At 68.5% G+C, this 215,983-nt stretch carries 240 protein-coding genes, 1 tRNA gene and 1 pseudogene (2 of these 242 only partly in view); 105 read left to right on the forward strand and 137 right to left on the reverse strand.

What is annotated here, in order from left to right; genetic code table 11:
* The 3 genes in view from Hhyl6_RS04575 to Hhyl6_RS04585 are tightly spaced (at most 36 nt apart) and all read right to left on the reverse strand, a layout consistent with a single transcriptional unit that may run on beyond the window.
* Positions 1-1,091, reverse strand: partial view of a hydantoinase/oxoprolinase family protein gene (locus Hhyl6_RS04575; RefSeq protein WP_483738042.1) — the 5' portion only. The gene continues 898 nt to the left of window position 1, outside the view; only the first 1,091 of its 1,989 coding nucleotides appear in the window; it begins with the start codon at positions 1,089-1,091; the stop codon falls past the left edge of the window.
* Positions 1,092-1,127: 36 nt separating this feature from the next.
* The gene (locus Hhyl6_RS04580; RefSeq protein ID WP_483738043.1) at positions 1,128-1,538 is read right to left on the reverse strand and encodes a GtrA family protein; all 411 of its coding nucleotides are present in this window, start codon (positions 1,536-1,538) and stop codon (positions 1,128-1,130) included.
* Between the two features lie 6 nt (positions 1,539-1,544).
* Complete coding sequence (locus tag Hhyl6_RS04585; protein ID WP_483738044.1) at positions 1,545-2,969, reverse strand: sulfatase family protein; 1,425 nt, start codon at positions 2,967-2,969, stop codon at positions 1,545-1,547.
* 371 nt (positions 2,970-3,340) lie between these two features.
* Here Hhyl6_RS04585 and Hhyl6_RS04590 point away from each other — a divergent pair, with 371 nt between their 5' ends.
* Positions 3,341-4,699 (forward strand): DUF7827 domain-containing protein, encoded by a 1,359-nt coding sequence (locus Hhyl6_RS04590; protein WP_483738045.1) that lies wholly within the window; start codon positions 3,341-3,343, stop codon positions 4,697-4,699.
* A 78-nt stretch (positions 4,700-4,777) separates the two neighbouring features.
* On the opposite strand, the gene Hhyl6_RS04595 is transcribed toward Hhyl6_RS04590, so the two are convergent.
* The 3 genes from Hhyl6_RS04595 to Hhyl6_RS04605 all read right to left on the reverse strand — a co-directional run bounded on the left by Hhyl6_RS04595 (position 4,778) and on the right by Hhyl6_RS04605 (position 7,572).
* The gene (locus Hhyl6_RS04595) at positions 4,778-5,407 is read right to left on the reverse strand and encodes an ArsR/SmtB family transcription factor (protein ID WP_483738046.1); all 630 of its coding nucleotides are present in this window, start codon (positions 5,405-5,407) and stop codon (positions 4,778-4,780) included.
* Between the two features lie 61 nt (positions 5,408-5,468).
* On the reverse strand, positions 5,469-6,803 hold the full coding sequence (locus Hhyl6_RS04600; protein ID WP_483738047.1) for a S8 family serine peptidase: 1,335 nt from the start codon (positions 6,801-6,803) through the stop codon (positions 5,469-5,471).
* The gene (locus Hhyl6_RS04605) at positions 6,796-7,572 is read right to left on the reverse strand and encodes a hypothetical protein (protein WP_483738048.1); all 777 of its coding nucleotides are present in this window, start codon (positions 7,570-7,572) and stop codon (positions 6,796-6,798) included. Before Hhyl6_RS04605 ends, Hhyl6_RS04600 begins: the two co-directional genes overlap by 8 nt.
* Positions 7,573-7,683: 111 nt before the next feature.
* On the opposite strand from Hhyl6_RS04605, the gene Hhyl6_RS04610 reads away from it, so the two are divergent.
* On the forward strand, positions 7,684-8,652 hold the full coding sequence (locus Hhyl6_RS04610; protein WP_483738049.1) for a hypothetical protein: 969 nt from the start codon (positions 7,684-7,686) through the stop codon (positions 8,650-8,652).
* Positions 8,653-8,738: 86 nt separating this feature from the next.
* A complete protein-coding gene (locus tag Hhyl6_RS04615) occupies positions 8,739-8,960 on the forward strand; it encodes a hypothetical protein (protein WP_483738050.1) in 222 nt (73 codons plus the stop codon).
* Here the strand turns inward: Hhyl6_RS04615 and Hhyl6_RS04620 are convergent.
* Both Hhyl6_RS04620 and Hhyl6_RS04625 read right to left on the reverse strand, forming a co-directional pair.
* Entirely contained in the window at positions 8,908-9,654 is a 747-nt protein-coding gene (locus Hhyl6_RS04620) for a M48 family metallopeptidase (protein ID WP_483738051.1), read from the reverse strand. The genes Hhyl6_RS04615 and Hhyl6_RS04620 overlap by 53 nt on opposite strands.
* Positions 9,655-9,729: 75 nt before the next feature.
* A complete protein-coding gene (locus tag Hhyl6_RS04625) occupies positions 9,730-10,632 on the reverse strand; it encodes a diacylglycerol/lipid kinase family protein (RefSeq protein ID WP_483738052.1) in 903 nt (300 codons plus the stop codon).
* Positions 10,633-10,734: 102 nt separating this feature from the next.
* On the opposite strand from Hhyl6_RS04625, the gene Hhyl6_RS04630 reads away from it, so the two are divergent.
* Positions 10,735-11,271, forward strand: a complete 537-nt coding sequence (locus Hhyl6_RS04630) for a GNAT family N-acetyltransferase (RefSeq protein ID WP_483738053.1) — start codon at positions 10,735-10,737, stop codon at positions 11,269-11,271.
* A 7-nt stretch (positions 11,272-11,278) separates the two neighbouring features.
* Here the strand turns inward: Hhyl6_RS04630 and Hhyl6_RS04635 are convergent, their stop codons facing one another.
* Positions 11,279-12,037, reverse strand: coding sequence for an Lrp/AsnC family transcriptional regulator (locus tag Hhyl6_RS04635; RefSeq protein ID WP_483738054.1), 759 nt, complete (start codon positions 12,035-12,037; stop codon positions 11,279-11,281).
* A gap of 175 nt (positions 12,038-12,212) precedes the next feature.
* Here Hhyl6_RS04635 and Hhyl6_RS04640 point away from each other — a divergent pair, with 175 nt between their 5' ends.
* Positions 12,213-12,416, forward strand: a complete 204-nt coding sequence (locus Hhyl6_RS04640) for an HVO_0649 family zinc finger protein (RefSeq protein ID WP_483738055.1) — start codon at positions 12,213-12,215, stop codon at positions 12,414-12,416.
* A 42-nt stretch (positions 12,417-12,458) separates the two neighbouring features.
* Here Hhyl6_RS04640 and trpB read toward each other — a convergent pair whose 3' ends face one another.
* Positions 12,459-13,625 (reverse strand): tryptophan synthase subunit beta, encoded by a 1,167-nt coding sequence (trpB, locus tag Hhyl6_RS04645; RefSeq protein ID WP_483738056.1) that lies wholly within the window; start codon positions 13,623-13,625, stop codon positions 12,459-12,461.
* A 107-nt stretch (positions 13,626-13,732) separates the two neighbouring features.
* Between trpB and Hhyl6_RS04650 the strand changes: the two genes are divergently transcribed.
* Positions 13,733-15,259 (forward strand): S8 family serine peptidase, encoded by a 1,527-nt coding sequence (locus Hhyl6_RS04650; protein ID WP_483738057.1) that lies wholly within the window; start codon positions 13,733-13,735, stop codon positions 15,257-15,259.
* Between the two features lie 24 nt (positions 15,260-15,283).
* Here Hhyl6_RS04650 and Hhyl6_RS04655 read toward each other — a convergent pair whose 3' ends face one another.
* Positions 15,284-15,736, reverse strand: a complete 453-nt coding sequence (locus tag Hhyl6_RS04655) for a reverse transcriptase-like protein (RefSeq protein ID WP_483738058.1) — start codon at positions 15,734-15,736, stop codon at positions 15,284-15,286.
* Between the two features lie 165 nt (positions 15,737-15,901).
* Positions 15,902-16,231: a hypothetical protein gene (locus Hhyl6_RS04660; RefSeq protein WP_483738059.1), complete on the reverse strand. Its 330-nt coding sequence runs from the start codon at positions 16,229-16,231 to the stop codon at positions 15,902-15,904.
* 165 nt (positions 16,232-16,396) lie between these two features.
* On the opposite strand from Hhyl6_RS04660, the gene Hhyl6_RS04665 reads away from it, so the two are divergent.
* Entirely contained in the window at positions 16,397-17,362 is a 966-nt protein-coding gene (locus tag Hhyl6_RS04665; RefSeq protein ID WP_483738060.1) for a D-2-hydroxyacid dehydrogenase, read from the forward strand.
* Between the two features lie 62 nt (positions 17,363-17,424).
* Here Hhyl6_RS04665 and Hhyl6_RS04670 read toward each other — a convergent pair whose 3' ends face one another.
* The 4 genes from Hhyl6_RS04670 to Hhyl6_RS04685 all read right to left on the reverse strand — a co-directional run bounded on the left by Hhyl6_RS04670 (position 17,425) and on the right by Hhyl6_RS04685 (position 24,665).
* Complete coding sequence (locus tag Hhyl6_RS04670) at positions 17,425-18,735, reverse strand: hypothetical protein (protein ID WP_483738061.1); 1,311 nt, start codon at positions 18,733-18,735, stop codon at positions 17,425-17,427.
* Positions 18,732-19,373, reverse strand: coding sequence for a hypothetical protein (locus tag Hhyl6_RS04675; protein WP_483738062.1), 642 nt, complete (start codon positions 19,371-19,373; stop codon positions 18,732-18,734). The genes Hhyl6_RS04670 and Hhyl6_RS04675 overlap by 4 nt, the downstream gene beginning before the upstream one ends.
* Positions 19,374-19,455: 82 nt before the next feature.
* Positions 19,456-21,012 carry a patatin-like phospholipase family protein gene (locus Hhyl6_RS04680; protein WP_483738063.1) on the reverse strand — a complete coding sequence of 519 codons (1,557 nt, stop codon included), beginning with the start codon at positions 21,010-21,012 and terminating at the stop codon, positions 19,456-19,458.
* On the reverse strand, positions 21,009-24,665 hold the full coding sequence (locus tag Hhyl6_RS04685) for a coiled-coil domain-containing protein (protein WP_483738064.1): 3,657 nt from the start codon (positions 24,663-24,665) through the stop codon (positions 21,009-21,011). The genes Hhyl6_RS04680 and Hhyl6_RS04685 overlap by 4 nt, the downstream gene beginning before the upstream one ends.
* A gap of 258 nt (positions 24,666-24,923) precedes the next feature.
* Here Hhyl6_RS04685 and Hhyl6_RS04690 point away from each other — a divergent pair, with 258 nt between their 5' ends.
* The gene (locus Hhyl6_RS04690) at positions 24,924-25,235 is read left to right on the forward strand and encodes a DUF7130 family rubredoxin-like protein (protein WP_483738065.1); all 312 of its coding nucleotides are present in this window, start codon (positions 24,924-24,926) and stop codon (positions 25,233-25,235) included.
* A gap of 44 nt (positions 25,236-25,279) precedes the next feature.
* On the opposite strand, the gene Hhyl6_RS04695 is transcribed toward Hhyl6_RS04690, so the two are convergent.
* The gene (locus tag Hhyl6_RS04695; RefSeq protein ID WP_483738066.1) at positions 25,280-25,852 is read right to left on the reverse strand and encodes a metal-dependent hydrolase; all 573 of its coding nucleotides are present in this window, start codon (positions 25,850-25,852) and stop codon (positions 25,280-25,282) included.
* Between the two features lie 90 nt (positions 25,853-25,942).
* Here Hhyl6_RS04695 and Hhyl6_RS04700 point away from each other — a divergent pair, with 90 nt between their 5' ends.
* Positions 25,943-26,686, forward strand: coding sequence for a GNAT family N-acetyltransferase (locus Hhyl6_RS04700; RefSeq protein ID WP_483738067.1), 744 nt, complete (start codon positions 25,943-25,945; stop codon positions 26,684-26,686).
* A gap of 24 nt (positions 26,687-26,710) precedes the next feature.
* Here the strand turns inward: Hhyl6_RS04700 and Hhyl6_RS04705 are convergent, their stop codons facing one another.
* Positions 26,711-27,949, reverse strand: coding sequence for an AI-2E family transporter (locus Hhyl6_RS04705; protein WP_483738068.1), 1,239 nt, complete (start codon positions 27,947-27,949; stop codon positions 26,711-26,713).
* Between the two features lie 308 nt (positions 27,950-28,257).
* Between Hhyl6_RS04705 and Hhyl6_RS04710 the strand changes: the two genes are divergently transcribed.
* Positions 28,258-28,788, forward strand: a complete 531-nt coding sequence (locus Hhyl6_RS04710; RefSeq protein ID WP_483738069.1) for an N-acetyltransferase family protein — start codon at positions 28,258-28,260, stop codon at positions 28,786-28,788.
* A 47-nt stretch (positions 28,789-28,835) separates the two neighbouring features.
* On the opposite strand, the gene Hhyl6_RS04715 is transcribed toward Hhyl6_RS04710, so the two are convergent.
* The gene (locus Hhyl6_RS04715; protein ID WP_483738070.1) at positions 28,836-28,961 is read right to left on the reverse strand and encodes a hypothetical protein; all 126 of its coding nucleotides are present in this window, start codon (positions 28,959-28,961) and stop codon (positions 28,836-28,838) included.
* Positions 28,962-29,177: 216 nt separating this feature from the next.
* On the opposite strand from Hhyl6_RS04715, the gene Hhyl6_RS04720 reads away from it, so the two are divergent.
* The 6 genes from Hhyl6_RS04720 to Hhyl6_RS04745 all read left to right on the forward strand — a co-directional run bounded on the left by Hhyl6_RS04720 (position 29,178) and on the right by Hhyl6_RS04745 (position 35,451).
* On the forward strand, positions 29,178-29,783 hold the full coding sequence (locus Hhyl6_RS04720) for a class I SAM-dependent methyltransferase (RefSeq protein WP_483738071.1): 606 nt from the start codon (positions 29,178-29,180) through the stop codon (positions 29,781-29,783).
* A gap of 30 nt (positions 29,784-29,813) precedes the next feature.
* Complete coding sequence (locus tag Hhyl6_RS04725; protein ID WP_483738072.1) at positions 29,814-30,071, forward strand: fructose 1,6-bisphosphatase; 258 nt, start codon at positions 29,814-29,816, stop codon at positions 30,069-30,071.
* Positions 30,072-30,176: 105 nt separating this feature from the next.
* Positions 30,177-32,393 carry a type II/IV secretion system ATPase subunit gene (locus Hhyl6_RS04730; protein WP_483738073.1) on the forward strand — a complete coding sequence of 739 codons (2,217 nt, stop codon included), beginning with the start codon at positions 30,177-30,179 and terminating at the stop codon, positions 32,391-32,393.
* A complete protein-coding gene (locus Hhyl6_RS04735; protein WP_483738074.1) occupies positions 32,383-34,272 on the forward strand; it encodes a type II secretion system F family protein in 1,890 nt (629 codons plus the stop codon). Before Hhyl6_RS04730 ends, Hhyl6_RS04735 begins: the two co-directional genes overlap by 11 nt.
* Positions 34,269-35,012 (forward strand): DUF7289 family protein, encoded by a 744-nt coding sequence (locus tag Hhyl6_RS04740; RefSeq protein WP_483738075.1) that lies wholly within the window; start codon positions 34,269-34,271, stop codon positions 35,010-35,012. The genes Hhyl6_RS04735 and Hhyl6_RS04740 overlap by 4 nt, the downstream gene beginning before the upstream one ends.
* On the forward strand, positions 35,005-35,451 hold the full coding sequence (locus tag Hhyl6_RS04745) for a DUF7266 family protein (protein ID WP_483738076.1): 447 nt from the start codon (positions 35,005-35,007) through the stop codon (positions 35,449-35,451). The genes Hhyl6_RS04740 and Hhyl6_RS04745 overlap by 8 nt, the downstream gene beginning before the upstream one ends.
* A gap of 1 nt (position 35,452) precedes the next feature.
* Here the strand turns inward: Hhyl6_RS04745 and Hhyl6_RS04750 are convergent, their stop codons facing one another.
* On the reverse strand, positions 35,453-35,755 hold the full coding sequence (locus tag Hhyl6_RS04750) for a hypothetical protein (protein WP_483738077.1): 303 nt from the start codon (positions 35,753-35,755) through the stop codon (positions 35,453-35,455).
* On the opposite strand from Hhyl6_RS04750, the gene Hhyl6_RS04755 reads away from it, so the two are divergent.
* The 5 genes from Hhyl6_RS04755 (at position 35,739) to Hhyl6_RS04775 (ending at position 38,624) form a co-directional block, all read left to right on the forward strand.
* On the forward strand, positions 35,739-36,383 hold the full coding sequence (locus Hhyl6_RS04755; RefSeq protein WP_483738078.1) for a DUF7263 family protein: 645 nt from the start codon (positions 35,739-35,741) through the stop codon (positions 36,381-36,383). The two genes, Hhyl6_RS04750 and Hhyl6_RS04755, sit on opposite strands and share 17 nt — an antisense overlap.
* Entirely contained in the window at positions 36,376-36,780 is a 405-nt protein-coding gene (locus Hhyl6_RS04760; RefSeq protein ID WP_483738079.1) for a DUF7262 family protein, read from the forward strand. The genes Hhyl6_RS04755 and Hhyl6_RS04760 overlap by 8 nt, the downstream gene beginning before the upstream one ends.
* A complete protein-coding gene (locus tag Hhyl6_RS04765) occupies positions 36,777-37,307 on the forward strand; it encodes a DUF7261 family protein (RefSeq protein WP_483738080.1) in 531 nt (176 codons plus the stop codon). The genes Hhyl6_RS04760 and Hhyl6_RS04765 overlap by 4 nt, the downstream gene beginning before the upstream one ends.
* Before the next feature lie 48 nt (positions 37,308-37,355).
* The gene (locus tag Hhyl6_RS04770) at positions 37,356-38,147 is read left to right on the forward strand and encodes a helix-turn-helix transcriptional regulator (RefSeq protein ID WP_483738081.1); all 792 of its coding nucleotides are present in this window, start codon (positions 37,356-37,358) and stop codon (positions 38,145-38,147) included.
* Between the two features lie 243 nt (positions 38,148-38,390).
* On the forward strand, positions 38,391-38,624 hold the full coding sequence (locus Hhyl6_RS04775) for a helix-turn-helix domain-containing protein (RefSeq protein WP_483738082.1): 234 nt from the start codon (positions 38,391-38,393) through the stop codon (positions 38,622-38,624).
* Positions 38,625-38,631: 7 nt separating this feature from the next.
* On the opposite strand, the gene Hhyl6_RS04780 is transcribed toward Hhyl6_RS04775, so the two are convergent.
* Genes Hhyl6_RS04780 through Hhyl6_RS04790 form a run of 3 tightly spaced genes read right to left on the reverse strand, consistent with a single transcriptional unit; the run spans position 38,632 to position 41,463 of the window.
* Positions 38,632-39,165, reverse strand: coding sequence for a DUF8054 family protein (locus Hhyl6_RS04780; RefSeq protein WP_483738083.1), 534 nt, complete (start codon positions 39,163-39,165; stop codon positions 38,632-38,634).
* Complete coding sequence (locus tag Hhyl6_RS04785; RefSeq protein ID WP_483738084.1) at positions 39,162-39,929, reverse strand: nucleotide-binding protein; 768 nt, start codon at positions 39,927-39,929, stop codon at positions 39,162-39,164. Before Hhyl6_RS04785 ends, Hhyl6_RS04780 begins: the two co-directional genes overlap by 4 nt.
* Positions 39,930-39,987: 58 nt before the next feature.
* Entirely contained in the window at positions 39,988-41,463 is a 1,476-nt protein-coding gene (locus Hhyl6_RS04790; protein WP_483738085.1) for a cobyric acid synthase, read from the reverse strand.
* Here Hhyl6_RS04790 and Hhyl6_RS04795 point away from each other — a divergent pair.
* Positions 41,450-41,809, forward strand: a complete 360-nt coding sequence (locus tag Hhyl6_RS04795; RefSeq protein WP_483738086.1) for a DUF8152 family protein — start codon at positions 41,450-41,452, stop codon at positions 41,807-41,809. The two genes, Hhyl6_RS04790 and Hhyl6_RS04795, sit on opposite strands and share 14 nt — an antisense overlap.
* Positions 41,810-41,829: 20 nt before the next feature.
* Here Hhyl6_RS04795 and Hhyl6_RS04800 read toward each other — a convergent pair whose 3' ends face one another.
* The 8 genes from Hhyl6_RS04800 to Hhyl6_RS04835 form a co-directional block, all read right to left on the reverse strand.
* Positions 41,830-42,480: a cob(I)yrinic acid a,c-diamide adenosyltransferase gene (locus Hhyl6_RS04800; RefSeq protein WP_483738087.1), complete on the reverse strand. Its 651-nt coding sequence runs from the start codon at positions 42,478-42,480 to the stop codon at positions 41,830-41,832.
* Positions 42,481-42,489: 9 nt separating this feature from the next.
* Positions 42,490-43,194 carry an adenosylcobinamide amidohydrolase gene (locus Hhyl6_RS04805; protein WP_483738088.1) on the reverse strand — a complete coding sequence of 235 codons (705 nt, stop codon included), beginning with the start codon at positions 43,192-43,194 and terminating at the stop codon, positions 42,490-42,492.
* Positions 43,187-44,239 carry a threonine-phosphate decarboxylase CobD gene (cobD, locus tag Hhyl6_RS04810; RefSeq protein ID WP_483738089.1) on the reverse strand — a complete coding sequence of 351 codons (1,053 nt, stop codon included), beginning with the start codon at positions 44,237-44,239 and terminating at the stop codon, positions 43,187-43,189. The genes Hhyl6_RS04805 and cobD overlap by 8 nt, the downstream gene beginning before the upstream one ends.
* A 40-nt stretch (positions 44,240-44,279) precedes the next feature.
* A complete protein-coding gene (locus tag Hhyl6_RS04815) occupies positions 44,280-44,819 on the reverse strand; it encodes an NTP transferase domain-containing protein (protein ID WP_483739672.1) in 540 nt (179 codons plus the stop codon).
* Positions 44,819-45,595, reverse strand: coding sequence for an adenosylcobinamide-GDP ribazoletransferase (gene cobS, locus Hhyl6_RS04820; protein WP_483738090.1), 777 nt, complete (start codon positions 45,593-45,595; stop codon positions 44,819-44,821). The genes Hhyl6_RS04815 and cobS overlap by 1 nt, the downstream gene beginning before the upstream one ends.
* On the reverse strand, positions 45,586-46,503 hold the full coding sequence (locus Hhyl6_RS04825; protein WP_483738091.1) for a CobD/CbiB family cobalamin biosynthesis protein: 918 nt from the start codon (positions 46,501-46,503) through the stop codon (positions 45,586-45,588). Before Hhyl6_RS04825 ends, cobS begins: the two co-directional genes overlap by 10 nt.
* A complete protein-coding gene (locus Hhyl6_RS04830) occupies positions 46,497-47,135 on the reverse strand; it encodes an HAD family hydrolase (protein ID WP_483738092.1) in 639 nt (212 codons plus the stop codon). The genes Hhyl6_RS04825 and Hhyl6_RS04830 overlap by 7 nt, the downstream gene beginning before the upstream one ends.
* Positions 47,136-47,214: 79 nt before the next feature.
* Positions 47,215-47,463 (reverse strand): PRC-barrel domain containing protein, encoded by a 249-nt coding sequence (locus Hhyl6_RS04835; protein WP_483738093.1) that lies wholly within the window; start codon positions 47,461-47,463, stop codon positions 47,215-47,217.
* 153 nt (positions 47,464-47,616) lie between these two features.
* Between Hhyl6_RS04835 and Hhyl6_RS04840 the strand changes: the two genes are divergently transcribed.
* Complete coding sequence (locus Hhyl6_RS04840; RefSeq protein ID WP_483738094.1) at positions 47,617-48,276, forward strand: helix-turn-helix domain-containing protein; 660 nt, start codon at positions 47,617-47,619, stop codon at positions 48,274-48,276.
* A gap of 33 nt (positions 48,277-48,309) precedes the next feature.
* On the opposite strand, the gene Hhyl6_RS04845 is transcribed toward Hhyl6_RS04840, so the two are convergent.
* Both Hhyl6_RS04845 and Hhyl6_RS04850 read right to left on the reverse strand, forming a co-directional pair.
* On the reverse strand, positions 48,310-48,645 hold the full coding sequence (locus Hhyl6_RS04845) for a hypothetical protein (protein ID WP_483738095.1): 336 nt from the start codon (positions 48,643-48,645) through the stop codon (positions 48,310-48,312).
* Between the two features lie 451 nt (positions 48,646-49,096).
* Positions 49,097-50,086 (reverse strand): aldo/keto reductase, encoded by a 990-nt coding sequence (locus Hhyl6_RS04850; protein WP_483738096.1) that lies wholly within the window; start codon positions 50,084-50,086, stop codon positions 49,097-49,099.
* 584 nt (positions 50,087-50,670) lie between these two features.
* Here Hhyl6_RS04850 and Hhyl6_RS04855 point away from each other — a divergent pair.
* Positions 50,671-51,852, forward strand: coding sequence for a pyridoxal-phosphate-dependent aminotransferase family protein (locus tag Hhyl6_RS04855; protein ID WP_483738097.1), 1,182 nt, complete (start codon positions 50,671-50,673; stop codon positions 51,850-51,852).
* A 168-nt stretch (positions 51,853-52,020) separates the two neighbouring features.
* Here Hhyl6_RS04855 and Hhyl6_RS04860 read toward each other — a convergent pair.
* Positions 52,021-52,094 (reverse strand) — tRNA-Tyr (locus Hhyl6_RS04860).
* Between the two features lie 122 nt (positions 52,095-52,216).
* Between Hhyl6_RS04860 and Hhyl6_RS04865 the strand changes: the two genes are divergently transcribed.
* The 4 genes from Hhyl6_RS04865 to ftsZ all read left to right on the forward strand — a co-directional run bounded on the left by Hhyl6_RS04865 (position 52,217) and on the right by ftsZ (position 54,777).
* Complete coding sequence (locus Hhyl6_RS04865) at positions 52,217-52,435, forward strand: hypothetical protein (RefSeq protein WP_483738098.1); 219 nt, start codon at positions 52,217-52,219, stop codon at positions 52,433-52,435.
* Between the two features lie 84 nt (positions 52,436-52,519).
* Positions 52,520-53,149: a double zinc ribbon domain-containing protein gene (locus Hhyl6_RS04870; RefSeq protein ID WP_483738099.1), complete on the forward strand. Its 630-nt coding sequence runs from the start codon at positions 52,520-52,522 to the stop codon at positions 53,147-53,149.
* A gap of 216 nt (positions 53,150-53,365) precedes the next feature.
* On the forward strand, positions 53,366-53,548 hold the full coding sequence (locus Hhyl6_RS04875) for a ribbon-helix-helix domain-containing protein (protein ID WP_483738100.1): 183 nt from the start codon (positions 53,366-53,368) through the stop codon (positions 53,546-53,548).
* 2 nt (positions 53,549-53,550) lie between these two features.
* Entirely contained in the window at positions 53,551-54,777 is a 1,227-nt protein-coding gene (ftsZ, locus tag Hhyl6_RS04880) for a cell division protein FtsZ (protein ID WP_483738101.1), read from the forward strand.
* Between the two features lie 217 nt (positions 54,778-54,994).
* On the opposite strand, the gene ncsA is transcribed toward ftsZ, so the two are convergent.
* Entirely contained in the window at positions 54,995-55,990 is a 996-nt protein-coding gene (ncsA, locus tag Hhyl6_RS04885; protein ID WP_483738102.1) for a tRNA 2-thiolation protein NcsA, read from the reverse strand.
* 112 nt (positions 55,991-56,102) lie between these two features.
* On the opposite strand from ncsA, the gene Hhyl6_RS04890 reads away from it, so the two are divergent.
* Positions 56,103-56,570, forward strand: a complete 468-nt coding sequence (locus Hhyl6_RS04890; RefSeq protein ID WP_483738103.1) for a DUF4442 domain-containing protein — start codon at positions 56,103-56,105, stop codon at positions 56,568-56,570.
* Position 56,571: 1 nt separating this feature from the next.
* Here the strand turns inward: Hhyl6_RS04890 and Hhyl6_RS04895 are convergent, their stop codons facing one another.
* The 3 genes from Hhyl6_RS04895 to Hhyl6_RS04905 form a co-directional block, all read right to left on the reverse strand.
* Positions 56,572-57,270 (reverse strand): alpha/beta fold hydrolase, encoded by a 699-nt coding sequence (locus tag Hhyl6_RS04895; protein ID WP_483738104.1) that lies wholly within the window; start codon positions 57,268-57,270, stop codon positions 56,572-56,574.
* Between the two features lie 65 nt (positions 57,271-57,335).
* Positions 57,336-57,923, reverse strand: coding sequence for a DUF2332 domain-containing protein (locus Hhyl6_RS04900; protein ID WP_483739673.1), 588 nt, complete (start codon positions 57,921-57,923; stop codon positions 57,336-57,338).
* Entirely contained in the window at positions 57,920-58,075 is a 156-nt protein-coding gene (locus Hhyl6_RS04905) for a hypothetical protein (protein WP_483738105.1), read from the reverse strand. Before Hhyl6_RS04905 ends, Hhyl6_RS04900 begins: the two co-directional genes overlap by 4 nt.
* Before the next feature lie 124 nt (positions 58,076-58,199).
* On the opposite strand from Hhyl6_RS04905, the gene Hhyl6_RS04910 reads away from it, so the two are divergent.
* Genes Hhyl6_RS04910 through Hhyl6_RS04920 form a run of 3 tightly spaced genes read left to right on the forward strand, consistent with a single transcriptional unit; the run spans position 58,200 to position 59,848 of the window.
* On the forward strand, positions 58,200-58,850 hold the full coding sequence (locus Hhyl6_RS04910; protein ID WP_483739674.1) for a DUF7095 family protein: 651 nt from the start codon (positions 58,200-58,202) through the stop codon (positions 58,848-58,850).
* Positions 58,851-58,890: 40 nt separating this feature from the next.
* Positions 58,891-59,328 carry a CopD family protein gene (locus Hhyl6_RS04915; RefSeq protein WP_483738106.1) on the forward strand — a complete coding sequence of 146 codons (438 nt, stop codon included), beginning with the start codon at positions 58,891-58,893 and terminating at the stop codon, positions 59,326-59,328.
* Positions 59,321-59,848 (forward strand): DUF7965 family protein, encoded by a 528-nt coding sequence (locus Hhyl6_RS04920; protein ID WP_483738107.1) that lies wholly within the window; start codon positions 59,321-59,323, stop codon positions 59,846-59,848. Before Hhyl6_RS04915 ends, Hhyl6_RS04920 begins: the two co-directional genes overlap by 8 nt.
* On the opposite strand, the gene Hhyl6_RS04925 is transcribed toward Hhyl6_RS04920, so the two are convergent.
* From Hhyl6_RS04925 to Hhyl6_RS04945, 5 genes are all read right to left on the reverse strand, one after another.
* Positions 59,829-60,572: a class I SAM-dependent methyltransferase gene (locus Hhyl6_RS04925; RefSeq protein ID WP_483739675.1), complete on the reverse strand. Its 744-nt coding sequence runs from the start codon at positions 60,570-60,572 to the stop codon at positions 59,829-59,831. The genes Hhyl6_RS04920 and Hhyl6_RS04925 overlap by 20 nt on opposite strands.
* An 87-nt stretch (positions 60,573-60,659) precedes the next feature.
* A complete protein-coding gene (locus Hhyl6_RS04930) occupies positions 60,660-61,559 on the reverse strand; it encodes a hypothetical protein (protein WP_483738108.1) in 900 nt (299 codons plus the stop codon).
* A gap of 59 nt (positions 61,560-61,618) precedes the next feature.
* Positions 61,619-62,452 (reverse strand): deoxyribonuclease IV, encoded by an 834-nt coding sequence (locus tag Hhyl6_RS04935; RefSeq protein WP_483738109.1) that lies wholly within the window; start codon positions 62,450-62,452, stop codon positions 61,619-61,621.
* A 54-nt stretch (positions 62,453-62,506) separates the two neighbouring features.
* Complete coding sequence (locus Hhyl6_RS04940) at positions 62,507-63,301, reverse strand: lipoate--protein ligase family protein (protein ID WP_483738110.1); 795 nt, start codon at positions 63,299-63,301, stop codon at positions 62,507-62,509.
* 42 nt (positions 63,302-63,343) lie between these two features.
* The gene (locus Hhyl6_RS04945; RefSeq protein ID WP_483738111.1) at positions 63,344-64,018 is read right to left on the reverse strand and encodes a helix-turn-helix domain-containing protein; all 675 of its coding nucleotides are present in this window, start codon (positions 64,016-64,018) and stop codon (positions 63,344-63,346) included.
* Positions 64,019-64,100: 82 nt separating this feature from the next.
* Between Hhyl6_RS04945 and Hhyl6_RS04950 the strand changes: the two genes are divergently transcribed.
* Positions 64,101-65,744: an NADH-quinone oxidoreductase subunit D gene (locus Hhyl6_RS04950; protein WP_483738112.1), complete on the forward strand. Its 1,644-nt coding sequence runs from the start codon at positions 64,101-64,103 to the stop codon at positions 65,742-65,744.
* A 22-nt stretch (positions 65,745-65,766) separates the two neighbouring features.
* Here the strand turns inward: Hhyl6_RS04950 and Hhyl6_RS04955 are convergent, their stop codons facing one another.
* From Hhyl6_RS04955 to Hhyl6_RS04970, 4 genes are read right to left on the reverse strand one after another with little or no spacing between them, the layout of a single operon-like run.
* Positions 65,767-66,309, reverse strand: a complete 543-nt coding sequence (locus Hhyl6_RS04955) for a hypothetical protein (RefSeq protein WP_483738113.1) — start codon at positions 66,307-66,309, stop codon at positions 65,767-65,769.
* 20 nt (positions 66,310-66,329) lie between these two features.
* On the reverse strand, positions 66,330-68,018 hold the full coding sequence (locus Hhyl6_RS04960; RefSeq protein ID WP_483738114.1) for a b(o/a)3-type cytochrome-c oxidase subunit 1: 1,689 nt from the start codon (positions 68,016-68,018) through the stop codon (positions 66,330-66,332).
* Complete coding sequence (locus Hhyl6_RS04965) at positions 68,018-68,545, reverse strand: cytochrome c oxidase subunit II (RefSeq protein ID WP_483738115.1); 528 nt, start codon at positions 68,543-68,545, stop codon at positions 68,018-68,020. Before Hhyl6_RS04965 ends, Hhyl6_RS04960 begins: the two co-directional genes overlap by 1 nt.
* 6 nt (positions 68,546-68,551) lie before the next feature.
* Complete coding sequence (locus Hhyl6_RS04970) at positions 68,552-69,748, reverse strand: halocyanin domain-containing protein (protein ID WP_483738116.1); 1,197 nt, start codon at positions 69,746-69,748, stop codon at positions 68,552-68,554.
* A 153-nt stretch (positions 69,749-69,901) separates the two neighbouring features.
* On the opposite strand from Hhyl6_RS04970, the gene Hhyl6_RS04975 reads away from it, so the two are divergent.
* Genes Hhyl6_RS04975 through Hhyl6_RS05005 form a run of 7 tightly spaced genes read left to right on the forward strand, consistent with a single transcriptional unit; the run spans position 69,902 to position 75,812 of the window.
* Complete coding sequence (locus Hhyl6_RS04975) at positions 69,902-70,078, forward strand: DUF8131 family protein (protein ID WP_483738117.1); 177 nt, start codon at positions 69,902-69,904, stop codon at positions 70,076-70,078.
* A 1-nt stretch (position 70,079) separates the two neighbouring features.
* Complete coding sequence (locus tag Hhyl6_RS04980; RefSeq protein ID WP_483738118.1) at positions 70,080-70,853, forward strand: sulfite exporter TauE/SafE family protein; 774 nt, start codon at positions 70,080-70,082, stop codon at positions 70,851-70,853.
* 1 nt (position 70,854) lies between these two features.
* On the forward strand, positions 70,855-73,227 hold the full coding sequence (locus Hhyl6_RS04985; RefSeq protein WP_483738119.1) for a heavy metal translocating P-type ATPase: 2,373 nt from the start codon (positions 70,855-70,857) through the stop codon (positions 73,225-73,227).
* Between the two features lie 54 nt (positions 73,228-73,281).
* Positions 73,282-73,806 carry a peptide-methionine (S)-S-oxide reductase MsrA gene (gene msrA / locus Hhyl6_RS04990; protein WP_483738120.1) on the forward strand — a complete coding sequence of 175 codons (525 nt, stop codon included), beginning with the start codon at positions 73,282-73,284 and terminating at the stop codon, positions 73,804-73,806.
* Positions 73,803-74,225 carry an acyl-CoA thioesterase gene (locus Hhyl6_RS04995; RefSeq protein WP_483738121.1) on the forward strand — a complete coding sequence of 141 codons (423 nt, stop codon included), beginning with the start codon at positions 73,803-73,805 and terminating at the stop codon, positions 74,223-74,225. Before msrA ends, Hhyl6_RS04995 begins: the two co-directional genes overlap by 4 nt.
* Positions 74,225-75,154 (forward strand): VOC family protein, encoded by a 930-nt coding sequence (locus Hhyl6_RS05000; RefSeq protein WP_483738122.1) that lies wholly within the window; start codon positions 74,225-74,227, stop codon positions 75,152-75,154. The genes Hhyl6_RS04995 and Hhyl6_RS05000 overlap by 1 nt, the downstream gene beginning before the upstream one ends.
* Positions 75,155-75,158: 4 nt before the next feature.
* Positions 75,159-75,812: an alpha/beta hydrolase gene (locus Hhyl6_RS05005; RefSeq protein ID WP_483738123.1), complete on the forward strand. Its 654-nt coding sequence runs from the start codon at positions 75,159-75,161 to the stop codon at positions 75,810-75,812.
* Here the strand turns inward: Hhyl6_RS05005 and Hhyl6_RS05010 are convergent.
* The 3 genes from Hhyl6_RS05010 to Hhyl6_RS05020 all read right to left on the reverse strand — a co-directional run bounded on the left by Hhyl6_RS05010 (position 75,807) and on the right by Hhyl6_RS05020 (position 77,733).
* Positions 75,807-76,991: a cation:proton antiporter gene (locus tag Hhyl6_RS05010; protein WP_483738124.1), complete on the reverse strand. Its 1,185-nt coding sequence runs from the start codon at positions 76,989-76,991 to the stop codon at positions 75,807-75,809. The two genes, Hhyl6_RS05005 and Hhyl6_RS05010, sit on opposite strands and share 6 nt — an antisense overlap.
* A 6-nt stretch (positions 76,992-76,997) precedes the next feature.
* Positions 76,998-77,471, reverse strand: coding sequence for a cation:proton antiporter regulatory subunit (locus Hhyl6_RS05015; protein ID WP_483738125.1), 474 nt, complete (start codon positions 77,469-77,471; stop codon positions 76,998-77,000).
* Between the two features lie 109 nt (positions 77,472-77,580).
* Positions 77,581-77,733 (reverse strand): DUF1328 family protein, encoded by a 153-nt coding sequence (locus tag Hhyl6_RS05020; RefSeq protein ID WP_483739676.1) that lies wholly within the window; start codon positions 77,731-77,733, stop codon positions 77,581-77,583.
* 208 nt (positions 77,734-77,941) lie between these two features.
* Between Hhyl6_RS05020 and Hhyl6_RS05025 the strand changes: the two genes are divergently transcribed.
* Positions 77,942-78,427, forward strand: coding sequence for a hypothetical protein (locus tag Hhyl6_RS05025; protein WP_483738126.1), 486 nt, complete (start codon positions 77,942-77,944; stop codon positions 78,425-78,427).
* Positions 78,428-78,433: 6 nt separating this feature from the next.
* Here Hhyl6_RS05025 and Hhyl6_RS05030 read toward each other — a convergent pair whose 3' ends face one another.
* The 3 genes from Hhyl6_RS05030 to Hhyl6_RS05040 form a co-directional block, all read right to left on the reverse strand.
* Complete coding sequence (locus tag Hhyl6_RS05030; protein WP_483738127.1) at positions 78,434-80,866, reverse strand: DUF2309 domain-containing protein; 2,433 nt, start codon at positions 80,864-80,866, stop codon at positions 78,434-78,436.
* Complete coding sequence (locus Hhyl6_RS05035) at positions 80,856-82,343, reverse strand: proton-conducting transporter transmembrane domain-containing protein (protein ID WP_483738128.1); 1,488 nt, start codon at positions 82,341-82,343, stop codon at positions 80,856-80,858. Before Hhyl6_RS05035 ends, Hhyl6_RS05030 begins: the two co-directional genes overlap by 11 nt.
* Before the next feature lie 463 nt (positions 82,344-82,806).
* On the reverse strand, positions 82,807-83,268 hold the full coding sequence (locus Hhyl6_RS05040) for an Lrp/AsnC family transcriptional regulator (protein WP_483738129.1): 462 nt from the start codon (positions 83,266-83,268) through the stop codon (positions 82,807-82,809).
* Between the two features lie 204 nt (positions 83,269-83,472).
* Here Hhyl6_RS05040 and Hhyl6_RS05045 point away from each other — a divergent pair, with 204 nt between their 5' ends.
* Together Hhyl6_RS05045 and Hhyl6_RS05050 are read left to right on the forward strand one after the other, a co-directional pair.
* Entirely contained in the window at positions 83,473-84,381 is a 909-nt protein-coding gene (locus Hhyl6_RS05045; RefSeq protein WP_483738130.1) for a serine/threonine-protein kinase RIO2, read from the forward strand.
* A gap of 218 nt (positions 84,382-84,599) precedes the next feature.
* The gene (locus Hhyl6_RS05050; protein ID WP_483738131.1) at positions 84,600-84,920 is read left to right on the forward strand and encodes a cupin domain-containing protein; all 321 of its coding nucleotides are present in this window, start codon (positions 84,600-84,602) and stop codon (positions 84,918-84,920) included.
* Positions 84,921-85,024: 104 nt separating this feature from the next.
* Here the strand turns inward: Hhyl6_RS05050 and Hhyl6_RS05055 are convergent, their stop codons facing one another.
* From Hhyl6_RS05055 to Hhyl6_RS05065, 3 genes are all read right to left on the reverse strand, one after another.
* Positions 85,025-85,168, reverse strand: coding sequence for a hypothetical protein (locus Hhyl6_RS05055; protein WP_483738132.1), 144 nt, complete (start codon positions 85,166-85,168; stop codon positions 85,025-85,027).
* 119 nt (positions 85,169-85,287) lie between these two features.
* Positions 85,288-85,452 (reverse strand): hypothetical protein, encoded by a 165-nt coding sequence (locus Hhyl6_RS05060; RefSeq protein WP_483738133.1) that lies wholly within the window; start codon positions 85,450-85,452, stop codon positions 85,288-85,290.
* Positions 85,453-85,846: 394 nt separating this feature from the next.
* On the reverse strand, positions 85,847-86,251 hold the full coding sequence (locus tag Hhyl6_RS05065) for a hypothetical protein (protein ID WP_483738134.1): 405 nt from the start codon (positions 86,249-86,251) through the stop codon (positions 85,847-85,849).
* Positions 86,252-86,344: 93 nt separating this feature from the next.
* Here Hhyl6_RS05065 and Hhyl6_RS05070 point away from each other — a divergent pair, with 93 nt between their 5' ends.
* Positions 86,345-86,770 (forward strand): NUDIX hydrolase, encoded by a 426-nt coding sequence (locus tag Hhyl6_RS05070; RefSeq protein WP_483738135.1) that lies wholly within the window; start codon positions 86,345-86,347, stop codon positions 86,768-86,770.
* Here Hhyl6_RS05070 and Hhyl6_RS05075 read toward each other — a convergent pair.
* Complete coding sequence (locus Hhyl6_RS05075; protein WP_483738136.1) at positions 86,767-87,831, reverse strand: GNAT family N-acetyltransferase; 1,065 nt, start codon at positions 87,829-87,831, stop codon at positions 86,767-86,769. The two genes, Hhyl6_RS05070 and Hhyl6_RS05075, sit on opposite strands and share 4 nt — an antisense overlap.
* 115 nt (positions 87,832-87,946) lie before the next feature.
* Between Hhyl6_RS05075 and Hhyl6_RS05080 the strand changes: the two genes are divergently transcribed.
* Positions 87,947-88,957 carry a Gfo/Idh/MocA family protein gene (locus Hhyl6_RS05080; RefSeq protein WP_483738137.1) on the forward strand — a complete coding sequence of 337 codons (1,011 nt, stop codon included), beginning with the start codon at positions 87,947-87,949 and terminating at the stop codon, positions 88,955-88,957.
* Positions 88,954-89,871, forward strand: coding sequence for an NAD-dependent epimerase/dehydratase family protein (locus tag Hhyl6_RS05085; protein ID WP_483738138.1), 918 nt, complete (start codon positions 88,954-88,956; stop codon positions 89,869-89,871). Before Hhyl6_RS05080 ends, Hhyl6_RS05085 begins: the two co-directional genes overlap by 4 nt.
* Here Hhyl6_RS05085 and Hhyl6_RS05090 read toward each other — a convergent pair.
* Positions 89,868-91,298, reverse strand: a complete 1,431-nt coding sequence (locus Hhyl6_RS05090; RefSeq protein WP_483738139.1) for a PQQ-dependent sugar dehydrogenase — start codon at positions 91,296-91,298, stop codon at positions 89,868-89,870. The genes Hhyl6_RS05085 and Hhyl6_RS05090 overlap by 4 nt on opposite strands.
* Before the next feature lie 117 nt (positions 91,299-91,415).
* Here Hhyl6_RS05090 and Hhyl6_RS05095 point away from each other — a divergent pair, with 117 nt between their 5' ends.
* The 5 genes from Hhyl6_RS05095 to Hhyl6_RS05115 all read left to right on the forward strand — a co-directional run bounded on the left by Hhyl6_RS05095 (position 91,416) and on the right by Hhyl6_RS05115 (position 98,763).
* Positions 91,416-92,576: a sugar phosphate nucleotidyltransferase gene (locus Hhyl6_RS05095; protein WP_483738140.1), complete on the forward strand. Its 1,161-nt coding sequence runs from the start codon at positions 91,416-91,418 to the stop codon at positions 92,574-92,576.
* Positions 92,577-92,578: 2 nt separating this feature from the next.
* Positions 92,579-94,378, forward strand: coding sequence for a glutamine--fructose-6-phosphate transaminase (isomerizing) (glmS, locus tag Hhyl6_RS05100; RefSeq protein ID WP_483738141.1), 1,800 nt, complete (start codon positions 92,579-92,581; stop codon positions 94,376-94,378).
* 126 nt (positions 94,379-94,504) lie between these two features.
* Complete coding sequence (locus Hhyl6_RS05105; RefSeq protein ID WP_483738142.1) at positions 94,505-96,247, forward strand: LamG domain-containing protein; 1,743 nt, start codon at positions 94,505-94,507, stop codon at positions 96,245-96,247.
* A gap of 2 nt (positions 96,248-96,249) precedes the next feature.
* On the forward strand, positions 96,250-97,587 hold the full coding sequence (locus Hhyl6_RS05110) for a hypothetical protein (RefSeq protein ID WP_483738143.1): 1,338 nt from the start codon (positions 96,250-96,252) through the stop codon (positions 97,585-97,587).
* A 57-nt stretch (positions 97,588-97,644) separates the two neighbouring features.
* The gene (locus Hhyl6_RS05115) at positions 97,645-98,763 is read left to right on the forward strand and encodes a glucosamine inositolphosphorylceramide transferase family protein (RefSeq protein WP_483738144.1); all 1,119 of its coding nucleotides are present in this window, start codon (positions 97,645-97,647) and stop codon (positions 98,761-98,763) included.
* A 1-nt stretch (position 98,764) separates the two neighbouring features.
* Here Hhyl6_RS05115 and Hhyl6_RS05120 read toward each other — a convergent pair whose 3' ends face one another.
* Positions 98,765-99,784, reverse strand: coding sequence for a glycosyltransferase (locus Hhyl6_RS05120; RefSeq protein WP_483738145.1), 1,020 nt, complete (start codon positions 99,782-99,784; stop codon positions 98,765-98,767).
* Between the two features lie 47 nt (positions 99,785-99,831).
* Positions 99,832-101,004: a hypothetical protein gene (locus Hhyl6_RS05125; RefSeq protein ID WP_483738146.1), complete on the reverse strand. Its 1,173-nt coding sequence runs from the start codon at positions 101,002-101,004 to the stop codon at positions 99,832-99,834.
* Between the two features lie 196 nt (positions 101,005-101,200).
* On the opposite strand from Hhyl6_RS05125, the gene Hhyl6_RS05130 reads away from it, so the two are divergent.
* From Hhyl6_RS05130 to Hhyl6_RS05150, 5 genes are read left to right on the forward strand one after another with little or no spacing between them, the layout of a single operon-like run.
* Entirely contained in the window at positions 101,201-102,442 is a 1,242-nt protein-coding gene (locus Hhyl6_RS05130) for a glycosyltransferase family 4 protein (protein WP_483738147.1), read from the forward strand.
* Complete coding sequence (locus tag Hhyl6_RS05135) at positions 102,435-103,358, forward strand: glycosyltransferase family 2 protein (protein WP_483738148.1); 924 nt, start codon at positions 102,435-102,437, stop codon at positions 103,356-103,358. Before Hhyl6_RS05130 ends, Hhyl6_RS05135 begins: the two co-directional genes overlap by 8 nt.
* Entirely contained in the window at positions 103,355-104,566 is a 1,212-nt protein-coding gene (locus Hhyl6_RS05140; RefSeq protein ID WP_483738149.1) for a glycosyltransferase family 4 protein, read from the forward strand. The genes Hhyl6_RS05135 and Hhyl6_RS05140 overlap by 4 nt, the downstream gene beginning before the upstream one ends.
* Entirely contained in the window at positions 104,563-105,330 is a 768-nt protein-coding gene (locus Hhyl6_RS05145) for a glycosyltransferase (RefSeq protein ID WP_483738150.1), read from the forward strand. Before Hhyl6_RS05140 ends, Hhyl6_RS05145 begins: the two co-directional genes overlap by 4 nt.
* 40 nt (positions 105,331-105,370) lie before the next feature.
* Positions 105,371-106,843, forward strand: coding sequence for a lipopolysaccharide biosynthesis protein (locus Hhyl6_RS05150; RefSeq protein WP_483738151.1), 1,473 nt, complete (start codon positions 105,371-105,373; stop codon positions 106,841-106,843).
* Here the strand turns inward: Hhyl6_RS05150 and Hhyl6_RS05155 are convergent.
* The gene (locus Hhyl6_RS05155) at positions 106,811-108,796 is read right to left on the reverse strand and encodes a hypothetical protein (RefSeq protein WP_483738152.1); all 1,986 of its coding nucleotides are present in this window, start codon (positions 108,794-108,796) and stop codon (positions 106,811-106,813) included. The genes Hhyl6_RS05150 and Hhyl6_RS05155 overlap by 33 nt on opposite strands.
* Positions 108,797-108,889: 93 nt before the next feature.
* On the opposite strand from Hhyl6_RS05155, the gene Hhyl6_RS05160 reads away from it, so the two are divergent.
* Positions 108,890-109,312: a cupredoxin domain-containing protein gene (locus tag Hhyl6_RS05160; protein WP_483738153.1), complete on the forward strand. Its 423-nt coding sequence runs from the start codon at positions 108,890-108,892 to the stop codon at positions 109,310-109,312.
* A 1-nt stretch (position 109,313) separates the two neighbouring features.
* Here Hhyl6_RS05160 and Hhyl6_RS05165 read toward each other — a convergent pair whose 3' ends face one another.
* Genes Hhyl6_RS05165 through Hhyl6_RS05175 form a run of 3 tightly spaced genes read right to left on the reverse strand, consistent with a single transcriptional unit; the run spans position 109,314 to position 111,288 of the window.
* Complete coding sequence (locus tag Hhyl6_RS05165) at positions 109,314-109,697, reverse strand: hypothetical protein (RefSeq protein ID WP_483738154.1); 384 nt, start codon at positions 109,695-109,697, stop codon at positions 109,314-109,316.
* Positions 109,698-109,747: 50 nt separating this feature from the next.
* Positions 109,748-110,662 (reverse strand): NAD-dependent epimerase/dehydratase family protein, encoded by a 915-nt coding sequence (locus Hhyl6_RS05170; protein ID WP_483738155.1) that lies wholly within the window; start codon positions 110,660-110,662, stop codon positions 109,748-109,750.
* A 44-nt stretch (positions 110,663-110,706) separates the two neighbouring features.
* Positions 110,707-111,288: a metal-dependent hydrolase gene (locus Hhyl6_RS05175; RefSeq protein WP_483738156.1), complete on the reverse strand. Its 582-nt coding sequence runs from the start codon at positions 111,286-111,288 to the stop codon at positions 110,707-110,709.
* A gap of 47 nt (positions 111,289-111,335) precedes the next feature.
* On the opposite strand from Hhyl6_RS05175, the gene Hhyl6_RS05180 reads away from it, so the two are divergent.
* Complete coding sequence (locus Hhyl6_RS05180; RefSeq protein WP_483738157.1) at positions 111,336-111,608, forward strand: DUF8044 family membrane protein; 273 nt, start codon at positions 111,336-111,338, stop codon at positions 111,606-111,608.
* 2 nt (positions 111,609-111,610) lie between these two features.
* On the opposite strand, the gene Hhyl6_RS05185 is transcribed toward Hhyl6_RS05180, so the two are convergent.
* The 5 genes from Hhyl6_RS05185 to Hhyl6_RS05205 form a co-directional block, all read right to left on the reverse strand.
* The gene (locus Hhyl6_RS05185) at positions 111,611-112,267 is read right to left on the reverse strand and encodes a DUF7982 domain-containing protein (RefSeq protein WP_483738158.1); all 657 of its coding nucleotides are present in this window, start codon (positions 112,265-112,267) and stop codon (positions 111,611-111,613) included.
* A 78-nt stretch (positions 112,268-112,345) separates the two neighbouring features.
* The gene (locus tag Hhyl6_RS05190; RefSeq protein WP_483738159.1) at positions 112,346-114,130 is read right to left on the reverse strand and encodes a glycosyltransferase family 2 protein; all 1,785 of its coding nucleotides are present in this window, start codon (positions 114,128-114,130) and stop codon (positions 112,346-112,348) included.
* A 90-nt stretch (positions 114,131-114,220) separates the two neighbouring features.
* Positions 114,221-115,165, reverse strand: coding sequence for a DUF1616 domain-containing protein (locus tag Hhyl6_RS05195; RefSeq protein WP_483738160.1), 945 nt, complete (start codon positions 115,163-115,165; stop codon positions 114,221-114,223).
* Between the two features lie 213 nt (positions 115,166-115,378).
* Positions 115,379-116,392 carry a transcription initiation factor IIB gene (locus Hhyl6_RS05200; RefSeq protein WP_483738161.1) on the reverse strand — a complete coding sequence of 338 codons (1,014 nt, stop codon included), beginning with the start codon at positions 116,390-116,392 and terminating at the stop codon, positions 115,379-115,381.
* 110 nt (positions 116,393-116,502) lie between these two features.
* Positions 116,503-117,288, reverse strand: a complete 786-nt coding sequence (locus Hhyl6_RS05205) for a helix-turn-helix domain-containing protein (protein ID WP_483738162.1) — start codon at positions 117,286-117,288, stop codon at positions 116,503-116,505.
* Positions 117,289-117,382: 94 nt separating this feature from the next.
* Here Hhyl6_RS05205 and Hhyl6_RS05210 point away from each other — a divergent pair, with 94 nt between their 5' ends.
* A complete protein-coding gene (locus tag Hhyl6_RS05210; RefSeq protein ID WP_483738163.1) occupies positions 117,383-117,757 on the forward strand; it encodes a hypothetical protein in 375 nt (124 codons plus the stop codon).
* Here the strand turns inward: Hhyl6_RS05210 and Hhyl6_RS05215 are convergent.
* From Hhyl6_RS05215 to Hhyl6_RS05225, 3 genes are all read right to left on the reverse strand, one after another.
* Positions 117,719-118,576, reverse strand: a complete 858-nt coding sequence (locus tag Hhyl6_RS05215) for a DUF7537 family lipoprotein (protein ID WP_483738164.1) — start codon at positions 118,574-118,576, stop codon at positions 117,719-117,721. The genes Hhyl6_RS05210 and Hhyl6_RS05215 overlap by 39 nt on opposite strands.
* Before the next feature lie 120 nt (positions 118,577-118,696).
* Entirely contained in the window at positions 118,697-119,659 is a 963-nt protein-coding gene (locus tag Hhyl6_RS05220; RefSeq protein WP_483738165.1) for a C-terminal binding protein, read from the reverse strand.
* A gap of 122 nt (positions 119,660-119,781) precedes the next feature.
* Positions 119,782-119,979: a hypothetical protein gene (locus Hhyl6_RS05225; RefSeq protein WP_483738166.1), complete on the reverse strand. Its 198-nt coding sequence runs from the start codon at positions 119,977-119,979 to the stop codon at positions 119,782-119,784.
* 112 nt (positions 119,980-120,091) lie between these two features.
* Here Hhyl6_RS05225 and Hhyl6_RS05230 point away from each other — a divergent pair, with 112 nt between their 5' ends.
* Positions 120,092-120,565 (forward strand): DUF4112 domain-containing protein, encoded by a 474-nt coding sequence (locus Hhyl6_RS05230; protein ID WP_483738167.1) that lies wholly within the window; start codon positions 120,092-120,094, stop codon positions 120,563-120,565.
* A gap of 353 nt (positions 120,566-120,918) precedes the next feature.
* Here Hhyl6_RS05230 and Hhyl6_RS05235 read toward each other — a convergent pair whose 3' ends face one another.
* Entirely contained in the window at positions 120,919-121,950 is a 1,032-nt protein-coding gene (locus tag Hhyl6_RS05235) for an NAD(P)-dependent alcohol dehydrogenase (RefSeq protein ID WP_483738168.1), read from the reverse strand.
* A gap of 46 nt (positions 121,951-121,996) precedes the next feature.
* On the reverse strand, positions 121,997-123,148 hold the full coding sequence (gene dgoD, locus Hhyl6_RS05240) for a galactonate dehydratase (protein WP_483738169.1): 1,152 nt from the start codon (positions 123,146-123,148) through the stop codon (positions 121,997-121,999).
* A 183-nt stretch (positions 123,149-123,331) separates the two neighbouring features.
* Here dgoD and Hhyl6_RS05245 point away from each other — a divergent pair, with 183 nt between their 5' ends.
* Complete coding sequence (locus Hhyl6_RS05245; RefSeq protein WP_483738170.1) at positions 123,332-124,105, forward strand: SDR family NAD(P)-dependent oxidoreductase; 774 nt, start codon at positions 123,332-123,334, stop codon at positions 124,103-124,105.
* 42 nt (positions 124,106-124,147) lie between these two features.
* Here the strand turns inward: Hhyl6_RS05245 and Hhyl6_RS05250 are convergent, their stop codons facing one another.
* The 6 genes from Hhyl6_RS05250 to Hhyl6_RS05275 all read right to left on the reverse strand — a co-directional run bounded on the left by Hhyl6_RS05250 (position 124,148) and on the right by Hhyl6_RS05275 (position 130,919).
* Positions 124,148-125,608, reverse strand: coding sequence for a rhamnulokinase (locus Hhyl6_RS05250; protein WP_483738171.1), 1,461 nt, complete (start codon positions 125,606-125,608; stop codon positions 124,148-124,150).
* 10 nt (positions 125,609-125,618) lie between these two features.
* Positions 125,619-126,272 (reverse strand): class II aldolase/adducin family protein, encoded by a 654-nt coding sequence (locus Hhyl6_RS05255; protein ID WP_483738172.1) that lies wholly within the window; start codon positions 126,270-126,272, stop codon positions 125,619-125,621.
* Between the two features lie 88 nt (positions 126,273-126,360).
* Positions 126,361-127,533 (reverse strand): ABC transporter ATP-binding protein, encoded by a 1,173-nt coding sequence (locus Hhyl6_RS05260; RefSeq protein ID WP_483738173.1) that lies wholly within the window; start codon positions 127,531-127,533, stop codon positions 126,361-126,363.
* A gap of 91 nt (positions 127,534-127,624) precedes the next feature.
* Positions 127,625-128,500: a carbohydrate ABC transporter permease gene (locus Hhyl6_RS05265; protein WP_483738174.1), complete on the reverse strand. Its 876-nt coding sequence runs from the start codon at positions 128,498-128,500 to the stop codon at positions 127,625-127,627.
* Complete coding sequence (locus Hhyl6_RS05270; RefSeq protein ID WP_483738175.1) at positions 128,500-129,432, reverse strand: carbohydrate ABC transporter permease; 933 nt, start codon at positions 129,430-129,432, stop codon at positions 128,500-128,502. The genes Hhyl6_RS05265 and Hhyl6_RS05270 overlap by 1 nt, the downstream gene beginning before the upstream one ends.
* A gap of 44 nt (positions 129,433-129,476) precedes the next feature.
* Positions 129,477-130,919, reverse strand: coding sequence for an extracellular solute-binding protein (locus Hhyl6_RS05275; protein WP_483738176.1), 1,443 nt, complete (start codon positions 130,917-130,919; stop codon positions 129,477-129,479).
* A 123-nt stretch (positions 130,920-131,042) separates the two neighbouring features.
* Between Hhyl6_RS05275 and Hhyl6_RS05280 the strand changes: the two genes are divergently transcribed.
* The 4 genes from Hhyl6_RS05280 to Hhyl6_RS05295 all read left to right on the forward strand — a co-directional run bounded on the left by Hhyl6_RS05280 (position 131,043) and on the right by Hhyl6_RS05295 (position 135,430).
* A complete protein-coding gene (locus Hhyl6_RS05280; RefSeq protein WP_483738177.1) occupies positions 131,043-131,819 on the forward strand; it encodes an SDR family NAD(P)-dependent oxidoreductase in 777 nt (258 codons plus the stop codon).
* A gap of 279 nt (positions 131,820-132,098) precedes the next feature.
* Positions 132,099-133,130 (forward strand): zinc-dependent alcohol dehydrogenase family protein, encoded by a 1,032-nt coding sequence (locus Hhyl6_RS05285; protein ID WP_483739677.1) that lies wholly within the window; start codon positions 132,099-132,101, stop codon positions 133,128-133,130.
* A gap of 297 nt (positions 133,131-133,427) precedes the next feature.
* Entirely contained in the window at positions 133,428-134,195 is a 768-nt protein-coding gene (locus Hhyl6_RS05290; protein WP_483738178.1) for an IclR family transcriptional regulator, read from the forward strand.
* 644 nt (positions 134,196-134,839) lie between these two features.
* Positions 134,840-135,430 carry a 50S ribosomal protein L15e gene (locus tag Hhyl6_RS05295; RefSeq protein ID WP_483738179.1) on the forward strand — a complete coding sequence of 197 codons (591 nt, stop codon included), beginning with the start codon at positions 134,840-134,842 and terminating at the stop codon, positions 135,428-135,430.
* 106 nt (positions 135,431-135,536) lie between these two features.
* On the opposite strand, the gene Hhyl6_RS05300 is transcribed toward Hhyl6_RS05295, so the two are convergent.
* The 4 genes from Hhyl6_RS05300 to Hhyl6_RS05315 all read right to left on the reverse strand — a co-directional run bounded on the left by Hhyl6_RS05300 (position 135,537) and on the right by Hhyl6_RS05315 (position 140,135).
* Entirely contained in the window at positions 135,537-136,571 is a 1,035-nt protein-coding gene (locus Hhyl6_RS05300; RefSeq protein ID WP_483738180.1) for a Brp/Blh family beta-carotene 15,15'-dioxygenase, read from the reverse strand.
* Positions 136,562-137,287, reverse strand: a complete 726-nt coding sequence (locus tag Hhyl6_RS05305) for a lycopene cyclase domain-containing protein (RefSeq protein WP_483738181.1) — start codon at positions 137,285-137,287, stop codon at positions 136,562-136,564. The genes Hhyl6_RS05300 and Hhyl6_RS05305 overlap by 10 nt, the downstream gene beginning before the upstream one ends.
* A 34-nt stretch (positions 137,288-137,321) precedes the next feature.
* Positions 137,322-138,293: a phytoene/squalene synthase family protein gene (locus tag Hhyl6_RS05310; protein ID WP_483738182.1), complete on the reverse strand. Its 972-nt coding sequence runs from the start codon at positions 138,291-138,293 to the stop codon at positions 137,322-137,324.
* Positions 138,294-138,554: 261 nt separating this feature from the next.
* Positions 138,555-140,135, reverse strand: coding sequence for a bacterio-opsin activator domain-containing protein (locus Hhyl6_RS05315; protein ID WP_483738183.1), 1,581 nt, complete (start codon positions 140,133-140,135; stop codon positions 138,555-138,557).
* Positions 140,136-140,273: 138 nt separating this feature from the next.
* Here Hhyl6_RS05315 and Hhyl6_RS05320 point away from each other — a divergent pair, with 138 nt between their 5' ends.
* Together Hhyl6_RS05320 and Hhyl6_RS05325 are read left to right on the forward strand one after the other, a co-directional pair.
* A complete protein-coding gene (locus tag Hhyl6_RS05320; RefSeq protein ID WP_483738184.1) occupies positions 140,274-140,558 on the forward strand; it encodes a DUF7562 family protein in 285 nt (94 codons plus the stop codon).
* Positions 140,559-140,627: 69 nt separating this feature from the next.
* The gene (locus Hhyl6_RS05325; RefSeq protein ID WP_483738185.1) at positions 140,628-141,941 is read left to right on the forward strand and encodes an RNB domain-containing ribonuclease; all 1,314 of its coding nucleotides are present in this window, start codon (positions 140,628-140,630) and stop codon (positions 141,939-141,941) included.
* Positions 141,942-141,984: 43 nt separating this feature from the next.
* Here Hhyl6_RS05325 and Hhyl6_RS05330 read toward each other — a convergent pair whose 3' ends face one another.
* Positions 141,985-142,341, reverse strand: coding sequence for a winged helix-turn-helix transcriptional regulator (locus Hhyl6_RS05330; protein WP_483738186.1), 357 nt, complete (start codon positions 142,339-142,341; stop codon positions 141,985-141,987).
* A gap of 94 nt (positions 142,342-142,435) precedes the next feature.
* Between Hhyl6_RS05330 and Hhyl6_RS05335 the strand changes: the two genes are divergently transcribed.
* Both Hhyl6_RS05335 and Hhyl6_RS05340 read left to right on the forward strand, forming a co-directional pair.
* Complete coding sequence (locus tag Hhyl6_RS05335; protein WP_483738187.1) at positions 142,436-143,182, forward strand: ABC transporter ATP-binding protein; 747 nt, start codon at positions 142,436-142,438, stop codon at positions 143,180-143,182.
* Positions 143,179-144,792, forward strand: a complete 1,614-nt coding sequence (locus Hhyl6_RS05340) for a hypothetical protein (protein ID WP_483738188.1) — start codon at positions 143,179-143,181, stop codon at positions 144,790-144,792. Before Hhyl6_RS05335 ends, Hhyl6_RS05340 begins: the two co-directional genes overlap by 4 nt.
* A gap of 1 nt (position 144,793) precedes the next feature.
* Here the strand turns inward: Hhyl6_RS05340 and Hhyl6_RS05345 are convergent, their stop codons facing one another.
* Positions 144,794-145,396 carry a transcription antitermination protein gene (locus Hhyl6_RS05345; RefSeq protein WP_483738189.1) on the reverse strand — a complete coding sequence of 201 codons (603 nt, stop codon included), beginning with the start codon at positions 145,394-145,396 and terminating at the stop codon, positions 144,794-144,796.
* Between the two features lie 71 nt (positions 145,397-145,467).
* Here Hhyl6_RS05345 and Hhyl6_RS05350 point away from each other — a divergent pair, with 71 nt between their 5' ends.
* Entirely contained in the window at positions 145,468-146,646 is a 1,179-nt protein-coding gene (locus tag Hhyl6_RS05350; protein WP_483738190.1) for an MBL fold metallo-hydrolase, read from the forward strand.
* Here the strand turns inward: Hhyl6_RS05350 and Hhyl6_RS05355 are convergent.
* The 3 genes from Hhyl6_RS05355 to Hhyl6_RS05365 all read right to left on the reverse strand — a co-directional run bounded on the left by Hhyl6_RS05355 (position 146,643) and on the right by Hhyl6_RS05365 (position 149,822).
* Positions 146,643-146,936 carry a DUF6432 family protein gene (locus Hhyl6_RS05355; RefSeq protein WP_483738191.1) on the reverse strand — a complete coding sequence of 98 codons (294 nt, stop codon included), beginning with the start codon at positions 146,934-146,936 and terminating at the stop codon, positions 146,643-146,645. The genes Hhyl6_RS05350 and Hhyl6_RS05355 overlap by 4 nt on opposite strands.
* Before the next feature lie 247 nt (positions 146,937-147,183).
* Positions 147,184-148,293: a PPC domain-containing protein gene (locus Hhyl6_RS05360; RefSeq protein WP_483738192.1), complete on the reverse strand. Its 1,110-nt coding sequence runs from the start codon at positions 148,291-148,293 to the stop codon at positions 147,184-147,186.
* A 107-nt stretch (positions 148,294-148,400) separates the two neighbouring features.
* Positions 148,401-149,822, reverse strand: a complete 1,422-nt coding sequence (locus Hhyl6_RS05365) for a PKD domain-containing protein (protein ID WP_483738193.1) — start codon at positions 149,820-149,822, stop codon at positions 148,401-148,403.
* A gap of 147 nt (positions 149,823-149,969) precedes the next feature.
* Here Hhyl6_RS05365 and Hhyl6_RS05370 point away from each other — a divergent pair, with 147 nt between their 5' ends.
* Together Hhyl6_RS05370 and Hhyl6_RS05375 are read left to right on the forward strand one after the other, a co-directional pair.
* Positions 149,970-150,800 (forward strand): DUF7093 family protein, encoded by an 831-nt coding sequence (locus Hhyl6_RS05370; protein WP_483738194.1) that lies wholly within the window; start codon positions 149,970-149,972, stop codon positions 150,798-150,800.
* A 38-nt stretch (positions 150,801-150,838) separates the two neighbouring features.
* On the forward strand, positions 150,839-151,231 hold the full coding sequence (locus Hhyl6_RS05375) for a DUF5611 family protein (RefSeq protein WP_483738195.1): 393 nt from the start codon (positions 150,839-150,841) through the stop codon (positions 151,229-151,231).
* A gap of 209 nt (positions 151,232-151,440) precedes the next feature.
* Here the strand turns inward: Hhyl6_RS05375 and Hhyl6_RS05380 are convergent, their stop codons facing one another.
* The 4 genes from Hhyl6_RS05380 to Hhyl6_RS05395 form a co-directional block, all read right to left on the reverse strand.
* Positions 151,441-152,226: an ABC transporter permease gene (locus Hhyl6_RS05380; RefSeq protein ID WP_483739678.1), complete on the reverse strand. Its 786-nt coding sequence runs from the start codon at positions 152,224-152,226 to the stop codon at positions 151,441-151,443.
* Between the two features lie 71 nt (positions 152,227-152,297).
* Positions 152,298-153,242 (reverse strand): ABC transporter ATP-binding protein, encoded by a 945-nt coding sequence (locus tag Hhyl6_RS05385; protein WP_483738196.1) that lies wholly within the window; start codon positions 153,240-153,242, stop codon positions 152,298-152,300.
* Positions 153,243-153,310: 68 nt separating this feature from the next.
* Positions 153,311-153,670, reverse strand: coding sequence for a cell division protein SepF (locus tag Hhyl6_RS05390; RefSeq protein ID WP_483738197.1), 360 nt, complete (start codon positions 153,668-153,670; stop codon positions 153,311-153,313).
* An 89-nt stretch (positions 153,671-153,759) separates the two neighbouring features.
* Positions 153,760-154,239 (reverse strand): RNA-binding protein, encoded by a 480-nt coding sequence (locus tag Hhyl6_RS05395; protein ID WP_483738198.1) that lies wholly within the window; start codon positions 154,237-154,239, stop codon positions 153,760-153,762.
* 117 nt (positions 154,240-154,356) lie between these two features.
* Between Hhyl6_RS05395 and Hhyl6_RS05400 the strand changes: the two genes are divergently transcribed.
* Positions 154,357-155,268 carry an ABC transporter substrate-binding protein gene (locus Hhyl6_RS05400; protein ID WP_483738199.1) on the forward strand — a complete coding sequence of 304 codons (912 nt, stop codon included), beginning with the start codon at positions 154,357-154,359 and terminating at the stop codon, positions 155,266-155,268.
* 21 nt (positions 155,269-155,289) lie between these two features.
* On the opposite strand, the gene ubaA is transcribed toward Hhyl6_RS05400, so the two are convergent.
* The 15 genes and pseudogenes from ubaA to Hhyl6_RS05475 all read right to left on the reverse strand — a co-directional run bounded on the left by ubaA (position 155,290) and on the right by Hhyl6_RS05475 (position 167,427).
* Positions 155,290-156,111: an SAMP-activating enzyme E1 gene (ubaA, locus tag Hhyl6_RS05405; protein WP_483738200.1), complete on the reverse strand. Its 822-nt coding sequence runs from the start codon at positions 156,109-156,111 to the stop codon at positions 155,290-155,292.
* Positions 156,112-156,184: 73 nt separating this feature from the next.
* Positions 156,185-157,684: a carboxypeptidase M32 gene (locus Hhyl6_RS05410; protein ID WP_483738201.1), complete on the reverse strand. Its 1,500-nt coding sequence runs from the start codon at positions 157,682-157,684 to the stop codon at positions 156,185-156,187.
* A 56-nt stretch (positions 157,685-157,740) separates the two neighbouring features.
* A complete protein-coding gene (locus Hhyl6_RS05415) occupies positions 157,741-158,826 on the reverse strand; it encodes a M20 family metallopeptidase (RefSeq protein WP_483738202.1) in 1,086 nt (361 codons plus the stop codon).
* Positions 158,827-158,867: 41 nt separating this feature from the next.
* Complete coding sequence (locus Hhyl6_RS05420) at positions 158,868-159,320, reverse strand: histidine kinase (RefSeq protein WP_483738203.1); 453 nt, start codon at positions 159,318-159,320, stop codon at positions 158,868-158,870.
* A 164-nt stretch (positions 159,321-159,484) separates the two neighbouring features.
* A complete protein-coding gene (locus Hhyl6_RS05425) occupies positions 159,485-160,174 on the reverse strand; it encodes an urease accessory protein UreF (RefSeq protein ID WP_483738204.1) in 690 nt (229 codons plus the stop codon).
* A complete protein-coding gene (locus Hhyl6_RS05430) occupies positions 160,171-160,758 on the reverse strand; it encodes an urease accessory protein UreE (protein WP_483738205.1) in 588 nt (195 codons plus the stop codon). The genes Hhyl6_RS05425 and Hhyl6_RS05430 overlap by 4 nt, the downstream gene beginning before the upstream one ends.
* Positions 160,758-161,693, reverse strand: coding sequence for an urease accessory protein UreD (ureD, locus tag Hhyl6_RS05435; protein ID WP_483738206.1), 936 nt, complete (start codon positions 161,691-161,693; stop codon positions 160,758-160,760). Before ureD ends, Hhyl6_RS05430 begins: the two co-directional genes overlap by 1 nt.
* Entirely contained in the window at positions 161,693-162,316 is a 624-nt protein-coding gene (ureG, locus tag Hhyl6_RS05440; protein WP_483738207.1) for an urease accessory protein UreG, read from the reverse strand. The genes ureD and ureG overlap by 1 nt, the downstream gene beginning before the upstream one ends.
* A complete protein-coding gene (locus Hhyl6_RS05445) occupies positions 162,313-162,651 on the reverse strand; it encodes an urease subunit gamma (RefSeq protein WP_483738208.1) in 339 nt (112 codons plus the stop codon). The genes ureG and Hhyl6_RS05445 overlap by 4 nt, the downstream gene beginning before the upstream one ends.
* Positions 162,648-164,354 carry an urease subunit alpha gene (gene ureC / locus Hhyl6_RS05450; RefSeq protein WP_483738209.1) on the reverse strand — a complete coding sequence of 569 codons (1,707 nt, stop codon included), beginning with the start codon at positions 164,352-164,354 and terminating at the stop codon, positions 162,648-162,650. Before ureC ends, Hhyl6_RS05445 begins: the two co-directional genes overlap by 4 nt.
* On the reverse strand, positions 164,351-164,758 hold the full coding sequence (locus Hhyl6_RS05455; protein ID WP_483738210.1) for an urease subunit beta: 408 nt from the start codon (positions 164,756-164,758) through the stop codon (positions 164,351-164,353). The genes ureC and Hhyl6_RS05455 overlap by 4 nt, the downstream gene beginning before the upstream one ends.
* A 166-nt stretch (positions 164,759-164,924) precedes the next feature.
* Positions 164,925-165,701: pseudogene (locus Hhyl6_RS05460) on the reverse strand (energy-coupling factor ABC transporter ATP-binding protein); the annotation flags it as partial.
* Positions 165,702-165,709: 8 nt separating this feature from the next.
* On the reverse strand, positions 165,710-166,501 hold the full coding sequence (cbiQ, locus tag Hhyl6_RS05465) for a cobalt ECF transporter T component CbiQ (RefSeq protein WP_483738211.1): 792 nt from the start codon (positions 166,499-166,501) through the stop codon (positions 165,710-165,712).
* Positions 166,491-166,790 (reverse strand): PDGLE domain-containing protein, encoded by a 300-nt coding sequence (locus tag Hhyl6_RS05470; protein WP_483738212.1) that lies wholly within the window; start codon positions 166,788-166,790, stop codon positions 166,491-166,493. Before Hhyl6_RS05470 ends, cbiQ begins: the two co-directional genes overlap by 11 nt.
* Positions 166,783-167,427: an energy-coupling factor ABC transporter permease gene (locus Hhyl6_RS05475; protein ID WP_483738213.1), complete on the reverse strand. Its 645-nt coding sequence runs from the start codon at positions 167,425-167,427 to the stop codon at positions 166,783-166,785. Before Hhyl6_RS05475 ends, Hhyl6_RS05470 begins: the two co-directional genes overlap by 8 nt.
* 99 nt (positions 167,428-167,526) lie before the next feature.
* Between Hhyl6_RS05475 and nikR the strand changes: the two genes are divergently transcribed.
* From nikR to Hhyl6_RS05530, 11 genes are all read left to right on the forward strand, one after another.
* The gene (gene nikR / locus Hhyl6_RS05480; RefSeq protein WP_483738214.1) at positions 167,527-167,937 is read left to right on the forward strand and encodes a nickel-responsive transcriptional regulator NikR; all 411 of its coding nucleotides are present in this window, start codon (positions 167,527-167,529) and stop codon (positions 167,935-167,937) included.
* A 308-nt stretch (positions 167,938-168,245) separates the two neighbouring features.
* A complete protein-coding gene (locus tag Hhyl6_RS05485; protein ID WP_483738215.1) occupies positions 168,246-169,523 on the forward strand; it encodes an urea ABC transporter substrate-binding protein in 1,278 nt (425 codons plus the stop codon).
* Position 169,524: 1 nt separating this feature from the next.
* On the forward strand, positions 169,525-170,460 hold the full coding sequence (gene urtB, locus Hhyl6_RS05490) for an urea ABC transporter, permease protein UrtB (protein ID WP_483738216.1): 936 nt from the start codon (positions 169,525-169,527) through the stop codon (positions 170,458-170,460).
* The gene (locus Hhyl6_RS05495) at positions 170,461-171,582 is read left to right on the forward strand and encodes an ABC transporter permease subunit (RefSeq protein WP_483738217.1); all 1,122 of its coding nucleotides are present in this window, start codon (positions 170,461-170,463) and stop codon (positions 171,580-171,582) included.
* Positions 171,582-172,376, forward strand: a complete 795-nt coding sequence (locus Hhyl6_RS05500) for an ABC transporter ATP-binding protein (RefSeq protein WP_483738218.1) — start codon at positions 171,582-171,584, stop codon at positions 172,374-172,376. Before Hhyl6_RS05495 ends, Hhyl6_RS05500 begins: the two co-directional genes overlap by 1 nt.
* Positions 172,376-173,074, forward strand: a complete 699-nt coding sequence (locus Hhyl6_RS05505; protein ID WP_483738219.1) for an ABC transporter ATP-binding protein — start codon at positions 172,376-172,378, stop codon at positions 173,072-173,074. The genes Hhyl6_RS05500 and Hhyl6_RS05505 overlap by 1 nt, the downstream gene beginning before the upstream one ends.
* Before the next feature lie 345 nt (positions 173,075-173,419).
* Entirely contained in the window at positions 173,420-175,297 is a 1,878-nt protein-coding gene (locus Hhyl6_RS05510) for an ATPase, T2SS/T4P/T4SS family (RefSeq protein ID WP_483738220.1), read from the forward strand.
* Between the two features lie 6 nt (positions 175,298-175,303).
* On the forward strand, positions 175,304-175,783 hold the full coding sequence (locus Hhyl6_RS05515) for an MOSC domain-containing protein (protein ID WP_483738221.1): 480 nt from the start codon (positions 175,304-175,306) through the stop codon (positions 175,781-175,783).
* A 27-nt stretch (positions 175,784-175,810) separates the two neighbouring features.
* A complete protein-coding gene (locus tag Hhyl6_RS05520; RefSeq protein ID WP_483738222.1) occupies positions 175,811-176,635 on the forward strand; it encodes a YqcI/YcgG family protein in 825 nt (274 codons plus the stop codon).
* A 1-nt stretch (position 176,636) separates the two neighbouring features.
* Positions 176,637-177,200 (forward strand): cysteine hydrolase family protein, encoded by a 564-nt coding sequence (locus tag Hhyl6_RS05525; RefSeq protein ID WP_483738223.1) that lies wholly within the window; start codon positions 176,637-176,639, stop codon positions 177,198-177,200.
* Positions 177,201-177,252: 52 nt separating this feature from the next.
* Entirely contained in the window at positions 177,253-177,528 is a 276-nt protein-coding gene (locus tag Hhyl6_RS05530; RefSeq protein ID WP_483738224.1) for a ubiquitin-like small modifier protein 1, read from the forward strand.
* Here Hhyl6_RS05530 and Hhyl6_RS05535 read toward each other — a convergent pair.
* A complete protein-coding gene (locus Hhyl6_RS05535; protein WP_483738225.1) occupies positions 177,525-177,920 on the reverse strand; it encodes a ubiquitin family protein in 396 nt (131 codons plus the stop codon). The genes Hhyl6_RS05530 and Hhyl6_RS05535 overlap by 4 nt on opposite strands.
* Positions 177,921-178,011: 91 nt before the next feature.
* Here Hhyl6_RS05535 and Hhyl6_RS05540 point away from each other — a divergent pair, with 91 nt between their 5' ends.
* Genes Hhyl6_RS05540 through Hhyl6_RS05550 form a run of 3 tightly spaced genes read left to right on the forward strand, consistent with a single transcriptional unit; the run spans position 178,012 to position 179,053 of the window.
* The gene (locus Hhyl6_RS05540) at positions 178,012-178,380 is read left to right on the forward strand and encodes a DUF7971 family protein (RefSeq protein ID WP_483738226.1); all 369 of its coding nucleotides are present in this window, start codon (positions 178,012-178,014) and stop codon (positions 178,378-178,380) included.
* 53 nt (positions 178,381-178,433) lie between these two features.
* On the forward strand, positions 178,434-178,688 hold the full coding sequence (locus tag Hhyl6_RS05545; protein ID WP_483738227.1) for a MoaD-like domain-containing protein: 255 nt from the start codon (positions 178,434-178,436) through the stop codon (positions 178,686-178,688).
* Positions 178,689-178,690: 2 nt separating this feature from the next.
* A complete protein-coding gene (locus Hhyl6_RS05550) occupies positions 178,691-179,053 on the forward strand; it encodes a DUF8048 family protein (RefSeq protein ID WP_483738228.1) in 363 nt (120 codons plus the stop codon).
* Here Hhyl6_RS05550 and Hhyl6_RS05555 read toward each other — a convergent pair.
* The 5 genes from Hhyl6_RS05555 to Hhyl6_RS05575 form a co-directional block, all read right to left on the reverse strand.
* On the reverse strand, positions 179,043-179,405 hold the full coding sequence (locus tag Hhyl6_RS05555) for a DUF8159 domain-containing protein (RefSeq protein WP_483738229.1): 363 nt from the start codon (positions 179,403-179,405) through the stop codon (positions 179,043-179,045). The genes Hhyl6_RS05550 and Hhyl6_RS05555 overlap by 11 nt on opposite strands.
* Positions 179,406-179,452: 47 nt before the next feature.
* Entirely contained in the window at positions 179,453-181,396 is a 1,944-nt protein-coding gene (locus Hhyl6_RS05560) for an aldehyde ferredoxin oxidoreductase family protein (RefSeq protein ID WP_483738230.1), read from the reverse strand.
* Between the two features lie 110 nt (positions 181,397-181,506).
* Entirely contained in the window at positions 181,507-182,487 is a 981-nt protein-coding gene (locus Hhyl6_RS05565) for an ABC transporter ATP-binding protein (protein ID WP_483738231.1), read from the reverse strand.
* Positions 182,487-183,479, reverse strand: a complete 993-nt coding sequence (locus Hhyl6_RS05570) for an ABC transporter permease (protein ID WP_483738232.1) — start codon at positions 183,477-183,479, stop codon at positions 182,487-182,489. Before Hhyl6_RS05570 ends, Hhyl6_RS05565 begins: the two co-directional genes overlap by 1 nt.
* Positions 183,480-183,524: 45 nt before the next feature.
* Positions 183,525-184,610: an extracellular solute-binding protein gene (locus Hhyl6_RS05575; protein WP_483738233.1), complete on the reverse strand. Its 1,086-nt coding sequence runs from the start codon at positions 184,608-184,610 to the stop codon at positions 183,525-183,527.
* A 65-nt stretch (positions 184,611-184,675) separates the two neighbouring features.
* Between Hhyl6_RS05575 and Hhyl6_RS05580 the strand changes: the two genes are divergently transcribed.
* Positions 184,676-185,383 (forward strand): TOBE domain-containing protein, encoded by a 708-nt coding sequence (locus Hhyl6_RS05580; RefSeq protein ID WP_483738234.1) that lies wholly within the window; start codon positions 184,676-184,678, stop codon positions 185,381-185,383.
* A gap of 56 nt (positions 185,384-185,439) precedes the next feature.
* On the opposite strand, the gene Hhyl6_RS05585 is transcribed toward Hhyl6_RS05580, so the two are convergent.
* A complete protein-coding gene (locus Hhyl6_RS05585) occupies positions 185,440-185,640 on the reverse strand; it encodes a hypothetical protein (RefSeq protein WP_483738235.1) in 201 nt (66 codons plus the stop codon).
* A 40-nt stretch (positions 185,641-185,680) separates the two neighbouring features.
* Complete coding sequence (locus Hhyl6_RS05590; RefSeq protein ID WP_483738236.1) at positions 185,681-185,863, reverse strand: hypothetical protein; 183 nt, start codon at positions 185,861-185,863, stop codon at positions 185,681-185,683.
* Positions 185,864-185,991: 128 nt separating this feature from the next.
* Here Hhyl6_RS05590 and Hhyl6_RS05595 point away from each other — a divergent pair, with 128 nt between their 5' ends.
* On the forward strand, positions 185,992-186,390 hold the full coding sequence (locus tag Hhyl6_RS05595) for a hypothetical protein (RefSeq protein ID WP_483738237.1): 399 nt from the start codon (positions 185,992-185,994) through the stop codon (positions 186,388-186,390).
* A gap of 13 nt (positions 186,391-186,403) precedes the next feature.
* On the opposite strand, the gene Hhyl6_RS05600 is transcribed toward Hhyl6_RS05595, so the two are convergent.
* Genes Hhyl6_RS05600 through Hhyl6_RS05615 form a run of 4 tightly spaced genes read right to left on the reverse strand, consistent with a single transcriptional unit; the run spans position 186,404 to position 191,977 of the window.
* Positions 186,404-187,435, reverse strand: a complete 1,032-nt coding sequence (locus Hhyl6_RS05600) for a cytochrome b/b6 domain-containing protein (RefSeq protein WP_483738238.1) — start codon at positions 187,433-187,435, stop codon at positions 186,404-186,406.
* Entirely contained in the window at positions 187,432-187,878 is a 447-nt protein-coding gene (locus tag Hhyl6_RS05605; RefSeq protein WP_483738239.1) for a hypothetical protein, read from the reverse strand. The genes Hhyl6_RS05600 and Hhyl6_RS05605 overlap by 4 nt, the downstream gene beginning before the upstream one ends.
* A complete protein-coding gene (locus Hhyl6_RS05610; RefSeq protein ID WP_483738240.1) occupies positions 187,875-188,516 on the reverse strand; it encodes a 4Fe-4S dicluster domain-containing protein in 642 nt (213 codons plus the stop codon). The genes Hhyl6_RS05605 and Hhyl6_RS05610 overlap by 4 nt, the downstream gene beginning before the upstream one ends.
* A 32-nt stretch (positions 188,517-188,548) precedes the next feature.
* Positions 188,549-191,977: a formate dehydrogenase subunit alpha gene (locus tag Hhyl6_RS05615; RefSeq protein WP_483738241.1), complete on the reverse strand. Its 3,429-nt coding sequence runs from the start codon at positions 191,975-191,977 to the stop codon at positions 188,549-188,551.
* 240 nt (positions 191,978-192,217) lie between these two features.
* Here Hhyl6_RS05615 and Hhyl6_RS05620 point away from each other — a divergent pair, with 240 nt between their 5' ends.
* Positions 192,218-194,359: a hydrogenase iron-sulfur subunit gene (locus Hhyl6_RS05620; RefSeq protein WP_483738242.1), complete on the forward strand. Its 2,142-nt coding sequence runs from the start codon at positions 192,218-192,220 to the stop codon at positions 194,357-194,359.
* Complete coding sequence (locus tag Hhyl6_RS05625) at positions 194,356-194,982, forward strand: TorD/DmsD family molecular chaperone (RefSeq protein WP_483738243.1); 627 nt, start codon at positions 194,356-194,358, stop codon at positions 194,980-194,982. The genes Hhyl6_RS05620 and Hhyl6_RS05625 overlap by 4 nt, the downstream gene beginning before the upstream one ends.
* On the opposite strand, the gene Hhyl6_RS05630 is transcribed toward Hhyl6_RS05625, so the two are convergent.
* From Hhyl6_RS05630 to Hhyl6_RS05640, 3 genes are read right to left on the reverse strand one after another with little or no spacing between them, the layout of a single operon-like run.
* Positions 194,979-195,212 (reverse strand): hypothetical protein, encoded by a 234-nt coding sequence (locus Hhyl6_RS05630; RefSeq protein ID WP_483738244.1) that lies wholly within the window; start codon positions 195,210-195,212, stop codon positions 194,979-194,981. The two genes, Hhyl6_RS05625 and Hhyl6_RS05630, sit on opposite strands and share 4 nt — an antisense overlap.
* Positions 195,205-195,480, reverse strand: coding sequence for a hypothetical protein (locus tag Hhyl6_RS05635; RefSeq protein ID WP_483738245.1), 276 nt, complete (start codon positions 195,478-195,480; stop codon positions 195,205-195,207). Before Hhyl6_RS05635 ends, Hhyl6_RS05630 begins: the two co-directional genes overlap by 8 nt.
* Positions 195,470-195,625, reverse strand: a complete 156-nt coding sequence (locus Hhyl6_RS05640) for a hypothetical protein (protein WP_483738246.1) — start codon at positions 195,623-195,625, stop codon at positions 195,470-195,472. The genes Hhyl6_RS05635 and Hhyl6_RS05640 overlap by 11 nt, the downstream gene beginning before the upstream one ends.
* 122 nt (positions 195,626-195,747) lie before the next feature.
* Between Hhyl6_RS05640 and Hhyl6_RS05645 the strand changes: the two genes are divergently transcribed.
* Entirely contained in the window at positions 195,748-196,968 is a 1,221-nt protein-coding gene (locus tag Hhyl6_RS05645) for a DUF7405 family protein (protein ID WP_483738247.1), read from the forward strand.
* Here Hhyl6_RS05645 and Hhyl6_RS05650 read toward each other — a convergent pair whose 3' ends face one another.
* The 7 genes from Hhyl6_RS05650 to yqeC all read right to left on the reverse strand — a co-directional run bounded on the left by Hhyl6_RS05650 (position 196,969) and on the right by yqeC (position 201,320).
* Positions 196,969-197,112: a hypothetical protein gene (locus Hhyl6_RS05650; protein WP_483738248.1), complete on the reverse strand. Its 144-nt coding sequence runs from the start codon at positions 197,110-197,112 to the stop codon at positions 196,969-196,971.
* A gap of 46 nt (positions 197,113-197,158) precedes the next feature.
* Positions 197,159-197,506: a hypothetical protein gene (locus tag Hhyl6_RS05655; protein WP_483739679.1), complete on the reverse strand. Its 348-nt coding sequence runs from the start codon at positions 197,504-197,506 to the stop codon at positions 197,159-197,161.
* The gene (locus Hhyl6_RS05660) at positions 197,503-197,649 is read right to left on the reverse strand and encodes a hypothetical protein (protein ID WP_483738249.1); all 147 of its coding nucleotides are present in this window, start codon (positions 197,647-197,649) and stop codon (positions 197,503-197,505) included. The genes Hhyl6_RS05655 and Hhyl6_RS05660 overlap by 4 nt, the downstream gene beginning before the upstream one ends.
* Positions 197,646-197,915, reverse strand: a complete 270-nt coding sequence (locus Hhyl6_RS05665; RefSeq protein ID WP_483738250.1) for a hypothetical protein — start codon at positions 197,913-197,915, stop codon at positions 197,646-197,648. Before Hhyl6_RS05665 ends, Hhyl6_RS05660 begins: the two co-directional genes overlap by 4 nt.
* A gap of 51 nt (positions 197,916-197,966) precedes the next feature.
* A complete protein-coding gene (locus Hhyl6_RS05670; RefSeq protein ID WP_483738251.1) occupies positions 197,967-198,719 on the reverse strand; it encodes a DUF7124 domain-containing protein in 753 nt (250 codons plus the stop codon).
* Entirely contained in the window at positions 198,716-200,485 is a 1,770-nt protein-coding gene (locus tag Hhyl6_RS05675; RefSeq protein ID WP_483738252.1) for an aldehyde ferredoxin oxidoreductase family protein, read from the reverse strand. Before Hhyl6_RS05675 ends, Hhyl6_RS05670 begins: the two co-directional genes overlap by 4 nt.
* Before the next feature lie 115 nt (positions 200,486-200,600).
* Positions 200,601-201,320, reverse strand: a complete 720-nt coding sequence (gene yqeC / locus Hhyl6_RS05680; protein ID WP_483738253.1) for a selenium cofactor biosynthesis protein YqeC — start codon at positions 201,318-201,320, stop codon at positions 200,601-200,603.
* Positions 201,321-201,422: 102 nt separating this feature from the next.
* Here yqeC and moaA point away from each other — a divergent pair, with 102 nt between their 5' ends.
* Entirely contained in the window at positions 201,423-202,487 is a 1,065-nt protein-coding gene (moaA, locus tag Hhyl6_RS05685) for a GTP 3',8-cyclase MoaA (RefSeq protein WP_483738254.1), read from the forward strand.
* A 1-nt stretch (position 202,488) separates the two neighbouring features.
* On the opposite strand, the gene Hhyl6_RS05690 is transcribed toward moaA, so the two are convergent.
* Together Hhyl6_RS05690 and Hhyl6_RS05695 are read right to left on the reverse strand one after the other, a co-directional pair.
* Entirely contained in the window at positions 202,489-204,330 is a 1,842-nt protein-coding gene (locus tag Hhyl6_RS05690) for a molybdopterin biosynthesis protein (RefSeq protein ID WP_483738255.1), read from the reverse strand.
* Positions 204,327-205,544 carry a molybdopterin molybdotransferase MoeA gene (locus Hhyl6_RS05695; RefSeq protein ID WP_483738256.1) on the reverse strand — a complete coding sequence of 406 codons (1,218 nt, stop codon included), beginning with the start codon at positions 205,542-205,544 and terminating at the stop codon, positions 204,327-204,329. Before Hhyl6_RS05695 ends, Hhyl6_RS05690 begins: the two co-directional genes overlap by 4 nt.
* Before the next feature lie 222 nt (positions 205,545-205,766).
* Here Hhyl6_RS05695 and Hhyl6_RS05700 point away from each other — a divergent pair, with 222 nt between their 5' ends.
* Positions 205,767-205,931, forward strand: coding sequence for a hypothetical protein (locus Hhyl6_RS05700; RefSeq protein ID WP_483738257.1), 165 nt, complete (start codon positions 205,767-205,769; stop codon positions 205,929-205,931).
* 6 nt (positions 205,932-205,937) lie between these two features.
* Positions 205,938-206,075 (forward strand): hypothetical protein, encoded by a 138-nt coding sequence (locus Hhyl6_RS05705; protein ID WP_483738258.1) that lies wholly within the window; start codon positions 205,938-205,940, stop codon positions 206,073-206,075.
* A gap of 6 nt (positions 206,076-206,081) precedes the next feature.
* On the opposite strand, the gene Hhyl6_RS05710 is transcribed toward Hhyl6_RS05705, so the two are convergent.
* Positions 206,082-206,348, reverse strand: a complete 267-nt coding sequence (locus Hhyl6_RS05710) for a MarR family transcriptional regulator (RefSeq protein ID WP_135306228.1) — start codon at positions 206,346-206,348, stop codon at positions 206,082-206,084.
* A gap of 143 nt (positions 206,349-206,491) precedes the next feature.
* On the opposite strand from Hhyl6_RS05710, the gene Hhyl6_RS05715 reads away from it, so the two are divergent.
* Positions 206,492-206,788, forward strand: coding sequence for an EMC6-like membrane protein (locus tag Hhyl6_RS05715; protein WP_483738259.1), 297 nt, complete (start codon positions 206,492-206,494; stop codon positions 206,786-206,788).
* Positions 206,789-206,791: 3 nt separating this feature from the next.
* A complete protein-coding gene (locus Hhyl6_RS05720) occupies positions 206,792-208,630 on the forward strand; it encodes a ribosome biogenesis/translation initiation ATPase RLI (protein ID WP_483738260.1) in 1,839 nt (612 codons plus the stop codon).
* Between the two features lie 83 nt (positions 208,631-208,713).
* Here the strand turns inward: Hhyl6_RS05720 and Hhyl6_RS05725 are convergent, their stop codons facing one another.
* Together Hhyl6_RS05725 and Hhyl6_RS05730 are read right to left on the reverse strand one after the other, a co-directional pair.
* On the reverse strand, positions 208,714-208,929 hold the full coding sequence (locus Hhyl6_RS05725) for a hypothetical protein (protein ID WP_483738261.1): 216 nt from the start codon (positions 208,927-208,929) through the stop codon (positions 208,714-208,716).
* A gap of 82 nt (positions 208,930-209,011) precedes the next feature.
* Positions 209,012-209,533 (reverse strand): archaemetzincin family Zn-dependent metalloprotease, encoded by a 522-nt coding sequence (locus Hhyl6_RS05730; protein WP_189000678.1) that lies wholly within the window; start codon positions 209,531-209,533, stop codon positions 209,012-209,014.
* Positions 209,534-209,572: 39 nt separating this feature from the next.
* Between Hhyl6_RS05730 and Hhyl6_RS05735 the strand changes: the two genes are divergently transcribed.
* Genes Hhyl6_RS05735 through fer form a run of 5 tightly spaced genes read left to right on the forward strand, consistent with a single transcriptional unit; the run spans position 209,573 to position 212,767 of the window.
* A complete protein-coding gene (locus tag Hhyl6_RS05735) occupies positions 209,573-209,971 on the forward strand; it encodes a UPF0146 family protein (RefSeq protein ID WP_483738262.1) in 399 nt (132 codons plus the stop codon).
* Between the two features lie 35 nt (positions 209,972-210,006).
* Positions 210,007-210,873, forward strand: a complete 867-nt coding sequence (locus Hhyl6_RS05740; protein ID WP_483738263.1) for a TIGR01548 family HAD-type hydrolase — start codon at positions 210,007-210,009, stop codon at positions 210,871-210,873.
* Between the two features lie 51 nt (positions 210,874-210,924).
* A complete protein-coding gene (locus Hhyl6_RS05745) occupies positions 210,925-211,314 on the forward strand; it encodes a hypothetical protein (RefSeq protein ID WP_483738264.1) in 390 nt (129 codons plus the stop codon).
* A gap of 54 nt (positions 211,315-211,368) precedes the next feature.
* Positions 211,369-212,034: an NADPH-dependent F420 reductase gene (gene npdG / locus Hhyl6_RS05750; protein WP_483738265.1), complete on the forward strand. Its 666-nt coding sequence runs from the start codon at positions 211,369-211,371 to the stop codon at positions 212,032-212,034.
* Between the two features lie 46 nt (positions 212,035-212,080).
* The gene (gene fer, locus Hhyl6_RS05755; protein ID WP_483738266.1) at positions 212,081-212,767 is read left to right on the forward strand and encodes a ferredoxin Fer; all 687 of its coding nucleotides are present in this window, start codon (positions 212,081-212,083) and stop codon (positions 212,765-212,767) included.
* A gap of 48 nt (positions 212,768-212,815) precedes the next feature.
* Here the strand turns inward: fer and Hhyl6_RS05760 are convergent, their stop codons facing one another.
* Positions 212,816-213,082 carry a thioredoxin domain-containing protein gene (locus Hhyl6_RS05760; RefSeq protein WP_483738267.1) on the reverse strand — a complete coding sequence of 89 codons (267 nt, stop codon included), beginning with the start codon at positions 213,080-213,082 and terminating at the stop codon, positions 212,816-212,818.
* 104 nt (positions 213,083-213,186) lie between these two features.
* Between Hhyl6_RS05760 and Hhyl6_RS05765 the strand changes: the two genes are divergently transcribed.
* The 3 genes from Hhyl6_RS05765 to Hhyl6_RS05775 are packed head-to-tail and all read left to right on the forward strand — an operon-like array spanning position 213,187 to position 215,147.
* The gene (locus Hhyl6_RS05765) at positions 213,187-213,342 is read left to right on the forward strand and encodes a preprotein translocase subunit Sec61beta (protein ID WP_483738268.1); all 156 of its coding nucleotides are present in this window, start codon (positions 213,187-213,189) and stop codon (positions 213,340-213,342) included.
* 39 nt (positions 213,343-213,381) lie between these two features.
* Positions 213,382-213,756, forward strand: a complete 375-nt coding sequence (locus tag Hhyl6_RS05770) for a DUF7532 family protein (protein ID WP_483738269.1) — start codon at positions 213,382-213,384, stop codon at positions 213,754-213,756.
* Entirely contained in the window at positions 213,753-215,147 is a 1,395-nt protein-coding gene (locus tag Hhyl6_RS05775) for a ribonuclease FAU-1 family protein (RefSeq protein ID WP_483738270.1), read from the forward strand. Before Hhyl6_RS05770 ends, Hhyl6_RS05775 begins: the two co-directional genes overlap by 4 nt.
* A 26-nt stretch (positions 215,148-215,173) precedes the next feature.
* On the opposite strand, the gene Hhyl6_RS05780 is transcribed toward Hhyl6_RS05775, so the two are convergent.
* Positions 215,174-215,983 carry the 3' portion of an LVIVD repeat-containing protein gene (locus Hhyl6_RS05780; RefSeq protein ID WP_483738271.1) on the reverse strand. The gene runs 573 nt beyond the window's last position, so 810 of the gene's 1,383 nt are visible here — the last part of the coding sequence; its start codon lies off the right edge, out of view — the gene reads right to left on this strand; it ends in the stop codon at positions 215,174-215,176.

Raw genomic sequence — 215,983 nt, forward strand, 5'->3', positions numbered from 1 at the left:
AGCGCCGCGTCGGTCACGGTGGGGTCGGTGCCGCCCCTGCCGTAACAGGCCGGTCCGGGGTCCGCGCCGGCCGACTGCGGCCCGACCCGGAGCGCCCCGCCAGCGTCGACCCACGCGATGGACCCGCCGCCGGCCCCGACCGTCTCCACGTCGACCATCGGGACCCGGAGCGGACGGCCACCCACGTCGGCGGCCGCAGTCCGTTCGACGGTGCCCGCCCTGACGAGCGAGACGTCGCTGGAGGTACCGCCCATGTCGAAGGTCACGAGGCCGTCGGCGTCCGCCGGTTCGAACGCGCTCGCGCCGACGACGCCCGCCGCCGGCCCCGACAGCGCCGTCGTCACCGCGTGGCCCCGCACCGTCTCGGCGTCGGCGATGCCGCCGTTGGACTGCATCACGCGCGGTTCGGGGAGGCCCCGTTCTTCGGCCCCTGCGACCAGTCGCCCGAGGTAGTCGTCGATGACCGGCGTGACGTAGGCGTCGGCCACCGTGGTCGCGGTGCGTTCGTACTCCCGGAACGCCGCGAGCACCTCGTGGCTGGCCGACACCGGCGCGTCGAGTGCCTCGCGGAGCGTCTCGGCGACCCGTCGCTCGTTCTGGGGATGTGCGTAGGCGTGGAGGAACGACACCGCGACGGCGTCGGCGTCGATTTCGGCGGCGAGGTCACGCGCCGCGCTCTCGTCGGCGCTCTGTTCGATGCCCTCGGTGGTCGCTCGCTCTGTGAGTTCGTAGCGGCGCTCGGCGGGCACCAGCGGGTCGGGTCTGGCGACCGACTGGTCGTACAACTCGGGGCGGTCCTGTCGCCCGATGGCCAGTACGTCGCCGAACCCCGCCGTTGTCACCAGCGCCGTCTCCGCGCCGTCGGCTTCGAGGAGGGCGTTCGTCGCCACAGTCGTCGCGTGCCGGAACCGGTCGATTTCGCTCGGGTCGACACCGGCCGCCTCGCAGGCCGCGGCGACCCCCGAGAGTACCCCTTCGTGTTGGGGTCGCGTCGTCGGCACCTTGGCCGTCGTCAGCCCCGTCTCGTCGACGAGGACGACGTCGGTGAAGGTGCCGCCGACGTCGACGCCCAACCGGACCGAATCGTCCATGGGTCGTCTCCGAGCGCCGGGCGCAAAAACGGTGGCCTAGTTCCACGTCCAGTTCGAGTCGAGCGCGTAGCGGTACAACCCCGTCAGCGCGATTGCCACGCCGTTGGCGACGAGGTAGTCCGTCGCGCTCCACGACACCAGCGCCCAGAGGATGCCCAGTTGGAGGGGGATGGCCGTCCCGCGGACGAGGTTCGTCTTGCCCATCCCGACGAGGTACTCGCGCATCGAGTTGTGCCGCGAGCGGTGGAACGTCCACGCGTTGTTGAGGACGTACTGGAACAGGATTGTCGTCTCGATGGCGACGAACGCGGCCACCAGATAGTTCACGCGGCCGAGGTCGACGAACATCCAGAGGAGCGCCGTCTGGATGCCCGCCGCCGTCAGGCCGACGAGGAAGAACCGGACGAGTCGCTGTCGTCGCGGTGAGGTGGCGACGGCGAACGACATACTGGCCTACTTATAACCGAGTGCCTTTAAACGTGCCGCTATTTCGTCTGACGCCTGTCCGTCACCGCCGCTCTCACCGGCGTCTGCGGCGGTTTCGAGTCGCTGGACGTGGTCGGCGACGGCGGCCGAGAGTCGGTCAAGCACCGGCGGCGGCGCGGTGTCGTCGGTGGCCGCCGAACAGAGGTCACGTCGTTCCCCAGGGTCCTCGCGCCTGTCGTACAGTTCCTGAAGCCCGGACTCGGTGTGTTCGATGTACGTCCAGCGGTCGTCCCGGGCGCTGACCAGCAACTCACCGTCGTCGAGGCGGCGCGGGATGGGTTGACTCGTCACGCTCTCGCCCCGGACGGCCACGGAGACCAGCGGAGTGCGGTCCGCCACCTCCTCGCCGTCCACCGCCGGAGCGACCGACTCGCCCTCCCACGCGGGGTGGGGTTCGACCCCGAGGAGGTCACACACCGTCGGCGCAATCGTGTCGAGACCGACCGGTTCGCTGACCGTCACGCTCTCGCCGTCGGGGTGGGTCACGACGTACGGCACCTCTACGAGTTCGCCGTACAGTTTGGGGTAGTGAGCGAGGTGCCCGTGGTCCAGAAACTCCTCGCCGTGGTCGCCGGCGACGACGACGGCCGTCTCGTCGGCCATCCCCTCGTCGTCGAGGGTGTCGAGGAGTCGACCCACGCTCTGGTCGACCTGTCGGACCGTCCCGTCGTACAGCGTCCTGAGCGTCCCGAGCGTTCGCTCGTCGACGTCCCACCCGAGGCCGGTCCGGATGTGCGCGCCGAGCATCCGGAACAGACTGAAGTGGGTGTCAGAGACCTCTCGGAGGTGTCGCGGGGCCGGGACGTACGGGGTGTGGGTGTCCATGTAGTGGACCCACAAGAAGAACCCGTCGCCGGTCGATTCGAGGAACTCGGTCGCGTGCTGTTCTAAGTCGCCCATCCGGGAGACGTCCGCGAACGGGCGGGCGTCGGACTCGCCGCGGAGGGCGGCGGCGGCCCGGCGGAACGGCGACGTCGCGAGTTGGACCCACGCCTGTACCGTCGGGTGCGCGGCGAGGTACTTGCTGTACCCGCCGCTGTCTACGAACGGTTCGAACTCGTCGAACCCGCGGTCGTACCCCCAGTGGTCGGTGAGGAACCCGTTCGCGGCGTTGAACCCGGCGGTCCCGACGCCCGCCGACGAGAGGCGTTCGGCGAGCGTCGGCGTCGACGCCACGCCGATGTCGGCGCCCTCGTCGAACACCGGACGGGACCCGTGGACGCTGGGGAAGGAGAAGGGCGTCCAGTTGCCGTGGGCCATGGCGTTCTCGAAGACGACCCCGTCCGCCACGAGGTCGTCAAGCACCGGGGACGCGCTGTCGGGTCCACCGAGCGCGTCGGCCCGGAGCGAGTCGACGGTGACGAGGACGACGTTCTCCACTTCCGCCGGCACCTACACCACCCCTGTAGCCGTACGCGCCACGTCCGTCGAGACCGCTACATCGGGGGTACGCCCGGTGTCGCGACCGCACCGTCGCGAATCGTGCATACGGTAGCAACTCGGTACGCGGTACTGAAGGTTCTGGTTGCCGCGTCCGGCCGGCGGCGGGCCGAGACCCCCGAATCCGCCGCCGGCCGTCGAATCTCGACCGAGACGGCGGCGGCGCGGTTCAAGCCGAATTTAACCATCCAGCGACCATTTAGTGAGAGCGAGCGAACCACTCGACTGCACATGACAGCGAACTGCCCTCCAGACGCAGTCCGGTCGCCGGACCGCGTCACCGGTTCGTATCGCAACGGCACCACACGCTCGGAGGTGGGTCGATGACCGCGCGGTCGCTGGCGCTCGTCGGCCTCCTCCTCTCGGCCGCGATGGTCGGCGTCGGCCCCGCACTGGCCGACCAGACCGCGAGCATCGACGACGAGAGTCTCCCGCTGGCGGCGGCCGAGCAACAGGTCGTCACCGGCGAGACGTCCGTCGCGCCGGGGTCGGAACTGACCGTCCGCCTCCGGTCGAGCGACACGGCGTCGCCGTTCCTCCGCCAGCAGAGCGCCCGCGTCGCGGACGACGGCAGTTTCGCCGCCGTCTTCGACATGAGCAGCGTCCCGGCCGACACCTCGTACGAACTGACGGTCCTCTACGACGGGTCGGCGCTCGCAGAGCGCGACGGGACGGTGGTGGCCTGCGACGACGACTGCACCGACGCGGTGCCGGCGACGCCGACTCCGACCCCCGAACCCAGCGGCGAGAACGTCGTCAGCGTGGCGCAGGGCGACGTCGCGGAGATTGCCGTCCCGACGAACGGGTCCGAGACGGCGGTGTTCTCCCTCGGAAGCGGCGAGGTCAACTACCTCGTCAACGCCTCGCTCACCGACGGCGACGGCGACGGCACGGTGACGCTCCTGTTCGACACCGCGAACGCCGGCACCGACGGCGAGACCCTGTCGGTGGCCGACGGGGACGACTCGCTGACGGTCACTCGGGAGGAACCCGAACTCCCGTCGACGCTCGACCCAGCATCCTACGAGTACCGCGTCTTCTTCGGCGAGGGAACCGACGGGTCGCCGGACGACGTCGGGACGCTCCTCGTGGAGTCGAACGAGAGCGCACAGGAGCAGTTCGAGGTCGACGACGCTCCGGCGTTCGGCTTCGAGCGGAACGTCTACAGGGCTCGGCAGGGCGAGACGGCCCGACTGACCGTCACGCTTGCCGACGCCGAGGCCGCGACGGTGTCCATCGGCGGCCGCGAGAGCGGGTACGAAATCAACGCGACCGTTCGCGACGGCGACGGCGACGGCACCGTCACGCTTCTGTTCGACACCGCGGCCGCCGGTCGGGACGGGACGACGCTCTCGACTGCCGCGGCCGCCGACAGCGTGACCGTCGAACCCGGCTCCGAAGTCGCCCGTGACACGCGCCTCGACGCGACCGACTACGACCTCACGCTGTACCGCGGGACCGGCGTCACCGACGGCGCGGACGACATCGGGACGCTCTCGCTCCAGCAGAGCGAGGACACCGCCGACCGCGAACCGACCGCCACCGTCTCCGAGGGGCCGACGAACGACGACAGGACCCAACCCGGTGTCGTCCTCTCGCTCGGTCCGGGGAGCATCGCGCTGGGTGCCGGGAGCCTCGTCGCCATCGCCGGTCTCGGCGTCCTCCTCCGGCCGTTCCTGTGAGCACACACGACGACAGCACTCTTTTCGCGACGGACGCGAACGGTCTTGCGAGGCCCGAACCCTCGGCGGTCGAGCGCGTCAGTACGCCGGCGCGTCCCGCCGCCCCAGCGTGAACGCGACGACGGCCAGCACCGCGAGACAGCCACAGAAGAAGAGGAGACCGGGTTCCGCGAGTTCGAAGACGAACCACGCGAGCGACCCGGCAGGGTCGGTCTGCGGGGCGTTCGGGCTGGCCGGACCGAGGACGCCGCTGCCGCCGGCCGGGGTGGCGATGCGCTCTGCGCCCCACTGGACGAACAGGCTGGCGACCCCCAGCAGTCCGAGGCCGGCGACCACGTCCGTCAGCGACTGCTGGAGGCGCGGCCGCAGGTCGTGGTTCCCGACCAACACGATGGGGTCGCTGGCCGGCGCGTAGACGGTCATCTCGTTGCCCTTCTCGGAGTACACCGTGTCGATGGGTTCGACGAGGCCCGCCGCCTCGAGGTTCGAGATGTGGTAGTGGACGTTCTGGACGGAGGTGTCACAGCGCCGCGCTATCTCCGAGGCGGTTCCGGGCTGGTCGAACAGGGTTCGGAACAGCGAGCGACTCGTGTCCGAGGAGAGGGCGTCGAGCACCTCGTCGGTGTCGGCGTCGTCGACGTCCAGCACCCGCGGTCGCTCGTCGGGCGTCCCCGTCCGCTCCTGTATCCGGTCGATGAGTCCCGACATCGTCTCTACTACACCGTCACGCCGGTACCCGTATAGCCGTTCGCTTGGCTAAAAAACGCGTTTAACCGCCTGCACTCGTCTCGTTGTCCGCGGCGTCGACGGCCTCGGCCGGGTCGACGAGGCCGTGGCCCGAGGCGTAGTCGACGCCCGGCGGGCCGACGTCCCGGGCGGTGAGTTCCAACAGCAGTTCGACGTGACGGGGCGAGAGCGACCCGTCGGCGTCGAGGAGGAGCGCCGCCGCCGCGCCGACGTAGGGTGCCGCCGCCGAGGACCCGACGAAGCCGTTCTCGGTCAGGGCGGCGAACCGCCGGTTCGGGGCCACCACGTCCACGCCGGTCCGTCCGTCCGCGGTGGGGCCGCGGGAACTGAACGGTTCGACCCGCTCGACTCGCGTATCGTACGCGCCGACGGTGACGACGCCGCGTGCGGTGCCGGGCGCGACGACACTGCCACGCGCTCGGGCGTGTTCGAACTCGTGGGTCGGCGAGACGAGGCGGAGGCGCGCCCCGGTCGGTTCGTCCGGTCCGCGAATCACGACGACGTACCGGCCGGGCGAGACGTCCGCGACGATGCGCTCGTTCGGGACGTCGTCCGCGGGATAGGGTTGTGAGCGTGCGACCAGTCGCGTCGCCGACCCGTTGGTCCAGTACAGTTCGGCCGTGTAGTCCTCGTCGGCGTGGGCGCGGTCCCACGAGAGCCAGATGGTCACGTCGGTACCGCCGCCGATGGCGGTCCGGTTCCTCGCCGACCCGTTCTCTCCCGTCGCGAACACCACGGTCCCGTTCTCCACGCCGTCGGCGTCGTACGTGCCCCGCCAGTGCGAGGCCGCGAGGTTGCCCGCCGGCGCGACGAACACCGTCCCGGACTCGGTCGTTCGCTCGGCGACGCTCGCGGCCGCCCCGGTGCCGTCGCCGGGATGCCCGTAGAACGACACCGGGGCGACGACCACGTCCACGCCGGCCGCTCTGAGCCACTCGACCGCCCGGCGGTAGCTCTCGACGCCGTCGACCCGCGCGAGGTAGAGCGTCGCGTCCGGGGCCGTCCGGGCGACGACTGTCGCCGCGGCGGTACCGTGACTGTTCGGGGCCTCCGACACCGACCGAGTCCCGAAGGCCCGGGCCATCCTGACGCGGCGCGCGAGTGCCGGAGCGTCGGTGTCGAACCCGGTGACGTCGACGACACCGACGGAGACGTTCTCGCCGGTCACTCCCCGCTCGTGGAGGGCGGCGAACCCGCGAACCTCGTCGGCGGCGTTCGCGCTCGCGGGGTCGGCGGGGTCCTGTGCGAGGGGCGCTTGGACATGGGCCGTCGTCGCCGCGAGCGCACCCAACGCGCCGGTGAGGGCGACCACCGCGACGGCGGCGACGAGGAGCGCCCCCCGCGGCGAACTACCCATCCCCCACCTCCACGTCCGCGGCCGAGTCGCGCACCCAATCGGGGCGTGGCACCGAGACGGACCCCGTGTCGACGACCCGGTACGTGTACGACCGAGTGCGTGTCCGTCGCCCCCACTTGTTGGTCTCGACGGTGACCAGCGTCGCCGACAGCGCCGTCACTCGCCCCTCGGCGGTGACGACGGCCTGTGCCTCGAAGCGGACAGTGTCCGCCTCCAGCAGGTCGCCGTCCGGCGGCGTGTACGTGGTCGTCGTGAGGACGTACCGGTCCGGGGACCCCGCCTCGACGGCGGCCACGTCGTACCGCCCGGCGGCGAGCCACGTTTCGAGTCGTCCGGTCAGGTATCGCGCGGACGGTCCCATCGGCCCGTCGATGCGCTCGGTTCGACCGGCGTCGACGAACCGTCGGGCCCCGACGCCGCCCCGTTGCCACCGTTCCACTCTGGACCGCTCCGTGGGCGTCTCCGTGACCTGTCGACGCCAGAGCGTCCCGTTGCCGTCTGTCAGCGTCCGCGTGCGAACCGTCCGGTTCGGGTCGTCACCGACGGTACTCCGGCGTGCCCGAGTCGTCTCGACGGCGGCGCTCACCCCCTCGAGCGAGCGTTCGTGCGCCCGGACGAGCGCCGTCGCGTTCTCGACGCCGTCGTCGACCCCCGGCGGGGACGCCCGCGTCGTCGCGAGGGCGTCCGCGTCGGTGGCCTCCGCACCCAACCCCGAACACCCCGCACCGAGCACCAGCAACCCCGCGAGGACCACTCGACACCACGTCATAGTCGGCCTATCGAGCGGAGGTACCTAATCCCCCTGCGTGACTCAAAACGCGATTGTAGTTGCCCTCGCGTGTCGATAGCTTTAGCACCGCGCGCCCGTATCGGAGAAGCGATGCCCTCCACCACCCGCCGCGCGTTCCTCGGAGCGACGGCCGCGGGCCTCGCCGGCCTCGCAGGCTGTGACTCGCTCGAGTCCGACGACCCGACGGTCGAGTTCACGCTCCACGTCGACCGACTCGACCGCTCGCTGGCCGAGACGCTACTGTGGACGCCGCCCGAGAGCGCCGACGCCCATCCCGTCCAGCGGACCAGACGCCGAGCCGTGGACGCCGCCGTTGCCGGCGAGCGGTTCAGCACCTACGGCTACGGCGCCGTCCCCGACGGCGAGTACGTCGAACACGACGGCCGGTACTACCTGTTGCACGACGTGGTCACCGGGAGCGAGCGCATCGAGCGGTCGGTCCTCCGCCTGTCGTGGGTCGGCCGCGTCGAGGACGAGGAGACGCCCGAGGCGACGCCGCGCGAGGACCTCCCGGCGTTCGACCAGAACGCGGTGATGCCGGCGTACTTCGCGGCCAGAGCCGAGGAGTACGGCGGCGGTGCGCCGTGGAGTCTCGTCGAACAGGGCGGGTTCGTCTATCGCCACCTCGACGAGACCGAGAGCGAACTGGCTCCTGACCCCGAACACGAGTACGTCAGCGTCCACGGGACGGTGCTGGAGGTCACGGTGGCACAGGAGGTGCTCGTCGAACCGGAACACACGGGGTTCGCGACCGAGGTGGCAGACAGCGCCACGGCCTTTGACGAGGTGGCCGACGCCACCGCCGTCGAGGCGCGCCTCTCCCCCGACGACCTGACTGCCGACGTCCGAGACCTGTTCGAGCGGGCCCGTGGGTTAGAGCAGTACAGCGAGACGCTCCCGCTCTCGGACACCTTCGAAGCGCTGTTGGCTTCCCTCCGCCTGCGGGACGCGCTCGACTGTTCGCCCGAGAACTGCCGCCCGAGGATGTACGAGACGGAGTACCTGGCCTACGACGGCGAGTACTACGACTGTGCGCTGTACGTCAACGTCACGGAGTAGCCTCGTTCGCCGTCGTCTCGGCCGCCCGCGCTCGCAATCGCTCCAGCCGTGCCGTCGTCGGCGGGTGGGTGGCGAACGCCTGCGCGATGAGACGACGGAGGGGCGCGAGAACGCCGTCGCCGTGGTCCGTCGACGGTTCGACGATGGCGAAGGCGGCGACGGTGGTCGTCCGGAAGTCGCGGCTCGGCCGCTCGGCGACGGCGCCGTCGATGCGCTCCAGTGCGCTCGCGAGCGCCGCCGGGTCGCCGGTGATGGCTACCGCACCCGCGTCGGCGGTGAACTCCGGGCACGGGCGAGCGACGCCGTGAGCAACTGCCCGCAGAACCAGACCGGGAAGACGAGTCCGAGGCCCACGGTCAGCAGGGCGTCGGCGTAGTCGGCCCGACTCGGGTGGCCGTGTTCGACGCCCGTGGTCGGCCCCGACAGCAGGTCGCGGACCCGTTCGGCCGCGCCGACTGGGAGGGCCGCCGCCGTCAGCACCGCAGCGTCGCGGTTCGCCACGTGTGCGAGTTCGTGCGCGACGACCGCCTCGCGTTCGGCGGGCGACAGCAGGTCGAGCAACCCCTCGCTGACGACCAGTCGCGCCGCGTCGGGCCGAAACCCGCTCGTCAGCGACAGCGGCGTCTCGGTCGGCGCGACGTACACCGCCGGAACGGGCACGTCGGCCTGCCGAGCGACCGACCGGACCAGTGCGAGGAGGTCCGGGTTCGATTCGACGTCGACCCGCCGTGCACCTATCGCGGCGACGGCGTGTCGCGAGGCGTCTCGCTCGCCCCAGACGACGGCCGCGAGCACCGCGAGCGTCGCGGCGCCACCGGCGAGTAGAATCACGTCGAGCGTCACGCCGACGCCGGGGTCGGGCGCGGCCACGACGATGGCGACGCCGAGAAACAGCGTGAGGACCGCACCCGTCGCCAGCATCGCCGCGCCGACGGTCAATAGCAGGAGGAGCAACGCGACGCCCATCCGTACCCGGAGGGCGGGGTCGGGGGACCAGTCCATGCGACTGGCTTGGACCAACGGCGGAATAAATCACCCGTCGGGGGGTCGTCACCGGCGCGGGGCGGTTCACCCGCGTCACTGCGGGTCGGGGTCGTAGTCGGGGCCGACGCGGAGGTCCAGCGTTCGCTCGGCCACCGAGAGGTCCAGCGCCTCGTGTTCGGCGAGTTCGCCGTCGCGGCTGAACGTCACCGGGTCGCCGTGGCCGTCGATGGAGATGTCTCGGGCGCGGACGTGGGTGACGCCGTCGGTGTCCTGTGCCAGCAGTCGGTGGCCGATGGCCTCCGCGACGAGGTTGCCCGCCGGCATCCGTTCGACGATTGCCACGTCCAGCAGGCCATCCTCCATGTTCGCCTGTCCGCCGCGCTCGACGAACTTCCGGGCGTTGCCCACGAGCAGACACGTCGCTTCGCCGGACCACGTGAAAGGGCCGTCCTCGCCGACGGCCTCGATGGAGAGGTCCAGTCCGTCGAACTCCAGGGCCTCCTGTGTGCCGGTGATGAGGAAGGCGAGCGTGCCGAACCGGCCCTTCAGGTCCCCGGAGGTGGCGACGCTGGCGTCGGCGGGCAGGCCCGCGATACAGGAGACGAGGAACGGTTCGCCGTCCGCGACGCCCACGTCGACGGTGCGCGTCTCGCCGGTGTCGGCCACCTCGGCGCCCTGCTGGAGGTCCGCCACGCCGATGGTGCCCGCGAGCAGGTTCGCCGTCCCGGCGGGGACGACGCTCAGCGTCACGTCGTCGAGGTGGTCGGCGTCGTGGAGGCCGCGCAACACCTCGTTGACGGTGCCGTCGCCGCCGCAGACCGCCACCTCCGAGACGCCGTCCCGCCCGGCTTGGCGGCCCAGTTCGACGGCGTCGCCCGCCCCCTGCGTCACCTCGACGGCGAACCCGCGGGCGCGAAGCAGGCGCTCGACGTACTCGGCGTGGTCGCCCTCCCCGCTGACGGGGTTGACGATGCACCGCCGGGAGCCGACTTGCATACCCGAACCGAGAGGCCTCCGGCACTTAGTTACCCGGTTGTCGCCGTCCGCCCTGCCGGAGGCACAGCCTACAACCGCGTCCGCGTCGTCGGACCGACAGGCATGAGCGACCTCCGCCTTCGACGCTACGACCCGGGAGACGCCGACGCGGTGTGGGACCTCCACGAGTGGGCGATGGGCGAGACGGAGACCGACCCCGGGGACGTGCCCGGCACTGAGGACCTGCGGGACGTCGAGGCGGCCTATCTCGACACCGGCGGCGCGTTCCTCGTCGGCGTCCTCGATACCGACGACGTCGATTCAGACCGCTCGCCGCCGCCCGTCCACGACGGCGTCCTCGTGGCGATGGGCGGGATACTCCCGAACGAGGCGGGACACGCCGACGAGCGTACCGTCCCCGGCGCGGCCGAACTCCACCGGATGCGCGTCGCGCCGACCCACCAGCGGCGGGGGTACGGCCGCGAACTGCTCCGGCGGTTGGAGGCGGCGGCGGCCGACCGCGGGTTCGAGACGCTACTTGCGACGACGGCGCTCACGCAACCCGCGGCCGTCGAGTTCTACCGCGAGGCGGGGTACGCGGACGTCGACCGGTCGACGGTGGCTGGCTACGAACTGGTCCACTTCGAGAAGCGGGTGTGAGCAGGGCTCAGGCCGATTGTCCGCCGTTCGGTTCGAACGCCGCCACGAGTTTCTCGGGGAGCGATTCCGGCGAGAACAGCGAGACGACGTCGCCCGCCTCGACGATAGTGTCTCCTTTCGGCGTGAGGCTCCGGTCGCCACGTTCGATGCTCACGACCAGTACCTCGTCGGGTAGCGCACCGGTGCGGTTGGCCTCTTCGAGCGTCTTGCCCGAGATGGCGGCGTCCTCGGAGACGGTGAACTCGACGAGTTCGGCGCCGCCCGCGACGCTCTGGAAGTCGGTTATCGCCGTCCGCTCGCCCTCGTTCTCGGGGCCGAAGGGCTGGTAGGGGAAGAACGACTCGTCGCGGATGATGGCCTCGCGCTCGATTGTGAGACCGAGGCTGGACAGCGTCTGCGCGATGCGGGCCGTGTCCTCGGTGTCACGGGCGATGGCCGTGACGACGAGGTTCTGCTGGCCCGCCACGAGTTCGCGGACGTTCACCACACCCGAGACGGTGCTCGCGCGGTTGGCGAGGTCCGACCGCTCGCTCACGGGCGCCGTACAGGTGAACTGCATGGTCAGCATGCCGTCGACGGCCTCGTAGTCGATGTGGGCGTGATACCCCTCGACGACGCCGGCGTCCTCCAGTTGCCGAATCCGGTTGCGTATCGTGGCCGGCGTGACGTCCGCCTCCTCTGCGATGGTCGGCGCCGAGGTGTTTCGCGCGTCCGACGCGAGATAGTACAAAATACGCCGGTCTATCTCGTCGAATCGGTAATCCATGTCGGAGATAGTTTTCGAATCGGTAAAGGCGCTTCCCTGCCTCGACGGCGTTCGGCCACCTCGACGCGGGAACATTCTCGCCTTGCTTACCGAATCGAAAATATACGAGACTTAGAAATTTTGACTCGGAAATATAGCCGCTAAGTTTTTACGATACCAGCATAGACGGGACAGTATGACGAACGAACGCGACCGCTCACCGATGGAACGACTTCGAGAGTACTACGAAGACGAGGAACTCGTCTGCCCCGACTGCGGCTACGAAGACGAGGACGGGAGTTGGGCCGGCGAGACGAACGGGAGCGAGGTCCACTACGAACACGAGTGTCCGAAGTGCGGGTCGGTCCGGGAGCACACGCTGACGCTGACCGGTGAGTGACACCCGGTGCCCGTCGGCCCCGACCGGGACAGTCGACCGCACTCAGGACAGGTCGAACTTCTCGGCGGCGGTCTGCATGTCCTTGTCACCCCGACCGCAGAGATTGACGAGGATGGTGTCGTGACGGTCCTCCTCCGCGAGTTTGATAGCCAGCGCGATGGCGTGGCTGGGTTCCAGCGCCGGGATGATGCCCTCGCTCTCGCTCAGTTCGCGGAAGGCGGCCAGCGCCTCCTCGTCGGTGACGCCGTGGTACTCCGCTCGGCCGAGCGACTGGAGGGCGGCGTGTTCCGGGCCGACGGCAGGGTAGTCGAGGCCGGCGCTGACGGAGTGGTTCTCCGTCTCGTCGTCGATGACCCGGGTCTTCATGCCCTGGAAAATCTGTGGCTCCTCCTGCTTGGTCGCCGACAGCGGTGCGGAGTGTCGTCCCGAGTCCAGCCCCTCGCCGGCCGGTTCCGCGCCGTACAGCGCCACGTCGTCCTCCTTGAACGCGTGGAACAGGCCGATGGCGTTCGACCCGCCGCCGACGCAGGCCACGCAGGCGTCGGGGAGGTCTCCGTGTAGCTCCCGTATCTGCTCGCGGGCCTCGTTGCCGATGACCGACTGGAACTCTCGGACCATCCGCGGGAACGGGTCCGGTCCGACGGCGCTCCCGACGAGGTAGTGGGTGTGCTCGGTGTTCTGCGCGAAGTCCTCCAGCGCGGCGTCGACGGCCTCCGCGAGACCCTCGTTGCCCCGTGAGACGGGTTCGACCTCGGCCCCCATCAGGCGCATGCGGAAGACGTTCATCTCCTGTCGCTGCATGTCGTGACGGCCCATGTACACCGTCGTGTCCATGTCCAGCAACGCCCCGACCATCGCCGTCGCGGTGCCGTGCTGACCGGCCCCCGTCTCGGCGATGAGGCGCTCCTTCCCCGCTTTCTTCGCCAGTAGCGCCTGTCCGAGGGTGTTGTTGAGTTTGTGCGCGCCGCCGTGGAGCAAGTCCTCGTGTTTGAAGTAGATGTTCGCGCCGTAGCGCTCGCTGAGCGTCTCGGCGTGGAACACCGGTGTCGGTCGCCCGGCGAAGTGCTTCAGCAGGTGGTCGAGTTCCTCCCGGAACGACTCGTCGTCGCGCAACTCGTCGAACGTCGCCGCCAGTTCGGAAAGCGGTTCTTCGAGCGGTTCCGGCACGTGTCGTCCACCGAACTCTTCGAATTCTCCGGGTGAAGACATGCGAGACACTGACGGCCGGGCAGGCTAAAAGTTACTGCCGGTTTCGGGGCCGAGCATGAAGCGTCAACGAGGGGTATTAACAGACTGGTTGTCGTACGAAATATGTCATGTCAGGACTTGGCAAGGTACTGGACAGGCGGAGCGTTCTGAAAGGGGTCGGCACACTGCTCGGCGGGGTCGCAGTGCGTCCCCAGTTGGTCGCCGCGGGAACCGCGGACCGCTATATCGTGACGACGACGGGAACGGGTGTCGCCCGCCGTCTCGCGGATGCCGGCTTTTCGGTCACGCGTGAACTCGCCGGCGGCCGCGTCCTCCTCGCGTCCGGGACCGGCGACCCAGCGGACGTTCGCGGCGTCGAGAGCGCCGTCCCCGACGTCCGACTCCGACTCGAACGCCCGGCGAAGACGGTGCAGCGACCGGACGCCGCGGCCGACACGAGAGACGAGTCGCTGTACCCGAAGCAGTGGGACAAGCAGACGACCGACACCGCCGCCGCCCACGACGTGACGACCGGCGAGGGCGCGACAATCGCCGTCGTCGATACCGGGTCGGACCTCGACCACCCGGACCTCGCGCCCAACCTCACGTCGGGGGCGCTGTTCCGGCGCGTCGCCGGCACCGGCGAGGGCGACGGGGTCTTCACGGGTACGGGCGTCGACGTGCGCGTCCCGTCGGACCCGCTGACCGACGCCGACGCGGTGACGAACGCCGACGGAACCGTCGTCGGCTACGACCCCGACGCCTTCGAGATAGACGCGAGTCGCGACGCCTCCGACGACGTGGACGGCCACGGGTCCCACGTCGCGGGCATCGCCGCCGCTTCGGTCGGTGAAGAGGTCACTGACGGCTTCACCGGCATTGCCGGCACAGCGCCGGGCGCGACTGTCGTCCCCCATCGCGTGTTCTACTGGGTGCGCGAAGATGTTACCTTCGAAGGCGAAGACGGAGAGCGAACCGAGGAACTGGTGGTCACGTCGACGACGACGGCGGACATCCTCGCGGCCATCGACTACGCGGCGAACGTCGTCGGCGTCGACGCGATGAACCTCTCCATCGGGACGCCGCCGCTCCCCCCGCAACTCAACAGCGACGGGTTCCGACAGGCCTACCGGCAGGTGGTGCAGGACGCCGTCTCGGCGGGGAGCGTCGTCGTCGTCAGCGCGGGCAACAGCGGGACGGAACTCAATCGAGGCGGCCTGTTCACCGTCCCAAACAGCGTCCCCGGCGCGACGAGCGTCGCCGCCACGGGCCCGAACGACGAACTCGTCTTCTACTCGAACTACGGGGCCAACGAGGTTACGCTGGCCGCCCCCGGTGGCGGGTACGAGACGCTCGAGAAGACGCTCTCGGGGGACACCGAGTGGCCGTTCCCGACCAATCTCGTCCTCTCGACGACGCCGCCGGACGTCTACGGCGCCGCCTACTCGTACTTCGCGGGCACCTCGATGGCCGCACCACAGGTGACCGGTGCGGCGGCGCTGGTGGCGGCGGCCAATCCGGACCTCGGCCCCAATCAAATCGAGTCCGTGCTGACGAACACCGCGACGGAGGCGAGCGGTCGGGACGTAGACGAGTTGGGCGGTGGCGTCCTGAACGTCGCCGACGCCGTCCGGGCCGCCGCCGACCGTCGATAAGGGGCGGTGGCGTCTGAGGGCGATTCACTCCCCGTGACCCGCACGCGCGAGAGCGTGGGCCCGTTCGTTCTCGCCGCGGTCCACCGCCCGGTACGTGACGAGCGGAATCGCGTCGACGCACTCGCGGATGGCGTCCACCCGCTGGCGGGCGACGAGGTCACCCGGACGCGCCGGCTCCCTCGGGTCCACGGCCCGGAGGACCGCGTCGGCGTCGCCGTGGACGTGGAGCGACGCCACCGTGGTCGGGTACGCTTCGACGGCGCGTACGGCCTCCAGTAGCGCTCGGTACTCCAGGTGGGCGCTGGAGACGAAGGCGTCGATGCGCATCGACCGCTCGACGACCGCCTCTGTCCCGTCCTCGACGAGAAACCCGACGGCCGCCGACGTGGGCGTCCCGTTGTCCGCTCCGTACAGCACGCTCGCGTCGAAGTAGAGGAGCAGAGACGGGGCAGTCGGACGGTCGTCCGTCGGCGGCATACCAGCGTCTGCGAGTGACCGACGCAAAACCCCGTCGGTGGATGTCCCGGGGAGTCTGCGAGCGCGTATACGCTCGAGTACTACGTATACTGGGTGTTCAAGACCCGCCCCCTGCTCGCCTCGGCGACGGGACCACGCATCGAGTAGCCGCGACGGCGCTCGCGGTTACCGGTCGAGTTTCGGCCCCGGTTTCCACGTGTTGCCTTCGAGGACGACGAGGTCGTACTGTTCGAGCACCTGCATGGCGTCAACGACGGCCTCGGGGTCGTAGGAGGCGGTCATGTCGGCGGGCAACTGCTCGGCGATTGCGCTGCGGGTCCCGCCGTTGATGCGGACGACGGTGTCGAGGAGCGTCTCGAGGTCCACCAGCACCGGCGTCAGCGAGACGCTCTCTGTCCCCTCGGTATCGAGTTTCGACATTACCTCGTCGTAACTGCCCGTAATCTCCATCGAGACGGCGACCGTTTCGTCGTCGGTGTCGGTTTCGTCTGCCATTATCCCATAGATGAGACCACAAGCGGAAATACGTTGCCGTATCGACGGTATCGAGTCTGGGAGTCGGCCATTTGCTGGCAGTAGCGGCGTACCGACGCGTGACGACGGCGAGCGTCGTCGACCCCCGGTACTTTGTCCGTGCCACCGGGTAGTGTCGATAGGACCATGTCCGCACACACGCCCCGCGTCGCGGTCCTCGACCACGACGCCCACGGTATTCCCGCCGCAGAGTACGCCGAGATTCTCCGGCGACGCCTCCCGGAGTACACGGTCAGCCTCGCCGCGACACCGTCCGACCGCGAACGACTCCTCGGCGAGGCGAGCGTCGTCGCCGGCAGCAGTATAGACGAAGCCGACCTCGAGAGTGCCGAGAACCTGTGCCTGTTCGCGTGTAACTCCGCCGGCGTCGACCACCTCCCGCTCGACGCGCTGGCCGACCGGGGCGTCGCCGTGACGAACGCTTCGGGCGTCCACGGCCCGAACATCGCCGAACACGTCCTCGGGTGGGTGCTCACGTTCGTCCGCCGACTGGACGAGGGGCGGCGCCGACAGGAACGCCGCGAGTGGCGGAAGTTTCAGGCGTTCACCGAACTCGCCGGCAGCACCGTGACCGTCGTCGGCCTCGGCGCTATCGGCGAGGCCATCGTCCAGCGTCTCTCGGGGTTCGACGTGACGACTATCGGCGTCCGACACACTCCCTCGAAGGGCGGCCCCACCGACGAGGTGGTCGGTTACGACGGCCTCCCCGACGTACTGGGCCGGACGGACGTACTCGTCCTCGCCTGTCCGCTGACGGAGACCACCGAGGGCCTCGTGGGCGAGACGGAACTCGACGCCTTGCCGACAGACGCCGTCCTCGTCAACGTCGCCCGCGGCGGGGTCGTCGAGACGCCGGCGTTGGTCCGTGCGCTCCAGTCGAACGACGTCCACGGCGCGGCGCTGGACGTCACCGACCCGGAACCCCTGCCGCGCGACCACGACCTCTGGGGGTTCGAGAACGTCTTCCTCACGCCGCACGTCTCCGGCCACACGCCGAAGTACTGGGAGCGGCGGGCGGACATCCTCGTCGAGAACCTCTCTCGGGTCGCCGAGAGCGGTACCTACGAGGGCCTCCGGAATCAGGTGGTCTGAAGAGAGGGAGTCCCAGCGGCGAGTCGACAAATCGGAGTGCCGTACGAGAGGAGGCGAGTGGCTCAGTTCCCGGCGGCGGTATCTCGGCCGTCGCCGGCCGCCCGTTCGAGACGCGCCGCGACGAACCGTGTGGCGGCGGGGACGCCGCGTGCGTACGCCGCGACGCGCGTGAACGACGCGTAGGCCTCGTCGGCGTCGGCGTATCCCTCCCGCATCTCCCAGAGCGTGCCACGCCGCAGGGACAGCGCCAGTCGCGTGAGCGCGACGGCCAGCGGCGACGGGTCACCGTCCAGCGCCTCTCGCAACGCCCGTCCCGCGTCGGCAGCGGCCTCCCGGACCGTCGTCTCAGTCACCTCGTCCGGGTACCGGTGCTCTCGGACGCCCGTGACCACCGCCGAGGCGACTCTCGCGACCAACAGCGCCCGTCCGTACTCGACGACGGCCGTCGCGTACCGTCCGTCGTCGCTCGCCTCGCGGGCCTGTTCCCGGCGGTACACCAGCGACCGCGTCGCGTCCTGAAACAGGGGCCGGTCGACGCCGCTCAGTTCCCGCCCGAACGCCGCGTCGCGCCGCTCGACGTAGGGGTCGAGGCCCTGTGCCGTCTCGCCGAGCGAGCGGCGGAGCCGTGCCGACGCTGTGGCGAGCGTCGGCCCGTGTGCCGTCGCCGCCGAGTCGAGGACGGCCGCTCGAAGCGCTGCCGCGTCGCCGACGGCCGCGGCCGCCCGCTCGACGCTCTCGACCGCCTCACCGACGCGGAACGGCGCTGCGAGCGGGTCGGACGGGTACGCCCGCCGGGGCTGGACGCTCGACCGTGCGGACTCGACCAACCGCTCGACCGGCGCGTGTACGGCGACGGCAGTGACCGGGTCGGATGCGCGGTACGTCGACCCGGCCCACAGACTCCCGATGCGCTCTCGGACCGACTGCCGACGGGCCGCGAGGTCGGCCGCCCCGTCGGTCCCGGTCGCGGCCTGATAGGCGGCCTCGAAGGCCGCCGCGTCCGACCGGTAGTCCCGCCAGTCCTCGAGCCACCTCAGCGGCAACCGGTCGTCGGGCGGCGACGCCGGCGGCCTGTCGTCGGCGTCGGGTCGCCGGTGTTCGAGTTCCTGCCGGACCGCCTCGTTGGGAATCGACGGGTCGTCCGGAACCCGGTCGAGCAGTGTCCGAGCGCGGTCCCGGTGTCGCGTCGCGCGGTCGTCGAGGACGGACCCGGGAAACGGTGGAGACGGGGCCGGCACTGGCCGTATCTCCCCCGCGAGCGCCTCGACGTCCACGGCGGGACGCTCCTCGTCCTCGGTCCACGACAGCGACGAACAGCCTGCGAGCCCACTCAACCCGACGCCGCAGGCCGCGAGCAGGTCGCGCCGCTTCACGACCCGTCACTCCCGTTTCGAGGGACGACTTCGGCCGTGAACGCGACGGGGCGGTCCGGAAACCGGCACGAACTGGACATCCCCGTCCCGTGGCCGGAGGACTGGTCTCCGGAGAACGGCAACCGGACGGCGATGCCGACCGAGTCAGTGTCGTCGGTCGAACAGGCGACATCGGCGGGCTTGCGAGCGCGACAGAAGTCCCCGTGCGGGTCACCCGCCGGGTCTTGTGACATCGAGGCGAGGCGAACCTCGTGGCAGGCGTCGACCGCCGTGGCGAACAGGTACACCGACTCCGTCTCGAAGTCCGTCGCGTCGACGAACGACCGGAGTCGCCGGGCCTCGGGGACGGACCCGAACGTCAACTCCTCGAACGCCGCTCTGGAGGCGAGGTGGTCGCTGGCGCGGAACACCGTCTCCTCGGCCGTGTCGGAACTCGGGAGCGTCTCGCCTCGCGTGAACAGGGGTTCGCCGTCCGCGTTACGGACGTGTTCTGACTCGTAGTCCTCGACGAGGCGGTGGCCGCCGTCGTCGACGTCTGGCGGCGGTGCGGGTTCGTCCCCCGTCTCACAGCCGGCGAGTGCGACCGCGAGACCGCTGGAGAGGGCGGTGAGGGTGCGTCTGCGGGACCAATCAGGCATGGCAGACGGCATACGCCGCGTCACCAAACGTTTTGTGGACGGCCGAGACCGGTGGTTCTCCCGAAGGGCCGTCGGACCTGACTCACTGCGCCGTCGCCAGCGTCTTCAGCCCGAGTGTCTCCGTGACGACGGCCTCCGGGTCCGCGTCAGAGCCGAAGTAGTCGAGGACGGCCGTCGCGGCGTTGACCATGTCGACGTTCCGGTCGGCCGCCGAGGGGACGAAGTCCAGCGTCTGCAGTTTCTCGATGGGGAGCGTCACCGTCTGTGCGGCCTCCTGTTCGGTCCGAATCTCGCCGCGCTCGCTGAGACCCGTTATCGACGAGCCCAGTGCGCCGACGAGGCCGCCGAGGCTGGCGATTCTGTTCGTCCCGTCTCGGCCCAGTCGGAGGCCGAGCATCCCGGGTTCGATGACGCCCGGCGTCGAGTCGAAGGCGTGGATGGGGTTGTTGTTCAGCGCGCCGCCGTCGACCCAGTGACCGGCGTAGTCGGCCGCCGACTTCCCGCCCTTCTGCTTGCTCCCGCCCCGTGCCGTGGTGAGCTTCGAGGTGTACTTCGGTTCGAGCACGACGGGCTTGAACGCCAGCGGGAACCCCATCGAGATGCGGACGGCGTCGGCCACGTCGAGGCGAGGCACGGTGTCCTCGCCGAAGTAGACGCTCTCGCCGGTGGTGAGGTTCGTCCCGGTCACTTTCAGTTTCGTCCCGTGGACCATCCGGTGGGTCTGGAAGTCGACGCCGGTGTAGTTGGCCGCGAACGCGTCGATGTCCGTCGCCGGATACTTTCGCCCGGGGTACTTGCGTGCCTGTCTGAGGCCGGTCCCCTCGGCGATTCGGAGCGTGATGTACGTCCGGGCGAAGGCTCCAGAGAACGCGCCGTAGTCCTCCTTGAAGTTGAGCAAGTACGGCGAGAGCGACCCGAACAGCGCCGTCGCCGCGCTCGTCTGTAACTGCGGGACGTGCTTTTTGAGCGCACCGTGCAGCGACTTCCCGACGTAGTCGACGACGGCGCTGTACGTCTTCGGGTGCGTGATGGCGGAGAACGCGAGCAAGAGCCCCTGTCCGGCCTTCGAGACCAGACTGACCGGGATGCTCGCGGGATTCGCCCCCGGCGGTGGCGTGTACCGCTGGAGGAACTCCGCCTGGCTCTCGAACAGCGTCGAGAGGGCGATGAACGGGACGCCCGACCAGAGCTGTTTGTGACCGTCTTTCCGGGTCCGCTTTGTCACCCCGTAGAGTTCTGTACCGTCGTAGGTAACTGGCTTGACGGACCCCGAGGTGACCAGCGGGTCCACGTCGACGCCCATCTCGGCCGTGTCGTAGAACTGCTCGAGGACCGACGCGTCCGTCATCGCCTCGAACAGCCGTCTGATGCCGAGGTCGCTGGCGAGCAACGCCGCCGTAATCGCCCCCGCGGACGCGCCGGCGACGCCCTCGATGCTGTCGCCGAGCACGTAGTCATCGACCGGTTTCCCGCCGGGCATCCGGGGCCGGGACACCTTCTTCAGGACGCCGACCTCAGCGAGCGCCGCCAGCGCACCGAAGTACGCCAGTCCCTTGCCGCCGCCACCCTCGAAGGAGAGGTAGCGGACGTCGCTCGGGTCGAGCGTCGTCGGTCCGTCCTCGGTCGTCCCGTCGGTCATTCGGTCGCTCCGTCGCCGGCGTTCTCACCGCCGTCGGGGACCGCCGGTTGGTCGGGCGCGGGTTCCGCTTGCGCCGCCGCGTCCTGTTCGGCCGCGAGGTCCGGCAAGGTGGCGTCGGCCTGCAACATCACGAGCGACGTCGGCAGTCGAATCGGCCAGCTCTCACCCGTCGGGGGCGCGTCGGTGTCGCTCCGCTGTCTGGCCTTCAGTTCGTCGACGATGTCCACGAACTGGTCGCTGGTGACGCTCGTCGGGTGCCCGTTGGCGGCGTAGGGCACGCCCGTCTCGATGTACTCGACCACGTCGTACTCGTACCCCGGCCGCACCGGGACGACCAGTCGGGCGGCCCCGGCCCGCAGGAACGCGCCGAAGGTCGGGTCGGGGCTGTCGCGCTGGAGCATCTCGGCCCACTCGCTCTGGCGCGCCCAGAAGTACGGGTAGAACACGTAGGTCGCCTGGTCCCACTCGAAGGCGTGTTCGAGGAACTGTATCCGCTCGCGCTCGCTCCCGAGGGCGTCGAAGTCGACGACCGCGAGCGGTCCCTCGGCGAACTCGTCGACGGCGTCCACGTCGACGGCGCTGTCACGGAGCATCGAGATGGCCGCCTTCTTGAGTTCGGTGCGCTCGACATCGCGGTTCCGGGCCGGCGCGTTCCCGCCGACTGCGACGCCGCCGGCGATTTCGGCGGCGCTCACCGCGTCGTCGTAGGCCGCCTTCCGGTTCTCGTAGGCCGCCACGATGGCCTGATGGGTCTCGATGCGCCACGCCTCCATCGCGCGGTCGGTCCGAGTACACAGGAGGGAGACCCCCACCGCGTAGCCGTGGATGTTGAACGCCCGAATGAGTACGGGCACCGTGTCGCCGCTCCCGAAGGCGCTCATCGACTCGGTGGTGTATCGGCCGCGGTTGAACCCGGTCCCCGCGCTGCTCGATTGGACGGACTTCGCGTCGGCCACCTTGACGCCGAGCGTGTAGGTGTCTTCGAGATAGCCGTTGGGACCCTCGCCGGCGCGGTAGATGGCCGCCGTCGAGATGGCGGCCTGCGCCGTCTCGTACCCCTCCGGCACGGTCAGCGTCTTGGTGTCGTAGGTCGCCTTCCCCTCGCGGTCGCCGAGGTCCTTCGACGCGAACTCGGTGACCGTCCGGGTCGGTGCCGGCGGTTGTTCGACCGTCGCGCCGTACCGCGACGCCAGCGTCTGGTAGTTGCCGACCGTGACGTCGCTCGGTCTGAGGTCCCGACCGTTCACCCGCGGTTCGGGCGGCCGACGCACGCCCACGTCCGCCGCGGCGCCGCGCTGCTGGGCCCGCAGGTAGAACGCCGCCGGTTCGGGCACGAGGAACTCGTACATGTGCCGGGGCGTCGGGTCGGCGTGGACCCGCGCCGTCGAGAGGCGGTCCACGAAGCGGTACATCCCCACCACGTGGTCGGCCCCGTCGGCGTTGTCGAACCCGTGGCGGTTCGTCTCCTCCGTCTCCCGGAGGAGCCGCGAGACGGTACGCTCGCGCTCCCGGGTCTGAATCCGCTTGACCGCCCGCTCGGTGACATCTCTGGCGTATCGGCTCGCGGTCCGGGTCGCGTCCGTGGTCGCCCGCCTGCTGGCGACGCCGAAGTTCGCCTCCACCTCGACGGTCGGCCCGTAGGAGGCTGACACGGAGACGCCCGCCTCCGTCTCCCGTTCGGTGTCGATGACGCGTTCCGTCTCGCGCTGTAGCTCGAACCGTTCGGTCGTCTGGAGGTCGCGCTCGTCCGTCGTCTCGCGTTCGCGGTCGACGAGCGTCTCCTCCTCGCTTCGGGTCAGCCGTCGGTGGGTCCGCCCCCGCTCCTCGCTCGCCATCACGTTCTCGACGTGGGCGAGTTCGCCCATCTCGTAGCGCGGCAACGACTCGCGGACGGTTCGAAGCTCTCCGACGCCGAGCGCCGTGACGTTCTGTCCCGGACCCCTCGCGGCGTCGACGTCGAACCCCTCCAGCGCGTCCCGCACGTCGCCGTCGACGCGCGGGCCTCCCAAGAGGTCCGAGAGGTCCACGTTCTCGTAGTCGGTCCACCCCGCGTCGACGGCCGTGTCGACGGCGAGTGCGCCGACCGTCGCCTCGCGCGCTTCGAGTTTCTGGAGCATCACCGGCAGTTCCGTCCGCTCCGGGTCGATGGCCGCGCGTTCGAGGGTCTCCCGGCCCGTCGCCGAGAGTGCCTCGACGACGGCCCCGTTCGCCCCCCACTGGCCGTCGGCGGCCGACGCCGCCGCCTCGTCGTCGTCGACGCTGGCGGCGAAGATAGCTTCGAGTTCGTCCACCGTCTCGCCGAACCGGGACACGAGCGTCTCGAGGTCCGCGTCGTCCAGCGTCTCCGAGACGTCGGCCCCGCCGAACTCGAGACTGTGGGCGAGACCGAGTAACTCCGCTTTCGTCGCCCGTATGTCGGCCAGTTCGCTCTCGAAGTCCGTCGCCTCGTCGCCCTCCTCGGCGGTGTCCGAGGACGCTGTGTCCTCGTCGAGACTCCCGTCGAGAGCGAAGAACTCGCCCTGCACGGCGACGTGGCGGTCCAGTGCGGCCGATACGGCGTCCGTCTCGCGTAGTTCGTCGTCGTCCGCCGCGACGCGTTCGAGGAGGTCGAAGGCCCGGGCCATCTCCGACAGGCGTTCGGCGTCGGAACTGGTCCGGCGTCCGGGGAGGAGGCCCACCGCGACGAGGCTGTCCGAGACGCGGTCCCGCTCCTGTCGGTACGACGCGTCGTTGACCACGTCGACGGCCGGTCTCCCGAACGACGACTCGACGAGCGCCTCGACGCCCGCCACGTCGGTCGGTCCCTGTTCCGTCAGCGCGTCCGCGAAGGAGGCCAGCGGCGGGTCGAGGTCGTCCAGTCCGGCGACGTACGACGACGAGTCGACGTACTCGGCCGCGCGGGCGAGGACGGCGGGGCGGCCTCCCGCGTCTCGGCCCTCGCGGAGCGTCCCCGCGAACTCCGAGGACGCGTCCAGCTTGAGCGCCGCCGTCGTCCGGTCGACGGCCTGCGGCGGCCGGATAGTCATGAACTCGAACACCTGTTCGCCGGTGGCCGTCTCGGTCGCCTCCGCCGGCGCGTCGACTGTCAGGTCGACCGTCTCCCGCGGTTCGGGCGAGGATATCGGGTCGGACGACGCGAGCAGTTCGCCGTCGCCGTCGAGGGCGCGGACCGCGAGGGTCAGCACGTCCCCGTCCGGCGGTACGTAGTCGATTTCGTACCCGCCGTCTGTCGGCGACCCACTGGCGAGGACCGTCGGCGAGTCGCCGGCGACGTGGACGGCCTCGACCGTGACGACTTGCGGCGCGCCCGCGCCGCCGACCCGGCCGCCCACGAAGTGGGTCGCCACCACCTCGTCCCCTGTCCGGCCGTCAGACGCGGAGACGCCGCCGTCGGCGGGCATCTCTGCGTCCGCGTCCTCCGCCGGTGTCTCGTCGGCCACCGTCACGACGCTGGCTTCGGCACCCCGTTCGACCAGTTCCTCGGCGACCCGCGACGCCCGCGCCTCGGAGAGGCCGTCGGCCACGACCCCACCCGCTTCGACGCGCGCCTCCACCGCGTTGGGCGAGAGGTCGAACGCCTCCCGCAGGTACGACACCACTCGTTTCGGTTTCTCACCGAAATGTACCAGTTTTACACCATATTTGCTAGACATTGCCACCAATAAGACAACGAGCGTGGAGATAAACATTCCTAACGAACGAACATTATAGATAAGGGCGAGTCGCGTTTCGGCCCGATGTGAGCGTCCCTACTGGTCCGTCCGCCGGCCGCGCGAGACCCTCCGGACAGACTCCGGCCACCGTCGGCGGCCCTGTGGCGTTTCGAACGGAGGTCCGAGCCGACGGCCGCCGTCACCGACGTTGCATTCCCATGCAACAGACAGGCGTCGATGCCGCACCGAGGAGTCGACGTGACAGACACCCAGACAGAGACCGAGATAGCGTTCGGCGAGACGGTGCACGACGAGGACGGACAGATAGTGGGGACCGTCACGGAATCGACCGCCGAGGGATTCGCCGTCGACACCGTCGACGACGTGCGGACCGCCGAGGAGACGTTCGAGGCCGACGAGGAACTCCCCGGACAGGAGTTCGGCGAAGGGTTCCTGATGTGGCGGTGCCAACAGTGCGGCGAGATGGGCGAGTTGGACGACGGGCTCCCGGATAGCTGTCCCGACTGTTCGGCGTCGAAGTCCCAGCTCGTGAAGACGCGCGAAGACTGACGTGTCCGCCGTCGGCCGTCGACACCGACCGGCCTCGCCACCACTCACTCCCGAACCGACTGCGCGGTCTTCTCGACCCTGTACCGGTGGTCCAATGGAGTCGAGGCGACCCCGAGGGCGAGGTGGACGACGACGATACACACGAAGAACACGCTGTTGACCCAGACCGAGTTGTACCAGAGCACGTCCACGGACCACGGTTTTGCGAAGAACGGCCAGAACGGGTTCAGCGGTGGTGCGACGTCCGGGGCCGAAAGCATGTCCGCGACGAGGTGACTCAGCCCGCCGAGTGCGAACGCGGACGTGACGAACACCGCCGTACTCGCCCTGTCGGACCGCTCGCCGTGCGTCCACGCGTCCAGTCGGTCACCGACAAGCGACGCGACGACCGGACCGGCGACGACGCTCACGCAGACCACGAACAGAACGGTGTGTGTGACTCCGTGGTGGTGGACAGCGTCCGGGAACATCGCCGAGAGGACGAGGTCCGCGTCCGGCAGTAACGTCGTCCCCGTGGTCAGCCCGAGGAACGCGACGCTCGCGCGACCGGACCAGAGGAACCACGCCGGCAGGGCGAACAGCAATCCGAACGACACGTGTCCCAGTACGTCGACCATCGGGGCGCGTGTTAGCGACGCGGCGACCTCCCACGCCGGCTTGCCTGTGCAAGCAGCCGGGCTTTTCGCCAGTAGGTCCTACGCCCCGGTATGACCGTCCGTCCCGCAACCGCCGCCGACTGCGACGACATCGAGACGACCGCACGGCGCTCGTTTCGGGCGTCCTACGCTCTCAGCCCGGAGCAAATAACGGCCCTCGTCGACGCCGAGTTCGGCTCCGAGGAACTCACGGCACGCGTCGAGGCGGACGACGGCCACCTGTTCGTCGCCACCGACGCCGACGCCGTTCGAGACGACGTCGACGCCGCCGGAGTCGCCGTCCTCGACGACGGGGTGCTCCGGTGGCTACACGTCCATCCGGACGCCCGGGGACAGGGCATCGGGACGGCACTGCTGGAGCGCGTTCGAGACGTGCAGGACTCACAGCCGTCCCCACTCACCGCCCGCGTTCTCGAGAGCGCGAACGACGGGGCGAGGTTCCTCGAACAGTTCGACCTCGCCCGAGTCGATAGCCGGACGCGAGAGGTCGGCGGCGAGCGCTTCGACGTGGCGACGTTCGCTCGGGACGGGGAGACGCTGGACCCGAACGAACCGAGCGTCGACGTCGGGGCAGAGACGCGCGTCGACGGCGAACTGGTGCCGGTGCGGCACGAGGCCGAGCGAGCGGGCACACAGGCGCCGTTCTATCCGCTGGGCGAGGACCAACAGCTAGTCGGCTACCTCTGCTCGCAGTGCGGGTCGACCGACGTGGTGAGCGACGGCCTCGACCGTCTGGAGTGCGACGACTGCGGGAACGTCCACCGCCCCGACGACTGGGACCCAGCGTACCTGTAACGACCCCGTCGGCCGCGGTCCCGCCTATCCCGTCGAATGGTCACCGCTAGTCGCTCCTTCTTCCGACTCGGCAGTCCCGTCCTCGGAGACAGTCGGCGTGGCGTCTGGAACGTCGTCTCGCTCCGACTGCGGGGTCGTCCCGGAGTCCGTGTCGATGGACACCGACGGGAGCGGCCGGTCGCCGTGGAGCAGTTCCGGCAGAGCGAGACGGACCGCTTCGAGCGCGAAGACGTACACGATGGGTAGGAGGAAGAACCCGTACCACCCGAACACGATGGGCCCGAGAAGATAGCCGAACAGCAGAGCGAGGGTGTCGAGCCGACGGCTCGACACGTACGGCTGGACGACCGTCTGCGGAATCACGTCGAGGACGAGTGCGTACGCGACTGCGACGACGCCGACGAACGGCAGGCCGCCGGGTCCGGAGACGGCCTGTCCAGCGAGAGTCAGGAGGACCGGGACGTAGACGAGTTTGCCGACGACCACCGGGACGAGACTCGCCACCCCCGTCAGGAGACCCAGCGACAGCACCATCGGGACTCCCAGGCCGTCCGGTGCGAGGAGGTTCGTCGTCCAGTAGGCGACCACCGCGACGACAGCCATGATGGCCGCGAACAGGAAGTTCCCGAAGAACACCGATTCGAGGTCCTCGTCGACGGCCGCGGCGTACGCGTAGGCCGTCGTCTCCCGCCCGCCGACGAGTTCGACGAAAACGTCGGCCAACCCGGAGTCGCGAGAGAGCAACGCGTACGCGAGCGTCACCGCGAGCGAGAGCATCATCACGGTCCCGAACACGCCTTGCAGCGCCTGTACGAGAGTGTCGCTACTCGAGAGCAGGGCCCCCTGCTGTCCGCCGAGCGCCGACAGCGGGTCGGTGAGGAGGCTCCGAAGCCGCGCCGACTGGCCGCCGGAGAGAGCGCCGAACGCTCCGAGACGCTCGGCCAGTCGGCCGACGCCGCCCCCCTCGGACAGCTTTCGGGCCTGTTGAAGCGCCCGCGCGACCAGTGAGACCAGTACGAGGAGCACCGGCACGAGGACGGCGAGGACCGTGACAGCGGCCGCGACCCAGTCCGTCTCCACGACGGCGCCGATGCGGTCGCATATCGGCCGCATCGCGTAGTAGCCGAACACTCCGAGGACCAGCATCCCGACGACGTGTGCCGTGACGAACGCGAGGACGCCGGCGAGGACGACGACGAGGAGCCACCAGCCGAGACGGTTGCGACTCGTCGGCGCGACGCCGGTTCCGTCGGTATCACGCATGGTGTGTCTGCTGTGAGTCGGTCGGCCTCTCCGATAGCGTTCTGCAAGCACACGAAAGGACCCGATACGTCGGCGCTCGTCGCAACGTCGGTGCGAGCGGCCGGAGCCAGGGTTCGGTGACACACGCGTCAGAGCCGAGTCCACCGAAGCGAACCGTCGACACGAATGGCACAGAGACAGACCATCGCAACGGGTCTCGGAGAGAGGAAAAACCGTGGGCTTAGGGTAGCGGAGTCCCCAACCAAATCTGAGAGCGACACCACAGCGACGCCGTCCGCAGCACGACCACCCAATCCGACGTATCGACGATGATTCAGATTCGACACGCACTCGACTCCGACGCCGACGGCATCCGTCGCGTCGCCCGTCGCGCGTGGCACGACACCTACGATAGCCTCGACCCGGCGGTCATCGACGAGACCATCGAAGAGTGGTACGCGGGACCCGTCGGGAGCGCGCTCCACGGCTGGGCGGGCGACATCCCTGTCAGCGACCTCGACGTCGAGGCGACGATGCTGGTCGCCCGAGACGACGAACAGGTCGTCGGGTTCGCACAGGGGGTCGTCTACGGCCCGGTCGGCACCGTCCTCCGACTGTACGTCGACCCCACCCGGCACCGCAAGCGAGTCGGTACGCGACTCTACGACCGACTCGAGGAGATATTCGTCGACCGAGGCGTCGAGCGCGTCCGTGCGCTGGACCTCGCCGACAACGAGGTCAGTCGGGAGTTCTTCCAGAACCGTGGGTTCGAACAGACGGCGACCCGGACCGTCACTATCGGCGGCGACCCGTACGACGAAGCCGTCTATACCCGTGAACTAGACGCCGCAGAGCCGTAACCGGAGCGTCGTCGACCGGAGAGGCCGACCGCAGGACCCGACGTCGACTATCCCGATGTGGGGGTGCCGGGCCCGGTCGGTGTCTCGTCCTCGTCCGGGTCGCCGCGATTGAGAATCGCGTCCCGGACGCGCTCGAACGCCGACCTGTCCGTGCGGACGGTGCGGGGAGGCATACTGCACCAATATGTAGGGTGTTGACACACTTTGGTCTGGCGGCTACGTCACCGACCCCTGCAGTTGCGACGGTCCTGCTACCCCAGCGTTTCGGGACGGCCGACCTGTGGTCGGCCCGTCGAGACGCGTCGCCGGAGTGACGTGATGGACGACTGGCCGGGAACGGCCGAGGAGACGACCCACACCCACATCACCTGCCCTCACGTACGGCCACCATGCCCACATGGGACGAGCGGTTCCGCCGCGGCGAGTATCCGACCGACCCCGACCCGCACCCAGTGCTCGAACGCTACCTCCCCACGTTCCCAGACGGCCGGGCGCTGGACGTGGCCACGGGCACTGGCCGGAACGCGATTCGGCTGGCCGAGTCGGGATACCACGTCGACGCCCTCGACCAGTCACGCGAGGGGCTGAAGATAACGAGACGGAACGCACGCGCGGCCGGCGTCGCCGACAGCGTCTCGCCGATTCAAGCGGACGTCCCGACCTACACGTTCCCCGAGAGAACCTACGCCGTCGTGACCGTCAGTTTCTACCGCGTCGTGGACCGCCTGCCAGACATCGTCGACGCGCTAGTCGAGGGCGGCTGTCTGTTCGTCCAGCACCACTTGCGGACGACAGACGACGTCGACAGAGGTCCGAGCACCGACCGCTACCGGTTCGCGGCCAACGAACTGCTCCGGGCGGGACTCGGACTGACCGTGTTGCACTACGACGAACGGACCAACAGCGACGGCGGCACTCGGTCTGCGACGGCCCAACTGGTCGCGCGGAACTCCACCGGACAGCGCCAGTCGTATCCGGACATCGGGCCGTCGTAGGTCGCGGCGGGCCGACGTCACAGCACCGCGATGGTTCCCCCAGTCGTTGTCTCCAGAACGTGGCGTCAGGACCGTGTTCCAACCACCCCTGACGCCTCGTTCTGGGACTCGGTCCGGGACGACGCCGCCACGCGCTTCCGCGAGTTCCGCGAGCGACAGGGCGTCTTCGGCCCGGGCACCGTCGAGACGGCCGAACTCGAGTACGGCGGCTGGACCGACATCGTGGAGTCGCTCGAAGACCGCTGGACCGTCGCGCCCGAACAGTCGCCGTCGGCGACCGACGACTGAGGCCGAGCGAGTCGGCCGAGTCCGCTCGTCGGGCCGGTGCGCCCCCATTTTATAATGTATCTAAATGCGATAATTTAAGTTGGAAAGAGTGGCTACCAACGTTCGATGAGCGAACAGGGGGAATGGGGTGCGACAGCGGCGGTACCGGCACCGGTGCCGCCGGACGACACCGCGGCGTGGTACGCGCCGTCGGTCAGGGAACAGGACGAAATCTACCCGGGCGTGGTGGTCACCGTCCGCCGGGACGACGGCTTCCGGTACGAGGTCCGGGCCCCGGTACTGGGGGCCGAGGAGGCGGCGACGCTCTCGACCGTCGAGTCGTACTTCGACGGGGCGAACATCGAGCGGCCGCGCACGCGAGAGGGCGCTATCGAACGGATGGAGCGCGGGTTCGACCCGAAACACCGGCGGGTCATCGACCGCCTCGTCGACTGCTCGCCGTCGGCCCGCCGACGGGTCGCGTACCACGCGCTGTGTTCGCTGGCGTGTCTCGGGGAGTTGACGCCGTACGCGCTCGACGACCGAATCGACGTTGCCGACGTCACCGACGACGGGGTCGTCGTCCACACGGAGGACTACGCGCCGGTCGAGACGGCGCTCGGGGCGGACCCCGAGTACATCGGCCGGTTCGCCAGCGAACGCGTCGGTCGCCACACCGTCCGGTTCCACGAGTTCGAGGTGCCGGTGGTCGTCTACCGCGAACACCTGCTTGGGAGCGACCCGTTCACGACGAAGTACGCGGTCCGGGAACCCGACCTGCTCCCGGGAGACCAGGCCCTCATCGAGACCTGCAAGGAGCGCGTCTGGGAGACCAACGTCGACGGCCTCGTCGAGGACCGAGTGGAGTTCGTCCGGGAGCACGCCCGGTCCCTGCTGGCACGCCAGTTGACGGTGCGAAACACCACCGAGTGGCTGGACGCCGCCCGCTATCGCGTCCGGGCCGCGCTCGCGGAACTGGACCTCGCGGTGCCGCCCGTCGACCACCGCTTCGCCGACGACCGACTCGACGACCTGCTGTACTACGTCCTGCGGGACTTGGTGGGCCACGGGAAACTCACGGTCCCCATCCGGGACCCGACGCTCGAAGACATCGAGGCCAACCGCGTCGGCGAACGGGTGAAGGTCCTCCCGCGGACGGACCTCGGGCACGACGGGCGAGTCCCGACGAACCTCTCGTTCGAGTCCGAGAGCGCGTTCGTCAACGTCGTCACCCAACTCGCGGCCGACGACGGCACAGAACTCAACGCCTCGAACCCGAGCGCGAAGGTGAACATCGACCCGGAGGGCGGCGTCCACGACACCGAGGAGACCATCCGCTGTGCGGTGGCGCTTCCCACCATCAGCGAGGACGGTCCACACATCTCCATCCGCAAGCAGTCCGCCGACGCGATGACGCCGGTGGACCTCGTCGAACGGGGTTCGCTGCCGACGGAACTGGTGGCGCTCCTGTGGCTGCTGTACGAGTCCCACGGCGTCGTCCTCTTCTCCGGGCCGACCGGCGCCGGCAAGACGACGCTCCTGAACGCGCACATGCCCTTCATCCCGTACCGGGACCGGCCAATCAGCATCGACGAGGGGTCCCGCGAGGTTCGGATTCCACACGAGACGGGGGTGTCGCTGACGACCCGCGACCACGAGCGAGACCACCGCCGCGTGACGATGGCCGACCTTATGACCCAGTGCAACTACCTCAACCCCGACGTGGAGGTCATCGCCGAGATAAACACGCCCGCGTCCTTCGAGACGTTCGCCGAGACGCTCAACACCGGCCACGGCGTCCTCGGAACCACCCACGCGGCAGACATAGAGACGCTGGTGAACCGCGTCATCGAGAAGGGCGTCCCGACGTACCTGCTGGAGGAGATAGACCTCGTCGTCTTCCCGCGACACGTCGGCGGCGACCGCTACGTGGGCGAGGTGGTGGAGTTCGTCGACGACCCGGTCCACGACGGCTGTGCGACCGTCGAGAAGGACGGCGAGACCATCCACTACAACACGCTCTGTCGGCGCCGTCCCGACGGCGAGTTCGAACTGGCCTACGACCACCCGCAGTTGGGCGACCAGCGGCGGGTAGTCGAGACGGATATCTTCGACCGCCTCGCGTCCCTCCGCGACGAACCGGTCGATTCGGTCGAGGAGACGTTCCACCGGCGGCACCGCTACGTGCAGTATCTCGTCCGCGAGGGCGTCTCGGACTTCGGAGCCCTGTTCGGCGTCCTCGCGGACCTCGCGACCAACGAGGCCGCGACGGTCGAGCGACTCCGCCGGCAGGAGGGGACGACGGACCCGCTTCATCTGGAGGTCGACGGGGATGGGGACTGACGGGCCGTCGCTCGGACTGCTGGATAGGGGCCTGTACGCACTGTTCGGGCACCACGCCGACGGCGACGCCCGCTCGGCGACGAGAGAGCAGTACCGGGCCGCCAACCCGGACACCGAGTTCGACCTGTACGTCGCGCGGGTGTACGGACTGTCGTGGTTCGCCCTCCTCGTCGGCGGTGGTCTGACCGGGGCGCTGACGCTGGCGCTCCCCGCGGGGACGGTAGACCGAGTGGTGACGTTCGCAACCCGGAGCCTCCCGATTCTCGACAGACTCGTCCTCCCGACGCTCCCGCGGGTCGGGGTGGCGCTGTCGGTCGCCGCCCTCGCCGGTCTCGGCCTCCGCTCGCTCGTCTTCGCGGCCGGGACCCGATATCTCGCGTGGGTCGCGGCGGCCCGTCGGGCCGACATCGCCGCGACCCTGCCGGGCGCGGTGCGATACCTCCGCGTGTTGGCGTCGGGGACCCACGACCGGCGCGCGATGTTGCGGGCCGTCGCTCGGCAGGACGCCTACGGCGAGACGGCCGTCGCCTTCCGCCGCGCGCTCAACCACGGCACGCTGACCGGGAGCCTCGACGCGGGCCTCGAACGCGTAGCGAGCGAGACTCCCTCCCGGGACCTGCTGGCCCCGTTCCTGCTGAAGTTCCGCGAGCACGCGAACCAGAGCGCGGACGCGCTGGAGGGGTATCTGGAGATGGAGGGGCGACTCCTCTCACACGAACAGAGCCGACGACACGAGCGGGCTACCGGCTACCTCGAACTGCTGGCGGAACTGTTCGTCGTCCTGTTGGTGGTCCCGGCGCTGGTCGTGCTCATCGTCACGGTGATGGGGGTCCTCGCGCCGGGCCTGTCCCGGCCGGTCGCGACCCCCATAGGCCCGGTGTCGGTCCGGAGCGGCATCGTCTACGGGAGCGCGGCGTTCGTGCTCGCCACCGGTCTGCTCGCGGCGTTCGTCGTGACCACGCTCCGGCCCCGGAACACCGCGGCGCCGAGTTACGACCGGCCGGACGGACTGGTGGCGACGCTTCGGACGGTCCCGTCGAACCCCGCCAGTGCTCTCACCGTCTGTCTACCGGTCGGTTGCGTCCTCGTCGTCGGGTGCTGGCTCCTCGGTTACCGGCCGGTGAACGTCCTCTTGCTCTCGTACGTCGGGGTCGGCCTCCCCGTGGGGCTGGTGGCCGTCCGACGGGCGCGACTGGACGACGCGAAGGACCGCGAGATTCAGGACTTCGTCCACGCCGTCGCTGGGCACGTCGCACTCGGTCGACCGTTCCCCCAGTCCGTCCGGCGCGTGGCCGACGACGTGCAACTTGGGGCGCTGACCGGGGACGTGGAGGCGCTGGCGTTCACCCTCTCGCTTGGCGACAGTCCAACGGCGGCGGCCGACGACCGGCGAGCGGCGGCGCTAGACCAGTTCGTCGACCGCGTCGGCACGCCGATGGCCCAGCAGACCATCGGACTGGTCGTCGGCGCGCTCGACGCCGGGAGCGACGCCGAGGACGTCTTCGAGACGCTCCAGACCGAAATCGGGAAGCTGTACCACCAGCGCAAGTCCCTCCGCGCGGCGCTGATGGTGTACGTCGCCGTCGGGTGGACGACGGCACTGCTGGTCGTGGGCATCACCGTCGCCGTCAACGTCTACGTGCTGGCGGAGTTCGCCCAGTTGTCCACCGTCGCCGGGGGACAGACAATGGCGTTCGACCCGTCGGTCATCGACCCCCAGCGGGAGCGGTACCGGTTCTACGTCGTCACGCAGGCGACGATGCTCGCCTGCGGGTGGTTCGCCGGCACCGCGAGCCGGGGGGTCTACGAGGCGCTGTTGCACTCCAGCGGACTGGTGCTGGTCGCGTACGTCGTCTTCTCGGGGGTGGGCCTGCTGTGACCCGGCGAGGCGATGCATCGGCGGGTGGACGGGGGCAGTCCCACGTCGTCGGCGTCGTCCTGTTGCTCGGTATCACGGCCGTCGCGCTCGGCGGCCTGACCGCCGTTGTCGGGAGCGTCGTGGACGGGCAGACGGCGACGGCCGACGAGACCCGGGTCGCCAATGCGCTGGACGATGGACTGCGGCCCGTCGAACAGACCGGGCCGAACCGCCTTCGAGTCCAGTTCAGCGAGGGACGGCTGACGACGGTGGACCGCGACGTCAGGGTCCTGACGCCGCGCGGTGTCCAGCGGCGTATCGAGGCTGGGGGACTCGTCTACCGGCGGGAGACGACTCGCGTCGCCTTCGTCGGCGGGAGCATCGTCCGCGGCACGCCGGGGAACGCGTGGCTGGTCCGTGGGCCGCCCGTGACCGTCACGCGGGACAACGGTACGCTCGTCGTCGGCGTCCCGACGCTGAACGAGAGCGGCGCGACAGTCGGCGGGACGGGCGGGGTCACCGCACGGCTTCGGACCAACGTCACCCACGACCGTCACCGACTCGCGAGTGCGGACTACGCCGTCGCCGTCGAAACGGCAACCCCCGACCCGGTGGCACGTCACTTCCGTCGGGTAGGAGCCCGAACGACGGTGACCGACGTCGACGGCGACGGCGTTCCGAGCGTCGTCGCGAACGTCGACGGGCGACAGACGGTGCATCTGGTCGTCCACGAGATGCACACGGAGGTCCACAGTGGATAGTCGCGCGCTCAGCACCGTCGTCGAGAAGGTGCTCTCGCTCGGTATCGTGCTGCTGTACGTCGCACTCCTCACCACGACGCTGTACGGCGGTGCCCTCCCGGGGTATCGTGCGGCGGTCGGTGCAGAACTGGGCGAGCGGACTCTCGCGGAAGCGACTGCGCGAGTCGAACAGGCCGTGCCACCGGCGGGCCGGTCGGTGACCGCCACCTACCGCGTCGACCTCCCGGCGACCATCGAGGGCGTCGCCTACGAGATACGCACCGACGGCGGCGCACTGGTGCTGGACCATCCCCACGACGGCATCGGTGGTCGAACGCGTCCGGTGCTTCCAGACAGAGTTTCCACGACCACCGGGACGTGGCAGAGCGGCGCGGACACGGTCGTCACCGTCACCGGCGGAAACGGGACGCTCGCAGTCAGACTGGAGGCCGAGCGATGAATCACTCACCGAACACGGCGACGAGAACGGCCCCGAGGACGCCCATCGCGAGGAAAGCGACGCCGAACAGCAAGAACGCGCCCCTGAGCGCCGCCACGAATCCCGACAGTCCCGTCGGTGCGGCCACTGTCACGAGCGCGGCGATACCCAGACAGAGGACGGCGACGAATCCGCCGACGAACGCGAGGTCTCCGGGGTCGAGCGTCTGCACGACGTGGAGACGTCTCGCCAGCACGAAAACGGCGTCGAGACGCGAGCGACGACCCAGCGGGCGGGCACAGACGACGTTGCCGGCGGTTGCCATCGCTCTGGTCCTCCTGACTGTCGTCACCGCGCTCGGTCTGGCGATGGCCGACTCGGCCATCACCGGTGCCGACCGGACACCCGACGAGCGCCGGGCCGCGGCGGCGACGGCGGCCCACTTGGTCGACGCCGACGGCCCGCTGGCCGGACGGGCGAACGTCCTGAACCACTCACGGGTCGAGGCGTTCGACGCGGTGGCCCTCCGACGGACCGCGCCGCCCGCCCGGGAGTACGCCGTCAGCGTCGAACTCGCCGGTACCCGACTGGCGGCCACCGGCGACGCGCAGGGTGGAACGACCATCCGCCGACTCGTGCTCGTGGAGCGGCGGACGCGGGCGACGGTCGAACCGAACGGGACGAGCGTCACGCTCCCGCGCCGGACCCGGAACGCGACGGTCACCGTCACCCCGCCGAACGGGACGAGCGTCTGGACCGTCAGGGCGGAGGACCGCGTCCTCCTGCACAACGAGAGTGGCCTGAACGGAACGTTCGCCGTCGGGGTACCGCCGTACCAGACGACTACGCTTCACTTCCAGACGGCGGGACGGCTCTCGAACGGGAGCGTGCGGGTCAGCTACGACGCCCCGCGAACGACGAAGGCCACGCTGGCGGTGACCGTCGATGCGTAGGGCCCAACTCCCCCTGTCGCTCGTCGAGGTGGCACTGGGAACCGTACTGATTCTCGGCGTCGCGCTGGGCTTCGCCCTCGGGACACCGGCCGCAGACACCCGTAATCCGCAACTGACGGCGTACGCCGAGGACACCGCGACGATACTCTCGAACGAACCGCCGCGCCACGGGGGGACAACCCGACTTCGGGAGGTCCTCGCCAGCGACGCCGCCTTCGAACGGGAGCGGACGAGTCTGGCGCGGCGTGTTCGGCGCATCCTGCCGGCCAACGTCCTGTTCAGACTCGAGACGCCACACGGAGCGGTCGGGACGTCGGTTCCGCGACGCGTCACCACCGGTACGGCCGTCGTCCGGACTGGGGCCGGGACGGTCCGAATCGAGGTGTGGTACGCATGAGTCGGCGGGGACAACTCGTCCTCGTGGCCGCGACGCTGGTGGCCGTCGCCCTCGCGCCCGTGGTCCTCGCGTACCTCCAGTTGGGCTATCACGACGACGTGCGTGCGACGGCCGACTACGACGACGCGACCGAAGACGCCCTCCGGGTCCTCGACCGGGCCGTCGTGACGGCGAGCGACGGCGTCCCGAGCGCCTACCCGTGGGCCCGTCGCGGGGCCGCCGTCACGCACGTCCGCGACGAGATACGTCCGACGCTGTCTCGACTTCGGACGGCCCGCATCGAACGGGGAACCGTCACCGACGTCTCTTACAACGCGGGTGCCGCCGGCGCGTGGCGTGCGCGGGCCTGCCCCTCCGGTCCGGACCGACAGTTCGGCGCGTGCGTCGCCGACCGTGGCGTCGTCGTGCAGGACAGGGTGGACCGGACGCACGTTATCGGGGTGGTGCTGGACGTGACGACGACGTCCGACCGGGGAACGACGACAGTCACAGTCGTCCTCGGCCCGGGGGGCCTAACCACCGTCTGACAGACCGAGCCACTAACAACGGAGGGTGACAATGAGCAACCAACAGGTATGCAACCCGAGAAGGCGGCCTACGAGGACGTACAGTTCCTTACGGGGTCCCCCCAGCGATGGAGCGTCCTGTCCGCGCTGTGTGACTCGCCCGCGCGGCCGTGCGAACTCTGTGAGGAAATCGACGCCACGCGGACGACGATTCAGCGCATCCTCGCGGGGTTCCGAGAGCGACAGTGGGTGGTAAAGCGCGACGGGAACTACCGACCGACGGTGACTGGACGGCGCGTCTGTGAACAGTACGAGTCGCTGTTGGCGGAGGTGAGTCGTGCGCGGGACTTCGGACCGCTGGCGACCCACCTCGGCGACATCGCCGACGACATGCCGACGGCGGCACTGGAGAACGGTCGACTCACGGTCAGTTCGGACGGGACCCCGCTGGCGGCGGTCAGCCGCTTCACCGAGTGGTTCCGCACCGTCGGGAGCGACGTCTACGCCGTCTCGCCCATCGTCGCACAACCGTTCAACGAGGTCGGGGCGGAGTTGCTCGCGTCGGGGACGTCTATCGAGTTCGTCATCGACCGGACGGTCCTCGAACAGTCCGAACAGGAGTACCCCGACGCACTCGAACACGGGCTGGAGCACGACCAGATAGACATCTACGTCCATCAGGAGCCACTGACGTTCGGCCTCGTCGTCGACGGAGAGCGGTGTTGTCTGGCGGCCTACGACGACCACAACAACATCAGGGCGGTGCTGGAGACGAGCGGTCCGGCGGTCGCCGACTGGGCGCGTCGCGTGTTCGAACGCCATCGCGAACGAGCCGAGTCGCTCGCGGCGGCGTACTCCTGAAAAAGACGTCAGTCGTCGGAGTGCAACCCTGACTGACGTCGGCGGGGGGAAGGCCGAAGCGGAGCCGCGAATGGCGGGCGCACCTCGGACACCATCGAGGGCACCCACCGGAGGTGGAGGGGGTCTCCCCATCGTCGAAGGCGAGTGGAAGCACCGTATACTTACCCGCTGTCATATGTTACAGCCCCTGTAACACCCCCGGCCCGGGCGACAGTTAAGTACCCGGCCACCCATCTCACACATATGTCACCGCCCGGACGAGAGGTCCAATACACTGAATCGGACGTCATCGAGGTGTTCAAAGACCGGGAGGACTACGCCGAACCGTTGACCGCGTCGGAGGTAGCCGACCGACTCGGCTGTTCGCGTCGGACCGCGCTGAACAAACTGCACAGCCTCGAATCGGGGACCGACATCACGAGCAAGAAAGTCGGCGGTCGCTCGCGCGTCTGGTGGATTCCGGTCCGAACCGACTGAATCCGACTCAGAAGTCCCACTCCTCGGCACGCGCTCGGGCCTCTTCGCGGGCCCGCTCGCGAATCGCGGCTATCTTCTCTTCGTCTTGCAGAAACGCCTCGACGGCGCTGTGGTCCGCGGTCGATTCGGTGGGCGTCGGTGTCCGGTCGGCCGGGGCCGCGCGACGCGTGCTGTCTGCCAGCGCCGGGTCACCGGCCAGTCGCTCGGCGGGCATCCCCGGCGGCACGCGTAGCTCCTCGGCATCGTGAGCGGTGGCGAGGTCCGCCGCGTCGAGTTCGAACACCGAGACGTGGTACGGCCCGGGGACCGCGAGGTCGGCGAGCGCCGGCGGCCCGCCGCGGTCGGTTCCGGTGTGGTAGGCCAGCACCGGAACCCCACCCTCGAAGGTGACGACCCCGCGACCCTCGGCGTCGAGCAGTAGCGTCTCCTGTGACTCGAAGACAGCGTACCCGGTCAGCGACCGGTCGAGGACGTCCGCGAGCGGCTCGCGCGGGTCGGTGACGACGCGGGACTTGCGGAGCGTACCACGAGGGAGCTTCATGGCGTCTCCGGGATGACGGCGCTTCGGAACCTGTCGGCTACCGTATCAGAGTCCCCCTCGCGGACCGAGAGCGCGTCGGCCGCCCGGTGGTACGCCGCCGTCGCGTCGCAGTCCGGTGCGTGTGCCAACAGCGGTCGACCCGCCCGGCGGGCCTCGCGTGCCCGTTCGGTCTCCGGAACGGCGGCGAGCGTCGGACCCTCGAAGTACCGCTCGGTCTTCTCGGTGACGTCCTCGATTCGTTCGTCCTCCCGGACCTTGTTGAACAGCAGTCCCGCGACGCCGGTATTGTAGGACGTGGCGTACTCCTGTACCTTCAACCCGTCCGAGATGGCGGGGATGGTCGGCTGGAGGACCACCACGATGCGGTCGGCCATCACTATCGGGAGGACCGCGGCCCGACTGTCGAGCGCCGGCGGGGAGTCGAGAAGCACGACGTCGGTGTCGGCCGCGAGCGTCGCGACCACCTCCCGAAGGTGGGTGGGGTCGGCGTCCCGGAACCCGTCGAGACTCGTCCCGCAGGGGACGACGGTCATCCCGAACCGCTCGTAGGCCGCCTCGTCGACGCCCGCGTCGCCGGCAAGCACGTCGTGGAGCGTCGTCTCCACCTCCGAGAGGCCGGCGTGAAACAGCAAGTTCGCCATCCCCGTGTCGGCGTCGACGACGGTCACGTCGTAGCGCTCGGCGAGGGCCATCCCCAGCGCGACCGTGCTCGTGGTCTTACCGGTCCCACCCTTCCCGCTGGCGACGGCGAACACTTCGACCATGCGGGTGACTGGCCCCTCGCTCACACATAAAGTTCGCGGAACGTGGAGAGTGAATAAACTACCAGTCGACCGGCAGCGGGCCGTGGTCGACGTAATCGGCGACGAGGGCAGCGGCTCGGTCGTGAGGGTCTGGTGCGCACCTCTCACTCACGGTTCGGCGCTGTTTTCCAGCCGCCCCGAACGCGTTTCTCACGAAGGCATCTATCGCGTCGTCGTTCGCGAACAGGTCGTGGAGGTACGTCCCGAGCGCGGTGTCAGTGGCCGCACCTGCTCCCTCGAACGGCCGTGCGACGTCGGCCGTCGGCGTGGACTGACCCATGTGAATCTCGTAGCCCTCTACGGTCCCGCGTGCGCCGGCCAGTGGGCCAGCGCCGTCCAGGTCCCGGGTGACGTGTTCGACCGTCTTCTCGGTCGAGAACGTCGTCGTGACCGGGAGGACGCCGAATCCCTCGACGCGTTCGGCGTCGCCAGTACCCTCGATATCGGCGTGCAGAATCTCCTCACCCAACATCTGGTAGCCGCCACAGAGGCCGACGACCGGGCCGTCGAACGACTGGAGCGCGTCGCCGAATCCAGCCTCGCGGAGCGCCAGCAGGTCGTCGACAGTGTTCTTGCTCCCGGGGAGGACCACCGCGTCGGCGTCGGCGAGCGAGGCAGACGGCGGGACGTAGGCGACCCGGACACCGGGTTCGGCCGCCAGCGGTTCGAGGTCGGTAAAGTTCGAGATGTGCGGGAGGCGGGGCACCGCGACAGTGACGCTCCGGTCGTCGGCCACGCCGTCGGCCCCGCCGCGAACCGACCGCTCGCCGACCGGCGGCAGGGCGACGCTGTCCTCCTCGGGCAGTCCGGGGTCGTCGTACGGGAGGACCCCAAGCACCGGGACGCCCGTATGGTCCTCGAACTCCCCGAGGCCGGGGTCGAGGACCGAGCGGTCGCCGCGGAACTTCGTGACGACGGCACCGACGATTCGCTCTCGCACGTCGTCGGGGACGAGTTCCAGCGTGCCGACCAGCGAGGCGAACACGCCGCCGCGTTCGATGTCGGCCACCAGCAACACGTCGGCGTCGGCGAAGCGGGCCGTCTCGACGTTGGCGAGGTCTCGGTGGTGGAGGTTGATTTCGGCGATAGAGCCAGCACCCTCGGCGACGACGACGTCGTGGCCGGCCGCGAGTCGCGCGTGGGCGTCTCGGGCCGCCGCGAGCGCCTCGTCCCAGTGGTCGTCGTAGTACTCGCCGGCCGCGACGTCGGCCACCGCCTCGCCGTCGACGACGAGTTGGGACTCCCCGTCGCCGCGGGGTTTGAGCAGGACGGGGTTGTGGTCGGTCGTCGCCGGGACGCGGGCGGCGCGGGCCTGCACGTACTGCGAGACGCCGACTTCGCCGCCGGGCGTGGCCCGCGCGTTGGTGCTCATGTTCTGGGCCTTGAACGGTGCGACCGACACGCCCCGGTCGGCCAACAGGCGGCAGAGCCCGGCCGCCACCGTACTCTTGCCCACGTGCGAAGCCGTTCCGGCGACCAGTATGGTGTCGGCCATCGCCCCACTCTCGGCACCCCGGCACCAAGAGTGGTTCGTCGGCGGGCTTTTCCGGTCGCCGACCGAACCGCCCGCCGTGACGGACGAGCGAACTCGGACCCTCCGCGACCACCTCGCCGCGACCGGCGAGCGCCCCGTCGAGCGAACGGCGAGTCGGTGGCTCGGCGAGGCCGAGGCCGTCGCCGGGGACGTGGTCGAGAGCGACCTCGACCCGGCGGTCAGGCGTCGACGGCTGGAGACGGTCGCACACCTGCTGGAGAACGTCGAGGGGACTGGCGACGAGGTGGCCGACGACCACGTCGAGGCGGCGCGGGCGCTCCTCGAATCGCTCCTGTCGGAGTCGTAGGTCGCCGGCCGACCGGCCGGTCAGTACTCGGTGCCTTTCCGCGCCGAGTGGCCTGCTTCGAGCGGATGCTTGATTTTCCCGACTTCCGTGACGAGGTCCGCGTACTCGAAGACGTACTCCGGTGGCTCGTGACCGCCCGTGAGGACGATTTCCACGTCGTCGGGTTTGTCCTCGACCAGCGAGACGACCTCCTCGGGGTCGAGTAGGCCGCGGTTGGCGGCGTACAGAATCTCGTCGAGGACGAGCATGTTGACGCCGTCTTCGGGCGGTCCGTCGGGGTCGAGCGGTTCGGCGAGGTCCGCGTCGCCGCTGGCGTCGAGAATCTCGCGAGCGCGAGCCAACGCGCCCTGCGCGCGGGCCGCGTGTTCGTCGTCGTCGCTCCCGTCCACGAAGCCGTGCCAGCCGTAGTGGCCGGCGTTCTCGTAGGAGAACCCCGGAAGCGCGGCGATGGCGTTGTACTCGCCCCGGACGTCCTCGACGGTGCCGGTGCCGCCCTTCATGAACTGCAGCAGGTGGACTCGGTAGCCGTGGCCGACGGCGCGGGTCGCCATCCCCAGCGCCGCCGTCGTCTTCCCCTTGCCGTCGCCCCACCACACCTGCACGAGACCGAACGCCTCCGGAGCGCTCGGCGTGATGGGTTCGGCGGTCGGGCCGGCGGTGTTGTCGCTCATACCCGTCCTTCAGGGAGGTCGAACATCGGTCTGGCGGTCGGTCACGACGCCGTACTCCGCTTCGACGGGGTTCGGCGGGCCGTCGTCGTAGCGGGCGGCCAGACTGGAGCGCACGGCGTCGCGCACGCAGGCCCGTGCCGCCGCGCCAACCGCCGTGGCGCTCCCCGCGAACTCGGCGGGTTCGGCGTCCGGCACGGACCCGACGACGACGGCGTCCGACGTCGTTCCGGGGACGCCGGCGGCGTGCAGTAGCGTCGCCGCCTTCGCCTCGACGGCCGTGGCCAGCAGTGTTGCGAGCGCCCCCTCCGAGAGCGCCCGGTCGGCCCCCACGACGAGGTTGACCGTGCCGGGCCGCCAGTCGTCGGCGTCCTCGGCCCGGTCGCTCGCGTCCGTCTCTTCCCTCGCCTCGCCGACGGGCAGCGTCGCCGGGTTCGAGAGGCCTGCCGTCGCGAGCGCCGTCACGGGCCCGCTCTCCGCACGGCGGGCGTGGTCCATGTGGACGCCGGTCAGGAGCGTCGGCCCGACCGGAAAGCCGGCGTCGGTCAGTCGCTCCTCGCGGTAGGCGTCGAGGTCCGTCCGCTCGAACCCCGTCGGCACCGTGACGTTGTAGACGGCGTCGGCGTCGCGGTAGCCGCCGTCCCACGCCGTCGAGAGCCAGCGCGCCCCTTCCCGTCGGGCCTGCACGACGCCATCCCGGCGCGTCGTCTCAAACATCCAGCGCCTCCAGCAGGCGGTCGTTCTGGTCGGCGGTTCGGACCGCGACGCGGACGTGGCTGTCCAGCCCACGGAACGTCCGCGCGTCCCGCAACGCGATGCCCCGTCGGCGAGCGGTCCCGAGCAGGTCGTCCACGCTCACGTCCGTCTCGTCCACCGCGAACAGGAGGAAGGGCGCGTCGGATGGGAAGACGTCGAACCGCGAGCAGAGCCTGTCACGCATCCGCTCGCGCTCGCTCTCGACTCGCTCCCGAGTCGCCGCGACGAACGCGTCGTCGCGGTAGCAGTGCTCGCCCAGCGCCGCCGCCGGTTCGCTCATCGACCACGCCCGCCGAGCGGTCGCCAGTCGGTCGCAGACCGTCCCGGACCCGACGGCGTAGCCCATCCGGATGCCCGGCAGGCCGAACAGTTTCGTGAGCGACCGGGCGACGACGACGCCCTCGCGGCCCGCCAACGAGGGGCGGTCGGTGAAGCCGAGGAACGCCTCGTCGACGAGTAGCGTGGTCCCTGCCGTCCGGCAACGGTCGGCGAAGGCCCGCAACGCCTCGGAGTCGTAACACTCCCCGGTCGGGTTGTTCGGGTTGCAGACGATTGCCATCGCGTGGGGTCGGGGGTCGCTGTCGAGTACCTCGCCGTGCGCGACGAACGACGGCTCCCCGCCCTGCAAGCGCACTTCCCGGGCGTACTCGCCGAAACTCGGCGCCGGGACGAGGACGCTCTCTCCGGCCCGGACCGTCGTCTGGATGGCCAGCCGGATGGCTTCGAGGCCGCCGGCCGTGGGGACGACCTGCCGCGGGTCACAGCCGACGAACTCGGCGGCGGCCGCTCGGAATCCAGCGTAGTCGTCGGCCGGGTACGACCGCGCCGCGGCGAAGGCGGCGCTGAACACGCGGGCCGCGCCCGTCGGCACCCGCGGGTTCGTGTTCGCGCTGAAGTCGAGCAGTTCCGGGTCGTCGCTGCTGCCGTGCGGGACGCGCCCGTCCGCGTCGACGTGCGGGTCCGTCGCGCCGGCGGCGCGCAACTGCTCGACGGTGTCGGGGTCCATGCGACCGACAAGGGCGACCAGCGACGAAAAGGTTCGCGAGTTACAGATACTGCTCGGCGACGCGGGCGTCCGCGAGGGTGTTGACGTTGACCGCGACCCGCACGTCGTCGGTGTGCCACGCGTCGTCGCCGTCCTCGCCCACGACGTTGACCCCCGTCGGCGCCACCTCGCGCCCGTCTCGCTCGAAGGTCGTGTCGTCGCTCACGTCGAGTTCGCGCTTCCGGGCGGCGGGGACCAGCACGGACATCGAGCCGTCGGTGTGAGCGGCCAGCACGGCGTCCAGTATCGGCCCGTCGAGCAGGGGAAGGTCCGCCGCGACGGTCAGCACCGGCGTCGAGAGGCGGTCGTCCGCGAGCGCCGCGTCGAGGTCGACGACGTAGCCGTCCCCGGGCGTCTCGACGGTCGGCACGTCGAGGTGGGCGCGGGTGTCCGGCGCGTTCGGCGAGGTGGCCGCGTACACCCGCTCGACGGCGCTGTCGCGGAGCGCGGCGACCACGCGGTCCACCATCGGGACGCCGCCGACTCGAAACAGGGGTTTCTCGACCGCCGCGTCGAGGCGGGTCCCACGGCCGCCGCACATCACCACGCTGTCCACGCGACCACCCCCCAGTCGAGGAGCACCCACGCGGCGACGGCGGCGTGGAGCGAGAGGACCCGGGCCAGTTCGTTGGCCGCGCCGAACACGTCGCCCCCGACGCCGTCGAGTCGTCGGTCCGCCCACCGGCGCAGGCCGAGGGCGACGACGGGGCCGGCCAGTACCGCCCCCGCAGTCGCCGGGAGTGCGAGGAGCGCGGCCGGCACCGAGACGAGGACCGGAGCGACGAGGTCCCCCGGTCCCTGCCCGTCGAGTATCGCCGCGCCGAACCCCTCGTGACTCGGCCGCCCGAGACAGGCCAGCGTCGCCATCGAGAGCTTCGCGCCCACCTCGGCGGCGAGGGCGATAGCGACGGCGACGAGGCGGGGGAGTCCCGCCACGGCCAGCGCCCCCAGCGCGAGGCCGAGCAGGGCCGTCCCGAGTGCGAGCACCGCGCCGACGCCGACGGTCGTATCGCGCATCGCCTCTCTGCGCTCGTCCGGGTCGCCGTGGACGACGGCGGCGTCTCCGAGGTCGGCGAGGCCGTCGGCGTGGTTGACGCCGGTGACGAGGACGACGCTCGCGAGGTACGCCGCCGCGACGACGGACGGCGGGAGCAGACCGACGGCGAGGAACGGGAGCGCGGCCAGCACACCCACGACGTACCCCGCCAGCGGGAACGCCGCCGGGGCGTCGGTGAAAGCGTCCCACGCGGCCTCGCTGTGGCCGACGGGGAGGCGAGAGAGAAAGCCCAGCGCGCCACGGAGCGCGCTCAGAGCCACGTCGCCACCCCCGCCAGCGCGTACGAGAGGACGCCGGCCACGGCGACCCCGCGAACGCCGCGTCGGGCGCGCTCACGAGTCGGAAGCGGCGCGTCGGCGTTCAGGACGTAGACGCTCGGCTTCTCTAGTCGGACGTCCAGCGCCGCGGCGGCGACGCCCATGGGCCACCCCGAGTTCGGCGACGGGACGCGGCCCACCCACGACCGGGCGCGGGCGAGCGAGCGCGGGTCCGCGAACGCGACGGCGAGGGAGAGCGCGCTCGCTCTGGCGGGCAGCCACATCACGGCGTCGTCGAGGCGCGCGGCGGGCGTCCCGACGCGCTTCGAGCGGTAGCCCAGCATGGAGTCCATCGTGTTGACGCCCTTGACCCACGCGGCCGCTCCGGCGGCGAGGGGGAGCGTCGGCAGGCCCGAGAGCGGCGCGAGGGCGGCCGCGAGGACGAACGCCCCGAGCGACGCGACCAGTCCGTCGGCGAGGTTCTCCGCGGCGCTCTCGACGGCCGCGCTCCGCAGGAGGCCCGGCGAGAGGTCGCTCGCGTCCCGCCCGGCCAGTGCGAGCAGGCCGTCGCGGGCGGCCTCGACGTCGTCTTCGGAGTCGGCCACGACGGCCGACGCCGCTTCGAGCAACCGCCGGAGGCTGGTCGTCAGGAACAGCGCGACGCCCGCGAGCGCCGCCGCGGCGAGGGAGGCGAGAGAGCCAGCGGCGGCGACGACGCCGGCCACGGCGACGGCCCCGCCCAGCGGGAGGACCAGCGCCCCGAGCGTCCCGACGGCCAGCGGGTGCGTCCACTCGCGGTCCAGCGGCGCGACCAGCGACCCGAACCACGCGACCGGGTGGAGCGGTGTCGACGGTTCGCCGACGGCCGCCTCCAGCGCGGCCGCGACGAGGACGGCACCCGCGGTCAGCACAGCGACCCCTCCCGGAGTCGCGCCGCGACGTCTTCGAGCGAGACGTCGTCGAGGAGGAGCGACGTCGCGCCGACGCGGCCGGCCCCGCCGTCGGTCCGGGCGTCGTCGCCGACGTGAACCAGCGCGTCGAGTTGGACGTCGAGCGCCGCGGCCGTCGCCCGGAAGATTCGCTCGTGGGGCTTGCGCCAGCCACACCCGACGCTGGTGACGACGGCACCCGGACCGAGCGCCGTCTCGGGGCCGAGGTCGGCGCGTTCGAGGGTGCGTTCGACCAGTCCGGGCACGCTGCAGTTCGAGCAGACGGCGACCGGTCCGCGCTCGTGGGCCGCGGCGAGGGCGTCTCGGGCGTCGTCTCGGACCGTCACCGGGGCGTCGAACGCGGACAGGACGGCCTCGCGCGCGGCGGCGGGCGTCACCTCGACGCCGCGGCTGGCCAGCGCGAGACGGACGTGCTCGTCGAGCGCCGCTTCCCGGCCGCGGTCGTACTCGCGGTGTGCGGTCCGGTAGGCGGCCGCCCAGTCGTCGGGGACTGCGACCCCGGACGCCGCGAGGCTGTCGGCGACGGCGTCCCACGGCGCGTCGGGCCTGTCGGCGTCGACGAGGGTCCCGAAGAGGTCGAACGAGAGTGCCACGTGCGTGTGATTACTGCAATCGCACTTGAACGATACGGTGAGCGGCGAAAAACGGAGCGGTCGGCCGGCGGGGACCCGGTTACAGGTCCGACCGAAGTCGGACTTCGTCGTCCGTGACCGTGTCGATGGACGCCTCCTGGAGAGGGTAGCCGTCGTCCTCGTCGACGTCCTCCCAACCGAGCATCGTCTTGAGTTTCGTCGTGATGCCGGGGTCGGGCTCGACGTAGGCGGTACCGTACCTGTAGCCGCTGACGAGTCCGACCTTGTTCCCGTCGGCGGTGACGACTTCTTTGCCGATGTCGTCGTTCGTGATTTGAGCAGTCGACATTGCAAGCGCACAGTGGGGCCTGCGACTCACCACGGTGGTGCTTGCATTCGCAGTTAGTCGTCATCTGAACACTACTTGGGAGGAGACGCTCCGTTAGTTGCTACTGGAACAACAGAAAACTCTAAACGGCCGCCACTCCCATCCCCGACATTGATGCCCACCATCGTCTCCGGGACAGTCCCGGCCAGCGACTTCGCCCTCAACCACTCGCTGGAGACGCTCCCCGAGTTGTTGTTCGAAGTCGAGCGAATCGTGACCAGCGGCGAGGACGCACTCATGCCGATGCTGTGGGTCCGAGGGAGTTCGCGGGAACGCATCGAAGACGCGTTGAGAGACGACCCCACGGTCGACAACGTCACCCTGCTCGGCGATTTCGAGGACGAGTGTCTGTTCAGGATGGAGTGGGTCAGCCACATCGACCTCATCATGCAGATGCTCACCAACTCCGAGGCGACGGTGTTAGACGCCGTTGGACAGGGTGACCACTGGAAGCTACGGGTCCTCTACCCCCGGCGGTCGCTGTTCTCGAAGACGCACGACTTCTGTGACGACCACGGCGTGGACTTCGAGGTGTCCTCTATCCGCGAACTCGACGAGGAACCCGCCGGTCGCTACGGATTGACCAGCGCGCAGTACGAGGTCCTCTCGGAGGCCTCGAAGCAGGGATACTTCAAGGTCCCTCGCGAGGTGAGCCTGGCCGAACTCGCCGACGAACTCGACATCTCACATCAGGCGGCCTCCGAGCGCATCCGGCGGGCGACCGACGCGCTCGTCGAAGACACGCTGTTCGTCGGTATGGACGGACTGGAGTGAGCCACGCCCGTCAGCAGGGACCCTCGTTCGGACTCACTCCTCGGTCGCCGAGGACCGTCGCCGCCGGAGGTACACGAGGAGGACCACTACGCCGAGCGACAGCAGGCGTCGGGACGTGACCCGACTGCCCGAACTGGACTCGGTCTGACTCGCCTCCTCGGTAGCGGACGCCGAGTCCTCGGACGCCGACTGTGCGGACGAGTCGCCCTCGGAAGCGTCTCCGTCGGTCGTTCCGGGGGACTCCTGCTGTGGGACGCCTTCGGCGAGTGCCTCTCGAACGGCCTCCTTGATGGGTTGTTTGAGCACCTGTTCGACGCTCGTCTGCAGGCGGCCGCTCGGACCGCTCTGCAGAGACGGTGAGTCGCTCATGTGACGTTCGGTCACACCGCCGGCTCGCCGACGAGTGTGGTGCTTGCCAGTGCAAGCGGCCCTACTCGTCCACAGCGGAACCGAGAGACAGCATCGCCTCGACCGCCCCAACAGTCGTCGCGACGGCGAGGGTGCCACGCTAGCCGGGACGTAGCGGGCCGTCGTGAACGGACTGCCCCAACGTCGTCGGACGCCGCGGACCGGCCGGCGGTCGCGGCGTGGCGACGGTCACCTCCACCGGACGGGGCGTCAGAGAATCCCACTGGAGCCGATAGGTCTCCAGACAACTTCTGTCAGAGTAGATACATGAAACACGCCGTCTTTGGTCAGAAAGCGTACCCAAGGCGGACGACAGCGGCGCTACGGTAGTCCGGATTGTGGTGTCGACTCGCCGGTGTCGAATCGCGTCTCCCGCCGTCCAAAAGCAGTAGGGAATCCTACACGGAGTGAGTCACCAGCGGTGGTGGACCCCGTCGAAGACGTACTCCTCGTAGATGTCGCGCACCGCTCCGTGGGTCTGGTGCGAGAGTGGGTCCATCTCGCTGACGGCCGCGTTGGCCTCGATGTGTTCGGGCGTCGTCGACCCGGGGATGACCGTCGACACCGCGTCGTGGTCGAGAATCCAGCGCAAGGCCATCTGGGCCATCGTCATCCGCTCTGGCACGTGGTCGCGCAGTTCGTCGACGGCGTCGAACCCGTCGTCCACCGGGAGGCCCGCGAACGTCTCGCCCCGGTCGAACGCCTCGCCTTCGATGTTGAAGTTTCGGTGGTCGCTCTCGGGGAACTCCGTGTCGCGCGAGAGCTTTCCGGTCAGGAGTCCCGACGCCAGCGGAACGCGCGCGATGACGCCGACGTCCCGTCGCTTCGCCTCCTCGAAGAACAGCTCTGCGGGCCGCTGACGGAACATGTTGAAGATTATCTGGACCGTCTCGACACCGGGATACTCGATGGCCTTCAGCGCCTGTTCGACCTTCTCGACGCTGACACCGTAGTGGTCGATTTTCCCCTCCTCTCGTAGCCGGTCGAGTGCCTCGAACGTCTCCGGCTGGTAGTAGGCCTCGGTCGGCGGACAGTGCAACTGGACCAGTTCCAGCGTGTCGACGTCGAGGTACTCCCGCGAGCGGTCCACGAACTGCGAGAGGTTCTCGTAGTTGTAGCGGTCAGCGGTGTGCGGGTCCAGCCGACGGCCGGCCTTCGTCGCGACGGTCACCTCGTCGCGGACGCCGCGTTCGTCGAGGACTTCCCCGATGCGCTGCTCGCTGAACCCGTCGCCGTAGACGTCGGCCGTGTCGATGAAGTCGATGCCGGCGTCGAGCGCGGCCCGGACGGCGTCCCGACCCTCTTCCTCGGAGACGTCGCCCCAATCCCCACCGATGTTCCACGTACCGAAACCCACGTCCGTCACGTCGTACCCCGTCGTACCGAGTTCGCGTCGGTGCATGGCTGACAGGTACTATTCGCGGGCACTTGTGCGTGTGGCAAGCGGCATGCTGCCCGACGAGCGCGCCGAAAAAAGGGCGTGAAGCCCGATAGCGTTGGCAGGGACGTGCCAGCGTGGACGCCGAGGGCTATTCGACCCACTTGGCCCGGCGGATGTCGTATCCGCCGCAGGCGGGACAGGAGTGGTGCTGAACTTCGAACGACGCATCACATACTAGACATACGTACGGGCGCGTCGTCTGTTCCCCGCGTTGGGAAACGTCGCGTGCTTTGTCAAAGACTCCCATCGACGACCACACTTGCGCTTGGGCCTACACTGTCAAAAAGAGCGAGGATAGTTCACGCTGGATTCCCCGCCGCTGTCCGGTGGTTCTCTGATTCGAGATGGACGCTACGTCACGCCACACACGACGTGACACACCCGTCGATTATCCCGAACGACGGCCCCGTCCCCCTCGTCGCTCACGCCGCCCAAAAATCAAAACTCTGATACAAATCCAGATGTGAACTGTGGTCTGACACGAACGGAGGATATCGGTCGCCGGAACCATGTCTTTCATAAAAATTCGGTGCTATTCGCCGGACATGGTGGAGGAACCTACCGTCGGAGAGTTGACGCCCCCGACCCGAACACTGATGGGACCCGGTCCGAGCGACGTACACCCGCGCGTGTTGCGAGCGATGAGTACGCCGCTCGTGGGTCACCTCGACCCCTCGTTCATCGACATCATGAACGAGGTGCAGGAGCTACTGCGGTACACCTTCCGGACGGACAACCAGTGGACCATCCCCGTCTCTGGCACCGGGTCGGCGTCGATGGAGGCCGCTGTCGGCAACCTCGTCGAACCCGGTGACACCATGCTCGTGCCGACGAACGGCTATTTCGGCGACCGGATGGCCAGCATGGCCGAACGTGCCGGTGGCGACGTAGTCACGGTCGACGCGCCGTGGGGCGAACCGCTCGACCCCGTCGACGTGGAAGCGGCCTTCGACGAACACAGTCCCGACGTGTTCGGCTTCGTCCACGCGGAGACGAGCACCGGCGTCCTGCAGCCGTCGGTGGACGAGTTGACGAGCATCGCCCACGAGAACGACGCGCTCGTCGTCGCGGACACCGTCACCTCGCTGGGCGGCGTGGAGTTCCGCGCCGACGAGTGGGACGTCGACGTGGCCTACGCCGGCCCTCAGAAGTGCCTCTCCTGTCCGCCCGGCGCGAGTCCGCTGACGCTCAACGACGACGCCATGGACAAGGTGCTCTCGCGAGAGACCCAGCCCCGCTCGTGGTATCTCGACCTCTCGCTGCTGGAGGGGTACTGGGGCGACGAACGGGCGTACCACCACACCGCCCCAATCACCAACGTCTACGCCCTGCGCGAGGCCCTGCGACTCGTCGCCGAGGAGGGCATCGAACAGCGGTGGGAGCGTCACCGGTCGGTCGCGAGCGCGCTGAAGGCCGGGGTCGAGGCGATGGGTCTAGAGATGAACGCCCCCGACGAGTACTGGCTCCCGAGCCTCAACACCGTCCGCGTCCCCGACGGCGTCGACGACGCCGCAGTCATCGAGTACCTGCTCGACGAGTACGACCTCGAAATCGCGAGCGGTCTGGGGGCGTTGGCGGGCGACATCTGGCGCATCGGCTGTATGGGCCACTCCGCCAGCGCGAAGAACGTCAGTTACCTCATGACCGCGCTGGGCGGCGCGCTCACCGAACAGGGTGCCGACGTCGACGTCGAAGCGGGGCTGGCCGCCACGAGCGACGCGCTGTAGGCTTACGGCCCACCTGCCGCTTCCTGTCACACTTCGGGCGAGAACCGAGTCCGACTTCCCCGACTTTAACGCCGGAAGACGTGCTCGCTTCGCGCGCCTTCCGAACCCTCGTTCGCTCCGCTCACGAGGACGGGGGACAAGTCGACTACGAATCGACTGAAAACCAAGTCCGCCCTCCCCGATTTGAACGGGGGACAAGTCGATCTACAGTCGACTGCTCTACCAGTCTGAGCTAAGGGCGGTCTGTACTCCAGAATAGCCCGCCGTCCGGACTTAAGGATTGTTATTCGGTGGTGGTTCGAGGGCCGGTCACACGGCCCGCCCACGCAACACGTAAATCCGGGCTCGTCGTAACGGATGGTACGTGCTCACCGACTGCACCTACTGTGGCGACCCACTGACCAACGAACTACGGTCGGTGACGTGCGACCACTGCGGGGAGGGGTTCCACGTCCCGTGCGCCGAGGACGCCGGCGAGTTCACCGTCCAGGAGGAGTCGCACTTCCTGCGCTCGAACACGTATCGCATCGACTGTCCGAGTTGCGGCGACGCGTGGGACGCCGGGTTCGACCCTCGCGAGTGACCCCGAGCGGCGCCGGCGGCAGACGGACGTCAGACACGGCGGGAAGATTCAAATACCCGGGTGACAACGTGTATGACGAGTCGGATGAGCAAGATAACGTTCCGCGCCGACGACGACCTCATCGAGCGACTCGAGGAGTTCGACGCCTCGAAGAGCGAGGTCATGCGCGAGGCGCTCCGAGCGTACCTGAGCGAGGAGGGCGAGTCGTCCGACGCGCAGTCCGCCGATGCTCGGACGGTGACCGACACCGAAAGCATCGACGAACTCATCGCGGAACGGGTCGACACCATCATCGCAGACCGGTTGGAGGACGCAGTGCCGAGCAGACAGCCACAGGACGTCAACGTAAACATCAGCCTCGACGGCGATAGAGGGGCTGTAACGCCCAACCAGGACAGTGACGAACCGGCGTCCGACCGCGTGTCCAACGACGTGGCGGCGGACGTATCACACGGGCGCGACAGCCGTAAGACAGGTGGCGACGACCGTGAAAACGCGGCGAAAACGACGGTACAGTCGTGTGCGCAATGTGGCGAAAACCTGTCGCCGTCCCACGTTTACTGTCCGAACTGTGGAGAGAAGGCGTCCCACCGCGTCTTCTGTGATTGCGGCGACGAACTCCGGTCGGACTGGGGCTTCTGTCCGAGTTGTGGCCGACGGACGCCTGCGGCCGACGTCCTCGACCAGACCAGAAGTGGTGCAAACGAGCGTTAGAGCGCCCGAGATAGTGTAAACAGGATTTTGTCATACACTCGGCGGTAGTTTTATTATCCCCCAGTCTGTGGTACTTTGTGCGTAAGACGGTCGTCTTACACAGCGGGCGTCGGGGTGGCATCCCCGCCACCGTCCGGCGATTTCGCTGTGTAAATGGTCGTGCGGGTCGTAAACAAGGCCCGTTCGGACCGTCTTACCCAAAGGGGACCAACAACCATGGAGCGTGTGACACTACGGATTCCGAAGCAGCAGATAGAAGAGGTCGAACAGATGGTCGAGACGGGGGAGTACCCCAACCGGAGTGAGGCTATCCGGTCGGCCGTCCGGGAGATGCTCGCCGAACAGGACGGCTCCGAGCGTGCCTCCGAGAAGCGCAAGCGGACGTGGGCGAGGGCCTAACGATGCAGGACATCGTCAACGAAGCCCTCGAACGCGACGAGCAAGAACAGAAACAGCTGTCCGACGAGGACGTCGACGGGTTCGGTGACCCCCGCATCGTCATCGTTGGCTGTGGCGGCGCGGGCAACAACACCGTCAATCGCCTCTACAACATCGGCGTCGAGGGTGCCGACACCGTGGCCATCAACACGGACAAGCAGCACCTCAAGATGATAGAGGCCGACACGAAGATTCTGGTCGGCAAGTCCCTCACCAACGGCCTCGGTGCCGGTGGGGACCCCTCGATGGGCGAACGCGCCACCGAGATGGCACAGGGGACCATCAAGGAAGTGCTTGGCGACGCGGACCTCGTGTTCGTCACCGCCGGCATGGGTGGCGGAACCGGTACCGGTGCCGCACCGGTCGTCTCGAAGATTGCCAAAGAGCAGGGCGCAATCGTCGTCGGCATGGTGTCGACGCCGTTCAACGTCGAGCGGGCCCGTACGGTGAAGGCCGAAGAAGGCCTCGAGAAGCTCCGCAACGAAGCGGACTCCATCATCGTGCTGGACAACAACCGCCTGCTGGACTACGTCCCGAACCTGCCAATCGGCAAGGCGTTCTCGGTGATGGACCAGATCATCGCCGAGACGGTCAAGGGCATCTCCGAGACAATCACTCAGCCGAGCCTCATCAACCTCGACTACGCCGACATGACGTCCATCATGAATCAGGGCGGCGTCGCGGTGATGCTGGTCGGCGAGACCCAGGACAAGAACAAGACCCAAGAAGTGGTCAAGGACGCGATGAACCACCCGCTGCTCGACGTGGACTACCGCGGCGCGAGCGGTGGGCTGGTCCACATCACAGGCGGCCCGGACCTCACCCTGAAGGAGGCCGAGGGCATCGCCCAGAACATCACCGAGCGCCTCGAAGCCTCGGCGAACGTCATCTGGGGCGCCCGGATTCAGGAGGAGTACAAGGGCAAGGTCCGCGTCATGGCCATCATGACCGGGGTCCAGTCCGCACAGGTGCTCGGACCGACCACCCAGAAGCAGGCCAACAAGTCGCGCGAGGCGATTCAGGAGGTCGGCGACGACACCTCCTTCGACGCGAGCGACAACGTCGAGAGCTTCGACGGTGCCAGCGCTGGCGGCAGTTCCGGCGGCCACACCGGCTACGGTGAAACCGACGGCGGCCGCGACCAGCACGAGAAGAACAACGGACTCGACGTCATCCGGACGAACGAGTAACTTCGACCTCCCGTTCTCCGTTTTCCGCTCCCCGAGAGCGACCGCAATCGTCGGCCACGGACTGTTACAGACTGGCCACCCGCTACCGTCGGGGGTTCCCTCAGGCGTCGAACCGTCGCGGCGGTGTCTTCGACCCGTCTGACAGGAGTCACACAGAGTGAGACACGAATCTCGCACGACGGACAACTCGCGGCGAATCCAGTAGAACGAGGCAGAATCAGACCGCTTCCAAGGCGTCCAGCAGGTTGCACTTCCGACACAGGTCCCGCGCCGTCGGCGCACCGCAGTGCTCGCACTCCCCGAACTCTTTGTCGCTGTCCTCACCGCCGTAGGCGTCGGCCGCGAGGGCCGCGAGTTTCTCGTACCCCGCCATAATCGAGTGTCGGGTGCCGGGGTGGTTCTCCTCCAACCCGAGCATCACCTCCTGAATCTCGCCGCGGTAGGCCTCCTCGGCGTGGGGACACTCCGTGATGTGCGCCGGCAGGTCACGGAAGCGGGCGTACAGCGCCACCTCCTTCTCGGGGACGTCCCGGAGCGGTTTGGCCCGCGGAACGTGGTGTGCCTGTTCCTCGCGGGTCCGCTCGGTGGCGGTATCCGACGTGGACTCGAACGGGCCCAGCGAGGCGTCGAAGTGTTTGGCCATCTGGTCGACGTCGCCTTCGAGGAAGTTCATCAGGGCCGTCTCCGCCTCGTCGTCCAGATTGTGACCGGTGAGCAGTTTGTCCGCGTCCAGTTCCTCGGCGTACCGCGAGAGGACGTCACGGCGGAACACGCCGCAGTACGCACAGGCCGCCATCCCCTCGGGGTCCTTCTCCACGACGTCGTCCATCCGCACGTCGAACTCGTCGGCGTAGGAGACCACCTCGTGACGGATACCCAACTCGGCCGTCAGTTCCTCGCAGGCCTCTAAGCTCTTGTCGCGGTAGCCCTCGATGCCTTCGTGGATGGAGAGCGCGACGAGTTCGATGCGGGGGTCCCGGTCGAACACGTCGTGGAGAATCTCCGTGAGTACGACGCTGTCCTTCCCGCCCGAGAGGCCGATGACCCACGTCTCGGGGTCCTCCGGTGTCGCGTCGTCCGGGACCAGACCGTCCTCGCGGATGCGCCGTCGGACGCGCTTCTCGACGGCCCGACAGAGGTGGTCCTCGCAGAGGTAGAGGCCGGAGTAGGCCGCGTGCAGCACCGCGTCGTCCCCGCACTTGTCACACTCCATTGTCTCGGGTATTCGTGCGCGCGGTGGTGAGGGTTTCGTCTCGGCTCGAAACCTCGCTGCGGTTGTTGTCCGAGGGAAACGGTCATACCCGTCCGACGACGTGTGACGTGTAATGGGCGAGTCCATCCGGACGCGGCTGGAACGGGTCGTGTTCAACCTCTACCCGGCGTATCTGGGCACCGGCGGTCGGGTGACACACATCGAAGACGACTGGTCTGAGATACGCGTCCGACTCCCGTTGTCGTGGCGGACCAGAAACGTCGTGGGGACCATCTTCGGCGGCAGTCTGTACAGCGCCGTCGACCCGTTCTACGTGATTATGCTCATGCGCCGACTGGACGACGCCTACGTCGTCTGGGACAAGGCCGCGTCCATCCAGTTCCGCAAGCCAGCCGAAGAGACGCTCTACGCGTCCTTCGAGGTGTCCGACGACGAGGTCCGGGCGGTCGAGGACGCCCTCGAGGACCGGGAGTCGGTCGACAGGGAGTACGAGGTGAAACTGGTCGACAGCGAGGGCGTCGTCCACGCCGTCGTCGAGAAGACGGTCCACGTCAGTTCAGACGAGACGAAGCGCGCCTGAGTCAGAGCGCCGACGGCCCGGAATCGAGCGCATCGAGGACAGCGCCGACGTGTCGCTCTCGGGAACTCGAACTGAACAGTTCGTGGCCGCCGTCGTACAGACGGATGCGGTCGGCGGGTAGCCGCGCACCGATGGCCCGTGGGTCGACAACCTCGTCGGTGAGCGTACAGAACGCGACGGCGTTCTCGCGGGCCGGCGGCAGGGTAGCGTGAGCTCGGCGAGTCGTCCGGAGGAACGCGGGAGAAGCGGCGTCGGGACCGTCCGCCAGTTGGGCGTCGGTGGCGAGGTCGCCGATGGCTCCCGCTTCGAGGTTGCCGGTGGGGATGACCGGCTTGCTCACGGGCAGACTCGCGACGAACTCGACTACGGGGTCGGGCAAGGGGAAGTCGCTCCCCCACCACGGACTCAGGTACACGCGGTTGGTGACGCCCTCGAAGTCGGCGTGGGCCGTCGTCAACCCCCCGGCGCTGTGGGCGAGAACGGCGAACTCGTCGAGGTCGGCGGCGTACTCGCGGACGGGGTCGACCCACTGCCGCTGGACGTCCGTGACGTGGGTCGGCAGTTCGACGGCGTGGACGCGATAGCGCTCGGCCACGCGGTCGACGAGCCACCGGACGTTCTCGTGGCGACAGCGGTTCCCCCACCCGAGGACGAACAGGCAGTCCTCGTCGGCACCGTCGTCGTAGACGCGGACCTGCATAGGGTCGCGTTACACCGCCCGGGTGAAAAGCGCACGTGAACGCCTGACACTCGCCGGCGAGTTTCCTACGCTCGCCAGTCCAGCCACGCGCCGTGGGGTTCGTAGTCGACGAGGCGCGTCCGTTCGACGTCGCCATCGACTTCCCGAACCCAGTCGAGTCGGACCGACTCCCCACCGGAGAGTTCCGTCTCCCCGGTCAGCCAGTGGAGCGGTCGCTCCGCCATCCGGTCGGTGAGGTGCGTCTCGAGTTCCGCACAGACGCGGTCGGGCACCTGATACAGGACGAGCGTGTTGACCACGCAGACCGGCACGTCGTCCGGTATCCCGTCGAGGATAGCGGGGAGGTCCTCGAGCAAATCGCCCTCGACCAGTCGCGGCGGGTCCTCGCGGGCGACGGCGAGCGCCGCGTCGAGGACGGCCCGCCGGCCCCCGTGGGCGGGCCAGACGAGCGCCCGAAGCCAGTCTGCGTCGGCGTCGTCGGCCACCTCCAGCGGATTCAGGTCGAGTCCGACCCGGGAGCGGACGGCCGGCGGGTCGGCCGGGAGCGGAGGGTCGTCGCCGCGAACCTCGCTCTCGATGGTCACGGGCGACTCCGTGGCACCGACGACGCGGCCCCCGTAGTCGTACCGGTAGCGGTCGAACAGGAGGTTCAGCCCGGCGCTCGGCCTTCGGGCGCCGTCTCGGCCAGTGCCAACAGGTCCGAGTCGGCGGCATCGGCGACCCGACGGGCGAGGTGGGCGTACAACGGGTCCGAACCCTCGGCCCACTCGGCGAACGACCGGAACGCGTCGACTGGGTCGGTCATACGCGTGGGTCCCGTGGCCGGTGCATCAGCGTTTCGTTCGCAGCGAGCGGCGGCGGAAGAAGCGCCCCGCCGTCACGGAGCGTCAGCGATTTGCCCGCGCGGTCACTACTCGGTGGCGATGAGCATGGACCGCGCGGCGGCCGTCGAACGAGTCGAGGACGTCGTCGCCACCGTCGAGGAGGAGACGATGCCTGTCCCGGTTCGCGAGGTGTGGGTGTACGGCGACGTGGCGCTGGGACTGGACCCCATCGAGCGACTGGACATCTACGTCACCAAGGACATCCTGTTCAAGGACGCCCCCGAACGGGCCGAGGAGTTCCAGCGGAGCCACGGCGTCGACGGCGTCGGCAAGACGGTTCGGGCCGCGTGGGCCGACGAGTACCCCGAGTACCTGCGGGCGAACGCCAACGGCCACGCCGCCCCCGAGAAGTGTCTCGCCGCCCACCTCCTGCCGGACGACGAGGACGAACCTATCCACCTCGAAGTGTGCAACGCCTCCTTCGACGACAACGTGACCCAGCGCCTGAAGGGCGCGATGGCCAGAGACGACTACGAGCAGATTCTGGACCCTCGGGGGGCCTGCCTCTGGGTCGAGGGCCAGCGCTCCGCAGAGGCGTTCCAGAAACTCCGCGACGGCGAGTTCGTCCTCCCGACGCTGTCGGGCGCACTGGAGATGCTCGGGATGGACGCCGACGAGGCCGACGAGGCCGCCGACGCGGTGCGTGCCTACCGAGAGCGACAGGAGGGCGCGACGGTGCGCGGCGACGTGGTGTGAGCGGCCCAGCTATTTTGTGTCGGCCGTCGTATCTCGACCGATGGCCCAACTGGTCTCCCTCGCGGTCCGGACCCTCCACGTCCTCGCCGTAACCGTCCTCGCGGGCAGTACCGCCGCCCTCTGGTACGCCTATCACACCGGTCTGACGGACAGTCTCGCCGCCGCCCGGCGGTACGAGTGGCTGTTCTGGGGCGCCGTCGGCGTCCTCGTCCTCACCGGCGTCGGTAACCTCGGTGCGCTGGGGCCCCCCGGTCCCGGCACCGACTGGGGGCGGGCCCTGCTCGTGAAACTCGCGCTCGTCCTCGCTCTCGTCGTCGGGTCGGCCGTTCGGACGCTCGTGGTGGTTCGAGCCGGCGAAGGATTTGTTTCCCACGAGGGTAACAAACGACTGCGGCGGACGCTCGGCAAGTCCTACGGCGCGACCGCTGGGACGCTACTCGCCCTCGTCGTCCTCGCGGAGGTGCTGGCCCATGGCTGAGTCCGACACCGACGGCCCGGCGTTCTCGCTCACGACGTGGGCGCTCGCGACGTTCGACGTCGCGCTGTTCGTCCTCGCCGCGCTCCTCCCGATTCACGCCGTCGGTGCGCTCGCGGACCTCCTGTCGGGTCTGAACACACTCCTCGGCGTCGCCGTGTTCTGTTACCTCTGGGCGCTGTTCGTCCTCGCGGTGCGCTGGGTACTCGCGGGGCGGACCCTCGATGACCCGCTCCGGTCGCTAGTCCCTCGGGGCGTCGCCGCCGGGAGCGCCGCGGGCGTCGTCTTCCTCCTCGGCGTCGTCGTCGCCGCCGCCGGACCGGGCGTTCTCACCGGCCGCATCGAACCGCTGTCGGCGTTCCTCGTCGCACTCATCGGGGGCGCCGTCGCCGCGGTGGTCGGGAGTCTGGTCGGCCTCTCGCTGGGTGCTATCGACGTGGCGCTCTATAGAACTGCTGGCGCTCTCCTCCCCGACCCGCCGACCCAGCGCGAGGAGTCGGCGGCTACACCCGACCGACGGTGACGAAGAAGGGGACCGTCTCGCGGCGCTCGTAGGTCTCTTCTTGCATCTGCGAGACGACGGTCCGTCCCATCTCCCGCCAGCGCTGTCGGAGTGCGTCGTACTCCTCGGGGGTCGTCTCGCCGTCGAGGATGGTCGACCGGTCGCTCGCCAGTCCCTCGCCGGTGGCCTTCCGCCGGGCCGCCCGCACCGACGCTTCCTCGTACGGCGGCGCGACGGTCCGGCGCTGGTCGTACCGGCGCGTCGAGACGACGTCCAGTCCCGCCGACTCGAACACGTCGGCGGCGTCGGCCCCCAGCGTCACGTCCGTCTCGACGCCGTCGAGGAAGTACCGTCTGGCCCGCCGGGCGAGTCGTGGTTCGCTGTTGACGGTGGACTCGACGGTGACCGCCCCGTTGTCCGGTTCGACGGCCGCGACCCGGTCGCCGGCGACGCGGGCGAACTCCCGGACCGCCGCCTCGGGGTCGGGGAGGTTGATGAGAAGTGCCTGACAGACCACGAGGTCGAACGCGTCGTCGGCGAAGGGGAGTCGGGTCGCGTCGCCGCGGACGACCGGCCCGTCGAGCGCCGCGAGGAGGTCCGCGTCGGCGTCGAGTCCCACGACGGTCCCGTCGGTCTCCTCTCGGAGGACGCGAGTGAGTTCGCCGGTACCACAGCCCACGTCCAGCACCCGCTCACACTTGCTCAAGTCGAGGTCCGCGAGGGCCTCGCGTGAGTCGGCCCACATCCCCTCTCGGGTGGCGTCGAGGTAGTCGGCGGAGAACCTGCGCACTATCGGAGACAGTCGACTCGGCGGCAAAAAGTTCGCGGTCGGTCAGCGCCGGGCCGCGAGCAGTGCCCCGGCGAGTGCGGCACCGACGGCGAGCAACGGCCCGGGACCCGGACCGGCCCCCTCGCTAGGCGTGGTCGCGTCTGTGGTTCCAGCGGTCTCGCCCGTCCCCTCGTCGGTCGTCGAGCGCCCGTCGCCCCCGGCCGGAAGCGCCGTCCGCGTCGTTCGCTCGCCGACGTTCGGTCCCCGTATCGTGGCCCCGTCGGTGTCGGCCACGAGGTGCGTGTCGCTCGTCGCCGTCACCCGGAGGTCCGCCCGTCGGAGGTACGTCACCCGAACGGCGGCCGTCTCGCCGGGACCGACGCGGTCGAACCGGACGGTCCGGCCGTCGACGTCCCCTGTCGGCGAGGTGACTCGCTGGACCGGAAGCCCGTCGGTGTCCGGCACCGTGACGGAGAGGTTCCGCATCGCCGCGTCGTCGGGGTTGTGGACCCGGAACTCGACTGTCGCGTTCGCACCGCGGGCGGCGCTGGCGTCGGTGGCGTTCACACGCGGGAGATGGGCGTCGGCGACCGTCAGGTTCCGGGTGACCGCCCTGTCGAGCGTGACGGTGTGGACCCGACTCACCCGGTCGTCGGCGACCGCGACCACGCGATAGGACCCCGCGTCGAGCGACCCGCGGTACCGGCCGTTGCTGGTCTCGAAGACGGACAGTCGGTCGGGTGCCGCGTCCGCGAGTTTCCGAAGCGACTCGGGCACGTCGTGGCCCGTCGACGCCTCGGCGAGGGCGTCTTCGGTGACCGGTTCGACCAGCACCGTCGCGTCGGTCGGGCCACCGTCGGCCGTCGTGACCCACCCCGAGAGCGGCGTCTCGGATTGGGCCGCCGCTGCCGGCGGGGCCGAGAGTACGACAGTCAACAGGAGTGCGAGCGTGACACGCCGCATAGGCGTCGATACCGTCGCTCGTGATACGTGTCTTCGGGTGGCTCAAACCCGCGTCGAAGTCAGTCCTCGCGGAGTTCGCGGACCCGCTGGATGTTCCACTCGAAGCTCTTGCCGTTCTCGGTGGGCGTCTCCAAGACGAGCGGCACGTCTTCGACGGCGTCGTGGTTGACGAAGGCGCGCATCCCCGCCTCGCCGATTTCACCTTCGCCGACGTGCGCGTGTTCGTCCTTGTTCGTCCCGCAGGCGTGTTTCGAGTCGTTGAGGTGGACACACGCGAGGTCGTCCAGTCCGACCACGTCGTCGAACTCGTCGAACGTCTCCTCGACCCCCTCGGGCGTCGAGAGGTCGTAGCCCGCGGCGAACATGTGGGCGGTGTCCAGACAGAACTCGATGTCCTGGTCGGTGCGTTCCCGGACTGTCGCAAGATGCTCGAACTGGCCGCCCAACTTCGTCCCGCTCCCCGCGTCGGACTCGACGAGAACGGTGACGTCGTCGGGAACGTCGAGGTCGTCGAGCACGCTCGCGGCGTTGTCGAGGCCGCCGTCGACGCCCGCGCCGGTGTGAGCACCCAGATGGACGTTGACGTACTCGACGCCCAACTTGGCGGCGGCGTCGACCTCCTTCTGCATGGAGTCGCGAGACTTCTCGCGGAGGTCCTCCTTCGGCGTACAGAGGTTGACGAGGTACGACGAGTGGATGACCCACGGCCCGACCCCGTGCTCCTCGCTCAGTTCGCGGAACTTCGCGGCCTCGTCGTCCTCGATGTTGGGGTCCTGCCAGACCTGCGGAGAGTGTGAGAATATCTGCCCGCAGTTGCCGCCGTACTCGACCTGCTCGTCGACGGCGTTGTACGCGCCGCCGGCGATAGACGTGTGTGCACCCACTCGAACCATGTCACCGGGTCGGGTTCCGGCGGGCAAAGCGGTTTCGGAGTCCGCAATCCGGTCTCAGGGCGACCGTCGGACCCACTCGTCGGTGGCGTACTTCGACTCCGCGCGTTCGCGTGCGCGCGCTAGCTCGCCGTCCGTCCACCCGCCCTCCTCGGCGTCCACCCACTCGGCCAGCGTCTCGCGGAGCGTCTCGACGACCGTCTCCCGGTCGACGTCGGCGTACTCGTCGATGGCACCCACCCGCTCCCGGAACGCGTCCGGGTCGGGCTTGCCGGCGAAACACCCGCAGTGTCGCTCCGGCCGGGTCGACACCGACAGCGACCCGTGCTGGATGACCGCGTCCTTCTGGCGATACTGGGCGTTGCCGGCGAGTTTGCGGCCGTCCGGGCCGACGACGTCGTGGGCGGGGTGGAGCGCCCGGAGGTAACACGCCGGTTGGTGTATCGCCTCGCGTTCGGCATCGACGAAGGACGCGTCGACGCCGAGTCGCTCGAAGGCGTCGAGTATCGGCTCACAGAACAGTTCGTAACAGTCCATCAGGTTCCCCGGGACGGCGTCGGCCGGCGCGACGATGCCGTAGGAGAGGTCGGCGTGGTGGTCGTGATAGATGGCACCGCCGCCGGTGGGTCGGCGGGTGACGCCGATGCCCTCGCGCTCGCAGAATCTCCAGTCGATGCTGTCCGGCGTCTGGTTGTAGCCCAGCGAGAGGGTGTCCGGCCACGTGTACACCCGAACGGTCGCGGGACCACCGTCGGCCGCCGTCTCGGCGGCAATCTCTTCGAGCGCCATCGTCACCGGTCCGTCGTGAGACTCCTCGCCGACGACGCGCCAGTCGAGGTCCGAGAGGGTCATCGTCAGCGGTAGGACGGGGTGGTCGAAATGTGTTACGGACCCTCACTCGGGGCCGGCGTACTCGTCCACCAACCGCTCCATCACGCGGGCCTCGGCCTTGCGGAGGTGTTCTGCCGCGGTGCCGGGCGCACAGTCCAGTCGGTCGGCGACGTCCTCGGTGGTCCCCCGCCGCGGGTCGTCGTAGTACCCGCAGTCGACGGCGGCGGCGACGGCCGCGAACTGCCGGTCGGTGAACGCGGCGGCCGACTCGAACCGACGGCTGTCGTACTCGCCCACCTCTCGGACGTCGACGCCGACGCCGTCCGGCACGGCGTCGACCGCTCGCTGGACGGTCCCGCCCGGACCGACGAGCGTGAGCCCCATGCTCCCGTCGGACCGGTACGCGATTGGCGAGACGACGACCAATCCCGCCGTCGTGAGCGCGTCGATGAGTTCGGTGCCCGTCTCGGAGGGACTGTCCCGAACGTAGAGGTAGAAGGTGTCGTCCGGACACGTCGAGATGGCGTACTCCCGGACGCTCTCGGCCCGTTCGAGGGCCCCCCGGTACGGTTCCGGCGGGAAGCCGTCGACGTGAAAGAGGAGCGTCTGGACCGACTCGCCGACTTCGTTCCCGCGCAGGAGATAGCTGGCGTCGTACCCCTCGTGGTCCACGACGAACTGGTGCATGGGGTGGCGCACCTCCGGGGCCAGCGAGAGCGAGAGCCTGACGTACTTCACACCGGTACTTTCCAAGCCGAATATAAAGGTGCCTCGTCCGCGAGGCAGTACGACGAGGGAGGTGGCGGCCGACGTGGATACCATGTCCCGGACAGTCGCGGGTGTCTCGCAGGACGCCCACGAGGACGTCGTCGCGCCGATACGCGAGTACGTCGTCGACGAGGAGCGACACCTGAACGCGCCGGCGGTGGTCGTCCGCGCCGACGAGGTGCAGGCGGTGTGCTCGACGCTGAAGGCCGAGGCCGACTTGGACCACTGCGCGTGCGTCAGCGCACAGGAGTACGCCGACCGCTACGAGACCATCTACCACCTGCGGAGCTACGACGACCCGACGCGGGAGCTTTCGGTCGTGGTCCCGACGACGAGCGAGGACCCCACGAGCGAGTCCGCCGCGCCGGTGTACCCCACCGCGGCGTGGCACGAACGGGAGGCCTACGACCTCGTCGGTATCCGCTACGAGGACCATCCGGACCTGCGGCGCATCCTCCTGCCCGAGACGTGGCAGGGCCACCCCCTGTCCCGGGACTACGACCAGAGCCAGCCCCAAATCGTCACCTACCGCGAGCACCAGCGACTGCTCGAAGACGAGCGGTCGGGGCCGGACCGGATGCACCTCAACATGGGACCACACCACCCCTCGACCCACGGTGTCCTCCACCTCAACGTCGAACTCGACGGCGAACAGGTCGCCGCCGTGGACCCGGACATCGGCTTCATCCACCGGTGTGAGGAGCAGATGTGTCAGTCCAAGACCTACCGGCACCAGATAATGCCCTACCCCGACCGCTGGGACTGGAGCGGTGCCGGCCTCCTGAACGAGTGGGCCTACGCCCGCGCCGCCGAGGATTTCGTCGACATCGAGGTGCCCGAGTACGCGCAGGTCATCCGGACGATGTGTGGGGAGTTCTCGCGCATCCTCGGGCACATGCTCGCCGTCGCCACCTACGCGCTGGACGTGGTCAGCGAGTTCACCGCCGTCTTCCAGTGGGGCATCCGGGACCGCGAAATCGTGCAGGACATCCTCGAAGACCTGACCGGTCAGCGGTTGATGTTCAACTACTTCCGGTTGGGCGGCGTCGCGTGGGACTTGCCCGAACCCCGCGAGGCGTTCTTCGAGAACGTCCGCGAGTTCCTCGACGGCCTCCCGGCGAAACTGGAGGAGTACCACGACATGCTGACCGGCAACGAGGTCATCCAGATGCGGACCATCGACACGGGCTACCTCGACCCGGAGACGGCCAAAGCCTACGGCTGTACCGGCCCGGTCGCACGCGGGTCCGGCGTCGACTACGACCTGCGACGCGACGACCCCTACGGCTACTACGACGAACTCGACTGGTCGGTCGTCACCGAGGACGGCGGCGACAACTTCTCGCGCTTGCTCGTCCGGATGCGAGAGGTCGAGGAGTCCGCGAAGATAATCGAGCAGTGCGTCGACCTGTTAGAGGACTGGCCCGAGGACGACCGGGAGATTCAGGCCAACGTTCCCCGCACGATTCGGCCCGACCCGGACACAGAAATCTACCGCGCCGTCGAGTCCGCGAAGGGCGAACTCGGCATCTACATGCGCTCTGACGGCACCGACACGCCCGCTCGCTTCAAGATTCGCGGCCCCTCCTTCTCGCACGTCCAGACGCTCCCCGTGATGGCCGAGGGCGAGTACATCCCGGACCTCGTGGCGACCATCGGGAGCTTAGACCCCATCATGGGCGACGTCGACCGGTAACCCCCGCTGACGTCTCTCCTCCTCACGACGAGACCGGGACGTCGCCGATTTCGACGGTGTACTGCTGGCTCGACGCGGTGCCGTCCGGCGGCGTGGTCACGACAGTGACGGCGACGCTGTCCGGTCGCTGTCCCTTCGGGAGCAACCACGACCCAGTGACGGCCCCCGTCTCGCCCGCCGCGAGTCGTCCCGTCGTCGCACTTCCCTCGACGGTCCGGCCCGCGCGCGTCGTCGCCGCGCCCAGACGGAGTTCGTAGGCGCTGTCGGCACTGTTGTTGACCGCGACGGTGAGCGTGAACCGCCAGCCGTCGTTGCCGGTGACGACGGACGCGGCGTCCACTCGCTCGACGGCCGCCGTCTCGGTCAGTATCTCGTCGCCCACGACGGCACCCTCGACTTCAGGGGTCGGCGTCGTCGCACCGCCGTCGCCACCGCCGCCAGCGACGTAGTGCCCCAGTAAGCCGCCGAACGTCACCACCTCGATGAGTATCGGGATGCCGATGGCGAGGATGATGAGTATGCGGACCAAGTTCGTCTGCTTCGGACCTTCTACGTCGTCAAGCATAGTGAGAGAGAGGGAGTTCCTTAGACCGGTATCGGCGGACTGCCGGGCATCGTGATGCCGTCGGCGACCATGCTCGCGAGCGGCGGGCCGTACGCGATGACGATGAGCACCAGCGCGATGGCCGTCCAGAGCTTGTAGTTGTCGAGGATTCGGGGGCTGTGCTCCGGCCCGGACAGCGGGGCGGGGAAGTCGCTGTTGACCGACAGCCGACCGCCGCGGTGGGCCAGCCACGTCTCCGCCATCACCGCGAGGAACATCACCGCACCGAGGAACAGCAGGAGTCCACCGATGGCTATCTGGAGGCGCATCTCGGCGACGGTGCCGACGAGTCCTTCGAAGGCGAACTCGTCGTAGGTCGGCTCTGCCGTCCGGCGCGGGATGCCCGCGAGGCCGGCGCGGTGCATCGCGTTGGACATCAGCGCCATGCCGATGAACCAGACGTAGGGCTGTGCGAGCGCCACGGTCCGGCGCTGGAGGCGCTTGCCCGTAATCTGGGGCACCAGCCAGTAACTGATGGCCATCGCCGTCAGCGCGAACGCGGTGCCGACGGTGAGGTGGAAGTGGCCGGGCACCCACAGCGTGTTGTGGATGAGGTAGTTGATGTTCATCCCGGCGTTTATCATGCCGGAGAACCCGCCTGCGGCGAACATCAGGCCGGCGAGCATGCACCCGGCGAAGGCCGGTTCGCCCCACGGGAGACTCCGGAGCCAACCGAAGTACCCCTCACCGCCGCGCTGGCGCGCCCCGTGTTCGACGCTCGCGACGACCGTAAAGGCCGTCAGCAGCGACGGCAGGAGGAGGAACATCGTGTTCGTCATGGCGATGAACTTGAACCCCTCCGGGATGCCGGGGTCGACGTACTGGTGATGGAACCCGACCGGCGTCGACAGCAGGAGGAACAGGACGAACACGACGCGGGCCAGCGGGTCGCTGAACAGGCGTCCGCCGGCCAGTTTCGGCAGGATGGTGTACCAGACGAGGTACGCCGGCATCAGCCAGAAGTAGACGACCGGGTGGCCGAAGTACCAGAACAGCGTCCGGGTCAGGAGCGGGTCGACCTGACTGATGAGCCCCAGCGACCACGGGATGAGGAAGACGACGACTTCGACGGCAACGCCGATGGTGGAGATGTACCACATCAGCATCGTCGTCACTATCATGAACGTCTTCAGCGGGATGCGCTCGTCGGGGTGCTCGGAGCGCCACGCCCACAGCGACTTGAAGTACGCGAGCCCCGCAATCCAGGACCCGACGATGATGAGCGCCGCGCCCACGTAGAACGCCGGGTGGGCCTTCATCGGCGCGTAGAACGTGAACAGCACGTCGGCTTCGAGGTCGTGACCGAAGACGGTCGGTGCGCCGAAGATGCCGCCGAGGATGGCGACGGCCGCGAGCACCGTCCCGGTCAGCATCAGCCAGAACGCCGACCACGCGATGCGCTGTGGCAGTTCGCGTTCGAGGCTGTTGGCCACGCCCCACGAGAACAGGCCGGCGATGAAGAACGTCGTGAACACCAGCGCCAGCAGGACGCCGTGACCCGTCAGGAGGGTGTAGTAGTCCGCGGAACTGACGAACCCGCGGAACATGCCGGTGCGGTGCAGCGCCTGCACGATGCCGAACAGGGCACCGATGCCCAGTGCGACGAACGCGACGATGAACTCGCTTCGGACGAGTTTCGACGTCTTCGGGTACTCGTCGACGAACACCATCAGTTACTCACCTCCGTTGCGTTGTACTGGGACTGCGGAACGACTTCGACGGAGCCACCCATCGTGTGGTGGCCGGCACCGCAGTACTCGTGACAGACCAAGCCGTAGGTCCCCGTCTCGTCGAAGCGGGCCGTGACCTCTGCGACCTGTCCCGGGATGACCATCGTGTTGATGTTCGTTCCGGTGATGGAGAAGCCGTGCAGGACGTCGGCGCTGGTCACCTTGAACGTGACCAGCGTGTTCGCCGGAATCCGGATGGGGTTGTCGCCGCTCCCCGGAACGAACTGGAACTGCTGGGCCACCACGTAGACGACGTAGTGGCTCTCGTTGGCCTTGACGACGCCGGGGTCGTCGAAGTTGGTCCCCGTCTCGCCGCTCTGGACCGCCTGCGGGTCTATCTGTCCCCCCGAGTCGTCGACCATCGCGACGCCGGCACCGACTGTCCCGTACGAGATGGTGGCGATGAACCCGACGATGAGGAGCAACGCTGCACCGAGCCAGATTTTCTCGAAGTTGTGAACCTGCATAGTGAATCATCCGATGACCGAGACGCGGCCGAGGAACTCGACGAAGTACATGAACACCCACAGTAGGGCGATGAGGACGAAGTAGAACGCGACCAGCGCCGCCGTCCCCTTCGGGTCGAACTCCTCGTGGCCGAGTTCGACGGACGGTTCCGCTTCCTGTGCCTCTTCGACGGGGACCGTACCGTCCTCGCCGACCAGTTCCTGCGGCGGCCGGGTCGACTCCCGGTGGCGCATCGCCCCGGCGTACAACAGCGGCGCGGCGAACGCGAACAGGATGGACCCGGTGAACAGCCACCGCGGACCGGAGACCGGAATCTGCTGGCCCCCGCCGTCGCCACCGCCGCCACCGCCGGGCGGGCCGCCGACGACGACGGCACCTTTCATGCCGAGCGAGAGGTGGGGCTCACAGACGTACTTGTAGATGCCCGTCTCCTCGAAGGTGTGGCTGTAGGTCGTCCCGGCCTCGGCGACCGGGTCGCCCGAGTCCAGCGGCCCGTCGCCGTCCGAGACGACGTTGTGGCCGCCGCCCTCGCCGGTCCACGTCCAGACGACTTCCGTACCGGGCGAGACGCGGACCGCCGGCGGGTCGAAGGCGAACGCGCCGCCGTTGCCCTGCGCGCCGACGGCGATTTCGACGCTGTCCTGTCCGGTGCGGTCGACCGTCTCCCCGTCGTAGTTCGAGACGTCGTCGAACCAGCCACCGTAGTCGGGGTTGGCCGGCGGCCCCTGCTGTGCGGTTCCGCCGCCGCTACCGCCACCACCGCCGGGTCTGACGACGACGGCCCCCTTCATCCCGAGGCCGACGTGTGGTTCGCAGACGTACTTGTAGATGCCCTCGCTCTCGAAGGTGTGACTGTAGGTCGCACCCTGTTCGGAGACGAGTTCGCCCGAGTCCAGCGGCCCGTCGCCGTCCGAGACGACGTTGTGGCCGCCGCCCTCGCCGGTCCATTTCCAGACGACTTCCGTGCCGGGGCTGACCATCACCGCCGGCGGGTCGAAGGCGAACGCACCGTTGTTCCCCTGTGCGCCGACGGCGATTTCGACGCTGTCCTGTCCACGCTTGTCGACAGTGCCGTCGTAGTTCGAGACGTCGTCGAACCACCCGCCGTAGTCGGGTTCCTCCTGCGCTGTCGCCGTTCCGGCGGCGCCCAGTGCGGCCCCCGCGACCGCCGTCTGGACGAACTCGCGACGCCTCAGCGCCATCGGACACCTCCCCGCGTCCGTGGCGACGTGGTACTATCGGTTCCACTAGCCATACCCGAGGCGACAGGACTGAATGACAAAAAGGCGTCGCCGGCTTTTCAGGAGACAGGAACGGGCGAGGGTTTTTATGTTCCCTCCATCGTACGGGCGACCATGTCGACATCTAGCCCGCGTCTCGTGACGGTGCTGGCCCTGCTCGGCCTCGCGCCCGTCGCGTACTACTTACAGGGAACCGGCCGGACCATCGTCGCGCTCTCGCTGGTGAGCGTCGTCCTCATCGCCGCGAGCCTCCTCCTGATGACCGGCCCACACGAGGGACAGACCGCCTGAGATGGCCCCCGCGACGGCCGGTCTGACCGCGGGCGAAACCGTCGGACTGGCGGCCTTCGTCGGCCTCGGCCTCGTCGGGAGCGTCCACTGCCTCGGGATGTGTGGCCCCCTCGTCACGACCTACGCCGAGCGACTCGACTCTGGCGGGCCGGTCTCCGGGCACGAGATTCGCCAGCAGGCGCTGTTCAACGTCGGCCGCGCGACGAGTTACACAGCACTCGGGGCCGCCTTCGGCGCGGCGGGTGGGTTACTGTACGACGTCGCCGGCCTCGCGCGACTGGCCACCGGCGTCCGGGGCGTCGTCGGCGTCCTCGTCGGCCTGTTCATCCTCGCCGTGGGGATAGGGTACCTGACGCGGGGACAGGCCGTCGACGTGGCCGCCTCGCTCCCGGTCGTCGGCGGCCTGTTCCAGCGCGTCTCGGCCTCGCTCGCGGCCCGCCTCGACGACCTCGTGGACGGCCCCGGGATGGTCGCGCTGGGCGCGATGCACGGCCTCCTCCCTTGCCCGCTACTGTACCCCGCGTTCCTCTACGCCTTCGCGACGGGGTCGGCCGTGACCGGGTCGCTCTCGCTCGCGGCGCTCGGCGTCGGCACGATTCCGCTGGTGTTCGCCTACGGCACCGCCTTCGGGTCGCTGTCGCCGAGTCGCCGGTCGTCGCTCCACCGCGTCCTCGGGGCCGTCTTCCTCGTCCTCGCACTCGTACCGCTCGCCAACGGACTGGCGGCGTTCGGCGTCGCCGTCCCGAAACCGCCGCTCCCGATGCCGTGGACCTGACATGACCGAGTGCACCCTCTGCGGTCTCCCGACGGACGCGCCGGTCACCGACAGCGACGTCCCGGGGGCCTACTGCTGTCGCGGGTGTCTGGAAGTCGCCCGAACCCTCGACGACCCCGACGGGGGGACGGCCGACGACGTCGACACCGGCCCGGACCCCGAGGAAGCCGACGGTGAGACGGCCTTCCTCGCCGTCGACGGGATGCACTGTGCGACCTGCGAGACGTTCCTCGAAGCCCGTGCCGCCGACCACGAGGGCATCGCGGCGGCGGCGGCCAGTTACGCCACCGGGACGATGAAACTCACCTACGACCCCGAGGTGGTCGCGGAGGCCGACCTGCCCGAGGTGGTGGCCGGCACCGGCTACGAGGCGGGGTTCCGGACGACCGACCGCGAGGACGACCACGAACTGGAGGGTCGCCTCGTCGTCGGCGGGTTCTTCGGGATGATGACGATGCTGTGGTACCTCCTCTTTCTCTACCCGGCCTACCTCGGCGTCGACCCGAGCACGCTGTTGCTCGACCCGACCGGTCCGGCCGGCGACTACCTCCTGTGGAACATGGCGGTGATGACCGCCGTCGTCGTCGGCTACACCGGGTGGCCGCTGTTGCGGGGCGCGTACGTCAGCGTCCGGGCTGGCCGGCCGAACATGGACCTGCTGGTGGCGATGGCCGCGACGACGGCCTTCGTCTACAGCGTCGTCGCCGTCGTCCTCGGCGAGACGGAGGTGTACTTCGACGTGGCGACGGTCATCGTCATGGCCGTCTCCGTCGGGGACTACTATCAGGACCGAGTGCGGCGGGCCGCCGCCGGACGACTGACGGACCTCACTGCCCAGCGAGCGGACTCGGCCCGCCGCCGGACCGAATCGGGCACCGAGACGGTCGACCTCGCGGCGCTCGACCCCGGCGACGAGGTGGTCGTCAAGGCCGGCGAGCGAGTGCCCGTCGACGGCGTCGCCCTCGAAGGCACCTGTGCGGTCGACGAGTCGCTGGTCACGGGGGAGTCCCTGCCCGTCCGCAAGACGGCCGGCGACGAGGTGGTCGGCGGCGGGATGGTCACCGAGGGAGCGGTGGTCGTCGAGGTCGGTCCGGACGCCGAGAGCACGGTCGACCGCCTCACCGAACTGCTGTGGGCCGTCCAGAGCGACCGCCGCGGCGTCCAGCGACTCGTCGACCGCATCGCGGCCGTCTTCGTGCCCTTAGTGGTCGTGCTGGCGGTTCTCGCGGCCGTCGGTCATCTGGTCGGCGGGGCCGCCGCCACCGACGCGCTGCTGACGGGGCTGGCGGTGCTGGTCGTCTCCTGCCCCTGTGCGCTGGGGCTGGCGACGCCGCTCGCGACGGCCGCTGGCGTCAAGGCGGCGCTGGAGGAGGGAATCGTCGTCACCGACGGCGCTGTGTTCGAGACGGCCACGGACGTCGACGTGGTCGCCTTCGACAAGACGGGGACGCTGACGACCGGAGAGATGACCGTGCTCGACCGACCCGACGACGAGACGCTGCGGCGTGCCGCGGCGGTCGAACAGTTCGCGGACCACCCGCTAGCCGCGGCCGTGACCGACGCGGCGCCGCCCCCGGACGCCGCCGTCGACGGGTTCGAGCGACACCCCGGTCGCGGCGTCAGCGCCAGCGTCGACGGGGAGCGAGTCGTCGTCGGGACGCCCCCGCTCCTGCGCGACCGTGGTCTCTCGGTCCCCGGCGACCTGCGAGCGCGGTGCGACGAGGCCCGCGCGAACGGCCACGTCCCCGCCCTCGTCGGGTGGGGTGGCCGTGCGCGTGGCGTCCTCGTCGGGGGCGACCGGCCCCGGGAGTCGTGGGTGTCGGTCGTCACCGCGCTCTCGGCCGACCGGGAAATCGTCGTCGTCACCGGCGACAGTCCCGAGGCCGCCGCGTCGTTCCGCGACCACGACGCGGTCGACGAGGTGTTCGCGGGCGTCCCGCCCGAGGCGAAGGCCGAGGTGGTCGAGCGGTTGCAGTCGAGGGGGACGGTGGCGATGGTCGGCGACGGCACCAACGACGCCCCGGCGCTGGGGTCGGCCGACCTCGGCATCTCGCTGGCGTCGGGGACGAAACTCGCCGCCGACGCGGCCGACGCCGTCGTGACGACCGACGACCTGCGGGCCGTGCCCCGCGTGTTCGGCCTGACCGCCGACACCCGACGACGCATCCGACAGAACCTCGCGTGGGCGTTCTGCTACAACGCCGTCGCGCTGCCGCTGGCGCTCTCGGGCCTGCTCAACCCGCTGTTCGCCGCGCTGGCGATGACCGCAAGCAGTCTGTTGGTGGTCGGGAACTCCGCGCGGTCGCTCGGGCGGGACGAGGACGGCGGGGACGTCGGCCGACCGAGTGCCACCGCGGCCCCGGACGCCGACTGAGCGGGGCCGGAACTGTCCGTCTCCTTTTGTGCTTGCCCCGCCTACAGCGGTACGATGACCGAACAAGCGACCTTCGCGGGTGGCTGTTTCTGGTGTACCGAATCCGTCTTCGAGCAGGTGAAGGGGGTCGAGAAGGTGGTCTCGGGGTACGCCGGCGGCCACGTCGAGAACCCCTCGTACGAGGCGGTCTGCCGGGAGGAGACCGGCCACGCCGAGTGCGTCCAGATAACCTTCGACCCCGACGTCGTGAGCTACGAGGACCTCCTCGCGGTGTTCTTCACGACCCACAACCCGACGACGCTGAACCGGCAGGGCAACGACGTGGGGACACAGTACCGCTCGGCGGTGTTCTACCACGACGAAGACCAACGCGAGACGGTCGAGACGTTCATCGAGGAGATTCGACCGGGCTACGACGACGACATCGTCACCGAAGTCGAACCGCTGGAGACGTTCTACCCCGCCGAGGAGTACCACCAGAACTACTTCGAGAAGAACCCGAATCAGGCCTACTGTCAGATGACCATCCCGCCGAAGATAGAGAAGTTGCGGGAGAAACACGCGGAGTTGCTGGCATGAGCTTCGAGTTCACGACCGACGTCTCGATTCGGTACGACGACTTAGACACCTACGGCCACGTCAACAACGTCCGCTACGGCACCTACTTCGAGGAGGCCCGCATCGACTACCTCGCCGAAGTCGTCGGCCGCGGCGACAGGGAGTACCTCTCGGCGACGGGTGAGGGGACGGGCATCGTCATCGCCAACCTCCAAATCGACTACGAACGACCCGTTCGGACTGCCGAGGGCGTCACCGTGGCCGTCCGCGTGCCGCGACTCGGCACCAAGAGCTTCCCGTTCGAGTACGAGGTTCGCGACGGCGAGGCGGTGGCGGCCACGGGCGAGACGACCGTCGTCACCTACGACCGCGAGGCCGAGGCCCCGCAGGAGATTCCCGACGACTGGCGTGACGCCATCGCCCAGTTCGAAGGCCTCTGATGCTGTCGGACACCCCGGGCCTCCACCACGTCTCGGCCATCGGCGGTGACCCACAGCGCAACGCGACGTTCTACGGCGAGGGACTGGGCCTGCGACCGCTGGTCAGGACCGTCAACTTCGAGGACAAGTTCACCCACCACCTCTACTACGGCGACGAGTCCGGCCGTCCGGGGTCGGTCGTGACGTTCTTCGCGTCGCCCGGACAGGTGGCGGGCCGCACCGGGCGGCCCGGCATCCGGTCGTTCCTGCTTGCGGTCCCCGAGGACTCGCTGGCGTACTGGGCCGACCGACTCGGCGAGTACGGGGGCGAGGTGGGAGACCAGCGGACCCGGTTCGGCGAGCGCGTCCTCCCGGTTCGGGACCCCGACGGGACCCACGTCGAACTCGTCGCCGACGGCGACCACGGCGACCCGATTCGGTCGGGACCGGTCCCCGAAAAGCGGGCGGTCCGCGGCGTCCGTGGCGTCGCCCTCCGGTCGACGAGTCAATACGTCACCGCGAGCCTCCTCGATACGTTCGGGTTCACGCTCGCGGACGAGACGGCCGACGCCGTCCGCTACCGCGCGGACGAGCGCGGGTCGACGGTCGACATCCTGAAAGACGCCGCCCCGTTCGGCCGGGAGGGCGCGGGGTCGATTCACCACGTCGCCGTCAGCGTCGACAGCGAGTCCCAACTCCACGAGTGGCGGGACCTGCTCAGAGAACGCGACTTCGACGTCTCGCGGGTCAAAGACCGGCACTTCTTCCACTCGCTGTACGTCCGGGACACCGGCGGTATCCTGTTCGAACTGGCGACGGAACGGCCGGGACTGGGCGTCAGCCCCGACGACGACGCGCCGGCCGACGCGCTCCGACTCCCGCCGTGGCTGGAAGTAGACCGCGAGATGATAGAGTCACAACTCCCGCCGCTCTCGATGCCGGCGTGGTGACCCGATGAGCGACGCCGACCCGCACGCGGGACAGGAAATCGTCACGTCGGGCGCACCCCCACAGGCCGCCGAGGCGGCGGTCGTCGTGCTCCACGGCCGCGGCGACTCGGCGCGGCACTTCCTCAGACTCGCCGACGAGTTCCACCACCACGGCGCGATGTACCTCGCGCCGGAGGCGGCCGGGAAGGCGTGGTTTCCGGGTCCCGCCGACGCCCCACGCGAGCGTCGGGAGCCGTGGCTCGCCTCGGCGTGCTCGCTGGTGGCACGCGCGCTCGACCGGGCGGCCGACGCCGGCGTGGCCCCCGAGCGCACCGTCTTCGTCGGCTTCTCTCAGGGGGCGAGCGTCGCCGGGACGTACGTCCGCGGGACCCCGACCCGTTACGGCGGCCTCGCGATGCTCGCGGGCGGCCTCCTCGGACCGGACCCCGTCGCCGACGCCGCCGAGGCGGGGTCGCTGGACGGGACGCCGGTCTTCGTCGGGTGCGGCGACGAGGACCCATACGTCTCGCCGGACCGCGTGGGCGCGACGGCCGCGGCGTTCCGGGAGCTGGACGCCGACGTGACCGAGCGTGTCTACGAGGGTCTGGGACACGCCATCAACGACGACGAGATAGCGGCCGTCGACGCCCTCGTCGCGGCCGCTACCGACGGGTCATGACCTCACAATCCTGCTTCTGAGTCCCGCGATGTCGTCGGCACGGTGGAGGAAGACGCTCCCGACGACGCTCGTCAGGAGGACGTATCCGACGGTGAAGGCTGGAATCGTCTCCGAGAGCGTCGGCGTCGTCCCGGCCGTCGTGAGGAAGGCGGCGATGACCAGCGAGAACTCGCCGCGCGGCGTCAATGCCGCACCCATCCGGACCGCGCCGTCCACGTCTAACCCGAACGCCCGACCGGCGTAGTAGCCGCTGACGAGTTGCCCGGCGAGCGTCACCGCGCCCGCGCCGAGGACGAGCGGCGTGACGTCGGCGACCACGCGTGGGTCGGTCTGGACCCCGACCCAGACGAAGAACACGACGGCGAAGACGTCACGGACGGGGGCGAGGTAGCGCTCAGCCTCGGCGGTCAGGTCGGCGTTCTGGAACAGGCCGCCTGCGAGGAAGGCGGCGACGGCCTCGCTGGTTCGCGTGAGCGCTCCGAGTCCGGCGACGAAGGCCGCGACGCCGAGGGCGGCGACCACGAACAGGTCCCCGCGGAGGGGTCTGAACGCCCGACCGAGACGGTCGGCGCCGCGGAGCGTCACGGCGGCGACGACCACCAGAAAGGCGACGCCGACGGCGAGCGACCGGACGAGGTCGACTCCGCTCCCGCCCGCGACCAGCGCCGAGAGGACCGCGAACAGCAGCGCCGTCACGACGTCCTCGACGACGATGACGCCGAAGATGGCGTCGGCGGCCCGGGACCCCAGCCATCCGGCGTCGACGACGGACTTGGCGATGACGACCGTCGAGGAGTTGAACACGACCAGCGCGAGGAAGCCCGCTTCCAGCGGCGTGAATCCGGCTCCGAGGCCGACGAGAAATCCCAGCGGGAGGCTGACCCCGACGTCGACGCCGCCGGCCCGCGCGAACGCCCGCCGCTCGGCCAGCAGTTCGCCGACGCTCAACTCCAGTCCGACGAAGAACAACAGCAGGACGACGCCGAGCGCGGCCGGGAACGAGAGGAGCGTCGGGAGCGCGACGCCGACGGTGTCGGCTCCGAGGCCGACGCCGAACGGACCGAGCGCCACGCCGGCGAGGATGTACGTCGGAATGACCGACTGGCCGACGCGCTGTGCGGCGAGGGCGAGGGCGACCAGTCCCAACAGGGTGGCCCCGGCGACGAGCAACGGGTTCACCACGGCTCAGTCGAGGCGGTCGGACAGTTTCGCGTGGGCCTCGTCCGTGCCGACGGTCACCAGCACGTCGCCCGCCTCGATGCGCGTGTCGGCGTCCGGACTCGATATCGTCCGCTCGCCGCGCTGGACCGCGAGGACGAGGACGCCCGTCTCGGTCCGAATCGCGCTCTCGCCGAGCGTCCGGTCGACTACCGGGTCGTCCCGCGCGACCTCGACCCAGCGGATGCGTGCGTCCTCGAGGGCGTGGTCGATGTCGTCCGGCGCCGGTTCGAAGTACGTGCCGTCGTAAATCTCGGCGAGTTTCCGGGCCTGTCCCTCCGTGAGCGAGAAGAGACGTTCGCTGTCGCCCCCCTCGTCCTCGCGCCAGTACGTCTCGCGGGTCCCGTCGTTGCCGAGGAGCACCGTCAACCGCCCGCCGTCGGGGAACGACACCGCGTACCGGCGCCCGACGCCCGGGAGGTCCGTCTCGTAGACGCGCATGCTAGTGTCTCGTCGGCTATCCACTTCTGTATTCGTGTCAGACGACACGTTGCTCGGTTCGGCGGCGGCTCACCGAACCGAGAGCCCCGATGACAGGGGACCCAACCCGTCACCCGGGGAAGACCAGCGACAAGACGGCCAGAACGACGAACGCGAGGATGAGCCACTTCGCGATGTTCATCGAGAGTCCGGCGACGCCGCCAGCGCCGACGACGGCCGCGACGAGGGCGAGGACGAAGAACGCGACGGCGAGTTCGAGTATCGCCACGTCAGGTCCCCCTCGCTACCGGGTGGTGGTCGGGCGGTACGTTCGTGCCGGTCGGGAAACCGGTCAGCAGTGAGTCGGTCATGCGACACTCGCGGTACGCCACCGAACCACAAGTCCGAGCGGGTTGCAAGTGCAAGGACCTGACAGCGCGGGCGTCGATAGTCCTCCGACGGTGGCGTAGCCGGTACGGTCATTACCGTCGATGACCGACACACCGCCAGCGAACGGAGTGTCGATGAATCCTTTGGACGTACTCGGTGCCGGTGTGGTGTTGCTCGTCGCGGTCAGTGTCGGCGTCGTCGCCCACGAACTCGCCCACGTAGCCGCGCTCCGCGCGTTCGGTATCCCGTACGAACTGACGTGGCTGCCAGAGCGCGAACGCGTCGGTGCGGCCCGAGCGAGCATCACCGGTGGGTGGGCGACGGTCCGACCGGTCGGCCTCCCGTCGGGGTGTCCGCCGTGGACCCTCAGAATCGCGGCGCTGGCGCCGCTCGTGCTCTCGACGCCGCTGCTCCTCGTTCTCGTCGGCGTCGTTCCGGACCCGCTTCTGGTCGGCAATCCGCACCTGCAGGCTGCCGCAGTCGGGTGGCTGGCCTGTGCGCTCCCGAGTCCGCAGGACTTCTCGCTGGTCTGGTACGCCGACCGTGCGCTCGACCAGACGGCGGCGAGTTCGAAGCCGCGTCGCTGACGGCGGTCAGTCGTCTGCGGCGGGCGGCATCGCGGCCGCGTCGGCGACGGTCTGTTCGTCGGGACTGACCGGCGTCCACGTCAGGTCGCCGTCGTAGTGGAAGGCGCGGTGGTCCTGCGTCGGGTCGACGACGGTCAGCGAGAGCCAGCCGTTGTCGAGCAGGTGAGCGAGTTCCTCGTGGTCTGCGAGCACGTCGGCGACGTGGTCGACCGGTGCGTGGACGACCGTCGAGAGACGCAGGGGCTGGTGGTGTGGGTCGTCGTCCGCGGCGAGGACCGACTGCAAGGGGAGGCCGGTCATCAGGTCGCCGCCGTTGCCCTGATAGACGCCGACGTTGCCAACCGGGTTGTGGGTGACCTTCGACCCGCTCCCGAAGACGGCGGTGTCGACGGTGGCGAAGTAGTACTGGCTGTTTATCCACTGGGTGACCACCATCGGTCCGGCCATGATGGCCGCCAGCGCGTCGCCGTCGGGGTCGGTCGACCAGTCGTAGGAGTGGAGGAACGCGCGCCCGTCGAGGTCGAGCCCCTCGGTCAGGTCGCGGGGGCCGACGACGAACCCGGCGTTGCCGGCGAGGCCCCACTCGGGACGCGTCTCCGCCCAGTCGGCGGCGCGGCGCTCCGTCTCGCGCACGCCCGCGCCCTCGGCATCCATGGTGGCGGTGCGCTCGGCGGCCGCGCCCTCGCGGGCGGTGTCGAGGTCCGCACGGAGCTGTTCGAGGTCGTCGCGGTGGCTCTCGGGAACGTGGTCGGCGTAGAGGGTCACCTCGTCGGTCGTCGTGTTGTGCTCGCCGGCGAGGAAGACGGTGTCCTCGGGGACGTCGAACCCGCGCTCGCGGAGTTCCGCCACGACGGCGTCGTCGTTGCAGATGGCCGCGAGGACGCGGGCGCTCGGCCCCCCGGGGTTGCCCGCACACGCGCCGCAGTCCAGACTCGAATCGAACGGGTTGTTCGCCGTCTCGCTGGCGTGGCCCGTGAACACGACGAGGCGGCCGAACTCCTCCCACCCCATCAGGTCGAAGGCTGTCTCGGCGTACTCCACCTTCTCCTCCAGCGTGAGCCCTTCACGGAGGCCGTGGACGCCGTCCGGGTTGTAGTCCACTCTGGGCGCACAGAACTCGTGGTCGTCGGGGGTGCGGTCGTCGGCCGCGTCGAGGAACTCGGAGACCCTACCCGGCGCGAGCGTGCGGGCGGCCAGCGCGGCGCCGTAGCCGCTCCCGGCCGTCTCGACGAAACTGAACGCCGTCGCGGCGTTCTTCTTGAGCGACGCGAGGAGTTTCTCGCCGGCGTCGAGCGTCGACGACCAGCGGTCGTAGTCGGCCTGCGTGTCGTCGGCGTCCTTCGAGGGGCGGTCGGCGACGTAGTGCTGTGCGTCGACGATGGGTGGGCAGGCGTCGACGGCCACGTCTGCGTCGTACCCCTCGTAGCGCATCGGCACGCCGAAGAAGCCGGCGTAGCCGTGCGTGTCGTAGTCGCCCGTGGCTTCGAGGTGGCGGCGGAGAATCTCCGAGCGCGTGTCGATACAGAAGACGAGTTGGGCGTCCGGGCGACCCTCGTCGTCGGCCTCGGCGCGGGACTGGCTCGCGTCGCTGACGGCGTCGACGAGTTCCCCGCGATAGCTGGCCTCCCACGCCGTCAGCCAGCACTCGCGGAGCGGCACGTCCGCGCTCTCGCCGACCGAAGCGACGGTACGCTCGGCGTCTGGGGCTTCGAGCGGGTCGACGGGCGCGCCGAGCAGGTCCGCGAGCGTCAGGCGGATCGCCAGATACCCTTCGAGCGTGATGGGGTACTCCGACTGCCAGTCGCCGTCGTCGGCCGCGCGTTGCTTGACGTAGCCCGCCCAGCCGGGGAGGGCCGCCAAGTGGTGTTCGAAGACGTCGGGCAGGCGGTCGGACGGGTAGTCCGCGAGGTGGTGCTGGAGCGCGTCGACCGGGTCCTCGGGCAGGTCGGCGATAGCCCCGGCGTCCGGAATCTCGCCGTCGTGGCGGGCCACCGCGTGGAACGCGCCGTAGAACCCCTGCTCGCGGTTCGGCATCGGCCACTGGGCCTGCCCCTGGTCGAGGAACGACGACAGCCACTTCGTCAGGAGGCGGTCGACCTCGTCCTCGACGGTCTGTTCGGCGTCGGTCTCGTCGGTCGACGACGCGGCCATGCGGTCCAACGACGTCTCCGGGTCCGTGTCGTACCCGTGGTCGGCCAGTTCCGAGCGCAGGGCGTCGGGGTCTATCTTCCCGGCCTCCCAGGCCCGGCGGAAGACCTCGGCGCTGGGATAGCCGTCGGCGTCGAACAGTGCTTCGGCCTCCGAGACCGCCTCGTGGAACGGGCGGTCTTCGAAGCCCGAGAGCGGGTTGGCCGTCACGAACGAGTGGAGCGGCCAGACCGCTCCGACCGCGCTCGCCGCGTGTTCGATGCTGTCGCGAATCTGGGTCTCAGTACTCATTGTAGTCCTCCGTGGAAGTCAGAACGGTGTCGGACGGGGGTTGACTCAGGTTCAGGAGCGCCACGTACAGGCGCTGACTGTGCTCGTACGCGCCGCGTTCGATGGCGAGGTAGACGGCGAGGAAGGCCGCTGCCACGACGCCGTGGACGACCGTCAGGTCGGCGGGTACCGTGACGACCGGCACGTCCACCAGCAGCGCGTGGACGAGGTTGTAGGCGAGCGCGTAGACGGCTATCGCCGGCAGGAAGACGACCGGCACGGCCCCGAACCGGAGCGTGGCGGGCAAGTCCGTCTGCGCGACGGCCGTGCGGGTGGCGTGCAGCGTCGTCAACACGACCAGTCCCGCCAGCAGGAGGCCGCTGTCGAGGTGCGTCCCCTTGCCGGTGAGGACGGCGAAGACGGCACCGCCCGCGAGTGCGGACAGGAGAGCGACGACGGCACCGAGGACGCCAGGGGACTTCGACTCCGCTTCGCTCGGGGCGGTCTGTTCGACCTGTTCCCCCGCCGAGAGGAACTGGTAGGCCTTGTAGAACCCATGCAGGACGAGGTGGGTGAGCGCCGCGCCGAAGAACCCGAGGCCGGCCTGCATAATCATGAAGCCCATCTGCCCGACCGTCGAACAGCCCAGTTGGCGCTTCACGTCGGACTGGACGGCCTTGAGGAGTTTCCCCAGCAGGGCGCTCGTCGCCCCGACGACCAGAATCAGGAGCATGAACCCCGCGTCGGCGGTGACCACCGGGGCGAAGCGGAGCAGCAGGACGCCGCCCGCGTTGACGAACCCGGCGTGCATCAGCGCCGACGCCGGAGTGGGTGCGGTCATCGAGGAGAGCAACCACGTGTGGAACGGCACCAGCGCGGACTGCATCATCGCGGCAAGCAGGAGCGCCGCCGCCGCGACCAGCCACGGCGTCTGCGGGACGGCGTCGGCGGCGGCGACGATGCCGGAGACGGTGGTCGCCCCCGTCGCCCACCAGAGCGTGACGAGTGCGAGGGTCAGTAGCGCGCCGCTGGCGAGGAAGTAGCGGCGAGCGAGTGCGGCCGCGGCCTGTGCCTGCGGCCAGCCACGCACGTGACCTATCAGGTCGGCCATCACGAGACCCATCGCCACCCACGCGGCGGCGAACAGCGCGACGTGGTCGGCCGCGACCAGCACCATCACGGCCAGCGTGAACGCGAACACGCCGGCGAAGAAGCGGTCGATGGTCCGGCTTCCGGCCATGTAGCGGCGCGAGTAGCTGTGGACGATGCCGCTGAAGAAGGTGACGACCACCCACATGACGACGGTCACCCCGTCGACGGTCGCCACGCCGGGCAGCGTCCACGCGGCGTCGACCACGAGTCGGGCGGCGAGGACGCCGAGGCTGGCGACACACAGCGCCCACACGACGAGCGTGAGTGTTCGCGGCACCGACGACGTCGAGTCCGTCCCCGTGTTCGGAAGCTGTCCGACCGCAGTCGTCTGCTGTTGTTCCGTCATCGTTTGTTCCGTGTCGACCGGCCACCGCCACCGCGGACGTCTCGTCCCCGCTGAACGGTCATCGGTCGCAGTTACCCAACTATACGAACAAACCGTTTGTTAAAACCTTCTATTCTACCAATTCGTTCCTAGTAATGGGAATTATAGAACATTATGATTATGCATCGGAAAGCGACGACGGTCGAGGCTCGACCGCCGTTGCAGACGGGGCGGGCGATGTACCGAGAGACGTTGGAACGGGGCCAAACCAGCGAAGCGCCACCAGACCCCGGCCATAGCCGGACGAGTCAGTCACGAGACGTTGGGCTGGCTTCCGTGGAAGTGATGCCGCCATCGCCGAGGGGGACCGAGCGACCGACGAACGGGAGGACCGGGCGTCCGAGAACAGAACGTTCGTTTCACTCCGAGATGCGAACAGACCGTGAGCTAGCGGCCGCGGTCGAGACAGAGCGGCCGGCGGGAACTACTCTGACGTGAACTCGCCGAACGGCGTCGTCTCGTGGCTCCGGACGAGTACCTCGTCGGCGACGGTCAGTCCCATGTCGAGCAGTGTCTGGGCGACCGGGGTGATGTCGTTGTCCGTCTCGCCGACGACGGTGACGAGCAGGTTCTGCTCGCCCGTGACCAGTTCCTGCACGGAGACGACGCCGTCTATCTCCAGAATTTCGGGTATGAGGTCGCCACGTTCGGGTATCGAAGCCGTACAGAAGAGGAGCATCCGGAGCGGATACCCCGACCGCTGGTAGTCTACCTCGGCACTGTACCCCTTGATGATGCCGTCCGACTCGAGGCGCTGGATGCGCTTGCGAACCGTACTGTCGGACGTCCCGGTCCGGTCTGCGATGTCACCCGACGACGTGTTTCGAGCGTCCTCCTGCAACGCGTGGAGGATTTGGCGGTCCACTTCGTCGACGTTGTCAGCCATATCGAGTGGTTCTACGGCGGCAACAAAGGGACTTTGGCTCCTGCAGTGCCACCGATGGGCGATTCGTCGCACCGAGAGAGATAGAGTCACCGGAAACGGTCCGTGAGAGTCCGTCGGCGCGATTCGATATAGCGCGCTATGATTTATGGCCGAGTGACAACCGACGCGTCGAACTTTTACGAGTCGGGCGGTTATGGGCGTCTAATGGTCCAGAACGTGGCGTCTGTGATGCCGGAGCTGGAGCCGGAGGACTTCCACCTGCTCTCCGGCGTCGAACAGGGGATGCGGTTCTCCGAGTACGTCAACCGCGAGAAGCTCACCGAGTTCTCCCGACTCTCCGCCGAGGACGTGGACTATCGGCTGGACCGCTGTGAGGACAGGGAACTCGTCGAGCGCAAGACCATCCAGTACGAGGGGTTCAAACTCACGTTCGAGGGGTACGACGCGCTCGCCTTGCACACCTTCGTCGAGCGAGACGCGATAGAGGGGTTCGGCGCGCCGCTGGGCGTCGGCAAGGAGAGCGACGTCTACGAGGTGCAGTCCTACAAGCCGATGGCGCTGAAGTACCACCGCGAGGGGTACACGAACTTCCGCGAAGTGATGCGCGAGCGGGACTACACCTCCGACCGGGACCACGTCTCGTGGCTGTACACTGCACGGAAAGCCGCCGAACGAGAGTACGAGGCGCTGGAGACGCTGTACCCAGACGTCTCCGTCCCCCAGCCCATCGACACGAACCGCCACGCCATCGTGATGGAGAAGGTAGACGGCGTCGAACTCTCCCGGACCGGTCTCGAATCCGAGCAAGTGGTTCCGGTGCTGGAACTGATTCTCGACGAGATGCAGACTGCCTACGGCGAAGGGTTCGTCCACGCGGACATGAGCGAGTACAACGTCTTCGTCACGACCCAAGGGGTCGTCGTCTTCGACTGGCCACAGGCGGTGCCGACCGACCACGAGAACGCACGCGAACTGTTGACTCGTGACGTGGACAACATCGTGAGCTACTTCCAGCGCAAGTACCCCGCCGAGGTCGGCGACGTGGACGTAGACGGCGTCGCCGAGGCACTCGCGTCCGAGTCCTTCGACTCTCTGGGCGACCACACCGACTGAACGGATTTTGCGTGTTTTGCCGGCTCTGAAGCGGTGAGCGGACGGTCTGTGCGGCGTTCGCCGGCCACCTTATAAACCATATAACGCTATATCAAATCGTCGTTCGGTCGGCGACCCCGGTCTGTGTCGGCCCCGTTGAGAAGCGCTGACGCTACGGTTTTCGGGTGAGGAGCGGGGCAGAGCCAACGGCTAAGTTCGCGTGGGCCGACGGTCCGACCATGACGCTCGAACTACTCGGCGACTTCGACGCAGACCCAGCAGAAGGTGAGGTCGTCGACGGCGAACTGGCCGTGACCGACGACGTGTTGGTCAAGGCCTTCGCGCTCGGCCCGGACGGACGCATCGAACCGCACGAACACGCCGACGCGACCAACGTCTTCCACGTCGTCGAGGGGACAGTCACGGTCCAGCGAGACGACGAGTCCGAATCCGTAACTGCCCCGGGCGTCGTCCTCAACGAACGCGGGCAGGTCCACGGCGCGCACAACGAGACTGACGAGCGAGCGGTGCTGACCGCGAGCCTCTGTCCGCTCCCCTGAGGACTCAGACGCCGCCGACCACGTTCGACTGACGCTCGGCGTACTTCGCCAGCACGTCCGCCTCGAAGTGGAGTGGGTGCCGACCGATTTCTCAGACAGCGTGGTCACCCGTAGGTCTTCGGGACGACGGCGACAGAGAACGTCTCCGCGGACCGGTCGCTGACGGTCAGACTCGCGCCGTCCAGCGCGACGGCCCCCTTCTCCACGAGCGAGACGATTTCCGCCGTCGCGTCCACGGTGCCTTTCACGAAGTGGCCGTCGAACCGGTCGGCGGCGGCGAGCGGTCACTCCATGTTGACCGAAGCCCCGGGGTCGAGGCCGGAGAGATAGGTTCGCCGGACCGCCTCGGCCGACATGTACGCCGAAATCAACTGCCGCCGACCGCTTCGGCGGTGAGGCAGACGCCGGTGATACCGACGCTATCCCCGGGTCCCAACCCGCCGGTGTCCGTCGCTATCTGGATTCGACACCCGCTGTCGAGTCGGTCGACGTTCCGCACGGTACCCGTCGTCTCCACGACGCCAGTGTACATGACGTCCGTGACCACCGAGCAATTCCACAAACCCGCTCCCGTCCTCAATTTCGGGATGGTGCGGGCGGACCAGTCGAGTTCGCACCCCCTCGGGACCCCTTCGAAGCCGCCCTATCGCCTTGAAAACCGGACGAGGGAGCCGAAACGGCCGACGGCGCGTCCGACCGACTCGCCGTGCGTAAACGAGTGGGCGCGATACAGAATTGCCCTGCGCCGCCCACTCCCGTCCCGTCTCACCCTGCAATCGCCGTGACGATTCTCGGGAGTTGCGGTTCTCGTGACGAATACCGGCCGAGCGTCGTGTGGCAGTCCGACCGACGTATCGAGCGGTACTGCCCCCTCGAGCCAAAGAGCGCCGATAGCGAGTCAGAACTGACCGCGGACCGCCCGCGTCTCAGGCCCCGTCCTGCACGTCGGCGTAGAGGTCGGCGACGACGTGGACGTACAGGGCGACGCCGACGACCAGCGCCCAGTACGGCGCAGAGACGAACCAGAGGCCGCCCACGGCCACGCCCCCGATGATGGCGTGGCTGAGGAGTCGCTGGGACTTCGAGAGGTCCTCGGTCTCGAAGATGTCGTCCTGTCCGGTGAACGCGAGCGCCGGGTTCCGGAGGAGGCGGCGCGTGCTCTCTGCGGACCCGGTGTTGAGGTACGCGACGAGGAAGTGGTCGAAGTCGATGCCGACCCCCACGACCACGGCGACAGCGACGACGGCCGCCGGATGGACCGGGGGCGCGGTCAAGAGCACGAGTGCGACCCCGGCGACGAGGGAGAGAATCGCGTGGTTCCGAGAGTACATTCGATGGCGATTCACACGCCAGCGTAATGAACGCTGTCGGGTCGCGGCCGTGGCGACCGGTAGACTGACACTACCGTCCCCCAATCGAGGGACATGGACGAGCAGTTCCTCGAAGCGACGGTGAGCGTCCGCGGGGTCGTCCGCGGCCCCGACGGCCGAGTGCTCACGATTCGTCGGGCGAGCGACGGCGGGTGGGAACTGCCGGGCGGGCGGATACGCGACGGCGAACGAGTGACCGACTGTCTCCGCCGGGAGGTCGAAGAGGAAACCGGTCTGTCGGTCGCGGTTCACCACCCGGTCCACGCCGTGACGTGGCACAACGACGCCGGGAACGGCAGGCTGGCGGTGTACTACAACTGCGCCGCCGACCGGACGGCCGTGACGCTGAGCCACGAGCACACCGACTCCGAGTGGGTCGGCGAGTCGACGGTGTGTGACCGACTGAGCGACCCGCAGGCGACGGCCACCCGACGAGCGCTCGCCGCCAGCGCGACGCCACCGGTAGAGAGCGACGACTAGCCGTCGGTCCGTCTCCCGAGGGCCCGGCCGAACACTCTGCGGACCACCCGGTCGCTCCCGAGGTGGTAGAGGGCGCGACCCACCAGCGAGTCGATGCGCTCCCAGCGCACCGTCGGAACCGCCTCGCCGCCGAAGTCCGTCTTGAACGAGAAGGTACCGTCGGCGAAGTCCGGCGTCGTCTCGCCGAAGTTGCAGGTCGCGTACCCCGCCTCGATGCCCCACCGGACCGCCGCCCGGTACAGCACTTCCGAGGGAAACTGCTGGAAGTTCGTCGGGTCGTACGCTGGAAAGAGCAGGAACAGGCGGTCCCGTTCGTCGTCGAGGACCGCCAGTAGTTCGCCCGCCGAGTCGCCGCGGTCGTCGGTCGCCCGGAACAGAACGAGGCGGTCCCCGACGTGGTCGAGCAAGGCCCGGAGGAACGCCCGAGACGCCCCGTCCCCGTCGATGCGTCGCATGTGGTCGGCGTGGCGCGCCGCGAAGGTGTCGATGGAGTCCGCGGTGACCGGCACGTCGCTAGCGGTGACGCCGGCCTCGTCGGCCTTCCTGAGGTTCCGTCGCTTCTTCTGCGAGAGGTCGCCGGCGACGTCCTCCCACCGCCGGTCGAGGTGCAAGGCGAACTGGCAGTCCCGTACCGAGGCGAAGTAACCCCGGTCGCGCAGACGCGTCGCGTACCGGAGCGAGCGCCCGTCGGCGGGTCTGAGCAGGTGTCCGACGGTTCGGCCGCCGGTCAGCGCGGCCATCTCGTCGGCGATAGCGTCGAAGACGGCCGCCTCGTCCGTCGCTATCATCGCTCCGTTCGACCCGGGTTTGGCCGGACCGAGGAAGCGAAACGGCGTTCCCGGGAGTGGTCGGACGAACGCCGGGTGGACGCCGACGAGCGTCCCGTTCTTGCGCACCTGTACGTGGCGTGCGGACGCCCCTGTCGCGTCCTCGTAGGCGCTCAGCCACTCGTAGCGCTCGAAGACGCTCCCGGTGTGGGACTGCTGGGCGACGACGGCGTTCCACTCGCCCCGCTTGACCTCGGCGATGGAGCGGTGCACCGACGTCGTGAGGGTGGTCATCCCTGTTGGTTCGCGCGGCCCCACCCTAACTGTACGGTTCGGCCGAACCGTACCGCATCGGGCGGTAAGTCCCGCCTAGAGATGCCTTTATCTCCGTCACGGGCGAGGTGTACACATGACCGAATTAGCCGTGGGCGTGGTCGGGGCCGGGTGGATGGCGACCGACTACCACGTCCCGGCGTTCACCAGTCACGACCGCACCCGAGTCGTCGCCGTCGCCGAACGCGACGAGACGCGACGGTCGGCCGTCGAAGCGGACCTCTCCCTGCCGGGGTACGCCGACGCCGCGTCGATGCTCGCCGCCCACGACCTCGACGTCGTCAGCATCTGCACGCCGCCGAGCACCCACGAGGGTATCTTCCTCGACGCCGTCGAGGCGGGGTGTCACGTCCTCTGTGAGAAGCCGCTGGCGCTGACCGCCGAGAGCGCCCGTCGGATGGCCGACGCCGCCGCCGAGGCGGGCGTCGTCACGCAGGTCGGCTACCTCCACCGCTACTACCGGAACTACGGGCGCGCGCTGGAGATGCTGTCGAACCACCTCCTCGGCGACGTCGTCGAGGTGAGCGTGGCCCACCACTCTGCGCCGCCACAGCAGGGGTGGTACTACGACCCCGCTCTCGCGGGCGGCGGCGTCGCTCGGGACCTGTTCCCCCACTCGCTCGACGTGCTCTTCGAGGCGTTCGGCGAGGACGCGGCGGTGACGGACGCGAGCGTGCGACACCTGCGAGGGAACGCCGTGGAGGACGCCGCCCGCGTCTCGCTGGACGTCGGGGGCGTCCCCGTCGACCTCTCGGCGACGTGGACACAGACCGACGGGGTGACCCGAGTCCTCGTCGTCGGCACCGAGGGATGGCTGGAACTGGACTCCGAGACGCTCCGGGGCGAGGTTCACGGCCGGCCCATCGAGTTCCAGCACGGCGACCTGCCGCTGGTGGACGTCGGCGTCGCGACGCTGTTCCCGGCCAGCGACGAGGACGCCCACACCGCGCGCGTTCACGACTTCGCGGACCACGCCGCGGCGGGCGACATCGAGACGGCCGCGCCCGCCTCTCGGGGCGTCGCCGTCGCCGAGGTCATCGACGCGGCCTACGAGCGAAGCGGCGTCGACTGGAGGGCAGAGCAGTGACGGTCCTCGTCACGGGCGCGACGGGGTTCATCGGGCTGAACCTCCTGCACGCCCTCGACGACCGCGAGACGGTGGCGATGGTCCGACCGGGCGCTTCGACCGCCCGACTCCCCGACGGGGTCGCCACCGTCGAGGCCGACCTCTCGGACCGCGACTCGCTCGCGGCGGCGATGGACGGCGTCGACAGCGTCGTCCACCTCGCGGCCGCGGTGTACGCGCAGGCGGAGATGGAGCGGACCAACACCGCCGGGACCGAACGGTTGGTGGACGCGGCGGCCACCGCGGACGTCGAGACGGTCGTCTTCCTCAGCACCGTCGGCGCACACCCCGAGGTGCCGGCGGACACGGACTCGCCGTACCAGCGCTCGAAGGTCGCGGTGGAGGACCTGCTGTTCGGGCGGGACCACCCCTTCGGCGTGGCGGCGCTGTATCCCACGTACATCTGGGGTCCACGGGACTACCGCCTGACCCGGTACGAACACGTCCGGCCCGTCGCGGCCAACCGGGTGCTAGTGCCGCCGCTGTACACCTACGACGAGTACAACGTCGTCCACGTCGACGACGTGGTCGGGAGCGTCGCGCACTGTCTCGACGAGGGCGCGACGGGCCGGCACCTGATTACGGGGCCGAACCTCACGAACCGGCAGGTGCTGGGGACCATCGCGCGCCACGCGCCAGGGAACTGCCGCGTCGTCGGCGTCCCCTACGGCGTGACCCGGTGGGGGGTCAAACCGGCGATGGACCTGTTCCACCGCGTCGGCGTCTCGCCGGTGCCCGGTGACGGGTTCCTCGAACGGGGCGACTACGGGACGGTTCGGGAGGACCTGACCGAGCGAGCGCCGGTCCCCCAGCGCTCGTGGCAGTCGGCGCTGACCGAGACCATCGACTGGTACGAGTCGGTCGGCGTGCTCTAACTGGTGACGCGGTAGACCACGCCCTCGCGCTTCGAGAGCGGGTTCTCGGCCAGCGCCGCGCGCGTCCCGAGGACGTAGCTGTCGTCGCCGTCCTGTCCGAGCGAGAGGACCTGTACGTCGAGGCCGCCCTCGACCAGCACCTCCCGCATCGGCCAGCGACCCTCCTCGCTCGGCGTCGCCGCGACGAGTCGCCCCGCGGCCTCGGTGAACGAACTCGTGAACACGCCGAAGACGTACTCGCCGCGGATGGCGTCGACGTCCCCGGTGTGGACGTGGCCGCCGATGACCGCGAACCCGACGGCGTACCCCTCCTCGTCGAAGTGGGGGAACTCCAGGACGGGGTCGACCAGCGGTTCGCCGCGGTCGGACTCGACGACGCACTCGCCGTCCTCGCTGGTCCCCAGTTGCGGGTCGTGGCAGTGGTACCCCTCCTTCAGGGGCCACCCGTAGTTGGCGCCCTTCTCGACGACGTTGACCTCCTCGTAGGTCGCCTGCCCCACGTCGCCCAGAACGAGTCGGTCGCCGCTGAACGCCATCTTCCACGGGTTTCGCAGGCCCCACGCGTACTGTTCGTCGCGACCCTCTCGGCCGACCAGCGGGTTGTCCTCGGGGATGCCGTAGGGCAGGTCGCCGGTGCGTCCGTCCACGTCGAGGCGGAGGACGCTCCCCTTGAGGTTGTTCGTCAGGTCCTGCCCGTTGAACGGGTTCAGGCCGTCGCCCAGCGCCGCGTAGAGGTAGCCGTCGGGACCGAACTCCAGCGTCCCTGCCTGATGGATGGGCCGTTCCCACGGCAGGTCGAGGAGGATGCGCTCCGTGTCGGGGTCACACCTCGTCCCGTCGGCCGTCGCCCGGAACTCCGAGAGGCGTTCCCGATGGTCCAGTTCCTCGTCGTCTGCGGGCGTGCTGTAGCGGACGTAGAACCGCCCGTTCTCTGCGAAGTCGGGGTGGAAGGCGAGTCCGAGCAACCCGCGTTCGTCGAAGGCCACCCAGTTGGGGAGGTCCTCCCCGAGCGCCACCAACCGGCCTCTGAGGTCCAGAAACGGGTCCTCGCGGAGGCCGTCGGCGGCGTGGACGTACACCACGCCCGTCTGGTCGACGACGAACCGCCGGTCGGTGCCGTCGTCGGCGGTGACGAGGGCCGTCGGGGAGACGAGGCCGGTGGCGACTTCCTCGAGGCGGACGGTCGGACCGGGTTCGAAGAACGTACCGCCCGTACCGCCGCTATCGCTTCCTCCGTCATCGCCGGAACCACCGTCGGCGTCACTGCCGCCGTCGCTCCCGTCGCCGTCCCCACCGGCGTCGTCGCGTGCCCCGAACGAACACCCGGCGAGGCCGCCGGTCACCCCCACCGCACCGACCGCCTTCAGGAACGTCCGCCGTGACGGGGACCCCACCCCATCTGACGCACCCTCGTTCCGTGGATTCATGCGTGGAAGAAGCGCCGAGCGTATTTAACGGTTTGTCGGTGCTTACCGCCGCTCCGCGCAAATCTATATGCTGTCCGAAAGCCATCAGTAGGACATGATTATCAGGATGGTCACGCCATGCAGGCAGTGATACTCGCGGCCGGCGAGGGGCGACGACTCGGACCGTTGACCGAAGGCCGACCCAAACCGATGGTGCCGGTGGGTAACCAGCCTATTCTGGAGTCCGTGTTGGAGGCGGCGCTCGAGGCCGGCGCGGAGGAAGTCGTCCTCGTCGTGGGCCACGCCCGAGAGCGCATCCAGAGCCACTTCGGCGACGGCGACGACTGGGGCGTGCCGATACGGTACGTCGTGCAGAACCACCGACTCGGCGCGGCCCACGCGTTGGCGCAGGCCGAGGCCGCCGTCGACGGGCCGTTCCTCGCCCTCCACGGTGACCAGTTGGTCGACGCCGACCTGTTGGGCGACCTGCTGGAGCGGTGGGACGCGACGGAGACGCCGACCATCGCCGCCGTCCAGTCCGACCGCCCGACGGAGTACGGTGCCGTCGAGGTGGACGGCGAGTCGGTCGTGGCCGTCTCGAAGACGCCGACCGACGACCCGCCGTTCCTCGTCAACGCCGGCGCCTACGTCTTCGACTCGGGCATCTTCGACGTCGTCCGGGACATCGACCCCGCGGAGGGACAGGACTACGGGATGGCGACGACGCTCCAGCGGTTGGCCGACCACGGGGCGCTGACGGCCGTCCTCCACCGGGGCGCGTGGCAGGACCTCACCTACCCGTGGGACCTGCTGACGACGAACGCCGCGTTGCTCCGTCGCCGCGAGGACGAGGTGGCCGGCGCGCACGTCCACGACACCGCGGCCGTCGCGGGCGACGTGGCACTGGACGAGGGCGTGACCGTCGGGCCGAACGCGACGCTCCTGCCGGGGACGGCCCTCGGGCGGAACGCGCGAATCGGCGCGAACGCGACGCTCTCGAACTGCATCGTGATGGCCGGGGCCACCGTCGGCGACGGGGCGGTGTTGCACGACTGCATCGTCGGCGAGTCGGCGTCTGTCGGCCCGAACGTCACCGTCGAGGGTGGTCCGGCGAGCGTGGTCGTCGACGGTACGATTCACGACGACGTCGGACTCGGTGCGGTGCTTGCCGACCGCGCCACCCTGCGCGGCGGCGTCACGGCCGCGCCGGGCACCGTCGTCGGCCGCGAAGTGCTGGCCGACTGCGGGACCGTCCTCCGGGGACGAATCGACTCCGGCGAGACGGTTCGGAGGGGATAATCGTGTGTGGAATCGTCGGCTACGTCGGGGACGAACCCGCCCAGGCACGCCTCGTGACCGGGTTGCAGAAACTGGAGTACCGCGGCTACGACTCGGCCGGCATCGCGCTGGTCGACGACGCGCTCTCGGTGTTCAAGCAGGTCGGCCTCGTCGCCGACCTCGACCTGCCCGACGACGCTCCCCAGACCTGTGGCATCGGCCACACCCGCTGGAGCACGCACGGGAAACCGACGGACGAAAACGCCCACCCCCACACCGACTGCTCGGGGCGGGTCGCCGTCGTCCACAACGGCATCGTCGGCAACTACGACGCCCTGCGGGCGGACCTGCCAGCGCACGCGTTCCGGAGCGAGACGGACACCGAAGTCGTCGCCCACCTCGTCGAGGAGGAACTCGACGGCACCGACGACCTGCGCGAGGCGGTGGCGGCCGTCGTCGACCGCATCGAGGGGAGCTACGCCCTCGGCGTCGTCGCGGCCGGGTACGACGGCATCGTCGCGGCCCGGCGGAACAGCCCTCTCGTCGTCGGTCACGGGGCCGACGGGAACTTCATCGCGAGCGACGTGACGCCCCTGCTGGAACACACCCGCGAGGTGTCGTATCTGGAGGACGGCGACGTCGCGCACCTGACCCGCGAGGGCATCGCGGTGTGGCACGACGGCGCTCCGGTCGAGCGGTCGGTTCACACCATCGAGTGGGACGCCGACGCCGCAGAGAAGGGCGGCTACGAGCACTACATGCTCAAGGAGATTCACGAGCAACCGGAGGCGCTCCGACAGGCCGTCGCCGGTCGCATCGACCCCATCGAGGAGCGCGTGACGCTGGACCTCTCGCTGTCCGAGTCGTTCCTCGACGGCCTCGACGAGGTTCAACTCGTCGCGTGCGGGACCTCCTACCACGCCTGTCTGTACGGGAAGCAACTGCTGGAGACGCTGGCGGACGTGCGCGCGACCGTCGAGTACGCCAGCGAGTACACCGTCGGCAGCGGTCGGGACCCGAGTCGGACGCTCGTCGTCGGCGTCAGTCAGAGCGGGGAGACGGCCGACACCCTCCGGGCGCTCCGGATGGCAAAGCGGACCGGCGTCCGGACGCTCGGGGTCACCAACACCGTCGGGAGCACCGTCGCCCGCGAGTGCGACGACGCGCTCTACATCCAGGCCGGCCCCGAAATCGGCGTCGCCGCGACCAAGACGTTCGCCTCGCAGGTGGTGACCCTCGCGCTGTTCGCGCTCGGCGTCGCCGATTCGCGCGGCGACCTCGACCCGGCCGCGGGCCGGGAACTGCTCTCGAACCTGCAGGCCCTCCCCGGCGCGGTCCAAGGGGCCCTCGACAGGGACGAGGCGGTCCGCGAAGTCGCGGAGGCCTACGCGGGCGGAGAGGCGTTCTTCTTCATCGGCCGGGGCTTCGCCACCCCGGTCGCGCTGGAGGGCGCGCTCAAACTGAAGGAGATTTCCTACGACCACGCCGAGGGGTTCCCCGCTGGCGAACTCAAGCACGGACCGCTGGCGCTGGTCACCGAGGCGACGCCGGTGCTGGCCGTCCTCACCGACGGTGCCCGTCCCGAAGAGACGCGAAACAACGTCAAAGAGGTCCAGTCACGGGGCGCGCCGGTCATCGCCGTCACCTCCGAGTCCGGCCGCGAGGGCGACTACGAGGTCGGGTTCGGCGTGCCGGACCTCGGCCTGCTGGAACCGCTCGCGGCGAACGTCTACCTCCAGTTGTTCGCCTACTACGTCGCCGACAGCAAGGCCCGACCCATCGACAGACCGCGAAACCTCGCCAAGAGCGTCACGGTCGAGTAGCCCTCGGCGACCTCGTTTACAGCCCGGAGGGACCTTTCGTCCACACGTGTCCTTCTTGTTTCATCACATTATTTCGACGTTCGTGGTAGTAAGGGCTATTGTTGCTGGTAAGCAACTGAAGCTAAGATGGGACCCGACCCACCGACAGACGATACCGGCGACGCGCGCGACCTCTCTCGACGCTCCTTGCTCAGACTGACCGGGTTGACGGCAGTCGGTGCGACCTCGGTCGCGGGGTGTCTGGAGGACGGGAGAGACGGGACGTCACGACTCGGCTACGGTGGCGTCCCGTTGCTCGTTTCGGGGGAGGGAGTGGGCCTCGCTCACTCGACCCGCTCGCTCGCCGGCCCGAGCGACGGCCTCGTCGCCCACTGGCCGCTGGACGGGACCGGGCCGACGGCGACGGACGCCGCCGGCGGCAACGACGGGGCCGTCCGCGGCGCACCCCGTCAAGGCGTCCCCGGCGTCTACGACTCGACGGCCTACAACTTCCGGTCGGGGTCGGGCAACTACGTCGAAGTCGCCGACGCGGGCGTCCTCAGCCCCGCCGACCTCTCCTTCGGCGGGTGGTACCGGACCGACAGCGGCGCGAACGGTCAGACTGTCCTCCAGAAGGCCGACGCTCGCTTCGGCGAGGAGGGGTACGCCGTCGACGTCCAGACGCCCAACAGCATCCGCGCACACGTCGCCGTCGAGAGCGGACGGGCCTCGGTCAACCCGTGGGGCCTCGACACGCAGGACGGCCAGTGGCACCACGTCTTCGGCACCTGGGACGGCGGTACGTTCGTCCTCTACGTCGACGGACGGGAAGTCGGGCGAGACACCTCACAGTCGGGCGCTGTCGTCCACAGCGACCGCTCGCTGTACGTCGGCCGCGGGGACAACGGCTACACGACCTACTACGGGATGGACGGGGCCGTCGACGACGTCCGCGTCTACGAACGTGCGCTGTCCGCGAGCGAGGTGAGCGACCTCTACGAGGGCGTGTCGGAGACGACCCCGACCCCGACGGCGACTGCAACGCCCACGCCAACTCCGACGACTACCCCGACACCGACAGCAACGCCGACGCCCACCGAGAGTACCGGCCCGGCACCGGTCGCTCGCTGGCGCTTCGAGGAGACCGGCGGCACCGTCGTCGCCGACAGCGCCGGGACCGCCGACGGCTTCCTCCGCGGGTCACCGGCGCTCGACACGACCGGGGTGTTCGACAGCTCCGGTGTCGCGTTCGGTTCCAGCGCGGACGACTACGTCGAAGTCGCCGACGCGGCGGCGCTGCGACCCGCCGAACTCACCTTCGGCGGGTGGTACCGGACCGACAGCGGCGCGAACGGTCAGACCGTCCTCCAGAAGGCCGACGCTCGCTTCGGCGAGGCGGGCTACGCCGTCGACGTCCAGACCCCCGACAGCATCCGCGGCCACGTCGCCGTCGAGAGCGGGCAGGCGTCGGTGAATCCCTTCGGCGTCGCGACTCACGACGGGCAGTGGCACCACCTGCTGTTGACGTGGGACGGCAGTGCCCTCGTGCTGTACCTCGACGGCGAGGAACTCGACCGCGACACCACACAGTCGGGCGCTGTCGTCCACAGCACCCGGTCGCTGTACGTCGGCCGCGGGGACAACGGCTACACGTCCTACTACGGGATGGACGGGGCCGTCGACGACGTCCGCGTCTACGACACCGCGCTGACTGCGAGCGCCGTCGCGTCGCTGTACGAGGGGGCGACGCCGTCTGCTACCCCGACACCGACGCCCACGGCGACCGAGACAGCCACCGCGACGGCGACAGCCACACCGATTCCAAACGACGAGTTCGGCGAGTCCGGCTACGGGAGCTACGGCTACGGCGGAGTCGTCGACACCAACTGACCATGACAGACAACCATCAATACGAGACGCCGGCCGCCGGCACGCTGGACTGGGACCAACCGCTGAACCGCAACTTCGAACGCATCGACACCGACGTAGAGGTTCGGGACGCCGACGCCAACCGGTCGAACTACGTCCCCAAGTCCGGCGCGAAGTTCCTCGCGACGGACACCGGGAACGTCTACATCGGCGACGGCGAGTCGTGGACGCAACTCGGGACCATCGGGTCCGGCGACACGACCGGTAGCACGACGGTATCGGGGACCGGCATCGAGTCGTTACTGCTCGGCGGGTACGTCGTCGCCCTCGGGCGGACCCTCTCTGAACCAGAGGCTATCGACCCCGCCGGGACCGACACGCCGGTTCAGGACGCACTGGACCTCGTCGCGGCCAACGGCGGCGGCGAAGTGCGCCTCCCGGCCGGCGTCGTCGAGGAGACGGGTCCCATCCGGCCCTACGAGGAGACCCAGATACTCGGCCTCGGCGTCGAGATATCGAAAGTCGCCATCACCGACCGGACCGCCGACGGCGTCCTGTTCGACCGGGACGCTGGTTCCGACCGGGTCGTCCTCGACGGGTTCGCACTGAACGGTCCCGCCGGCACGGGACCGACCGGCGTCGCTATCCACCACGCGAACCGGGACACGCAGGACCTCAAAGTGGGACGCCTGCTGTTCTGGGGCTGGAACAACGCCGTCTACCGCGTCGACGAGGGCGTCGGCCCGTTCCAGTGTCGCCACGACCAACTGACAATCTACGAGTGCGACGCCGGCGAACAGGACGGCCTCTTCGAATTCCGGTCGTGGTACGGTCCGGCGAACTGGTTCGGGACCGTCGCCGCCTACCCCAGCGCCACCGTCAGCGGGCAGAACACGACTGTATTCTTCTCCCGCGGCGGCACACAGACCGTCGACTACCTCACGATGGGCGGGTCCGCGGGCGTCGCCGTCCACCAGACGTGGGACAGCGTCGTCGAGTTCGGCAACGTCCACTGGGAACCGACCACGAACCCGACAAATCCGCCCGCAATCGTCCGATTACTGGGCCACGGGACGGCCGTCGTCGGCACGGTCAAACACGTCACCGGCACGGCCGACTACGTGTACGAACTGGGCTCCGACGACTACAACGGCCGCGGACCGGCCCGGAAGATACTCGGGCCGTACATCGAACTGGGTGCCGAGGCCGACGTCACCTCGAACGTCGTCAACCTCTCGGCACCGGGCGACCCGACCCATCCCTCGCTGTACCAGGGCGCGCCCGACGACGTGAGCGTCACGCACAGTGAGGGCAACACCGGCGGCCTCCGGGCACTCGGGACGGCCGGGACGGGGCTCTGACGTTCTCGCCGTCGTGTGTAGTTAAGTGGTCCCGCGGCGGAGTGGTAGGCACCGATTATGGCCGACGACTCCGCCAGTTCCCGGTTGCTCGTGCACGCTCGCACCCGGGTCACCCCCGCCGTGAGCGGCCTCCGAAGCGTGCTCGCTCGCTCGACCCTCCTCGAACGGGCCGCGTGGCACGCCGGCGAACGCCTCCACATGCGACCGCCGACCGGCCGACGGCGGCCGGACCCAGTCGACGTGTCTGGACTCCACACCGGCCCGGCAGTTCCGTCCTATCCGTACGCTGAGGCCGACCGCGCCCCCTCGCTGTTCGGGCCGGCCGGCGACGTCAACCCCGTCCTCACGGCCGCCGACATCACCGACTTCGGTCGGACCGACTGCGTCGCCGACCCGTTCCTGTTCGTCACCGAGGACGACGACTGGCACATGTTCTTCGAGGTGTACACGCACAACCGAGAGCCGTCGGCGGCCATCGCCCACGCCGAGAGCGCGGACGGCTACGACTGGACCTACGACCGCGTCGTCCTCGAAACCGACGAACACCTCTCGTACCCCTACGTCTTCCGCTGGGACGGCGAGCACTACATGGTTCCCGACCGGTGGGCCAAAGAGCGGGGACCCGCCGGCGTCACGCTCTACCGCGCAGAGTCGTTCCCCCACGAGTGGGTCCCCGTCGCGGACCTCGTGCACCCCGAGACGCCGCTCCACGATTTCAGCCCCTTCCGCTGGGAGGGGCGCTGGTGGGGGTTTTTGGGAGACGGCGTCGACCTCCACGCCTACTACAGCGACGACCTCGAAGCCCCAGACTGGACGCCCCACGGCGAGAATCCCGTCGTCGAGGGGCGCCCCCGTGCCGCCCGGCCCGGCGGCCGACCGCTCGTCTTCGAGGACCGAATCCTCGCGTTCTATCAGGACTGCGAGGACCGCTACGGCGAGATGGTGCGGGCCTACGAGGTGACCGACCTCACGCCGTCGACGTACGAGGACGCGGAGCGCGCGGACTCGCCCGTCGTCGAACCGCCCGGCGGCCTCGGGTGGAACTCGGGGGCGATGCATCAGGTCGACCCGTGGTTCGACGGCGAGGGGTGGCACTGCGCGGTGGACGGCAACCTCGGCCTCGGCTATCAGGTGCTGGGCGAACACCACTGGGCCATCGGCATCTACCGGGCCTGAGTCAGGGGAGGTCCTGCGGGACCGGGTCCGGCGCGGTCAGGCCCTCCAGAAAGCCGACGCCGTAGAGGCAGTACTGGGCGGCCAGCATGGCCGGGACCAGGAGGGCCAAGAGACTGCCACGGTCTCGGTACACTTGCATCGTCGCGTAGCCGCTGACGAGGAGGAACGCGAAGAGGAAGAGCGGGACGTACCGCGCCCTGCCGGCGCGGAGGTCGGCAAGCGCGGCCAGACTGCCGCCGCCGAGCGCCAGCGAGGGCAACGCGGAGTACCACCGAATCACCCGCCCGTGTCGGCGCTGGATGCGGGCCATCGCGTAGCCGTACGAGCGGTTCTTCTTGCAGAACGCGCCGAAGTCCGCCGAGAGGTGGTGCGAGACGGCGATGGCCGGGTCGAAGACGAACCGGTACCCGGCCTCGCTCAGGCGGTAGTGGAACTCCGCGTCCTCGCCGACGTTGATTGCGTCGTCGTAGCGGTACTCCTCGAACACGGCGGCGTCGTAGAGGACGTTACAGGCCGCCACCGACTTCACCAGTCGCTCCTCGTCGATGGCGTGAGACTGCGGGGACCCCCCAGACCCGAAGACGGTCCCTTGCAGACTGCCGACCAGTTTGGCGAACGGCGGGTCGTCCGGGAACGGGCGGTTCGGGCCGCCGACGCCGACCACCGCCTCGCTGTCGGCGTAGGCCTCGATTCGCTCGACGTGCGAGGAGAGCCACGTCGCCGGCACCGCGCAGTCAGAGTCCGTGAACGCGACGTAGTCGCCGCTCGCGGCCTCGACGCCGAGGTTCCGGCACTCGCCGATGGTCGCGCCCTCGGCGACGCGGAACTCGACGCCGTAGTCGGCGGCAATGCTCGCCGTCTCGTCCGTGGACCCCCCGTCGACGACGACCACCTCGTAGCGGTCGTCCGGATAGGTCTGCGCGTCGAGCGACGCCAGCGTCTCGCCCACCGTCCCCGCGGAGTTGAACGTCACGACGACGACGGACACCGGCGGCACCTCGTCGCCTCGCTGTGATGACACAGGTAAGCAGTCGCTACGTCACAGAATAATCCTGTCGGTGAGCGAGGTCAGCCGACGCCCTGTCCGGCCGTTCCGAGTACGCGGAGGTTACCGGTCCGCGACTGGCCGGTCACGTCCACATCGTCGACGCTCCCGAAGTACCACGAGCGCCGGTCCGGGTCCAGCGACCCCGCGACGTTCACGACGTTGTTCCTGACTCGGCCCCGACCACCCGGCGGGCCGAACAGCGTCGCACTCCCGGCGCCCGCCCGGAGTTCGTACACGTAACCGACCGCCCCGCTGTCCACCACGACGTCCTCGAACCGGGTCGACCCGCCGCTCCCGACGCGGACGAGGGTTCGCGGGACCGTCGGCTGACGTTCGGGTTCGTAGTGGAGACGACCCACCCGAAGGCGGCCGATGCGGGTGTCGACGAGCATCCCCGTCGTCCCGCCGACGGAGACGTCACCGAACGAGAGTTCCCCGCCCCGCTGATACAGGAGGTCAGTGTTCCGGCCGCTCCGTGCGTCCGTCGGGTAGGCGACGACGGTGCCGAACCAGTTCGCCGGACCGTAGGACGCACGCCACTCCAGCAGGCCGTTCTCCTCGCCCGCGTCGCAGTCGTCCGCCCGGAGGAAGTCGTGACGGCACTGGAACGGGCCGACGCCCGAGTCGACGCGGTACACCGAATTCGCCCACTCCCTGCAGTAGAGGCGGCCGACGTAGAGGTCGGCGGGGTCCGTCGCCGGGTCGTCCGGGTTGCCGACGAAGTGGAGGGCGACGCCCGTCCGGACGCCCACGCCCGGCCCGCGGAGTTCGAAGCCGTCCAACTGGACCCGCTGGGTCTTCGTGTCGCGGTCGAACCGGATGCCGTCGGTCCCCTCCCGGACCACGTGGAGGACGGAGACGTTCATCCCGAACCCGTAGATGCCGGTGTTCGGGTGGGGACGGACCGGACCCCGTTCGCGGACTCGCCCCGGCGGAAGGTACACCCGACCGCCCGTCTCGGCGATGCTGTCGAGAGCGTCCTGTACCGGCGAGTCCGTCTCGTCGGTCGGGACCGTCGTCCGGTCGAGGTCCGCTCCGATGGCGACGACGTGGCCGGCCAGCAAGTCCTCGGCCGGGCCGCCGGACGTCGGCGTCCCGTCGGGCACGCTATCACCCCCGAACAGGGAACACCCGGCGGTCGACGCGGCGAACAGGAGCGCGAGGTACGAGCGTCGGTCGAGTGGTGGTGTCACTGACGCCACCCGCGGAGCGTGGGGGGTTGCACACGAAACGGAGGTTCGAGTGCGGACCGCAAAAGCGTTCGCTCCCGGCCACGACGGTGAGACGGCGTGACGGCCCCGGAAAGCATAACACCTCTCTCGGCGATAGGTAGGATGTACATACCGCCCGCGGCCGGTGGCCGACCGCGGGCGACACCACACCTCCCTCATGTCTGACGCACCGACATCTCGACGCGGCCCGACCACCGGGTCCGACCCCGACGCATCCTACCGCGTCCTCGGCTGTGCGACCGAACACCCGAACCACGTCTTTCAGGTCCGGACGCCGTTCAACCACCGGTCGTTCGACGCGCTGAACGCCACCGGCGTCGACTTAGACGTCGTCTCGCCGACGCCGTTCGCCCCGCCCGTCGGCCCGTACTCAGAGTACCGCCACGTCCCCAGGACCGAACAGTGGGGCTCATACCGCGTCCACTACCCCCGGTTCCTCTACATGCTCCCGAAGCGGTACTTCTACCACGTCTCGGGGAACTCCGCCCAGAAGCGCGTCACGAGGTACGTCGAGCAAACCTTCGAGACGCCCCACGACGTGGTGCAGGCCTGCGGGTTCTACCTCGACGGCTACGCCGCGCTGGAGTACTGCAAGCGCCACGACGTCCCCCTCGTGGCGCTCTCGCACGCCGGCGACCTGAAGAACTTCGACCGGTTCAACGACACCGTCCAGAGCCACATCCGCGAGACCATCGACTACTGCTCGGCCGTCCTCACGGTCAGCGACGAACTCAGCGCCGTCGCCCGGCGGTTCGCACCCGCGAGCAAGGTCACGACGCTCCCCATCGGCGAGGACCCCGAGAACTACCCGACCGACCGCCGGGAGGCCGTCCGCCGGGAACTGGGCATCGCGCCGGAGACGAAACTGCTCCTGTTCGTCGGCCGGTTCGAGAAGGAGAAGGGGGTCCGCGACCTCGTTGCCGCGCTCGAGTCGCTGGACCGCGACGACGTCGCCGTCGCCGCCGTCGGCCACGGCGGGGCGCTCCACTGGTGGTTCCTCGACCGACTGGGCGAACTGCGCCACCCCGCCCACGCCTACTGGCAACTGGACCCAATCGCCGTCCGCCGTCTGCAGGTCGCCGCGGACCTGCTGGTCCACCCCAGCCACTTCGAGGCCCGCCCCACCGTCATCTACGAGGCGATGGCCGCCGAGACGCCGGTGCTGGCCTCGAACGTCGGCGGCATCCCGGAGATGGTCGTCGACGGCGAGACGGGCGTGCTGGTCCCGCCACACGACCCCGAGACGCTGGCGTCGACGCTCGACTACCTGCTCGACGACCCCGAGCGACTTCGCGAAATGGGACGGGCGGGCCTCCAGCGACTCCTCGACCAGCAGTGGACGTGGACCCGCCACGCAGAACGTCTGAACGAGATTCACCGGGAGGTCATGCGTGCGTAGCCCCCGCGTGAGCGTCGTGATACCGGCCTACCAGCGCGGCGACGTGGTCGGCCGAGCGATAGACAGCGCCCTCGCACAGACCGTCGAGGACGTGGAAGTCCTCGTCGTCGACGACGGGTCCACCGACGACACCCGAGCGGTCGTCGAGGGGTACGACGACCCTCGGGTTCGCTACATCGCCCACGAGACGAACCGCGGCGTCAGCGCCGCCCGAAACACCGGCGTCGAGGCGGCCCGCGGCGAGTACGTCGCCTTCCTCGATTCGGACGACGAGTGGCTGCCGCGGAAACTGGAGCGCCAACTCGCCGTCATCGAGGCCCGCGGGGAGGGGTGGGTCGGCGCCTACTGCGACCTGCGGACGGCCGGCCTCTCGACGCTGGGTCGCCTCGCGGCCGTCGTCTCCGACCGCTTGTTCCGGTCGAGTGCGCCCCGCGAGGGCGGCCGGGAACTGGCGGCGTCGCTCCTCGCCATGCAGGTGTTCATGGGCCCGGGGTCGACGCTCGTGGTCGAGCGGCGCGTCTTCGAGGAGACGGGCGGGTTCGACGAGGGCCTCTCTATCTACGAGGATTGGGACCTCGTCCTGCGAGTCCTCGCCGTCGGGAACGTCGCGTACGTGGACGAACCGCTGGCGCTGACCCACTTCACCGGAGACGCGCCGGCGGCGGCGTACGTCGAGAACGACCGGCGCTACCTCGACCGGAACGCCGACCTCGTGGCGGAACTGGAGGCCGAGGGCATCCCGGTCCGGCGCGTCCACCGGATGGGACTCGTCGGGCACTTCCTCGCCGAGGGGCGGTTCGGCGAGGCCGCCGCGTACCTCGACTGGCGGACCGTCACCCGGCCGAAGGACCTCGCCAGAACGGCGTTCTGGTCGGTGCTGGGCCTCCGGGCGCGGACGGCGGGTGAGACGCGATGACCGCGTCCGACGACGGCGACACCTACCGGGTTCTGGCGTCGGCCATCCACCACCAGAGCCACGCGCTGCCCGTCCGGTCGCCGTTCAACCACCGGTCGTTCGACGCGCTGAACCGCACCGCCGCCGACCTCGACGTGGTGGTCCCGACGCCCTTTGCCCCGCCCGTCGGCCCGTACTCGGAGTACTCGCGGGTCCCGAAGACGGAGCGCTGGGGCACCTACGTCGCCCACTACCCTCGGTTCCTCTACGTCGTCCCCAAGCGCTACGGCTACCACGTCTCCGGGGACTCACTCCAGAAGCGCGTGACGAAGTACGTCGAGGAGACGTTCGAGACGCCCCACGACGTGGTCCACACCTCCGACATCTACCTCGACGGGTACGGCACGCTCCGGTACTGCCGCCGGCACGACCTGCCGCTGGTGGTCAACAGCCACGCCGTCGACCTGCACAACTACGAGTCGTTCAACGGGAAGGCGCAGGCCCGCATCCGCGAGACGCTGGCGTACGCCGCCCGCATCGTGGTGGTCAGCGACGAACTGGCGGACCTCGCCCGCCAGTTCGTCCCGGCGTCGAAGGTCAGGACCGTCCCCATCGGCGAGGACCCGTCGAAGTTCCGCACCGACCGGCGCGAGGCCATCCGCGACGAACTCGGCATCGGCCCCGAGACGCGGGTACTGCTGTCGGTGGGCGCCTACACCGAGGCGAAGGGGCTGAAGGAACTCGTCGCGGCGGCCGACGCCCTCGACCGGGAAGACGTCATGCTCGTGACCGTCGGCCACGAGGGGGACCTGCGCTGGTGGCTACTGGACCGACTCGGCGAACTGCGACACGCGACCCGGTCGTTCTGGCAACTCGACCCCGTGGCGCTCCGTCGCTGGCAGATAGCCGCCGACGTGTTGGTCCACCCGAGTTGGTCCGAGGGTCGCCCGACGGTCATCTACGAGGCGATGGCCGCGAAGACCCCCGTCGTCGCCTCGTCGGTGGGCGGCATCCCGGAGATGGTCGTCGACGGCGAGACGGGCGTGCTGGTCCCCCCACACGACCCCGAGACGCTGGCCGCGACGCTGGACTATCTGCTCGACGACCCAGAGCGACTGCGAGCGATGGGCGACGCCGGCCACCAGCGACTCCTCGACCAGCAGTGGACGTGGACCCGCCACGCCGAGCGTCTCAACGAGATTCACCGGGCGGTGATGGACGAGTGGTGACCGACCCGACCGTCTCCGTCGTCGTCCCGTACAGTCCGAGATACACGCCCGAGGAGATGTTGGAGGAGGCGAAGTCGACGGTGGCCGCACAGACGGTGCCGACCGACCTCGTCGTCGTCGACGACGTGGATACGGGCCCGGCCGACGCCCGCAACGCCGGCCTGGACCGGGCGGACCACCGCTACGTCGCCTTCCTCGACGCCGACGACCTCTGGGAACCGGACAAACTCGAACGCCAACTGGACCGGATGGCCGAGACGGGCGCTGGCCTCTGTCTGGCGGGCGACCCGATGTCGCTGGACGAGTTCGTCTACGAGGCGTTCGTCGGCGACCTAGAGGAGGTGACGTCGGCCATCCTCGTCGACACCGACCGGGTCGGCGTCCGGTTCGAGTCGTCGCTGCGCCGGGGCGAGGACACGCTCTACGTCCTCGAAGCGGCCACCGAGGCGGGCGTCTGCCTCTGCCCGGACCTGTTCACCCGCCGCCGCCACGACCGGAGCATGATGGCCTCGGGGATGCCCGTCGAGGAGTACCTCGAACAGGCAAAGCGGTTCGGCTACCTCGTCGACCAGCGAGTGCCGGCGGCCCACCCGTACACCGACGTCTACTACGTCCAGTTGTTCACGACCGTCGGACGGGCGTACCACCGAGCGGGGGAGTTCGACCGCGCCGTCGCCTACTACATGCGGGCGCTCCGCATCTCGCCGCACCCCTCGACGGCGCTCGCCCTGTTTCGGACGCTGGTCGCCCGGGTGATACCGTGATAGCGACCGACCGAACCGTCCACCGTCGACCCGTCCGACCATGACCGGGGACCGCGACCAGACCGTCGAGGCGGTCGGCCGGCCGACGATGCCCCGGCGGTTGAACTTCGCCAGAGCGGGCGGTCTGCTGTTGGCGCTCGAAGTCGTCGGCGTCGTCGTCGGGTTCGGGTCGACGGTGTACTTCGCGGGTGCGCTCGGCGCGTCGGCGCTCGGCGTGTTCTTCCTGTTCGAGGCCGTGTTGAGCACGCTCGGGACGATAGCGGACTTCGGCATCAACGGTGCCGTCGAGAAGCGCATCAGCGAGGGCGACGACCCAGAGGCGGTCCTCGGGGCCGCCCTCCTCCTGAAGGCCGCCCTCCTGCTGGGCATCGCCGCCCTCGTCCTCCCGTTCCGGGGCGTGGTCGACGGCTACGTCGGCGCACCGGTCGTCGTCCCCTTGCTGGTCGCCGCCGTGCTGTACCAACTCTGTATGCTCACCGTCCACGTCCTCCGGGGGGAACTCCGGGCCGACGAGACGGCCGTCCTCCAGTTCCTGCGACTGGTCACCTACGTCGCCGTCGCCGTCGCCCTCGTCCAGTTCGGAGTGGGCGCTGAGGCGCTCATCTACGGACTGCTCGCGGGCTACGTCGTGATGCTGGCCGCCGGCCTGCGCAAGGTCCGGACCGGGTTGGCGCGCCCCTCGGGCAAGCACGTCCGGACGCTCGTCGACTACGCGAAGTTCAACGGCATCTGGGGCCTCGGGGGGCACGTCTACAACAGCATGGACGTCCTCGTCATCGGCCTGTTCCTCTCGGGGGCGCACGTCGCCAGTTACGAACTCGCGTGGCGCGTGACGGTGATGACCGGCATCGTCGGCGTCGTCGTCTCCAACACGATATTCGCCCAGATGAGTGCGTGGGACGCGAGCGGGGAGCGCGACCGCATCGCGCCGACGGTCCGTGACGGACTGGCCGCGTCGCTCGTCCTCGTCGTCCCCGCCTTCGTCGGCGTCGCCTTGCTCTCCGAGGAGATACTGGGCCTCGTCTTCGGGCCGGAGTTCCTCCTCGCGACGGCGGCGTTCGTCGTGCTGATGGGCGAGAAGTTGGTCGCCGCGGTCAACAACGTCTTCGACGCGACGGTCCGGGCCGTCGACCGGCCCGACGTCGGCGCCTACGCGACGGCGGCGTCGCTGACGCTGAACGTCGTCCTGAACGTCCTGCTCGTGCCACGCATCGGCCTCGTCGGTGCCGCGGCCGCGACGGGGACGTCGATGGCGGTCAACACGCTCGTCCTCGGCGGATTCCTGCGCCGCATCGTCCCCCTCTCGTTCCCGACCGGCGTGGTCGCGTGGTGTGGCGTCGCCGCCGCGGTGATGGGCGGCGCGGTGGTCCTCGTCGGGACAGTCGTTCCCGCGACGCTGGTGGGTCTCGTCGCACAGATACTGCTCGGCGGGGCCGTCTACGCCGCCGTCGTCCTCGCGTCGCCCTCGATTCGGGCGAAGCTACTGGTCACCGTCCGGCAGTTCGGGGAGTGACCGCTCGTCCGTCCCGTTCTCGCCGTAGAGGCCGCGGAAGCCGTCGGCGCTGTGGTACACCCGGACGCTTCCGGTCGTGTAGACCTTGTCGACCCGGGCGTCCGCCGCGGCGAAGCGCTCCTCGGAGAGCGTGAAGACGTTCTGCTCGCTGCTCCGGAGGCTCAACCCCAGCGGCACGAGGTGGTCGGTCCAGCGCTCGCGGACGACGACGAACTCGGCTCCGGTCCGCAACCCGGTGGGCCGTGCTCGCAGGACTCTGGTGGCGTTGTATCCGGCCGTCTCGAAGGCACGATTGGTCACCCGGTCGGTGGCGACGCCGCCGTCCGCGTGGGCGTCGAGGAACGCCGCGGTGGTCCCGACGGCCCGGAACTCTGCCTCGGTCATCGTCACCTGTTCGCGGCGCTCGTCGGTGTAGACGCCCTCCACGTCGTCGGCCGCGAGGACCGTAAAGGCCGTCGCGCCGCCCATCGCGGCGACGACCAGCAACGCGGCGGCGACGTACCGCCCCTCCGCCGAGAGCGCCCGCCGGAGGCCGACGGCGAGGGGGAACAGCGCGACCAGCGTCACGACGAACTTCAGCCGCTCTAGCTGGGGAACCGGAATCGGGAGGGGGAGCAGTATCGCCGAGAGGCCGAGGCCGGTGGCCGCGAGCGTGAAACCGCGGCGGTACCGCCCGAGATTGTCGAGGAGTTCGTAGCCCGCCAACAGCAACAGCGACCCGAGGCCGGCGGCGTAGACGCCGGTCGGCGTCAGCAACCACTGCACCGCTCGGTCGACGCTGTCTCCGGGAAGCGTGACGCCGTACGCGTACAGTTGGGCCGGCGGCACCGTGGCCACGTCGAACAGCACGCCGAGCGACAGTTCGACGATGCCGACGATGATGAGACTCGGCGAGTACGACCAGTAGGCGACCAGCAGGGCCCCGCCGGCGAGGCCGGGAAACAGCCAGCGGTAGCGCAGTCCCGCCCATCGGTCGGAGGTGGCGTCGGCGAACAGGTACGGCCGCGCGAGCGCCACCGGGACGGCGGCGGCCGCGACGCCGGCGAAGAGGACGTACGTGAGGTGGTGCGTGACCACCATCGTCCCGACGAGGGCGAGGACGAACACCGAGAGACGCCGGTAGGCCCGTTCGTCCTCGGCGTGGAACAGTCGGCTGTTGCAGTACAGCGCGACCAGCAGGAGGACGGAGGCCAGCGCCTGCGGGTAGAAGTACAGCGCGTGGTACGCGAAGAACTCCGAGAGGACGACGGCCAGCGCGGCGGTCAGCCCCAGTCGGGTCGACCCGAACACGGACGCGCCGAGGAGGTACGCGAGCGGAACGACGAGCGTGAACAGCAGCGTCCCGGTGAGGACGAGGGCGTCGTACGCCGGGAGACCGGTGACGTGCGTGACCGTGCCGATGAGGAAGTGAAAGACGGGGTAGAGGTCGTAGCCGTGGGGGATGACCGTCGTGTAGCGGGACGCTATCAGGGTGTCGACGGCGGCGACGTGGGCGAACGTGTCGGTGCCGCCGAAGTAGAACCCGGTGGTGAGGTACTTCCCGAGGCGACCGGCGAGGAACAGCGCCGACAGTTGGGTCAACACGGCGGGCACGGACGGGTCGGCGCGTATCTGTACGGCGACGAGCAGGACGCCGAGAGGGAGGACGACGGCGAAGGGGAGCAGGCGCGACCCGAGAAACGAGGTGGCGACGACGCCACCGGCCGCGAGGGCGACGACGGCTTTCGTCGTCACGCCCGGCGGGAGACGGCGGGAGTGGTCGGAGGTCTCGCCCCGCGATGCGAAGAAGAGGACGAGGGCGACAGCGGCCCCCGCGAGGGCGAACCCGGCGCGAAGCAGCGTCGGTCGTGCCAGCAGTTCGAGGGCGTAGAGGGTCGACAGTCCGGCGGCCGCCAGTAGACAGACGACGAGGGGGACGTACTCGGTGCGGCGGAGCGGTGGGACGGAGACCATCGGGAGTGCTGCGTTGGCTCTCCTTTCGCTGGCGTCGGCAAAAGTGTTGCAGTCGGCGGCTAGGCTTATCCTACCGGCGGGCGTCTCTAAGCCATGTACGACCGACGGACAGTACTTCGGATGGGTGGGGTGGGAGTGGCCGCCGCGCTGGCCGGGTGTGGCGAGTCGAGCGGTGGGGACAGCGGCGACGAACCACGCGAGACGCGCGTGGCGATGACCGACGACCTGCAGTTCGACCCGAAGACGGTGACGGTGGCCGTCGGCGACACCGTGGTCTGGGAGACGACGGGGTCGGTGGCCCACAGCGCCACCGCCTACGAGGCCGACCTGCCCGAGGGGGCGGCGTACTTCGCCTCGGGCGACTTCGAGAGCGAGTCGGCCGCCCGCCAGTCCTACCCCGACGGGAGTGTGGGACAGGGTGAGACGTACCGCCACACCTTCCGGACGGCCGGGGAGTTCCCGTACTTCTGTATCCCCCACGAGTCCGGGATGCGCGGCACCGTCGTCGTGGAGTGAGTCACGCCGCGCCGAGTCGGCGGACGAGCGAGAAGACCACGAACCCCGCGCCGAGAGCGACGAGGGCCTGCCCTGTCCAACGGGGCGGCCACAGCGAGTCGGGGTCCGCCGCCGACCGCCGATAGCGGAGGAGGACGGCCCCGCCGACAGCGAACGCGACGACCCCGTGGACGGCGTACAGCCCCAACCTGACCGTGAGGGCGAGGACGTACGCGCCGACGTACGCCGCCGGCGTAAAGAGGAGTTGGGCCCACGGCGAGACGTCAGCGTCGTCGAACAGGTGCAAAAAGACGCTGGGGAAGTACCACGACGCCGACCCGGCGAACAGGAGGAATCCCCCGAGGGCGATACCGATGACGACGTCGGTGACGGCATCGGAGAGCATCGGCGCACGGTAGCGAGGGCCGAGACATAGCTGTTTCCGTCGGGCCGGCCTCAGCCGAGGAAACTGGCGAGGCCGTCCTCCAGCGTCACCGTCGGTTCGTAGCCCAGTCGCTGCCGGGCCTTCTCGACGGCGGCGACGCTGTCGCGGATGTCGCCGCGTCGCGGTTCCACCGTCGTTATCTCGGCGTCGGGGGCCACCCGGTCCCGAATCGTCTCGGCGACGCTCCGTATCGTCGTCGCCGTGCCGGTGCCCACGTTGAACGCCTCGCCCGTGGCGTCGGTGGTGGCCGCCAGCAGGTTCGCCTGCACCACGTCCGCGACGGCGACGAAGTCCCGCGTCTGCCGCCCGTCGCCCTGCACCGTCAGCGGACCACCGGCGCGGGCCTGCTCGGTGAACGCGGTGATTGCGCCGGCGTAGTCGCCGCCGGACTGCCGGGGACCGTAGACGTTGAAGTACCGCAGCGCGACCGTCGGGAGGTCGTAGAGGTCGGCGTACAGCCGACAGTAGTGGTCGCCCGAGAGCTTCTCCAGCCCGTACGGCGAGGCCGGCTGTTTCGGCGCCGACTCGCTGACTGGGACGGACTCGGGCGCGCCGTAGATGGCCGCGCTGGAGGCGAAGACGACCCGAGCGTCCTGTCGACGGGCCGCCTCCAACAGGGCGAGGGTGCCGTCGACGTTGACCGCGTGACTCGTCGTCGGGTCCGCGACGGACTGGGCGACGCTGACGACGGCCGCCTCGTGGAACACGACGTCGACGCCGTCCATCGCCCGGGCCACCGCCGCCTCGTCGCGAACGTCGCCCTCGACGACGGTGGCGTCCTCGGGAACTCGGGACCGGTCACCGCTCACGAAGCTATCCAGCACCCGAACCTCGTTGGCCGGGACCAGCGCGTCCACGAGGTGGCTCCCGATGAACCCCGCACCGCCCGTCACCAGAACCGTCCGGCCGTCGACTGTCGCAGTCATACCCTACCGTGTGCGAGGAACTACCAAATACTCGGCGGTGGGGCTTACTCGGTCCGCTGAGGACGCCACCACGGCGCGCGAACGAAGTGCGCGAGGACGACGAGGCCGCCGACGGCGGTGACGCCCAGTTGGAGGCGTGCGCTCGGTGAGGCCTGCACCGCCGCGACCAACTCTGCGAGACTAATCGACTCGTCGTAGGGGTACGCCGGCAGGAACGGCCAGAGGAGGAAGGTGAACTCCTCGACGCGCCAGTGGTACAGCGCGACGTAGGTGTCGCCGAGGAGGTGGCTCGCGTACCCCAGCGCGAACGCGGCACCCACCTCGGGGTGCGCGCGACGCCACGCCACCGCGAGGACGAGCGCCGATAGCGGGACGGCGACCACCAGCGAGTGCGCCAGCGACCGGCCGGAGGGGATGGCACCGACCCACCACGCGAGCGGTTTGTCCACCACGTCCGGCAGTTGCGTCGCTACCACCACGGCGGCCAGTTCCGCCCGCGAGACGCGCCGACGGAGGGCGACGACGAGGAGGACGAGCAAGACGTAGCCGAAGGCGGCGTGGGTCCACGGGTACATCGCTACCGGCAGGACGCGCCCGTCGGGCTTGAACCCCCCGCTAGGTGACACCTACCGGACCCCGTGTGATTATCCACTCTGCCGTCGTACCGCCCGGTATGACGACGCCGCGCCAGCGACGATTCCTCACCGCACAGGTGGGGTGGACGCTGCTCACCACCGCACTGCTGGCCACCGTCGGCGCGCTGACGCTGGAGTTCGTCTTCGTCGGTGCCTTCCTCGGCCTCCTGCTCCTGACGGCGCTTACTGCGCCGGTCCACGTCACACCCCGCTGGCGGCGACGGCTTCGCTGGCCGCTGCTGGCCGGTGCGCTGGCGTTCGCAGTGGTGGTCGCGCTTCGCACGCTGGAGAAGTTCGTCGGGTCGCTGTGAACTCACCCCCAGTCGCAGGTGACGACGAGGCCGTCGTCCGTCGCCGCCGTATCGACGCTGACCGGGCGGCCGACGGTCCGTGCGAGGCCGACGCCGACGACGGAGGCGACGGGGTGGTCGAACAGTTCTTCGGTGCCGACTCGGGACCCGGAGACGGTCACCTCGGCCCCGCGGTCGGTCTGTCGAGCGGTCGCCCGGTCGACCAGTTCGAGGTCGTTGACGAGGGCGTCGACGAGCACCGGCAGGCGGTCTGTCGCCGTCTCCTCGGCGTCGGGGTCCGGAACCGCCGCCAGCAACCGCTCGCCGACGGGGGCGAGGGCGGCGTCGTTCCCGCCTGCGGTGAGCGTGACCGACTCCTCGCCCGGGACGTACCGTGGCCGACCGTCGCCAGCGAGTCGCCGCGCGTTCGCGCCCATCGCCGCCGCGAGGTCGGTGGCGACGCGGCTCGGGACCGTCTCGTCGGGCGTGACGAACCGGAGGAAGAGGGCCGCGAACAGGGCCGTGCCGCCCCACGCGAACAGGAGCGTCTCGAAGTCGGGCACCGCGAGGCCGGCGCCGACGAGGGCGACGCCGAGGAGGGCGAACGCCGGTTCGGGATTGCGCGTCCCGACGCGGTCCCGGAGTCGGCCGCCCGCCGCGGTGCGAGCGGCGTTATCCACGGCGTCCCTCCGTCGCGCTCCGTCGAACGAGTCGTCTCATACCGCCCCGGTGTCCCGCGGCGGAGTTAGCTGTTGCCCTCACTCTCTCAGTCGCTTGAGCGTCGGGTGGCCGTTCAGGACGTGCATCATCAGCGCCGTGATGCACAGCAACAGGCCGCCGATGGCGAACAGAATCGAGGCACCGAGTTGGACCGGAAACAGCGCCCCCGTCTCGACGTACTGCACGAGGAAGAAGAGGGCGACGCTCACGCCCAGCAGGGTCGTGATGGCACCGGGCGTCCCGACGATGAGGAGCGGACGGCCGTACTCGACGGTCCAGACGATGTTCCGGACGAGGTCGAGACCGTGCGAGAGCGACCCCTGCGTGCTGGCGTTCTCCACGTCGTAGGAGATGGTCGTCCCCACCTCGGCGACGCTGAGTCGGTTCCGGTGGGCGTGATAGAGGATGTCCGTGCTCGCGCCCATGTTGTTCCCGATGGTCGGGTCGGCCGCCAGCGAGCGAACCGCCCCGCGACTGTACGCCCGGTAGCCGCTCTGGGTGTCTCGAATCCACCCGCTCGGGCGGAGGTTGCCGAGGCTGGCGTTGGTGAGGTCGTTGATGACCGTCAGGCCCAGCGACCGGACGAACGGTATCTTGGTCTTGGACTCGCCGACGTACCGACTGCCGATGACGATGTCGGCGTCGTCGCGCGCCTGCGTCTCGACGAGCGACGGGATGTCCGCCGGGTCGTGTTGCCCGTCGGCGTCGATGACGACGAGGTGTGCGGCGTTCCGGTCGTCGGCCTCCCTGAAGGCCGTCTTCAGCGCGCCGCCGTACCCGCGGTTGCGGTCGTGGACGACCACGGTCGCCCCGGCCTCGCGCGCCCGGTCGGCCGTCGCGTCCCGACTCCCGTCGTCGACGACGACCACTTCGTCGGCGAACGCCGCCGCTCGTTCGACCACGGGGCCGATGCTCTCGGCCGCGTTGTAGGCCGGAATCGCCACGACGACGGTCGGACTGTCGCGGGACTGGCTCCACTGTTCGGGAATCGCGACGACTTCGTAGTCCGCGCTCTCGAACGCCACGGCGGTCCGGTCGTAGTCGATTCGCGGGCACGCGCGCGTCTGGAGGACGATGCCCGGCAACCCCCGCTCTCTGGCGGTGCGCGAGAGGAGGCGGTTGAGTTCTGCCTGCGTCCCCCGTTTCGAGGGGGGCGTGAGGACGATAGCGCCGAGCGACGCCAGCGTATCGAGCGACTCGTCGTCCTCGGCCACGCCCCCGTACGTCGCAAGCACCGTGTGTCCGCGTCGACTCGCCCGGAGGACGGTCCGGTAGACGGCGTCCTCGTTGGTCGGCGTGAGGACGACTCCGATAGCGACTCCCTGAAGCGGAGTCGCCGTCTCCGGGGACCGCTCCCCGGGGAGGTTGACGAACGGGACGACCCCGTCGGTGGAACCTGAAATCGACGCCCCACCGATTTCGAGCGGCGTCGTTTCGCCGTCGGTCGCTACCCACTCGACCGACGGGTCGACGAGCAAGTCGGCGTCGGAGGTTATCGGCGTCACACTCTCGACGGTCGGTCCCGGGAGACGGGTCCCCGCGGGGCCGGCGACGAGGTATGTGAGAGCGACGTCAGCGTCGGGTTCCACGACCCGTTCGACGACGAGACGGCCGCCGGAGAACCGCTCGCCAGTGGCACTCGACCGGTCCGGTGGTTCGAGCGCGTACGGTTCCGGCACTGGGTCGGCGATGTCGACGGCGACAGGGTCTTCCCCACGGGACCGAATCGAGAGCGAGACGAGGCGCGTCCCGTCGTCGAGCCCGGTACTCGATTTCGTCACTGAAACGTCGTCTAACTGTGCGTGCGCTGAGTCGTATTCCACGTCAGGTCCTCCGATACCAGCCACTCCCCAGTAGCTTACGTACCACTACTACGTTCATTGCCCACATATAGCTGCCGGGCACACGGAGTCTCACGCCCGAATCACGTCGACCCAGAAGTGAACCTCGCGAACAGGGTCAGACGAACCGGACGGGTACAGTCGATAGGTCAGGCGGAGATCCTCGCCCGCCGTCGTCGGCTGAACCGTGTGACGGGTGACCGTCGCCCCGCCGGCCTCGACGTCGACGGGGAACCGGACCAGTTCCGTCGCGTTTCGGACGGTCACCGTGTCGTCGGCGACGCGCACGCGTTCGAGACTGCCGACGACGGTCCCCTCGAAGGCGTCCGCGCCACGGGCGCCCACGCCCACGGCCAGCGTCGTCTGCTCCCCGACGACCAGTTCGCTGGGGACGGCCGCAGCACTGAGGTCACCGGACGCGTTCTCGCCGAGGACGTACATCGTCGTCACGCTCTCGGCGTCGGTGGCCTCCTGCGCGACGACGCCGACCGCGCCGGCCGCCGCCGCGAGGACGACGACTGTCAGGAGGAGTCCCGCGACGCCGCCGTCACCGGCGACAGCGCCGAGACGTGCGCGTGCCCGCGAGACGTCGGTGCCGGCCCGGTCGGCCGCCGGCAGTCGACGCCGGCGGACCCACGCGACAGCAGTCGCGCCCAGCGTCAGCAGACAGAGGCCACCGACGACGGGGGTTCGCTGGAACCCCCAGACGGTGAAGTCGAGGACGCCGCCGACGAGGGCGACGGCGACGACGCTCCCGCCGACGCTCAACCCGAGTCGAGCGAGCCAGGAGGTCCGCGTGGTCCGCCCCGGTGCGGCGTCGCCCGCGCGCGGGAACACCGCCGAGACGACGGCGTAGCCGGGTACGACGAGGACGAACGGAATCCCGACGACGACGGCCAGCGCCGTCCACTCCCTCGCCGGAGAGAACGCGACGACGGCCACCGCGACGACGCTCGCGACCACCGCCAGCAGGTCGAACGACGGACCCCTCGAATCGTCCGACCCAGAGACAGTCATACCGGTGTATCCGCGTGACGGGACTAAAAGGGCGCGGCCCGCGGTACGGTCGGCTTACCACCGACTCGCGGTCGTCCGTCGGCAGTTGCCGGTCGCGTTCGAGGCATGTACCGCTCTACGGCACGCTGGTCGGGGACTGCACTCCGTGTTCCACAGCTCGCTACCGCTCGCCGTTCGCTCGTCGAGGGCCGCTCACTCCGTTCGCACCCCTCGTTAGGCGCTCGCACCGGACTCGCTCGACGCGCTCGTATCGACCGGGTCGCGGTCGGACTCGGCTTCGAGGAGTTCGCGGTAGCGGTCACGGATGGTGACGGTGCTGACGTCGGTGGCCTCGCTGACTCGCTCTTGGGTGAGTTCCTCGTTGACCAGCAGGCCGGCCGCGTAGATGGCCGCCGCGGCCAGACCGACCGGACTCTTGCCGCTGTGGACGTTCTCGGCCTTGCCCGTCTCCAGCAGGTCGTGGGCCCGCATCGCCAGTTCGTCGCTGGCGTCCAATTGGGAGACGAACTTCGAGAGGTAGTCGGCGGGGTCCGGCGGGCCGATTTCCAGCGAGAGTTCGCGGTTGATGTAGCGGTAGGCGCGCGTGAACTCCTGTTCGTCGACGCGGCTGACGACCACCATGTCGTCGATGGTCTGCGGGAGGTTGGCCTGCCGGACGGCGGCGTACAGCGACGCCGTGGCGATGCCCTCGATGGAGCGGCCCGGCAGGAGGCCCTCGTCCAGCGCCCGGCGGTAGACGACGCTTGCCGTCTCGCGGGCGCTCTTGGGGACGCCGAGGGCGCTCCCCATGCGGTCGATTTCGCCCAGCGCCTGCTTGAGGTTGCGCTCGCTGTGGTCGCGGGTCCGGAACCGCTCGTTCCACGTCCGGAGCCGTTGCATCTTCTCGCGCTGGCTGGACGAGAGGGAGTTGCCGTTGGCGTCCTTGTTCTGCCAGCCGATGTTGGTCGAGAGGCCCTCGTCGTGCATCAGTTTCGTCGTCGGCGCGCCCACGCGGGACTTCTTGTCGCGCTCGGCGGAGTCGAACGCGCGCCACTCCGGCCCGCGGTCGATGGCGTTCTCGTCGACGACGAGGCCACAGTCCGCACAGACCGTCTCGCCGCGAGACGCGTCGTGGGTGAGGTGGCCGCCACAGTCCGGACAGACTTGCCCCTCACTCGCCTCCGCCGCTGTCTCCTCGTCGACGGTGCTAGCCCGCTCCTCGGCGTCGTGTGTGCTGAGTGTGGTCATGATAGGTGAAAGACGAGCGGTGACGCCACCACCCGCGTGCGTACCTCCGTAGAGACGGGCTACCAGTATCAGCACTAGTTCGGCATATGCCGAAGTCGAGTGCTACTCGCTCACACGCCCGACCGGCCGACCCGGAGACGGGTCCCCTCCGCGACGGACTCGTCGGCCTCGACGGGGCCCATCGACCGGGTGACGAACGAGCGGACGATCCACGCCTCGGCCCGCTGGAGGCGGTACTGTAGGGTCGACCGGGAGACGTCGAGTTTCGCAGCGAGGTCCGACAGCGAGATGTCCCGGGGCGTGCGGTAGTAGCCGTGTTCGACGGCCGCCTCGACGGCCGCCTGTTGCTCGGGGGGCAGTTCCGCCAGCGTCACGGACTCGTCGGTCCAGTAGGACGGTTCGCCCAACTGCCGGAACTCGACGGTGAGGCCGGGCCGGAGTTCCGCCTCTAGCGCACCGAACAGGTCGTCCACGCCGTCGTCGCTACACAGGAGGAGACGCCACTCACAGCGACTGCCGCGCCGTTCCGTCTCACAGAGGACGCCGTTGCCGACGTGTTCGATGGCGAGTCGAGGGATGGAGTGGCAGTCGCCGGCCTCCGAGCGATAGCTGTAGACGGTGCGTCGCCCCTGTTCGGCGGCGATGACCTCGTAGTGCCACTCCGTGTCGCAGTCCCGGGTGCCGATGCACTCCGTACACTGCACCGGCCCGTCGAACACGTCGTCGAGTCGGTCCAGCGCCGCCTCGGTGCCGGCGACTCGTTCCAGCCGCCACATCCCGTCGTTCGTGACGTTGCAGGCGATGGTCCGGGAGTGCGTCTCCGGGTGGTCGATGAACACGTCCATCAAGGGGTCGACCCCCCGTTCGTAGTCGATTGTGAAGATGAACTCGCGCATTGGCCCACGTACACCGCGGAAGGGCTTATACCCCCGGTCGATTTCGGCGTGTGCCGAAAGGGGAGTCATACTGTCGGACCCCCTCTACGGGAGTATGTCGTGCGACCCATCGAGGCAGTCGTCGCGGGCGGCCGAACCGAGGGACAGCGACGCGTCTCTGGGTCGGCTTCCGGCCCACAACTGGCGTCCGACGGTCGTCCACGGTGCGCTACTGTGGGCGCTCCTCCTCGGTGCCGCGCTGGTCGTGCCCGCGGGCCACCCCCTCGAACTCGGCGTCGTCGTCGCGAGCGTGTTCGTCGTGCCGGTCCTCCCCGTCGCACTGTGTTGTGACTACCGGCAGGCGCGGCGTGCGGGCACCTGTGACCCCGGCGTCCGGTCGTACCTCCGTAACCTCTCGCTCGACGTCCTGACGACGCTCACCCGTGGTGATTCACTCGGGAGCGAGCGCCGGGCCTTCGACTCGTGCTGACCCGGACTGGGCTAGCGCCTCGTCTAGCCACGCCGGGTCCTCGACGGTGGTCGCCCCGACGCCGGTCAGCGTGTACTTCCAGTCGGCCGATACCGTCTCTCCGCGCTCCGTCTCGCCGGTGAGCGTCCACGCCGTCTGGCGGGCCAGTCCGTCCTCGTCCAGCAAGACGACGACAGTGAAGTCGGTCACCGTGACGTTCTCGTTCGTGCCGAAGGCCTCCCCACCGTACTGGCGCCACACCTCGACGTCGGAGTACTCGTACCGGTCGACGGTGACGCCGTCGAACGACTCGGACCCGACGAACTCGGCGTCCTCGACGGACTCGTAGCCGAAGGCCCCGCGGGCCAGCGCCGTCTCGAACACCTCACGTTCCTGTTCGACGACCTGATAGAACGTCTCCTCGCCGTCGCCGTATCTGGTGTAGGTCGTGCCGTCGGCGTAGAACGTCTCGAAGTCGGTCCGGGCGTCCGGCCCGGTCATGCTGAACGCCTCCACCGACCGGTTGGCCGTCAGGTCCACGCGATAGGCGTTCTCGATGGTCGCCGTCGTGCCGTCGGCTTCGGTCACGCTGAGCGACCACGTCGCGGTGAAACTCCCCGCCTCGCTGAGGAGGCGTTCCGAGTCGGCCACGTCGAACTCCTCGCCCGCCGCGCCGTCGCCGTCGTCGCTGGCTCCGTCGTTCGACCCGTCCGCACCGTCACCGGCCCCGTCCCCGGCCCCGTCGCCGTCACCGCCGTCCGAGACGAGGCCGCCGCCGGTACACCCGGCCAGCGCGATGGTCAGCACCACGAGCAGCGTCGTCAATCGAGTGTAGTCCATACCGGATGGAGGCGAGTAGACAGCATAAGCTAGTACGATTGATACGATAGCGAACCGGCTCTCCCGCAGGTACTCACCGACTGACCGAGCAACGGGCGACGGGTGGCAGGGACCGCCCCCTCAGAGCCAGTCGGTGTCCGGGTCGATGTAGTTCGGCGGTGTCTCGCCGGCCAGCGCCGCCCGGACGTTCGCGGCGACGGTTCCGTTCAGGTCCGCGCAGGCCTCCTCGGAGTACCACGCCGCGTGGGGGGTGACGATACAGTTGTCCAGTTCGGTCAGCGGATGGTCGGGTTCCGGCGGTTCCTGACACAGGACGTCCAGTCCGGCGGCCGCGATGGCCCCGTCTCGCAGGGCGTCGAGCAGGGCCGCTTCGTCAATCAGGCCGCCGCGGCCGGTGTTGACGAGGACGGCGTGGTCCTGCATCGCGTCGAGCGCATCGGCGTCGACCATCGCGCGGGTGTCGTCGGTCAGCGGTGCGTGGAGGGAGACGTAGTCCGCTCGGCCGTACAACTCGTCGAGGGGCACCTTCTCGACGTCGTCCTCGGCCATCGCCTCGGCGTCGACGTAGGGGTCGTAGGCGACGACGTCTAGGTCGAAGCCGCGCAACTGCTCGCGGGCGCGCCGGGCGATGGGGCCGTAGGAGACGAGGCCCAGCGTCCGCCCCCGGACCCGGTGGACCGGTCGGGTCCGCTCCCAGCCCCAGTTGCCGTCCCGGACGTCGCGGTCGTAGGCGGCGACGGTGCGGATGCAGTCGAGCAGGAGCGTCACCGTGTGGATCGCCACTTCGTCCGTACAGTACTCGGGAACGTTCGTCACCGCGACGCCGTTCTCCGCGGCCGCGGCGACGTCGACGTTGTCGATGCCGACGCCCGCGCGGGCGACGACGCGCAGGTCGTCGAGTTCGTCGAGGACGGTGACAGTGACGGGCGTGTTCACGTCGACGACGAGGGCGTCGGCCCCCTCGGCCGCCGCCAACAGCGCGGCTTCGTCGTCCGTCTCGGCGGCGACTACCTCGGCGTCCAGTTCCTCGCGGAGCGTGGCGACGTCTATCATCGGGTCCTCGCTGGCGACCACTCGTTGCATGGTCGTCCGGAAGGCCGCCCGCCTGTTAATAGCCGCCGGAATTCCCGACGGTCGGGAAGCGTGGCACGTGCAGGCTGAACGCACAGGGTGGTCGTGCCGGTTACACAGTTGCACCAGCGGCGCTATCCGACAGCGACGAGGGCAAAGAAGTCGTCACCGCCGGCGTCGTCACGGAACGCGACCACGGCGCGGCCTACGTCGACGCCGACGCCGGACTGACCGACGAACTGAAATCGGTACTCGGTCGGAGCGGCAGAGACGGAGACACCTACACGGTAGCGGCCGACGCGGTGGAGACGGTGACCGACGACGAACGCCACATCGACCGCAGTCGGTACCGCAGCCGTGTTCCGTTTTTCCCTGAACCGGCGAGCGCTCGAAGCCTGCACCTGCGGGGAAGAGGGTTATTCGCCGTGCCGACCACGTACAGATATGGAAAGCGAGAGTAGTGGTGACGTCTCAGAGCCGAGTTCCGGCGGTTCGACCGACGAGACGAAGATAGCGATAACCGACGAAGAGACGGCACCGCAGGACGTGCCCGTCGAGATAGGCGAGAGCGGGCCGACGGCCCGAGAGGAGTCCGCTCTCGAGCGAGTCGAAGCCGTGAGTAGCCTGCTGGACGACGCTATCCGGGTACCGGGTACCGACTTCCGCTTCGGACTCGACCCGATACTCGGCGTCCTGCCCGTCGCCGGTGACGTCGTCGCGGCGGCCGTCTCGCTGTACCCCATCGTGGAGGCGGTTCGTCTCGACGTCTCGAAGCGAACGCTGGGGAAGATGCTCACGCTGGTCGCCATCGACATCGCCGGCGGTTCGGTCCCGATACTGGGCCCGGTGTTCGACGCCGTCTGGAAGGCGAACGAGTGGAATCGCGGGATACTCGAAGACCACGTTTACCAGAGCTAACTGTGTCGAGGCGGCGCTACCGTCTCTTGTTAGCGTCGGTACGGTAATCGGGCACCGCATCGTTCGAACGCCACAGTGCTGTCGCGGCGCGACGCTTCTCGAACCGAGAACGGCGTCCCGTCTGGGCGTCCGCGAACCGCTCTTTTGAGCCCGTCCCTAGCGAAGAACACCGGTATCGCCGTTCGTTCGTCGGGCATTTAGACTGTTGTTCGCAGGAGGAGATTCGTTTACTCTGTAAAGAGTATTGATTGGCACATGTAGAGATGTATCCCGACTCCTGCCTCGAATTTTTCCCTTCAATAGTTCCATATATCGAAATATACGTCCAATTCAGTGAGTATATATCCTCAATTTCACGTTTCGAACGTTATCATCCCCTTGACCACGTCCGGTTCCATCGATTGTTGGAAGGCGTCGTCGATGTCTTCGAGCGACGACTCGAAGTCGACGATTCCCTCAACGTCGACGGCACCCTCGGCGAGTAAGTCCACGGCCGCATCGTAGGTGTTCGCGTAGCGGAACGACCCGTGGACGTCTATCTCGTTGTCGATGACCTCCAGTACGTCGAAGGGGACGGTCGCCTCGTCCGCCAGTCCGACGAGGACGACGGTCCCGCCTCGACGGACCACGTCGAGCGTCGACCTGATGGAGGGCTTGGCACCCGACGCCTCGACGACGACGTCGGCACCGACGCCGTCGGTGTACTCGTCGACGGCCGTTTCGAGGTCCGTCTCGGTGACGTCGACGGTCAGGTCCGCGCCTCGCTCCTCGGCGAACGACAGTTTCTCGGGGACGACGTCGGTGAGGATGACGTCCGTCGCACCGGCGGCGCGGGCCGCCTCCATCACCAGCAAGCCGATGGGTCCGGCACCGGTGACCAACACCGTATCGCCCGTGCCGACGTCGCCTCGGCGGCACGCGTGGATGCCGACCGAGAGCGGTTCACAGAGCGCCCCTTCGGTGGTGGAGACGCTGTCTGGCAGTTCGTAGGCGAAGTCGGCCGGCCACGCGACGTACTCGGTGAACGCGCCGTCGTGCGGCGGCGTCGCCATGAACGTGACGTCCTCGCAGAGGTGGTAGTCGCCGCGCTTGCAGTGGGCACAGCGGCGACAGGGAACACCCGGTTCCAGTGCCACGCGGTCACCGACTTCGAGGCCGGTGACGTTCTCGCCTACCTCGACCACTTCACCGGCGCTCTCGTGGCCGAGGACGAGGGGTTCCTCGACGACGTAGTCGCCGATGCGCCCGTGTTCGTAGTAGTGGACGTCCGACCCGCAGATGCCGACGTCTCGGACGGCGACGAGGACGTCGTCGGGGCCGGGGGACGGTTCAGAACGGTCTTCCAGTTGAAACTCCGTAGGTTCGACTAACACTGCGGTACGCATGTTCGGGAACACGTCACACGGGCACTAAAAATCAGTGGGTCTGGCGTCACCACTCGGCGATGCTCCCGTCCTCGTGGTGCCACACCGGGTTGTACCAGTTGACCTCCGCCTGTGCCTTCTCCCGGACGGTCGCCTCGTCGACCTCGATACCGAGGCCGGGGCCCAACGGGCGTTCGACGTACCCGTTCTCGAACTCGAACGTCTCCGGGTCCTCGAGCAGTGCGAGGCGCTGACTCGACTCCGGGTCGTCGATGTCGAGGTCCTGCTCCTGAAGGACGACCCCCTGCGAACTGAAGCCGACCTGGAGGTTCGCGGCGAACGCGATGGGACCGAGAGGGCAGTGCGGGACGACGGCGACGTCGAAGGCCTCGGCCAACGTGACGATTTTCCGCATCTCGCTGATGCCGCCGACGTGCGAGACGTTCGGCTGGATGACGGACACCGCGTCGTCGGCGACCATCTGTTTGAAGTCGTATCGGGAGTAGAAGCGCTCGCCGGTCGCGATTGGGACGGTAGTCCGCTCGTTGAGTCGGGCGAGGAACTCCGAGTGTTCGGGCAGCAGGGGCTGGTCGACGAATGCGAGGTTGTACGGTTCGAGTCGGCGGACGAGTTCACCCGCCATCGGTTTCGAGACGCGGCCGTGGAAGTCCACTCCGAGCAGGCAGTCGTCACCGATGGCGTCCCGGAGGGTAGCGACCCGGGCGACGGCCCTATCGACCTTCGCTTTGGTCTCCAGCGACCGGAACTCACCGCAGATGTTGGCCTTGAACGCGCGGTACCCCCGCTCGTACCCCTGCCGAGCGGACTCGGCGATGTCCTCTGGGTCGTCACCGCCGACCCACTGGTAGACGAGCATCCGGTCGCGGACGTGACCGCCCAGCAACTCGTGGACCGGGGCGTCGTGGTGCTTTCCCTTGATGTCCCAGAGCGCCTGGTCGATGCCCGCCAGCGCGCTCATCAGGACCGGGCCGTTCCGAAAGTAGCCGCTCTGGTAGAACTTCCGCCAGTGGTACTCGGTCCGGCAGGGGTCCCCACCGAGGAGATACCCCTCGACGAGTTCGGTGACGGCGGCCCTGACTGTCTCCAACCGGCCCGGAAGAATCGGCTCACCCCAACCGACGATGCCTGTGTCCGTCTCCAACTTGAGCAGTAACCACCGCGGCGGAACGGCGAAGAGTTCGTAGTCTGTTATTTGCATGGGTAGGTCATGGTGGAGTGGCTACTTGAAACGGCAGGTCGCCGTGGCGAGAGGCACGAACGGAGTGAGCGCCCCTCGCATCGGAACGGCGAACGAGGCGAACCGTGGCGGCGTAGCGACGGTCCCCCACGTCGGGGTGTGTATAGTTTTATCACCGTGGAAATCACTAGCACGACCGTTCACATGAGCCTAGTCGACAGTTTCTCCCTCGACGGAGAGACGGCTATCGTCACCGGCGCAGCACAGGGACTCGGAAAGCAGATAGCGAGCGGCCTCGCGGAGATGGGTGCCGACGTCGCCATCGCCGACGTGAACCGCGAGAAGGCCGAGTCGACGGCGGCCGAACTCGACGGCGAGACGGACGTCGTCGCCACCGAAGTCGACGTCACCGACGAGGCGTCCGTCGAAGCGATGGTCGAGGAGGTGACCGACCGACTCGGCCCCATCGACGTCCTCGTCAACAACGCGGGCATCGTCGAGAACTCGCCGGCCGAGGAGACGGGCATCGACTCGTGGCGGCGCGTCGTCGCCGTCAACTTAGACGGCGTCTTCCTCTGTGCGAAGCACGTCGGCCAGCAGATGCTCGAACGCGGCGAGGGACGCATCGTCAACATCTCCTCGATGTCGGGCTTCGACGTCAACGTCCCGCAGAAGCAGGCCAGTTACAACACCACGAAGGCGGGCGTCAGGATGCTGACCCAGTCGCTCGCCGTCGAGTGGGGGGACCGCGGGGTCCGGGTGAACGCCATCGCGCCGGGGTACATGCGCACGGACCTCGTCGACGAGGTGCTGGCGGAGAACCCCGACATGGAGGAGACGTGGCTAGAGAACACGCCGATGGGACGGCTCGGCCGCCCGGAGGAACTCAAAGAACTCGTCGTCTACCTCGCGTCGGACGCCTCCTCGTACATGACCGGGTCCACGGTGGTCATGGACGGCGGCTACACGTCTCGGTAGCGAGTCGCTCCGGTCTCGAAAACCGGTACTGCCGCGTCGGCGTCAGTCCGCCGCGAGTTCTGTCAACCGCTCTTTCGCGCGCGCCCACCCCTCGACGTCGGTGGGCTCGTACCGCGTCGTCTCGAACGTCGACTCGACGAGCCGTCGGCCCGCCGCGAGGTCCGGGAGGGTGTCGACGGCGAGCGCCTGCGTCAGGAGGTTGCCGACGGCCGTTGCCTCGACGGGGCCTGCGACGACCGGACGGTCGGTCGCGTCGGCGAGCAACTGACAGAACAGGTCGTTGCGGACGCCGCCCCCTCCGAGGTTGATGCTGGACGGCGGGTCCTCGACGACCGAGGCGAGGGCGTCGAGTTCCAGCGCCGTCTTCGTCACCAGACTGTCCAGCAGACAGCGGACGATACCGCCCTGTCCGGTCGGTACCGGCTGGTCGGTCCGCCGACAGTAGGCGCGAATCTGCTCGGGCATCGGCGCGTCGATGACGAACGCGTCGGCGTCCGGGTCGACGAGTGCGGCCCGGGCGGGGGCGTCCCGGGCGGCCGACAGCAGGTGGTCGTAGTCGACCGGGTCGCCGGCCTCGCGCCACGCCTCGCGGCACTCTTCGAGCAGGAAGAAGCCGTTGACGTTCGTCAGGAGGCGGACGGTCCCGTCGACGCCGAGTTCGTTCGAGAGGGCCCGTTCGAAGGCCGCGTCGGAACGTACCGGGTCCTCGCGCTCGACGCCGAGGATGAACCACGACCCCGTATTGAGGAAGGCGGCGTCCTCGGAAAGCGGGAGGCCCGCGACGGCCGCCGCCGTGTCGTGGCTGGCCGGCGTGACGAGTTCGGGCGTCGACGGGAGTCCCTCGGCCACGTCGTCGGCGACCGGTCCCAGTCGTTGGCCGGGTTCCTCGAGCGCCGGCAGGAGGTCCGTCGGGAGGGACACCTCGTCGAGCAGGTCGGTCGCCCACGCGCGCTCGCTCGGGTCGACCATCTGCGTGGTCGAGGCGACGGTCACCTCGCCACAGGGTCGGCCGCCCAGCAGCGTGGTCAGTAGTTGGGGCATCATGAGCAGGCTGTCGGCCTGTTCGAGGAGCGCGGGTTCCTCGTGGGCGAGGGTGTGGAGTTGCCAGAGCGTGTTCGGCGTGTTCCAGTTGGTGATGCCGGTGGCGTCGAAGACCCGTCGTTCGTCGACGGCCTCGAACAACGCTTCGCGCGTCGCCGTCGCGTCCGGGTCCCGGTACGAGACGGGGTCGCGCAGGACGTCGCCGTCTGCGAGGAGCCCGAAATCGAGGCCCCACGTGTCGATGCCGACCGTATCGAGCGTGTCGGCGTGTTCGGCCGCGGCCCGGAGGCCCTCGACCATCCGTTCGCGGAGCGCCGCGAGGTCCCAGACGTACCGGCCGTCGCGCTCGACCGGGCGGTTGTCGAAGCGGTGGACCTCCCGCACGTCGAAGGTCGCGGGCGTCACGGTGCCGAGGTACACCGTCCCGCCGCTGGCGCCGATGTCGATGGCGACGTGGTTCATGCGGGTCGAGTCACTGTCCGTAGCTGTCGAGTTTGCCCTGCAGGCGGTCGATTTCCGCGTCGGGCAGAATCTCAGGGTCGCCGATGGCGCGGGCCTGATAGTGGATGCGGGCGCAGTACTCGACCATCAGCGCGACGGTGTAGGCGTCCTCCAGCGACCCGTCGGCGGTCAGGACGCCGTGGTTCCGCAGGAGCGTCGCGTTGTAGTCCGCGCCGAGAGCGTCGACGGCGGCGTCCCCGAGGGCCTGTGTCGCGTGGGTCTCGTACTCGGCGACGGGCACCTCGGACCCGGTGAACGCCAGCAGGTAGTGGGAGGCCGGGATGGCCTCGCCCAGCGACGCGAACGTGGTCGCATACGGTGAGTGGGTGTGGACGACGCCGCCGACGTCGGGGCGCTGGTCGTACACTTCGAGGTGCATCGGGAGTTCCGTCGAGGGGTCGACGTCCCCCTCGACGACGGTGCCGTCCGTGCGGACGACTGGCACGTCCGCCGGAGAAATCTCCTCGTAGGGGACACCGGACGGGCTGATGGCGACGTGGTCTTCGTCGAGGCGGGCGCTGAGGTTCCCGCCGGTTCCGGTTGTCAGGTCGTCGTCGAGTAGGCTCCGGCCGAACTCACAGATTGCACGCTTTGCGTCGCTCTCGGACAGGTCCGAATCGGGCATGGGGGAGAACCTCATGCACGGCGTAAATTTGTTTCGGTCTGAACGTCCGGCACCTCCGTATCGGGTCGAAAGTACGCGGTTACGGGTGCTATTCGGTTGAGCTACTGACCACCTGCATGTCCTCTTCGAGGGCGACTTCCGCCTCTTCGTCGAGTCTGCGCTGGTGGATAGTCTCACCCGTACTCGCGTCGAAGAGGTGGATGTCGTCGTCTGGGATTTCCACGAAGACTCGGTCGCCTTCGGAGATGGGGCGCTGGCCGTCGGTCTCGACGATGAACGTCTGGTCGTGGTCCTGATTGACCGCCTGCAGGTACACGTAAGAGATGCTCCCCATCGGCTCGACGACGTCGACGACCGCCTCGAACTCGTGGTCCGTAGTCGGGTCGTCGTGGAGCGAGATGTCCTCCGGTCGGGCCCCCAGCACGAGTTCGGTCCGGTCGCCGACCGACGACTGCATCCGCTCGGTCAGGTCGAAGTCGAACCCGTCGCCGCGCATGGTCCCACCGTCGAGGCGTCCCTCGAAGAAGTTCATCGACGGCGACCCGAGGAAGCCGGCGACGAACTGGTTGGCCGGCCGGTAGAAACATTCGAGCGGCGTGCCGACCTGCTGGAGTTCGCCGTAGTTGAGGACGACCAGTCGGTCGCCCATCGTCATCGCCTCCGTCTGGTCGTGCGTGACGTACAGCGTGGTGACGCCGAGGTCGTTCTGCAACCGATTGATCTCGGTGCGCATCTCCGCACGGAGCTTCGCGTCCAGATTGCTGAGCGGTTCGTCCATCAGGAAGACGTTCGGGTCCCTGACGATTGCACGTCCGAGCGCGACGCGCTGCTGTTGCCCGCCGGAGAGTTCACCCGGCGTGTTGTCGAGCAGTTTGTCGATGTCCATCATCTCCGCGGCGGACGTGACCGTCTCCTCTATCTCCTCGTCGGACATCTCCGTGGACATCTTGAGACCGAAGGACATGTTCTCCTCGACGGTCATGTTCGGGTACAGCGCGTAGTTCTGGAACACCATCGCGATGTCCCGCGCACGCGGTCCCAACTGGTTCACGACGGTATCGCCGATGCGGACGTCACCCTCGGATTGCGTTTCGAGTCCGGCGACGATGCGCATCAGCGTCGACTTCCCGCTCCCCGACGGACCGACGAAGACGACGAACTCGCCGTCTTTGATGTCGAGGGACACGTCGTCGACCGCGACGACCGAGTCGTCGCCCTCACCGAACCGCTTCGTTACGTCGTCTATCGTGATTCTAGCCATTATCGTACCTCCAGTGTGCAGCTACCTGAATGTAACCCCGCTGCGAGGGCGTGGTTCGCGAGCGATGCGTGCGGTCCGCGTGAAATCGTGCTCATTCTTTGATCACCACACCGAAGCTGAGGCCGGCGGCGAGGTACTTGTTGACCGCGACGAGGAATATCGCCACGGGGATTATCATCGCCGTCGACGCGGCCGCCAGCATCGACCACTCGATGGAGCGAGAGCCGATGAACGAGTAGACGAACAGCGTCACCGGCACGGCCTCGAAGCTGGTCAGCACGAGCCCGAACAGCAGCTCTATCCACGCGAAGATGAAACTGATGATGGCGACCGAGAAGATGCCGGGCTTGGCCGCCGGCAGGATGACCTTTCGGAAGCCCTGGAACTGGGTCGCACCGTCGACGCGCGCGGCCTCCTCGAGCGTCTCGGGGATGCCGTCGAAGAACGCCTTCATCACCCAGACGACCAGCGAGAGGTTGATGCTGATGTACATCAGCACCATCCCGATGCGGGTGTCGAACAGGTTGAGCTCCCTGAAGATGATGAAGAACGGGAGCACGACGGCGATGGGCGGGAGCATCCGTGAGGAGAGAATCCACACGAGCACGTCCCGTTCCATCGGGATGTCGTACCGCGAGAGGACGTACGCCGCCGGCACGCCGATGAGCAGGACGAGGACGACCGACGCCCCGACCATGACGAGACTGTTGACGAACGCCCCGACGAACTCCGATTGCTGGGCGAGCTGGATGTAGTTGTACACCGTCGGCAGGAAGATCCAGTCCGGGGGGAGCGAGTTCGCCTGTCCCGGCGGCTTCAGCGACATAGAGGCAAGCCAGTACAGCGGGAACAACACGACGAACGACCACGAGAGGAGGAAGGCGTGTCGAACGACCGTCACGAGCGTCTCCCGCGTGTCCTTATCGAGCCGCTGGGCCGACCCCGGCTCGACGTCCTGCGTCGCCATCAGTCCCACACCCCCTCGAAGCCGACCTTCGCGATGACGATGTTCGCGATGGCGATGACGAAGACGAGGTACACGACCGCGATTGCGGCCGCCACGCCGACCTGGTTGTTGATGAACATCTGTTCGTAGATGTTGATGCTCACGAGTTGGGTGGCCGTCCCCGGACCGCCCTGGGTCAGCCCGTACACGACACCGAACGTCCGGAACAGGTCGATCAACCTGATGAGGGCGGCGACGAACACCACCGGCTTCATGTACGGGATGATGACGTGGACGTAGCGCCGCCACAGCGGTGCACCGTCGACCCGCGACGCCTCGACGAGCGTATCAGGCACCGACGAGAGGCCGGCGTAGAAGATGATGAACATGAACGGCGTCCAGTTCCACGTGTCCAGCAGGATTACGGTCAGCAGTGGCAGGTCCGAGAGGAACGCCGGCGAGGCGAAGGGCGTCGCCGTGTTGATGACGTACGGGATGATTCCGATCTCGGTGTTCAGCATCAGTCGACCGATGGTCGCGAGCGAGACGGGCGCGACTGCCATCGGCAGGATGAACAGGACCCGGTAGAACGATTTCATCCGCGTGGACTCGACGCCGGCGACGAAGGCCGCCAGGAAGAATCCGAGCACGCTCTCTAGGAACAGGGCGCTCACGACCACGGTGACCGTGATGACGAACGAGTGGAACGCGCCACCTCGGGTGAACGCCGTCCGGAAGTTATCGAGGCCGACGAACTCGGCCGCGAAGACGTTCAGCGTGGGCTCTGCGATCAGCGAGAGGTACAGGTCGTAGGCACCGGGGAAGAAGGTGATACTTACCATCACCAGCACCATCGGTGCCATGAACCAGTACGGGAGGTAGTCGTTCCACAGGTCCCGGAGTCTGGCGAGGCCTTCTGTGTTGGTCGTTTCAGTTTGCGTTGGTGTACTCATGATGTATTGGAAAATGTAACCCGTAACGGGTATCGTGCTTGCCCTCAGCCGCTGTAGATGTCTTCGGCGGCCGACGCGGCGTCCTGCATCGCCTTCGCGGCCTCTTTCTGGCCGGCGATGGCCCGCTGGAGTTCCTCGGAGTAGCGCTGGCCCCACTCGGGGTACTTGCGGTCGAACGGGTCGGGCGAGGCGACCTTGAGCGATTCGAGCGAGACCGATGCGTAGTCCTCACCGACTTTCGAGACGTAGTCCTCGTTCTCCCAAGTGGACTCACGCACCGAGAACACGCCGCTGCTCTCCGTGTTTATCCAGAGGTCCGTCGGTGGGGACGTCGCCCACAGCATGAACAGGAACGCCTGCTTGGAGTTCGAGGCGTTCTTCGACGTCGATATCTGCCAGTTGAACGCGTTGGGGTTCAACTCGCCGCCTTCCGGCTTGGGAACCTTCGCGATTTGGACGGTGTCGGCGACGCTGGACTCGTCGTTGGTCAGGCCGCCCCAGAACATGTTGGCGTCGGCGACGATGTGGCCGGTACGGCCCTCCTGCATCGTCGCGAGCACGTCCGACCAGGTCTGGGTCGACGCGCCGTCCGGACCGTAGTCCTGGAGTAGGCTCGTGTAGTACTCTGCTGCCTTGGCGACGCCGTCGGTGTCGAGTCCCGAGTCGTTCGGGAAGTCGGTCCAGAGCTTGGACCCGGTCTGGCGGAGGAGCGTGTTCAGGATGTAGATGTTCATCCCGTAGCCCTTCTGCCCACGACCGGCCGTGCCGACGATGTCGGACTCCTCTTCGTGGATGACCTTCGCGTTCTCGCGGTGCTGTTGCCACGTCTCGGCGACCTCTAGGCCGTGCTTGTCGTAGAGGTCCTGGCGGTAGAACTGGGTCTGGACCTCGACCGTGATGGGCAGTCCGGTCCACTTGTCGCTGTAGCCACCACCGTGGGCCTGCCAGCGCGACGACTCGAAGAGGTCGTCGGGCTTGTAGAAGCTCTCGTCGTAGAGGCTCCCGTCGTTGAAGTACGTGTCGAGCGGCTGGAGCCAGCCCTCGTGCCGGAACTGGTTGACGACCTGGTCCATGAAGAAGACGTCGAACTGCCCGGCACCGGTGCTCGCGTCGGTCTGTCGCTTGGTCCGGAACTGGTTCTCCGGCAGGATGTTCCACTGGACGTCGATGCCGGTGAGTTCCTCGAAAACCGGGATGGCCGGCTTGATTGCCGACACCCACGGATGTTGGACCGCACCGATGTTGATCGACGACCCCTCGAACTGTTGCCAGTCGATGTCGGCGCTGTCGTACTCGCTCAGCGGGATGGCGAGTTCCCCGTCCGACCCGTCACCGCCCGACCCGTCACCGCTCGACCCGTTACCGCCTCCGCCGTCTCCTCCGCTCCCGCCTCGCGTACATCCCGCGAGGCCGCCGAGGAGGCCGACGCCGGCCGCTTTGATGAAGTTACGCCTGTTGTGTCGACTTCCGTTGCGCTCGCTTGGCATTGGTATTCGTCTCCTCCGATAACGAAATCCCCATAGATAATAAAGTTAATCATTTGTCGAGCACGATACAGGAACCCACCACACCCAAACTAATATATGTGATAGATAGAAACCCGCCACTGTATGGAGTACGATTTCACAGACCAGACCGTCCTCATCACTGGGGCGGGCAGAGGGATGGGCAAGGCCGCAGCAGAGCAGTTCGCACGACACGGCGCGAGCGTCGTCGTCAACGACGTCGACGCCGAGGTGGCGGAAGCGACCGCCGCCGAGATTCGAGACGGCGGTGCGGACGCCGTCGGCATCGGTGCCGACGTGAGCGACGACGCCGAAGTCGCCGCGATGGTCGAAACCGCCACGGCGGAACTGGGGAGCATCGACGTGTTGGTGAACAACGCCGGCGTCGGCGACGCCGGTCCCTTCCTCGACGAACAGTACGACGACACCTTCCAGTTGAACCTCGACGTCCACCTCTACGGCGCGTTGAACTGCATCCGCGAGGTAGTCGACGGGATGGTCGAACAGGGATACGGGAAGATAGTCAACACCACCTCGATTCACACCAAGAACGCCGTCGGCATGTCGCCGGCGTACGACGTCGGGAAGTTCAGTCTGCTCGGACTGACGAAGAGCCTCGCGCTGGAACTCGGACGCGAGGGGATTCGAGTCAACGCCGTCGCGCCGGGCTGGGCGGACACGCGGATGACAGACGAGTTCAGCGACGCCGTCACCCAGCAGATACTGGACAACAACCCGCTCGGTCGGTTCGCCGACCCGGAGGACGTCGCCAACGCGATGGTGTTCCTCGCGTCGTCGGCCAGCGACTACATCAACGGCCACGAACTCCGCGTCGACGGCGGACAGGTCCCCATCGATAGCTGGCGGCTGGACAACCGATAGGCTCACAGCGTGACCAGCAACAAGCTATTTATCCCGTGGCCGGGAAAGTCCGATTCGTTGGACCGAGAAGACGACTCTCGTCGCCGGCCAGCCGAGTCGGTACTCGAACGACGTCGACTCCCCGGCGTCGGCGACGAGAAGCGGCGTGACGGTGTTGAACCGTGCACGCCACCAGTGAGACAGACCGAACAAGACCGAGAGAGAACCTATGAGACGAGATAGATACACTCCGACACGCACCACGCGACCGACTACCCGACGCAGCGAGAGGGGGCGATGATGCGCGCCTCCGCCCTGACAGACGTCGGTGAGATAGAAGTCCAAGAACGAGAACGACCGGAACCGGGGGCCGACGAGGTGGTCGTCGAGGTCGGTGCCTGCAGCGTCTGCATGACCGACTATCACATGTACCACGGCACGTTCCCCGTCGAGACGCCGGTGGTACCGGGACACGAGGCGGCCGGCACCGTCGCGGCTGTCGGGAGCGACGTCACTGGCTTCGAGACGGGCGACCGAGTCGCCGTCAATCCGACGGTGCCGTGTAACACCTGTTCGTACTGCAAGCGCGGTGAGACGCACCTCTGTGACAACAACACCAGCATCGGCGGCGCTGCCGAGACGGTACTCGACGGCGCGTTCGCCGAGTACGTCCGCGCCCCGGCCATCAGCCTAGAGCACATCGGCGACATGCCCTTCGAACGGGCCGCCCTCGCCGAACCGCTGGCCTGTTGTCTGCACGGCGTCGAACAGGTGGACTTCACCCCCGGCGACAGCGTCGCCATCATCGGTGCGGGTCCCATCGGTCTCTTGTTGCTGCAGGCGTTTCGCAACGCCGGTGCCGCGCCCATCGTCGTCTCCGAACTCGACGAGGAACGGCGCGAACACGCCGCCGAACTCGGCGCGGACGTCGTCGTGGACCCGAACGAGCAAGACCCCGAAGAGGCCATCCCCGAAGCGGCCGGCGGCAAGGTCGACGTCGGTGCGGAGGCCATCGGTCTCGTCCCGACCATCGGGCAGGCCAACGCCGTGACGGCGAAAGGCGGGTCGACGCTCATCTTCGGCGTCCCCGACCAGGAGGTCTCGATGGAGGTCAGTCCCTTCGACATCTTCTTCGACGAGGTGGGGTACCGCGGGTCGTTCGCGCTGAACACCGAGGACTTCGAGCGGGCAGTGACGCTGCTCCAGCACGACCGCATCGACACGGAGACGCTCATCACGGAACGTATCGGCCTCGAGGACCTCCCGTCGGCGTTCGAGCGGATGGAGAACACGGAGGGGCTCAAGAAGGTCGTCGTCCCCGGTGGCGACTGACCGGCGACGACTTCTTTCCGGAACGTACGGGCCGTCGGTAGAGCCACAGCAGGTCGTGTAGCGCACGTGAACTCTGCTGTCGCGTCAACCACCTTCGGTGACGGACGACCGAACCAGCTACCCCTGTCACCCGGCGTTCTTCTCTCCAGAACGGGAATGTTCCGGTCAGAGTACGCAGAACTAATCGATTATATCCAATCGTTCGTGATGAATTCGACCGTGGCACTCGTTCACAACCCCAAAGTCGTTCTTTTCTAACGAACAGAGTTTTACCCGTGGCGCCTGTACACGTGGAACATGGCAGACACACACGACTACACAATCGACGCGACGGAGACGTCGTTGGACCTGTTGGAGATGCTCGTCGAATCCCCGGAGCCGATGGGCGTGACGACCCTCGCCGACCGCCTCGGCGTCTCGAAGAGCGTGGTCTACAATCACCTCTCGACGTTGCGTGGCCGCGGGTACGTCCTCAAGACCGGGAATCGGTACGAGCCGTCGCTGCGAAGTCTGAGCCTCGGGTCTCGGACGCGGGCGAAGATACCGGTGTACCGGTCTGCCCGCCAACACCTGGACAACCTCGCCGCGGCGTCCGGAGAGACGGCGGTGCTGTTCGTCCTTGAAGAAACCGCCGGGGTGCCGATATACATCGCCGAGGCCATCGAAGGGTGGTCGCCGCGCTTCAGGGAGGGAGAACGACTCCCCCTGCACGTGAACGCGCCGGGGAAAGCTATCCTGTCGTCGCTTTCCGACGACCGCGTCGACGAAATCCTCGAGGCGACGGAGCTCGTCGCACCGACTAGCGCGACGAAAACCGAACCCACGGAACTCAAAGCTACGCTCCGGGGCGTCCGGGACGACACCGTGGCATTCTGCAGAGGAGAACAGTACGAGGGTATCGTCGGCGTCGCCACCGTGGTGTCGACCGACGACACCGACCACGTCGCCGCTATCGGCGTCTGTGGGCCCGTGGAGCGTCTGAACGGCCGTTACCTCGAAGAAGACATCACTGGACAGGTCCTCAGTACCGCGAAATCGATACAGGTCACCCTGGCGAGTCAGTGAGGGTCACGGACCGACACGAGTAACAGTCGTATACCTGTTAGCTCCAGTAGTGAGCACGGCTCGGACGGCGAATGGTCCGGTCGGTCTTGTTCGGTCCGAGAAGTCAGAATGGTAGCAGTACTGCGTGTGATTGGAGACATATCTAAACTTTTTCACCCAAATGGGAGATAGCAGAGAAGGAACTATGGGTGTACGACATCCTAAAATCCCTATATGGAAATATTCAGACTGGTTTGAGTGTTTTGTCTCTAACTACCCCATTCTTCTCGTTTTTTATCTTCTCTTTCTAGATATATTTCCAGCATATAAATACAGCTTCCATATTTTACGTCGATATATCGAATATTTCTGTATAGACAGCCCCCAGACGGAAACGTAAGTGCTCGACTTGGGAGGAGCATCGCCGTGTCAGAATCCGGTTGAGCCCGCACCCGACAGCACTCGGAACGGCCGCCCTCGAGCGCGCCAACCGGTCCCACCCGCGAGCGTGGTTCGAACCGTTTAAGCCTCCGAATACAGAACTATCGGTAACTCGCTGGACGACGGGCGCCAGCGGGCACCTGCGTGTGCAGGTCGGGATGTGAGTCGCGGACGCGACATCCGTCGCGGGCGACTTGAACCACGAAACGCCCGTGGTGAACACAATGGCACGAAGTGCATACTCGTACATCCGAGACGCGTGGCAGAGCCCCAAGGAAGGCAAACTGGCGGAACTGCAGTGGCAGCGCCAACAGGAGTGGCGCGACGAGGGCGCAGTCGAACGCATCGAGCGTCCGACCCGCCTCGACAAGGCCCGCTCGCAAGGTTACAAGGCGAAGCAGGGCGTCGTCGTCGCTCGCGTGTCCGTCCGGAAGGGCAGCGCCCGCAAGCGCCGCCACAAAGCCGGGCGGCGCTCGAAGCGACAGGGCGTCACCCGCATCACCCGCCGGAAGGACATCCAGCGCGTCTCCGAAGAGCGCGCCGCCCGGGTGTTCCCGAACCTGCGCGTCCTCAACAGTTACTCCGTCGGGCAGGACGGCCGACAGAAGTGGCACGAGGTCATCCTCGTCGACCCCGAGCACCCGGCCATCCAGAACGACGACGACCTCAACTGGATCTGTGAAGACGACCAGACCGACCGCGTCTTCCGCGGCCTGACCGGCGCCGGCCGCCGCAACCGCGGCCTCGGCACGAAGGGTACCGGCGCGGAGAAGACCCGGCCGTCGCTGCGCAGTAACCGCGGCAAGGGCAAGTAACGCGACAGTTCTCTCCGTTTTTCTCCCTCGGTAGCGGCAGGTACTCCCCGCTCGGTCGTGGCCCGCGGACTACGCCAGATGCCCTACCCCTGTGCGGTCCGGCGGACTACGCCCAGATGCTCTGCGCTTCGTCCATCAGCGTCACGACCACCACGTGCGGGAGGGTGACGACGGCGATGAACACGAGATAGAGCGCGACCCACTCCGGCACCGACTGGGGCGGATTCGGGACCAGTACGTAGAGGCCGCCAAGCAGGGCCAGCGAGGCCGCGGTGAGCGGCGCGGCGTCGCGAGCGAATCGGGCGAACGCCCCCGTCGGGTCGCGGTCACGCAACGCGGCGACCGCGCCGTCGTCGACCAACAGCAGTCGGGCGACGTGGCGGAGGGAGTGCCACAGACAGAAGTAGACGCCGATGGCGAGGACGGGCGGAACGACGGCGAAGTACGCCACGAGGCCCAGCGTCTCGGCGGCGTCGAGTCGCCACGCCGTCGGGTCGTCCGTGTGGGCGTACCCGACTGCGAGCGTCGTGACCACCAGCACACCGTAGCCAACCGCCAGCGCCGCCCGAACGTCCGCCCGGAAGGCCCACTCGATGGCCGCGACCGCGCCCGGCGCGAAGAGGTCGACGAGGTCAACGGCGACGCGGCGGTACCACTCGGGAAAGGCGAGCAAGGGGACGAGCATCGGCAGGCCGCCGCGGACGAGGACCGTCGCCGCCCGCTGGGGAACCGACCGCAGGTGGTCGGCCCCGACCAGCACTCGGAGGGCGTAGAGGTCCCCCTGCCCCCAGTGGAACCACGTGACCGCGACGAAGAGGGCGAAGGCGGCCGCCGGGGCGAGGAACCAGCCGACGGCGTAGGCCCCGCCGACGGCGCCGTAGAGGCCGACGACGCGAGCGATGGCCCGCCAGTCCGGGCGCTCGCCGCGGGTGCGAGCGACGGCGAGGTGGTCCACGGCACCGTGTGGCAGGCCGAGGACGAGGATACTCGCCACGAGCGGGACGTACTGGAGCGTCGTCGGCACCGACAGGCCAGCGAGGAAGGGGGCGACGAGGGCGGCGCTGGCGACCCACGAGGGGGCGAGGACGACCCGGCGAAGCGTCTCCCGCGTCGGTGACGCGAGGCGGTCGCTCACCCCCATCGGTCACAGAGCCACGCGTAGAGGACGAGTCCCTGCACGACGAACAGCGAGGTCAACAGGAAGAAGACGGCCTCTTCTACCGGCAGGTCGAGCAGCGGAATCGCCAGCCCGGTCGTGTAGCGGTCCGAGAGTGCCCAGACGTCCAGCGCCAGCGCGACGCTGTCGGCGAGCCAGAGGTACAGCGTCGGCACGAGGGTCCCGACGGCGACGGTGCGCCACTCCGCGACGACGAACGGCCACCCGAACGCCCACTGGATGCCGAGGATGGGGGCGCTCCACGCCAACAGCGACCCGAGGTAGAGACCCTCTGGACGGCCGAGCAGAGCCACACCGACGGCCGCGACGACGCCCGCGGCGAGCAGTCCGAGGGCGCGCGTTGGGGCCGGTACCGACAGCGGGCGGGTCGTATCGACGCGAAAGCGGGCGACCCACAGACCGACGCCGAGCGGTTGGAGGACGAAAAAGAGGTACTCGCCGAGCGGCGCGGCCCAGAAGCGGGTCAGGACGGCCCCCTCGCCGTACCACCACACCCCTCGCACGATGAGGTAGTTGTCCCACGGCGTCGTGTAGACGAGCGCCAGCGCCGCCAGTAGCGCCGTTCCGGAGAGGACGACGCTCCGACTCGCGAGTCGATAGCGCACCGTGAGCGCCAGTCCCAGTAGCACCGGGAGGACGAGCACCGCGTGGAACTGGAGGTAGGTGAGACCGGCCGTCATCGATAGGGCGAGGGAGGCGACCCGACCGCACCGGTCATCCGCGCCACGTCGGTCGACCGTGACCGGTGACGTCGGCAGGGACGGTGTCGGGTCCGCGCTCGGAGACGGCGCTGACGGAGTAGAAGGTGGCCTCCGGGTCGCCGTTGCGTCGCCAGTGCCACCACGTCCGGGCGAGCAACCAGAGCCGACGACGGCGGGTCAGTTCCGGCGTCTCCGAGAGCACGTCGTACCCCCGGTCCCGGATGAGGCGGTGGTGTTCGGCGTACAGCACCGCCGACAGGAGGACGCCGAACTGGCAGTCCTCGGGGAGGTAGCTGATGCCCTTGACGCCCTCGCGGTACAGTTCGTCGGTGCGAGCCAGTTCTTCCTGCATCACGGCGCGGAAGGCGTCGTCAACCTCGGCGTTGGCGAGTTGCTCCTCGGTGACGCCGTGTCGGTCGAGCGTCTCCTGTGGGAGGTACACTCGGCCGTAGTCGTGGATGTCCTCGCGGACGTCCCGGAGGAAGTTCGATAGCTGGAACGCCTCGGCCAGCGCCTCGGCGTGTGGCAGTGCCGCCTCCTTCTGTGGCGGGTCCATCACCATCGTCATCATGTTCCCGACGGCGACGGCCGACCCCCGCATGTACCCTCGAAGGTCCTCGAACGTCTCGTAGCGGGCCTGTGCGATGTCCATCTCCATCGCGTCGATGAAGACGTTGACCTCCTCGTCGGGGATGTCGTGTTCCTCGCGGAGTTCCTGAAACGCCGCCAACACGGTCCCCTCGTCGGTGTCCTCTGGCTCTCTGTTCCCCAGAGCCGTCTCTCGAATCGTCTCCAGCCGTTCGTGCTGGACGTTCGGCGGTGGTCCGTCCGGCTGGTCGACCACCTCGTCGGCCACGCGGAAGAAGGCGTACATCACGTAGGTCGGGTACCGAATCCGCTCCGGGAGAACCCGGGTCGCGAGGTGGAACGTCCGGCCGGTCTGTTGTTGAATCGATTTGCTCGTTCGGATATTGTCAGATTGCATTGAGTGCTGGCGACAGGGCAGTCATCAGTTGATACGTCGGTGCCGAGACACGCACTGGCACCGGGTCCGCCGTCGGGCCGTCTCTCCCCACCGTAGCGCAGTTTCGGCCGCGGCTCGTCTCGTCCGGGGAGTGATACGACCCGGGACGGAGTGACACATCGTCTACATACTACTAGGGGGAGAGCGACTTTAAACTGTGTACCCAACTACTTTGGCCGGCGTTTCGGCGGCGTCTCCGTCTCTGGGTTTTCTCGCCGTCGGTCACCACGTCTCGAATATCTCTTCGAGCAGTTTCCGTTCGCCCGCGCGGAGGTGCTGATGGAACGTCGACGGGCAGATGTCCATCGACTCGGCCAGTTCCTCCCCGGAGACGTCCCGAGGCCAGTCGAAGAACCCGCCCAGATACCCCTTCCGGAGCGCCGTCAGTTGGCGGTTGGTCAGGCGGTCCTCAAGTTTGGCGAGGAACGCCTGCCGGGAGACGGGCGGTTCGTCCCGTTCCCGGACCGACAGCAGGTCCGTGCTGGGGTAGTCGTCGCGGACGCGTTCGACGACGCTCCGAGTCTCGATGGTCGCCGGGAGCGTCACCGAGAACGCCGCGTGGTCCGGCGTGACCACGATGTCCCGGGTCTCGGCCCCGCGGTCGGCAAGCAGGGAGACGACCGGCGGGTCAACGACGGAGAACTCGAACAGCGACGCCGACTCCGACGTCGAGACGTGCGTGACGGCGGTGACCTCCGGATGGTCGGCGGCGGTCGCACACACCGCCGAGGGGTCCTCGGTCTCGACCAGGAAGAACATCACCGTCTCGTCCCCGTCGGCGACGCTCCCGCCGTACTCCATGCGACAGCCCAGTTCCCGGGCCAGCGAGAGGAAGAAGATGTCGTCGTCGCGTATCTGGAGTTCCAGTTCGGTGACGTTGTCGACGGTGAGTAGTTTGCTGGTCTCGGTGGCGTCGATGGCCGTCGAGATGGCCTGTCCGACGGCCCCGAGGACCGCTCGCTCGCGGGGGTCGAACACGTCGGCGTCGTCCGCGTACACCGTGAGGACGCCGTACAGCGACTCGCCGGCGACCAGCGGAACGGCCACGACGGACTCGACGTCGCTGTCGGCCATGGCGCGGTGGTCGGCACCGAGATTCCCCGTCGCGACCTGAATTTCCTCGGTTCGGGCCGCGAGAGCGACCGGGTCGTCCGCGGACAGCGAGACGGCGAGGTCGGCGTCCCGGTCGGACGACAGCGCCGCCGGTCTGAGCGTCTCGTCGCGCAGGTCGAACTCGGCTATCCACGCGAACCGATAGGAGTCGACGGTGGCCAGTCGGTCGACCACTACCTGCTGGATGTCCGAGCGCGACCCGGCGGTCATCACGTCGTCCATGACGCCGGTGACGAGGCCGTCGAGGCGGGCGACGAGGTGTTCGAGGTTCGAACGCTCGGCCCGCAACTGCTCGCTGCGGCGTTCGGCGGCCAGTTCCGCGAGTTTCCGTTGCGTGATGTCGATGTGGGCAACGACGGCGCTCCCGGCCTCGTCCTCGGGGAGCGGCGCGACCCGCATCAGGAACCACTGCTTCTCGTCGGGCGAGTGGCAGGGGTACTCCAGCGTGAACAGGTCCCGTTCCCCCGAGATGACGGACTCGATGCCGGCGACGGCCTCTGCTGCGTACTCGTCGGCGTCGACGTCGGTCGTCCCGAAGTAGTTCACGCCCTGCATCTCCCCGTCGTCGGCGCTGGCGAACTCCTGCCAAGCGCGGTTCGTAAAGAGGATAGTCCCCTCTTCGTCGAGGACGGCGATGTTTATCGGGAGCGTATCCAGCGTCGAGTGCACGAGTGTCTGTGGTGGCTTCATTCGCGGTGGCCCCGGCTACGGCGTGCCGATAGGGGTCCTAGTGGTGGCTCGTGGATAAACGTAAGGCCCGAGCCACGGCGTCCCTCGCGGGTTGCCCGGGCGAAAAACACTATACCGTGTCAGCCGCTACCAGAGAGTATGTTCGAGTCCCGGAGCGACCGGGAGACGGTGACCTGTATCGCCTGCGGTGACCGCCTCGCCCGGTCGGACGCCCGCGAGTACGACAAACACGGCGACCGGTGGGAGCGCCGGGACAAGGAGTTCGAGTACCTCTGCAAGGGCTGTTTCGCCGACACGTCTCACCAACCCCGCGGTGACCTAGAGGAGACGTTGCACGACGCCGGTGCCGGCGAGACGGACTGGAAGACGTTCCTCCGCCGCTATCGGGAACTCGCCGAGGAGCGAAGCGTAGAGCGCGAGTGAGTCCCCCGGCGAGACGCCGTCGATTCTCACCCCGACAGTCCTAACTACACCGTGGGCGTAGCCCGGGGCATGACTACCGAGGACGCCCAGTCGGCCGCCGGCACCGCCGAGGGGCAGGGCCCCGTCGAAATCGACGAGGAGATGGCCCGCCACATGGAGAACAAGCGCGAGGAGTTGTTCGAGAAGTTCGGCATCCGCGACGAGTTCCCCCCGGAAGTGCTCGAAGAGGCTGAGGAACGCACACAAGACGTCCAACAGGAGATACAGGACGAGGTCGACGAGCGCCGTGACCTCCGCGAGATGACGACGTGGACGACCGACCCCATCGACGCGCAGGACTTCGACGACGCCATCTCCGTCGAGGAACGGGACGACGAGTACGTCCTCTGGGTCCACATCGCCGACGTGACCCACTACGTCAACCCCGACACCGCGATGTGGGAGGAGGCCGTCGAGCGTGGCAACACCGTCTACCTCCCGGGCTACACTATCCACATGCTCCCGCCCGTCCTCGCGGAGACGGTGTGCTCGCTGGTCCCCAACGAGGACCGACTGGCACACACCGTCGAGATGCATCTGGACAAGGAGAACCTCTCCTACGAGAACATCGAGATTTACAAGTCCGTCATCGAGAGCGACGCGCGCCTCACCTATACGGAGGCCGAGAACCTGCTCGACGACCCCGAGACGGCCGACGACCTGCTCGAAGACACGAGCGTCGACTTAGCGGAGAAGACCGAACTCATCTGGGAACTGGCCGACCGGATGCACGAACAGCGAAAGGAGGACGGGTCGCTCGTCCTCAACCCCGCGCGGGACCGCGCCCACACCATCATCGAGGAGTGCATGCTGAAGGCCAACAAGGCCGTCACGCACGAACTGATGTGGGACCGCGGCGTCGAGGCGATGTACCGCGTCCACCCGCAACCGAGCCCCGAAGAGTGGGACGAGGCCCTCGTCGAGATACAGGAACTCGACGGCGTCTCCATCCCCGGGTCGACGTGGGACGACCCGCGCAAGGCCGTCAACGCGACGCTCGAAGAGGCCCCCGGACGCCAACTCGACAAGATTCAGTGGGCCGTGATGAAGGTGATGCCGCGCGCGAAGTACATGAACGACCCCTTCGGCGGCCACCACGCCCTGAACTTCGAGATATACGGTCACTTCACCTCGCCCATCCGACGCCTGTCGGACCTCATCAACCACTGGATAGTGTACACCAACGACGTGCCCGAAGACCTCGTGGCGCTGTGTGACCGCGCCAGCGACCGGCAGAAGGACGCCGAACAGTGCGAGCGCGAGTACAAGAAGTTCCTGGAGGAAATCGGTCTGGACGCGGCGGCCGTCAACAACCGCGGCATCGAAATCGTCGACGAGGAGTAAGCGCGGCCGCCCGAGCGTCACGGCCCTCGACGACTGTGTGACATCAGGTCGAGGGCGGGTCCTCGACGAGGTGGTCCCGACTCCACGTCCGCAGCGCCTCGATGACCGGTTCGAGGTCCGACCCGGCCGGGGTCAGCGAGTACTCGACGCGAACAGGTTTGTCGTCGATGACGTTTCGGACGACCAGCCCGGACTCCTCTAGGTCGTCGAGCGACTCCGAGAGGACCTTATCGGAGATGCCGTCGACTCGCGTCTTCAGGTCGTTGAACCCGAGCGGGCCCTCGACGAGCAGGGTGTGTATCAACACGGGATGCCACTTCTTGCCGAGAATCCCCGTCGCCCGAGAGAGGAGTCGTCGTCCGCCGGCGTTTGCCTCGGCGGCGTCCCCGTCAGAGCCCATATGTACCCGCCTTCAGTCGGGCCGGCTAAATAGATACTGGCACCGTCGACGGCGGTGGACAAAACCTATTGAGCCGTCGGCCGGGGGTGGAGGTGTGTGCCCTCCATCGCCCGCTATCGTCACCGACGGACTCACCAAGCGCTACGGCGACGCCGTCGCCATCGCCGACCTCGACCTCACCGTCGACCGGGGCGACGTCTACGGCTTTCTCGGTCCCAACGGCGCCGGGAAGACCTCGACCATCCGTATCCTGACGACGTTGACGAACCCCACGTCGGGAACGGCCCACGTCGCCGGCCATCCGGTGAGCGACCGCGCGAGCGTCGTCGAACACATCGGCGTCCTCCCCGAGACGCCGCCGGTGTACGACGAACTCACCGGGCGCGAGCACCTGGAGTACGTCGCCGGTCTCCGGGGTCACGATGACTGGAACCGCGTGGAGTCCCTGCTGGAGCGGTTCGACATCGCCGAGGACGCCGACAGACGCGTCGCGGGGTACTCGAAGGGGATGAAACAGAAACTCGGCCTCGTGCAGGCGCTGTTGCACGACCCCAGCGTCCTCTTTCTGGACGAACCGACCAGCGGACTGGACCCGCGTGCGGCCCGGACCGTCCGTGACACCATCAGCGAGGTGGCGGCCGCGGAGACGACCGTCTTCCTCTCGACGCACGTTCTCCCGGTGGTCGAGGAACTCGCCGACACCGTCGGCGTCCTCTACGACGGCGACCTCGTCGCCGAGGGCGCGCCGGCCGAGTTGACCGAGGACGTAGCCGCGGGGAGTTCCCTCGAGGACGTGTTCCTCGACGTGACGAGCGAGCGCGAGCGACCGGCACAGCGATGACGCGTCCGAACTGGCGGCGCGCCCGCATCGTGGCGCGCACGGAACTGCGGCGGACGTGGCGAAACCTCGGGGACAGCACCCGCGGCGTCCTCCTGCTGGTCGGCGGGGTCTTGCTCGTCCCCGCCTACAGCCTCGGCATCGGCGCAGTGGCCTACTTCGGCGCGGACGCGCTCGTCGGGAGCGACGCCCAGCAGGCCCGCACGGCCGCGATGGGAGCGCTGGCGATGCTGCTGGCGCTCGTCGTGTTCGTGGAACTCCAACGGTCGGCCAAGAAAATCGGGACGCCGGACGGCCTCGACGGGTTGCTGACGACCGTCCCGTACGCCGACGCCCTCGTGGGCGTCCTCGGGGCGGAGTTCGTGCGCCTGCTGGGCGTGCTGGCGCTCCCACTGGTCGCGCTGGCCGTCGGACTCGCCGCCGGCACCGGGGCCGCCGCCGTGGCGTTGGTGGTGCTGGCGGCGGCGCTCCTCGTCGCCGGCCTCGGAATGCTCCTCGGGTACGCCGGGGGACTGGTGGTGAAACTCGTCGCCGCCCGGTCGTCCTTGGTCGCCCGCTATCGCGCCACCGCCGGGACGGTCGCCTCGTTCATCCTCGTCGTCGGGTGGGTCGGCCTGTCGTCCGTCCCGTCCGTGCAGGCGACTGTGCTCGGGGCAGTCACCCGGTCGCCGCTCTCGTGGCCCGTCGGCGTCGTCCTCGTCGTGCTGCCGGGGGTCGAGGCCGACCCCGTGACGGCCGCCGTCGGCGGGGCGGTGCTCCTCGGGAGCGTCCCCGCGCTCGCCATCGTGTGCCAGCGATTGGCCGAGCGGGTCTGGTACACAGACCCCGTTCGGCCGGACCACGCGTTCGACCCTGAGGAGCGGACACTCTCAGACCGCTTACTCGCCGGGTGTGTCTCGACGGCCACCCGCGTCGTCGCCCAGAAGTCGTGGCGTCGGGCGAAACGGTCGCCGTTCACCGTCCAGTTCGCCATCGCGCCGTTCTTCTTGCTCGCGTATCAGGGCCAGTTCCTCCTCCGGGGCGGGCCCGTTCCTCCGACGCTCCCGCTGACGGGGGGACTGGCCAGTGCCGCCGCGTTCGGAGCGGCGTTCACGCTGAACCCGCTGGGCGGCGAGGAAGGCGTCCTCCCGCTGACGCTGACCGCGAACGTCTCTGGCCGTGCGTTCGTCGCCGGTCTCACGCTGGCCGGCACCCTGCCGGGCGTCGTCGTGACGACGGCGCTCGTGACGGGATTCGGCGTCGCCGCCGGGACCGCACCCCTGCCGCTCGCCGCGGCGCTCGTTACGGCGCTCCTCACCGCGCTGGCCGCTCCCGCAATCGCCGCAGGGGCCGGCGTCGTCTTCCCGAAGTTCGAGTCCGCGTCCGTACAGGGTCGCGAAGTGACCGTCCCGAGCGGGTGGGCGTTCGGGGCCTACTTCGTCGTCCTCGGCGCCGCCGTGACGCCGGCAAGCGTCGCGTTTTTGCTGGCCGTCACCCCGTCGTTCACCGTACCACTCAGCACCACCCCGTTGTTGGGTGGGGGATTGCTCGCGACGGGCTTGCTCCTCGCCGTCGGCGCGGCCGCGGGCTTCCTGTACGCGGCCGACCGGGTCGCAACCTACCGTCTCCCCTGACTCAGCAGACCGGTTTCGGGTCCAACCCCATCTCTTCGAGCGTCTCGGCGTACTCCTCGTAGGCCACGTCGATGGCCTCTGCGGCCGCGTCGCGGGCCGTCTCGCGGTCGCTCTCCGCCAGCGTTTCGAGGGCCTCCCGGGCCGGGTCCAAGTCGCCCGCGCTGGCCCGCAGGTCACGCCCGAGGTCCGCGCCCGCCTCGTCGGCCTCGTTCACGAAGAAGCTCACCACTTGCAGGTAGAAGCGGTCGGCGACCATCGGGGCGGCGACCAGCCCCGCCCCGACGCGGGCGGCCGTCCCCTCGACGCTACCGAGGTGCGCGGAGAGCGCGTCGGGGTCACCGGGCGCGGCGTCGATGCGGTCGACCCGTTCGCGCGCGGCCTCGCCGGCGGCGGCGAACACCTCCTGAATCGGCCCGTCGGCGTCTTCGGTCCACTCGGTCAGCGCGTCCGCGACGCCGTTCTCTCGGGTCGCGGCCGCCTCGCGGACGGCGTCCGACGTCAGGTCCGCACCCGTGACGGCGACGAGGAGTTTGTCGGAGCCGAGTCGCTCAAGTTCGGTCCGCTCGGCCTCTCGTACCGCGTCGAGTGTCTCGGCGGGGTCCATACCCACTCCGAGGGACGCGCTCCGCTTAGAACCTCCGCCCGATTTATCGGCCGTCGCCACCTACCTCGCGTATGACCGAGGAGTACCCAGACCCACCGGCCGACCACCCCTCGCTCACGGCGGTCGACCTGAAACGACGGCTGGACGCCGGCGAATCGGTCCGTCTGCTCGACGTCCGCGACCGCGACGAGTTCGAACAGTGGCACATCGACGGCCCGTCCGTCACGGCGACGCAACTTCCCTTCGCGAAGTTCCTGCAGGCGAAGGTGACCGACGGCGTCGCGGACCTCGCGGCCGAGGTGGCCGGGGACGGCCCAATCACGGTCGTCTGTGGCCACGGCGAGGCCAGCGGGTTCGTGGCCGGTCTCCTGACCGACCGCGGCATCGACGCCCGCAACCTCGCCGACGGGATGCGCGGGTGGGCCCGCCTCTACGAAGCCCACGAGGTCCCCTGCGACGCCGCGACCGTCCTCCAGTACCAGCGCCCTTCCTCGGGGTGTCTGGGCTATCTGGTCGTCGCCGACGACGAGGCGGCCGTGGTGGACCCCCTCCGGGCGTTCACCGACCGGTACGTGTCCGACGCCGCCGACCACGGCGCGACGCTCCGTTACGCCGTCGACACGCACGTCCACGCCGACCACGTCAGCGGTCTGCGCCGCCTCGCCGACGCCCACGGCGTCGACCCAATACTGCCCGCCCGCGCCGCCGACCGCGGGGTCACGTTCGACGTGACCGAACTCGGCGAGGGCGACGCGCTGTCCGTCGGGTCCGCGACCCTCGACGCGACTCCGCTCCCGGGCCACACGACCGGGATGACCGGTTTTCGCGTCGGCGACGTCCTCCTCGCCGGCGACAGCCTCTTCCTCGAAAGCGTGGCCCGCCCGGACCTCGAAGCGGGGGACGACGGCGCTCCCGAACTGGCCCGGGAACTCCATCGGACGCTGACCGAACGACTCGCCCCCCTCCCCGACGCGACCCGTGTGGCACCGGGTCACTACTCCGACGCCGCCGACCCCGCTGCCGACGGGACGTACACCGCACTGCTCGGTGACCTCCGGGACCGACTCGCCGCGTTCGAGCTGGACCGCGAGTCGTTCGTCGACCGCATCTGTGGCGACATCCCCCCGCGCCCCGCCAACTTCGAGCGGATTATCGCCGTCAACCTCGGCACCGACGACGCCGACGACGGCACCGCGTTCGAACTGGAACTGGGACCCAACAACTGCGCCGCGGCGCCGATGGACGCCTAGAGCGGCAACCGCTTGCGTATCTGTTCGAACAACGATTCCTCCTCGTCCGCCGCCGCCGGCCCGACGACGTCCTCGTCGGGCAGGATGACGGTCCGGTCGCCGTCGTCGTCCACCTCGATGAGGTCGTCCTCCTTCAGCGCTGCCAGCGCACCCTCTATCTGGTCGATGTTCACGTCCGCTTGCGAGCGAATTTCGAACACCGTCATCCCCTCCTTGTGGCGGTCCGCGAGCGCGTCCAGTACCGCAACCTCCGTCTCGTCGCGGTCGCGGTACTCCGGCTTCGCTCTCATACAGGTCCCTATACCCGCACGGCTCTTGGCTTTGTCCCTCGTTCCGAATTTGTGGGGAGGTGCGTTCGAACGACGATTGACCCCGCTATCGGAAAACGCGGGCATCGTAGCTGCTACGAACGGCAGTACACGCGGCATTCTCTCCCAGTGCACGTCCCGTATCTCGATATGTAGACAACGATCGGCGATACGGCACAGACACCACGAACACAGCGTTGCGAAAAAGTAGACCGCACGTCGGAGAAGGCTATCTTACGCCGACCCTGATTTCCTCGCTCTTGTCTCGCCCGGCTATCTCTCCGGTTGCAGTAGAGTGGTTAGCTCCCTCGACGTAACTATCGTGCGCCGGGCCGTGAGTGAGGGTGACGAGATAGCGGAACATATAGGTCCGCAGTTCGATACTGCCTTCTTCCCACTGTCGGGCCGATTCGGTATCCGTGTACGTCACGCGGTACAGTTCACCGTCCGGCGTAACCGCACGGTGATACACCCGGTCTGGGGTCCAGCTCTCGTTAAAAGTGGCGTCCGTGGGCTTATCACGATAGGAATCATCTATAGTTGAATGCGCAATCATAAGAGCGGTGTCAATTCTAGTGCGAATGTCCTGTGAGGCGTTGGGTGACATCTCGTAGGTCACGACAACGTAGTCATCCTCACTGTTGACGTAGGCGTATTCGATATCTGTCACATTAGCACCGCGCTCGAACGTCGCCCGATAGTCGTATGCGAACTCCCCGAGTTGTTCGGTCCGATTCCACGTCGATGGGTCGCCTGCCCACATCACGTCACTTTCTTCCGGCGGGACGAACTGATCGACGGTGAGGTAATAGGTGAAAGCGGTGTTCGGTTCGCTCGACGTAGCGACGATAGTGTACTGACCCGTCTCGGGGAGCGTCACTTGCGTCAGCTCTGCCGCGTTACCGAGGCCGTCGTCGTCGTTCATGTCGAGGATAGTCCCGTTCGGAAGGAGGAGTCGCACGACCGGGTCGCCCTCGTTTGCGCCGACCGTGATGTTGACCTGCGTACCGGCTTCTCCAGTGAACTCGACCGGTTCGTAGTATTTCTCTCCCTCCTGCGGGTCACCACCATCCAACTCGCCAGTCAACGTCCGACCGGCGTCCTGGTCGAGCGAGATACTCCGCAAGTCCGTCCCGTTCTCGGGGACGGCCGGCGTTGGCGTCGGCGTCGCCGTGAACGTCGACGCGGCCGTTCCGCTCGCAGGTGTACCAGTTGTTCCGTCGGCGTGAGTATCGCTCTGACCCACACCGAGGCTGTTACAGCCGGCCGTAATCAGGAGAGTGACAATTAAGACCGTAACGAGAGCGTTTCGAGACGGAGTGAGAACAGTTTCTACCATTTGTGTAGTCCTCTAACAGTCGTAATTAACGGTCCTGTGGCACGACATATAAATATCAGGGGACTTCAGGTGGAAAATATCGGCGAATCCGGTAGCTACTGCGATCATTAGCAGAGAGCGGGCCAGTCGGGGAAGTTACAGCCACTCCCGTCACTGGAGCCGTCAGACCCGCCAGAGTCGTCGGACTCCCCGTAGTGGTCGGAGGGGGACCCCCCGTCGAAGGTGTCGGAGCTACCGCCGTCGTCTACGCCCCCGCGGCCGGAGTTACCGTTCGTCCCGGTACCACCAGCGAACAGCCCACTACCGGACGCGCCACCGCTATCCTCGCCAACGCTATCGTCGGAGCCACTGTCGTTGCCACCACCACTCGACCCGTGGGTGATTCTGTGTCCGCTATCGCTCGTCGTATCACTGTAGTCGCCACTGGACCCACTGGAGTCGTCAGATCCGGTGGAGTCGTCGGACCCACCACCGTAATGGTCGGAGGGCGACCCACCATCGTAGGTGTCAGTACTGCCGTCGTAAGAGTAGGAGTTATCGTTAAAGTCGTCGTCTGGGTTTCTGCCTTCGTCAGCCGGGGAGTTCCCGTCTGGCTCCATCCCGAGGTCCTGAAGGTTCGCGGCAGGGACCGCATCGTCCATCACCTCGTCGTAGTCCAAAGTCCCATCTGCGTTCCTGTAGTCGCTCAGGTCCGAACCGAGGAGGTCGTTGAGGTTGCGTGGTTCGCCTTCCACCCAAATCGTGGTGCCGGCTTCACCGTCCGCTTCGATAATCCTCTTTTCACCGGTCATGGGGTTGGTGAGTACTGCGTCGGTCAGACAGTCGTTCTCCCAGAAGTGACAGTCATCGGACGACGAGTCGCCACCGGACGGAGGGTCACCACTTACCGCACTCGCGCCGACGACCTCGACGGTCTCCGTCGCGGTCCCCCGGCGACCGACCGCGTCGTAGACGACCACTCGCACCGACCGAGAACCGGTCGTGTCGAAGGAACGCGACGTGGTCGTCGTCGCGTTCTCGCTGGATAGGGACGTCCGGTTCACGAGAGTCCCGTCGACGACCCACGCGAGGGTGGCGAGCGTCGTCCTCGTGCCGTTGGCGACGGCGGTGAAACTCGTGGTTGCGCCACGAGCGGTGGTCGTCGGGCCCGTGAGAGTCACCGACGGTCCCGTCGACCGGGAGACGACGACGTGGAGCGTATCCGACTGCGTCGCGCCGTCGTCGTCGGTGACGGTCACAGTGACGTTGTACTGCCCGACGTCGTCCGGTCGGAACTCGGTCTGTCGGCAGGTCCGACAGTGGGGAGAGAGAGTACCACCTGACGGCGTCTCGACGGTCCACCGAACGCCGGCGACGCTGCCGTCGGGGTCCCGCGACCCGTTGGCGTCGAGGTAGACCGTCGTGTTCGTCGTCACCGTCTGGTCGAGACCGGCGTCGGCAAGCGGTGGGGCGTTCGCCTCAGCGACCGCGACACCGGAGAGTGCACCGACTGTGACAAGCGCGAGGACGGCCAGACCGAGCAGACGCATCGCTCGACACTGGTCGCGCCCACCGTTATAAATTTACGCAATCAGAATTGAAAATATAACTCGTGTAGTCTCGTATACTCTCCCGGGTCCGGGAGCGAGAAGTCGGACGGGTAGGGTTTAAGTAGGACACGGCGGGAAGAACTGACAATGGGTCTCAAATGTTCCGTCCTCGGGCACACCTACGGTGAGGCCACCGTCGAGCGAGAGCGCGAAGAGCAGGGTAGCGAAGTCGTCATCACCATACAGGAACGGGAGACCTGCGAGCGGTGTGGAAACACGCGCATCGTCTCCGAGAACAAGGAGGTGACGTCCATCGAGACACCCTCGGACATCGCGGGCGACATGGTCGACGACGAGTCGCCACCCGACGACGAGGAGAGCGACGACGAGACAGAGGTACTGAGCGGGGCGGACGACGGACCAACAGCGGAGTCCGTCGACGACCCCAACGACCATACCGCGGACGAAGCGCCGGAAACCGGTGGGGTGGGTGAGTCCGCGGCCGACGTGGTCGACCCCGACGCGGACGACGCCGAGATTCTGGACGACGACGACGACGACGCGACCGGCGGCGACAGCGAACTGGAGAACCCGACGACGGACGTCCACGTCCCCGACGCCGAAGAGGAGGACCCCGTCACCGACGCCGAAGCGGAGGACCCCGAATCGGACGACGGCCTCATCATCGACGGGGACGACGAGTCCGACCGGACGAGCGACCGAGAACCCGGGCAGTGGCCCGAAGAACCCGGCGACGACGATGACGGCTGGGCACCCGAGACAGCCCTCGGCGGCGGGGAAGAATCCGACGACTCGTCGGACCCCGAACCGGCCGGGACGAACGCGGTGACGGTCCCGGAGGGGCAGTTCCACTGCCCGGAGTGCGGGTTCACCACGGACGTCGAGGCGAGTTCGCTGCGCGCGGGCGACTTCTGTCCGGAGTGTCACAAGGGGTCGCTGGTCACCGACACCGAGTGAACGCAAAGGGTAAGACGGCCCCTCGCAAAACCACGGCCATGCGAGAGTACAAGATGCGACGGGGCGAGCACCTCGAAGACCGCGTCCCGGACATGGAAGCGTTCGTCGAGGAGTACTTCGGACCGGTCACGGACACCGAAGAGCACAACGGCAGTGACCTCCTCGTCGTCGACGAACCCGACAACCCCGTGTTCGAGCGGGTCGTCGCAGGCACCGTCGACTACGGGAGCAAGAAGGACAAACTGGCGCTCCACATCGACGAGAAACCCGCCGAACAGGTCATCGCCGAGGGGCACGTCGACGCCGCCGAGGACGCCGTTACGGTCAAGAACGACTTCTTGGAGGACGCCACCGGGCGTGACGCGAAGGCGCGCCGCGACTCCATGAAGCGGTCCGTCGAGGACGACGCCGACAAGCCGGACAACGTCTGAGCGCGACGCTGTTTTCCGCCGACACGTCAGGTCGCCGTCACGCCTATATACTCTCGTGTCATACGTTCACACACGCCTCACCGGAGGCGCACAGAATATCCGGGCCGCGGCAGCGCCGCGTGGCTCGGCGATTGCGCCGGGCACCCTGTCATAGTTTGTCCGCCCCGCCGGAGGCGGACCCAATCCGGCATCCGCGGCACGTCCGTCGCTCAGTCTACCAGTCCGTAGCCCCGCCGCACGAGTTCGATGTCGACGGCGACGACGACGACGGTGAGTCCCGTGAGCACGAGTAGCGAGCGGTTCGGCGGCACTGCGACGGCCTGCGGGATGACGCCGTAGCGGACGCCGTTGACCATGTACACCATCGGGTTCAGGAGCGTGACCTGTCGCCAGACGCCCGAGAGCGCCGACAGCGGGTAGAACACCGCGCCGAAGAACACCAGCGGTCGGATGATGAACTGGTTCATGACGGTGAGGTAGTCGAAGTCGCGCGCCCAGAGGCCGCCGATGACGCCGAAGGCGGCGAACAGCGTCGGGATGACGAGGGTGAAGGCCGCGAGGTAGAACGGGTTCGCGACGGTCACCGGCGTGAACACGAGGCCGACGCCCCAGATGATGGCGCCGACGACGATGCCCCGGAGCGCAGAGGCGGCGACGTAGGCCAACACCATCTCCGTGTGCGAGAGCGGCGAGGTCAGCACCTCGTGGATGTACTCGTTCCAGCGGCCGTGGAAGATGGAGAACGAGGCGTTCTCGAAGGCGTTCGATATCATCCCCAGTACCACGAGTCCCGGGAGGATGAACAGGATGTAGCCGGCGCCACCGAAGGCGTTCGGGTCGCTCCCGCTGATGCGCTCTCCGAGGACGACGCCGAAGACGGTGAAGTACAGCACGTTCGTAATCATCGGCGGGAGGAACGTGTTGCGCGGGCGGCGGACGTAGCGGAGAATCTCCCGGTGGAGGAGCGTCCAGAGGCCGACCACGCGGGCGCGCAGGCCAGTCGGTGCGCCCTCGCGGTGGTCCTCGCTCACCGTGCCACCGTCAGTCCCGACCTCTGTGTCGTGGCTCATGCGGACACCTCCGCGTACTCGCGGTCGTCGCGAGTCATGTCGACGAACACCTCTTCGAGCGACGCCCGGCGGATGTCCAGCGACGTGACGTGGTAGCCCTGCCGTTCGAGTTCGCGGACCAGTTCCGGCGCGGTCTGGGTCCCGCCGGCCGCAGTGACGCTGAGGCCGTCCTCGGTCACTGCGACGTCGGTGACCCCGTCGACGTCGAGACGGGGCGCAGTGCGTGGCGGGTCCGCGAGTCCGAGGTCGATGGTGTCGGTGCCGCGCGACATCAGGTCGTCGGGGGCGGCCACCTCCACCTTGGACCCGGAGTCCACGATGGCGACCCGGTCACAGAGGCGTTCGGCCTCCTCGATATAGTGTGTCGTCAGCAGGATGGTGGTCCCAGCGTCGTTCATCCGGTTGATGATGTCCCAGAGGTCGTGGCGCAACTGGACGTCGACGCCGGCGGTCGGTTCGTCCAGAATCAGCAGGTCCGGGTTCGAGACGAGGGCGCGCGCGAGGACGAATCGGCGCTTCATCCCGCCGGAGAGCCAGTCGAAGCGGGTGTCGCGCTTGTCCCAGATGCCGACGGTCTTCAGTGCCTCCTCGGCGCGGCGGCGGGCCTCGGCACCGGGGATTCCGTGATAGCCGGCCTTATGATGCAAGACTTCCCGAATCGGAAAGAAACGGTCGACGTTGAACTCCTGTGGCGCGAGACCGATTCGGTCGCGGGCCTCGCGGTAGTCGTCCTCGACGTCGAAGCCGAACACCTCGGCGTCCCCGCCGTCCTTGTGGGCGAGGCCGACGAGGGTGTTGATGAACGTCGTCTTGCCGGCCCCGTTGGGACCGAGCAGACCGAAGAACTCACCGCGCTCGACGGTGAGGTCGAGTCCGTCGAGCGCCTGCACGTCACCGTAGTTCTTCCGTAAGTTTCGGGCACGTATCGCCGGAGCTGTCATTACCGACGCTACCCGGTGGACACCGAAAAGGACGTTGAACGCGGCGGGTCAGGAGAGAGAAAGCGGCCCTACCGACCGAGGCGTTCGCGGGCGATGCCAACGCCGGCGGGCGTGATGATGAGTTGGTCGTCGTCCTTCTGGACGATGTCGCCGCCGACCTCGTTTGCGACCTGCTTCAGTTCGTCGCTGATGTGTTCCATCGTCCGGTCCTGCGTCGAGTGCCGGGTGATGTCGGCGATGACGATGTCGCCGTCGTAGACGGCGTCCTTGATTTCGATGACGTCCTGCTTGTCGCTGATGCGGGCGATTCGGACGTGTCGCTCGGTCTCGGTGCCCGACGCGTCGAAGTCGTCCGCGTTCAGTTCGACGTAGTCCTCGGTCTTCCGGGAGTTGCCCGCCTCGCCGAGAATCTTACTCATGAGTCCCATGTGCCTCACGGCGGGCGCTACCCGTTTAGACTTTTCGTCAGACGGGGTTTGCTCCCTCGTCTGACCACAGGACGGCCGCCGACGGGACGCTACACCGAGAACTCGAACAGGTCGTCGCCGACGTGGTGGATGGACTCGACGACTTTCCCGGAGTCGCCGACCATGTCGCCGCCGTCGGTCTTGGCGCGCCCGATGGCGAGGAACTTCCCGTGGGCCTCCTCGTTGATGGCGACGAGGTCCCCCGAACTGATGTCGTCGTCGGCCTCGGTGATGCCCGGGCGCATGATGTCCGCGCCGTCCGAGACGAAGGAGATGGCCCCCGTGTCGACGGTGACGACGTGCTTCTCGGGCGGATGTGCGTTTGCGCCCTGCACCGTCAGGAACGGTTCGCCGTCCACGTACAGCACGAGGGGGTCGCCGTCGACGAGGACGACGTCCCAGTCGCTGTCCTCGAACTCGACTTTCTCGAAGGTGTCGGCGTCCAGTTCGACGCCGAGGTTCTCGGCGAGGGCCGTCTCGATGGCGTCGACCTCGTCCGAGCGGAGGTGGTGTCGCGATTTGACGTTCATACGAGCGACTGTGCGGCCACGGACGGTAAGCGTAACGAAGGATTGTGCGCACGAGCGCGGCGCGACGGGAGACGCCGCGAGGTGAGCCTTTAGACCCGGCGGGCCGTAGCGGGGGGTATGCGCGTCGTCACCCTGCTGCCGTCGGCCACCGAAATCGTCTACGCCCTCGGCGTCGAACCGGTCGGCGTCTCTCACGAGTGCGACTACCCGCCGGCCGCCCGCGAGCAACCGTCGGTCAACCGCTCCCGGGTCGACCCCGAAGCGTCCAGTAGCGAAATCGACGCACAGGTCGCCGAGGCGGAGGCCGACGACGGCGTCTACGCCGTCGACCGCGAGACGCTGGCCGCCGTCGACCCTGACGTAATCGTCACGCAGGGCGTCTGTGACGTCTGTGCCGTCGACCACGTACTGGTCGCGGAAGCCGTCGAGGACCTCGGCCTCGACGCCGAGGTGCTGACGCTGGACGTCCACAGCCTCGACGACCTGTTCGACTCCGTCCACCGGGTCGGTGCGGCAATCGACCGGGACGAGGCGGCGACGGACCTCGTCGCAAACCTCCGACAGCGGGTGGCCGCCGTCGAGACGACCGCCGCGCGGGCGACGGCGACCCCCAGCGTGGCGGTCCTCGATTGGCTGGACCCGGTGATGGTCGCCGGTCACTGGATTCCGGAGATGGTCGAGACGGCTGGCGGCGTCTACGGGATGGCCGAGCGCGGTGCTCACTCCCGGCCCCGCGAGTGGGCAGAGGTCCGGGAGTACGACCCCGACGTACTGGTGGCGTCGCCGTGTGGCTTCGACGTCGCCCAGACCCGCGAGAACCTCGCGGACCTGACCGAGCGACCGGGGTTCGACGACCTCACGGCCGTCCGGGAGGGACGGGCCTACGTCGTGGACGGCCACCACTACGTCAACCGCTCGGGGCCGCGACTGGTCGACACGCTGGAGTTTCTGGCCGCGCTGTGTCACCCGGACCTGTTCGACGCGCCGCCGCGGGACGCGGTACAGGAACTGCCGTCGCTCCGGGTCTGAGCACGCGGTGGCGAGAACGGGCTACTCCGCGGTCAGCGAACAGCGGCCTTCGTAGGTGGCCTCGTCGATGCTGCCGATTGCGGGGTCCTCGCCGCACACCGGACAGTCGGGGTTCTTCGCGACGGGCACTTCGTCGACGGTCATCTCGGCGGCGTCGTACGCCAGCAGTCGACCGTCGAGCGGTTCGCCGTAATCCATCGCCAGTTTCACCACCTCCGTCGCCTGCATACAGCCGACAGTACCCGGCAGGACGCCGAGGACGCCGGCCGTCGAGCAGTCGGGGACGGTGCCCGCGGGCGGGGCCTCCGGGAACAGACAGCGGTAACAGGGTCCCTCGCCGTCGCCGGTGAACGTCGTCACCTGCCCCTCGAACCGGAAGATAGAGCCGTGCGAGAACGGGACTCCGGCGAGCGTACAGGCGTCGTTTACCAGAAAGCGCGTCTCGAAGTTGTCCGAGGCGTCGACGACGATGTCGTAGTCGGCCACGAGGTCCGTGACGTTCGCCTTCGAGAGGCGCAGTTCGTGCGCGTCGACGGTGACGTCCGGGTTCAGGCCGGTGACGAACTCGCGGGCGCTCTCGACTTTGGGTCGGCCCACGTCGTCGTCCCGGTGGACGACCTGTCGCTGGAGGTTCGAGCGCTCGACCACGTCGTCGTCCACGATACCCAACCGTCCGATGCCGGCCGCCGCGAGGTACTGCAGGACCGGCGACCCGAGGCCGCCCGCCCCGACGACGAGTACCGCCGTATCGAGCAACGCCGCCTGCCCCTCGGGACCCACATCGTCCATGATGATGTGCCGGGAGTAGCGGTCGAGTTGCTCGGGGTCCAAGTCCGGTCGCATACAGTGGGCTTTGCCCCACGGGGAGATAAACGACAGGTTGCGAAGGGCCGAGCGGAGGCGACCCTCGAGCGCCTCAGCAGTCGTAGAGGTCCCGGTACTTCGCGTCGGCGTAGTCGAGGAAGTAGTCGGCGGTGAACGATTCGCCGGTCGCCTCCCGGACGAGGTCGTCGGTCTCGTAGCGGGCACCGTGGCGGTGGACGTTCTCGGTCAGCCAGTCGTGAATCGGGTCGAAGTCGCCCTCGCGGACGAGCGAGTCCACGTCGCCCACGTCTTCCCGGAGGTGGTGGTCCAACTGGGCGGCCAGCACGGACCCGAGTGTGTAAGTCGGGAAGTAGCCGATAGCGCCGTTGGTCCAGTGGATGTCCTGCAGACAGCCCTCCGCGTCGGTGTCCGGTCGAACGCCGAGGTACTCCTCCATCTTGTCGTTCCACACCTCGGGGACGTCCTCGACGGCGAGGTCGCCCCGGATGAGGTCACGCTCTATCTCGAAGCGGAGGACGATGTGCATGTGGTAGGTGAGTTCGTCCGCCTCGACCCGGACGAGGTTGTCCGGGTGGACCGTGTTGGCGGCCTCGTAGAACTCCCGGGGGGTGGCGTCGGTGCCCAGATGGTCGTTGGCGGTGTCGGCGAAGAGGTCCCAGAACGGCTGGGAGCGGCCGATATGGTTCTCCCAGAACCGAGACTGGGACTCGTGGACCGACAGGTCGCGGTTCTCGCCCAGCGGCGTCCCGTACTCGTCCTGCGGGAGACCGAGCGTGTAGGTGGCGTGGCCGAACTCGTGGATGGTCGAGCCGATTGCGTCCATCGGGTCCTCGGGCTTGAACCGCGTCGTCACGCGGGCGTCGAACTGCGTCCCCGTCGAGAACGGGTGCGGGGCGGTGTCGAGGCGGCCTCGGTCCCAGTCGTATCCCAGCGTGGAAAGCGCCGCCTCGACGAGTTCGTGCTGGTCGTCCTCGTCGTAGGTCCCCTCGAACGGGTCCGCGAGGGTCACGTCGCTGTCGGCGATGTCGTCGATGAGCGGGACCAGTTCGTCGCGGAGTCGGGTCAGCACTTCCTCGGCGGTGTCGATGCCCAGATACGGTTCGTACTCCTCGAAGAGGACCTCGTAGGGGTCGCGGTCGGGGTCGATGGCCGCGGCGTACTCTCTGCGGAGTTCGACCATCTCCTCGAGCGTGTCGGCGTACATCTCGAAGTCGTCCTCGGCCTTGGCCTCCTCCCAGACGGGGAGGGCGTTCGAGGACGCCTCCGAGATGCGCTCGACGAGGTCGGCGGGGACCTTGACCGCTCGCTCGTGGTCCCGGCGGACCTCGCGGACGACCGCCGCCTCTTCCGGGTCCAGGTCGGCGTCTTCGAGTTCGTCCAGCCACTCGCCCAACTGGTCGTCGGTCAGCAGGTCGTGATGGAGCGTCGAGAGGGCGGAGGACTGCTTCGCGCGGGCGGGCGTGCCACCGCTGGGCATCATCACCTGCTGGTCCCACTGGAGGACCCCGCCGGCGTCCGAGACGTAGTGGAGGCGCTTGACGTGGTCGAGGAACTGCTCGTACGTCGACTCGGTCTCGTTAGCTGTTGCCATACCCCTCCGTTAGGACGGGGATCCTAAATGCACAGCGCAGGCGGAAATCTGTCGCCCTACGCAAGCCACGTCTCGGCGACGCCCTCGTAGACGCGCCGGCATCGCTCCAGCACGTCGATGGAGACGCTCTCGTCGGCGGTGTGGGCCTCGCCGGGTTCGGCCGCGCCGACGACGACGCAGTCGGTACCGGCGTCGGCCAGCCAGCCGGCGTCCGTCGCGTGTGGCTTGACGACCTGTTCGGGCGCGCCGTCCTGCGCGTCGGCGGCGGCGTCGAGGACGACGTCGGCGAAGTCGGCGTCGCCGCAGGCCATCGGCGGGAGGTCCTGGTCCACGCGCCACGAGACACCTTCGAGTTCCTCGACGCGGTCCAGCGGCGCGCGCTCGCCCGGGACGGTCCGCTCGTCGACGGTGGCCTCACACCGTTCAGGAATCACGTTCCACGCGGACCCGCCGTCGATTTCGGTGACGGCGACGCTCCCCCGGACCTCGTGGCCCAGCACCTCGGTCGACGGAAAGTCGAGGTCCCGGACCACGTCGACGGCCTCGGTCGCGCGGTAGATGGCGTTCACGCCGGCCTCGGGTTCGCTGGCGTGGGCCGCCGCCCCCTCGGCGACGATGGTCGACCCGCGCCGGCCCTTGTGCGCGACGGCGACGTCGGTGACCCTCGGCGCGGAGTAGCCCGTCGACCCCTCGCCGACGACGGCGTAGTCCACCCGGAAGCCGTCCTCGATGGCGGCCCGACAGCCGACGCCACCCTGCTCCTCGCCGGCGAAGGAGACGAAGACGAGTTCGTCCTCGGCGGGCGCCTCGGCCGCCTCGAACGCCAGCATCGCGGCCGCGACGCTTCCCTTCATGTCGGCGCTGCCCCGGCCGTGGATGCGGCCGTCGCTCCGTTCGACGACGTAGCCGCCGTCGGCGTCGACCTGTGACTCGTCCGGCGGGACGACGTCGTGGTGGCCGACGAGGGCGAGCGACTTCCCGTCGCCCGACCCCTTCCGGGAGACGACGTTACCGTGGGCGTCGTGTTCGACGGCGGCGTCGGTGTGGTCCCGGAGCCACGACGCGACGAACTCGCCGGCGGCCGACTCGTCCTCGTGGCTCGGGATAGCGACCAGTTCCTCGGTCAGGTCGGCGACGTGCATACCGGAGCATCAGGGGCCGGGCAGTTGTGTCTTTCCAGCCGTCAGCGCAGCGCTGCGTAGGCGACGCCGAGCACGCCACCGTAGACGACGTGCCACAGCAGGCTCGGAATCGCGAAGTTCGGGAACTGCGGCGCCATCGGGAAGCCGACGGCACTCAACCAGACGGGCATCACGAGCGCCGCGAGTGCGACCCACGTGGCCGCACCCCAGAGGACGCCCAGTCCGACCGTCGCACCCGTCGACCGGCCGACGACATCCGACTCGACGAGCGCCGCGAAGACGACGCCGAGGACGGCGCCGTGAGCGAGGTGAATCGCCCATCCGGCGACACCACCGGAGAGGCCGTAGAGACCGGGAATCGCGCCTTTCAACACCGCCGCGTTCGTCACGGAGATGAGTACCGCCATCACTGTCGCACCGCCGATACCACCGGCGACACCGGCCTGCCAGTCCTCTAGCACGAATCCGGTATCGGTCGCAGTCTGTGTTGCCATTGCGTTTCCGGGTGCTCGCGGATGTCGAAAATAGTCGACTTGAGAGCGCGGCCGGCGTACACAGCCCCGGAAAGTTGACAAGGGGACTCGCGGGGCGGCCGGCCATTGGGTGTGGCAACGACCCACACACTCTCGTCAAAGTCAGTTTTCGATACTGAAACCGCTCAACTCGCGAACAAGCGCCGCTCGGCCCGTTCGTGGTCCGCGGCGAGGACGTCGACCAGCGGTGCGAACGGCGTCATGTCGTCTATCGAGCGGCCCGCGCTGTCGTCGGCGGCCGCGGCCATCACCGGCCGCAGGTCGTCGAGAATCCGCTGGGCGTCGGTGTGACCCAGCGAGAGGAGGCGCTGGGCCGCGCCGAGCAGACCGGTGACGAAGCCGTGACAGCACAGCAGGCAGGCCTGCCGCACGTCGATACCGGCCAGTCCGGCCGCGACGCCGAGGACGACGGCGTAGTTGCCGGGGGCGTCCCCCTCGCGGACGGCGTCGGCGTACCGTTCCAGCAGGTCGTCCTCGCGCAACGCCCGCTGGAGCGACAGGAGGCGGTCCCCGGACTGCTGGGTGCTCTCCCGGAACTCGGCGGCCAGCGTCACCGCCGCCAGCCGTCGGTCGGCGGCGCAGATAGCGTCGAGGTCACCCTCGCGGGTGGCGGCGTGCGCACGCCGGAGGGCGACCAGTTCGGCGGGGCCGACCTGCCGACGGAGGTACGTCTCCAGCAGGGCTTCGAGGTCGGCGGCGTCGGTCACCCGGTCGTCGGCGACGAACTGTTCGAGGCCGTAGGAGACGGTGTAGGTGCCGACCGGGAGGAAGGAGTCGGCCAGTCGGAACGCTTCGAGGGTCGCGTCGTCGCTCATCGGTCCGCCCCGTGGATGGTTCGGACGCCGTGGCTGTGGTCGTGGCCATGGGAGGGGGTGTGGCCGTCGTCGTGGCCGTGGTCGCCGTGCGAGTGGCCGTCGCCCCCGTGGCTGTGGTCGGCGTCGTCGAACGTCGTCGGCGGCACGGACTCGAAGCGCGTCTCGACGCCCTCCGGGAGGTCACCCTCGACGGCGGCCAGCATCCGCTCGCGGGTGTCCGGCACTGGGAACAGCGCCTCGCCGTCGCGCATCGCGAGGTCCCAGTGGCGGTTGCCCAGCGCGTGGCCCAGTTCCAGCGCCGCCGTCGGCGAGACGTCGGCGTCGCCGAACGAGAGCACCAGCGCCTCGACGGCGGCGAGTTCGACCACGAGGAGGGTCCCGTCGTCGGTTTCGAGGACGTCGCCGTCGGCGAGGTCACGCGCGACGACGATGCCCACGTCCCGGCCCTCGGTCGACTCGGTACGGACGCGGGAGCGCCGTCGCTCGGTGTCCGAGAGGACCACCCGGACGGGGTCGGCGTCGGCCAGTCGGTCGGCGAGGTCGGCGTCCTCGCGGTGGCCCAGATACGTCTCGGCGACCAGCATCAGTACTTCCTCCCGGACGGTGCGGGGGCGTCCAGCAGGTCCCGCCGAGCGTGGTCCCACGCGGCGTGGAGCGTCGACTGGACCGTCTCGGCGCGGTCGGCCAGTGCCCGCACGGCGACGCCGGCCCCGTTCGGGAGTTCGGTCGCCCCGGCCCGTGCGTCCCCGTCGGTGACCGTCTCGTGCAGGGCGTCCGAGAGCGCCGCGGCGTCGCCGTCGGGCGCGACGACGAACAGGGTCCCGTAGACGGCGAACTCCCTGAGGACGCCCGGTGCCGTCGGGTCTCCGTCCGCGGGCGTGAGGTGGGTCGCGTCCTCGAACAGCAACCCGTCCGGCCCCTCGGCGCGGACCCGCGAGAGGTACCGCTCGAACTCGAATCGCTCGCCGCGGGCGAGGCGTCCGGGGACGACGACGTCGGCGAGGACGGCCGACGCCCCGGCGTCGAGGTCCAGCGTCAGGTCCTGATAGTACCGCGAGTCGGCGTGCAGGATAGTCGGTTCCGGCACGTAGTCGAGGTGGCCGTCGGGACCGACCGACAGCGTCGCGTCGGCGGCGGCGTAGTTGGCGTTCATCGACTGGACCTTCGTCGAACTCTGGGTGGAGACGTGGGCGACGGCGTCGTCCTCGACGGCGATGGTCACGTCGTGGCGGTCCCCCTGTGCGATACCCCCCGTGGGCGACTGGAGGAACACCGTCTCGCCGTCGGGATGCGGGTCGTGGCCCAGGGTCCCCGAGACGTGGAACGGCACCGTCGCGTAGTCGTGGACGAGTTTCGTCCCGTCGCTGGTCGGCGCGAATCGGAGTTCGAGGACGCCGTCCTTGCCCGGCGCGCCGACGGCGGCCTGCGGGGGCGACTCGGCGGCGTAGCCTTCGAAAGCGGGATGCGGCGTGTCCTCGCCGTCTCGCTCCGCTCGCGCCTCCGGCGCGTCCGTCGCCATCAGGCGAACAGCACCCCCTCGCGGACGTGTTCGAGCACCTCGTCGACGCCCTCCTCGGCCTTGCAGTTGGTGAACACGAACGGGCCCTCACGCACCTCGCGGGCGTCCCGTTCCATCAGGTCGAGGTCCGCGCCGACGTGGGGTGCGAGGTCCGTCTTGTTCACCACCAGCAGGTCGCAGTCGACGACGCCGGGGCCGCGCTTTCGGGGGATGTCGTCGCCCTCCGCGACCGAGATGACGTACAGCGAGTAGTCCGCGAGTTCGGGGTTGAACGTCGCCGCGAGGTTGTCCCCGCCGCTCTCGACGAGCACGAGGTCCAGTTCGGGGTGGTCCGCGAGGAACGCGTCTATCTGCTGGAGGTTCATCGACGGGTCCTCGCGGATACCGGTGTGCGGGCACGCGCCCGTCTCGACGCCCGCCACGAGGTCCTCGGGGACGACGCCGGCAAAGCGCTCGCGCAGTCGGTCGGCGTCCTCCTGGGTGAGGATGTCGTTGGCGATGACGCCCACGTCCAGTCCCTCGTCGCGGAGACGCGGGACGACTTCGGTCAGCAGCGAGGTCTTGCCGGACCCGACCGGGCCGCCGATACCGACCGTCGCGACGTCGCGGTGGGTGAGGCTCACGACTCCTCACCATCGGCGGTGCCGACGCTGTCCGAGCGGATGGGGTCGTGGACCGTGACGAGCTTCGTCCCGTCGGGGAACACCGGTTCGACCTGAATCATGTCTATCATCTCCGGGACGCCCTCCATCACGTCCTCGCGGCCCAGCAGTTGGGAGGCACCGGAGCGAATCTCGGCGACCGAGTCGCCGTCGCGGCCCCGCTCGATGCACCAGTCGCTGATGTAGGCGACGGCCTCGGGGTGGTTCAGCGGGACGCCACGGTCCTTGCGGCGTCGCGCGATCTCTGCGGCGGTGAAGACGGTGAGTCGTTCCTGCTCTTTGGGTGTGAGTTTCATAGCATGTATCGCTGTGCGAGTGGCAGTTCCGAAGACGGTTCACAGGTGACGTGTTCACCGTCGACCTGTACCTCGAACGTCTCGGCGTCGACCGCGATGTCGTCGGGACAGTAGTCGTTGTGCACCATGTCGTCCTTGCCGGGCGTGCGGGTGCCCTCGACGGGGACGACAGGGGTGTCGAGGCCGTACTCCTCGCCGACGCCGCGTTCGGCGGCGGCCGGCGAGACAAAGGAGAGTGAGAGCGCGTGTTTGGCCTTGCCGACGGCCCCGGCGCGTTCCCGCTGGACGATGGGTTCGCAGGTCATCAGCGACCCGTTGGCCTCGCCCATCTCCGAGTGGACCGGGAACCCGCCCTTGAACGTCATCGCGGGCTTGATGCCGAAGAAGGCGGGGTCCCACAGCACCACGTCGGCCATCTTGCCCGGTTCGAGCGTCCCGACGTACGGTTCGATGCCCGCGGAGATGGCGGGGTTGACGGTGTACTTCGCGATATAGCGTTTGATACGGAAGTTGTCGGCTCCGGTCCCCTCGTCCTCGGGGAGGGGGCCGCGCTGGGACTTCATCTTCGAGGCCGTCTGCCAGGTCCGCGGGACGAGTTCGGCCATACGGCCCATCGCTTGAGAGTCCGTCGTCATCATCGAGATGGCGCCCACGTCGTGGAGGACGTCCTCGGCGGCGATGGTCTCCGCGCGCACCCGGGACTCGGCGAAGGCCACGTCCTCGGGCACGTCGGGGTTCAGGTGGTGACACACCATCACCATGTCCAGGTGCTCGTCGAACGTGTTGTCGGTGTAGGGCATCGAAGGGTTCGTCGACGACGGGAGCATGTTCGGTTGGCCGACCATCTCCATGATGTCCGGCGCGTGGCCCCCACCCGCGCCCTCGATGTGGAACAGGTGCATCGTCCGGCCGTCGACGGCGTCGAAGGTGTTCTCGACGAACCCGGCCTCGTTCAGCGTGTCCGTGTGCATGCAGACCTGTACGTCCTCCTCCTCGGCGACGTCCAGCGCGGTGTCGATGGCGTCGGGCATCGACCCCCAGTCCTCGTGTAACTTGAGGGTGCAGACCCCGGCCTCGATTTGCTCGCGCAGGGGTTCGGGGTCCGAGGCGTTGCCCTTGCCGTAGAAGCCGACGTTGACCGGCCACGCCTCGGCCGCCTGCAGGTGGCGCTTGACGTTCTCCGGCCCGGTCGTACAGGTGGTCGCGCCGCCGCCGTAGCCGCCGCCGAGCATCGTCGTCACGCCGGAGGCGAGGGCGTGTTCGTGCAGTTGCGCGGAGTTCCAGTGGACGTGGATGTCCAGTGCGCCGGCGGTCGCAATCTTCCCCTCACAGGGGTAGACGTCCGTCGACGGGCCGACGACCATGTCGACGCCGTCCATCGTGTCGGGGTTGCCCGCCTTCCCGATTCCGGCTATCTCGCCGTTACGGATGCCGATGTCGGCGGCGACGATGCCGAGAACGGGGTCGATGATGGTCGCGTTCGTCAGCACCCAGTCCAGCGCACCCTCTTCTTGTGTGACGCCGGGGGCTTGCCCGAGTCCATCGCGAAGGGTCTTCCCGCCGCCGAAGACGGCCTCGTCACCGTGTGTGCGGAGGTCCTCCTCGACTTCAGCGAACAGTTCCGTGTCGCCCAGACGGACCTTGTCGCCCGCCGTCGGGCCGTACAGTTCGGCGTAAGCCTCCCTGTCGATGTCGCGAGTCATTCCTCGGCCCTCGCGTCGTCGTCTTCGGCCCCCGTGTCACGGAACCCGGCGGCCCGTAACCGCTTCAGCGCTTCTGTCGGGTCGGCGTCGACACTTCCGTTGACTATCCCGTTCATCCCGTGGGCGACGCGTTTGCCGCCGATGGCGACGAGTTCGACGGTCTGCTCGTCGCCGGGTTCGAAGCGGACCGCGGTGCTGGCGGGGACGTTCAGTCGCATCCCGAAGGCGGCCTCGCGGTCGAAGGCGAGAGCGGCGTTGGCCTCGAAGAAGTGGAAGTGCGACCCGACCTGTACCGGTCGGTCGCCGGTGTTCCCGACGGTCACCTCGGCCGTCTCGCGGCCCTCGTTCAGCGTCACGGTCCCCTCGCCGGCGACGACTTCGCCGGGCACGAGGTCCTCAGTCACGACGACCCCCCGCCCGCGGCAATTTCCGACTGTTTGTCCAACATATGGGTGTTCGTTTGGACAGGTGTGATAAGCAACTTCCTCTCGGCGCAAATAGCGCCACTCATTTCTATACTTTCACCAGCTTGTCGTTCTCACCGGCGCACGTCTGGACGTTCGTCCACAATCAGTCGCCGAGTCGGGCCCGCGCCTCCGCAACCGTCAACGGCACGTCCTCCTGCCCGTCGAACAGGCGGACGACCTGCGGCGGGCGGAGGTCACAGTCCGTCAGGAGGGCGGTGTCGGTCAGTATCTCGCGAGTCGGTCCGGTCGCGGCCACCTCGCCGGCGGCGTCTAGGAGGACCACCCGGTCGGCGACGTGCGGGACCAGTTCCGTGTCCGGCGTCGACGTGACGAGGGTGACGCCGTCGGCCGAGAGGTCCGACAGCAGGGAGAGTATCTCGGCGCGGTTGGCCGCGTCGACGTTGCTCACCGGTTCGTCCAGCAACAGGACGTCCGGGTCGACCGTCAGCGCACTCGCCAGTGCGGCCCGCCGCTGTTCGCCGCCGCTGAGGCGGAACGGGGGCTTCGACAGTAGGTCCCCGAGGTCCAACCGGTCGGCCACGCGCTCGACGCGACTGTCGACCTCCGAGGCCGGGAGGTCCTGCTGGGCCGGACCGTACGCGAGGTCTTCCCCGACGGTGGGGTTGAACAGGTAGTCTGCGGGGTTCTGCGTGAGGACGCTCAAGCGGTCCCGGACCGAATCGGCGTCGGTCGTCTCGCCGAAGTACCGGACCGTCCCGGCGTCGGGGTCGACGAGGCCGCCGAGCACCTGGAGGAGCGTGCTCTTGCCGGCGCCGTTCGGCCCGAGGAGCGCGACCCGTTCGCCCGCGTCGACGGTCACGTCGACGCCGTCGACCGCGAGCGTCCCGTCCGGGTAGGCGTAGCGCAGGTCGGTCGCCTCGATAGCGGTCACGCGAGTCCCACCCCGGCCACGGTGGCGAGGACGACCAGACAGAACGCGCCGTCGGCGGCGCCCAGCGAGTCACGCGACCGGACCGGCGCCGTCCCCGTGCCACCGCGGGCGCGGGCGGCCCGCTGGACGCGCTCGCCGCGTTCGAGGCTCCGGAGGAGGAACGTCCCGACGAAGTTGCCCGAGTCGCGCCACGTCCGCCGCAGGTCCGGGTCCGCGAGGGTCCGTCCCCGACGGGCACGGACCATCCGTTCGAGTTCGGCGAAGAACAGCAGGAGGTACCGGTAGGTGATGGCCAGCAGCGAGACGGCGAGGGTCGGCGCACGCAGGCGTCGGAACGCGGCCAACAGGTCGGCGAAGCGCGTCGTCAACAGGAGGACGGAGAGGAAGCCGACGCAGGCGGCCACGCGAACCGTGAACGTCGCGACGTAGTCGACGCCGGCGACCGACAGCGGCGCCCAGTCGAGCGTCGGTCCGGCCATCAGGACGGCCTGCGGCGCGACGACGACCAGCGCGAACGCCGGCGGGCCGGTCACCCGTCCGACGAAGGTGCGGGCCGGCACCCGGGAGAGGACGGCGAGCGCGGCGGCCACGCCCCCCAGCGCCGCGACCGTCGACAGGTCGCGCTGGACGACCGTGACCGCGACGAGGGCGAGGACGCCCAGCAGTTTGACGCTCGGCGCGACGGCTTGCATGAACCCGTCCCGGCCGGGGACGTCCTCGGCCAGCAGGAACCAGCGCGCCCGGGCCGCGATACCCGCGACGGTGCGGTCCAGCAGGTCAGTCCGCATCGGCGTCGGCCCCCAGCAGTCGACCGAGTGCCAGCGCCGCGAGGAGCGTCAGCGCCGTCCCGACGACGGCCGAGACGAACGTGCCGGCGGCGCTCCCGAGGCCCGGGACGCCGTAGTCCGGGAGCGGTGCACCCACGGTGGACTCCGCGTCGTCCGTCGCACCGGTGGCCTCGGCGGCGTTCTCCAGCGGCTCGGCGTAGCCGACCTGTCCGGCCGCCCACCCGAACACCGGTGCGAGCAGCGTCAACACGAGCAAGAGCGCGAGCGCCTTCGGCAACCACTCACGCATCGGTCGCCACCTCCGGGGCCGCGTCCGGTCGGAGGTCCGGGCGGGCGTGGGCGAGGTAGCGGTAGACGGCGGCGGTGATAGCTCCCTCGACGAGGCCGAGGACGAGGTGGCCGACGCCCATGATGGCGACCGTCGTCAGCAGTTGGTACTGGAACGCCGAGGAGAGGCCCAGTTGGACGGCGGCGGTGAGCGCCCCGGCAGTGATTCCCAGCCAGCCCGCGGCGAAGGCCGCTCGGAACTCGCCGTATGGGGCGACCAGCCGGTAGACGGCGTAGCCGACGTACACCTCGACGACGGCCATGTTGAACACGTTCGCGCCGAGGACGACGAGGCCGCCGTCACCGAAGACGAGCGCCTGTATCGTGACGACGGTGGCGATACAGAGCGCGCCCAGATGCGGACCCAGCAGGATGGCGGCGAACGCGCCGCCGACGAAGTGCGCGCTCGTCCCGCCGGGGATGGGCCAGTTGAGCATCTGTGCGGCGAACACGCCCGCGGCCACCACACCGAGCAGCGGCGCACGGGCGTCGGAGACCTCTCCGTCGACGCGCCGAGCGGCGACGGCGAGGACCCCGACCGAGAGGACGGCACAGAGGACGGCGACGGGCAGGTCGACGTATCCGTCGGGGATGTGCATACCGTTGAGTCCCCCGCCCGGAAAATAATACTTCTGAATCGTGCAGTATTACTCGGCGGCGTGGTCAGCCATATTACCCCCACCGCCGTAGGCCGGGGCATGACCGACGACATCGACCGCATCAGTCTCACCCTCCCGTCGTCGATGGTCGACCGACTCGACGGCATCGTCGAGGACTGGGAGTACGCCAGCCGGTCGGAGGCGATTCGGGACTCGCTGCGGGACTTCTTCGCGAACTACGAGTGGGAGACGGGCGGCGACGACCGCCACCACGGGACCATCGTGGTCGTCCACGACCACCACGTCTCGGGCATCGCCGACGACCTCCAGACCATCCAGCACGAGATGGCCGAGGCCATCACTTCGGTCCAGCACATCCACCTCTCACACGACACCTGCATGGAGACGCTCGTCGTCGAGGGCGCGGCCAGCGACATCACCGAACTCGCCAACCGCCTCCGCGCGCTCAGCGGCGTCCAGCAGGTGAAGGTCGTCGTCGTCGGCGACTGAGCGGGTATCGGCACGCATTGCCGCCGCCTCGCTGACGGACTCGTTTTTCTGTACGTTTACGATATTTCGGCCTCGAACAGTTCATACATCTCGTTTTTTCTCCACACCTTGCACATCCTTATACTATCCACCCCATCTGAAGGATAGTATAATATTCGATGAGTAAACCTTATTTGCGTACTGCTGAACGGCAACAACGTGAACGAAATTATGGACGAACGTCCGAGTTTCAACGAGAAACAGGACGATATGTACACCAAATCTGCGTATGAGGTAGAAAATATCGTCGAAACCTCGGAGGGCGACGAATGAGCGACAGCCTCACGAGCCGTCGCGGCTTCCTCGCCTCGTCGGCGGCGCTGGCCGGCACCGCGCTCGCCGGGTGTTCCGGCGGCTCCGCGTCGAGTTCGGACACGATTCAGCTCGGCGTGCTGGAGGACCGCTCGGGCAACTTCGCGCTCGTCGGCGACCCCAAACACAAGGCGTCGATGCTGGCCATCGAGGAGATAAACAACGACGGCGGCATCAACGGCAAGCAGATAGAGGTGTTCGACCCGGACCCCCAGTCGGACAACCAGCGCTATCAGGAACTCACCCGGCGGGCCATCAACCAGAAGGACGTCGACGCGCTGTGGGCGGGGTACTCCTCGGCGACCCGCGAGGCCATCCGTCCCATCATCGACCGCGAGGACCAACTGTACTTCTACACGACTCAGTACGAGGGCGGCGTCTGTGACAAGAACGTCTTCGCCGTCGGGCCGACGGCCCGCCAGCAGTTGGGGAGCGTCCTCCCGTATCTGGTCGAGGAGTACGGCCCAAAAATCTACACCATCGCCGCCGACTACAACTTCGGCCAGTTGTCGGCCGACTGGGTGAAAGTGCTGGCCGACGAGAACGACGCCGAGGTCATCGGCGAGGAGTTCATCCCGCTGTCGAACTCCCAGTTCGGGTCGACCATCAACCGCATCCAGCAGGCCGAACCGGACTTCGTGATGTCGATGCTCGTCGGCGCGAACCACACCTCCTTCTACGAGCAGAAGGCCTCCGCCGGCCTCGACGTCCCCATCGGCACCTCGACGGCGATGGCACAGGGGTACGAGCACCTGCGACTCGATCCGCCCGCGATGGCCAACATCTACGCCGGGGTCAACTACATGGAGGAGATTCCGACGACCCGCAACACCGGCGACGGCGGCTTCGTCGACCGCTACTACGAGAAGTTCCCGGACGCTCCCTACCTCAACGAGGAGGCCGAGAACAACTACTTCTCCATCTACATGTACAAGAAGGCCGTCGAGCAGGCCGGCACCACCGAACAACCAGAGGTCAGGGAGGCGCTCGAATCGGGTATCACCTACGAGGCCCCCGAGGCCCCGGACGGCGAGTCCATCAAACTCGACGGCGCGACCCACCACGTCGACCACCACATGTGGGTCATGCGCGCCGACGACCAGCACAACGTCGAGGCCGTCGACGACCGGGTCATCCCCGAGACGTTCCTCTCGGAGACGGTCGGCTGTGACCTCACGCAGGAGGACGAAGAGACGCAGTACACCCCACAGGACTTCTACGAGGAGGCGGGGTGAGATGGTCAACGGCCTGAACCTGCTGTTCCAGTTCCTCGATAGCTTCGCCTTTATCGTGCTGGCGGCCGCGGGCCTGGCCATCATCTTCGGCATCATGGGCGTCATCAACCTCGCACACGGCGAGTTCATCATGGTGGGCGCGTACGCGACGACGCTCGCGAACATCCGGGCCGGCCTCCCGCTTCCCGCCGCGATGCTGGTCGGCGTTCTCGTGACGGCCGGCTTCGGCCTCGTCGTCGAACGGGTCGTCATCTCGGGCACCGTCCCGAACGCTCTCAGCCGGCGGTTCCTCGGCCGCGAGGTCATCGAACCGCTGTACGACCGACTCGCCGACTCGATGGTCGCGACGTGGGGCCTCTCGCTAATCATGGTGCAGGGCGTCCGCATCGTGCTGGGCAACTCGCTGGACCAAATCGGGACGCCGCTGGGCAACATCGCCTACAGCGGCTTCTCGTACTCGACGTACCGTGTGTTGCTCTCGGTCGTCGCGCTGGCCGTGCTGGCGCTGACCTACTACGTCTTCACGCGGACCGAGTACGGGATGCGCGCCCGGGCGACGATTCAGGACGAGGACACCGCCCGCGCACTCGGCGTCGACACCGAGCGCACGTACATGACGACGTTCGCCATCGGGTCCGGCCTCGCCGGCCTGACGGGCGCGCTGTACGCCCCGACCATCACGATGGTCCCCGGCCTCGGGAGTTCCTTCCTCGTCGAGGCGTTCGTCGCCGTCGTCGTCGGCGGCCCCAGCGTGGTACTGGGGACGACGCTGGCGGGCGGCCTGCTTGGGGCCATCAACGCGGCCGTCACGAACCTCTTCGGGACGTTCTTCGGCCGCATCGCCCTGCTCGTGACCGCCATCGTGATGATTCGGTTCCTGCCGGACGGCATCACGGGCTTCGTCGAGACGATTCGCGAACGCCGGGAGGGGGCATAGATGGCGACGGAAACGAGCGGCGCTGGCCCGGCCGACGCCGGCGGACAGTCGGCGTTAGCCAGCCTCCGGCGTCGCTTCGAGGGCCCCAACACCGTCGGGAACTCCCGCGGGTTCTGGGTCGGCTTCCTCGTCGCCGTCCTCGCGCTGGCGGCGTACCCGTTCGTCGTCGGGTCCTATCAGGCCTCGCGGTTCTCGCTGTTCCTCGTGTACACCTTCCTCGGCCTCTCGCTGTCGGTCGTGTGGGGGTACGCGGGCGTCCTCTCGTTCGGACAGGTGGTCTTCTTCGGCGTCGCCGGCTACACGTTCGGCGTCGTCTCGGTGAACTTCGCCACCCCCGCGGGCATCACCGCCGCCTTCGCAATCGGCGTCTTCGGCGGCGCGCTGATGGCGTTCGTGCTCGGCTACTTCATGTTCTACGGGGGCGTGCGCGACGTCTACGTCACCATCATCACGCTGGTCTCGACGCTCGTCTTACACACGTTCATGGCCCAGACGGCCGGCGACGAGTGGACCGTCGGCGAGGCGGCGCTGGGCGGGTTCAACGGGATGCCGACCATCCCGAACCTCGCCTTCGGCGTCGGCGGCGCGTCGCTCACCTTCAGCAGCACGACGTTCTACTACTTCGTGCTGGCACTGCTCGTGGCGACGTACCTCGGCCTGCGGGCGCTCGTCAACTCGGACTACGGCCGCGTGATGGTCGCGGTCCGAGAGGACGAGGACCGCACGCGGATGTTCGGCTACGACGTAGAGCGCGTGAAACTCGCCGTGTTCACCCTCGGCGGCGCGCTGGCGGGCCTCTCGGGCGTGCTGTACGCCTCGTGGGGCAACTACGTGAGCCCGGGCGTGTTCGAGTTGACCTTCGCCTCCCTGCCGGTCATCTGGGTGAGCGTCGGCGGCCGGAAGACCCTGCTGGGCGCGGTGACCGCCACCGTCGGCATCGAGTTCCTCCGGAACTCGCTGGGCGGCGAACTGGCGTTCGTCATCGTCGGCGCCCTCCTGCTGGTGTTCGTCCTCGGCCTCCCCGGCGGTATCGTTCCGTGGGTCCACGAGACCTACGTCGAGATGCGCGGTGACGGCACGCCCCCGGAGCCACCGGAGGCGACCGCCGAGGTGAGCGACTGATGAGTACGAACAATAGCGCGGCGGGCAGTCCGAACGTCCGCCAGACGGCCGCGGAACTGGCGACGGGCGACCGAACGGACACGCTGTTGCAGACCGAGGCCCTCCGCAAGGATTTCGGTGGCTTCACCGCCACCGACGACGTGGACTTCTCGGTCGCCGAGGGAGAGCTACGGTGTCTCATCGGTCCCAACGGGGCCGGGAAGTCGACGCTGCTGAACCTCGTCACCGGCACCTACGACGCCTCGGGCGGGAGTATCTACTACGACGGTCACGACGTCACCGACCTCGACCCACACCAGCGGGTCCGCAAGGGAATCAGCATGAAGTTCCAGGTGCCGTCGGTGTACGGCGACCTGACGGTGCGCGAGAACGCCCGTCTGCCCATCCAGCGGTTCGCCGACGGAGAGGAGCGGCGTCGGCGCGTCGACGACGCCATCGAGGCCGCCGGCCTCGCGGGCTACGAGCACGTCGACGCCAGCCAACTCTCGCACGGCCAGCAACAGCAACTCGAAATCGGGATGGCCGCCGCGCTCGAACCGGACCTCCTCCTGCTGGACGAACCGGTCGCGGGGCTGGACGTGGCCGAACGCGAGGCCATCGCCGAACGCGTCACCCGCCTCAACGAGGCGGAGGGCATCGCCTTCGTCGTCATCGAACACGACACGGACTTCGTGGCCTCCATTGCCGACGAGGTGACCGTGCTCCACAACGGCGAGATATTCCGAGAGGGGCCGATAGAGGACATCGAGTCCGACCCCGAGGTCCAGCGCATCTATCTGGGAGGTGAGCAGTGATGCTCGAACTCGACGGCGTCACCGCGGCCTACGACTCGACGCCCATCCTCCGGGACGTGGACCTCTCGGTCGAGGCGGGCGAAATCGTCGGCGTGATGGGGAAGAACGGCGTCGGCAAGACGACGCTGATGAAGACCGTCGTCGGCCTGCTCGAACCGTCGAGCGGGACTATCAGCTACGCCGGCGCCGACGTGACCGACGCTCCCGCGGACGAACGCGCCCGCGGCGGGATGGGCTACATCCCGCAGGGCCGGGACGTGTTCCCGAAACTCACCGTCGAGCAGAACGTCCGGATGGGCGAGACGGTCAACGCCGACAGCGAGGAGACGCTGTACGACCAGATTTACGACTACTTCCCGGTCTTGGAGGAGCGGGCGAGTCAGGACGCCGGCACGCTCTCGGGCGGCCAGCAACAGATGCTCGCCATCGCGCGGGCGCTGGTGTCGAACCCCGACTTGCTCCTGCTTGACGAACCCAGCGAGGGCATCCAGCCCTCCATCGTCGACCAGATTAGCCGGGACATGCAGGCCATCAACGAAGACCTCGGGACGACGATTCTGTTCGTCGAGCAGAACCTCGGGGTCATCCGCGAGATGGCCGACCGCTGTTACGCGATGGAACGGGGCGAAATCGTCGACGAGGTCGGACCGCAGAAACTGACCGACGAAGAGGCCATCGCCGAGTATCTGGCCGTCTGAGCGAGCGGTCTTCGCTCCTGAACGCGCGTCTGTCGAGAATCCCGTTCAAACCTACCCACTAGCTAACCGACACGGGCGGGACCGAAAGGGGCCACGCGCTCCGGGAACCCCGGCGTCCGCGGCTTCGCCGCGTGGCTCGGGAGAGCGTGCTCTCCCGGTGACGTAAGCACTGCACCGAGCGAACACGTGAGCGAGGGAAGCGCGCAGCGAGTCGCGGGACTGGAGCGCGTGGGGGCTTTCTGCCCGTTCGCGTCCCGCTTGCACGGGATACCTCCTGCAGCTAGTACGCCACTCGCTAGCGCGGGCATCAGGACCCTTATCACTCGACAGGCACCTAACCCGCGTATGGAAATCGTACCGGACACGAGCGTGGTCATCGACGGCCGCGTGTCCGACCAGATAGCAGCCGACGCCGACCCCGACGCCTCGGTGGACGGCATGGGTTTCGCCGGCGCGACGGTCGTGGTCCCCGAGGCCGTCGTCGGAGAACTCGAAGCACAGGCCAACGACGGCCGGGACACCGGCTGGGAGGGGTTAGAAGAGCTCCAGCGGCTGGTCGACCTCGCCGAGGAGGGCACCATCGACGTGGAGTACGTCGGCCGCCGACCGGACGCCGTCGAGAAGCGCGACGCCGGCGAGGGCGAGATAGACGCGCTCATCCGCGATATCGCGGACGACCGCGAGGCGACGCTGGTGACCAGCGACGACGTGCAGGCCGAGGTGGCCCGCGCGAAGGGACTGGACGTGGAGTACATCGAACCGCGCGGCCGCGACGTCGACCGCCTCCAGATAGAGAACTTCTTCGACGAGGGGACGATGAGCGTCCACCTCAAGGTGGGCGTCCAGCCGTTCGCGAAGAAGGGCTCCATCGGCGACATGCACTACCAGCCGATTCGCGACGACCTCGCCACCGAGGCCGAGTTGCGCGAGTACGCCGACGACATCGAGGACGCCGCCCGCGCCTCCCCCGAGGGGTTCCTCGAACTCGACGAACCCGGCATGAGCATCGTCCAGTTCCGCGACCTGCGCATCGCCATCGCGCGGCCGCCGTTCTCGGACGCCATGGAGATTACCGCGGTCCGGCCAATCGTCAAGACCGACCTCGACGACTACGAACACGCCGACGAACTCCGCGACCGCTTCACCGAACACCAGCGCGGCGTCCTCATCGCCGGGTCCCCGGGTGCCGGGAAGTCGACGTTCGCACAGGCGGTCGGTGAGTTCCTCGTCGACGCGGACTACTCCGTCAAGACGATGGAGAAACCGCGGGACCTGCAGGTCGGCCCGAACATCACCCAGTACACCGCGCTGGGCGGGTCCATGGAGAAGACGGCCGACTCCCTTCTGATGGTCCGGCCGGACTACACCATCTACGACGAGGTCCGCAAGACCGACGACTTCGAGGTGTTCGCGGACATGCGCCTCGCGGGGGTCGGGATGGTCGGCGTCGTCCACGCGACGCGGGCCGTCGACGCCCTCCAGCGACTCATCGGTCGCGTCGAACTCGGCCTCATCCCGCAAATCGTCGACACCGTGGTCTACATCGAGGCCGGTGAGGTCCACACCGTCTACGACGTGACGACCGAGGTCAAGGTCCCGCAGGGCCTGATGGAGGAGGACCTCGCGCGCCCGGTCATCGTCGTCCGGGACTTCGAGACCGGACGGCCGGAGTACGAAATCTACACGTTCAACCGGCAGGTCGTCACCGTCCCGCTGAACGAGGACGACGACCAACAGGACTCGGGCGTCGACCGCCTCGCCAAACAGGAGGTCGAACGCGAGATTCGCTCCATCGCACGCGGCCACGTCGACGTGGAGCTGCGCGGGCCGAACAACGCCGTCGTGTGGGTCGAAGACGACGACATCCCGCAGGTCATCGGGAAGGGCGGCGGCCGCATCACCGACGTGGAGAACCGACTGGGCATCGACATCGACGTGCGGACCTTAGACGAGAAGCCCACCGGTCCCTCCGGCGGCCCGCAGACCGACAGCGGGGGTCAGCAGGGCGAAATCGTCCAGCCGGAGGTCACCTCCCGCCACGTCAGGGTCCCGCTGGACGGGCATTCGGGCGACACCGTCGAGGTGCAGGCCGACGGCGAGTACCTCTTCACCGCCACCGTCTCCCGCGGCGGCGAGATTCAGGTCTCGCGCGGGTCGGGCATCGCCGAGGAGTTAGAGCGGGCCATCGACCGCGGCAAGACCATCACGGTCGTCCCGTCGTAAGGGCCCATGGCCGGCACCGTCGAGTACCTGCACGTCGCTCCCGAGCAGGGCGCGGACGTGGTCGCCCGCGACTCGGTCGAGGCCGTCGCCGACGCCGGGTTGCGGGGCGACCGCTACTTCGACGCCGAGGGGACATTCGCGGACCGCGAGGGGAGCGACCTGACCCTCGTCGCGGCCGAGGCCCTCGACGCGGCCCGGCGCGACTACGGTGTCGACTTCGCGCCGGGCGTCCACCGCCGGAACGTCACGACGCGCGGCGTCGCGCTGAACCACCTCGTCGGTGACCGGGTCCGCGTTGGCGACGCGGTCTGCGTGGGGGCGGAGCTGTGCGAGCCCTGCTCGTATCTGGAACGACAGCTCGGCGAGCGGGGCGTGCGCGAAGCGCTTGTCCATCGCGGCGGACTGCGCTGTCGCGTCGTCGAGGGCGGCGAGATTCGAGTCGGCGACTCGGTCGAACCGGTCGACGGGGCCGGAACCGACGGGTAAATCACCGGCAGGTTCGAACGTGTTCGTATGTCCGAATCCGTCGTCGGACGACTCGTCGACCAAGAGACCCTGTCGGCCCGCGTCGCCGCCGGCGACGCGCCGGCGTGGGTGGCCGACCACTGGCGCACCTTCCGAGATGGCCTCACCGGAACGCGAGACGGTAAACCGTTCCCCTGTTTTTTCGGTGCCGAATCGGTGCGGGCGGGCGACCCGCTGTACACGGCAGTCCCGTCACTGACAGACCGTGGCGCGCTGGCGGACCTCGGCAGGACCCTGCTCGCGTACCTCGACACCTACCGGGACCACAGCGAACGGGCCTCGCTCGTGGCGTTCTTCCGGCCGTCGGACCGACCGCTCTCGGAGGCCGAGTACCACCAGCAGTTGTGGCACGTCCTGCAGTTCCTGCACGTCCACGACCCGGAGCCGTGGCCGGAGGCGATTCCGACCGACCCCGACGACCCCCACTGGGAGTTCTGCTTCGGGGGCGAACCGATGTTCCCGACCTGTCGCGCTCCGTTCTACGACACGCGCAAGAGCCGGTACTGCTCGGTCGGACTGGAGATTACGTTCCAGCCGCGGGCGCTGTTCGAGTCGATGGGCGTCACCGCCGACACGGCGGCCGGCCAGCAGGCCCGCGACACCATCCAGGACCGCCTCGAGGCCTACGACGGCGTCTGTCCCCACGCCGACCTCGGCGACTGGGGCGTCGAGGGTGACCGGGAGTGGCCCCAGTACATGCTCGCCTCGGACGAGGACCGAGCGCCCGACGAGTGCCCCATGACCGTCACGCGCGAACACCCGAAGTCCGACTGGCTAATCGAGCGACCGGCGTCGCCGGGGGCCGCCGACTGAGATGGTCGCCGTCCCGCCCGACGCGGCGCTCCTGCTGGTGGACTTCCAGCGGGGGTTCGACGACGACCGCTGGGGCACCCGAAACAACCCCGACGCGGAGGCCAACGCTCGGCGGTTGCTCGCCGCGTGGCGCGAGACAGGCCGGCCGGTCGTCCACGTGCGTCACGACTCCACCGAACCGGACTCGCCGCTCCGGTCCGGCGAACCCGGCTTCGCGTTCCAATCGGGGTTGGAACCACAGGACGGCGAAGCGACGTTCGTCAAGCGCGTCAACGGCGCGTTCGTGGATACGGGGCTGGAAGCGTGGCTCCGGGACCGCGACGTCGGAACCGTCGTCGTCTGCGGGTTGACGACGGACCACTGCGTCTCGACCACGACGCGGATGGCCGAGAACCGCGGGTTCGACGTGTTTCTCCCGGGCGACGCGGCGGCGACGTTCGACCGGACCCTCGACGGCGAGTCGTTCGACCCCGACCTCGTCCACCGGACGGCGCTGGCCCACCTCGACGGGGAGTTCGCGACGGTGACGAGTACCGACGCGCTGGTGGCCGCCCTCGAACCGTAACCGGAGGCCCCGTCGCTCTACATTTATACGGCCGTGTCCCTAGCACCCGGACATGGAACTCGAGTTGCGCTTCTTCGCGAACTTCCGGGCGACCGTGGGCCAGAAGATACTCCACCGGGAGTTCGACGACGACGCTCGCGCCGGCGACGTCCTCCGAGAACTCGGCGAGGAGTACCCCGACATGGAACTGTTCGAGTCCGAAGGGACGCTCCGGCAGTACCTGACGATTCTGCGGAACGGGCAGGACATCGAACACCTGGATGGGTTGGACACGACGCTGGAAGACGGGGACGAACTCAGCGTCTTCCCGCCGGTCGCCGGCGGCTAACAGCAGAAGATGAACGGGTAGAGGAGGCCGATGCGCTCGCCGCCGTCGAGTTCGGTGTCGAGGCCGTCCAGATGCTCGTTGAACTGTCCGTCGACGGTGACGCGGGCGTAACACCGGGTCTGGTCGCCCTCGGGGTTCTTCTCCCACGTCCCGGGCAGCGACTCCAGTTCCGGTGCCCACCCCGCCGTCGCGGCGTCGGACTCCGTCTCGGCGATGAGGAGGTCGGCCACGTCGTAGCGCTCACAGAACGCGTCGAGGAACGCTCGGAGCGTCGTGCCTTCGAAGGTGAAATCCATGTGCGGTTCGCCGACAGCGTCTCTGACGTGCCCGGTACAGCGAACCTCGACGGTCGTCTGCGTCCGCTGGGCCGTCTCCCGAGTCGTCCCGCTCATGGCTTCGCTTACGGCCACCGAGACCAAAACGGTGGGTGCGAACACGTTCGGGCAGGACCGAGTTTAATTGCCCGCGGCCCCACCACCGGGTATGGAGGACATCGAACTGGGGATTCCGGCGGGTATCGTCGACGCCTTGCCGGCCGACGGCGAGGACGCGAAACAGGACATCCAGCGGGCGGTCGCGGGGTGGGAGAGCGACATCAACACCGCACTGGCGAGCGACGACCCCGCGAGCGCCGTCGTCGACCTCGTCGAGTACTTCGAGGAGCGGTGGGAGGCCTACGACGAGTACGTCGTCGAGTTGCGGGCGTGGGGCCAGTCGCCCATCTACGCGATGGTGTGGCGGGACCTCGTCGCCGCCGTCATCCAGCAGATATACGACCACGCCGACCTCTCCGACCGCATCGACCGCGAGCGCAACGCCCGCATCGTCGACGACGGCATCCGGCCCGGATGACCCGGCGCACGCGCACCGAGGCGTTGAGTTCGGGAGGTGCCTAACCGCGAGCGATGCAGCGTGAACGGAGTTTCCGGGGCATCTCGATGCGACTCGCCCGGCACTATCTTGAGGGCCTCGGCGGGGAGGAACGCGACGAGAGCACCGTCGTCGCCGACGACTGGCGGGCGGACCTCTCGGCCGAGAAGGTCGGCGTCGGTCCGACCATCGAACTGACAGAGGTGACCGTCGTCTTCGAGGGCGACGAGGAGACGCTGGACCCGCTCATCGAAGAGTTCGCCCAGAAGGCGATGCGGGCCGGCGGGTAGCGATGGCCGACCACCCCATCGAGGCGCAACTCGTCCTCCTCGCGGGCACCCGCGCGAGCGTCCCACTGGACCGTCTCCCGTCGTTACTGGAGGAGGCACAGCGACACGTCGCGGCCCACCGTCCCGACTACGAGCGGCGCTACGAGCGTATCGAGGGGGCCAGAGACGCCGACTACTACTGCGCCGAGACGGGGTACTGGGAGTCGGTCGGCGAAGAGTTGGGGTACGAGCGACGGGAGTGGGAGGCCGTCCGTCGCGCGCACGAAGCGCAGTTCACGCGGGACGGCCGGCGACTCGACCGCGAAGGTGAGTTCGAGTCGACGCTGGAGGTCCGCGAAATCGTCGCCGTCGACGCTACACGCTGAGCGTCTCCAGCACCTTCTGCGAGAAGTCCGTCTCCGAGAGGTCACCGTTGTGCAGGCGGTCGAACCACTCGGCGTCGACGTACCAGTAGCCCCGCACCTCGCCCTCTAGGTCGTGGACGGTGGCCTCGACGTTCGCTCCCGACCAGTCCTCGGCGTGGAGGTCACGGAGGACGTTGATGACGCGACCGATTTCCGAGTGGGGGACCGACCCCTGCTCGGCCGCGATAGACTCGTAGGTGACCGCGTAGGTGTCCTCGTCCTCGCGCTCTTCGAACTCCTGTACGTAGACGCCGTGACTCGTCAGTCGGGACTCCACCTGAAACTCGAAGTCGTCGAACTCCTCTTTGTGCATCGGTCGTATTCTCCGCAGTCCGAGGGAGGTCTCCCCCGGTCGCTCCCTTAGTCGTCGCTCGGTGCCGCCGCGCCGCCGGAACTGACGCCGGTGCCGGGGCCGACGTCGATGCCGAGTTCGTCGAGTTTCTCGTCGGGGACGACGCCGTCCTCCCAGTCCCGGACCTCGTAGTACTCGTCTTTCAGTTTGTCCAGTTCGGCGAGTTCACCCTCGGAGCCGCCCTGTGCGGGGATGGCGTTCTCGTTGCCCTCGACGAAGCGGTCCGGCAGGTCGTCGTCGCTCCCGTCGAAGCCCACGAGGTTGTTGTAGTAGCGTTCGAGGTTGTAGATGCGCTCGCCGGCCTCCATCAACTCCTCCTCGGTGACGTCCAGTCCGGTCATGCCGTTGTACTGGAGGACGTACTCCTCGATGCCCTCCGCGAAGGCGTTGAACTTGCAGATGTCGAAGGAGTCGCTGATTGCGTGGAGGTCCTGGAAGGTGGCGCAGAGTTCGCCCTTCCCCTCCCACTCGCGCGGGTCGACCTTCTCGGGGACGCCGAGAATCTCTGCGGCCGGGGTGTAGCCGCGCAGGTGGCAGGCCCCGCGGTTGGAGGTGGCGTAGCCGATGGCCATCCCCTTCATGCAGCGGGGGTCGTAAGCGGCCATCGTCTGGCCCTTCACGGCCAGCGAGTTCTCGCTGGCGTCGAACTCATCGGCGAGGTGGCTGGGGCCCTCGGCGAGGTGGTCCGCGAGTTCGCCGTCGCGGTGGCCGATGGCGTCTATCATGTCTATCATGGTGTCGGCGTCGCCCCAGTCGAGGCCGTCCCCGAGGCCGTCGAGTTTGCCCTGCTCGGTCATCTCCATGGTCATCGCCATGGTGTTGCCCACGTCGATGGTGTCGACGCCGACGTCGTTACACCGTTCGAGCATCAGCGCAATCTTGTCGCGTTCGACGTGCCCGGAGTTCGGGCCGAGCGCCCACGCGGACTCGTACTCGTAGGACTCGGTGCGGACGTTCATCTCCTCGCCCTTGTGCATCGCCTGCACCTCGACTTCCTTCTTGCAGGCGACCGGACAGGAGTGACAGGTCGGCTCGTCGACGAGGATGTTCTCCCGGACGTTCTCCCCGGAGACGTCCTCGGAGTCGATGATTCGCTCGCCGTCGCCCTCCGACTCGGACATCGACCGAGTCGAGGAATACTTCGCGTTCTTCGTCGGGAGACCGTCTATCTCCTCGGTGAGGTTCATCAGGACGTTGGTGCCGTACAGCGAGAGGCCGCCCTCGTTCGGGCCGGTGATGTCGGACTCCTGGATGACCTGCATCGCCTGCTTGTGGCCCTTCTGGAACGTCTCCTTGTCCTTCGGTTTGGGCATCTTCGTCGGCGACTTGACGACGACGGCCTTGAGGTTCTTGTTGCCCATCACACAGCCAGTACCACCCCGTCCGGAGGCCCGGTCGTCCTCGTTGATGATGCAGGCGTACTTCACCTCGTTCTCGCCGGCCGGTCCGATAGCCATCGTCGAGAGGTTCTTGCCGTAGGACCCCTCCACCTCGTCTTCGAGTTCCTCGATGGTGTCGTGGACGCCCCAGCCCCACATGTGGGAGGCGTCGCGGAGTTCGACTTCGCCGTCCTCGACGACGGCGTACACCGGGTGGTCGGCCTGCCCCTCGAACAGGAGGCCGTCGAACCCGGCCCACTTCAGACGCGCACCCGACCAGCCGCCGTGGTGGGAGTCCGTCACGGTTCCCGTCAACGGCGACTTCGTGCAGATGGCGATGCGGCCGCTCATCGTCACCTGCGTCCCCGTCAGCGGGCCGTTCATGAACGCCAGCAGGTTGTCCGGGCCGAGCGGGTCGACGTCCGGGCCTTGGTCGAAGACGTACTTTACACCCAAGCCGCGCGCGCCGATGTACTTCTTCGCGTCCTCCTCGTCGATACCCTCGTAGGCGACATCCCCCTCGCCGAGGTCGATTCGCGCCACGTGGTCCTGAAAGCCGCCGAGGTCAGTCATGAATATCTGTGTTGAACACCGGAGCGCGTTCACTTAACGATTCGTGCTAGTTTTCGCGGGTGCAGCAGCTACATCTACGGTTCCACCCCTCGTCGGGGCGCGACGGGACGTTACTCCGCCGTTCCGTCGGGCGAGCAGAGATGGCGGCGGTCCGGGGCGACGGACACGCCGACGTCGGTGCCGACGGGCGGTGGGTCGTCGGTGAAGGCGTCGACGGTGTGGCCCGACACCGAGAGGACGACGCGGGTGGTCGCGTCCTCGCGGACGACCCGTTCGACCGTGGCTCCGAAATCGCCCCCGCTGTCCGAGAGCCGGACCGCTTCGGGTCGGAACGTGACGTACTCGTCGGACGTACCGCCCACGGCGTCACGTAGCGACGGGACGGCCGACAGCGGGACCGCGTTTGCGCCCGTGAACTCGGCGACGGCGGGGGTGGCCGGCTGTTCGAACACCGACTCGGGCGTCCCGCTCTGGACGACGCCACCGTGGCGCATCACTGCGATGCGGTCGCCGACGGCCCGGGCAGTCGTGCGGTTGTGCGTGACGTAGACGGCCGTCACGTCGGCGAGAACGTCCGCCAAATCGTCCCGGAGTGACTGTCGCGTGGGGACGTCCAGCGCGGCCAACGGTTCGTCGAGCAGGAGTACCGAGGGGCGAACCGCCAGCGCCCGGGCCAGCGCGACGCGCTGTTTCTCCCCCCCGGAGAGCGTCGGCGGGTACCGGTCCGCGAGGTGGTCGACGCCGAGTTCCCCGAGGAGCGTCTCGGCGTCTCTGGTCTCCTCGTGGTACTTCGTCCCGTACTCGACGTTCTCGGTGACCGAGAGGTGGGGAAACAGCGCGTAGTCCTGAAAGACGAACCCGAAGTCGCGTCGCTCCGGCGGGATGTCGTCGAGTCGCCGGCCGTCGGACTCGACGAACCCCTCGTGGTCGTGAAAGCCGGCGATGGTCTCCAACAGCAGCGTCTTGCCGCTGCCGCTGGGCCCCAGAATCACCAGCGTCTCGCCGTCCGCCACGTCGACGCCCGCCTCGACGGTGAAGGCGTCAGCGCCGTCGGCGGTGAACGTGGCGCTCACGTCCGCTCGCAGGTCCATCAGGGCATCCCCCCCGTGCCCGCGCCGTCGTCGGTCAGGTACCGGACCACGAGGAAGATGAGCGCCGAGACGCCCAACAGGAGGAAGGCGACGGCACCGCTCTCGCCCAGCCCCCCCTGCAGGTAGGTGTTGTAGACGAACACCGGCGCGTGCTGGGCGGTCACGCGCTGTCCCGCGGGCGGGTAGAAGAACTGCACGCTGTACGCGACGACGGCCACGGCACCGAACTCGGAGACGGCCCGCGCCCACGCGAGGACGCCGCCGGTAATCATCCCTCGGACCGCCAGCGGCGCGGTGACTCTGCGGAACGTCTCCCACCGGTTCGCGCCGTGGATGCGCGAGGCGTACGAGAGCCTGTCGTCGATGGTCTCGAACGCTTCGCGGGTGGTGTTGACGGCGTACGGCGCGGCGACGAACGTCATCGCCAACACCATCCCGACCATCGACCCGAGGACCGAAATCCCGGGGAAGGCACCGCCCTGTCCGAAGCCGAAGAGGATGATGATGCCCGCCACCGAGTGGGGGACGACCAGCGGGAGGTCCACCAGACTCTCGACCAACTGCTGGCCCGGGAAGCCCTCCGCCAGCAGGTGTGCCAGCGGCACGCCGAGAAGGAGACTCAACAGCGCGGCCAACAGCGGCCCGTAGACCCCGAGGTACAGCACGCGGTGAACGTTCGGGTTCAGCGCCTTCTCGGCGACGAGCGACGGCGACTGCCGCGCGACGAACAGGAACAGCGGCAGGCCCAGCGCGACCACGAGGAGGCTCCCGATCGTGGCCGTCGCCACCGTGAACAGGGACCCGTCGAGCGTGTAGGCAGTGACGGCGACGCTCCCCACCACGAAGTAGGCGTACCACGTCGGTCGACCGACCGAGTACGTCACGGCGAAGACCACCGCCTGTACGACGACGAACACGGCGACGAGAGACCTGTTGGTGAGGGCCTCACGAGCGAACGGCACGTCGGTGTCGGTCTCAGTCCCGGTCGCCATGGTCAGGGGAGTGGAGTCGGGTGGGTCGCCTCATGCCGTCTATCACTATAGCTCCAGCGGACCGAGCGAACTCTGTGCGCTGGCGACGTCCATCACGCGGTCGGGGACGGCGTCGGACCCGCTCTCGGGGACGACGATGGGGTCGACCGGCACGAGACCCATGTCTTCGAGGACAGACCGGCCGGCGTCGGTGGCGAAGTACTCCACCCACTGGGCTCCTCGGCCGGGGGCCTGTGCCACCTCCGGGACGGTGATGCCGTAGGCGATGGGCGCGCCCGTGAACGTGCCGCTGCCCGTCTCGACTTTCGCCTTCGCGTAGTGTTCGGCGTACTTGCTGTTCGCCTTCGAGAGGTCGACCTCCGGCTGGAGGTCGATGAACGGCTTGCCCGAGGTGCTGGAGATGGACTGGTAGTACATCACGTAGTCCAGTTCGCCGCTCTCCAGTTGCCCCTCCAGATTGGTCTCGGTCCCCGTCGGGACCACCGAATTGTCCCGGAGCTTCTGGTACGTCGACTCGTCGTACAGCCGCTCGCCCTCGAACTCCTCTTTCCCGAGTTGCTGGGTCATCACCGCGCGGTACCCACCGGGGTCGACCGCCGGGTCCGAGTGGCCGATGGTGACGTCGTCGCGGGTCAGCACCTCCCACCAGTTGTCGGCGGAGATGTCGCCGGCACCCGGCGAGTCCTCCCGGTACTGGATGGACATGGAGTTGGTCGTGAAGATGGCGTACCAACTGCCGTAGTCCGGCAGGATGCGGTTACGGATGAGCCGGAAGTCCGAGACGCCCAAGACGTCGGCGTTCCGACCCTGCTGGGTTATCTTCTGCGTCGAGGCGACCGACCCCTTCGCCTCCCGGGTCACGTCGACGCCGTACTCCTCCTCGAACCCGGGTTCGGCCTCGCTGAACGGCGGTGCGAGCGACCCGGCGTGGAAGATGGTCATCGAGTCGGCCATCTCGCCGCCCGACGTGGTGCCCGTCGTGCCGCCGTCGCCGCTGTCGCTGTCGTTGCCGCCGCTCCCGTCGCCGCTGCTACCGTCGCCGCCGTCCCCGCTACAGCCAGCGAGGCCGACGGCCGCCGTCGCGCCGATGCTACTGAGGAACGCCCGTCGTCTGAGTCGGTGTTCCGACATGGATACATCGACGTTACAACCAAACGTTCATAATGATTTTCCCCGGTGGTGACGGGACTAGCGGTATGGACGCCAGCGTCGACGCCCAGTTGCAGGCCGACGGCGTCGCCTTCACCGCGGCGGACGCCGAACTCCTCCGGGCGGTCCGCGCCGCGGGGTCGGTCAGCGGTGCCACCGAGGCCCTCGGTCGCTCCAGAGCGAGAGCGCTCGACCGCATCGAGACGCTCGAAGGAGCCTACGGCCCCCTCGTCGAGCGACGGCGGGGCGGCGCGAGCGGCGGCGGGAGCGAACTGACCGAGGGTGCCGAAGACCTCCTCTCGCGTTTCGCCCGGTTGCAGGCGACGGTCGCCGGCACCGCGAGCGTCGAGGAGTGCGTCGTCCCCGGGCGGGTGACCGAACGGGAGGGTGAACTGGGCGTCGTGGCGACCGACGCCGGCGAGATGCGGGCGCGACTGATGGCCGGCGCGGCACGCGAGACGCCGACGGTCGGCACGGACGTACAGGCCAGCGTGCGGTCGGACGCGGTGACGCTCCACGCCCCCGAAGACGCGCCGGCCGCCGGGGGCACGAGCGCGCGGAACCGCTTCGAGGGCACGGTGCTGGCCGTCGCTACGGGGTCGGCCGTCGTCCGCGTCACCGTGGACATCGGTGCGCCCGACCCCCTGACGGCGTTGCTCACCCGCGAGAGCCTCGACCGACTCGCGCTCGAACCGGGTGCGCCCGTCGTGGCCTCGTTCAAGGCGACGGCGACCCGCGCGATTCCGACGGAGTGAGCCGTGGCGGCGGCGTTGCTCTGGTCCGGGGCTATGCAGGACCTCTCGGGGCTGTACTACGGCGTCCCCGTATCCGTCGAACCGAAGAAGCGCTGGCGGCGCTGGTCGTCGTCGGGACCGTCTCGACCGGCGAACTGGCCGTCGCGGGCCTGTCGCTGAGGCCGTCCCGTTGACGGACGGCGGGTGCGAACCTCGACCTCGGCGTGGGGTACGCGCTCGTCGCGACGCTGACGGTGGGACTCGGCGTCGTCGGCCACCGCGCGCTCCGCGAGCGGTGACGGGCGGTCGTCCCGTCCGCTACGCGAGTAGCTCCACGCCGAGGGCGAGCACGAACACGAGCGCGACGACCACGGTGGACACCTCTAGCCACCGTGAGCCGCCCGAGTCCGCCTCCGAGAGCACTCTCGCGAGGCCACCGAGCCCGACGATGGCGACGCCGACGGCGAGCACCAGGTATATCGCGTCCAGTATTCCTGCCATACGTTGACACGACTCACGGGAGCGGTAAAGAGGTTTGCCCGACGGCCCACGCCGTGACGGCCAGCGGCCGTGCGTCACGATACCACTGGTCACAACAGTCATACCGCAGTACGCCGTACGGTCCGGACATGCGGCTGGAACTTCGGGTCTGCAAGCACTGTTTCGAGGGGGAACACGGGAACGAGCAGAAGACGGCCGTCACGCAGGACATGGTCGCATGCGCCCGGCAGGTCCGGGAGTACAAGGACCTCGTCGGCCTCGACGGCGTGTACGTCACGATGGTCGAGGAGGGCGACCCGGGCGGTGCGGAGGCGCTGAACGTCATCGTCGCCAGCATCGAGGGGAATCAAGTCGCCCTCTCGGATACGCAACTCGTGATGGAAGACGGCGACGGGAACATGCTCGTCTACCCCGAACCGAAGGACATCCTGCAGGTGCTGACCCGGAACTTAGACCAGATACAGGAACAGACCCGACAGGACGTGGGCGTCGACCTCTCGCCGGAGGGACAGGCGTTGGTGGCCTGAACGCGACGCCGCCTCAGTCGTCGGCCCCGCGCGACTGCTCGTCGCGGCCGCCGTCCGTCGCCGTCGCCTGTTCCTCGCGCTCGGCCTCTAACTGTCGTTCCCAGCGGATGCGCAAGACGTTGCCGTACATCGACAGGACGAGGCCCACGCCGAGGACGAGGACGCCGACGTTGATGCCGATGGTCAGCAGGACGCTCGTGGGGCCGCCGCCGATAGCGAGTTCCCGGGGGACCGGGTACCCCTCGTCGAAGATGCTCCCGACGAGCACCGAGACGATGCCGATGACCGTCAGCGCGCCGAAGACGGTGGACATCGTCCGCCACGACGGCGCGACGGTCAACCGCTCGATGCCCGTCGTCTCGGGTTCCTCGTCCTCGTCGTCGCTGTGGTACTCCGGCACCATGCTCCGGGGGATGAACGCCTTCGTCTCGACGGGGTAGAACGCCGGGTGGAACCCGTGTTCGAAGACGTGGAACATCACCCCCATCAGCATGATGACGCCCAGTAGCCCGTGGAACGTGACGAAGGCCATCGCGGCGGCCTTCGTCTGGAACATCGCCGCCAGTCCGGTCTTGCTCCAGATGAGCAGGCCCGATATCGAGAGCAACAGCAGTTCGATGGAGAAGATGAACACGACGCCCTTCCCTATGTACGAGAGCAGGGGCACCTCGTCTGCCTTGTAGCCGGCGAACTGGCGGGCGTTCGGGTGGCGTTCGTCGGCCCGCCCCAGCATGAACCGCACGTCCTGTACGAAGGCGTCGAAGTCGTCTTTGCTCGGCAGTATCTGGCTGAAGTTGCCCCGTCCGGTCGGGGTGATGACCTGCAGGACTATCCAGAACACGACGAGGGCGATGAGGCCGACGCCGGTGAGTCGGTGGATGGCCGTGACGCCGCTTGCCCCGCCCATCACCGCGAGGAGCCACCACAGTTCGTCGTTGAACATGATGGCGTAGCCCGTGAAGAACAGGAGGAACACGTCCAAGCCGAGTAGCGAGTGGAACAGCGTCGTCACCCGGGTGAACTTCCCGTGGTCGAGATTGCTCACGGCCGGTCACCCCCCTCGGACTCCACCGCGCCGCCGTCGGACCCGGTCCGACGAGGTCGTGTCCCCTCGTCACGACCGCCGTCGGCGGCGACGGCCTCGCTCCGCTCCTCGCCCGGTTGCCGCATCTGGTCGGCGAGACGACGGAACGCGGCCCAGTGGAGGAACACCATCACGAGGATGAACGCCCCCATCAACACGTCGGCTGCGTGGACGAGTGCGATGAGGAAGTCGAGGGACGCGACGGTGTTGCCGAACACCCAATCGGACCCGATGCCGCCGCCCTCGACGGTCGGGTTGACCCGATACAGCGACTCGTAGAACACGTTGAAGCCCTGTGCCCACCACACGGCCAGCAAGGCCACGGCGACGCCGACGACGGCGCTGATGGCGACGTAGGACCGCTCGTACCCCGACACCTCGGGTAGCTCTCGTTGGTCGCTCATTGGAACTCACCCGATTCCTCGCCGAAGACGATGTTCATCGCCTGCTGGTTGAAGAACACGCCGCTGTCACGGTGTTCCAGTTCGTCGGCTATCTGGCTGGGCGTCCCGACGAGGATGGCGTCGGTCGAACACTCCTCGGCGCAGGCCGGCCCCTTGCCGACGTCCTGCCGTTCCTCGCACATCGTACACTTGTCCATCGTCCCGCCGCCGCCGACGAGGTTCGCGGCCCCCGAGTCCGAATCGGGGAACTGCGGCGCGCCGAACGGACACGCCGAGAGGCAGTACTGACAGCCGATACAGAGGTCGTCGCGGACCCGGACGAAGCCGTTGTCCTTCTTGATGAGCGAGTCCGTCGGACACACCGAGACGCAGGGGGCGTTCTCGCAGTGGTAACACTGCATCGGGATGGCCGTCTCGCCGGGGTTCTGCCCCTGTTCCATCGCCCGGCCGCTGCTGGCGTTCAGGCCGTCGGCGCCCTCCTGTCCTTCGAGCATCGTGGCGATGCTGATGCGTTGCTCGTCCCGCGGGACGTCCCACGTCCGCTTACACGAGACGACACAGCCACCGCAGTCGATGCACGCCTCGACGTCAGGGAAGATACGGGTGCCCTCACCCGTACTCATGACGCCGTCGCGCATTACTTCATTTCCTGTTGACATATCATATCACCTCATTGCACCGTCGAGTTGTCGCGGACGTCGAAGTCTTTCTGCGTCCCGATACCCTCGCGGTCCTGCGGGAACTCGATGTCCGTGTCCATGTTCAGTTCCTCCAGCAGACTCTGGGTTGCCGGTCTGACCGCGACCATCGACACCTTCGTCTCCTGCATCTGGGTCTCCACGTCGTACCCCCGCGAGGTGATGGAGTTCACCGAGTCACCGATGGCGTAGGGGACGGTCCCCTCGGGGTACTTGTCCTCCAGACTGTTGCCCTGGAAGACGCCAGCCCAGTGGAACGGGAGGAACACCTCGCTGTCGTTGGGCCGGTCGGTGACCCGGGCCTTCACCAGCACCGACCCGCGGTCCGTCGAGGAGACGACGACGAGGTCGCCGCCGTCGACGCCCATCTCCTCGGCCATGTTCGGCGTTATCTCGGCGTACATGTGGGGTTGGAGGTCGGCCGTGTGGATGTTCGACCGCGTCTCCGAGCCACCGCCCTGATGTTCGACCTGCCGGCCGGTGGTCATGATGGTGTCCAGGTCCGGCCCGTCGCTCTGGTTGTGGATGATGTCCATCGCCTGCTGCTGTTCTTTCGCGTTGTTCTGGTCGAGGCGGTAGAAGTTCCGCTGTTGACCGTTCGCGGGCCACTGCTCGACGAGGTCGGGTCGCGGACTCTCGATGGGTTCGCGATGGACCGGTACCTTGTCGAGGAAGTTCCAGACGACCCCTCTCGCGCGGCCGCGACCCGTCGGCGCGTCGACCTGCCGGAAGTCGTACTGTTGGTAGAACCCCGCGTCGACGTTCTGGGTCTCTCGGACGTACTGGGCGAACTCCTCGCTGGTCGTCCCGGTCCACTCGAACTCGGGGTTGTCGATTTCGAGGGCCGGTTCGTTCTGGCCGCTCCCGTACCCCAGCGGGTCGTTCAGGTGTAACGCCGCCGTGTACACCGACCCGTTCTTCGACAGCGCGTGTTGCTGTGGGATGGTGAGTTGGTCGGCCCGGGTCTGTTTGCCGGGGTCCAGCAGGCTCTCGGGGAACGTCGTCTTCCACCCAGGGTACTCCGGTACGCCGTGGAACAGCCCGTCCTCGGCGGAGTCACGCGGGCCAGCCCACTCGGGGTCGTACGGTGCCCGGGTCAGGTCCAGCGCCTCCTCCTGACTCTCGTAGCGGTCGCCGACGGCGTCGAGCGTCGCCTCGAAGGGGTACGGGTCGTCGGTGGGCATCTGCGCCCACTCGTCGGGTGTCGGGGCCTGCACGCCCCATCTGGTCCGGAAGTCCTGTCCCCCGTTGTTGGGATTCAGGTCGTCGTTCCAGATGATGGGCGTGCCCGGATGCCCCTCGCCCCAGCACGGCCACGGGAGCATCCAATACTCGCCCTCGACCGGCGTCCCCTCCGCGCCCTGCAGGTCCTCGCTGGAGAACGCGTAGTCGTACTCCAGATGTTGCTGGAGGCGTTCGGGGTCCTGCCGGTAGCCGATGGTCATCGTACCGAGGTTGAACTCCCGGACGACGGCCTCGTAGGTCGCCTTGCCGTTGTACAGTTCCTCGCCCTCGCCCCAATCGAAGTGCTCGCCGAAGCCCAGCGCCCCCGCCAGTTCCTGCATTATCTGCAGGTCCGGCTTGGAGTTGTGGGCCGGCGGCCGGACCGGTTCGGACCACTGGGTCGCCCGGTGCGTGTTGGTCAGCGAGCGGTGGTGTTCGTACTGACTGGACGCCGGAAGGAGGAGGATCGGCGGCCCCTCCTCGAAACTCGGGAGGACGCTCGCCACCGACGGGAACACGTCGACGACGACCAGCAAGTCGAGGTTCTCCATCCCCGCTTTCATCTGCTCCATCTCGCTGATGGAGTTCGCCGAGTGCCCCCAGAAGAACGCAATCTTCACCTGGTCGGGCTGGTAGATTGGCGTCTCCTGATAGCGCAGGTCCTGCGGGAGCGCCGCCTCGAACCACCGGGCCACCGTCAGCCCGTTCTGGAACATCATCGAGTTGTCCGCCGGGAACGAGGAGTCGATGTCCTCGTTGCCCTCCGCGACGGCGCTCTGCCGGACGTAGAGGTCCTCCGGCATCAACTCGAACAGGTCGTACATATCCTCGAAGGAGGTGGAGCCGCTGGTGTAGGGGCTCTTGTCCCAGACGTCGGCCCACCACGACCAGCCACCGGGGTCCAGCCCGTAGTACCCCGGCAGGATGTGGCTGGCGACGGCGAGGTCCGTCGCCCCCTGCACGTTGGCGTGCCCTCGCATGACCTGCAGGCCGCCGCCGCTCCGGGCCGCACTCCCGGAGGCGAGACTGGCCGCCGCGTACGAGCGGATGTTCTGGGTGCCGTTGTTGTGCTGGGTCCCGCCCATCGCCCACTCGATTTGGACGTGCGGGCGGGCCTCGTGTATCATGTCGCCGATGCGCTGGATGTCCTCGACGTCGACCCACGTGATGTCGGAGACCGTCTCCAAGTCGTACTGGTCCAGTTCCGCGTCGACGTCCTCCCAGCCCTGCACCCGGTCCGTGAGCATGTTCTGCCCGGTGTCGTCGGCGTCCGGGTCCATCGCCAACCCGTGCTCGTCGCGGAGGTACTTGATGACCCCCATCATCAGCGCCACGTCGGTGCCCGGGCGGAACCGGACGAACTCGTCGGCGTGGGCCGCCGTCTTGGTGAAGCGCGGGTCCAACACGAGAATCTTCCCGCCCCGCTTCTGGCCTTCGAGGATGTGTTGCATCGCGATGGGGTGGGCCTCGGCGGGGTTCTGCCCGACGATGATGTCGAGCTCGTAGTTCCGGTAGTCGTTGACCGTGTTGGTCATCGCGCCGTACCCCCACGTGTTCGCGAGGCCGGCCACCGTCGTCGAGTGGCAGATGCGGGCCTGGTGGTCCACGTTGTTCGTGCCCATGAACGCCGCCAGTTTCCTGATGGCGTAGGACTCCTCGTTGGAGTGGTGGGCGCTGCCGAGCAACATCACGCTCTCTCTGCTGTGTTCCTCGTCTACGTCTACGGCGTCACTCGGCGAGACGTCCGAGTCCGGCCAGAGCGCCTGAATGTCGGTGGCGAGGCGGTCGTACGCCTCCGACCACCCTATCTTGCGCCACTCGCCGTCCTCCTGAATCATCGGGTGTTTCAGGCGCTTCTCGGAGTGTTCGGTCTCGTAGATGCCGGCCCCCTTCGAACAGAGCGACCCGGCGTTTATCGGGTGCTCCTCCCACGGTTCCATGCCGACGAAGGAATCGCCCTCCCGTTCTCCGTGGAACCCGCACCCGACCGAACAGTAGTTACAGATGGTCTTCGTCAACTCCGAGCCCGTATCGGCGCCGTCCGGTTCGCCGTCGGAACTCTGGAGCGCCTGTCCCGCACCGCTGACGCCGAGCGCCACGGTGCCGGCGAGCGCACTCGCCTTCATGAACGACCGTCTGTCGAGGTCAAGCGAGACTGGTTCCTGTTGTGTACTCATGGTGTCGTGCCCCCGCTAGGGTTCCTCCGCCGTGTGAAGCCGCTTGTCTATACACATTGTCATACCCTACCTTGACAAATGTTGACACCGCTATATAATAAAACATCGTGTATGTTTCACATCTCTCGGGAGACATTTTTTGCCTGGCCTAAAATAGGCCCATCGTTACACCGGTTACCACCGATTTAGGGTGGGAATTACCCGCAAGCCATATGCATGTGCCACGGTTTCACACGACTAATGAACACAGGCGCGTTCGTGTGTTCGTGTGGTGGCTCGTGCGACATCGACTTAGAGGCGGTCCGCGAGGGGGTCGAAGAGGTCGATGTGGTCGCGAGTTCCGAATTGCTCTGTCAGAGCGGGCGCGACGCGATGTCGACGGTCATCGACGGGTACGACCTCGACCAACTCGTCGTGACAACGCCCGAACCTTCCTGCCAGAACCGAATCCGCTCGCTGGCCGACGACCACGGACTCCACCCCGACGCCACGCAGTTCGTGGACCACCGGGAGACCTGTTCGTGGGTCCACGACGAGGTCGCGGCCACCGAGAAGACGGCCCGCCTCATCAACGCCAAGTCGGCCGGCCTCCGCGAGGAGGCCGTCACCCGCCGCGTCTCGAAAGACGCCGGCAACCGGGTCGCCGTCGTCGGTGACCCCGACGCCGCTACCTCGCTGTCGGACGAGGCCGACGTGACGCTCGTCGCCGACGGGCGGGACTTCGCCGACGTCGAGGGACTGGGCGACGTGACCGTCAAACGCGGGCGCGTCGTCGACGTCGACGGCTCGTTCGGCGAGTTCGAACTCACCCTCGAAGCGCGCGTGACAGAGGACTGCATCGACTGCATGGAGTGCGTCCACGAGGGGCCCGACGGGATGGTGACCGAGTACCCAGTCGACGTCCATCCCGACGCCCCGGAGGGGGAGTGGACCGACTGCTGTCCGACCGACGCCATCGCCCTCGGCGGCGTGACTCGCACCGTCGAGTTCGACCAGATTATCTACCCCGGCGGCCGCGAAGACGCCCGCGGCGGCCGACTGGGGTACTACACCGGGCCGGTCGACGCCGGAACCGTCGCCGCCGTGGAGTCGCAGTTGGGCGGCATCGAGAAACCGCAGTTCCTCGATTTAGAGATGGACGTCTGTGCGGCCGGCGAATCGAGTCAGGAGGGGTGTACGGCCTGCGTCGACGCCTGCCCGCACGGAGCGGTGGACCGACCGACCATCGACTCGGTCGAGTTCGACATGGCCGCGTGTCAGGACTGCGGGGCGTGTACGAGTTCGTGTCCGACTGGCGCGACGATGCTCCGGGAACCGTCCAACGAGCGCATCGCACGCGAGGTGGAGGCGCTGCTGGAGACCGACGAGGGCGGAGGCGGCCTCCTCTCGCGCGGCGAGTCCCCCGCCATCGACACGCAGGTTATCGCGTTCGTCTGTTCGGAGTACGCCGCCGAACGACTCCGCGCGTACGGCCGCCGCGCCGCCCGCAGCGACGACGACCTCGACTACCCGCCCATCCTCCCCGTGCAGGTCAACTGCACCGACACCGTCGGGGAGGCCCACGTCATGCACGCGCTGGCGGCGGGGGCCGACGGCGTCGCCGTCGTCGGATGCGGCGGGTCCTGTCTCCACTCCGGCCCGGACCCGAAACAGGACCTCGTCGACCGACTCAACCGGGCGACACAGGACCTCGGCCTCGGGAAGCGCGTCGGTTTCTTCGCGCCCGAGGCAGGGGTCCCCGAGGCGTTCGTCGAGGCCATCTCCGGGTTCGTCGAGTTCGGCCTGGAGGAGACGCCGGTTCCCGCGGGAGACTACGAGGCCACCGGCCGCATCGACGCCGACTGGGAGACCGAGCGGTCCAACCCATCTTTCGACAGTCACGGCTGGACCCTCGAAAGCGTGCGGACCATCCTCGACCACGTCGACCCCGACCGGGAGGTGATTCGCGGCCTGAAGGACTTCGGCCTGATGGACGTCAACGACGCCTGTACGCTGACGCCGACGTGTACGAACCTCTGTCCGACCGACGCCATCCGGCGGACCGGCGAGGGCGAGTTGCAGTTCAACCACGAGCGGTGTGTCAACTGCGGCCTCTGCGAGGAGGGGTGTCCGGAGACGGCCATCACGATGGAGACGGGCCTAGACCTCGGTCTGCTCCCGGAGAACCGCGACGGCGAGTCGTGGCAGACCGTCCACGAGGACGAGATGATGGAGTGCGTCCGCTGTGGCAAGGCCTTCACCAGCGTCGCCTCCGCCGAGAAGATAGAGGACGAGGTCGGCGACGTGGTGGCGGGCCTCGCGCCCGACTCCGACCACAGCGTCTTCGAGTACTGCGGCGACTGTCGGAGTCACCTGCTGTTCGGACAGGGGGTGGACCAATGAACGAGACGGCCGTCTACGACGCTCGCCTCGAACTGATAGACTTCGTCATCGAGGTGTTCTGGGACACGCCGAGCGAGGCGTTCGTCGAGCGACTGCTCGGCGGCGACGTGGAACTGCCCGAGGACTCCGTCAACGACCCGATGGACGAGGGGTTCGAGATGCTCCGGTCGTGGCTGGACGACCACGAGGGGCGTGACCCGGCGGTGGTCCAGAAAGAGCTCTCACAGAAGTACACGGACCTGTTGGTCGGCCCTCGACCGCCGGTGTTGCCCCACGAGACGCACTACCGGGACGACACCGAGTTCATCGGGGAAGGGCTGGCGGCGGTGGAGGCCAGTTACGGCGCTGCCGGGTGGGACTCCCCCGAGGAGTACCCCGAGGAAGACGACTTCTTGGCCGTCGAGATGGCGTTCCTCCGCTACCTCGTCGAGGCCCAGCGGGCGGGGCGGGAGGAGACGGTCGGTTTCGAGCGGGTCTTCCTAGAGGAACACCTGAACGTCTGGATAGACGACTTCGTCGCGGAGATGCGCGATGAGGCCGACCCCGGCCTGTTCCTCGCGGCGGCGCTGGTCTGTCAGGGGTTGGTCGAGTTCGAGAACGACGTCGTCGGGCAGATTGCCTAGCGCGACCGGGCGACGGTACCGACCCCGGCCGCGAGGGCAACGACCAGCAGTCCCTTCACCGTCGGGACGAGCAACGCCAGCGTCTGTTCCATGAGAAAGAGCGAGCGCCACGTCCCGACCGTCTCTGCCAGGATGGCGACGGCGCCCGCGCCGGCGACGAGGACACAGAGCAGGGTCACCGAGGCGGCGGCTATCACGCCGAACGGGTCGCCTCGAACCAACTCACGCATCGGGAATCACCCGCCGGCCGACGACGAGGACCAGGAACAGCGGTACCAGCACGACGAGCAAGCGACTGACGAACAGGCCGACGTAACTGATGGTCGATTCGAGGTGGATGGCCCAGTGCCACGTGCCCTTTATCTCGGCCAACAGACCGACGGTGCCGACCACGAGCAACGACAGAGCGAGCAGGGCCGCGAGGACGTACACAGTCGTCCGAACGTACCCCAGCAGCGTCGCGGCGTCGAACCGCGTCGACGACTGCTCAGTCGCCATGGACACCCTCAGCGTAGTGTTGTCGGTAGATGTCGTACCCGATGACGACGAGGACGGCCATCCCGACGGCGAGGACTGTCGCGCCTGCACCCGTGGACAACGGGAGGTCGAGCCCGGCCCCGGAGTGCATGGGTGTGAGTACCATACACACTAGCTGTAGCAGGACGGTCAAAACGGTTGCGAAGTGGACGGGCCGGACGAGCACTCGGGCACGGAGTGGTTGCGCAGGCAAGGCTTTTCTCCCGCCGGCCCCTTCCTCGTGGTGACATGCCATCCCGTCGGGGACTGCTGTACCGTCTCGCCGGCCTCACCGGAGCGGCGGGGTTGAGCGGCTGTTCGAGCCTCCTCGCCCGCCGCGCGGAGTCGCCCACGGCGGACCTGCCGCCGAACCCGCGCGCCGGCGAACTCCCACGCCGGCAGCACGCGTGGAACGACCGCCTCAGGACCGGCGAGGACGGGAATCCGCTGCTCCCCGTGCACTTCCGCCTGTTCCTGCTGGACCTCGACACGGACCCGACGACGGACGCCGCCCGTACCGTCGAACTGGCGATGCGGACGCTCGAAGCGGCCTTCGAGTTCCGGAGCGACGGCCTCCTCCACGCGCTCGGGTGGGGAACGGCGTACTTCGAGCAGATGGGGTCGTTGCGGGCCTCGCCCATCCGCCACCCCGAAGTCATCTCTCGCACCGACGACCCGGACCTCCTCTCGTACGACGCCATCCTCGTCCTCGCCAGCGACGTCCCCTCGCAACTGGCGGCCGCCGAGGCGGCGATGTTCGATTCCCGCCCCGAACTCGGCGGCGTCGCCGTCGAGGACCGGTTGGGGGACGTCTTCACCGTGGCCGACCGGCGGACGGGGTTCTTCGGCGAGGGCCTCCCCGCTCAGCACGCCGACGCCGAGGGCGTCCCGAGCGACATCCCGACCGACGTCCCGAACTTTACGGGGTTTTTCTCCGGACGAGAGGGGACCCAAGCCTCCGAGGAACGGGTCACCATCTCGGACGGTCCCTTCGCCGGCGGGACGACGATGCACCTCTCGCACCTGCGGGAGTCCTTAGACGACTGGTGGGCGATGCCAGAGTCGGACCGCGTCACCCAGATGTTCTCCGGCGAGTTCACCCCAGAAGACGTCGCCGGCGGCGGACCGCTCCCCTTCGCGGACGCCGTCACCGAACACGCTCGCGAGACGGGACGCGTCGGCCACTGGGAGAAGGTCGCTCGGGCGCGCAAGGGCGGCGAACCGCTCCTCCTGCGTCGGGACTTCAACAGCGTGGACGGCGGGCAGGCCGCGGTCCAGTTCCTCTCGTTCCAGCGGAAACTGTCCCACTTCGAGGAGACGCGGGACGCCATGAACGGCTGGTGGTTACAGGACGAGCACCCGGAGATTCAGGACGAACGGAACAACGGCATCCTCGAGTTCATCGAGGTCGTCTCGCGAGCGAACTTCTACGTCCCGCCGCGTGACCGGCGGTCATTCCCCGACGCCTGACTACTCGTCGTCGGTCAACGAAACCTCGCCGTCTACCTCGCCGTGGTTGAGGTCTATCGGCCACACGCCGTGGTCCCAGACCTCGTACCCCTTGAACGTCTCTGTGGCGCCCTTGGGACGCCAGCCGGTGTCTTCGTGAGCCATGGTATATCACACCATTGTTCGTACAACGGTTTAACAGTTCCGCGGGTCACTCCGGCGGCGGCGCGTTCGGCGGGCGGTCCTCGGACTCGGCCTCCGACAGGAAGGCGTTGGCGTACAGGTCGACGTGCATCTGCAGGACGTCGCTCTCGCCGACGTCCCGTCCGTCGGCCTGCCGTTCGAGGAACGCCGCCAACTCCTCGGTGGGGTCGTAGCGCACCGTCCGGCCGTCCACCTCGAAGGTCACCTCGTGGGCCCCCGAGACGAGGTGTTCTATCTCCAGCAGCGACTGTTCGACTTTCGTCGCCAGCGCCTCGTCGGTGTCCTGCATCCGCTTTTCGCCCCACAACTCCGCGGCCTCGTACAGACGGTCGCTGACCTCGAAGGTGAGCATCAGAACGACACCCCCTCGTCGGCGGTGAACTCGGGCGTCCAGCGGGTCTCCTCTTCGCACACCGGGCAGTGTTCACGGCGGGGCCGTTCCTCCAGCGTCGAGAGGTCGATTAGCTGGCCACAGCCCTCGCAACTGTAGTAGGTCATCGCTCGGACGGTGGCCACGCCTCCGGACCCGGACCCGTCTCGGACACCTCGGAGTACAGCACTACCAGCACGCCGAGCAAGATTGCCAGCACGACGACGCCGGCGATGCCGCCGACTGCGGTCTGTCCCACGAAGTCGCCCGTATCGATGGCTGTCAAGTCGAACGTTCCCATCACGTTCAGTAGCGACAGCAGGAGCCACACGAAGGCCCCCATGACGACGAACGTGAGTATCTTGGACTGGTGGAGTGCGGTTCTGAGGGTCATGTGTCGGCCTCTAGGTACTAGCATGTGATACGGTACCAAAAAAGTACACCGTCACTCGGGGTCGTCGACCACGTCCCAGTCGGCCTTCTCGGCCGCCGTCGAGAGCGGCACGAACTCCCAGTCGGCCTCGTCGGCTATCGCTTCCTCCTCGTCGAGGCCCACGACGACCATCCGCTCGGCGTAGAACATCGAGTGTTCGTCGACGTCCGCCAACCGCTCTCCCGGCGACTGCCCCGACCCGCTGAAGAAGTCCACGTCGACGCCGTGGTCGCGCTGGAACGTGCTGATGACGAACGTCTCGACGTCGCCGACGATACCTATCCAGTCGGTCCACGTCTTCGCGTCCCGGATAGCCAACTGGGGGTCCGCGAGCCGTCGGGCCGCCTCGTAGGTCAGCGCCATCGTCATGTCGTCGACGCCGCCGCCGTGCGGGCCGCTCGCGGCCGATTCGTCCTCGGCGTCCGGGTGCGCCGCCACGTTCTCTGCCGGGTCCGCGTCGGCGGCGGCCCCCCCACCCGCTCCGCCGCCCTCGACGGGGATGCCGACCGGTTTGTCCTTGTTCTCCCGCGGGACGTGCGGGACCGGGCCGGTGCCCGCGTCCGCCGAGGCGGCGGCGTCCGTTCGGTCGTCCCCCTCGGTCCCGCCGTCCGCATCCGGCCCGACCGAGTCCGGGTCCGCCGTCGACTCGGACGCCGGTTCGTCGGCCGGGTCGCCGTCGCTCCGCCAGAACCAGTCGCCGCGGTTCGGGGCGTCCTCGTCGTCCGATTCCACGTCGAGTTCGTCGAGGTCGATTTCGTCGGTCATGGCTCTGTCAGCGGCGTGTCTGCGAGTGGCGTCGCTTCGTCCACGGCTTCGGTCAACCCGAGGCGGTCGATAGTCTCGCGGGCGGGACGGCCGTCCGCGCCCCACCCTCGGCGGCGGTAGTAGGCGTCCAGCATCGCCTCGAACCGCTCCGGTTCGACGGCCGTCCCCGCGTTGGGACCCGAGTCGAGCGGTTCCCGCAACACCGCGGGCAGTTCGTCGTCGGCCCGGGAGACCCCCTCGCGGACGTTGAACAGGCGCGTCAGGTTCCACACCCGTTCGCCGACGGTCCGGAGGTCGCCGGCGACGTCTAACCCCACGGCGTCGACCCACTCGGCCCCGAGGTCGTCGAACACGTCGCCGACGAAGTCGTCCACGACGAGACACCACAGCACCGACCGCTGATCCTGTTCGCGGACGACGGCCGCCGCCGCTCGCTCGGGCGACCACTCCTCGAACGCCTCGCGCTCGACGGTCCGGGCCCGGCGGTGACAGGCCCCGCGGTCGCTCGTCGCGTAGGCCAGCGCCATGCTCTGTGCGCCGCGGGGGTCGTAGGCCGGCAGTTCCATCGCCTTCACCGTCGGGACCAGGCCGCCGCCGCCGAACTGCTCGGCCGCCGCGTCGACCCCGCCCGCCAGCGCGTCCCCGAGGTCCGTCTCGCGGGCCGCGACGTCACGCAGGAGGTCTCGAGCACCCTCCGGGTCGCCGAAATCGAGGTCCCGGTCGACGTGTCCGGCGTCGGCGGCCTTGATGGCCCACGCGACGGCGCTCCCGGCGCTGATGAGGTCCATCCCGAGGCGGTCGCAGGTCTGGCCCAGCGCCGCGACGGCGTCGAACTCGTCGATGCCGAGGCCGGCCCCCAGACTCATCGCCGACGCCCCCCGTGGAACGTGGTCGCCCTCGTCCGTCTCGACCCGAAAGCCGCCGGGGTCCTCCTCGTCGTCGTACTCGCGGCCGGCCGCCAGTTCCTCGACGGCGGCGATGCCCACGTCGTCGGCCCCCTCGAACTGCCCGTCAGACCACCCGCGGGTCGAGAGCGCGCCCACCTCGTTGGCGAAGTCGACGCTCTCGACGGTGCCGCTGGACCGGAGCCACCGCCCGGTCGCCGCCTCGCGGTAGCGCTCGGCGTAGGCCTCCCGGAGCGCCTCCAAGCCCGCGGGCGGGTCGCCGCGCGCGACGACGGCCTTCAGCCGCTTCGACCCCATGACGGCCCCGGCCCCACCCCGACCGGCGTGGTGGTCGCCACCGTCCGACGCGATAGAGGCGTAGGCGACCCGCTGTTCGCCCGCCGGACCGATGCAGGCCACCGCCGCGTCCGGGAACGCCGCCGCCGTCTCGGCGGTGTCCTCGCCCCACGTCCGGGCGGGTTCGACCGTCGCGGACCCGTCCTCGACGACGACCCGGACCGGGTCGCTCGCGCGCCCCGTCACGAGCAAGCCGACGTTGTCCCCCAGCGCCCCCGCGAGGGCGTCGGGGAAGTCCCCGCCCGCGTAGGAGTCGAGGAAGCCGTCGGTCAGCGGCGACTTCGTGACGGCGGCGTAGCGGGACTCGCCGGGCAGGTATCCCGAGAGCGGGCCGAGCATGAACAGGAGCGCGTTGTCCGGTCCGAGCGGGGCCGCTCCCGCCGGCAGTTCCTCGTAGAGGTAGCGGGCCCCCAGTCCCTTCCCCCCGACGTACCTCCGTCGCCACGCCTCGGGGACCGAGACGCTCTCGACGGACCGGGCCGAGAGGTCGACCCGGAGGATGCGGTCGGGGACGTCGAGTGACATGATATAGCATACGACGGCGGGCAGACAAAAGCGTTGTTCCGGTGCCCGCGGGCGGTTCGCTCGCCCGGCGCCGAGGCGTCGTCTGGGACCTCTCGCGGTCCGGAGTAGCCGACGCCTATACGACTTCGACCAGCGGGTCGGGCGCGCGCATCTCCGCGAGGACCACCCGTGGCACGTCCGTCCGGTCGTGAATCTCGCGTGCTATCTCGCGCGCGGTGGCCGCCAGTTCGTCGTCGTCGACCATGTTCAGGAGCGGAATCACCGTCGCGCCGTCGGGCACGTCCTTCCGGCCGCCGCGGTCGCTCGCGAGCACCGTCGCCACGTCCGCCGCGCGGATGGTGTCACCGGGCGCGAGGTCGGTCAGGTCGGCAACCCTGTCCACGCGGTGGACGCGCTCCTCCGAAAGCGGCTGGCCGACCACGTGCGCGCTCGCGATGGGGACCACGGTGTCCGCGCTGGACGGGAGCTGTGGCTCGCAGTCGCTGGGGGCCTTGAACCGGCGCATCCGCGCGCCGTCGGCCTTCACCAGCACCGGAGCGTCGCAGTCGGCCAGCGCCGCCACCGTCTCGCGGTCGTAGCCCAGATAGCGGTCCTCGCGTTCCCGTTCGGGGACAACACCGAAGGGCCAGTCGTCGGTCGCGTCGACGGCCGCCACGGGGTCGTCGGTCACCTCGACCCGGGCGACCCAGTCGTCGAAGATGGGGATTCGGACGGTGGCCGTGACGACAGCGCGGTCGAGTCGCGCGGCGAGCGTCGCCATCGACGTCTTCTTCCCGCCCGCACCGACGAAACACGTCGTTCCCTCGTGGGCACCAAGCGCGTCGACGATGTCCATACCGTACGAGGGACGGCGGCGCGGAAAACGCTTCTCCCGTCGCTAGGTTCGCCCTACAAAACGACCCTTTAAATCCGCGGAGTGTGAACACCCTGCAAGCAAATGCTCGAAGACGAGTTCGGTCGCGAGGTGTCGGGGGTCCGGGTCTCGCTGACCGACCGGTGTAACTTCGATTGCGTCTACTGCCACAACGAGGGTCTCGGCGACACGCGCGGTCCGATGGACCCGCAGGACGACGAACTCTCGACGGACCGCGTCGTGCAGTTCCTCGAAGTCGCCCGCGAGTACGACGTCGAGGCCGTGAAGTTCACGGGCGGGGAACCGATGCTTCGGGACGACCTGGAAGAAATCGTCCGGCGCGCGCCCGACGAGATGGAGGTGTCGATGACGACCAACGGGACGTTCCTCCCGGGGCGTGCCGAGGGCCTCGTCGACGCCGGCCTCGAACGGGTCAACGTCTCACAGGACGCGCTGGACAAGGACGCGTTCGCCGAACTGACCCAGAGCGGCGCGTACGAACGAGTGCTGGAGGGCGTCGAAGCGGCGCTGGACGCCGGTCTCGCCCCGGTGAAACTCAACATGGTCGTGTTCGAACCCACCGCCGGGTACGTCCCGGGTATGGTCGACCACGTCGCCGAGAACGACGGCCTCCAACTGCAACTCATCGAGTACATGCCGGAATTGGCCGGCCATCCCGAGTGGGCCATCGACATCCAGCGAGTCCACGACTGGCTCGAAGACCGGGCCGACCACGTCGAGACCCGCGAGATGCACGACCGCAAGCGGTACTTCGTCAGCAGCGAGGCCACCGAAGCCGCGACGGTCGAAGAGGCCGGGGCCGCGCTCGCGGCCACGGACGGGAGCGGCCTCGGCATGGTCGAAATCGTCGACCCGGTCGGGAACGCGGAGTTCTGCGCGAACTGCCACCGGGTCCGGCTCACCCACGACGGCTACCTCAAGGGGTGTCTGAACCGGAACGACGACCTCGTCGCCATCGGCGAGACAAAAGCGTCGATGCGCGAGGCCTTCGAGAAGACGGTGGCCGAACGGGTCCCGTACTACGGCGAGTACATGCTCGAAGACGGCGAGGGCGGGTGGGAACTCAACGAGGCGTACCTCGACAGCGAGGGTGACCGCGCCCCCTACGAGTACGCCGACGAAGACTGACCTACAGGCCCTCGATTGCGCGCTCGAAGGCGACGACGCTCTCCTTCTCCGTTCGGTCGGGGTTTGCCAGCACTCGGACCTGCTGGGTCCCGAGCGTGACGTACTCCAGCCCCAGTTTCTCGGCGGTCGACCGGAGTCCCAGCCCCGCGTCGGCCTGTCCGGCCGCGACCTTCCGGGCGGGGCTCTCGTGAGCCTTCGTCGTCAGTTCGTAGCCGTCGATGGCCTCGGTGACCGCCGCGCGGGTCGAGTCGCGCTCCTCGGCGAGAGCGGCCAACGCGTCGTCGAAGCTCCGACGCAAGCCCGACCCCGTATCACGGTTGACGAAGCGCCAGTCGCCGTCGACGAGGGTCGCCAGCGAGTCCACGTCGGCGTCGGGGGCGACGACCAGTCCCCAGTCGCGCTCCCACTCACCGAGGTTGACGGTCGCCTTCGGAAGGTCTGCCGGGCCGGCCGCGACAGCGACGTCCGGCGTGCCCTCGCGGAGTCGGCGAAGCCCCTCCGTCGTCCCGACCGGGAGGTAGCGCGGTCGGTCCACGCCGTCCAGCAGTCCGGAGAGCGTCGGGTCGTCCTCGCCGACGCCGAGCAGGGTCGGCGGGCGCACGTCCGGAGAGAACAGGTCCACCTCGACCGTCTCGCCCTCGCCGAGGTAGTCCGTGTCCGCGGGGACGGTGACCGTGCCGTCGGCGTCCACGAGGCTGGTGGTCGCGCCGCTCCCCTTGTCGACGGGGTAGACCAGCAGGTTCCCGTCCCCGTCCTCGACGAGGCCCGCCGGCATCAGGCGGTGGCGGCCCTCGCTGTACCGTTCGGTGACGGCCATCTCGCCCGTAATCGTCGCCGTCGCTGGTTCGTCCCGCCCGGCCGCCTCGCGGAGGACCGGCGCGACGAACGCCCGGAAGATGGTCAGCGCCGAGATGGGGTAGCCGGGCAGGCCGACGTACGCCGACTCGCCGACGGTGCCGACGAGCATCGGCTTGCCGGGCTTGACCGCCACGCCGTGCAGGAGGAGTTCGCCGCGGTCCTCGATGACCCGATAGATGACGTCGACGGCGCTGGCGCTCGTCGACCCGGAGGAGAGGACGAGGTCACACTCGTCGGCGGCCTCGTGGAGCAGTCGCTCCATCTCCTCGTAGTCGTCGCCCGCGTGGGGGTACAGCACCGGGTCGCCGCCCGCCTCCTCGACGGCCGCGGCGAGCGTGTAGCTGTTGACGTCGTAAATCTCGCCGGCCGCGCTGTTCAGGGACTCGCCCGGCCGGACCAGTTCGTCGCCCGTCGAGACGATGCCGACGGTGGGCGTCCCGCGGACCGGCACCTCGTCGACGCCCAGCGCCGACAGCAGGCCGATTTCACGGGGCGTGATTCGCGTGCCGGGCCCCAGCGCCCGCGCGCCGGCGGCGATGTCCGCGCCGGCCAGCATCACGTGGTCACCGGGCGCGACGGCGGTCCGAATCTCGACGCCGTCCTCGACTTCGGTCGTGCGTTCGACCATCACGACGGCGTCGGCGCTCTCCGGCATCACCGCGCCCGTCGAAATCTCCACGACGGTCCCCTCCTCGACCGTCACGTCGGGTTCCTCGCCGGCGTGGACTTCGCCTTCGAGTGGCATCGTCACCGGGTCGGCCTCGTCCGCGCCGAAGGTGTCGGCCGCGCGGACCGCGTAGCCGTCGACGCTGGCCCGGTCGAACCCCGGCACGTCGAGTTCGGCGTCGATTCGCTCCGCGAGGACGCGGTCGCGGGCCGCTTCGAGCGGAACGCGTTCGGCGTCGGGCGTGAGGTCCAGTTCGGCCAGCACCTCGTGGGCCTCCGCCGGCGGCGCGAGGTCACGGAACTCCCGTCGGTCGCTCATCGGGACGCCTCCCAGTCCTCGACGGCCACCGTCTCGCCGGCGTCGTACCCCTCCAGTCGCTCGGGGACGACGACCCACCCGTCCGCGAGGGCGACGCTGGAGAGGACCCCCGAACCGCTGGCGCGGGTCGGCGTCGCCGTCACTCCGTCGTCGCCCTCGCCCAACTGGACGCGCACGTACGTTCGCGTGCCGGGGTCGCTGACCACTTTCCGGGTCAGACGGGCCTCGGTGGTGGGCGGTTCGCCGCCGGGCAGGTGGCCCGCCCGTTCCAGCGCCGGCCGGAGGAACTGGACGGCGTTGACGATGCAGGCGACGGGATACCCCGGGAGCATCAGCACCGGCGTCTCCTCGACGCGGCCCAGCGCGACCGGGTGGCCGGGTTTCAGCGCGACGCCGTGGACCAGCACCTCGCCCAACTCGTCGACGACTTCGGGGATGAGGTCGCGTTCGCCGACCGAGGACCCGCCGGTCGTCACGACGACGTCGTGGTCGAGGTCGCTCTCGACGGCCGCGCGCAGGGCGTCCTCGTCGTCGGTGACCACGTCGCGGTAGGTGGCCTCGCCGCCCCACCGCTCGACGTACTGCGTGACCGTCTGGCCGTTCGTCTCGACGACTTCGCCGGGGGCCGGGTCGTCCTGTACGAGTTCCTCGCCGGTCGGAATCACGCTGACCCGCGGGCGTTCGTACACCTCGACGGCGTCGAGTCCCACGGACTTCAGCAGGCCGAGGTCCGAGGGTCTGAGTCGGTGGCCCGACTCGTACAGCGTCTGGTCCGCTTCGACGTCCTCGCCGACCGGGGCGACGTTCTCGCCGCCGGCGACGGCGTCGAAGACGGTCAGCGCCTCCCCCTGTCGGTCGGTGTCCTCGACCATCACGACGGCGTCGGCGCCCGCCGGCAGTTCGCTCCCGGTGTGGACCCGACTGGCGGTGCCCGGACCCACGTCTTCGGCCACGCGCAACTGCTCGGGCGAGCGGTCGCTGGCACCGAACGTGTCCTCGGCGCGGACCGCGTAGCCGTCCATCGCCGCTCGCCGATAGTGTGGGACCGGGCGCTCGGCCCCGACGTCGACGGCGAGGACCCGTTCGTCCGCGTCCCTGAGTGGGACGCTCTCTGTCCGGTCGTGCGGTGTTACGGCATCCAGTAGCGTCTCCCGCGCCGCCTCGACTCGGGTTCGCTGTTTGAACCCCTCCGTCCGTCGGGCCTCGTCACTCATGCCCGGCCGTAGGCCCCGCCCACCAAAAACGTCTGCGCGGACGGCGTGCTGGACGGGCGGCAGACGACGACCACGTCGAAGTTGGCCAGACTGGCAGATTGTTCGCATTTTACACCAGCTATGGACGAATTTAGACTGTTTTCACCACATACTCTGTATTGTATAAGGAGTATCGAGACGTATGTCCAGAGCGTTTTTGTAGCCCCCGTGCTGATTGTTCACATGGCGACGAACTCCAGCGTCACGCGCTCCCCCGACAGAACCGAGACCGGTCACCCCCTGCACAGCGCCGACGACAGGTACTGCCCCCACTGCCGCGAGATAGCGCTGGCGTTCGACCCCGCGGCGGGCCGGGCGCGCTGTCGGACCTGCGGCGAACTCGCGTGAGTGGTCGTGAGCATCCGCCAGCGACTCAGCGAGCGGTTCCGGCGGCCGCCGACCTACGAGTGCGGCCTGTGCGGGTTGACCTTCGACGACGAGCGACGCAACTGCCCGGCCTGCGGCTACGGCGTCAGGGAAGCCAGAAGATGAGTCGAGTCAGTCCGAGACGGCGGCGTCTGCCTGTTCTGCGGGCTGTTCCGTTATCTCGTAGAGGTTCTGGCGCGCGTCGGCGAAGTAGACGTCCTCCTCGATGACCCCGACTTCGTCGAGGCGTTCGAGGGCGTATCGAACGGTGCGTGCAGAGAGCATCGACTCCTCCACGATGCCTTTCTGGGTGAGCGGCCCGTCGTACTCCAACACCTTGTAGACGAGCTTCGCGCTCGGTGGAAGGTCTGCGATGGCCTCCCCATCGGATTCCGTCATTACCTGCACCGAGTGGCGCCGGATGCATAAAGATTGAGGAGTCAGTTCGCCAGACGGGCGCTCACGGGAGAACTGTCGCCCAGACGCGGGCTGGCGGTACTGGAACCGCGCCCCTTTTGGTGGAGGGTAGACGAACTGTGGGTATGGCTACGGATACGGCGGACGGCATGAGTTCCCACATGCGGGGACTCACTGTCACCACCATCACGGCCGTCGCGGGCATCGCGGCGGCGTTCGTCTCGAACGCCGTCGCGTCGGGGGCGACGGACGTCACCGGCGTCCTCGTCGTTGCGGCCGCCGTCCTCGCACAGTTCCCGGTTCTCCGGGTTATCGGCATCGGGCCGGACGACCTCTCCACGAAGGATATCCTCTACATCGCGTTCATGACGTTCGCGCTCTGGTTCGTCTCGTGGGGCATCCTGCTGGCGTCGGGGGGGTAACCTATGGCAGAGGACAGCATCGCAGTCGTCGACTTAGACAGGTGTCAGCCCGACCGCTGTAACTACGAGTGCATGAACTACTGCCCGCCCAACCGGAGCGGGAAAGAGTGCATCGTCAAGCGCGGCGAGGCCTACGAGGAGGACGAGGAGTTCGAGGGGAAACCCGACCAAGTGCGCATCTCCGAGGAGATATGTCTGGGTGAGAGCTGTGGCATCTGCGTCAACAAGTGCCCCTTCGACGCCATCGAGATAATCAACCTCCCGCAGGAACTGACCGACGACCCGGTCCACCGCTACGGCGAGAACGCCTTCGCGCTGTACGGGCTACCAGCGCCACAGGAGGGGCAAGTCACCGGGATTCTCGGGCCGAACGGTATCGGGAAGACCACCGCCGTCCACATCCTCGCCGACGAGATGGCCCCCAATCTGGGCCGGTACGGCGAGCAACCCGGCTGGGACGAGATTCTCGACGAGTACCGCGGGACGGCGCTACAGGACTACCTCGAAGACCTGCGCGACGGCGACGTCGACGTGGCCCGCAAGCCACAGTACGTCGACCGCATCCCCGACCAGTTCGACGGGAAGGCCCGCGAACTGCTCGAACGGACCGACGAGCGCGGCGAACTGGACTACCTCATCGAACGCACGGGCATCCGCCCGGTCGTCGACAACCACATCGACGACCTCTCCGGCGGGGAACTCCAGCGCGTGGCGCTGGTGGCGACGCTGGCGCGGGACGCCGACTTCTACTTCCTCGACGAGATTACGCCGTATCTGGACATCGGCCAGCGGATGACCGCGGCCCGCCTCATCCGCGAACTCGCCGAGGAGGGTGACCGCTCGATGCTCGTCGTCGAACACGACCTCGCCATCCTCGACTTGCTCGCGGACAACATCAACGTCGCCTACGGGTCACCGGGCGCGTTCGGTATCATCACGTCCCCGAAGTCCACGAAGAACGGCATCAACGAGTACCTCTCCGGGTATCTGGAGAACGAGAACATGCGCATCCGGCAGACCGAAATCGAGTTCGAGGAACACGCCCCGCGGACGGCCTCGACCGGTGACGTGGTCATCGAGTACCCCGACCTCGCCAAGAGCTACGGCGAGGGCGAGTTCTCGCTGGACGTGGAGACCGGCACCATCCGCGAGAGCGAGGTGCTGGGCGTCGTCGGCCCGAACGGCATCGGGAAGTCGACGTTCGCGAAGATGCTCGCCGGCCGCCTCGAACCCAGCGAGGGGAGCGTCGAGTCCGACCTCGACATCGCCTACAAGCCACAGTACATCGAAATCGACCAGCCGATGCGCGTCGACGCGTTCCTCTCGACCATCACGGACGACTTCGGCACCTCCTACTGGAACACCGAAATCGCCCAACCGCTCCAGTTGGAGGCGGTCATGGAGAACCAGTTGACGGACCTCTCGGGCGGGGAGCGACAGCGCGTCGCCATCGCGGCCTGCCTCTCGAAGGACGCCGACCTCTACCTGCTGGACGAACCGTCGGCCCACCTCGACGTCGAACAGCGGGTGTTGGCCACCTCCGCGATTCGGCGCTACGCCGAGAACCACGACGCGACGGCGATGGTCATCGACCACGACATCTACATGATAGACCTGCTGGCGGACCGTCTGCTCGTCTTCGACGGCGAACCCGCGAAGCACGGGCACGCGGCCCCGCCACAGGGGATGCGCGAGGGGATGAACGAGTTCCTCGCGAACCTCGACATCACGTTCCGCCGGGACGAACGGACCTCCCGACCGCGCATCAACAAGCCGGGGTCCCAACTCGACCGCAAGCAGAAGAACTCGGGCGAGTACTACTACTCGCCGACGCAGAACTGAGACACCCGTCTTCTCTCGACTGCGGGAACCGAACAGCGGTCGCTATCGGCGGTTCGAAAACGGAGAACACACACTCCCGCGACTCAGGCCGCGGGGTCGGAGGTGTCGCCGGTTTCGGACCCGGCGACGGCGTCGTCGAGTCCGTCGGCGACTTCGTCGGGGTCGAACTCCTCCTCTGGTCTGAGTTCCCGGTCGGGGGAGTCGCCGTCCTGCTGTTCGGTGACCGATTCATCGCCGGTGACCGAGACGAAGATGTCACCTAGCTCCGCAACTCGGTCGGTGGACTGACTCTTGCTCATCGCAACTGGAGGGAGGAGTGGGAGGGAATTAGGGAGCCTACCTAACTCGTTAGGGAGGGAGTGCCGTCGGGCGGTTCCGGGCTCAGAGGACGTTCCGCTGGCAGGAGCCACAGAGCGACGCCTCCTTGACGTCGACCTGTCGGACCGTCGGCGAGAAGTTCATCACACAGCGTTTGTTGTCGCAGTGTTCCAGCCCGAGGGTGTGGCCGATTTCGTGGACGACTTCCTTGCGGACGCGCGCGGAGAAAATCTCGCCGGCCGAGCGGTTCGAGAAACCGCCGTCCGACGACGTTTGCAGGCGATACGTGGAGATGACGCTCCCCGACCCGCCGAGGTAGGCGAGTCCGAACACGTAGTTGCGGCGGCGGTAGAAGAGGTCTTTGGGCGTGATGGCGATGTTCTTGCTTCCCGACCCGACGCGGCGCGCGAGGTCGATGAATTCCTCGGCGCGGTACTGGTCGCGGTCGCCATCGTACGCACCGGCGGGCACCGACTGTGGCTCGTGCATGGAGACCTCGCAGTCGTAGGTGGCCCGGAGGCCGTCGGAGGCCTCGCGCTTGACCTGGGCGGAGACCTCGCCCACCGGAACGATGTCGACGTGCATGGGAATCCATATGTGACGGCACCGCTTAAACATCCCGCCGTGAACGAGTCCGACCGGGCCCTCGTCGACCGATTGGCCGACACCGAGACAGTCGTCGAAGTCGGCGTCGGCAACCACCCTGCGGTGGCCGCCGGACTGGTCGAGCGCGGGGTCGACGTGACCGCGACCGACGTCGAACAGCGACCGGTCCCCGACGGCGTCACCTTCGTCGTCGACGACGTGACCGACCCGACGCTGTCGGTGTACGAGAGGGCCGACCTAGTTTTCGCGCGGAACGTCCCGCCGGAACTCCACCGACCCCTTCGAGAGGTGGCTCGCCGCGTCGATGCCGCCTGCTGGTTCACGACGCTCGGGGGCGACCAACCGACGGTGCCCGTGGAGCGAGAGCAACTGCCCGGCGGGGAGACGCTGTATCGGGTCAGCGAGGGCCCCGGATAGCAAGCGGCTTGAACGAGGGCCGCGACCGACCCGGTATGCAAGTCGACGCGGTGGTCCTCGACATCGACGGCGTCCTCGTGGACGTGGCCGACTCCTACCGACGGGCGGTCGTCGAGTCCGTCGAGCGCGTGTACGGCGACACCATCGAGAAGGCCGGCATCCAGCAGTTCAAGGACGCCGGCGGGTTCAACAACGACTGGGAAGTGACCGACGCGGCGGCGCTGTTCGTCCTCTCGGCCCGCGAGGCCGACGTGGCGGACCTCGCGGCCTTCACCGACGCCATCGCCGACCGCGGCGGCGGCCTCGACGCGGCGAAAGCCGTCGTCCGTGACCTGCTGGACGAGAACGCCGCGTCCCGGGTCTTCGAGGCGTGGGACCCCGAGAGACTCCGGGACGTGTTCCAGACGCTGTACCTCGGGAGCGACCTGTACCGGGAACTGGAGGGCGGCGACCCACCGTTCGACGCGCCGGGGTACATCCACGACGAACCGGTGCTGGTCGACCCCGAGACGCTCGCGACCCTGCGAGAGCGCTACGCCGTCGGCGTCGTCACCGGCCGCCCCGCGGCGGAGGCCGACATCGCGATGGAGCGCGTCGGGCTCGACATCCCCGACGAACACCGCTTCACGATGGACGACTGGGCGGAAGGCAAACCACACCCCCACGCCCTCGTGACGCTGGCCGAGCGCTTCGGCGCCGAGCGAGTGGCGTTCGCGGGGGACACGCTGGACGACGTGCGGACGGCGGTCAACGCCGACGCCGAGGACGACGACCGAGTCTACTACGGCGTCGGCGTCCTGACGGGCGGGCTGACCGGGGAAGAGGGCCGCCGGAAGTACGCCGCCGCTGGCGCGAGCGCGGTGGTCGAGACGGTCGACGACCTCACCGACCTGCTGGAGTAGCGGGCCACAGAGAACGGCAGGGATTTCTACGGCGAGTCGGAACGGAGCGGTATGGCACGCCGAGGGAGGGTCGGGTGGTCGCTGTTGGTGAGCATCTGGGCGGGACTCGTCGGCGGCGCGGCCGTCTTCGAACCGGGCCTCCAGTACGTCCAGTTGTACGCCATCGGGTTCGCCCTCGTCGCGTTTCCGGCGGCGTACTGGACGATTTCGAACAACCGGGAGATTTTCCGGACCGCGCACCGGCCCGGCCGCGTCGCGGTGTTCATCCTCACCATCTTCGTCGTGACGGTGACGCTGGCGACGGTGTTCGTGTTGCTGCTGGGCAACACCAGTCCGCTCGGCATCGCCGCGCAGTTGCTGGCGTACGTCGCGGGCCTCGCGGCCGCCCTCTACGCGGCGTACGGCGGCGGCGTCGACTACCTCTGGGACGAGTACACGTAGGCAAGTCCCACCGGTCGCACAACGCTTATTCGCAGGTCGCCCCACCGCGTAGGTATGGATATCGCGCTACTCGGCGGCACCGGCGACATCGGTGAGGGCCTCGCCCTGCGCTGGGCGTACGACACGAACCACACCGTCATCGTCGGGTCGCGCGACGCCGACAAGGCCGACGCGAAGGCCGAAGAGTACGAGACGGAACTGGCCAGTCGCGGACAGGAGGTCACCGTCGCTGGCCTCTCGAACGAGGACGCCGCCGCCCGGGCCGACGTGGTCGTCACGGCCGTCCCCGCCTACCACCTCACGGACACCGTCGAGGCCGTCGCCGACCACCTCGACGACGCCGTTCTCGTCTCCCCAGCCGTGGGCATGAAGCGCGACGAGGACGGCTTCCACTACAACCGGCCCGGCGTCGGGAGCGTCACCGAACTCGCCGCGAAGGCCGCCCCCGAGGACACGCCGGTCGTCGGCGCGTTCCACAACCTCGCGGCCGGTCGACTGGCGAACCTCGACGCGGACCTCGACTGGGACACCATCGTCGTCGGCGACGACACGGACGCCAAAGACACGGTCTGTGAACTCGCCGAGGGCATCGTCGGTCTGCGCGCGCTGGACGGCGGGCCGCTCTCGAACGCCGCCGAAGTCGAGGGACTGACCCCCCTCCTCATCAACGTCGCCCGCCACAACGACGGCATGCACGACCTCGGCGTCCGGTTCCAGTAGCGACCGGCGAGGAGAGACTTTTCACCCCGCAGTCCTACTCCCCGGTGTGGCCTCCCCATTCGAGATACTCGGCGTCGACCCGGACGCGGACGAGGCCGAAATCGTGGACGCCTACCGCGACCGGGTCAAGGAGACCCATCCCGACCAAGGCGGGTCGGCCGAGGCCTTTCAGGCGGTGCAGGACGCGTACGAGCGCATCGAGAACGGGTACGACCCGACCGAGGAGCCACGGCCACCGACGGGTCCCCGTCCAGACGCCAGAGCGGGTTCGACCGACCCCGAACCGGACCCCGACCCGCCCGAACCCGAGGGGGTCGAAGTGCAGTACCTCAACTACGAGGTGCTGGCCGACGAGGGGTGGAGTCTGGACGACGACGACCTGTTCGAGAAGGCCGCCGACGGCGGGTTCGACCCGGCCGACTACGGCCGGTTCCACGTCGCGGAGAACGAGTCGCTGCTGGAGGCCGCCGAAGACGCGGGGTTCGCGTGGCCCTTCGCCTGCCGCGGGGGCGCCTGCACGAACTGCGCCGTCGCCGTCGTCGAGGGAGAGATGCCCTCGCCGGCCAGCCACATCCTCCCGCAGGACCTCCACGAGCGGGGGATTCGCCTCTCCTGTATCGTCGCGCCCACCACGGACGCGAAAATCGTCTACAACGTCAAGCACATGCCCGAGGTCCACGACCTGTTGCTCCCGGCGAGTCGGTTCGAGCAGGCGTCCTCCTCGACCGACTGAGCGGGCGCTCACGGGCCGTCGTCTGTGCCGAAAAGTGTCGAAAGCCGCCTACGCGCCGGCCTGCTGGAGGGCGTCCTCTAGGTCCTCGGCCTGCGTGACGCCGACGAAGCGTTCGACGACGCCGTCGTCGTTCTCGACGATGAGCGTCGGCAGCGAGCGCACCTGATACTCGTTGGCGACGTCCTGCTCCTCGTCGACGTTTATCTTCTCGAACTCGACGTCCCCCCACTTCTCCTCTAGGTCTTCGAGGATAGGGTCCTGCGTCTTGCAAGGGCCGCACCAATCGGCGTAGAAGTCCTTGAGCGTGACCGTCATGGTTCTCTTCGATGTAACCTGTGGTGTCAGATAAGGGTTGTCCATGTGGGTGCACCGGGAGCGAACCCGAAAGGCTTACTCCCCACGAGCGGACAAGTTCGGGTATGAGCAGCGACAGCGGCGGGCTGATGTCGAGTGCCGGACTGGTCCGGTACTTCGACGCCGAGGACCAGAACACCATCCGTATCGACCCGCGAACAATCGTCGCCTTCGGCGTCCTGTTCGGTGGCCTCGTGTTGGTCCTGAACGCGATGGCCTGAGTCCGCGACGTTTTCTATCCTCCGCCGAGTAAGGCGGGTATGCACTTCACACAGCGCGAACAGCGCGCGCTCCGACAGGCCGGCGTCGAACAGGCGACCATCGAGGCGGCCTCCGAGGCCGTCGTGGCCGCCACCGACGCGGCCGCCGCCGACCTCGAAGCGTTCTTCGCCGACCGCGAGACGGTCCACTCGGACATGGACGTCGCCCACAGCTCCGCCGAGATTCAGACCCACGCCGTGGAGTATCTTGACCTCTACACGCACGCCGACGACATCCGCGGCTACCTCCGCTTCGACTCGTGGGGCGTCCCCGTCGAGGGCGGACGCGTGCTGAACGACGACGTGGTCGAACTGACGCTGGGGCCGACAGTCGACGACCGGGTCCGCTTCGCGACCGAGACAGACGCGCTATGAGCGTCCGCATCAGGGGCATCTACACGACGGCGCTGACCCGCCTGCTGGACGACGCGGGCCTCGACGTCGTGCAGGCCTCCGGCCCCATCGAGGACCGCTTCGACACCGAGTTCGCCGTCGAACGAGCGGCGGCGACGGTGACGACGACCGGCGACCGGCAGGGCGTCGGCGTCAGCGGGGACGCCGAGACGGTCGACAGGGTGGTCGACCTGCTGGCCGACCTCGGACGAGACACCCTCTGGTGGGCCGACCCGCTCCCCGAGGGTGCCATCTACGCCGGCGAAGTGACCGAGACGCTCGGGAGCGGCGCCGTCGTCGACTGCGGCGACGGCGAGGGCTTCCTCCCGTACTCGCACGCCGACGACCGGGTCGAGACGGGCGACCGCCTGCGCGTGCAGGTGGTCGAGGGGAGCGCCCCGTGGACCGACGGGCGACCGGTCCTCGACGGGACCGTCGCAGTCCGCGGCGACGTCCTCACGCTGGCACGCGGCGCCTCGAACGCGACGACGGCGGGCGGCCCGGCGATGCTGGACGTCATCGCGGCCGACCCACGGGACGGCTGGGGCGTCTCGTGGGAGCGCGAGAGCGACGAGGCGTCGTTCGACGCGCTGGCAGACGCGCTCTCGGCGGCCAACGACCGCGCTGACGCCATCGAGGCCGTGCTCGACGGGGCGGACCCACCGTCCGACGCCGCGCCCCATCGCTACCACGACGGCGGCGCGACGACGTGGGTGTGGTTCGGCCGGGAGAGCAGGTTCGCGCTGGACGCGCACCGACGCGAGGTCACGACGACAATGGCGGGCCACCACCGCGTGAAGGCGGGGTCGAACGCCGCCAGCGCCGCCGTCGACTACGTGGAGGCGCTGTGTGACGGCCCCGACGGCGAGACGGACTTCCCGTTCGCCGTGACCGCGCGACAGTTCGGCCCAGAGGCGGGCGGGTCGCTGACCCTCGGCCACGGGAAACCCGACGGCCGACTGCTCACGCTGGGCCGGGCCGACGTGCAGTCGGTCGACGCAGACGGGACGGTCACCGTCGAACGGGAGATGTCCCCGGGCGGCGAGTACGACGCGCTGGGCGTCCCGAAGGAGGCCGGCGACGTCGCGGAGACGAAGCTGAAGGAGGGGCGGTGGTGGTACCCGACGACCTACCGGGACGGGGACGGCGAGACGAAGGGCACCTACGTCAACGTCTGCACGCCCGTCGAGATATTCCCGGACACCGCCCGCTACGTCGACCTCCACGTCGACGTCGTCAAGCACGCCGACGGTACCGTCGAACGCGTCGACGACGACAAACTGGAGGCCGCCGTCGAGGCGGGGGATGTGCCCGAAGAACTGGCCGACCGAGCGCGGAGCGTGGCCGCCGCGGTGGCGTCAGCGCTCTCCTGAGTCGACGCTCCCGACAGCCACCGGCGTCAGCGCCGCAGTCGCCACGCCCCGAGTCCGAGCGCCGCGAGCGCCGCGGCCACGCCGAACCCGTCGCCGGCGGCCCCGACGATACCGGGACCGTCGGCCGCTTTGTCCGTCGACTCGGTCGGCGTCCCGAGACGTGGGTCCGAGAACACGTAGACGCCGGGGGTGACCTCCGACCCGGCGTTGGCGTTCGTGTTGGCCGCGAGGAAACACCCGGCACCGCGCTGTGCCGTCCAGAACGAGGTGGTCTCTGAGTCGCGCCACGCGAACACCTCGCGGGGCGCGCTCGGGTCGCGCACGTCGTGGACGGTGACGCCGCCGTTGTACCACGCCGCGTAACACCGGCCGTCGACGAGTTCGAAGTTGTGGGCCGTCGTCAACACGCCACCCGGCGTCGGGTCGCTGGTCGGCGGCGGGTCGATGGTCGCGACGGACACGGGGGCCGTCTCGTCGGTGACGTCGAACAGTTCGATACCGCTCGGACCGCCGGAGCCGTCGTCGTCGAGGTCCCACGACTCGCTCCCGACCCCGAGGAGCGTCGCGTCCCCGTTCACCGTGACGAAGTGGTCGTTGCCCGGCGGTTCGCTCCGCTCGGCGGCGGGGTTCTCGACGGCCGCGAGTGCCGACCGGTCGCGCCCGCGGACCCGCGAGACCAGTGCGATGTCGCCCGGGTCCGACACGTCGAGAATCCACGTCCCGGCGTCCCAGTAGGCCAGATACGCCCGACCCTCGTGGACCCACACGTCGTGGAGGGGGCGCAGGCCGGCGGGCACGTTCCGCCACGCCTCGTCAGCGTCGAACAGCGACCACGT

This window comes from Haloarcula sp. H-hyl6 (assembly GCF_056934455.1).

Excerpts from the sequence above, each read along its gene's own strand:
- Hhyl6_RS05245 (WP_483738170.1), top strand. The coding sequence starts at position 123,332 with ATGAGCCTAGTCGACAGTTTCTCCCTCGACGGAGAGACGGCTATCGTC.
- trpB (WP_483738056.1), bottom strand. The coding sequence starts at position 13,625 with ATGTCTTCACCCGGAGAATTCGAAGAGTTCGGTGGACGACACGTGCCG.
- cobD (WP_483738089.1), bottom strand. The coding sequence starts at position 44,239 with ATGGACCCCGACACCGTCGAGCAGTTGCGCGCCGCCGGCGCGACGGAC.
- Hhyl6_RS05665 (WP_483738250.1), bottom strand. The coding sequence starts at position 197,915 with ATGACCCTCAGAACCGCACTCCACCAGTCCAAGATACTCACGTTCGTC.
- Hhyl6_RS05605 (WP_483738239.1), bottom strand. The coding sequence starts at position 187,878 with ATGAGCGACCAACGAGAGCTACCCGAGGTGTCGGGGTACGAGCGGTCC.
- Hhyl6_RS04840 (WP_483738094.1), top strand. The coding sequence starts at position 47,617 with ATGCCCACCATCGTCTCCGGGACAGTCCCGGCCAGCGACTTCGCCCTC.
- Hhyl6_RS05610 (WP_483738240.1), bottom strand. The coding sequence starts at position 188,516 with ATGCGCGACGGCGTCATGAGTACGGGTGAGGGCACCCGTATCTTCCCT.
- Hhyl6_RS05525 (WP_483738223.1), top strand. The coding sequence starts at position 176,637 with ATGGTCGCCGTCCCGCCCGACGCGGCGCTCCTGCTGGTGGACTTCCAG.
- Hhyl6_RS05035 (WP_483738128.1), bottom strand. The coding sequence starts at position 82,343 with ATGACGGAACAACAGCAGACGACTGCGGTCGGACAGCTTCCGAACACG.
- Hhyl6_RS05000 (WP_483738122.1), top strand. The coding sequence starts at position 74,225 with ATGCTGTCGGACACCCCGGGCCTCCACCACGTCTCGGCCATCGGCGGT.
- Hhyl6_RS05400 (WP_483738199.1), top strand. The coding sequence starts at position 154,357 with ATGCGCGTCGTCACCCTGCTGCCGTCGGCCACCGAAATCGTCTACGCC.
- Hhyl6_RS05575 (WP_483738233.1), bottom strand. The coding sequence starts at position 184,610 with ATGTCGGAACACCGACTCAGACGACGGGCGTTCCTCAGTAGCATCGGC.
- Hhyl6_RS05630 (WP_483738244.1), bottom strand. The coding sequence starts at position 195,212 with ATGCGTGAGTTGGTTCGAGGCGACCCGTTCGGCGTGATAGCCGCCGCC.
- Hhyl6_RS05595 (WP_483738237.1), top strand. The coding sequence starts at position 185,992 with ATGCGGCTGGAACTTCGGGTCTGCAAGCACTGTTTCGAGGGGGAACAC.
- Hhyl6_RS05495 (WP_483738217.1), top strand. The coding sequence starts at position 170,461 with ATGGCGACGGAAACGAGCGGCGCTGGCCCGGCCGACGCCGGCGGACAG.
- Hhyl6_RS04735 (WP_483738074.1), top strand. The coding sequence starts at position 32,383 with ATGGGGACTGACGGGCCGTCGCTCGGACTGCTGGATAGGGGCCTGTAC.
- Hhyl6_RS04845 (WP_483738095.1), bottom strand. The coding sequence starts at position 48,645 with ATGAGCGACTCACCGTCTCTGCAGAGCGGTCCGAGCGGCCGCCTGCAG.
- Hhyl6_RS04940 (WP_483738110.1), bottom strand. The coding sequence starts at position 63,301 with ATGACCCTCTCGGACCTCGACTGGCGCGTCGTCGGCGAGGAGTCTCAC.
- Hhyl6_RS04750 (WP_483738077.1), bottom strand. The coding sequence starts at position 35,755 with ATGGCAACCGCCGGCAACGTCGTCTGTGCCCGCCCGCTGGGTCGTCGC.
- cbiQ (WP_483738211.1), bottom strand. The coding sequence starts at position 166,501 with ATGCGGACTGACCTGCTGGACCGCACCGTCGCGGGTATCGCGGCCCGG.
- Hhyl6_RS05290 (WP_483738178.1), top strand. The coding sequence starts at position 133,428 with ATGGCAGACACACACGACTACACAATCGACGCGACGGAGACGTCGTTG.
- urtB (WP_483738216.1), top strand. The coding sequence starts at position 169,525 with ATGGTCAACGGCCTGAACCTGCTGTTCCAGTTCCTCGATAGCTTCGCC.
- msrA (WP_483738120.1), top strand. The coding sequence starts at position 73,282 with ATGACCGAACAAGCGACCTTCGCGGGTGGCTGTTTCTGGTGTACCGAA.
- Hhyl6_RS05720 (WP_483738260.1), top strand. The coding sequence starts at position 206,792 with ATGGCAGAGGACAGCATCGCAGTCGTCGACTTAGACAGGTGTCAGCCC.
- Hhyl6_RS05540 (WP_483738226.1), top strand. The coding sequence starts at position 178,012 with ATGGAGGACATCGAACTGGGGATTCCGGCGGGTATCGTCGACGCCTTG.
- Hhyl6_RS05315 (WP_483738183.1), bottom strand. The coding sequence starts at position 140,135 with ATGAAGCCACCACAGACACTCGTGCACTCGACGCTGGATACGCTCCCG.
- Hhyl6_RS05130 (WP_483738147.1), top strand. The coding sequence starts at position 101,201 with ATGTCTGACGCACCGACATCTCGACGCGGCCCGACCACCGGGTCCGAC.
- Hhyl6_RS05065 (WP_483738134.1), bottom strand. The coding sequence starts at position 86,251 with ATGTACTCTCGGAACCACGCGATTCTCTCCCTCGTCGCCGGGGTCGCA.
- ureD (WP_483738206.1), bottom strand. The coding sequence starts at position 161,693 with ATGGCGACGGACGCGCCGGAGGCGCGAGCGGAGCGAGACGGCGAGGAC.
- Hhyl6_RS05210 (WP_483738163.1), top strand. The coding sequence starts at position 117,383 with ATGTCGTGCGACCCATCGAGGCAGTCGTCGCGGGCGGCCGAACCGAGG.
- Hhyl6_RS05160 (WP_483738153.1), top strand. The coding sequence starts at position 108,890 with ATGTACGACCGACGGACAGTACTTCGGATGGGTGGGGTGGGAGTGGCC.
- Hhyl6_RS05475 (WP_483738213.1), bottom strand. The coding sequence starts at position 167,427 with ATGCACATCCCCGACGGATACGTCGACCTGCCCGTCGCCGTCCTCTGT.
- Hhyl6_RS04950 (WP_483738112.1), top strand. The coding sequence starts at position 64,101 with ATGTCCCGGACAGTCGCGGGTGTCTCGCAGGACGCCCACGAGGACGTC.
- Hhyl6_RS05325 (WP_483738185.1), top strand. The coding sequence starts at position 140,628 with ATGACTACCGAGGACGCCCAGTCGGCCGCCGGCACCGCCGAGGGGCAG.
- Hhyl6_RS05745 (WP_483738264.1), top strand. The coding sequence starts at position 210,925 with ATGGCACGCCGAGGGAGGGTCGGGTGGTCGCTGTTGGTGAGCATCTGG.
- Hhyl6_RS04715 (WP_483738070.1), bottom strand. The coding sequence starts at position 28,961 with ATGCCTCCCCGCACCGTCCGCACGGACAGGTCGGCGTTCGAGCGCGTC.
- Hhyl6_RS04875 (WP_483738100.1), top strand. The coding sequence starts at position 53,366 with ATGGAGCGTGTGACACTACGGATTCCGAAGCAGCAGATAGAAGAGGTC.
- Hhyl6_RS05570 (WP_483738232.1), bottom strand. The coding sequence starts at position 183,479 with ATGGCGACCGGGACTGAGACCGACACCGACGTGCCGTTCGCTCGTGAG.
- Hhyl6_RS04815 (WP_483739672.1), bottom strand. The coding sequence starts at position 44,819 with ATGTGCGGCGGCCGTGGGACCCGCCTCGACGCGGCGGTCGAGAAACCC.
- Hhyl6_RS05050 (WP_483738131.1), top strand. The coding sequence starts at position 84,600 with ATGACGCTCGAACTACTCGGCGACTTCGACGCAGACCCAGCAGAAGGT.
- Hhyl6_RS04920 (WP_483738107.1), top strand. The coding sequence starts at position 59,321 with ATGGCTGAGTCCGACACCGACGGCCCGGCGTTCTCGCTCACGACGTGG.
- Hhyl6_RS05695 (WP_483738256.1), bottom strand. The coding sequence starts at position 205,544 with ATGAGTGACGAGGCCCGACGGACGGAGGGGTTCAAACAGCGAACCCGA.
- Hhyl6_RS05345 (WP_483738189.1), bottom strand. The coding sequence starts at position 145,396 with ATGGACCCCGCCGAGACACTCGACGCGGTACGAGAGGCCGAGCGGACC.
- Hhyl6_RS04635 (WP_483738054.1), bottom strand. The coding sequence starts at position 12,037 with ATGGATTACCGATTCGACGAGATAGACCGGCGTATTTTGTACTATCTC.
- Hhyl6_RS05200 (WP_483738161.1), bottom strand. The coding sequence starts at position 116,392 with ATGACCACACTCAGCACACACGACGCCGAGGAGCGGGCTAGCACCGTC.
- Hhyl6_RS05275 (WP_483738176.1), bottom strand. The coding sequence starts at position 130,919 with ATGCCAAGCGAGCGCAACGGAAGTCGACACAACAGGCGTAACTTCATC.
- Hhyl6_RS05770 (WP_483738269.1), top strand. The coding sequence starts at position 213,382 with ATGCACTTCACACAGCGCGAACAGCGCGCGCTCCGACAGGCCGGCGTC.
- Hhyl6_RS04655 (WP_483738058.1), bottom strand. The coding sequence starts at position 15,736 with ATGCCGCCGACGGACGACCGTCCGACTGCCCCGTCTCTGCTCCTCTAC.
- Hhyl6_RS04985 (WP_483738119.1), top strand. The coding sequence starts at position 70,855 with ATGACCGAGTGCACCCTCTGCGGTCTCCCGACGGACGCGCCGGTCACC.
- Hhyl6_RS05690 (WP_483738255.1), bottom strand. The coding sequence starts at position 204,330 with ATGAGCGACCGACGGGAGTTCCGTGACCTCGCGCCGCCGGCGGAGGCC.
- Hhyl6_RS04935 (WP_483738109.1), bottom strand. The coding sequence starts at position 62,452 with ATGGTTCGAGTGGGTGCACACACGTCTATCGCCGGCGGCGCGTACAAC.
- Hhyl6_RS04970 (WP_483738116.1), bottom strand. The coding sequence starts at position 69,748 with ATGGCGCTGAGGCGTCGCGAGTTCGTCCAGACGGCGGTCGCGGGGGCC.
- nikR (WP_483738214.1), top strand. The coding sequence starts at position 167,527 with ATGACCGACGACATCGACCGCATCAGTCTCACCCTCCCGTCGTCGATG.
- Hhyl6_RS05385 (WP_483738196.1), bottom strand. The coding sequence starts at position 153,242 with ATGACAGCTCCGGCGATACGTGCCCGAAACTTACGGAAGAACTACGGT.
- Hhyl6_RS05515 (WP_483738221.1), top strand. The coding sequence starts at position 175,304 with ATGGCCGGCACCGTCGAGTACCTGCACGTCGCTCCCGAGCAGGGCGCG.
- Hhyl6_RS04630 (WP_483738053.1), top strand. The coding sequence starts at position 10,735 with ATGAGCGACCTCCGCCTTCGACGCTACGACCCGGGAGACGCCGACGCG.
- Hhyl6_RS05550 (WP_483738228.1), top strand. The coding sequence starts at position 178,691 with ATGGCCGACCACCCCATCGAGGCGCAACTCGTCCTCCTCGCGGGCACC.
- Hhyl6_RS05725 (WP_483738261.1), bottom strand. The coding sequence starts at position 208,929 with ATGAGCAAGAGTCAGTCCACCGACCGAGTTGCGGAGCTAGGTGACATC.
- Hhyl6_RS05070 (WP_483738135.1), top strand. The coding sequence starts at position 86,345 with ATGGACGAGCAGTTCCTCGAAGCGACGGTGAGCGTCCGCGGGGTCGTC.
- Hhyl6_RS04595 (WP_483738046.1), bottom strand. The coding sequence starts at position 5,407 with ATGTCGGGACTCATCGACCGGATACAGGAGCGGACGGGGACGCCCGAC.
- Hhyl6_RS05030 (WP_483738127.1), bottom strand. The coding sequence starts at position 80,866 with ATGAGTACTGAGACCCAGATTCGCGACAGCATCGAACACGCGGCGAGC.
- Hhyl6_RS05230 (WP_483738167.1), top strand. The coding sequence starts at position 120,092 with ATGGAAAGCGAGAGTAGTGGTGACGTCTCAGAGCCGAGTTCCGGCGGT.
- Hhyl6_RS05270 (WP_483738175.1), bottom strand. The coding sequence starts at position 129,432 with ATGAGTACACCAACGCAAACTGAAACGACCAACACAGAAGGCCTCGCC.
- Hhyl6_RS05350 (WP_483738190.1), top strand. The coding sequence starts at position 145,468 with ATGACCGAGGAGTACCCAGACCCACCGGCCGACCACCCCTCGCTCACG.
- Hhyl6_RS05095 (WP_483738140.1), top strand. The coding sequence starts at position 91,416 with ATGCAGGCAGTGATACTCGCGGCCGGCGAGGGGCGACGACTCGGACCG.
- Hhyl6_RS04660 (WP_483738059.1), bottom strand. The coding sequence starts at position 16,231 with ATGGCAGACGAAACCGACACCGACGACGAAACGGTCGCCGTCTCGATG.
- Hhyl6_RS04980 (WP_483738118.1), top strand. The coding sequence starts at position 70,080 with ATGGCCCCCGCGACGGCCGGTCTGACCGCGGGCGAAACCGTCGGACTG.
- Hhyl6_RS04960 (WP_483738114.1), bottom strand. The coding sequence starts at position 68,018 with ATGGTGTTCGTCGACGAGTACCCGAAGACGTCGAAACTCGTCCGAAGC.
- Hhyl6_RS05155 (WP_483738152.1), bottom strand. The coding sequence starts at position 108,796 with ATGGTCTCCGTCCCACCGCTCCGCCGCACCGAGTACGTCCCCCTCGTC.
- ureC (WP_483738209.1), bottom strand. The coding sequence starts at position 164,354 with ATGACTCGCGACATCGACAGGGAGGCTTACGCCGAACTGTACGGCCCG.
- Hhyl6_RS04695 (WP_483738066.1), bottom strand. The coding sequence starts at position 25,852 with ATGGTCGACGTACTGGGACACGTGTCGTTCGGATTGCTGTTCGCCCTG.
- Hhyl6_RS05530 (WP_483738224.1), top strand. The coding sequence starts at position 177,253 with ATGGAACTCGAGTTGCGCTTCTTCGCGAACTTCCGGGCGACCGTGGGC.
- Hhyl6_RS05025 (WP_483738126.1), top strand. The coding sequence starts at position 77,942 with ATGACCGACACACCGCCAGCGAACGGAGTGTCGATGAATCCTTTGGAC.
- Hhyl6_RS05505 (WP_483738219.1), top strand. The coding sequence starts at position 172,376 with ATGCTCGAACTCGACGGCGTCACCGCGGCCTACGACTCGACGCCCATC.
- Hhyl6_RS05740 (WP_483738263.1), top strand. The coding sequence starts at position 210,007 with ATGCAAGTCGACGCGGTGGTCCTCGACATCGACGGCGTCCTCGTGGAC.
- Hhyl6_RS04790 (WP_483738085.1), bottom strand. The coding sequence starts at position 41,463 with ATGGCCGACACCATACTGGTCGCCGGAACGGCTTCGCACGTGGGCAAG.
- dgoD (WP_483738169.1), bottom strand. The coding sequence starts at position 123,148 with ATGCAAATAACAGACTACGAACTCTTCGCCGTTCCGCCGCGGTGGTTA.
- Hhyl6_RS04800 (WP_483738087.1), bottom strand. The coding sequence starts at position 42,480 with ATGAGCGACAACACCGCCGGCCCGACCGCCGAACCCATCACGCCGAGC.
- Hhyl6_RS05565 (WP_483738231.1), bottom strand. The coding sequence starts at position 182,487 with ATGGACCTGCGAGCGGACGTGAGCGCCACGTTCACCGCCGACGGCGCT.
- Hhyl6_RS04605 (WP_483738048.1), bottom strand. The coding sequence starts at position 7,572 with ATGACGTGGTGTCGAGTGGTCCTCGCGGGGTTGCTGGTGCTCGGTGCG.
- Hhyl6_RS05760 (WP_483738267.1), bottom strand. The coding sequence starts at position 213,082 with ATGACGGTCACGCTCAAGGACTTCTACGCCGATTGGTGCGGCCCTTGC.
- Hhyl6_RS05005 (WP_483738123.1), top strand. The coding sequence starts at position 75,159 with ATGAGCGACGCCGACCCGCACGCGGGACAGGAAATCGTCACGTCGGGC.
- Hhyl6_RS05710 (WP_135306228.1), bottom strand. The coding sequence starts at position 206,348 with ATGACGGAATCCGATGGGGAGGCCATCGCAGACCTTCCACCGAGCGCG.
- Hhyl6_RS04780 (WP_483738083.1), bottom strand. The coding sequence starts at position 39,165 with ATGAAGCTCCCTCGTGGTACGCTCCGCAAGTCCCGCGTCGTCACCGAC.
- Hhyl6_RS04705 (WP_483738068.1), bottom strand. The coding sequence starts at position 27,949 with ATGCGTGATACCGACGGAACCGGCGTCGCGCCGACGAGTCGCAACCGT.
- Hhyl6_RS04765 (WP_483738080.1), top strand. The coding sequence starts at position 36,777 with ATGAGTCGGCGGGGACAACTCGTCCTCGTGGCCGCGACGCTGGTGGCC.
- Hhyl6_RS05355 (WP_483738191.1), bottom strand. The coding sequence starts at position 146,936 with ATGAGAGCGAAGCCGGAGTACCGCGACCGCGACGAGACGGAGGTTGCG.
- Hhyl6_RS04770 (WP_483738081.1), top strand. The coding sequence starts at position 37,356 with ATGCAACCCGAGAAGGCGGCCTACGAGGACGTACAGTTCCTTACGGGG.
- Hhyl6_RS05645 (WP_483738247.1), top strand. The coding sequence starts at position 195,748 with ATGCCATCCCGTCGGGGACTGCTGTACCGTCTCGCCGGCCTCACCGGA.
- Hhyl6_RS04610 (WP_483738049.1), top strand. The coding sequence starts at position 7,684 with ATGCCCTCCACCACCCGCCGCGCGTTCCTCGGAGCGACGGCCGCGGGC.
- Hhyl6_RS05170 (WP_483738155.1), bottom strand. The coding sequence starts at position 110,662 with ATGACTGCGACAGTCGACGGCCGGACGGTTCTGGTGACGGGCGGTGCG.
- Hhyl6_RS05390 (WP_483738197.1), bottom strand. The coding sequence starts at position 153,670 with ATGGGACTCATGAGTAAGATTCTCGGCGAGGCGGGCAACTCCCGGAAG.
- Hhyl6_RS05500 (WP_483738218.1), top strand. The coding sequence starts at position 171,582 with ATGAGTACGAACAATAGCGCGGCGGGCAGTCCGAACGTCCGCCAGACG.
- Hhyl6_RS05625 (WP_483738243.1), top strand. The coding sequence starts at position 194,356 with ATGAACGAGACGGCCGTCTACGACGCTCGCCTCGAACTGATAGACTTC.
- Hhyl6_RS05300 (WP_483738180.1), bottom strand. The coding sequence starts at position 136,571 with ATGGGGGTGAGCGACCGCCTCGCGTCACCGACGCGGGAGACGCTTCGC.
- Hhyl6_RS05260 (WP_483738173.1), bottom strand. The coding sequence starts at position 127,533 with ATGGCTAGAATCACGATAGACGACGTAACGAAGCGGTTCGGTGAGGGC.
- Hhyl6_RS04870 (WP_483738099.1), top strand. The coding sequence starts at position 52,520 with ATGAGCAAGATAACGTTCCGCGCCGACGACGACCTCATCGAGCGACTC.
- Hhyl6_RS04955 (WP_483738113.1), bottom strand. The coding sequence starts at position 66,309 with ATGCTTGACGACGTAGAAGGTCCGAAGCAGACGAACTTGGTCCGCATA.
- Hhyl6_RS04700 (WP_483738067.1), top strand. The coding sequence starts at position 25,943 with ATGACCGTCCGTCCCGCAACCGCCGCCGACTGCGACGACATCGAGACG.
- Hhyl6_RS05340 (WP_483738188.1), top strand. The coding sequence starts at position 143,179 with ATGACGCGTCCGAACTGGCGGCGCGCCCGCATCGTGGCGCGCACGGAA.
- Hhyl6_RS05365 (WP_483738193.1), bottom strand. The coding sequence starts at position 149,822 with ATGCGTCTGCTCGGTCTGGCCGTCCTCGCGCTTGTCACAGTCGGTGCA.
- Hhyl6_RS05310 (WP_483738182.1), bottom strand. The coding sequence starts at position 138,293 with ATGCAATCTGACAATATCCGAACGAGCAAATCGATTCAACAACAGACC.
- Hhyl6_RS05195 (WP_483738160.1), bottom strand. The coding sequence starts at position 115,165 with ATGACTGTCTCTGGGTCGGACGATTCGAGGGGTCCGTCGTTCGACCTG.
- ftsZ (WP_483738101.1), top strand. The coding sequence starts at position 53,551 with ATGCAGGACATCGTCAACGAAGCCCTCGAACGCGACGAGCAAGAACAG.
- Hhyl6_RS05395 (WP_483738198.1), bottom strand. The coding sequence starts at position 154,239 with ATGAACGTCAAATCGCGACACCACCTCCGCTCGGACGAGGTCGACGCC.
- Hhyl6_RS04785 (WP_483738084.1), bottom strand. The coding sequence starts at position 39,929 with ATGGTCGAAGTGTTCGCCGTCGCCAGCGGGAAGGGTGGGACCGGTAAG.
- Hhyl6_RS04625 (WP_483738052.1), bottom strand. The coding sequence starts at position 10,632 with ATGCAAGTCGGCTCCCGGCGGTGCATCGTCAACCCCGTCAGCGGGGAG.
- Hhyl6_RS04710 (WP_483738069.1), top strand. The coding sequence starts at position 28,258 with ATGATTCAGATTCGACACGCACTCGACTCCGACGCCGACGGCATCCGT.
- Hhyl6_RS04915 (WP_483738106.1), top strand. The coding sequence starts at position 58,891 with ATGGCCCAACTGGTCTCCCTCGCGGTCCGGACCCTCCACGTCCTCGCC.
- Hhyl6_RS04795 (WP_483738086.1), top strand. The coding sequence starts at position 41,450 with ATGGTGTCGGCCATCGCCCCACTCTCGGCACCCCGGCACCAAGAGTGG.
- Hhyl6_RS05620 (WP_483738242.1), top strand. The coding sequence starts at position 192,218 with ATGAACACAGGCGCGTTCGTGTGTTCGTGTGGTGGCTCGTGCGACATC.
- Hhyl6_RS04640 (WP_483738055.1), top strand. The coding sequence starts at position 12,213 with ATGACGAACGAACGCGACCGCTCACCGATGGAACGACTTCGAGAGTAC.
- Hhyl6_RS05555 (WP_483738229.1), bottom strand. The coding sequence starts at position 179,405 with ATGCACAAAGAGGAGTTCGACGACTTCGAGTTTCAGGTGGAGTCCCGA.
- Hhyl6_RS05675 (WP_483738252.1), bottom strand. The coding sequence starts at position 200,485 with ATGTCACTCGACGTCCCCGACCGCATCCTCCGGGTCGACCTCTCGGCC.
- Hhyl6_RS05580 (WP_483738234.1), top strand. The coding sequence starts at position 184,676 with ATGGACGCCAGCGTCGACGCCCAGTTGCAGGCCGACGGCGTCGCCTTC.
- Hhyl6_RS04975 (WP_483738117.1), top strand. The coding sequence starts at position 69,902 with ATGTCGACATCTAGCCCGCGTCTCGTGACGGTGCTGGCCCTGCTCGGC.
- Hhyl6_RS05420 (WP_483738203.1), bottom strand. The coding sequence starts at position 159,320 with ATGGCAACACAGACTGCGACCGATACCGGATTCGTGCTAGAGGACTGG.
- Hhyl6_RS04675 (WP_483738062.1), bottom strand. The coding sequence starts at position 19,373 with ATGCCTGATTGGTCCCGCAGACGCACCCTCACCGCCCTCTCCAGCGGT.
- moaA (WP_483738254.1), top strand. The coding sequence starts at position 201,423 with ATGCTCGAAGACGAGTTCGGTCGCGAGGTGTCGGGGGTCCGGGTCTCG.
- Hhyl6_RS04730 (WP_483738073.1), top strand. The coding sequence starts at position 30,177 with ATGAGCGAACAGGGGGAATGGGGTGCGACAGCGGCGGTACCGGCACCG.
- Hhyl6_RS05320 (WP_483738184.1), top strand. The coding sequence starts at position 140,274 with ATGTTCGAGTCCCGGAGCGACCGGGAGACGGTGACCTGTATCGCCTGC.
- Hhyl6_RS05520 (WP_483738222.1), top strand. The coding sequence starts at position 175,811 with ATGTCCGAATCCGTCGTCGGACGACTCGTCGACCAAGAGACCCTGTCG.
- Hhyl6_RS05370 (WP_483738194.1), top strand. The coding sequence starts at position 149,970 with ATGGGTCTCAAATGTTCCGTCCTCGGGCACACCTACGGTGAGGCCACC.
- Hhyl6_RS05415 (WP_483738202.1), bottom strand. The coding sequence starts at position 158,826 with ATGCACGTCGCCGACCTGACCGAGGAACTGGTCGCTATCCCGAGCCAC.
- Hhyl6_RS04775 (WP_483738082.1), top strand. The coding sequence starts at position 38,391 with ATGTCACCGCCCGGACGAGAGGTCCAATACACTGAATCGGACGTCATC.
- Hhyl6_RS05220 (WP_483738165.1), bottom strand. The coding sequence starts at position 119,659 with ATGCAACGAGTGGTCGCCAGCGAGGACCCGATGATAGACGTCGCCACG.
- Hhyl6_RS04855 (WP_483738097.1), top strand. The coding sequence starts at position 50,671 with ATGGTGGAGGAACCTACCGTCGGAGAGTTGACGCCCCCGACCCGAACA.
- Hhyl6_RS05485 (WP_483738215.1), top strand. The coding sequence starts at position 168,246 with ATGAGCGACAGCCTCACGAGCCGTCGCGGCTTCCTCGCCTCGTCGGCG.
- Hhyl6_RS05330 (WP_483738186.1), bottom strand. The coding sequence starts at position 142,341 with ATGGGCTCTGACGGGGACGCCGCCGAGGCAAACGCCGGCGGACGACGA.
- Hhyl6_RS04905 (WP_483738105.1), bottom strand. The coding sequence starts at position 58,075 with ATGACCGACCCAGTCGACGCGTTCCGGTCGTTCGCCGAGTGGGCCGAG.
- Hhyl6_RS05775 (WP_483738270.1), top strand. The coding sequence starts at position 213,753 with ATGAGCGTCCGCATCAGGGGCATCTACACGACGGCGCTGACCCGCCTG.
- Hhyl6_RS05560 (WP_483738230.1), bottom strand. The coding sequence starts at position 181,396 with ATGACTGACCTCGGCGGCTTTCAGGACCACGTGGCGCGAATCGACCTC.
- Hhyl6_RS05235 (WP_483738168.1), bottom strand. The coding sequence starts at position 121,950 with ATGCGTACCGCAGTGTTAGTCGAACCTACGGAGTTTCAACTGGAAGAC.
- Hhyl6_RS05140 (WP_483738149.1), top strand. The coding sequence starts at position 103,355 with ATGACCGCGTCCGACGACGGCGACACCTACCGGGTTCTGGCGTCGGCC.
- Hhyl6_RS04620 (WP_483738051.1), bottom strand. The coding sequence starts at position 9,654 with ATGGACTGGTCCCCCGACCCCGCCCTCCGGGTACGGATGGGCGTCGCG.
- Hhyl6_RS04805 (WP_483738088.1), bottom strand. The coding sequence starts at position 43,194 with ATGTTTGAGACGACGCGCCGGGATGGCGTCGTGCAGGCCCGACGGGAA.
- Hhyl6_RS04760 (WP_483738079.1), top strand. The coding sequence starts at position 36,376 with ATGCGTAGGGCCCAACTCCCCCTGTCGCTCGTCGAGGTGGCACTGGGA.
- Hhyl6_RS05545 (WP_483738227.1), top strand. The coding sequence starts at position 178,434 with ATGCAGCGTGAACGGAGTTTCCGGGGCATCTCGATGCGACTCGCCCGG.
- Hhyl6_RS04925 (WP_483739675.1), bottom strand. The coding sequence starts at position 60,572 with ATGTGGGCCGACTCACGCGAGGCCCTCGCGGACCTCGACTTGAGCAAG.
- Hhyl6_RS04720 (WP_483738071.1), top strand. The coding sequence starts at position 29,178 with ATGCCCACATGGGACGAGCGGTTCCGCCGCGGCGAGTATCCGACCGAC.
- Hhyl6_RS04725 (WP_483738072.1), top strand. The coding sequence starts at position 29,814 with ATGGTTCCCCCAGTCGTTGTCTCCAGAACGTGGCGTCAGGACCGTGTT.
- Hhyl6_RS05660 (WP_483738249.1), bottom strand. The coding sequence starts at position 197,649 with ATGACCTACTACAGTTGCGAGGGCTGTGGCCAGCTAATCGACCTCTCG.
- Hhyl6_RS05425 (WP_483738204.1), bottom strand. The coding sequence starts at position 160,174 with ATGAGCGACGACGCGACCCTCGAAGCGTTCCGACTGGCCGACTCCTTC.
- Hhyl6_RS05430 (WP_483738205.1), bottom strand. The coding sequence starts at position 160,758 with ATGCTGGTCGCCGAGACGTATCTGGGCCACCGCGAGGACGCCGACCTC.
- Hhyl6_RS05255 (WP_483738172.1), bottom strand. The coding sequence starts at position 126,272 with ATGCCCGATTCGGACCTGTCCGAGAGCGACGCAAAGCGTGCAATCTGT.
- Hhyl6_RS05165 (WP_483738154.1), bottom strand. The coding sequence starts at position 109,697 with ATGCTCTCCGATGCCGTCACCGACGTCGTCATCGGTATCGCCCTCGGG.
- Hhyl6_RS04590 (WP_483738045.1), top strand. The coding sequence starts at position 3,341 with ATGACCGCGCGGTCGCTGGCGCTCGTCGGCCTCCTCCTCTCGGCCGCG.
- Hhyl6_RS05590 (WP_483738236.1), bottom strand. The coding sequence starts at position 185,863 with ATGGCAGGAATACTGGACGCGATATACCTGGTGCTCGCCGTCGGCGTC.
- Hhyl6_RS05700 (WP_483738257.1), top strand. The coding sequence starts at position 205,767 with ATGGCGACGAACTCCAGCGTCACGCGCTCCCCCGACAGAACCGAGACC.
- Hhyl6_RS05765 (WP_483738268.1), top strand. The coding sequence starts at position 213,187 with ATGAGCAGCGACAGCGGCGGGCTGATGTCGAGTGCCGGACTGGTCCGG.
- Hhyl6_RS05470 (WP_483738212.1), bottom strand. The coding sequence starts at position 166,790 with ATGCGTGAGTGGTTGCCGAAGGCGCTCGCGCTCTTGCTCGTGTTGACG.
- Hhyl6_RS04910 (WP_483739674.1), top strand. The coding sequence starts at position 58,200 with ATGGACCGCGCGGCGGCCGTCGAACGAGTCGAGGACGTCGTCGCCACC.
- Hhyl6_RS05375 (WP_483738195.1), top strand. The coding sequence starts at position 150,839 with ATGCGAGAGTACAAGATGCGACGGGGCGAGCACCTCGAAGACCGCGTC.
- Hhyl6_RS05250 (WP_483738171.1), bottom strand. The coding sequence starts at position 125,608 with ATGAACCACGTCGCCATCGACATCGGCGCCAGCGGCGGGACGGTGTAC.
- Hhyl6_RS05615 (WP_483738241.1), bottom strand. The coding sequence starts at position 191,977 with ATGAGTACACAACAGGAACCAGTCTCGCTTGACCTCGACAGACGGTCG.
- Hhyl6_RS05215 (WP_483738164.1), bottom strand. The coding sequence starts at position 118,576 with ATGGACTACACTCGATTGACGACGCTGCTCGTGGTGCTGACCATCGCG.
- Hhyl6_RS05305 (WP_483738181.1), bottom strand. The coding sequence starts at position 137,287 with ATGACGGCCGGTCTCACCTACCTCCAGTTCCACGCGGTGCTCGTCCTC.
- Hhyl6_RS05110 (WP_483738143.1), top strand. The coding sequence starts at position 96,250 with ATGACAGACAACCATCAATACGAGACGCCGGCCGCCGGCACGCTGGAC.
- Hhyl6_RS04615 (WP_483738050.1), top strand. The coding sequence starts at position 8,739 with ATGAGACGACGGAGGGGCGCGAGAACGCCGTCGCCGTGGTCCGTCGAC.
- Hhyl6_RS04680 (WP_483738063.1), bottom strand. The coding sequence starts at position 21,012 with ATGACCGACGGGACGACCGAGGACGGACCGACGACGCTCGACCCGAGC.
- Hhyl6_RS05115 (WP_483738144.1), top strand. The coding sequence starts at position 97,645 with ATGGCCGACGACTCCGCCAGTTCCCGGTTGCTCGTGCACGCTCGCACC.
- Hhyl6_RS05635 (WP_483738245.1), bottom strand. The coding sequence starts at position 195,480 with ATGGCGACTGAGCAGTCGTCGACGCGGTTCGACGCCGCGACGCTGCTG.
- Hhyl6_RS04995 (WP_483738121.1), top strand. The coding sequence starts at position 73,803 with ATGAGCTTCGAGTTCACGACCGACGTCTCGATTCGGTACGACGACTTA.
- Hhyl6_RS05410 (WP_483738201.1), bottom strand. The coding sequence starts at position 157,684 with ATGGCAACAGCTAACGAGACCGAGTCGACGTACGAGCAGTTCCTCGAC.
- Hhyl6_RS05360 (WP_483738192.1), bottom strand. The coding sequence starts at position 148,293 with ATGGTAGAAACTGTTCTCACTCCGTCTCGAAACGCTCTCGTTACGGTC.
- Hhyl6_RS04580 (WP_483738043.1), bottom strand. The coding sequence starts at position 1,538 with ATGTCGTTCGCCGTCGCCACCTCACCGCGACGACAGCGACTCGTCCGG.
- Hhyl6_RS05075 (WP_483738136.1), bottom strand. The coding sequence starts at position 87,831 with ATGACCACCCTCACGACGTCGGTGCACCGCTCCATCGCCGAGGTCAAG.
- Hhyl6_RS04890 (WP_483738103.1), top strand. The coding sequence starts at position 56,103 with ATGGGCGAGTCCATCCGGACGCGGCTGGAACGGGTCGTGTTCAACCTC.
- Hhyl6_RS05205 (WP_483738162.1), bottom strand. The coding sequence starts at position 117,288 with ATGCGCGAGTTCATCTTCACAATCGACTACGAACGGGGGGTCGACCCC.
- Hhyl6_RS05090 (WP_483738139.1), bottom strand. The coding sequence starts at position 91,298 with ATGAATCCACGGAACGAGGGTGCGTCAGATGGGGTGGGGTCCCCGTCA.
- Hhyl6_RS04600 (WP_483738047.1), bottom strand. The coding sequence starts at position 6,803 with ATGGGTAGTTCGCCGCGGGGGGCGCTCCTCGTCGCCGCCGTCGCGGTG.
- Hhyl6_RS05670 (WP_483738251.1), bottom strand. The coding sequence starts at position 198,719 with ATGACCGACGAAATCGACCTCGACGAACTCGACGTGGAATCGGACGAC.
- Hhyl6_RS05060 (WP_483738133.1), bottom strand. The coding sequence starts at position 85,452 with ATGTACACTGGCGTCGTGGAGACGACGGGTACCGTGCGGAACGTCGAC.
- ubaA (WP_483738200.1), bottom strand. The coding sequence starts at position 156,111 with ATGCGACCGGACTTGGACCCCGAGCAACTCGACCGCTACTCCCGGCAC.
- Hhyl6_RS05280 (WP_483738177.1), top strand. The coding sequence starts at position 131,043 with ATGGAGTACGATTTCACAGACCAGACCGTCCTCATCACTGGGGCGGGC.
- Hhyl6_RS04930 (WP_483738108.1), bottom strand. The coding sequence starts at position 61,559 with ATGCGGCGTGTCACGCTCGCACTCCTGTTGACTGTCGTACTCTCGGCC.
- Hhyl6_RS04965 (WP_483738115.1), bottom strand. The coding sequence starts at position 68,545 with ATGCAGGTTCACAACTTCGAGAAAATCTGGCTCGGTGCAGCGTTGCTC.
- Hhyl6_RS05080 (WP_483738137.1), top strand. The coding sequence starts at position 87,947 with ATGACCGAATTAGCCGTGGGCGTGGTCGGGGCCGGGTGGATGGCGACC.
- Hhyl6_RS04685 (WP_483738064.1), bottom strand. The coding sequence starts at position 24,665 with ATGTCTAGCAAATATGGTGTAAAACTGGTACATTTCGGTGAGAAACCG.
- Hhyl6_RS05650 (WP_483738248.1), bottom strand. The coding sequence starts at position 197,112 with ATGGCTCACGAAGACACCGGCTGGCGTCCCAAGGGCGCCACAGAGACG.
- Hhyl6_RS04895 (WP_483738104.1), bottom strand. The coding sequence starts at position 57,270 with ATGCAGGTCCGCGTCTACGACGACGGTGCCGACGAGGACTGCCTGTTC.
- Hhyl6_RS04665 (WP_483738060.1), top strand. The coding sequence starts at position 16,397 with ATGTCCGCACACACGCCCCGCGTCGCGGTCCTCGACCACGACGCCCAC.
- Hhyl6_RS05040 (WP_483738129.1), bottom strand. The coding sequence starts at position 83,268 with ATGGCTGACAACGTCGACGAAGTGGACCGCCAAATCCTCCACGCGTTG.
- ncsA (WP_483738102.1), bottom strand. The coding sequence starts at position 55,990 with ATGGAGTGTGACAAGTGCGGGGACGACGCGGTGCTGCACGCGGCCTAC.
- Hhyl6_RS05510 (WP_483738220.1), top strand. The coding sequence starts at position 173,420 with ATGGAAATCGTACCGGACACGAGCGTGGTCATCGACGGCCGCGTGTCC.
- Hhyl6_RS05105 (WP_483738142.1), top strand. The coding sequence starts at position 94,505 with ATGGGACCCGACCCACCGACAGACGATACCGGCGACGCGCGCGACCTC.
- Hhyl6_RS05015 (WP_483738125.1), bottom strand. The coding sequence starts at position 77,471 with ATGCGCGTCTACGAGACGGACCTCCCGGGCGTCGGGCGCCGGTACGCG.
- Hhyl6_RS05285 (WP_483739677.1), top strand. The coding sequence starts at position 132,099 with ATGCGCGCCTCCGCCCTGACAGACGTCGGTGAGATAGAAGTCCAAGAA.
- Hhyl6_RS05730 (WP_189000678.1), bottom strand. The coding sequence starts at position 209,533 with ATGCACGTCGACATCGTTCCGGTGGGCGAGGTCTCCGCCCAGGTCAAG.
- Hhyl6_RS05265 (WP_483738174.1), bottom strand. The coding sequence starts at position 128,500 with ATGGCGACGCAGGACGTCGAGCCGGGGTCGGCCCAGCGGCTCGATAAG.
- Hhyl6_RS05445 (WP_483738208.1), bottom strand. The coding sequence starts at position 162,651 with ATGAAACTCACACCCAAAGAGCAGGAACGACTCACCGTCTTCACCGCC.
- Hhyl6_RS04850 (WP_483738096.1), bottom strand. The coding sequence starts at position 50,086 with ATGCACCGACGCGAACTCGGTACGACGGGGTACGACGTGACGGACGTG.
- Hhyl6_RS05640 (WP_483738246.1), bottom strand. The coding sequence starts at position 195,625 with ATGGTACTCACACCCATGCACTCCGGGGCCGGGCTCGACCTCCCGTTG.
- Hhyl6_RS04650 (WP_483738057.1), top strand. The coding sequence starts at position 13,733 with ATGTCAGGACTTGGCAAGGTACTGGACAGGCGGAGCGTTCTGAAAGGG.
- Hhyl6_RS04835 (WP_483738093.1), bottom strand. The coding sequence starts at position 47,463 with ATGTCGACTGCTCAAATCACGAACGACGACATCGGCAAAGAAGTCGTC.
- Hhyl6_RS05715 (WP_483738259.1), top strand. The coding sequence starts at position 206,492 with ATGGCTACGGATACGGCGGACGGCATGAGTTCCCACATGCGGGGACTC.
- Hhyl6_RS05045 (WP_483738130.1), top strand. The coding sequence starts at position 83,473 with ATGGTCCAGAACGTGGCGTCTGTGATGCCGGAGCTGGAGCCGGAGGAC.
- Hhyl6_RS05535 (WP_483738225.1), bottom strand. The coding sequence starts at position 177,920 with ATGAGCGGGACGACTCGGGAGACGGCCCAGCGGACGCAGACGACCGTC.
- Hhyl6_RS05180 (WP_483738157.1), top strand. The coding sequence starts at position 111,336 with ATGACGACGCCGCGCCAGCGACGATTCCTCACCGCACAGGTGGGGTGG.
- Hhyl6_RS05150 (WP_483738151.1), top strand. The coding sequence starts at position 105,371 with ATGACCGGGGACCGCGACCAGACCGTCGAGGCGGTCGGCCGGCCGACG.
- Hhyl6_RS05295 (WP_483738179.1), top strand. The coding sequence starts at position 134,840 with ATGGCACGAAGTGCATACTCGTACATCCGAGACGCGTGGCAGAGCCCC.
- yqeC (WP_483738253.1), bottom strand. The coding sequence starts at position 201,320 with ATGGACATCGTCGACGCGCTTGGTGCCCACGAGGGAACGACGTGTTTC.
- npdG (WP_483738265.1), top strand. The coding sequence starts at position 211,369 with ATGGATATCGCGCTACTCGGCGGCACCGGCGACATCGGTGAGGGCCTC.